205 protein-coding genes and 6 tRNA genes (2 of these 211 only partly in view) are annotated in these 230,686 nt (G+C 39.3%); 87 read left to right on the top strand and 124 right to left on the bottom strand.

What is annotated here, in order from left to right; translation table 11 throughout:
- The 8 genes from FCR2A7T_RS07705 to mraZ all read right to left on the bottom strand — a co-directional run.
- A protein-coding gene (locus FCR2A7T_RS07705) for an FtsW/RodA/SpoVE family cell cycle protein (protein WP_023570715.1) crosses the window boundary here: on the bottom strand, positions 1–1,287 show its 5' portion. Its footprint begins 63 nt before the window's first position; the window shows 1,287 of its 1,350 coding nt (coding positions 1–1,287); it begins with the start codon at positions 1,285–1,287; its stop codon lies off the left edge, out of view.
- A 66-nt stretch (positions 1,288–1,353) separates the two neighbouring features.
- Positions 1,354–2,685 carry a UDP-N-acetylmuramoyl-L-alanine--D-glutamate ligase gene (gene murD, locus FCR2A7T_RS07700; protein ID WP_023570714.1) on the bottom strand — a complete coding sequence of 444 codons (1,332 nt, stop codon included), beginning with the start codon at positions 2,683–2,685 and terminating at the stop codon, positions 1,354–1,356.
- A 1-nt stretch (position 2,686) separates the two neighbouring features.
- A complete protein-coding gene (gene mraY, locus FCR2A7T_RS07695; protein WP_023570713.1) occupies positions 2,687–3,910 on the bottom strand; it encodes a phospho-N-acetylmuramoyl-pentapeptide-transferase in 1,224 nt (407 codons plus the stop codon).
- 3 nt (positions 3,911–3,913) lie between these two features.
- Entirely contained in the window at positions 3,914–5,374 is a 1,461-nt protein-coding gene (locus FCR2A7T_RS07690) for a UDP-N-acetylmuramoyl-L-alanyl-D-glutamate--2,6-diaminopimelate ligase (RefSeq protein WP_117614392.1), read from the bottom strand.
- Entirely contained in the window at positions 5,374–7,371 is a 1,998-nt protein-coding gene (locus FCR2A7T_RS07685) for a penicillin-binding transpeptidase domain-containing protein (RefSeq protein ID WP_023570711.1), read from the bottom strand. Before FCR2A7T_RS07685 ends, FCR2A7T_RS07690 begins: the two co-directional genes overlap by 1 nt.
- Complete coding sequence (locus FCR2A7T_RS07680; protein ID WP_035117779.1) at positions 7,362–7,706, bottom strand: FtsL-like putative cell division protein; 345 nt, start codon at positions 7,704–7,706, stop codon at positions 7,362–7,364. Before FCR2A7T_RS07680 ends, FCR2A7T_RS07685 begins: the two co-directional genes overlap by 10 nt.
- Positions 7,707–7,709: 3 nt before the next feature.
- Positions 7,710–8,618, bottom strand: a complete 909-nt coding sequence (gene rsmH / locus FCR2A7T_RS07675; protein ID WP_035117778.1) for a 16S rRNA (cytosine(1402)-N(4))-methyltransferase RsmH — start codon at positions 8,616–8,618, stop codon at positions 7,710–7,712.
- The gene (gene mraZ / locus FCR2A7T_RS07670; RefSeq protein WP_035117776.1) at positions 8,593–9,063 is read right to left on the bottom strand and encodes a division/cell wall cluster transcriptional repressor MraZ; all 471 of its coding nucleotides are present in this window, start codon (positions 9,061–9,063) and stop codon (positions 8,593–8,595) included. The genes rsmH and mraZ overlap by 26 nt, the downstream gene beginning before the upstream one ends.
- Positions 9,064–9,485: 422 nt before the next feature.
- Here mraZ and FCR2A7T_RS07665 point away from each other — a divergent pair, with 422 nt between their 5' ends.
- Both FCR2A7T_RS07665 and yihA read left to right on the top strand, forming a co-directional pair.
- Positions 9,486–10,241, top strand: a complete 756-nt coding sequence (locus FCR2A7T_RS07665; RefSeq protein ID WP_023570708.1) for an alpha/beta fold hydrolase — start codon at positions 9,486–9,488, stop codon at positions 10,239–10,241.
- Between the two features lie 45 nt (positions 10,242–10,286).
- Positions 10,287–10,904: a ribosome biogenesis GTP-binding protein YihA/YsxC gene (gene yihA, locus FCR2A7T_RS07660; RefSeq protein ID WP_035117774.1), complete on the top strand. Its 618-nt coding sequence runs from the start codon at positions 10,287–10,289 to the stop codon at positions 10,902–10,904.
- Positions 10,905–10,939: 35 nt separating this feature from the next.
- Here the strand turns inward: yihA and gldC are convergent, their stop codons facing one another.
- Together gldC and gldB are read right to left on the bottom strand one after the other, a co-directional pair.
- Positions 10,940–11,275: a gliding motility protein GldC gene (gldC, locus tag FCR2A7T_RS07655; protein WP_035117772.1), complete on the bottom strand. Its 336-nt coding sequence runs from the start codon at positions 11,273–11,275 to the stop codon at positions 10,940–10,942.
- The gene (gldB, locus tag FCR2A7T_RS07650; RefSeq protein WP_023570705.1) at positions 11,275–12,234 is read right to left on the bottom strand and encodes a gliding motility lipoprotein GldB; all 960 of its coding nucleotides are present in this window, start codon (positions 12,232–12,234) and stop codon (positions 11,275–11,277) included. Before gldB ends, gldC begins: the two co-directional genes overlap by 1 nt.
- Before the next feature lie 87 nt (positions 12,235–12,321).
- Between gldB and nadE the strand changes: the two genes are divergently transcribed.
- Both nadE and FCR2A7T_RS07640 read left to right on the top strand, forming a co-directional pair.
- Complete coding sequence (gene nadE / locus FCR2A7T_RS07645) at positions 12,322–13,143, top strand: NAD(+) synthase (RefSeq protein WP_023570704.1); 822 nt, start codon at positions 12,322–12,324, stop codon at positions 13,141–13,143.
- A gap of 78 nt (positions 13,144–13,221) precedes the next feature.
- Entirely contained in the window at positions 13,222–13,851 is a 630-nt protein-coding gene (locus FCR2A7T_RS07640) for a response regulator (protein WP_023570703.1), read from the top strand.
- Here the strand turns inward: FCR2A7T_RS07640 and dnaG are convergent.
- The 5 genes from dnaG to FCR2A7T_RS07615 form a co-directional block, all read right to left on the bottom strand.
- Positions 13,848–15,824 carry a DNA primase gene (dnaG, locus tag FCR2A7T_RS07635; RefSeq protein WP_023570702.1) on the bottom strand — a complete coding sequence of 659 codons (1,977 nt, stop codon included), beginning with the start codon at positions 15,822–15,824 and terminating at the stop codon, positions 13,848–13,850. The two genes, FCR2A7T_RS07640 and dnaG, sit on opposite strands and share 4 nt — an antisense overlap.
- Positions 15,825–15,940: 116 nt before the next feature.
- Positions 15,941–16,981: a hypothetical protein gene (locus FCR2A7T_RS07630; protein WP_023570701.1), complete on the bottom strand. Its 1,041-nt coding sequence runs from the start codon at positions 16,979–16,981 to the stop codon at positions 15,941–15,943.
- Between the two features lie 36 nt (positions 16,982–17,017).
- Positions 17,018–17,701 (bottom strand): hypothetical protein, encoded by a 684-nt coding sequence (locus FCR2A7T_RS07625; RefSeq protein ID WP_035117770.1) that lies wholly within the window; start codon positions 17,699–17,701, stop codon positions 17,018–17,020.
- On the bottom strand, positions 17,688–18,248 hold the full coding sequence (locus FCR2A7T_RS07620; protein WP_023570700.1) for an RNA polymerase sigma factor: 561 nt from the start codon (positions 18,246–18,248) through the stop codon (positions 17,688–17,690). The genes FCR2A7T_RS07625 and FCR2A7T_RS07620 overlap by 14 nt, the downstream gene beginning before the upstream one ends.
- Positions 18,249–18,350: 102 nt before the next feature.
- Positions 18,351–19,331, bottom strand: coding sequence for a polyprenyl synthetase family protein (locus tag FCR2A7T_RS07615; protein WP_035117768.1), 981 nt, complete (start codon positions 19,329–19,331; stop codon positions 18,351–18,353).
- Between the two features lie 104 nt (positions 19,332–19,435).
- Between FCR2A7T_RS07615 and FCR2A7T_RS07610 the strand changes: the two genes are divergently transcribed.
- Positions 19,436–20,275 carry a hypothetical protein gene (locus FCR2A7T_RS07610; protein WP_051369526.1) on the top strand — a complete coding sequence of 280 codons (840 nt, stop codon included), beginning with the start codon at positions 19,436–19,438 and terminating at the stop codon, positions 20,273–20,275.
- A 52-nt stretch (positions 20,276–20,327) separates the two neighbouring features.
- Here the strand turns inward: FCR2A7T_RS07610 and rlmN are convergent, their stop codons facing one another.
- A complete protein-coding gene (gene rlmN / locus FCR2A7T_RS07605; RefSeq protein WP_023570697.1) occupies positions 20,328–21,371 on the bottom strand; it encodes a 23S rRNA (adenine(2503)-C(2))-methyltransferase RlmN in 1,044 nt (347 codons plus the stop codon).
- Positions 21,372–21,441: 70 nt separating this feature from the next.
- Between rlmN and FCR2A7T_RS07600 the strand changes: the two genes are divergently transcribed.
- Positions 21,442–22,083: an O-methyltransferase gene (locus FCR2A7T_RS07600; protein WP_023570696.1), complete on the top strand. Its 642-nt coding sequence runs from the start codon at positions 21,442–21,444 to the stop codon at positions 22,081–22,083.
- Positions 22,084–22,283: 200 nt separating this feature from the next.
- On the opposite strand, the gene FCR2A7T_RS07595 is transcribed toward FCR2A7T_RS07600, so the two are convergent.
- The 8 genes from FCR2A7T_RS07595 to FCR2A7T_RS07560 all read right to left on the bottom strand — a co-directional run bounded on the left by FCR2A7T_RS07595 (position 22,284) and on the right by FCR2A7T_RS07560 (position 29,066).
- Complete coding sequence (locus tag FCR2A7T_RS07595; RefSeq protein WP_023570695.1) at positions 22,284–22,850, bottom strand: phosphatase PAP2 family protein; 567 nt, start codon at positions 22,848–22,850, stop codon at positions 22,284–22,286.
- Positions 22,851–22,852: 2 nt separating this feature from the next.
- A complete protein-coding gene (locus FCR2A7T_RS07590) occupies positions 22,853–23,152 on the bottom strand; it encodes a twin-arginine translocase TatA/TatE family subunit (RefSeq protein WP_023570694.1) in 300 nt (99 codons plus the stop codon).
- 106 nt (positions 23,153–23,258) lie between these two features.
- Entirely contained in the window at positions 23,259–25,535 is a 2,277-nt protein-coding gene (locus FCR2A7T_RS07585) for a M1 family metallopeptidase (RefSeq protein WP_023570693.1), read from the bottom strand.
- 22 nt (positions 25,536–25,557) lie between these two features.
- The gene (locus tag FCR2A7T_RS07580) at positions 25,558–26,061 is read right to left on the bottom strand and encodes a DUF6702 family protein (RefSeq protein ID WP_023570692.1); all 504 of its coding nucleotides are present in this window, start codon (positions 26,059–26,061) and stop codon (positions 25,558–25,560) included.
- 26 nt (positions 26,062–26,087) lie between these two features.
- Positions 26,088–26,882, bottom strand: coding sequence for a hypothetical protein (locus FCR2A7T_RS14770; RefSeq protein ID WP_023570691.1), 795 nt, complete (start codon positions 26,880–26,882; stop codon positions 26,088–26,090).
- Positions 26,872–27,621, bottom strand: a complete 750-nt coding sequence (locus FCR2A7T_RS07570) for a hypothetical protein (RefSeq protein WP_051369525.1) — start codon at positions 27,619–27,621, stop codon at positions 26,872–26,874. Before FCR2A7T_RS07570 ends, FCR2A7T_RS14770 begins: the two co-directional genes overlap by 11 nt.
- Positions 27,611–28,333 (bottom strand): hypothetical protein, encoded by a 723-nt coding sequence (locus FCR2A7T_RS07565; protein ID WP_035117766.1) that lies wholly within the window; start codon positions 28,331–28,333, stop codon positions 27,611–27,613. Before FCR2A7T_RS07565 ends, FCR2A7T_RS07570 begins: the two co-directional genes overlap by 11 nt.
- Positions 28,323–29,066 carry a hypothetical protein gene (locus FCR2A7T_RS07560; RefSeq protein WP_035117844.1) on the bottom strand — a complete coding sequence of 248 codons (744 nt, stop codon included), beginning with the start codon at positions 29,064–29,066 and terminating at the stop codon, positions 28,323–28,325. Before FCR2A7T_RS07560 ends, FCR2A7T_RS07565 begins: the two co-directional genes overlap by 11 nt.
- Positions 29,067–29,215: 149 nt before the next feature.
- Here FCR2A7T_RS07560 and pepE point away from each other — a divergent pair, with 149 nt between their 5' ends.
- Together pepE and FCR2A7T_RS14980 are read left to right on the top strand one after the other, a co-directional pair.
- The gene (pepE, locus tag FCR2A7T_RS07555; RefSeq protein WP_023570689.1) at positions 29,216–29,923 is read left to right on the top strand and encodes a dipeptidase PepE; all 708 of its coding nucleotides are present in this window, start codon (positions 29,216–29,218) and stop codon (positions 29,921–29,923) included.
- A gap of 75 nt (positions 29,924–29,998) precedes the next feature.
- Positions 29,999–30,781, top strand: a complete 783-nt coding sequence (locus FCR2A7T_RS14980; protein ID WP_023570688.1) for an RMD1 family protein — start codon at positions 29,999–30,001, stop codon at positions 30,779–30,781.
- Positions 30,782–30,828: 47 nt separating this feature from the next.
- On the opposite strand, the gene FCR2A7T_RS07545 is transcribed toward FCR2A7T_RS14980, so the two are convergent.
- Together FCR2A7T_RS07545 and FCR2A7T_RS07540 are read right to left on the bottom strand one after the other, a co-directional pair.
- A tRNA-Gly gene (locus tag FCR2A7T_RS07545) sits at positions 30,829–30,904 on the bottom strand.
- Positions 30,905–30,937: 33 nt separating this feature from the next.
- Positions 30,938–31,013, bottom strand: a tRNA-Gly gene (locus FCR2A7T_RS07540).
- 171 nt (positions 31,014–31,184) lie between these two features.
- On the opposite strand from FCR2A7T_RS07540, the gene FCR2A7T_RS07535 reads away from it, so the two are divergent.
- Together FCR2A7T_RS07535 and FCR2A7T_RS07530 are read left to right on the top strand one after the other, a co-directional pair.
- Positions 31,185–31,622 (top strand): GNAT family N-acetyltransferase, encoded by a 438-nt coding sequence (locus FCR2A7T_RS07535; RefSeq protein WP_023570687.1) that lies wholly within the window; start codon positions 31,185–31,187, stop codon positions 31,620–31,622.
- Positions 31,623–31,753: 131 nt separating this feature from the next.
- Positions 31,754–33,274, top strand: a complete 1,521-nt coding sequence (locus FCR2A7T_RS07530) for a L,D-transpeptidase family protein (protein ID WP_051369523.1) — start codon at positions 31,754–31,756, stop codon at positions 33,272–33,274.
- Here FCR2A7T_RS07530 and FCR2A7T_RS07525 read toward each other — a convergent pair.
- Positions 33,263–33,973 carry a murein L,D-transpeptidase catalytic domain family protein gene (locus tag FCR2A7T_RS07525; RefSeq protein WP_023570685.1) on the bottom strand — a complete coding sequence of 237 codons (711 nt, stop codon included), beginning with the start codon at positions 33,971–33,973 and terminating at the stop codon, positions 33,263–33,265. The genes FCR2A7T_RS07530 and FCR2A7T_RS07525 overlap by 12 nt on opposite strands.
- Positions 33,974–34,177: 204 nt before the next feature.
- On the opposite strand from FCR2A7T_RS07525, the gene FCR2A7T_RS07520 reads away from it, so the two are divergent.
- From FCR2A7T_RS07520 to FCR2A7T_RS07510, 3 genes are read left to right on the top strand one after another with little or no spacing between them, the layout of a single operon-like run.
- Positions 34,178–36,601, top strand: a complete 2,424-nt coding sequence (locus tag FCR2A7T_RS07520; RefSeq protein ID WP_023570684.1) for a DUF5916 domain-containing protein — start codon at positions 34,178–34,180, stop codon at positions 36,599–36,601.
- Between the two features lie 4 nt (positions 36,602–36,605).
- A complete protein-coding gene (gene gpmI / locus FCR2A7T_RS07515) occupies positions 36,606–38,522 on the top strand; it encodes a 2,3-bisphosphoglycerate-independent phosphoglycerate mutase (RefSeq protein WP_081709374.1) in 1,917 nt (638 codons plus the stop codon).
- Between the two features lie 3 nt (positions 38,523–38,525).
- Complete coding sequence (locus FCR2A7T_RS07510; RefSeq protein ID WP_023570682.1) at positions 38,526–39,068, top strand: thioredoxin family protein; 543 nt, start codon at positions 38,526–38,528, stop codon at positions 39,066–39,068.
- Between the two features lie 28 nt (positions 39,069–39,096).
- On the opposite strand, the gene FCR2A7T_RS07505 is transcribed toward FCR2A7T_RS07510, so the two are convergent.
- Entirely contained in the window at positions 39,097–40,371 is a 1,275-nt protein-coding gene (locus FCR2A7T_RS07505) for an acetyl-CoA hydrolase/transferase family protein (RefSeq protein ID WP_023570681.1), read from the bottom strand.
- A 125-nt stretch (positions 40,372–40,496) separates the two neighbouring features.
- Here FCR2A7T_RS07505 and map point away from each other — a divergent pair, with 125 nt between their 5' ends.
- Both map and FCR2A7T_RS07495 read left to right on the top strand, forming a co-directional pair.
- Positions 40,497–41,315: a type I methionyl aminopeptidase gene (gene map / locus FCR2A7T_RS07500; RefSeq protein WP_023570680.1), complete on the top strand. Its 819-nt coding sequence runs from the start codon at positions 40,497–40,499 to the stop codon at positions 41,313–41,315.
- Positions 41,315–42,085 (top strand): class I SAM-dependent methyltransferase, encoded by a 771-nt coding sequence (locus FCR2A7T_RS07495; protein ID WP_035117763.1) that lies wholly within the window; start codon positions 41,315–41,317, stop codon positions 42,083–42,085. Before map ends, FCR2A7T_RS07495 begins: the two co-directional genes overlap by 1 nt.
- A 54-nt stretch (positions 42,086–42,139) precedes the next feature.
- On the opposite strand, the gene FCR2A7T_RS07490 is transcribed toward FCR2A7T_RS07495, so the two are convergent.
- Positions 42,140–44,953, bottom strand: coding sequence for a M16 family metallopeptidase (locus FCR2A7T_RS07490; RefSeq protein WP_023570678.1), 2,814 nt, complete (start codon positions 44,951–44,953; stop codon positions 42,140–42,142).
- A gap of 172 nt (positions 44,954–45,125) precedes the next feature.
- Here FCR2A7T_RS07490 and FCR2A7T_RS07485 point away from each other — a divergent pair, with 172 nt between their 5' ends.
- The 3 genes from FCR2A7T_RS07485 to pruA all read left to right on the top strand — a co-directional run bounded on the left by FCR2A7T_RS07485 (position 45,126) and on the right by pruA (position 48,572).
- On the top strand, positions 45,126–46,379 hold the full coding sequence (locus FCR2A7T_RS07485) for a type IX secretion system plug protein (RefSeq protein WP_023570677.1): 1,254 nt from the start codon (positions 45,126–45,128) through the stop codon (positions 46,377–46,379).
- Positions 46,380–46,455: 76 nt separating this feature from the next.
- Entirely contained in the window at positions 46,456–46,842 is a 387-nt protein-coding gene (gene apaG / locus FCR2A7T_RS07480; protein WP_023575468.1) for a Co2+/Mg2+ efflux protein ApaG, read from the top strand.
- 104 nt (positions 46,843–46,946) lie between these two features.
- Positions 46,947–48,572, top strand: a complete 1,626-nt coding sequence (gene pruA / locus FCR2A7T_RS07475) for an L-glutamate gamma-semialdehyde dehydrogenase (protein ID WP_023570674.1) — start codon at positions 46,947–46,949, stop codon at positions 48,570–48,572.
- Positions 48,573–48,652: 80 nt separating this feature from the next.
- Here pruA and rsmG read toward each other — a convergent pair whose 3' ends face one another.
- Positions 48,653–49,282 carry a 16S rRNA (guanine(527)-N(7))-methyltransferase RsmG gene (rsmG, locus tag FCR2A7T_RS07470; RefSeq protein ID WP_023570673.1) on the bottom strand — a complete coding sequence of 210 codons (630 nt, stop codon included), beginning with the start codon at positions 49,280–49,282 and terminating at the stop codon, positions 48,653–48,655.
- A 111-nt stretch (positions 49,283–49,393) separates the two neighbouring features.
- Between rsmG and FCR2A7T_RS07465 the strand changes: the two genes are divergently transcribed.
- Both FCR2A7T_RS07465 and FCR2A7T_RS07460 read left to right on the top strand, forming a co-directional pair.
- Positions 49,394–50,488, top strand: a complete 1,095-nt coding sequence (locus FCR2A7T_RS07465) for a fatty acid desaturase family protein (RefSeq protein ID WP_035117840.1) — start codon at positions 49,394–49,396, stop codon at positions 50,486–50,488.
- 38 nt (positions 50,489–50,526) lie between these two features.
- A complete protein-coding gene (locus tag FCR2A7T_RS07460; RefSeq protein ID WP_023570671.1) occupies positions 50,527–51,729 on the top strand; it encodes a pyridoxal phosphate-dependent aminotransferase in 1,203 nt (400 codons plus the stop codon).
- Between the two features lie 176 nt (positions 51,730–51,905).
- Here the strand turns inward: FCR2A7T_RS07460 and FCR2A7T_RS07455 are convergent, their stop codons facing one another.
- Positions 51,906–52,883 (bottom strand): hypothetical protein, encoded by a 978-nt coding sequence (locus tag FCR2A7T_RS07455; protein ID WP_023570670.1) that lies wholly within the window; start codon positions 52,881–52,883, stop codon positions 51,906–51,908.
- Between the two features lie 90 nt (positions 52,884–52,973).
- Here FCR2A7T_RS07455 and purT point away from each other — a divergent pair, with 90 nt between their 5' ends.
- The 9 genes from purT (at position 52,974) to FCR2A7T_RS07410 (ending at position 59,671) form a co-directional block, all read left to right on the top strand.
- A complete protein-coding gene (gene purT, locus FCR2A7T_RS07450) occupies positions 52,974–54,200 on the top strand; it encodes a formate-dependent phosphoribosylglycinamide formyltransferase (protein WP_262493732.1) in 1,227 nt (408 codons plus the stop codon).
- 40 nt (positions 54,201–54,240) lie between these two features.
- A complete protein-coding gene (locus tag FCR2A7T_RS07445; protein WP_023570668.1) occupies positions 54,241–54,576 on the top strand; it encodes a DUF6370 family protein in 336 nt (111 codons plus the stop codon).
- A 2-nt stretch (positions 54,577–54,578) separates the two neighbouring features.
- A complete protein-coding gene (locus FCR2A7T_RS07440; RefSeq protein ID WP_023570667.1) occupies positions 54,579–55,154 on the top strand; it encodes a Crp/Fnr family transcriptional regulator in 576 nt (191 codons plus the stop codon).
- A 325-nt stretch (positions 55,155–55,479) separates the two neighbouring features.
- Positions 55,480–56,196, top strand: coding sequence for a pirin family protein (locus FCR2A7T_RS07435; protein ID WP_035117838.1), 717 nt, complete (start codon positions 55,480–55,482; stop codon positions 56,194–56,196).
- A gap of 134 nt (positions 56,197–56,330) precedes the next feature.
- Positions 56,331–56,861, top strand: a complete 531-nt coding sequence (locus FCR2A7T_RS07430) for a YceI family protein (RefSeq protein WP_023570665.1) — start codon at positions 56,331–56,333, stop codon at positions 56,859–56,861.
- Positions 56,862–57,190: 329 nt separating this feature from the next.
- Complete coding sequence (gene fabD, locus FCR2A7T_RS07425) at positions 57,191–58,060, top strand: ACP S-malonyltransferase (protein WP_023570664.1); 870 nt, start codon at positions 57,191–57,193, stop codon at positions 58,058–58,060.
- A gap of 88 nt (positions 58,061–58,148) precedes the next feature.
- Positions 58,149–58,940: a HipA family kinase gene (locus FCR2A7T_RS07420; RefSeq protein WP_023570663.1), complete on the top strand. Its 792-nt coding sequence runs from the start codon at positions 58,149–58,151 to the stop codon at positions 58,938–58,940.
- Positions 58,918–59,301, top strand: a complete 384-nt coding sequence (locus FCR2A7T_RS07415; protein ID WP_035117760.1) for a DUF3037 domain-containing protein — start codon at positions 58,918–58,920, stop codon at positions 59,299–59,301. Before FCR2A7T_RS07420 ends, FCR2A7T_RS07415 begins: the two co-directional genes overlap by 23 nt.
- Before the next feature lie 118 nt (positions 59,302–59,419).
- A complete protein-coding gene (locus FCR2A7T_RS07410) occupies positions 59,420–59,671 on the top strand; it encodes a hypothetical protein (protein ID WP_023570662.1) in 252 nt (83 codons plus the stop codon).
- A 111-nt stretch (positions 59,672–59,782) separates the two neighbouring features.
- Here the strand turns inward: FCR2A7T_RS07410 and galE are convergent, their stop codons facing one another.
- Positions 59,783–60,796 (bottom strand): UDP-glucose 4-epimerase GalE, encoded by a 1,014-nt coding sequence (gene galE / locus FCR2A7T_RS07405; RefSeq protein WP_023570661.1) that lies wholly within the window; start codon positions 60,794–60,796, stop codon positions 59,783–59,785.
- Positions 60,797–60,845: 49 nt separating this feature from the next.
- Positions 60,846–61,976: a DegT/DnrJ/EryC1/StrS family aminotransferase gene (locus FCR2A7T_RS07400; RefSeq protein WP_035117758.1), complete on the bottom strand. Its 1,131-nt coding sequence runs from the start codon at positions 61,974–61,976 to the stop codon at positions 60,846–60,848.
- Between the two features lie 99 nt (positions 61,977–62,075).
- Here FCR2A7T_RS07400 and FCR2A7T_RS07395 point away from each other — a divergent pair, with 99 nt between their 5' ends.
- The 4 genes from FCR2A7T_RS07395 to FCR2A7T_RS07380 all read left to right on the top strand — a co-directional run bounded on the left by FCR2A7T_RS07395 (position 62,076) and on the right by FCR2A7T_RS07380 (position 66,392).
- On the top strand, positions 62,076–63,308 hold the full coding sequence (locus FCR2A7T_RS07395; protein ID WP_023570659.1) for a 3-deoxy-D-manno-octulosonic acid transferase: 1,233 nt from the start codon (positions 62,076–62,078) through the stop codon (positions 63,306–63,308).
- Entirely contained in the window at positions 63,309–63,764 is a 456-nt protein-coding gene (locus FCR2A7T_RS07390) for a GNAT family N-acetyltransferase (protein ID WP_023570658.1), read from the top strand.
- A 19-nt stretch (positions 63,765–63,783) separates the two neighbouring features.
- Positions 63,784–65,940, top strand: a complete 2,157-nt coding sequence (locus FCR2A7T_RS07385) for a S46 family peptidase (RefSeq protein WP_023570657.1) — start codon at positions 63,784–63,786, stop codon at positions 65,938–65,940.
- Positions 65,941–66,146: 206 nt separating this feature from the next.
- Positions 66,147–66,392: a hypothetical protein gene (locus FCR2A7T_RS07380; protein ID WP_023570656.1), complete on the top strand. Its 246-nt coding sequence runs from the start codon at positions 66,147–66,149 to the stop codon at positions 66,390–66,392.
- A 216-nt stretch (positions 66,393–66,608) separates the two neighbouring features.
- Here the strand turns inward: FCR2A7T_RS07380 and FCR2A7T_RS07375 are convergent, their stop codons facing one another.
- Entirely contained in the window at positions 66,609–68,135 is a 1,527-nt protein-coding gene (locus FCR2A7T_RS07375; protein ID WP_023570655.1) for a GH3 auxin-responsive promoter family protein, read from the bottom strand.
- Positions 68,136–68,240: 105 nt separating this feature from the next.
- Here FCR2A7T_RS07375 and FCR2A7T_RS07370 point away from each other — a divergent pair, with 105 nt between their 5' ends.
- Positions 68,241–69,038 carry a DUF2797 domain-containing protein gene (locus FCR2A7T_RS07370; protein WP_023570654.1) on the top strand — a complete coding sequence of 266 codons (798 nt, stop codon included), beginning with the start codon at positions 68,241–68,243 and terminating at the stop codon, positions 69,036–69,038.
- Positions 69,039–69,067: 29 nt separating this feature from the next.
- Here FCR2A7T_RS07370 and FCR2A7T_RS07365 read toward each other — a convergent pair whose 3' ends face one another.
- Together FCR2A7T_RS07365 and sppA are read right to left on the bottom strand one after the other, a co-directional pair.
- On the bottom strand, positions 69,068–71,701 hold the full coding sequence (locus tag FCR2A7T_RS07365) for an AsmA-like C-terminal region-containing protein (protein ID WP_023570653.1): 2,634 nt from the start codon (positions 71,699–71,701) through the stop codon (positions 69,068–69,070).
- A gap of 102 nt (positions 71,702–71,803) precedes the next feature.
- The gene (gene sppA / locus FCR2A7T_RS07360) at positions 71,804–73,567 is read right to left on the bottom strand and encodes a signal peptide peptidase SppA (RefSeq protein WP_023570652.1); all 1,764 of its coding nucleotides are present in this window, start codon (positions 73,565–73,567) and stop codon (positions 71,804–71,806) included.
- Between the two features lie 125 nt (positions 73,568–73,692).
- Between sppA and folK the strand changes: the two genes are divergently transcribed.
- A complete protein-coding gene (gene folK, locus FCR2A7T_RS07355; protein ID WP_023570651.1) occupies positions 73,693–74,820 on the top strand; it encodes a 2-amino-4-hydroxy-6-hydroxymethyldihydropteridine diphosphokinase in 1,128 nt (375 codons plus the stop codon).
- Here the strand turns inward: folK and FCR2A7T_RS07350 are convergent.
- The 3 genes from FCR2A7T_RS07350 to FCR2A7T_RS07340 form a co-directional block, all read right to left on the bottom strand.
- Complete coding sequence (locus FCR2A7T_RS07350; RefSeq protein ID WP_023570650.1) at positions 74,813–75,355, bottom strand: RNA methyltransferase; 543 nt, start codon at positions 75,353–75,355, stop codon at positions 74,813–74,815. The genes folK and FCR2A7T_RS07350 overlap by 8 nt on opposite strands.
- A 69-nt stretch (positions 75,356–75,424) precedes the next feature.
- The gene (locus tag FCR2A7T_RS07345; RefSeq protein ID WP_023570649.1) at positions 75,425–75,916 is read right to left on the bottom strand and encodes a DUF1573 domain-containing protein; all 492 of its coding nucleotides are present in this window, start codon (positions 75,914–75,916) and stop codon (positions 75,425–75,427) included.
- Positions 75,917–76,195: 279 nt separating this feature from the next.
- Positions 76,196–76,963: a GLPGLI family protein gene (locus tag FCR2A7T_RS07340; RefSeq protein WP_023570648.1), complete on the bottom strand. Its 768-nt coding sequence runs from the start codon at positions 76,961–76,963 to the stop codon at positions 76,196–76,198.
- 117 nt (positions 76,964–77,080) lie between these two features.
- Here FCR2A7T_RS07340 and mutS point away from each other — a divergent pair, with 117 nt between their 5' ends.
- The 5 genes from mutS to FCR2A7T_RS07315 all read left to right on the top strand — a co-directional run bounded on the left by mutS (position 77,081) and on the right by FCR2A7T_RS07315 (position 82,335).
- On the top strand, positions 77,081–79,687 hold the full coding sequence (gene mutS / locus FCR2A7T_RS07335; RefSeq protein WP_023570647.1) for a DNA mismatch repair protein MutS: 2,607 nt from the start codon (positions 77,081–77,083) through the stop codon (positions 79,685–79,687).
- Between the two features lie 143 nt (positions 79,688–79,830).
- A tRNA-Gly gene (locus tag FCR2A7T_RS07330) sits at positions 79,831–79,903 on the top strand.
- Between the two features lie 15 nt (positions 79,904–79,918).
- Positions 79,919–80,002 (top strand) — tRNA-Leu (locus tag FCR2A7T_RS07325).
- A gap of 215 nt (positions 80,003–80,217) precedes the next feature.
- On the top strand, positions 80,218–81,789 hold the full coding sequence (locus FCR2A7T_RS07320) for an OmpA family protein (RefSeq protein ID WP_023570646.1): 1,572 nt from the start codon (positions 80,218–80,220) through the stop codon (positions 81,787–81,789).
- 204 nt (positions 81,790–81,993) lie between these two features.
- Positions 81,994–82,335: a hypothetical protein gene (locus tag FCR2A7T_RS07315; protein ID WP_023570645.1), complete on the top strand. Its 342-nt coding sequence runs from the start codon at positions 81,994–81,996 to the stop codon at positions 82,333–82,335.
- Positions 82,336–82,374: 39 nt separating this feature from the next.
- On the opposite strand, the gene clpX is transcribed toward FCR2A7T_RS07315, so the two are convergent.
- The 8 genes from clpX to FCR2A7T_RS07275 form a co-directional block, all read right to left on the bottom strand.
- Positions 82,375–83,607, bottom strand: a complete 1,233-nt coding sequence (gene clpX / locus FCR2A7T_RS07310) for an ATP-dependent Clp protease ATP-binding subunit ClpX (protein ID WP_023570644.1) — start codon at positions 83,605–83,607, stop codon at positions 82,375–82,377.
- Between the two features lie 73 nt (positions 83,608–83,680).
- Positions 83,681–84,340 carry an ATP-dependent Clp endopeptidase proteolytic subunit ClpP gene (gene clpP / locus FCR2A7T_RS07305; RefSeq protein ID WP_023570643.1) on the bottom strand — a complete coding sequence of 220 codons (660 nt, stop codon included), beginning with the start codon at positions 84,338–84,340 and terminating at the stop codon, positions 83,681–83,683.
- A gap of 84 nt (positions 84,341–84,424) precedes the next feature.
- A complete protein-coding gene (tig, locus tag FCR2A7T_RS07300) occupies positions 84,425–85,750 on the bottom strand; it encodes a trigger factor (RefSeq protein WP_023570642.1) in 1,326 nt (441 codons plus the stop codon).
- 116 nt (positions 85,751–85,866) lie between these two features.
- Entirely contained in the window at positions 85,867–86,208 is a 342-nt protein-coding gene (locus tag FCR2A7T_RS07295; protein ID WP_023570641.1) for a phage holin family protein, read from the bottom strand.
- 72 nt (positions 86,209–86,280) lie between these two features.
- The gene (locus FCR2A7T_RS07290) at positions 86,281–87,861 is read right to left on the bottom strand and encodes an SGNH/GDSL hydrolase family protein (RefSeq protein WP_035117836.1); all 1,581 of its coding nucleotides are present in this window, start codon (positions 87,859–87,861) and stop codon (positions 86,281–86,283) included.
- Between the two features lie 20 nt (positions 87,862–87,881).
- Positions 87,882–89,126, bottom strand: a complete 1,245-nt coding sequence (locus FCR2A7T_RS07285; RefSeq protein WP_023570639.1) for an OmpP1/FadL family transporter — start codon at positions 89,124–89,126, stop codon at positions 87,882–87,884.
- A gap of 141 nt (positions 89,127–89,267) precedes the next feature.
- Positions 89,268–90,035, bottom strand: a complete 768-nt coding sequence (locus FCR2A7T_RS07280) for an alpha/beta fold hydrolase (protein WP_035117745.1) — start codon at positions 90,033–90,035, stop codon at positions 89,268–89,270.
- Entirely contained in the window at positions 90,035–90,748 is a 714-nt protein-coding gene (locus tag FCR2A7T_RS07275) for a pyridoxine 5'-phosphate synthase (RefSeq protein ID WP_023570637.1), read from the bottom strand. The genes FCR2A7T_RS07280 and FCR2A7T_RS07275 overlap by 1 nt, the downstream gene beginning before the upstream one ends.
- A gap of 92 nt (positions 90,749–90,840) precedes the next feature.
- Between FCR2A7T_RS07275 and FCR2A7T_RS07270 the strand changes: the two genes are divergently transcribed.
- The 8 genes from FCR2A7T_RS07270 (at position 90,841) to murI (ending at position 99,094) form a co-directional block, all read left to right on the top strand.
- Positions 90,841–91,500 carry a CBS domain-containing protein gene (locus FCR2A7T_RS07270; RefSeq protein ID WP_023570636.1) on the top strand — a complete coding sequence of 220 codons (660 nt, stop codon included), beginning with the start codon at positions 90,841–90,843 and terminating at the stop codon, positions 91,498–91,500.
- A 15-nt stretch (positions 91,501–91,515) separates the two neighbouring features.
- On the top strand, positions 91,516–92,400 hold the full coding sequence (locus tag FCR2A7T_RS07265; RefSeq protein ID WP_023570635.1) for an NAD kinase: 885 nt from the start codon (positions 91,516–91,518) through the stop codon (positions 92,398–92,400).
- A 150-nt stretch (positions 92,401–92,550) separates the two neighbouring features.
- Positions 92,551–93,234, top strand: a complete 684-nt coding sequence (porG, locus tag FCR2A7T_RS07260; protein ID WP_023570634.1) for a type IX secretion system protein PorG — start codon at positions 92,551–92,553, stop codon at positions 93,232–93,234.
- Positions 93,235–93,236: 2 nt separating this feature from the next.
- Positions 93,237–93,977, top strand: coding sequence for an isoprenyl transferase (locus FCR2A7T_RS07255; RefSeq protein ID WP_035117742.1), 741 nt, complete (start codon positions 93,237–93,239; stop codon positions 93,975–93,977).
- A complete protein-coding gene (gene bamA / locus FCR2A7T_RS07250) occupies positions 93,910–96,651 on the top strand; it encodes an outer membrane protein assembly factor BamA (protein ID WP_035117740.1) in 2,742 nt (913 codons plus the stop codon). The genes FCR2A7T_RS07255 and bamA overlap by 68 nt, the downstream gene beginning before the upstream one ends.
- A 38-nt stretch (positions 96,652–96,689) precedes the next feature.
- Positions 96,690–97,709 (top strand): OmpH family outer membrane protein, encoded by a 1,020-nt coding sequence (locus FCR2A7T_RS07245; RefSeq protein ID WP_035117834.1) that lies wholly within the window; start codon positions 96,690–96,692, stop codon positions 97,707–97,709.
- A 23-nt stretch (positions 97,710–97,732) separates the two neighbouring features.
- Positions 97,733–98,242: an OmpH family outer membrane protein gene (locus FCR2A7T_RS07240; RefSeq protein ID WP_023570630.1), complete on the top strand. Its 510-nt coding sequence runs from the start codon at positions 97,733–97,735 to the stop codon at positions 98,240–98,242.
- A gap of 72 nt (positions 98,243–98,314) precedes the next feature.
- Complete coding sequence (gene murI, locus FCR2A7T_RS07235) at positions 98,315–99,094, top strand: glutamate racemase (RefSeq protein ID WP_023570629.1); 780 nt, start codon at positions 98,315–98,317, stop codon at positions 99,092–99,094.
- Here the strand turns inward: murI and FCR2A7T_RS07230 are convergent.
- Both FCR2A7T_RS07230 and FCR2A7T_RS07225 read right to left on the bottom strand, forming a co-directional pair.
- On the bottom strand, positions 99,091–99,609 hold the full coding sequence (locus tag FCR2A7T_RS07230; RefSeq protein ID WP_023570628.1) for a gamma carbonic anhydrase family protein: 519 nt from the start codon (positions 99,607–99,609) through the stop codon (positions 99,091–99,093). The genes murI and FCR2A7T_RS07230 overlap by 4 nt on opposite strands.
- Before the next feature lie 49 nt (positions 99,610–99,658).
- Positions 99,659–100,663 (bottom strand): PorP/SprF family type IX secretion system membrane protein, encoded by a 1,005-nt coding sequence (locus FCR2A7T_RS07225; RefSeq protein ID WP_023570627.1) that lies wholly within the window; start codon positions 100,661–100,663, stop codon positions 99,659–99,661.
- A 225-nt stretch (positions 100,664–100,888) separates the two neighbouring features.
- Here FCR2A7T_RS07225 and FCR2A7T_RS07220 point away from each other — a divergent pair, with 225 nt between their 5' ends.
- The 4 genes from FCR2A7T_RS07220 to FCR2A7T_RS07205 all read left to right on the top strand — a co-directional run bounded on the left by FCR2A7T_RS07220 (position 100,889) and on the right by FCR2A7T_RS07205 (position 104,945).
- Positions 100,889–101,788: a NifU family protein gene (locus FCR2A7T_RS07220; RefSeq protein ID WP_023570626.1), complete on the top strand. Its 900-nt coding sequence runs from the start codon at positions 100,889–100,891 to the stop codon at positions 101,786–101,788.
- A gap of 93 nt (positions 101,789–101,881) precedes the next feature.
- On the top strand, positions 101,882–102,085 hold the full coding sequence (locus FCR2A7T_RS07215; protein ID WP_023570625.1) for a dodecin family protein: 204 nt from the start codon (positions 101,882–101,884) through the stop codon (positions 102,083–102,085).
- Between the two features lie 62 nt (positions 102,086–102,147).
- The gene (locus FCR2A7T_RS07210) at positions 102,148–104,169 is read left to right on the top strand and encodes a thioredoxin domain-containing protein (RefSeq protein WP_023570624.1); all 2,022 of its coding nucleotides are present in this window, start codon (positions 102,148–102,150) and stop codon (positions 104,167–104,169) included.
- A 5-nt stretch (positions 104,170–104,174) separates the two neighbouring features.
- Entirely contained in the window at positions 104,175–104,945 is a 771-nt protein-coding gene (locus tag FCR2A7T_RS07205) for a mechanosensitive ion channel family protein (RefSeq protein ID WP_023570623.1), read from the top strand.
- On the opposite strand, the gene tsaB is transcribed toward FCR2A7T_RS07205, so the two are convergent.
- From tsaB to FCR2A7T_RS07190, 3 genes are all read right to left on the bottom strand, one after another.
- A complete protein-coding gene (tsaB, locus tag FCR2A7T_RS07200) occupies positions 104,935–105,606 on the bottom strand; it encodes a tRNA (adenosine(37)-N6)-threonylcarbamoyltransferase complex dimerization subunit type 1 TsaB (RefSeq protein ID WP_023570622.1) in 672 nt (223 codons plus the stop codon). The genes FCR2A7T_RS07205 and tsaB overlap by 11 nt on opposite strands.
- A 72-nt stretch (positions 105,607–105,678) precedes the next feature.
- Positions 105,679–106,995: an efflux RND transporter periplasmic adaptor subunit gene (locus FCR2A7T_RS07195; protein WP_023570621.1), complete on the bottom strand. Its 1,317-nt coding sequence runs from the start codon at positions 106,993–106,995 to the stop codon at positions 105,679–105,681.
- A gap of 3 nt (positions 106,996–106,998) precedes the next feature.
- Positions 106,999–108,381: a TolC family protein gene (locus tag FCR2A7T_RS07190; protein WP_023570620.1), complete on the bottom strand. Its 1,383-nt coding sequence runs from the start codon at positions 108,379–108,381 to the stop codon at positions 106,999–107,001.
- A 147-nt stretch (positions 108,382–108,528) separates the two neighbouring features.
- On the opposite strand from FCR2A7T_RS07190, the gene FCR2A7T_RS07185 reads away from it, so the two are divergent.
- Positions 108,529–109,920 carry a DUF4403 family protein gene (locus FCR2A7T_RS07185; protein WP_023570619.1) on the top strand — a complete coding sequence of 464 codons (1,392 nt, stop codon included), beginning with the start codon at positions 108,529–108,531 and terminating at the stop codon, positions 109,918–109,920.
- 85 nt (positions 109,921–110,005) lie between these two features.
- Here the strand turns inward: FCR2A7T_RS07185 and FCR2A7T_RS07180 are convergent, their stop codons facing one another.
- The 16 genes from FCR2A7T_RS07180 to FCR2A7T_RS07105 form a co-directional block, all read right to left on the bottom strand.
- Positions 110,006–110,245 (bottom strand): hypothetical protein, encoded by a 240-nt coding sequence (locus FCR2A7T_RS07180; protein ID WP_035117737.1) that lies wholly within the window; start codon positions 110,243–110,245, stop codon positions 110,006–110,008.
- Positions 110,235–110,774, bottom strand: coding sequence for a DUF420 domain-containing protein (locus tag FCR2A7T_RS07175; protein ID WP_023570617.1), 540 nt, complete (start codon positions 110,772–110,774; stop codon positions 110,235–110,237). The genes FCR2A7T_RS07180 and FCR2A7T_RS07175 overlap by 11 nt, the downstream gene beginning before the upstream one ends.
- Positions 110,775–111,401: an SCO family protein gene (locus FCR2A7T_RS07170; RefSeq protein ID WP_023570616.1), complete on the bottom strand. Its 627-nt coding sequence runs from the start codon at positions 111,399–111,401 to the stop codon at positions 110,775–110,777. It abuts the gene before it with no gap.
- A gap of 6 nt (positions 111,402–111,407) precedes the next feature.
- Positions 111,408–112,058, bottom strand: coding sequence for a hypothetical protein (locus tag FCR2A7T_RS07165; RefSeq protein WP_023570615.1), 651 nt, complete (start codon positions 112,056–112,058; stop codon positions 111,408–111,410).
- A gap of 77 nt (positions 112,059–112,135) precedes the next feature.
- Positions 112,136–112,486: a cytochrome C oxidase subunit IV family protein gene (locus FCR2A7T_RS07160; RefSeq protein WP_035117734.1), complete on the bottom strand. Its 351-nt coding sequence runs from the start codon at positions 112,484–112,486 to the stop codon at positions 112,136–112,138.
- 21 nt (positions 112,487–112,507) lie between these two features.
- Positions 112,508–113,485 carry a cytochrome c oxidase subunit 3 gene (locus tag FCR2A7T_RS07155; protein WP_023570614.1) on the bottom strand — a complete coding sequence of 326 codons (978 nt, stop codon included), beginning with the start codon at positions 113,483–113,485 and terminating at the stop codon, positions 112,508–112,510.
- A 44-nt stretch (positions 113,486–113,529) separates the two neighbouring features.
- Entirely contained in the window at positions 113,530–114,111 is a 582-nt protein-coding gene (locus FCR2A7T_RS07150; protein WP_023570613.1) for a cytochrome c oxidase subunit 3, read from the bottom strand.
- Between the two features lie 6 nt (positions 114,112–114,117).
- A complete protein-coding gene (gene cyoE / locus FCR2A7T_RS07145; RefSeq protein WP_023570612.1) occupies positions 114,118–115,032 on the bottom strand; it encodes a heme o synthase in 915 nt (304 codons plus the stop codon).
- 124 nt (positions 115,033–115,156) lie between these two features.
- The gene (locus tag FCR2A7T_RS07140; RefSeq protein ID WP_023570611.1) at positions 115,157–115,672 is read right to left on the bottom strand and encodes an SRPBCC family protein; all 516 of its coding nucleotides are present in this window, start codon (positions 115,670–115,672) and stop codon (positions 115,157–115,159) included.
- 80 nt (positions 115,673–115,752) lie between these two features.
- Entirely contained in the window at positions 115,753–117,894 is a 2,142-nt protein-coding gene (locus FCR2A7T_RS07135) for a hypothetical protein (protein WP_023570610.1), read from the bottom strand.
- A 64-nt stretch (positions 117,895–117,958) separates the two neighbouring features.
- Positions 117,959–118,702 carry a deoxyribose-phosphate aldolase gene (gene deoC / locus FCR2A7T_RS07130; RefSeq protein WP_023570609.1) on the bottom strand — a complete coding sequence of 248 codons (744 nt, stop codon included), beginning with the start codon at positions 118,700–118,702 and terminating at the stop codon, positions 117,959–117,961.
- A gap of 37 nt (positions 118,703–118,739) precedes the next feature.
- Entirely contained in the window at positions 118,740–119,138 is a 399-nt protein-coding gene (locus tag FCR2A7T_RS07125) for a VanZ family protein (protein ID WP_035117731.1), read from the bottom strand.
- Positions 119,128–119,508 (bottom strand): glycine cleavage system protein GcvH, encoded by a 381-nt coding sequence (gcvH, locus tag FCR2A7T_RS07120; protein ID WP_023570607.1) that lies wholly within the window; start codon positions 119,506–119,508, stop codon positions 119,128–119,130. Before gcvH ends, FCR2A7T_RS07125 begins: the two co-directional genes overlap by 11 nt.
- Before the next feature lie 61 nt (positions 119,509–119,569).
- The gene (sov, locus tag FCR2A7T_RS07115) at positions 119,570–126,775 is read right to left on the bottom strand and encodes a T9SS outer membrane translocon Sov/SprA (RefSeq protein WP_035117832.1); all 7,206 of its coding nucleotides are present in this window, start codon (positions 126,773–126,775) and stop codon (positions 119,570–119,572) included.
- A 37-nt stretch (positions 126,776–126,812) separates the two neighbouring features.
- Positions 126,813–127,394: a Holliday junction branch migration protein RuvA gene (ruvA, locus tag FCR2A7T_RS07110; RefSeq protein WP_023570605.1), complete on the bottom strand. Its 582-nt coding sequence runs from the start codon at positions 127,392–127,394 to the stop codon at positions 126,813–126,815.
- Between the two features lie 96 nt (positions 127,395–127,490).
- A complete protein-coding gene (locus FCR2A7T_RS07105; protein WP_023570604.1) occupies positions 127,491–129,785 on the bottom strand; it encodes an NADP-dependent malic enzyme in 2,295 nt (764 codons plus the stop codon).
- Between the two features lie 225 nt (positions 129,786–130,010).
- On the opposite strand from FCR2A7T_RS07105, the gene FCR2A7T_RS07100 reads away from it, so the two are divergent.
- Together FCR2A7T_RS07100 and FCR2A7T_RS14760 are read left to right on the top strand one after the other, a co-directional pair.
- Positions 130,011–131,225: a phospholipase D-like domain-containing protein gene (locus tag FCR2A7T_RS07100; protein WP_081709373.1), complete on the top strand. Its 1,215-nt coding sequence runs from the start codon at positions 130,011–130,013 to the stop codon at positions 131,223–131,225.
- Positions 131,222–131,647, top strand: a complete 426-nt coding sequence (locus FCR2A7T_RS14760; protein WP_051369521.1) for a DUF2062 domain-containing protein — start codon at positions 131,222–131,224, stop codon at positions 131,645–131,647. The genes FCR2A7T_RS07100 and FCR2A7T_RS14760 overlap by 4 nt, the downstream gene beginning before the upstream one ends.
- Here the strand turns inward: FCR2A7T_RS14760 and queG are convergent, their stop codons facing one another.
- From queG to FCR2A7T_RS07075, 4 genes are all read right to left on the bottom strand, one after another.
- Complete coding sequence (gene queG, locus FCR2A7T_RS07090) at positions 131,648–132,571, bottom strand: tRNA epoxyqueuosine(34) reductase QueG (protein ID WP_035117729.1); 924 nt, start codon at positions 132,569–132,571, stop codon at positions 131,648–131,650.
- Between the two features lie 100 nt (positions 132,572–132,671).
- Positions 132,672–133,694 carry a Holliday junction branch migration DNA helicase RuvB gene (gene ruvB / locus FCR2A7T_RS07085; RefSeq protein ID WP_023570599.1) on the bottom strand — a complete coding sequence of 341 codons (1,023 nt, stop codon included), beginning with the start codon at positions 133,692–133,694 and terminating at the stop codon, positions 132,672–132,674.
- A 65-nt stretch (positions 133,695–133,759) separates the two neighbouring features.
- On the bottom strand, positions 133,760–134,065 hold the full coding sequence (locus FCR2A7T_RS07080) for a GNAT family N-acetyltransferase (RefSeq protein ID WP_035117726.1): 306 nt from the start codon (positions 134,063–134,065) through the stop codon (positions 133,760–133,762).
- A complete protein-coding gene (locus FCR2A7T_RS07075) occupies positions 134,058–134,285 on the bottom strand; it encodes a (4Fe-4S)-binding protein (protein WP_023570596.1) in 228 nt (75 codons plus the stop codon). The genes FCR2A7T_RS07080 and FCR2A7T_RS07075 overlap by 8 nt, the downstream gene beginning before the upstream one ends.
- Positions 134,286–134,378: 93 nt before the next feature.
- On the opposite strand from FCR2A7T_RS07075, the gene FCR2A7T_RS07070 reads away from it, so the two are divergent.
- Complete coding sequence (locus tag FCR2A7T_RS07070; protein ID WP_035117724.1) at positions 134,379–135,788, top strand: APC family permease; 1,410 nt, start codon at positions 134,379–134,381, stop codon at positions 135,786–135,788.
- A 48-nt stretch (positions 135,789–135,836) separates the two neighbouring features.
- Here the strand turns inward: FCR2A7T_RS07070 and FCR2A7T_RS07065 are convergent, their stop codons facing one another.
- The 9 genes from FCR2A7T_RS07065 to FCR2A7T_RS07025 all read right to left on the bottom strand — a co-directional run bounded on the left by FCR2A7T_RS07065 (position 135,837) and on the right by FCR2A7T_RS07025 (position 147,922).
- Positions 135,837–136,355 carry a MepB family protein gene (locus FCR2A7T_RS07065; protein ID WP_051369520.1) on the bottom strand — a complete coding sequence of 173 codons (519 nt, stop codon included), beginning with the start codon at positions 136,353–136,355 and terminating at the stop codon, positions 135,837–135,839.
- Between the two features lie 65 nt (positions 136,356–136,420).
- Complete coding sequence (locus FCR2A7T_RS07060; RefSeq protein ID WP_023570593.1) at positions 136,421–138,223, bottom strand: cytochrome c oxidase subunit I; 1,803 nt, start codon at positions 138,221–138,223, stop codon at positions 136,421–136,423.
- Positions 138,224–138,258: 35 nt separating this feature from the next.
- Positions 138,259–139,425 (bottom strand): cytochrome c oxidase subunit II, encoded by a 1,167-nt coding sequence (locus FCR2A7T_RS07055; protein WP_023570592.1) that lies wholly within the window; start codon positions 139,423–139,425, stop codon positions 138,259–138,261.
- A gap of 19 nt (positions 139,426–139,444) precedes the next feature.
- Positions 139,445–140,968, bottom strand: a complete 1,524-nt coding sequence (locus tag FCR2A7T_RS07050; protein ID WP_035117722.1) for a hypothetical protein — start codon at positions 140,966–140,968, stop codon at positions 139,445–139,447.
- A 21-nt stretch (positions 140,969–140,989) separates the two neighbouring features.
- Positions 140,990–141,541 carry a c-type cytochrome gene (locus FCR2A7T_RS07045; protein ID WP_023570590.1) on the bottom strand — a complete coding sequence of 184 codons (552 nt, stop codon included), beginning with the start codon at positions 141,539–141,541 and terminating at the stop codon, positions 140,990–140,992.
- A gap of 8 nt (positions 141,542–141,549) precedes the next feature.
- Positions 141,550–142,077, bottom strand: a complete 528-nt coding sequence (locus tag FCR2A7T_RS07040; RefSeq protein WP_035117720.1) for a DUF3341 domain-containing protein — start codon at positions 142,075–142,077, stop codon at positions 141,550–141,552.
- A gap of 6 nt (positions 142,078–142,083) precedes the next feature.
- Complete coding sequence (gene nrfD, locus FCR2A7T_RS07035) at positions 142,084–143,490, bottom strand: NrfD/PsrC family molybdoenzyme membrane anchor subunit (RefSeq protein ID WP_023570588.1); 1,407 nt, start codon at positions 143,488–143,490, stop codon at positions 142,084–142,086.
- 39 nt (positions 143,491–143,529) lie between these two features.
- Positions 143,530–146,583 (bottom strand): TAT-variant-translocated molybdopterin oxidoreductase, encoded by a 3,054-nt coding sequence (locus FCR2A7T_RS07030; protein WP_023570587.1) that lies wholly within the window; start codon positions 146,581–146,583, stop codon positions 143,530–143,532.
- A gap of 31 nt (positions 146,584–146,614) precedes the next feature.
- Positions 146,615–147,922 carry a c-type cytochrome gene (locus tag FCR2A7T_RS07025; RefSeq protein WP_023570586.1) on the bottom strand — a complete coding sequence of 436 codons (1,308 nt, stop codon included), beginning with the start codon at positions 147,920–147,922 and terminating at the stop codon, positions 146,615–146,617.
- 207 nt (positions 147,923–148,129) lie between these two features.
- Between FCR2A7T_RS07025 and FCR2A7T_RS07020 the strand changes: the two genes are divergently transcribed.
- The 3 genes from FCR2A7T_RS07020 to FCR2A7T_RS07010 all read left to right on the top strand — a co-directional run bounded on the left by FCR2A7T_RS07020 (position 148,130) and on the right by FCR2A7T_RS07010 (position 151,275).
- Positions 148,130–148,519 (top strand): hypothetical protein, encoded by a 390-nt coding sequence (locus tag FCR2A7T_RS07020; RefSeq protein ID WP_023570585.1) that lies wholly within the window; start codon positions 148,130–148,132, stop codon positions 148,517–148,519.
- Positions 148,520–149,011, top strand: coding sequence for a hypothetical protein (locus tag FCR2A7T_RS07015; RefSeq protein ID WP_023570584.1), 492 nt, complete (start codon positions 148,520–148,522; stop codon positions 149,009–149,011).
- Between the two features lie 65 nt (positions 149,012–149,076).
- On the top strand, positions 149,077–151,275 hold the full coding sequence (locus FCR2A7T_RS07010; protein WP_023570583.1) for a TonB-dependent receptor plug domain-containing protein: 2,199 nt from the start codon (positions 149,077–149,079) through the stop codon (positions 151,273–151,275).
- Between the two features lie 60 nt (positions 151,276–151,335).
- Here FCR2A7T_RS07010 and FCR2A7T_RS07005 read toward each other — a convergent pair whose 3' ends face one another.
- The 7 genes from FCR2A7T_RS07005 to rimP all read right to left on the bottom strand — a co-directional run bounded on the left by FCR2A7T_RS07005 (position 151,336) and on the right by rimP (position 159,163).
- Positions 151,336–151,821, bottom strand: coding sequence for a DUF1269 domain-containing protein (locus tag FCR2A7T_RS07005; protein ID WP_023570582.1), 486 nt, complete (start codon positions 151,819–151,821; stop codon positions 151,336–151,338).
- 203 nt (positions 151,822–152,024) lie between these two features.
- Positions 152,025–152,963, bottom strand: a complete 939-nt coding sequence (locus tag FCR2A7T_RS07000; RefSeq protein ID WP_023570581.1) for a hypothetical protein — start codon at positions 152,961–152,963, stop codon at positions 152,025–152,027.
- A gap of 100 nt (positions 152,964–153,063) precedes the next feature.
- On the bottom strand, positions 153,064–153,747 hold the full coding sequence (locus FCR2A7T_RS06995) for a T9SS type A sorting domain-containing protein (protein ID WP_023570580.1): 684 nt from the start codon (positions 153,745–153,747) through the stop codon (positions 153,064–153,066).
- 8 nt (positions 153,748–153,755) lie between these two features.
- On the bottom strand, positions 153,756–154,343 hold the full coding sequence (locus FCR2A7T_RS06990; RefSeq protein WP_023570579.1) for a phage tail protein: 588 nt from the start codon (positions 154,341–154,343) through the stop codon (positions 153,756–153,758).
- 145 nt (positions 154,344–154,488) lie between these two features.
- Positions 154,489–157,386: a translation initiation factor IF-2 gene (gene infB, locus FCR2A7T_RS06985; RefSeq protein WP_035117713.1), complete on the bottom strand. Its 2,898-nt coding sequence runs from the start codon at positions 157,384–157,386 to the stop codon at positions 154,489–154,491.
- Between the two features lie 54 nt (positions 157,387–157,440).
- Entirely contained in the window at positions 157,441–158,685 is a 1,245-nt protein-coding gene (gene nusA, locus FCR2A7T_RS06980; RefSeq protein WP_023570577.1) for a transcription termination factor NusA, read from the bottom strand.
- A gap of 13 nt (positions 158,686–158,698) precedes the next feature.
- Complete coding sequence (gene rimP / locus FCR2A7T_RS06975; protein ID WP_023570576.1) at positions 158,699–159,163, bottom strand: ribosome assembly cofactor RimP; 465 nt, start codon at positions 159,161–159,163, stop codon at positions 158,699–158,701.
- A 168-nt stretch (positions 159,164–159,331) separates the two neighbouring features.
- On the opposite strand from rimP, the gene FCR2A7T_RS06970 reads away from it, so the two are divergent.
- Positions 159,332–160,156: a universal stress protein gene (locus tag FCR2A7T_RS06970; protein WP_023570575.1), complete on the top strand. Its 825-nt coding sequence runs from the start codon at positions 159,332–159,334 to the stop codon at positions 160,154–160,156.
- Between the two features lie 106 nt (positions 160,157–160,262).
- On the opposite strand, the gene FCR2A7T_RS06965 is transcribed toward FCR2A7T_RS06970, so the two are convergent.
- Together FCR2A7T_RS06965 and FCR2A7T_RS06960 are read right to left on the bottom strand one after the other, a co-directional pair.
- A tRNA-Gln gene (locus tag FCR2A7T_RS06965) sits at positions 160,263–160,333 on the bottom strand.
- Positions 160,334–160,462: 129 nt separating this feature from the next.
- Positions 160,463–160,533, bottom strand: a tRNA-Gln gene (locus tag FCR2A7T_RS06960).
- Between the two features lie 166 nt (positions 160,534–160,699).
- On the opposite strand from FCR2A7T_RS06960, the gene FCR2A7T_RS06955 reads away from it, so the two are divergent.
- On the top strand, positions 160,700–163,912 hold the full coding sequence (locus FCR2A7T_RS06955) for a glycosyltransferase family 117 protein (protein WP_023570574.1): 3,213 nt from the start codon (positions 160,700–160,702) through the stop codon (positions 163,910–163,912).
- 69 nt (positions 163,913–163,981) lie between these two features.
- Positions 163,982–164,626: a polysaccharide deacetylase family protein gene (locus tag FCR2A7T_RS06950; RefSeq protein WP_023570573.1), complete on the top strand. Its 645-nt coding sequence runs from the start codon at positions 163,982–163,984 to the stop codon at positions 164,624–164,626.
- Here the strand turns inward: FCR2A7T_RS06950 and FCR2A7T_RS06945 are convergent.
- Both FCR2A7T_RS06945 and FCR2A7T_RS06940 read right to left on the bottom strand, forming a co-directional pair.
- Positions 164,623–164,919: a thioredoxin family protein gene (locus FCR2A7T_RS06945; protein ID WP_023570572.1), complete on the bottom strand. Its 297-nt coding sequence runs from the start codon at positions 164,917–164,919 to the stop codon at positions 164,623–164,625. The two genes, FCR2A7T_RS06950 and FCR2A7T_RS06945, sit on opposite strands and share 4 nt — an antisense overlap.
- Before the next feature lie 74 nt (positions 164,920–164,993).
- Complete coding sequence (locus tag FCR2A7T_RS06940) at positions 164,994–166,229, bottom strand: metallophosphoesterase (protein WP_035117823.1); 1,236 nt, start codon at positions 166,227–166,229, stop codon at positions 164,994–164,996.
- 145 nt (positions 166,230–166,374) lie between these two features.
- On the opposite strand from FCR2A7T_RS06940, the gene polA reads away from it, so the two are divergent.
- From polA to FCR2A7T_RS06890, 10 genes are all read left to right on the top strand, one after another.
- Entirely contained in the window at positions 166,375–169,230 is a 2,856-nt protein-coding gene (polA, locus tag FCR2A7T_RS06935; protein WP_023570570.1) for a DNA polymerase I, read from the top strand.
- Positions 169,231–169,300: 70 nt separating this feature from the next.
- Positions 169,301–170,608 carry a serine hydrolase domain-containing protein gene (locus FCR2A7T_RS06930; RefSeq protein WP_023570569.1) on the top strand — a complete coding sequence of 436 codons (1,308 nt, stop codon included), beginning with the start codon at positions 169,301–169,303 and terminating at the stop codon, positions 170,606–170,608.
- A 147-nt stretch (positions 170,609–170,755) separates the two neighbouring features.
- Positions 170,756–171,211, top strand: a complete 456-nt coding sequence (rplM, locus tag FCR2A7T_RS06925; protein ID WP_023570568.1) for a 50S ribosomal protein L13 — start codon at positions 170,756–170,758, stop codon at positions 171,209–171,211.
- Positions 171,211–171,597: a 30S ribosomal protein S9 gene (gene rpsI, locus FCR2A7T_RS06920; RefSeq protein WP_035117710.1), complete on the top strand. Its 387-nt coding sequence runs from the start codon at positions 171,211–171,213 to the stop codon at positions 171,595–171,597. Before rplM ends, rpsI begins: the two co-directional genes overlap by 1 nt.
- A gap of 138 nt (positions 171,598–171,735) precedes the next feature.
- A complete protein-coding gene (rpsB, locus tag FCR2A7T_RS06915; protein ID WP_023570566.1) occupies positions 171,736–172,500 on the top strand; it encodes a 30S ribosomal protein S2 in 765 nt (254 codons plus the stop codon).
- 106 nt (positions 172,501–172,606) lie between these two features.
- Positions 172,607–173,428 carry a translation elongation factor Ts gene (gene tsf / locus FCR2A7T_RS06910; RefSeq protein WP_023570565.1) on the top strand — a complete coding sequence of 274 codons (822 nt, stop codon included), beginning with the start codon at positions 172,607–172,609 and terminating at the stop codon, positions 173,426–173,428.
- Positions 173,429–173,520: 92 nt separating this feature from the next.
- Positions 173,521–174,189 carry a queuosine precursor transporter gene (locus FCR2A7T_RS06905; RefSeq protein ID WP_023570564.1) on the top strand — a complete coding sequence of 223 codons (669 nt, stop codon included), beginning with the start codon at positions 173,521–173,523 and terminating at the stop codon, positions 174,187–174,189.
- Positions 174,179–174,763: a DNA-3-methyladenine glycosylase I gene (locus FCR2A7T_RS06900; RefSeq protein WP_035117708.1), complete on the top strand. Its 585-nt coding sequence runs from the start codon at positions 174,179–174,181 to the stop codon at positions 174,761–174,763. The genes FCR2A7T_RS06905 and FCR2A7T_RS06900 overlap by 11 nt, the downstream gene beginning before the upstream one ends.
- A 96-nt stretch (positions 174,764–174,859) precedes the next feature.
- Complete coding sequence (locus FCR2A7T_RS06895) at positions 174,860–175,600, top strand: YoaK family protein (RefSeq protein WP_023570562.1); 741 nt, start codon at positions 174,860–174,862, stop codon at positions 175,598–175,600.
- Between the two features lie 24 nt (positions 175,601–175,624).
- A complete protein-coding gene (locus FCR2A7T_RS06890; RefSeq protein WP_023570561.1) occupies positions 175,625–175,837 on the top strand; it encodes a VF530 family protein in 213 nt (70 codons plus the stop codon).
- 136 nt (positions 175,838–175,973) lie between these two features.
- Here FCR2A7T_RS06890 and FCR2A7T_RS06885 read toward each other — a convergent pair whose 3' ends face one another.
- From FCR2A7T_RS06885 to FCR2A7T_RS06860, 6 genes are all read right to left on the bottom strand, one after another.
- Positions 175,974–178,910, bottom strand: coding sequence for a LamG-like jellyroll fold domain-containing protein (locus FCR2A7T_RS06885; RefSeq protein ID WP_023570560.1), 2,937 nt, complete (start codon positions 178,908–178,910; stop codon positions 175,974–175,976).
- A gap of 93 nt (positions 178,911–179,003) precedes the next feature.
- Positions 179,004–179,654, bottom strand: a complete 651-nt coding sequence (locus FCR2A7T_RS06880) for a LytR/AlgR family response regulator transcription factor (RefSeq protein WP_035117704.1) — start codon at positions 179,652–179,654, stop codon at positions 179,004–179,006.
- Positions 179,647–181,320: a sensor histidine kinase gene (locus tag FCR2A7T_RS06875; protein ID WP_023570558.1), complete on the bottom strand. Its 1,674-nt coding sequence runs from the start codon at positions 181,318–181,320 to the stop codon at positions 179,647–179,649. The genes FCR2A7T_RS06880 and FCR2A7T_RS06875 overlap by 8 nt, the downstream gene beginning before the upstream one ends.
- A gap of 56 nt (positions 181,321–181,376) precedes the next feature.
- Entirely contained in the window at positions 181,377–182,012 is a 636-nt protein-coding gene (gene aat, locus FCR2A7T_RS06870; protein WP_035117821.1) for a leucyl/phenylalanyl-tRNA--protein transferase, read from the bottom strand.
- Between the two features lie 240 nt (positions 182,013–182,252).
- Positions 182,253–182,633, bottom strand: a complete 381-nt coding sequence (locus tag FCR2A7T_RS06865; RefSeq protein ID WP_023570556.1) for a DUF3127 domain-containing protein — start codon at positions 182,631–182,633, stop codon at positions 182,253–182,255.
- Positions 182,634–182,644: 11 nt separating this feature from the next.
- On the bottom strand, positions 182,645–183,520 hold the full coding sequence (locus tag FCR2A7T_RS06860; RefSeq protein WP_023570555.1) for a flavin reductase family protein: 876 nt from the start codon (positions 183,518–183,520) through the stop codon (positions 182,645–182,647).
- 162 nt (positions 183,521–183,682) lie between these two features.
- On the opposite strand from FCR2A7T_RS06860, the gene FCR2A7T_RS06855 reads away from it, so the two are divergent.
- A complete protein-coding gene (locus FCR2A7T_RS06855) occupies positions 183,683–184,837 on the top strand; it encodes a sensor histidine kinase (RefSeq protein WP_023570554.1) in 1,155 nt (384 codons plus the stop codon).
- Between the two features lie 209 nt (positions 184,838–185,046).
- Positions 185,047–185,394, top strand: a complete 348-nt coding sequence (locus FCR2A7T_RS06850; RefSeq protein ID WP_051369519.1) for a hypothetical protein — start codon at positions 185,047–185,049, stop codon at positions 185,392–185,394.
- 126 nt (positions 185,395–185,520) lie between these two features.
- On the opposite strand, the gene FCR2A7T_RS06845 is transcribed toward FCR2A7T_RS06850, so the two are convergent.
- Together FCR2A7T_RS06845 and greA are read right to left on the bottom strand one after the other, a co-directional pair.
- Positions 185,521–185,910, bottom strand: coding sequence for an HIT family protein (locus tag FCR2A7T_RS06845; RefSeq protein ID WP_023570552.1), 390 nt, complete (start codon positions 185,908–185,910; stop codon positions 185,521–185,523).
- 92 nt (positions 185,911–186,002) lie between these two features.
- A complete protein-coding gene (gene greA, locus FCR2A7T_RS06840; RefSeq protein ID WP_023570551.1) occupies positions 186,003–186,479 on the bottom strand; it encodes a transcription elongation factor GreA in 477 nt (158 codons plus the stop codon).
- 163 nt (positions 186,480–186,642) lie between these two features.
- Here greA and FCR2A7T_RS06835 point away from each other — a divergent pair, with 163 nt between their 5' ends.
- Positions 186,643–187,071 carry a hypothetical protein gene (locus FCR2A7T_RS06835; protein WP_023570550.1) on the top strand — a complete coding sequence of 143 codons (429 nt, stop codon included), beginning with the start codon at positions 186,643–186,645 and terminating at the stop codon, positions 187,069–187,071.
- A 61-nt stretch (positions 187,072–187,132) separates the two neighbouring features.
- Here the strand turns inward: FCR2A7T_RS06835 and FCR2A7T_RS06830 are convergent, their stop codons facing one another.
- From FCR2A7T_RS06830 to FCR2A7T_RS06810, 5 genes are all read right to left on the bottom strand, one after another.
- A complete protein-coding gene (locus FCR2A7T_RS06830; protein ID WP_023570549.1) occupies positions 187,133–189,295 on the bottom strand; it encodes a TonB-dependent receptor in 2,163 nt (720 codons plus the stop codon).
- Positions 189,296–189,524: 229 nt separating this feature from the next.
- Entirely contained in the window at positions 189,525–189,926 is a 402-nt protein-coding gene (arfB, locus tag FCR2A7T_RS06825) for an alternative ribosome rescue aminoacyl-tRNA hydrolase ArfB (RefSeq protein ID WP_035117697.1), read from the bottom strand.
- A 2-nt stretch (positions 189,927–189,928) separates the two neighbouring features.
- Complete coding sequence (locus FCR2A7T_RS06820) at positions 189,929–191,458, bottom strand: DUF4301 family protein (RefSeq protein ID WP_035117696.1); 1,530 nt, start codon at positions 191,456–191,458, stop codon at positions 189,929–189,931.
- Positions 191,458–192,075: a nicotinamide riboside transporter PnuC gene (gene pnuC / locus FCR2A7T_RS06815; RefSeq protein ID WP_023570547.1), complete on the bottom strand. Its 618-nt coding sequence runs from the start codon at positions 192,073–192,075 to the stop codon at positions 191,458–191,460. The genes FCR2A7T_RS06820 and pnuC overlap by 1 nt, the downstream gene beginning before the upstream one ends.
- A 5-nt stretch (positions 192,076–192,080) precedes the next feature.
- Complete coding sequence (locus FCR2A7T_RS06810; RefSeq protein ID WP_023570546.1) at positions 192,081–192,791, bottom strand: geranylgeranylglyceryl/heptaprenylglyceryl phosphate synthase; 711 nt, start codon at positions 192,789–192,791, stop codon at positions 192,081–192,083.
- 99 nt (positions 192,792–192,890) lie between these two features.
- On the opposite strand from FCR2A7T_RS06810, the gene FCR2A7T_RS06805 reads away from it, so the two are divergent.
- The 3 genes from FCR2A7T_RS06805 (at position 192,891) to FCR2A7T_RS06795 (ending at position 194,271) form a co-directional block, all read left to right on the top strand.
- Positions 192,891–193,487 (top strand): Crp/Fnr family transcriptional regulator, encoded by a 597-nt coding sequence (locus FCR2A7T_RS06805; protein ID WP_023570545.1) that lies wholly within the window; start codon positions 192,891–192,893, stop codon positions 193,485–193,487.
- A gap of 75 nt (positions 193,488–193,562) precedes the next feature.
- Positions 193,563–193,850, top strand: coding sequence for a hypothetical protein (locus FCR2A7T_RS06800; protein WP_023570544.1), 288 nt, complete (start codon positions 193,563–193,565; stop codon positions 193,848–193,850).
- Between the two features lies 1 nt (position 193,851).
- Positions 193,852–194,271, top strand: a complete 420-nt coding sequence (locus FCR2A7T_RS06795; protein WP_023570543.1) for a group III truncated hemoglobin — start codon at positions 193,852–193,854, stop codon at positions 194,269–194,271.
- On the opposite strand, the gene FCR2A7T_RS06790 is transcribed toward FCR2A7T_RS06795, so the two are convergent.
- Complete coding sequence (locus tag FCR2A7T_RS06790; RefSeq protein WP_023570541.1) at positions 194,241–194,894, bottom strand: 4'-phosphopantetheinyl transferase family protein; 654 nt, start codon at positions 194,892–194,894, stop codon at positions 194,241–194,243. The two genes, FCR2A7T_RS06795 and FCR2A7T_RS06790, sit on opposite strands and share 31 nt — an antisense overlap.
- Before the next feature lie 139 nt (positions 194,895–195,033).
- On the opposite strand from FCR2A7T_RS06790, the gene ahcY reads away from it, so the two are divergent.
- Complete coding sequence (gene ahcY / locus FCR2A7T_RS06785; RefSeq protein ID WP_023570540.1) at positions 195,034–196,350, top strand: adenosylhomocysteinase; 1,317 nt, start codon at positions 195,034–195,036, stop codon at positions 196,348–196,350.
- 305 nt (positions 196,351–196,655) lie between these two features.
- Here ahcY and rpmA read toward each other — a convergent pair whose 3' ends face one another.
- Both rpmA and rplU read right to left on the bottom strand, forming a co-directional pair.
- Positions 196,656–196,916 carry a 50S ribosomal protein L27 gene (gene rpmA / locus FCR2A7T_RS06775; protein WP_023570539.1) on the bottom strand — a complete coding sequence of 87 codons (261 nt, stop codon included), beginning with the start codon at positions 196,914–196,916 and terminating at the stop codon, positions 196,656–196,658.
- Between the two features lie 23 nt (positions 196,917–196,939).
- Positions 196,940–197,302 carry a 50S ribosomal protein L21 gene (gene rplU, locus FCR2A7T_RS06770; RefSeq protein ID WP_023570538.1) on the bottom strand — a complete coding sequence of 121 codons (363 nt, stop codon included), beginning with the start codon at positions 197,300–197,302 and terminating at the stop codon, positions 196,940–196,942.
- 186 nt (positions 197,303–197,488) lie between these two features.
- On the opposite strand from rplU, the gene FCR2A7T_RS06765 reads away from it, so the two are divergent.
- Together FCR2A7T_RS06765 and FCR2A7T_RS06760 are read left to right on the top strand one after the other, a co-directional pair.
- Entirely contained in the window at positions 197,489–198,814 is a 1,326-nt protein-coding gene (locus FCR2A7T_RS06765; RefSeq protein ID WP_035117684.1) for a M16 family metallopeptidase, read from the top strand.
- A 13-nt stretch (positions 198,815–198,827) separates the two neighbouring features.
- Complete coding sequence (locus FCR2A7T_RS06760; protein ID WP_023570536.1) at positions 198,828–200,882, top strand: M16 family metallopeptidase; 2,055 nt, start codon at positions 198,828–198,830, stop codon at positions 200,880–200,882.
- 75 nt (positions 200,883–200,957) lie between these two features.
- Here FCR2A7T_RS06760 and FCR2A7T_RS06755 read toward each other — a convergent pair whose 3' ends face one another.
- Complete coding sequence (locus tag FCR2A7T_RS06755) at positions 200,958–201,824, bottom strand: DMT family transporter (RefSeq protein WP_023570535.1); 867 nt, start codon at positions 201,822–201,824, stop codon at positions 200,958–200,960.
- 112 nt (positions 201,825–201,936) lie between these two features.
- Here FCR2A7T_RS06755 and FCR2A7T_RS06750 point away from each other — a divergent pair, with 112 nt between their 5' ends.
- A complete protein-coding gene (locus tag FCR2A7T_RS06750) occupies positions 201,937–202,311 on the top strand; it encodes a heavy-metal-associated domain-containing protein (protein WP_023570534.1) in 375 nt (124 codons plus the stop codon).
- Positions 202,312–202,357: 46 nt separating this feature from the next.
- On the opposite strand, the gene gldD is transcribed toward FCR2A7T_RS06750, so the two are convergent.
- From gldD to mutY, 3 genes are all read right to left on the bottom strand, one after another.
- A complete protein-coding gene (gldD, locus tag FCR2A7T_RS06745; protein ID WP_023570533.1) occupies positions 202,358–202,933 on the bottom strand; it encodes a gliding motility lipoprotein GldD in 576 nt (191 codons plus the stop codon).
- Positions 202,934–203,015: 82 nt separating this feature from the next.
- A complete protein-coding gene (locus FCR2A7T_RS06740; protein ID WP_023570532.1) occupies positions 203,016–203,441 on the bottom strand; it encodes a single-stranded DNA-binding protein in 426 nt (141 codons plus the stop codon).
- Positions 203,442–203,479: 38 nt separating this feature from the next.
- Positions 203,480–204,523, bottom strand: a complete 1,044-nt coding sequence (gene mutY / locus FCR2A7T_RS06735; RefSeq protein ID WP_023570531.1) for an A/G-specific adenine glycosylase — start codon at positions 204,521–204,523, stop codon at positions 203,480–203,482.
- Positions 204,524–204,639: 116 nt separating this feature from the next.
- Here mutY and FCR2A7T_RS06730 point away from each other — a divergent pair, with 116 nt between their 5' ends.
- Positions 204,640–204,948, top strand: a complete 309-nt coding sequence (locus FCR2A7T_RS06730; protein WP_262486475.1) for an HU family DNA-binding protein — start codon at positions 204,640–204,642, stop codon at positions 204,946–204,948.
- Positions 204,949–205,340: 392 nt separating this feature from the next.
- Positions 205,341–206,891: an Rne/Rng family ribonuclease gene (locus tag FCR2A7T_RS06725; RefSeq protein WP_035117819.1), complete on the top strand. Its 1,551-nt coding sequence runs from the start codon at positions 205,341–205,343 to the stop codon at positions 206,889–206,891.
- 180 nt (positions 206,892–207,071) lie between these two features.
- On the opposite strand, the gene pbpC is transcribed toward FCR2A7T_RS06725, so the two are convergent.
- The 3 genes from pbpC to FCR2A7T_RS06710 form a co-directional block, all read right to left on the bottom strand.
- The gene (gene pbpC / locus FCR2A7T_RS06720) at positions 207,072–209,447 is read right to left on the bottom strand and encodes a penicillin-binding protein 1C (RefSeq protein WP_023570528.1); all 2,376 of its coding nucleotides are present in this window, start codon (positions 209,445–209,447) and stop codon (positions 207,072–207,074) included.
- Between the two features lie 178 nt (positions 209,448–209,625).
- Positions 209,626–215,316, bottom strand: coding sequence for an alpha-2-macroglobulin family protein (locus FCR2A7T_RS06715; RefSeq protein ID WP_023570527.1), 5,691 nt, complete (start codon positions 215,314–215,316; stop codon positions 209,626–209,628).
- Between the two features lie 180 nt (positions 215,317–215,496).
- On the bottom strand, positions 215,497–215,940 hold the full coding sequence (locus FCR2A7T_RS06710) for a nucleoside deaminase (protein WP_023570526.1): 444 nt from the start codon (positions 215,938–215,940) through the stop codon (positions 215,497–215,499).
- Between the two features lie 38 nt (positions 215,941–215,978).
- Here FCR2A7T_RS06710 and FCR2A7T_RS06705 point away from each other — a divergent pair, with 38 nt between their 5' ends.
- From FCR2A7T_RS06705 to FCR2A7T_RS06695, 3 genes are all read left to right on the top strand, one after another.
- Positions 215,979–217,748 carry a 1-deoxy-D-xylulose-5-phosphate synthase gene (locus FCR2A7T_RS06705; RefSeq protein ID WP_023570525.1) on the top strand — a complete coding sequence of 590 codons (1,770 nt, stop codon included), beginning with the start codon at positions 215,979–215,981 and terminating at the stop codon, positions 217,746–217,748.
- A 41-nt stretch (positions 217,749–217,789) separates the two neighbouring features.
- Positions 217,790–218,743: a DUF3078 domain-containing protein gene (locus FCR2A7T_RS06700; protein ID WP_023570524.1), complete on the top strand. Its 954-nt coding sequence runs from the start codon at positions 217,790–217,792 to the stop codon at positions 218,741–218,743.
- 90 nt (positions 218,744–218,833) lie between these two features.
- A complete protein-coding gene (locus tag FCR2A7T_RS06695) occupies positions 218,834–219,658 on the top strand; it encodes a hypothetical protein (protein WP_131473104.1) in 825 nt (274 codons plus the stop codon).
- 59 nt (positions 219,659–219,717) lie between these two features.
- On the opposite strand, the gene FCR2A7T_RS06690 is transcribed toward FCR2A7T_RS06695, so the two are convergent.
- The 9 genes from FCR2A7T_RS06690 to FCR2A7T_RS06650 all read right to left on the bottom strand — a co-directional run.
- Complete coding sequence (locus FCR2A7T_RS06690; protein WP_023570522.1) at positions 219,718–223,050, bottom strand: PA domain-containing protein; 3,333 nt, start codon at positions 223,048–223,050, stop codon at positions 219,718–219,720.
- A 76-nt stretch (positions 223,051–223,126) separates the two neighbouring features.
- A complete protein-coding gene (locus tag FCR2A7T_RS06685; protein ID WP_035117817.1) occupies positions 223,127–224,470 on the bottom strand; it encodes a deoxyguanosinetriphosphate triphosphohydrolase in 1,344 nt (447 codons plus the stop codon).
- Positions 224,471–224,529: 59 nt separating this feature from the next.
- Entirely contained in the window at positions 224,530–224,973 is a 444-nt protein-coding gene (locus tag FCR2A7T_RS06680) for a GNAT family N-acetyltransferase (RefSeq protein ID WP_023570520.1), read from the bottom strand.
- A 2-nt stretch (positions 224,974–224,975) separates the two neighbouring features.
- Complete coding sequence (locus FCR2A7T_RS06675; RefSeq protein WP_023570519.1) at positions 224,976–225,680, bottom strand: AAA family ATPase; 705 nt, start codon at positions 225,678–225,680, stop codon at positions 224,976–224,978.
- Positions 225,681–225,696: 16 nt separating this feature from the next.
- Positions 225,697–225,924, bottom strand: a complete 228-nt coding sequence (locus FCR2A7T_RS06670; RefSeq protein ID WP_023570517.1) for a hypothetical protein — start codon at positions 225,922–225,924, stop codon at positions 225,697–225,699.
- A gap of 96 nt (positions 225,925–226,020) precedes the next feature.
- Positions 226,021–226,524, bottom strand: a complete 504-nt coding sequence (locus FCR2A7T_RS06665) for an RDD family protein (protein WP_023570516.1) — start codon at positions 226,522–226,524, stop codon at positions 226,021–226,023.
- A gap of 83 nt (positions 226,525–226,607) precedes the next feature.
- The gene (locus FCR2A7T_RS06660) at positions 226,608–229,010 is read right to left on the bottom strand and encodes a ribonucleoside-diphosphate reductase subunit alpha (RefSeq protein WP_023570515.1); all 2,403 of its coding nucleotides are present in this window, start codon (positions 229,008–229,010) and stop codon (positions 226,608–226,610) included.
- A gap of 83 nt (positions 229,011–229,093) precedes the next feature.
- Positions 229,094–230,071 carry a ribonucleotide-diphosphate reductase subunit beta gene (locus tag FCR2A7T_RS06655; RefSeq protein WP_023570514.1) on the bottom strand — a complete coding sequence of 326 codons (978 nt, stop codon included), beginning with the start codon at positions 230,069–230,071 and terminating at the stop codon, positions 229,094–229,096.
- A 268-nt stretch (positions 230,072–230,339) separates the two neighbouring features.
- Positions 230,340–230,686, bottom strand: the 3' portion of a protein-coding gene (locus tag FCR2A7T_RS06650) for a DUF3109 family protein (protein WP_035117815.1). Its footprint extends 220 nt past the window's final position; the window shows 347 of its 567 coding nt (coding positions 221–567); the start codon falls outside the window, past its right edge; the stop codon is at positions 230,340–230,342.

The following is a 230,686-nucleotide window of genomic DNA, read 5'->3' as shown; positions in this document are numbered from 1 at the left end:
TTCTTTCTCAGACGCTTTGGCTCTTTCAATTATCGCATCAATTTCATTTTCACTTTTACTTTCGCTTTCGGTTTCGAGTGCCACTTCACGATCGATGATACGTTGTAAAGCCTCATCTCTCAATTTCGCTTCGGCTTCAATCTGAGCAATTTCTTCTTCCTTCTTCGTTACACTTAAAATGATTCCAATCGCAATACACGTCATCCAAATCGAAGTTCCACCGCTACTGATTAACGGCAACGTTTGTCCTGTCGTAGGCAACAACTCCACCGCCACACCCATATTGGTGAATGCCTGGAAGATTATCGGAAAACCGAGTCCGACAATCAACAATTTACCAAACAAGGTTGGGGCTTTGTGCGAGGTTATCAGGAAACGGAAGAACAGCAACAGGTACAATCCCATGATGGCAAATCCGCCCAATAAACCGTATTCTTCTACGATAATCGCGTAGATAAAATCGGAAGACGATTGCGGCAAGAAGTTCTTCTGAACACTTTTACCGGGACCTAATCCGTATATTTTTCCGGAAGCAATCGCAATTTTCGCTTTTTCAATCTGATAATCGTCTTCATTCTCTTCGTCCGAACTGAAACGCTCGATACGGCTCATCCAGGTGTTTACACGACTGGTCAGTTTGTTATCCGGAAAGGCCTTTGCCACTAAAACAAACATCAACAATGCGGCAATCCCCATTCCAATAATCGTAAAGAGATACTGCAAACGGTATTTCCCTACAAAAACCAACATACAAACCATTGAAAACATTAGGGCTGCAGTGGAAAAATTGGCCGGCAAAATTAAGCCAATTATTCCGAAAACCGGCGCCCAAAGTTCAATTAATGACGATTTAAATGTATATTCTTTTTCTTCGATTTTAGACAGGTACCGCGCAACATATACCATCATGATAATGAACGCAAAAGCAGAAGGCTGAAATGAAACCCCCACAAACGGAATCGTCAACCAACGACTCGCATTGGCGCCTCCAATTGTAGTTCCCTGAAGCATGGTAAAGCCTAACAAGACAATCACCACCGGCATCAGCCACCAGGAGAAGGCCTTGAAATAATGGTACGGCGTTCGGTGGACAAAATAAATAAAACAGAACCCCACAAAAACATGCACCAAATGCTTAAACAAATAACCAATCGTAGAACCTTTTCCCACCACATACACCAAATTGGTACTGGCACTAAAAACCGGCATAAAGGAAAATAGCGACAAGAGGGCTACAAATGCCCAAATCCCTCTGTCTCCTTTAAGTTTACCAATTAGTTCTTTCATTTCTTTTAAGTTGCTAAGTTACTGAGGCGCTAAGGCACTGAGTTTCCAAGTATAGTTTATTCCTTATTATAAGTTTTGCACTGCATTTTTAAATTGCTTGCCACGGTCTTCGTAGTTTTCGAACAAATCGAAACTTGCACAAGCCGGTGATAACAAAACCGTATCGCCTTTTTCGGCCATACGTTGTGCAATTTTCACTGCATCGGTCATACTTGTGGTTTCAATCATAACATCTACCACATCTTCGAAAGCTTTCATGATTTTGGAATTGTCAACCCCCAAACAAATGATTCCTTTTACTTTTTCACGAACCAACGGCATTAATTCGGCGTAATCGTTTCCTTTATCAACACCGCCCACAATCCAGATTGTTGGGGTATTCATGCTATCCAAAGCAAAAAAAGTTGCGTTAACATTCGTTGCTTTTGAATCATTGATGTACTGCACATTCTGAATTTTCAACACTTTTTCCAAACGATGCTCTACCCCCTGAAAATTCGACAAACTTTCACGGATCGTTTCTTTACGGATACGCATTAACTGTGCCACGGTGGTAGCAGCCATTGCGTTTTTTACATTGTGTTTTCCTTCTAAAGCTAGTTCGTTGATTGGCATGATAAATTCGTCGTTATTAATGTGTGTTGTTATATTTTCTTCGTCTGCGTAAGCACCTTCTTCTAATTTTTTAACCAATGAAAAAGGAATTTTTTTGGCTTTTATTTCATTTTCGGACAACCATTTTACTATTGCCTCATCATCATCATCATAAATAAAATAATCGTCTTCCGTTTGATTTTTCGTAATTCGGAATTTGGCTGCGATGTACAAATCGTAATCATAATTGTAACGATCCAAATGATCCGGACTGATGTTTGTCATTACCGCAATATGTGGGCGGAAACTTTCAATTCCGTCCAACTGAAAACTGCTCAATTCCAAGACATAGGCTTCGAACTTGTTTTCAGCAATCTGCCAGGCGTAACTTTTTCCGATGTTTCCGGCAATCCCCACATTCATTCCGCCTTGTTTGAGCAAATGATGCGTTAACATTGTGGTGGTGGTTTTACCGTTACTTCCGGTGATTCCGATGGTTACAAAGTCGTTAAACTGACTTGCAAATTCGATTTCAGAAATAATAGGAACGTTGTTTTTTTTGAGTTGCTTCACGATGTTGGACTTATCCGGAATTCCGGGACTTTTCATCACCACATCTGCGTTTAAAATCAGTGCTTCCGTGTGTTGCTTTTCTTCCCACGGAATCTGATTCAGAATCAGCACTTCTTTATAATTGTTTTTGATTTCTCCGTAATCCGAGACAAAAACCTCATACCCTTTTTTCTTTCCGAGGATGGCGGTACCTACTCCGCTTTCTCCTCCACCTAAGACCACTAATCTCATATTATCTCAGTTTTAAGGAAACCAGTGAAAAAATCGCTAATAATATAGCTACAATCCAGAATCGGGTTACGATTTTACTCTCGTGATAGCCTTTTTTCTGATAATGATGGTGTAATGGTGACATCAGGAAAATACGTCGGCCTTCACCAAATTTCTTTTTTGTGTATTTGAAATACGAAACCTGAAGCACAACCGATAAATTTTCAGCTAAGAAAATCCCGCACAGCACCGGAATCAATAATTCTTTTCGCACTGCAATGGCTAATACCGCGATAATTCCGCCAATGGTTAAACTTCCCGTATCGCCCATAAAAACGGTTGCCGGATAGGTATTATACCAAAGGAAACCGATGAGCGATCCAACGAAAGCAGCGATATAGACCGTCATTTCTCCCGAATTGGGGATGTACATGATGTTCAGGTAATTTGAAAAAATGATATTCCCCGAAACGAACGCAAAAATACCGAGCGTAAGCACCGATATGGCCGATGTTCCTGCTGCCAGACCATCGATACCATCTGTTAAATTGGCGCCATTGGAAACGGCCGTGATGATAAAAATCACCATCGGTATGAAAATCAACCAGGCGTAATCTTTGTAGTTATCACCAGTCCATGCTAAAATTTCAGCATAATCAAACTCGTTATTCTTAAAAAACGGAATGGTCGTTGCCGTCGATTTCTCTTCTTTGGCTACTGCCGAAATAGTCGTTGCCGGTTTAAAAATATCAGACGTGGAAGTATCGGTACGCACCGTCACCCCCGGATGGAAGTACAAAACTGAACCTACAATAATTCCCAATCCAACCTGACCAATTACTTTGAATTTTCCTTTTAAACCTTCTTTGTCTTTTTTGAAAATCTTGATATAATCGTCGATAAAACCAATGGTTCCCATCCAAAGTGTTGTAACAATCAAAAGGATGATGTAAATATTATCCAACTTTGCCAATAACAATACAGGAATCAAAGTCGAAAAAATAATGATCAAACCACCCATAGTTGGCGTTCCCGCTTTTTGGGTTTGCCCTTCCAGACCCAGTTCGCGAACCGTTTCACCGATTTGCTGTCTTCTTAAATAATTGATGATTCGTTTTCCGAAAATAGTGGAAATCATCAGTGACAAAATAATAGCCAATCCCGAACGAAAGGTGATATACTGAAATACCCCCGTTCCCGGAACATCCAAAGTTTTGTCTAAATATTGAAAGAAATAATACAGCATATCTTATTTGTTTAATTGGTCTAATAGTTCTTTTACAATTTTCATATCGTCGAAATCGTGGCGAACGCCCTGAATTTCCTGATACGTTTCGTGTCCTTTTCCTGCAATCAGGATAATATCGCCGCTTTGCGCCAACTGACACGCCGTTTTGATGGCCTGCTTTCTGTCGACAATCGAAATTGTTTTTTTATAATTCTGTGGTTCCACGCCTTTTTCCATTTCGGAAATAATTGCTTCCGGATCCTCGCTTCTTGGATTATCAGAAGTAAAAATAGCTTTATCACTTAGTTCCGAAGCAATTCCTGCCATGATAGGTCTTTTCGTAGTATCACGATCCCCACCACAACCTACAACAGTAATCAACTGTTCGTTTTTGGTACGGATATCTTCTATCGTTTTCAATACGTTTTCCAAAGCATCCGGCGTGTGTGCATAATCCACAATCGCTGTAATATTCGACTCGGAAACAATAAACTGAAAACGTCCCGAAACACTTTCCAACTGACTTAACAAGCGGAGTACTTCCAGATTTTCCAATCCTAACTGAATCGCCGTTCCGTAAATTGCCAATAAATTATAAGCATTAAACGAACCGATTAAACGAACCCAAACTTCCTGATCGTTAATTTTAAGCAACAAGCCTGACAATTGGTTTTCTAAAATCTGTGCGCGGTAATCGGCATACGATTTTAAGGCATATGTCAGTTTTTTAGCTTTGGTATTCTGAAGCATTACCGCTCCGTTTTTATCGTCTATATTTGAAAGCGCAAAAGCCGTTTTCGGTAAATTATCGAAGAACGATTTTTTTACATCACGGTATTCGGCAAACGTTTCATGATAGTCCAAATGATCGTGTGACAGGTTCGTAAAAATTCCGCCTACGAAATGCAGCCCTTCGGTTCTTTTCTGATGAATTCCGTGCGAGCTCACTTCCATGAAACAATATTCGCAACCTTCTTCCGCCATTTCATTCAGAAAATGATTTATCGTTAACGAATCCGGAGTCGTATGTGTTGCTTTGTACTCTTTATCGTCTACCAGAATTTTAACCGTAGAAAGCAAACCTACTTTGAATCCTGCATTTTTAAACAACTGATATAAAAGCGATGCGATTGTGGTTTTGCCATTTGTTCCGGTTACGCCAACCAATTTTAAATTAGCCGACGGATTTCCGTAGAAATTAGCTGCCATAAATGCCATCGCCGCACTGGTATCTTTTACCTGAACATAGGTAATTCCTTCCACGATAAGGTTTGGCAAAGTTTCACAGATGATTACGGTTGCCCCAAGATTGATCGCCTTTTCAATGAAATCATGACCGTCGGAAACCGTTCCTTTTATGGCTACGAAAACATCATCCGAAACAATTTTTCTCGAATCGAATTCGATTTTATTCACTTCGATATCCGTTGAACCTTTTACCGCTTCAATCGCTACTTTATATAATATGTCTTTTAAAATCATCACGATAATTCGATGGTTATGATTTGATTTCTGTTAAATCGTTGTCCCGGCTGAATCGATTGTTGTTTTACTTTTCCAACACCTACAACTTTCACTTTCATTCCGAAATTTTCCAGCAACGCAATGGCATCCATCCCGGACATTCCTTTTACATTGGGAACAACACTTTCTTTCTTTTGTACTTTATTGTAATACTCCGCATAGTTTTTTTCCTGATGCTTGATTTTTACGTTTAACGTTTTGATTTCGTTGGTGGACGGCACATCGGTGAAGATTTTCTGTGCAATTCTTTTGAAAACCGGACCCGCTACATCTGCTCCGTAATATCCAGCAGCCACATTGGGTTTATGAACCACCACTACGCAGGAATACTTTGGTTCATCGGCCGGAAAGAATCCCACAAATGAGGATGCGTAATACATTTTACCATCGCCCTTATGATAATCTACCTGAGCTGTTCCTGTTTTACCCGCCATGGAAAAATCTTTCGAATACAATTTCGAACCGGTTCCTTTTTTCACAACATTTCCTAAAATCGCTTTAATTTTAGCCAAAGCTTCATCGGAACAGATTTTCGGATTAATGACTTCCTTATCGAATTTTTTAATGGTTTTGTTCCACTCTTTGATTTCACGAACAAATTTTGGTTTTACCATTTCTCCGTTATTAGCAACGGCATTATACAAGGTCAGCGTTTGTAGAGGCGTCATGGAAACTCCATATCCGAAAGCCATCCACGGCAAGGAAATCGCCGACCACGATTTTTCACTTGGCTGTGGAATTCTCGGAATCCCTTCTCCTTTAAACGGCAAACCCAAAGGTTTGTTCAAACCCATAGTATTCAATCGGTTTACAAATTGTTCCGGATTGTCTTTGTAATTTTCGTATATCGCCTGAACCAAAATCGTGTTGGATGAAACTTCAAAACCACGCGCCAACGAAATTTTACCGTAACCTCCTTTATGCGAATCGCGAACGTGTCTGTTTCTATAGGTAATATCCCCGCCTTTAGAATCGTATACTTTACTGGTATCAACTTTTTCATCATCCAAAAGCGCAATCAGATCGACCAATTTAAAGGTAGAACCCGGTTCATGGGATTCGGCCACAGCATAATTGATGGTTTCATAATAGCTTCCGCTTTCAGCGCGCCCCAAATTGGAAATCGCTTTCACTTCGCCGGTTTTGGTTTCCATTACCACTACACATCCGTGATCTGCCTGGTAATATTCTAGTTGTTTTAATAAGGCATGATGGGCAATATCCTGAATGTAAACATCGATTGTGGAAATGATATCATAGCCGTCACGAGGTTCAATTTCGTTGTTATCACTAATGGGTTTCCATTGGTTTTTGGCAATTTTCTGCATCAGACGCTTTCCGTCTTTCCCGTTGATGTATTCGCCAAACGCCCCTTCAATTCCAACGCGGGTTCCTTTTCCGTTTTCATCGAAACGTTCGTAACCGATAGTTCTTTCGGCAATTTTCCCGATAGGATGCTCGCGTACCGTTTTTTGTTCGGTAATCATTCCGCCTTTATTGGCCCCTAAATTGAAAAGCGGAAACGTTTTCATCCGCATGTATTGCGTATAGCTCAATTTTCGGGCAATTAAATAGTAACGGTTTTTGTGATTTCGTGCCGTTTTCAATTCACGCTGATAGTATCCGGAAGGTTTTCCCAGCATCACCGAAAGCGAATCTGCCAGTCCTTTTATGTTTTTATCAAAGTTTTCCGCTTTGGGCGCGACAGCATCAAAACGAATGGTGTAATTTGGAATCGAAGTGGCCAGCAAACTGCCGTCAGCAGAATACACATTCCCTTTATTGGCGGGAATCACGAAATTTTTCACGGTTCGTTCCTTAGCCAATTTTCGGTAATATTCGCCTTCCACCCACTGAATGTTGGTCAGTTTTACAGCAACGAAAATAGCCATCACGAAAATCGCGAAGGCTACCAAATAAATTCTGTATGAAATATTTTTATTTTCTACTGCCATATCTTTTTCAGAATACTGCTTTCCTCTTCTTTAACTTTTATTTTTTGTGGCGGAACCGACGATGGTACTATTCCGTAAGGCTCCATTTGTCTTGAAATGGTCGATTCCATTTTGAGTTCCATGAGTTCCGAACGACGGTCAACAAATTCCGAACGCAATTCCTTTACCTCATTGGTTAGCTCTGTAATTCTGTAATTTTTTTGTTCGTAACGGTGTGAATTTCCAATCATAACCATTGCCAATAAAATCAGAAACACTATGAATTTCCAGTTTTTAAGTGCATCGTCGTCGATTAGAAATTTTGCTTTCAGCAAGCTGTATACTCCGCCCTTCATCGTTTATTTCTTTTCTGCGATTCGCAATTTGGCACTTCGAGCACGACTGTTTATTTTAATTTCCTCATCCGTTGGCACAATCATTTTACCGATTAATTTGAACGGCACTTCAAATCTTCCGAAGAAATCACGCTCCGGTTCCCCTTCAAACAAACCGTTTTTCATGAAACGCTTCACCAATCGGTCTTCCAAGGAATGATAAGAAATCACACTCAAACGACCGCCCGGTTTTAAAACTTCAAGCGATTGTTCTAAAAACTCTTTCAGTACTTCCATTTCCTGATTCACTTCGATTCGGATAGCTTGATAGATTTGTGCTAATATTTTATTGCTTTTGTGTGCTGGCAAAAACCGACTCAACACCTGTTTTAATTGCTCTGTATTTTTAATCGGATGTTCTGCTCTTGCCTGAACGATAGCATACGCCAATCCTTTTGCCGTTGTCAATTCACCGTAGTCAGCAAAAATTCTTCGCAATTCACTTTCCTCATATTCATTCACAACATTATAAGCACTGATGGCATCGTTCTGATTCATACGCATATCCAACTCGGCATCAAAACGGGTTGAAAAACCACGTTCGGCCACATCAAACTGATGCGAAGAAACTCCTAAATCACCCAAAATTCCATCGACTTCTTTCACGCCGTAGAAACGTAAAAAGCGTTTGATGTATCTGAAATTCTCATTAATTAAGGTAAATCGCTCGTCATCGATTGCATTCGCCAAGGCATCTGTGTCCTGATCGAACGCAAACAACCTTCCGTTTGGCCCCAAACGACGCATGATTTCCCTGGAATGTCCGCCACCGCCAAAAGTTACATCCACATAAATTCCGTCCGGCTTGATATCCAAACCATCCACCGTTTCTTTCAGCAAAACCGGATTATGATATTCCATTTCCATCGCCATTTAAATTACCCATTACTTCTTCCGCTAAATCCGCAAAATCCATATCATCACCCGAAATGGATTGTTCATACAAATCTTTATCCCAGATTTCAATGATGTTCACTTTGGAAGTCAACACCAAATCTTTTGAAATTCCGGCAAAATCAATCAAATCTTTCGTGATTAAAAGTCGGCCCGCATCATCAATCTCCACCATCTTCACGCCTGCCATAAACTTTCGAATAAAATCATTATTTTTTTTTACAAAACGATTCAAGCCATTGATTTTCAACATCATCATATCCCATTCCGATTTTGGCCAAAGCTCCACACATTTATCAAAAACAGAGCGTTTCAATACAAAACCATCCCCCAAAGAAGGCAATTGCTTCTTCAGCGGCGCAGGCACCATCAGCCTCCCTTTTGCATCGATTTTACACTCGTATGTCCCGATTATGTTCGACAATTGAATCCTTTTTTGAAATGATTTATAGCAAAAGTACAGATTTTTTTACCACATTTTACCACAAATTACCACTTTGTTGATAAGTTTTTCCACTTCAGTACCTAATCGTAAGAAAATCTGTTAAATCACTCATTCTTAATATTTAGCGATAGTTTAAGGTTTTAAAAGAATCATCAAAAAAAATTCAAAAAACAGCAGCATTTCACAAGAATTCTTATGGATTTAAAAAAATTAAAACAAAAGCCGTCTTTAGTCCTTTGGAGATGAAATTTGTTGATAATTAACCTATTACAAGAAAACCCGCAACAAATCAGGTTTTAATAAGAAAGTATTTTCGATTTTCATTTGGAAAGCTTCCTATTTCTGGAGAAAATCATATATTTGTCTGATTTTGATATTGGATAATTATACACCAAAAACACATGTTAAAAAAAGAAGGCAAATACCAATATTTTGAAGCTGGAGAAGGCACGCCTATCATTATTTTACACGGTCTTATGGGAGGGTTGAGCAACTTTGAAGCAGTTGCAGATTTCTTTCCGAAACACGGATATAAAGTAGTAATTCCCGAATTGCCTTTATACACCAACAACATTTTAAAAACAAATGTGAAAGCATTTTCCAAATTTGTAAAAGACTTTATTACCTATAAAGATTTTGACAAAGTGATTTTATTGGGAAATTCTCTTGGCGGACATATCGCGCTGTACCATACTAAGATGTATCCTGAAAAAATGGCCGGATTGGTTATTACAGGAAGTTCCGGTTTGTACGAAAGCGCTATGGGGGAAAGTTACCCGAAACGCGGTGATTACGAATACATTAAAAAGAAAGCCGAAGACGTTTTTTACGATCCGAAAGTAGCCACCAAAGAAATTGTAGACGACGTATATGCAACGGTAAACGACCGAATCAAACTGATTAAAACGCTTACCATTGCCAAAAGTGCGATTCGTCATAATATGGCGAAAGACTTACCGAAGATGACTACACCAACCTGTATCATTTGGGGAAGAAATGACAAAGTTACCCCACCGGATGTAGCCGAAGAATTTGACCGTTTATTACCAAATTCGGATTTGTACTGGATTGACAAATGCGGACATGCTGCCATGATGGAATGCCCCGATGAGTTCAACGCTTATTTGCTGGAATGGCTTAAAAAAACAAATTTATAATACGAAAGTTACAGGCAACTGTAACTTTTTTCAACTATAGTAAAAATGAAAATCAATACTGCCGAATTTATAATCAGTAATTCCGAAGTCAGCAAATGTCCGAAAGAACCTTTGCCGGAATATGCTTTTATTGGTCGTTCCAATGTTGGAAAATCTTCTTTGATTAACATGCTGACGAACCATAAAAATCTGGCAAAAACTTCCGGAAGACCAGGAAAAACACAATTGATTAATCATTTTAAAATTAACAACAATTGGTTTTTGGTCGATTTACCCGGTTATGGCTATGCCCGTGTTTCCAAGAAAACCAAAGAAGTGTTCCAGAAATTCATTACCGATTATTTCGAAACCAGAGAACAGTTGGTTTGTGCGTTTGTTTTGATTGACATTCGTCACGAGGCACAAAAAATTGATCTGGAATTCATAACCTATTTAGGAGAAACCGAAGTGCCGTTTTGCATTGTTTTCACCAAAGCAGACAAAATCAGTAAAGGTAAAGTTGACCAACAAGTAGCTGCATATCGCAAAGCACTTTTAGCTAACAACTGGGAAGAAATGCCGCAATATTTTGTAACTTCCTCCACAGAAGAAACCGGAAGAGAATCGCTTTTAGAATTTATTGACGGCGTGAACAATGAAGTATTTAACAGCAACGGATTTTAAATAAAAAAAGCGTTCGCCTGGCGAACGCTTTTTTTTTATTTTTTTAATTCGAGTTTTTCCGCAAAATAATCACAGAAATCCCTCATGGTAGCCGTCATTTTTTCGTCTTCGGTCGCACGATGAAACGTATCCGCCATCGCTACTAACGTTTGATGAAAAAACACCTTCATTTCATCTACCGGCATGTCTTTCGTCCATAAATCGATACGTAAAGTTTCTTGAGCCTTACTGTCCCAAATGGAAAGCAGCATTGCTTTTGCCTCTTCAGCATTGACTCCGCCATCTTGTGCAGTCCATTTTATTTTTTCCGGAACTCTGTTTTCATCTAATTCAACAGTCAGTTTTATTTCAGAGGTGATTGTTTTTGACATTATTTTTTAGGTTTGTATTTTGAGTTATCAAAGATTTCTTTGGCATCCATTGCCAACATTTTCTGCATACTTACATCATTATTTTCCATATAGGAACGAACGATTTGCCAGCCCAACCATTGCCCTACTCTTCCTGGCGATTCGTTATCAATTTCCAGATAAAATTTTGAATACGGCCCGATAGCCACAAAGCGCTGCATTAATTTAACGTCGGTATCATACAACAATTTATTATTGATGAAATACTTCCACATTTCGCTTTCGTTTTCCTTACACCATTGAATCTGCTCGTCTGTATATTCAATTTTAGCCGCATCGGAAACATCCGGCAACAGCATATCTTTCATGTACAACTCTTTTCCAAAATAAATCATTTGCGCCAACAAAGTTCTGTCGGTCGGCTGGGCTATTTTTCCTTGTGAAAAACTACTTACCAAATCAGGCATCATTTGTGAAGGTTCAAATCCCTGACGCATGTATTTCGGGAAACCTTCATAAAAACGATGGTCTTTACCCAAATAAGTATCCAAGGAAAGTAATACCAAACTATCCGTATAAATTGCTTTGGCATCTTTATCGACTTCAGAAATAAGCGCAATAACCTTAGGAGTTTTCAATTCAGGATAATAGAATTTGATGCGTTTGAAGAGTTGTTCCAAATTGTCTTCAAAGGCAGCATTATTAGGGTATTTCTTTTTTACTTCACCGTACAATTCGCGCAACAATGGGTTTTTCATCTTGTTGGTCCAAACTGTATCAGGGTTACCGGCCGGAAAGAAAAAAGGAAATTCATTTTTTAATTGAGAAAGTTCTTCCGGCTTTGATTCATAGAAACGTTTATCAAAACGCTCAATGTTCACTTTCACAGGAATGGCTTGGGCCGCTTCGGTTACCTTATCCTCTTTTTTACAGGAAGTAATCCCAAGAGCAAAAACTGCAAGTAACAAATACTTCTTCATAGTTCTTTTGTCAAAAATTTATACTTTTATAGCAAATAAATTCGGCGCAAATATACGTCACAGTTTTATAAAATTCTCATAAATATTATGTCAACATCAAACACATTTCAGGCCGATAAAATCAACACTCATATTGTAAACTGGTTGCGCGAGTATGCAGCAAACGCAAAAGTAAAGGGTTTTGTTGTGGGCATTTCCGGCGGAATCGATTCGGCACTAACCTCAACCCTGTGTGCGCAAACCGGATTACCCACCTTATGCGTAGAAATGCCGATTCATCAAGCACCCGGACAGGTTTCGAGAGGCAAAGAACACATTGCCCAATTAAAAGCCCGTTTTTCGAATGTTAGCAGTGCTCTTGCTGATCTGACCCCTGTTTTTGAAGAATTTAAAACTGAAGTGCCGACTTCCGAAAACGAAGCCGCTTTAACCTTAACCCTTGCCAACACCAGAGCACGACTTCGCATGACTACTCTTTATTATTTTGCCGGATTGTACAGTGCCTTAGTGGCCGGTACCGGAAATAAAGTGGAAGATTTTGGCGTAGGTTTTTTTACCAAATATGGCGATGGAGGTGTGGATGTAAGTCCGATTGCCGACCTATTAAAGAGTGAAGTACGAAAATTGTCTGCCTATTTACAAGTTCCCGAAAGCATCTTACAAGCAAAACCTACCGACGGATTGTTTACCGACGCTTCTTTTGAAGACGAACGCAGTGATGAAGACCAATTAGGCGCCACGTATGACGAATTGGAAGTAGCAATGGCCGCATTAGCAGAAGGAAAAACCGAAAATGACTTTGAAGGACGCGAAAAAGAAGTATTCAAAATTTTCTTACGATTAAACACGATAAATCAACATAAAATGAACCCAATTCCGGTTTGTAAAATCCCAAATGAATTGAAATAAATTTCTTTCATTGATTATCAATACTTTATATTTTTTTTTAGTACCTTTACAGGATAATTACTATTAAAAATTGATAAAATGATAAAAGTGTGTTTAGCCGACAATCACCCTGTCGTACAATTTGGGGTGAAGTCCTACTTTAAAGACAATGCGGATATTAGTCTTGTAGGAGTCGTTAGTAATTTGGACGATTTGGACGAAATACTAAAGAAAAAATCTATGGATGTGATTGTTCTTGATTTAGAATTAGAAGGACTATCAAGCATCAACGTTGTTAAATCATTGATTAGGGATTACTCCGATACTAAAATTGTAGTTTTCACTAATTTAGGAGAACAAATTTATGCACCAAATGCTTTAAAAGCCGGTGTTTCTGCTTATATCCATAAAAATTCAAAACTTGAAGATTTAGAGAGTGCGATTAAAAAAGTAAACGACGGCGCCGTAATTTTCAGTGATGCAGTGAAGAAAAACTTAGCATTACTTAATAAAGGTAAAAAATCGGACCGTTTGTACCGAAAATTATCTTCTCGTGAAATTGAAGTTTTACGTTATTTAAGCGACGGTAAGAAAAACAAAGAAATTGCAAAATTGCTTACGTTAAACGAAAAGACAATCAGCACCTACAAATTGCGTTTGTTAACAAAATTACACGTAACGAATTTGGTAGACTTGGTAAACAAAGCTAAAACGTTAGAAATCGTCTAGCTGTATCGGGACAAAACTCTACCCAATTTAGAAGAAAAAGAATTAATCAGTGTATAATAATCCATCGCGGTGGAAAGAATTTCAGAATTATCGGCTTCCGGTTCGTTTGAAATACTGTTTTTTAAATCACTGATAATTTTATCCACTAAAAACCAGCGTAAAGTCAGTATCGTTTCTGAAACATATTGACTTATCGTCTGGTTTTTTTGTTTCACCACAATTTGTTTCGACTCCCAATTATGAAGCACTTCGCGTTCCTCTTCCATTAGAATATGGGTGACTTCGCGCGCCAATTCCGGATCCAGACGCATTAAATACTGTTCCAGTTCAAAGGTTTCCTGTTGGTGAAAATAATTCACCAAATCATTATATATAGCCCTAAACAACGGATTTGCCAACTCCACCTCATCTTCCTGCAAACTCAGGTAAATGCGTTGGTATACTTTATAGGTATTCATTTCCTTTACCTCTATAGGCTCACCGTCTTCATTGGCTTTTAGCAAAACATCTTCGAATTCTTCCTCAGCGGTACCGTACAACAGTAAAATTTCAATGATTTTACGCTCCAGTTCGTTTTGCACATCTACGGTAGAAGTTACTGTTTCAGGAACATTCTTAACCACTTCAAATGCTTTCTGGTCGGTTTTTTGCTTTTTACCGGCTTCGTGAATGTCTTTCTGAACGAGTTGTGCCAGCGTATTGAAAAGCACTTCCTCAGAAATATCCATAATTCGGGAACATTCCTGAACATAGATTTCGCGTTTGATTTTATCCGGAATTTTGGAAATACTCGTCACCATATCGCGAATCAGCTCCGCTTTCTTGATGGGATCGTTTTTGGCTTCCTTCATTAGTAAAGACGCTTTGAATTGAATAAAGTCCATCGCATTTTCACTAAGGTATTGCACCAGTTCGTCATAAGGCGTTTTCTTGGCAAAACTGTCCGGGTCATCGCCTTCGGGAAAGGTGCAGACTTTCACATTCATGCCTTCTTCCAGAATCAGGTCGATTCCACGCACTGAAGCACGCAATCCGGCCGCATCGCCATCGAACAATACCGTAATGTTTTTGGTCAGACGATTCACCAGTCGGATTTGATCCGGTGTTAAAGCCGTACCGGAAGACGCTACTACATTTTCGATTCCGGCCTGATACATCTGAATTACATCGGTATAACCTTCCACCAAAAAACAGTTGTCCTGTTTGGCAATCGCCTGTTTGGCATGAAAAATTCCGTAAAGCACTTTACTCTTATGGTAAATTTCACTTTCGGGAGAATTCAGATATTTGGCTGCTTTTTTATCATTGGACAGGATTCGGCCACCAAAACCCAGTACGCGTCCCGACATACTCTGAATCGGAAACATCACTCGGCCTTTGAAACGGTCGAATTTTTTGTCGTCTTTAACAATCGTCAAACCGGTTTTGTCCAAATAATCTAACTTATACCCTTTCCCTAATGCCTCCATAGTAAAGGCATCCCAGGTTTCAGGTGAATATCCTAATCCGAATTTTTCAATCGTGTCTTTGGTAAATCCACGTTCCTTGAAATAAGAATAGCCAATTGCCTTCCCTTCATCGGTGTTCATTAAAACATTGTGAAAATACTTTTGGGCGAATTCCGACACCAGATACATACTCTCCTTTTCATTGGCTTCAGCCTTATCATCATCGGTTTGTTCGGTTTCTTCGATTTCGATATTGTATTTTTTAGCCAAATACCGAATGGCTTCCGGATACGAAAAATGCTCGTGTTCCATCAGGAAAGTTACCGCATTCCCCCCTTTTCCGGAACTGAAATCCTTCCAGATCTGTTTCACGGGCGACACCATAAACGAAGGCGACTTTTCATTCGAGAACGGACTCAGCCCTTTCAGATTGCTTCCGGCGCGTTTCAATTGCACAAAATCGCCGATAACCTCCTCGACACGGGCGGTTTCAAATACGGTTTCTATGGTGTTTTGTGAAATCAATGTATTGGAATTGGTTATTGTTCGGAAAAGTCCAAAGTTACAAAGTTTTGCAAATAATCAACCCTTTCAAAGTTGAAACTCTGAAAGGGTTGCAAAAGTATGTAAACTAAAACAAATTAATTCAAATCGAAGCGGACTCCCAAAGAAACATTATTTTGTTTCACCGGATTGTCCTTGAATAACGGACTCAAATCGTATTTGACATACAAACTGGTTTGTCCCCAACCTAAGTATGAACTCAAACCGTAATTCCAGTCGTTCACATTCCAATTCCCTTTTTGTTTTTCCTTAATTCGGTAACCATCCACTTCATAAGACAGGAATTGTTTGGAGTTGATGTTGTATCCTGCATAACCTCCCAATCCGAATCGGAAACCGTCGTGGGATTTATAGAATTTCTTCCCTTCTTTTACCGATTTTTTGGAAAAATCAAATTCCAAATGCAACGGAATTGCAATATAAACGTTTTTAAAGTACGTATCTTTTTTTCTTAAATCGATTGGAAAAGTTTCCAAAACTGTTTCTTTTCCGTTATCCACAAAATAGCGATTATCGGTTGGCGCCACGATATTGTACATAAAAGACAAACCGTATTTTAAATGCAACAAATTACTTTCTTTGGCCAAACGGGTTCTTTTGGTAAAACCCCACTCGTAAAATACTGAGCGTAAGTATCCAAAATCAGAATTCGCTACAGCTCCGTTAGTAACCAAATTATTAAATCCTCCAGCGATTACAAACTGGCTGGTGGTTCTTTTTTCTTTTCCTTCTTCATTCAATTCACCTCCGGAAACCGTTATCCCGTATCGGCGTTTTTTTCTAACTTTGGTAGTATCACTGATTTTTCCTTCCACTTTTTCCTGCACCAATGCGTTTAATTTTTCCTGCTCCATTGCCACACGATTTTCGATTTTCTTTGCCTGAACCGTGGCGATTTCAATTTTCATCTTATCGGCCTGTTCCTGAGTTAGCCTTCCCATTTCCAATTGTTTGTTGATGTCATCCACCTGATCTTTCAGAGCTTGTTTTTCTTCTTTTGTGATGGATTCAATGTTTTGAGCGATCATTTTCGCACGCTCTTCAAAGGTTTCCTGCGCAGTGATTTTGCTTACGAAAAAGCATAACGATACCACTACATAAAAAATGATTTTCTGCATAATTTAAAATTTAACTGTTCGATTTTTGATTGTTTTTTACTCGTAATTTCTATTGGCTACAGCCGTTTTAACTGTTTTAAAATTTCTGTTGAGTCGTTGCAAAGTGGTCTCTCTGAATTCCTGATTCAATTCACCTTCCACGGAAGACAGCAACGAATTAGCATTGACTTTTACCTTCTGTTTTTCTTTCGGTGCATCGGTAATGACCAATAATTTTTCGCTATCCACATTACTTTTTTGCATTTCCGGTTCCTGTTTCGGGATAACTTGGGCGATTTGTTCTTTTATTGTTTGGTGTTGAAAATCCGTTGTGGTTTCTGCATTCGATTTCACTCTTTTCTTCGTTACCGAAACGACCTGATTTTCAGCAATCACTTGGTTTGGTTTCCCTTCCGAAATTTTCTGATCCGCTTCTCCTGTTGTTTCCTGATATATTTCCGATTGTTCCAAAACGGGTGATTTTTCATCCGAAGTCACAACCGTTGGATTCGTCAAACGGATTTCCGGATTTGTTTTTCCCTGTTGGAACAAAAACAAACCCACTGCGAAAAACAATGCCAAACCTGCTGCAATAAAAAGAAACGTATTATTGCGTTTGGGCTTTTTATTTTCGGCTACCGAAAGCATCGCATCCAATCGGTCCCATGCCGCTTCAGAAGGCTGAATCTCTCTTGCATTCAGCTTTTTTCTGAACTCCTCTTCCATTTTATTCGGTTCCATTTTGATAATTTTTAAGTTTATTCACTTGATTTTGGAGCATTTTTCGGGCGTGCGACAACTGCGATTTGGAAGTTCCCTCACTAATATTCAACATTTCAGCAATTTCCTGATGCTTGTACCCTTCAATCGCATACAGGTTAAACACCATTCGATAGCCATCCGGAAGATTGTCAATTAAAAACTGAATGTCTTCAACAGAAAACTGACTTTCAATATTATTAAACCGTTCTTCAAAGAAATTTTCATCTTCCGTAAATTTCACCTGTTTCTGTACTCTCAAAAACGAGATGCTTTCATTGACCATAATTCTTCGGATCCATCCTTCAAAACTGCCTTTGTGTTCGAAGTTTTTCAGATTGAAAAACACTTTCATGAAAGCGGTTATCATTACATCTTCCGCCTGATGCACGTCTTTAATATACTGTCGGCACACACTTAACATCTTGGGAGCGAATTGCGAATAAATCTTGTGTTGCGCATGTCGGTTATTTTCGACAGCCAACTGGATGATTTCTTTTTCGCTCTGATGTAAGTCAATTACTTTCATTCAAAAATTGTGTTTTGAAATCGGATTCAGCAATTCACAACCGACTTCTATTAGCATAGACGACAGAAGTTTAAAAAGGGTTGTATGATGATGGAAAAAAAATTAAATTTTTCGTTCAATCACATAGTTCACCATTAAGACAAGGGAGTTTTTATAAGGAGAATCGGGGAAGTTTTGAATCAATTGCAGCGCTTCCTGCTGGAACTGCACCATTTTTTGTTCGGCGTACGTCAACCCATTTTTGTCTTTCACAAACTGAATTACCTCACGAACGCGTTTTTTGTCCTTATTATGATTTTTAATGGAATTGATGCACCAGCTCTTTTCTTTGGAAGAACAATTGTTCAACGCATGAATCAGCGGCAAAGTCATTTTTTGTTCTTTGATGTCGATACCCGTTGGTTTTCCGATGGCATCGTCGGTGTAATCAAATAAATCGTCTTTAATCTGAAAGGCCATTCCGATCAGTTCGCCGAATTTTCGCATGCGTTCAATTACTTCCGCATCATCCGGATTTACGGCACAGGCGCCCAACGAACAACAGGCCGCAATTAAAGTCGCCGTTTTTTGACGGATGATTTCATAATATACGTCTTCGGTAATATCCAATCTTCTGGCTTTCTCGATCTGAAGCAATTCGCCTTCACTCATTTCACGAACGGCTACTGAGATGATTTTGAGCAAATCGAAATCGTTATTGTCGATGGAAAGCAGCAATCCTTTGGAAAGGAGATAATCCCCAACCAAAACCGCAATTTTATTTTTCCAAAGCGCATTGATGGAGAAAAAACCGCGACGTTTGTTACTGTCATCCACCACATCATCATGTACCAACGTTGCGGTGTGAATCAGCTCGATAACAGCTGCGCCACGATAGGTTCGCTCGTTTACCGTACCATCGGAAATCATTTTAGCAGTTAAGAAAACGAACATAGGACGCATTTGTTTTCCCTTTCGGTTAACAATATAATGCGTGATTCGGTTTAACAGCGCAACTTTTGATAACATAGAATCGCGAAACTTTCTTTCAAAAAGTTCCATTTCATCCACTATGGGCTGCTTTATTTGCTCAACGATTTTCATTGGAACCAAAGATACAATTCTCGGAGAAATAAAAAACATTGTTTTTCGATTAAACCTTTGTATCTTTTTTGCATCTAATGAGAGAACCTTAATCCAGATTTATTATGAAAACACGCAATTATGTGATAATGACGTTATTGTTAGCGACATTGTCTTTTATCGGATGCAATAAAGAAGAAGATGCCGATTCCGGAAGGATGACTACCGAAGACGTTACCATCAACAACAAGATGGATGCCATTTCAAACGATGTGTCTGAAATTGCAGAAGACCAATTAGACCAACAAAGCTCAGGAAAAATGAACCATGTTTCGATTCTTCCCGATTGTGCCACGGTTACAACCACTGTTAATGGAACAACCTGGACAAGAGTTATCGATTTCGGAACAACGGGCTGTCAATATTACAATGGCGCCATGTTAAGAGGTCAAATCATTATCAGCGGAAGTACCGACTTTAGTCAGTCTCCATACGTTTGGACCTATAATTTCAACAACTTCTATTATAACAACATTTCGGTTTCGGGCACCAAGACGCTTTCAAGAACCGTTCAGGCCACTACGGCTCTTGCCACGGCACATCCGGTTGTTGTTATTGATTTGGATTTAGATTTTACCTTCCCTAACGGAAACACCTATGCAAGAACAGGAACCCGCACGAGGGAATTGATTGAAGGCTATGATACGCCACACATTTTTATGGACAATGTATATTTGGTTTCCGGAAACTGGACCACAATCGGTGTGAACTTTTCTCAGGTGACCACTATTACCACTCCGGTAAGAATTGAGATTAGCTGTGCCTACAAATTGGTTTCGGGTGTGATTGACATCAGACGCAACACGCACAATGCCGTCTTGAATTACGGATCCGGAACCTGCGACAACATTGCTACCATTTCGATTGATGGCGGAACACCTTACACGTTCACTTTCGGGAATTAAACTCAAAAATAGATTTATAAAAAAACGTTCGCTTATTTAGGCGAACGTTTTTTTATGCTTCTTTATTGGCCAACTGACCGCAGGCCGCATCGATATCTTTACCACGGCTTCGGCGTACTTTCGCTACAATATTATTCTGCTCCAAAGCCTTGATATAATTTTCAATCGCTTCTTGTGAGGCTTGTTGGAACTGACCGTCATCAATGGGATTGTATTCAATCAGGTTCACTTTACAGGGCACGTATTTGCAGAATTTCACCAAAGCATCGATTGATTTTTTATCATCATTGATTCCTTTCCAAACTACATATTCATAAGTAACCTTACTTTTGGTTTTCTTGTACCAGTATTCCAATGCTTCACGAAGTCCGCTCAACGGAAAATCTTTGGTAAACGGCATGATTTCGTTTCGGATTTCTTCTACAGCCGAATGCAATGACACCGCCAATTTGAATTTCACCTCATCATCCGCCATTTTTTTAATCATTTTAGAAACCCCGGATGTGGAAACCGTAATTCGTTTTGGCGACATTCCCAAACCTTCCGGCGATGTGATTTTATCAATCGCTTTCATTACGTTGGGATAATTCATCAAAGGCTCTCCCATTCCCATGAAAACGATATTGGACAACGGTCGGTTATAATACAAACGGCTTTCCGCATCAATGGCAGCCACCTGATCGTAGATTTCATCCGGATTCAGGTTTCGCATTCGTTTCAGTCGTGCCGTAGCACAGAAATTACAATCCAAGCTACAACCTACCTGACTGGAAACACAAGCAGTGGTTCGGGTTTCGGTAGGAATTAAAACCGATTCCACAATTAAATCGTCGTGCAAACGAACGGCATTTTTCACGGTTCCGTCCGAACTGCGCTGCATTGTATCGACCTTGATGTGATTGATTACGAAATTCGCCTCCAGCATTTCACGTGTGTGCTTGGACACATTGGTCATGTCTTCAAACTTGTGCGCGCGTTTGCTCCACAGCCATTCATAGACTTGATTGCCGCGAAAGGCTTTGTCGCCATTGGCCACAAAAAAATCACGTAATTGTTCTTTGGTTAAAGCTCGTATGTCTTTTTTCTCCGTTTGCATGGCGCAAAGTTAATTACAATTTGTGGATTTGGTTATTGGGTTATTTGTAATTTTGTAAAAAATTAAGATTATGCACTTCATCTCCGAAGCTTTAGAAGACTACGTAGCGTTACATTCCGAAAACGAACCGGAATTGTTAGCGCGTTTAAACAAAGAAACCCACCAGAAAATACTACAACCCAGAATGTTGAGCGGCCATTTTCAGGGAAGGGTTTTGAGTATGTTTTCTAAATTGATCCGACCGCAACACATTCTTGAAATTGGCACCTATACCGGTTATGCCGCCTTGTGTTTAGCAGAAGGTTTACCCGAAAACGGCACTTTGGATACGATTGACAACAATGAGGAATTGGTTGATTTTCAGAAAAAATATTTCGATCAATCGCCTTGGGCAAATCAGATTCAGCAACATTTAGGCAATGCGTTGGAAATTATTCCGACGTTAAACAAAAAATTCGACTTGGTGTTTATTGATGCTGATAAGGAAAATTACATCAACTATTTCCAAATGATTGTCCCGATGATGAACAAAGGCGGAGTGATTTTGTCCGACAATGTGCTATGGAGCGGTAAAGTATTGGAAGAAGTGAAAGCGAATGACAAAAGCACGAAAGTGTTATTGGAATACAACGAACTTTTAAAAAATGACCCAAGAGTGGAAACCGTTTTACTACCGATTCGCGATGGTTTAACGATGAGTCGGGTAATTTAGGTGACGGAGGGCAGAAAGCAGATGAGCAGGTTACAAAAATAAAAACAGATACTTTTTAGCCCTGATGGGAGCGGCATCCTTTTTGGGGTGCCTGAGGCTCTCGAAGGCTCCTCAAAAAGATATAGCGGACAGCAGGAATATGGAAACCAAACCATTCCCAAGCCATTGCTTCGCCAATTCGCTATCGCTCGGGTCGCTCCTTATAAACTTTCAGGAAAATATTTCTTTCTGAAAACAGTATAGAGCTTTGAAAACCCTAATCCAAACAACGCTCCGAAAAAGTATCCTGAAAGGATATCGCCCGGAAAATGCAAGCCCAGATAAATACGACTGTAAGCAAATATTAACGGGAACAGAAACAACAAAAAAGCATATTTGTAATATTTCTTGAGAATAAGGAATACGAAAACCGTAGTTGCCATCGAATTGGCCGCATGTCCGGAAAAATAACTGAAGGTGTCACTTGCTTTGACGATTCGGATGATATCTTTAATTTCCAGATCGTTGCAGGGGCGCAATCGCTGCACGCTGTTTTTAACAAGATTGGTAAACTGATCGCTGAAAGTGATGAGCAGTGCAATGGAAACAAGAATCAACAGCAAATGTTTCCAGCCTACTTTTTTATAGAGTAAATAGAAAACAAAAACAAAAAAAGGCGTCCAGTGCAACTGTTTGGTGATAAGCAACCACAAACCGTCAAATTGTTCCGAACCCAATCCGTTTAAGAAAACGAATAGTTGTTTGTCGAATTGAATAATTTTCTCCAAAGTTACATTTGTCTTTTAATCGGTCCGGTCATGTCTTCAATGTTCTCTTTGGCCTTGTCGATTTCTTTGGTAATATCGGAAGTCAGATCCAGTTGATTCATCGGATTTAAATTGGTAAGATCGTTCAAACCGTTGGCTTCGGCACTTTTCTGGATTTCGCTTTTAATATCATTGGTGGCATTTTTAAGTTCTGCCATTCCTTTACCTAAGGTACGCGCGATATCCGGAATCTTTTCAGAACCGAACAACATCAATGCTATCGCTATAATAAGGAAAATCTCCCCGCCTCCTATTCCGAACATGATAGTTTATAATTACAGGTTGTAAGTCGCAAAGTTACAAAGTTTTCGACTTGAAAGTGTTATGAAAAAGCAAAAAGACTGTCGGATTGCAACAGTCTTTTTGAATTTATTTGTTTTGAGAAAGTTCATCAAACTTGGATTTCACTTCTTCTTTTGGCCAAACATTGTTGGTTACATCGATATCGGCAGTTTCCAGTTTCGGATCCAACTGAATTTTTTTCACCGGTTTTTCGGTAGCGAAAACTCTTTTAGCCGTATCATTTCCTTTTCTCCAGATTTGTACCGGGAAATGGTGATTTTCCGTCGTTCCGTCTTCAAACTGTAATTCTACAATTACCGGCATCATCATTCCGCCCGGTTTGTCGAATTCCACTTCGTAAAAATATTTCGGTTGTTTCAATGCTTTCTTTTCCTCAGCGGAAAGTTTGGCTACGTATTCATTCAACGTTTTTACTTCCTGAATATTTAATGGTTTTTTCATTTCCGGTTTAAAATCTTCCGCTGTGCTGGAGATCATGTACACCATTGGTTCTCCGCTGTTGATTTTTCGTCCTCGGCGGTTAAATTGTTCCTGAACCGCTTTGGAAGGATCTTCGGTAACAAAATACTGTTTTACCTCTTTGATTCCCATGTCTACATAATCGGTCGAATAGAACCAACCTCTCCAGAACCAATCCAAATCAACTGCCGAAGCATCTTCCATCGTTCTGAAGAAATCTTCCGGTGTTGGGTGTTTGAACTTCCAACGTTGTGCATACGTTCTAAAAGCATGGTCAAATAAATCGTGACCCATAATGGTTTCTCTCAAGATATTCAATCCGGTTGCCGGTTTTGAATATCCGTTCGCGCCGAAGTTGTAAATCGTTTCCGAGTTGGACATAATCGGTTCTAAAAATTTCTGATCGCCACTCATGTACGGCACAATTTTAGCGGCCGGACCACGACTGGACGGGAAGTTTTTATCCCAGCTTTGTTCGGTTAAATATTCTAAGAACGTATTTAGCCCTTCGTCCATCCAGGTCCACTGACGCTCATCGGAATTCACAATCATCGGGAAGAAATTGTGTCCCACTTCGTGAATGATTACGCCCATCATACCGTATTTGATTCGGTCGCTAACGAAACCTTTTTCATCCGGACGGCCGTAATTCCAGCAAATCATCGGATATTCCATTCCCTGATCTTCTGCCGAAATGGAAATGGCTTTCGGATACGGATAATCGAACGTATATTTAGAATACGATTTTAATGTGTGCGCCACTACTCTTGTGGAATAATCGCCCCAAAGCGGATTGGCTTCCGGAGGATAACATGAAATGGCCATTACGGTTTTTCCGTTTTCCAGTTTCACGGCCATCGCATCATAAATGAATTTTCTTGATGAAGAGAATCCGAAATCGCGTACGTTGGTCGCCTTGAATTTCCAGGTTTTCTTTTTATCCGAAAAACCTTTGGATGCTGCTTCTGCTTCTGCCTGAGTAACAATTACCACCGGTTTATCGTAGGTTTGTTCCGCTAATTCGTAACGTTTTACCTGTTCGGCATTGTAAACTTCTTTACGGTTTTGCAACACTCCTGTGCCTTCCAAAACGTGATCGGCCGGCGTGGTAATATTCACTTCAAAATTTCCGAAAGGCAAAGCAAATTCTCCCGAACCCCAAAACTGCATGTTCTGCCAGCCTTCTACATCGTTATACACGGCCATTCTTGGATAAAACTGTGCAATAACGTATAAATTATTGCCGTCTTTGTCGAAATGCTCATAGCCGGAACGACCGCCGTCTACCATATAATTATTGATGTTGTACCACCATTTTACGGAAAACGATACTTTTTCTCCCGACTTTAACGGTTTGTCCAAATCGATACGCATCATCGTTTGATTGATTGTGTATCGCATCGGATTTCCTTTGGCATCCTTTACATATTCGATATTGAAACCACCGTCGAAACGTTGTTGCATGAACTGTTTTGAAAAATCGCCTGCTCCCATGGCACTACTCACCCTTTGGCTTTGTACCAATGGCGATTTACCGTCGCGTTTCTTTTCGTTTTGATCCAACTGAACCCACAGATACGTTAAGGTTTCCGGTGCGTTGTTATGATACGTAACCGTTTCTTTTCCGTACAGCTTTGTGTTTTTATCGTCCAGTTCGATGTCGATTTTATAATCGGCCTGTTGCTGATAATACGCCGGTCCGGGAGCACCCGATGCCGTTCTGTAAGAATTGGGCGTTGCCATTTCGTGATACATCTGGCTGAACTTGTTAGTATCGGCATGACCCGGTTCACGTTTTTTCTCGGTTGGTTTTGTTTCCTGAGCTAAAGCAACAAATGGAATTGCTAAAGCCACTAACGAAAAAAGAGAAACTGGTTTTTTCATATTTATGATGTTTTGTTTTGGTCTAAAATTCTAAACTTCCTTCCGGTTCACTATCAGTCAGCAAAAGACTCTTTTTGTTACCGTTTATGTTTACGTGCACTATATTTTGTTGTTCCGGATATTTCTCGGTCAACACCGTATTGTAAATTTCGACTGAAGTTATTTTTTCGGGAACCGAGGTTGTAAGGTAACAAATCAGAACATTATCTTCGGTTTCTTTTCCTAAAAATTTAAGATTTTTAACCGACGTGTTAACTTTCAGATGAAATTTCTCATCCAGATAACTTTTGATAAAACCATTGGTTTCACTGATTTCTTTGGGAGTAGCCAGATACATTTTCTTTTTATATTTGGCTTCGAGTGCTTTTTCAAGATCGTCGATAAAGATGCGCGTGGTAATCTGAATTTCCTTTTTCTTCGCCACATAATTCACTTGGTAAATACCGACATAGAATTTATGCAGTGCAAAAGAGCAAAGCATAACGAAAAAAAACAGCGGCAAAGCATACTGAAAAAGTTTCTTCATGCGCCAAATGTAATAAAAGAAACTATTTACCGATTTTTTTTAAGATATTCTTCACTTTTTTTTAGCAAAAAATCAATAAGTGCGAATTCATTTTTAGGATTCAGCAAACCTCTATTTTCCAGCGAAGTGTCGTCGCAAAAAGCCAGAAACAAATCAATTTCTTCAACTTTAAGCTTTAGTGTTTGGGTAAAAAAAGACGGATTAAACTTTTCTTTCACTGCTTCCGAGAAGATTTTTTCGGTAACAAATTCTACCCGCTTGGGTTTTGGTTTCGACTTAAAAATTTTTCCTCCAATCATTTTACCCAAGGCTATAAAATCTACGCCATTGAATTGATTGCCGGAACCCGGCGTAATGTTTTTCAAAGCACTGTCTGCTTTATTAACTTTAGGGAAAGGATTAGATAAATCCAGATTAACAAGATTAAGATCAACCGTTTTGACTTTCAGATGTTTGGAATCCGTTTCCAGATTTCCGCTGAGCGTGTAGGGACGCACAATCAATTCTTCCAATTCATTGACTCTTACTTTCAGTTTTATTTTCAAAACTTCTTCATTCATATGACTGTACGTAATCACCAAAACCGATGATTTAAAAGACACGCCGCTAAAAACCAACGTGTCTTTTTCTTTTACCATCAACCTGAAATTTCCTTTTCCATCCGTGGAAGTTACCTTTTTTGCCGTTACATTATCAATCGTGATGTTTTCCACTTCGAGCGAATCGGAAACCACAACACCTTGCAAGAGTTTTCGGGGTAACTCTTGAGAAAAAGAAATGCATGAAAACAACGAAAAGAAAAACAGTAGTTTATTTCGCATCGGCAACCATTTTATTATACTCTACCGCTAATTCACCCAAAAGAAATGTCACTAATGTTTTGTTTTTTTCTTTCAGAGCCTGTTTTACTTTCGGATTTTCGGAAACATACACTATAAAACCATCGAGGTATTCTTGTTTAACATTAAGTTCTTTTGTCAAAAAATCTTCGTCAAACATATTTCCCAACTTAACTTGCACCATTTGGTGTTTTTCGACGACGATTTCTTTCTTAAGTCGGTCTGTTTTCCCGTTGATTTTATTTATAATCGGATCGAAAGGCATACTACCTCCTAAAATTGCCAACAAATGTATCGGTTTAAAATCGCCGGCCGTTCGTAATTTTCGTTCCGCCGGAGTATAGGTTTTTGTACCTTTTTGCACCAATCCTAAACTTTCTGCCGAAATGTTACTTTGCTGAATGACAACTTCTTTTAACTGGGTGACATTCACTTCCATTTTTACCAGATAGGGTAAATAATCAAAATCTTCTTTTTCAATGACTATTTTTCTGGATTTCAGCTGAACAGCCGAAAAAAGTAAGGTATCTCCGGGCTTTGCAGTAATAGAAAACAAACCTTTGTGGTCAGTAGCTACTTCTTTCCTTAATGCGAGATTAACCACATTAATCCCTTGCACATCTTTAACATCAGCCAACACCTGCCCTTTCAGAAGCTTTCCCTTTTGAGCCGAGCAAACCATTGCAATTAAACCGAAAACAAAAAGTAACTTAATTTTCACCGGACAACAGTTTAATATATTCAGACGCAATTTTTATCAATTCAAATTTTATCAGCCATTTGTTTTTCTGTTGCATAACATTCGCCAATCCCTGATTTTCAGAAGCAAAAACATAAAAGCCAAACAAGTGTTCCGATGGAATCTTCAGTTCGTCAACAAAATAAGATTGATTAAACATCAGCTCAAGCTTATGCTGTAATCTTTGATGCCCCACTACAGCAATGATTTCTTTCTTCCGCCGTTTGGCCGTCCCGTCTATGGCATAAATCAGCGCTTGTAACGGCCCCGTTTGTGCCGTATAATACCTTCGTACAGCTCTTTCTTCCTGCGATTGTGTTTTTATCCCTTTTGGCACCAATCCTAAACTTTCTGCGGTAATATTACTTTTTTCGATTATTATCTCATTTAATCGAATCACTTTTACATTCATGCTGACAAAAAAAGTCAGATAATCAAAATCTTCTTTTCCCAACACAATTTTTCGGGGTTGTAACTGTACGGCTGTAAAAAGCAAGGTATCTCCAGTTTTGGCAGTTATTAAAAAAAGACCTTTTTCTTCAGAAACAACTGTTCTGTTTGAGGAAAGATTTGTTATGCTAATCCCTTTTACTTCACGGGTTTTTGCCACAATCTGTCCTTTCAAAACTTTTAGGTTTTGGGACCAGCTTACTGAAGAAATCAAAATAAAAAAGAAAAGTAATTTATTCCTCATCCGCAAGAATTTTAAGATACTCAACTGCCAATTCACCTAACAAAAATAACGTAAGGATTTTATTTTTGGATGTTATGGCCGCCATCAGCCGTGAATTTTCCGAAGCATACACCAGAAACCCGCCAACATATTGGTCCGGAATCTTGAAATGACTGATATAATAGTCTTCTTCGAATAAATTTTTAAGATGATTTTGCATGCGTTCTTTTTTCTCGACCTCAACTTCTTTTTTGAGCATGGCTGTTCTTCCGGAAATCCAGTTCAGCAAAGGATCTAAACCGGCCGAACCGTTAAGTCCGATTGCCGCATACGAATTTGATGCGGTGTTGAGTTTTCGTTCCGCGGGCGTAAATTTCATTTGTCCTTTTTTAACCAAACCTAAACTTTCTGCATTAATGTGACTGTAATCCTTAATAATTAATTCACTCAACTGATGAACTTGTGGTTCCAAACGCACTAACAACAAGTTCTCACAAAAATCTTCTTGTTTTAGCACAAGTGTTTTTTCATCCACCTGAACAGCCGAAAACCGAAGTGTATCACCAACTTTAGCTGCTATTGCAAAGTGTCCGTCATTTGTTGTGGCGACATATTTTGCAGCAGTAACATTAATCACCATAATCCCTTCCAAATCCCTAATATTGCCCATGATTTTTCCTTTCAGAAGCATTTCATTCTGAGCCCAGATTCCCGATGAGAGTACCAAAAGAAAAAAAAGTAATTGTTTCCGCATTAAAAACAGCATTGTATTGCAATGGTGTAAAAGTATCTGTTAAGATTCCCAATTTAATGCCAACAACTTTGTAATTTTTTGTTAAATCAGAAATCCGAATCTTACAATTCCTTTTCCAAAATAATTACCTTTGCAGCAAAGACTTTACCATGAAAAAAATTATTATTGCCAGCACGTCTACATTGCACAACGGAAGTTATCTTGATTACTTACTCCCAACATTAGCGTCCCATTTCAAAGGAATCGGAAACCTGCTTTTCATTCCGTATGCAAGACCCGGCGGAATTTCGCATGACGACTATACGTCTAAAGTGAGTGAGGCTTTCGCAAAAATAGGAATCGGCGTTAAAGGAATTCATGAATTTGACAATCCGATTACCGCTTTAGAACAGGCTGAAGGTATTTTTACCGGTGGCGGCAATACTTTTTTACTGGTAACCCAATTGTACAAAACCGGAATCATCGAAACCCTTGAAAAAGTGGTAAAAAACGGAACACCTTATTTAGGAACGTCTGCCGGGAGTAACATCTGTGGTTTAACTATGGGAACAACGAATGACATGCCGATTGTTTACCCGCCAAGTTTTAAAACACTTTCTTTTGTACCCTTTAACATCAATCCGCATTATCTGGATCCGATTGAAGGCTCAACTCATATGGGCGAAACCCGCGAAACCCGAATTAACGAATTCCATCATTTCAATTCACAGCCGGTTTTAGGATTACGTGAAGGAAGTTGGCTGGAAGTTATCGGAAATAAAATAACCTTAAAAGGTGATTTAACCGCGCGTTTGTTCCGACAAAATCAAACTCCAGAAGAAATTACCACTGGCAGCGACTTGTCTGATTTAAAATAAAAACAACACATACATTCCGGGCTTATACAAATTTAGTAAGAAAATTTTCTTTAAATTTGTATAAATCCGTTTGTTATGAAAATCAGAATCGAAGCAATCCAGGTTGCCGAATCTTTCAATATCAAAAAGTTTCGGACTGAATTTCGCACAGAAGCCTTTTCAGGCTCGACTGCCGAAGTATTTTACGCCCTTACGGAATACAACAGTTATCTCTACATTTTCGACTATGGTGTGGTCGTTTTTGCCAATTATGATCCGGTAGCCAAAAGCGAATTCCTGAATTTTGTTAAAAATTACACCACAAATCCTGTCGATTTAAATTTATCCGAGGAATACCGCATCGAAATCGATCCGAAAGAATCCAAACCTATCGTTAAGAATGATTATGTTACGGTTCCGAATATTGATCCTTCACTGCTTCGGATCGTAATGCTGAACATCGGTCAGTCGGTAGCACTTGAACATTATGAAGTACTAACCGACGAATTAATTACTTCCTCCAAACACTACATTTTGGAATTGGAACAAAAAGGAAGGCTCAGTATTTCAAAAACCAATTTACTGAAATACATAGGCAAAGTACTGAATGTCAAAAACAGTATCGTTGATAATTTATACATTCTGGACGACCCCAATCTGGTTTGGGACAACGAGGAACTCAACCTGCTCAACCGGAATCTGAAGAATAATTTTGACATCCATCCGCGATTCAAAGATCTCGACTACCGCTTACAGATTGTGGAAGACAACCTTACGCTGTTTACCGATGTACTAAATGTTAGGGAAAGCCATCGTTTGGAATGGATCATCATCGCCTTGATTGCTTTCGAAATAATAATGGCATTATTTGTCCATTAAAATAAAATTTAAGCCAATAAAAAAGCCCCAATCGAAAGTTTGGGGCTTGGAGCGGAAGACGAGGCTCGAACTCGCGACAACCAGCTTGGAAGGCTGGAGCTCTACCAACTGAGCTACTTCCGCAGGTGATGATTTTTTAAAACTTCATCAAGTTTTTGGAGCGGAAGACGAGGCTCGAACTCGCGACAACCAGCTTGGAAGGCTGGAGCTCTACCAACTGAGCTACTTCCGCATTATTGAGGTGCAAATATAGACAAATATTTTTTTTCAAAACAAACTTTTTTCAAAAAAAATATTTTGTTTTTTGAAGCAACTTTTCAGCCGCTTTTACATCTTGTATATAATTAATTTAGTATTAAATCGTTACGCTTTTATAATTGTGTATAAACTCAACTGAAAAATTATGATTTTTATCCGTCAAATAGAAGCTGAAGAAACTTTTTCCGTACGACAACCTGTTTTAAGACCCGGAAAACCTATAGATAGTTGCCATTTCGAAGGCGATAATCTGGGCACTACAGCCCATTTCGGAATGTTTAAAAACGATAAAGTAATTGGGGTGGTTTCGGTTTTTAAAGTCAACAATCCCAATTTCATCAAGAAAGAGCAGTACCAGGTTCGTGGCATGGCGGTTTTAGAAAAACACCAGCGAAAAGGACTTGGCGAACAACTGATGAAAAAAACAGAGCACTACGTAAAAGAAAAAAAAGGCGAACTTATCTGGTTCAACGCCAGAGAAAATGCGGTTCCTTTTTATGAAAAATTAAACTACAAAATTAAAGGAAATGCTTTTGAAATAAGCGAAATCGGCACGCATTTTGTAATGCTCAAATGCATCTAAATGTTAAAAAATAAAAACCGAAAGCCCACATTTCGTACCTTGCAGTAAGAAAATTAAACAGAATTATGTCATACAAATACCTCTTTTTTATACTCCCTTTTTTAATAATCAGTTGTAAAAAAGAAACTGTATTGGCAAGAAATGTTCAGAACGATACGGTAAAAGTAATTCCGATAACTTCCCCAAAATCGATTGCGTTTGACAGCACTTTCCTCAGTAACAAATCCGAACGCATCAAAGAATTTTACCGAAACAATCTTTTCAAAACCGTTTGGACGGAAACCAAAGACAAAAAAAACCTAATCGATTTAATCAAAGAAACGGAAGCCGAAGGACTGAATCCCGAAGACTACAACTTAAGTCAACTGGAAAAGAACGAAAATTCAAAAGAAAAACGTTCCAATCAAGAAATCGTTGCTGCCGACATTCTTCTGACGGAATCGTTCCAAAAACTGGCCAATCATTTATACAACGGAAAACTGAATCCAACCCAACTCTATACCAATTGGGACATGTATGAAAAAAAAATCAAAGCCATCGATCTGCTTCAGGAAGCCATCAGAAATCATGAGGTCGAAAAAACACTAGATACTTTAAAACCTACGCATCTTGTTTATCGACTGCTCAAAAAAAGCCTGGTTAAAATAAATGAAATGCCAAATGACGATTTTACGCCCATAACCGTTGCTGATAAAATCAATCCGAACGACACCATCGCTGCCATAAAAGAGGTAAAAAACAGGCTGTCGTATTGGGGCGATTATAAAAAACCGGACACCTTAACCGAAATTTACGACAGTAAAACTGTAGCTGCGGTTAAGAAATTCCAGGAAAGACATGGCTTACTAGCAGACGGAATCATCGGAAAAGGAACAGTTGCCGCCTTGAATTTTACAAAAAACCAACGCAAACAGCAAATTATAGCCAATTTGGAACGCTGGAGATGGTTTCCGAGAAATTTGGGCGAAACCTATGTGGTGATCAATATTCCTGAATTCAAATTGCATCTGGTAAAAGAAAACGACACCATTCAGGTACACAAAGTAGTGGTTGGTCGTGACAAACGAAAAACGCCGGTGCTTTCTTCAAAATTCAGCAATTTGGTAATTAACCCGACTTGGACCGTTCCGCCGACCATTATCAAAGAAGATCTGGGTCCGACCGCTGCCAAAAACAGAGGGTATTTTGCCGCAACCGGAATTACCATTTACAATTCGAAAGGACAGGAAGTCAATCCGAGCAACTGGAACGCTTCGAAGCCCAACAATTACCGTTACGTTCAAAAACCGGGATATAATAATTCTTTAGGATTGGTGAAATTTAATTTTCCGAACAGTCACTTGGTCTATTTGCACGACACCAACCACCGGGATTTCTTCGGATTGAGCGGACGCGCACTGAGTTCAGGCTGTATACGTGTGGAAAATCCGTTCGATTTGGCCTATTACATTTTGGAAGCCGATGAAAGCGTCATGAACAAAGAACGCGTGGAGAAAATCATCGCCAGTAAAAAAACCTCGGGAATTCCAATAAAAAAACCCATTCTGATTCACGTTCTATATTGGACAGCTTGGATGAATGAGAATGGATTTCAGTTTCGAAACGACATTTACAACCTCGATTTCGAATTATATCAAAAACTACGAAACTAATTTCGACTGTTTTTCATACGTTCTTGACGGATGATAAATAAACAAACATGATTTATCTTTGATCAAGTTGATGATTTCTTTGTGAATCGCAAACGGAACTGCCGGACAACCTTGGCTTCTGCCTAAACGTCCCTGCTGTCTGATAACACTTTCTGCAGCATAATCCGCACCGTGCATTACAACCGCTCTGTTTCTGGCGTTGTCGTTAATTCCGTATTCCAAACCGTCTAACTTTAAAGACAATCCGTGTTTTCCGTTATACGTTTCTCCGGTAGCATAAAAACCTAAACTGCTTTTATTGGAATTGCTCTCATTGGAAAACGAAGTAGCAAACTCCTCACCACTGTTTCTCCCGTGAGAAACCACTGATTGCAACAAAACACTGTTGGTAACCATATCAATAACCCAAAGTCTTTTTTGAGTTGATGACAAACTGAAGTCGACAATTGTTAAGATTTCTTTCTGAACAATTCCTTTTTCTTTCAATTGATAATAGCCTTCTAATGCTTTAGAAAAACACTCCAATTGGGGCATTGAAAAAGATTTCACATCTAAAGAATTGTATAAATTCTTAACCTTTAATTCTAGGGAAGCCTTTGCATTTGCAGCCAATAACTTCGGATCGTTGTTCTCTGCTACCGTAATGGGTTTGAAAGATAACAGGAACAAAAACAAAATCGGCAATACTCTGTAAATCATTGATATTCTAGTTGTTATGTTATAGTTAAGTCGTTCCAAAAATATACAAATAAATTAAACCACCAAATTTTTTTTGCAGTTTGTCGGTAAAATTTAACATTTCATCGATTGCGTAATTTCCTCATAGTTAAACATTTCTTAATATTCACAAGGGTTGACGTAAATATTTATCTTTGACATGTCAATCATCAAAAAAATCAAAAAATGAATTTAAAGCTGTCGTTAGTAGTAAGCTTTATTTGTACTTCTATTGGCTTTTCGCAAGAAAGCATTTCGCCGGAATTACCAAACATTGCAGCAAAAAAAACGCTAACCGTTCTCAGAACCGACCAAACCGTTACCATCGACGGAAAATTAGACGAACCTTTTTGGAAAAATGCACAAACGGCAACAGACTTTGTAATGTTCCAACCCGACAACGGAAAACCCGAGCTGAAAAACGAAAAAAGTATTGTGCGCGTAGCCTATGATAACGATGGTATATATATAGGAGCAGAATTGTATCAGGACAGCGCAAACATGCTCAAGGAAATCACCCAAAGGGACAACTTCGGGACTTCGGATCATTTTGGTATATTTCTGAACGGCTACAACGACGGGCAACAGGATTTCCGATTGATTGTAAGCGCCGCAGGAACCCAAATGGATTGCATCGCCACGCAGGAAAACGGTGAAGATTATTCCTGGGACGGCATTTGGTACAGTGCTGTAAAAATGACCGATTTTGGTTGGACAGTCGAAATGAAAATCCCATATGCCGCCATTCGTTTCTCCAAAAAAGACAAACAGGTTTGGGGAGTGAATTTTTTTAGGGAAGTACGCTACAAAAAACAAAAATATGCCTGGAATAAAATTGATGCCAACATCGGAAACATCATGCAACAGGCAGGCGTTTTAACCGGAATCGAAAACATCAAACCACCAACAAGACTATTTTTAATTCCTTATGCGTCGGGTTATGTAAATCAGAATAAAGAAGGAACCGAAACCACTTTAAAAGGCGGAATGGACATTAAATACGGCATCAACGATTCGTTTACCCTAGATGCCATTTTAGTTCCCGATTTCGGGCAGACCGTTTTCGACAATAAAATTCTGAACCTTGGCCCGTTCGAACAACAACTCAATGAAAACAGGGCTTTCTTTACCGAAGGAACCGATTTATTCAACAAAGGCGGCTTGTTTTATTCCCGCAGAATCGGAAGCAAACCTTCGGGAAAAGTGACGTTAAACGAAAATGAGTCCGTACAGGAAGAACCGGGCGCCATCAATTTGCTGAATGCCCTAAAAGTTTCCGGAAGAACTTCCAAAGGACTGGGTATCGGAATTTTAAATGCGGTTACCGAAAAAACCGAAGTTTCCATAGTCAATAACGTTACCGGAGAAACCCGAAACGAAGTGGTGGAACCTTTAGCAAATTATAATGTATTGGTATTCGATCAACGTTTCCGAAAAAACTCGTCTGTAAGCTTTGTAAATACCAGTGTAATGCGAAACGGAAGTTACAGGGATGCCAATGCGTCGGCTTTGCTTTTCGATTTAAACACCAAAGCGAATACTTATAAACTTTCGGGTAACTTTAAATACAGTACGATAAACGATATCGAAGACAAAAATGGATTCAGTTCCAATCTTTATATTGCAAAAACCTTTGGAAAATACCGCTTCAGTGGTGGTGGAAATTATGTTTCCAAAGATTTCAACATCAACGATATGGGTATTAATTTCACGAAGAATTACCATAATTTTTTCGGAAATTTCAGCTATCGAATCCTGAATCCAACCAAAACGTTCAACTCTTTTTATTACAATGCCAACAGTTCGTTTGAATGGCAAAACGAAACGGGAAAACTGCAAAATGCCTGGGTTGGCACCAGCATCAATTTCTCGAACAAAAAGAACGATGATTTCGGAATCGGGTTAGACTTCAATCCAATCGAAACCTATGATTTCTACCAACCCAGAACGGCAAACCGTTACGTGTACCGACCAAAAAATTACGGCGGTTGGTTTTACGTTTCCACTAATTACAACAATCCGTTTGCATTCGACTTCAATCCGTATTTTTATATTTACGACCAGACCAAGAGAAATTCGTATGGTTTTAGCGCCGGTCCGCGATTCCGCTTGAGCGACAAATTATTCTTATCCTACGGAATCAACTTTGCCAGAGACAATAACGACAAAGGTTTCGTAGACAAAGCAGCTTCCGATATTATTTTCGCCAACAGAAATGTAACCACCATTGAAAATTCCGTTTCCGGAAAATACGCCATCAACAGTCAAATGACATTTAACATGAAGGTGCGTTATTATTGGTCGTATTCCGAAATAAAAAATTACCTGACTCTTTTGGAAGACGGTTATTTTGCACCGAATACCACTTACGATCAGAACAATAACGATAATTTCAAATCGTGGAATTATGATTTGTCTTATACCTGGTGGTTTGCACCGGGAAGTCAGATTTCCGTTTTATACAGAAATAACGCAATTCATTACGAACAGCGCTTAAATAAAAATATAATTGATAACTTAGCGCATACTTTAGAGAACGATTTAAATCACACGTTTTCTGTGAGTGTTAAGTATTTAATTGATTATAACAAAGCCAAAAACTGGCTGTAATACCATGAATAGGAAAGTAATTTTAATGATTTTGGACGGTTGGGGAAAATCTCCCGATCCGAAAGTTTCCGCGATAGACAACGCCAATATCCCATTTATAAATAGCTTGTACACGAAATATCCCAATGCCCAATTACGAACTGACGGATTAAACGTAGGGTTGCCGGAAGGACAAATGGGAAATTCTGAAGTAGGCCACATGAATTTGGGCGCCGGACGTATTGTGTATCAGGATTTGGCAAAAATCAACCTGGCCGTGGAACACAAAACCTTACATCAGGAAAAAGTACTGCGCGATGCCTTCGAATATGCCAAAAAAAATAATAAAAATGTTCATTTTTTGGGCTTGGTTTCCGATGGTGGTGTACATTCCCATACATCGCATTTAAGAGGTTTGCTCGACGCTGCAAACGACTTTGGTTTACAGAACGTTTTCGTTCATGCCTTTACGGACGGTCGCGATGTCGATCCAAAATCGGGTGCGAAATACATTCAGGATTTAGAAAAATACCTTCAAAATTCCTCGGCAAAACTAGCTTCCGTTGTAGGGCGTTATTATGCGATGGACCGTGACAAACGTTGGGAGCGTGTAAAAAAAGCCTATGATTTGATTGTAAACGGAACCGGAATTCATTCCATCAATGCCGTGAACAGCATCTTATCGAGCTATCACAATCACGTTACCGACGAATTCATCGAGCCGATTGTTATGGTTGACACCAACAACAAGCCGATTGCAACTGTTCAGGAAAACGACGTCGTGATTTTCTTCAACTTCAGAACCGACCGGGGAAGACAATTGACCGAAGCGTTATCGCAAAAAGATTTCCACGAGCAGAACATGCACAAACTTAATTTGTATTATGTCACAATGACCAATTATGACGATACCTTTGAAAATGTACATGTGATTTACGACAAAGACAACCTTACTGAAACCTTAGGTGAAGTTTTGGAATACAACAATAAACTGCAAATCCGAATTGCCGAAACCGAAAAATATCCACACGTAACCTTTTTCTTTTCCGGTGGCCGTGAAACCCCTTTTATTGGTGAACGACGCTTACTTTGTCCGTCTCCAAAAGTGGCGACTTACGATTTGCAACCCGAAATGAGCGCTTTCGATATAAAAGACAAATTGATTCCCGAACTTAAAAAAGGCGAAGTGGATTTCGTTTGTTTAAATTTTGCCAATGGCGATATGGTAGGACATACCGGCGTAATGGAAGCAGCCATCAAAGCCTGTGAAGCCGTTGATGTTTGCGTAAAAGAAGTGATTGAAACCGCTTTGGAAAACAATTACACCACTATTGTCATTGCCGATCACGGCAACTGCGAAACCATGATTAACCCTGACGGAACACCTAACACAGCACATACTACTAATCCGGTACCTATTATTCTAGTTGACAAAGAATTAAAACAAATTCACGATGGTGTTTTAGGCGACATCGCTCCCACCATTTTAGATTTAATGGGTATCAAAAAACCAAAAGTAATGACAAGACATTCATTAATTGCGCCATTTTCAATTGAACAAATCCAAGAAGTACAAAGCAAAATAAAATCGGGAGTTGATTTTCCTAAATATGCCGCAGAATTAAAAAAACTAGGGGTAACTTCCTATGAAACTCATGTTTCGAATGGTAAAACCGTTTATTTCGGAAAAGACAATTTCATCCTTGAAAGCGAACCCAAATACGAAACTATTATCATATCAGACGACCAATCAACATTTGAATTGGAACGTGTTATTTTTGCCCATCAGGAAGGAAAAACCGATTATATAACATTTTGCCATCAGGCTGCCGCAGCCGGAGCTGACAAATGGGTTTGCGATTTTACCGACATGACCTGTTCCTATTATGATGAGGACGGCAATAAAATGATTCTAGATGAAATTCCTGATTATTCCGCTTAAAATATGAAAAAAGTCATCACATTAATAGCGCTTACCACTACAATTATTAGCTGTAAAGCCCAAACCAAACCAATTATGACCTCAGAAACAACGGTTGTAACAACCAATGAAATGCTAGTGGGAAAACGAACCAAAGAGGAGCTTTTAAAACTTCCTTACAATCTTTGGTACAATCCGAACCATGATAATTATAAACCGGATGCCGCTATTATAAACGATTTAAAGAAAAATATCCGCGACATTTCCATTACTGTTTTTATGGGAACGTGGTGCGAAGACAGTCAACAGCAAGTACCTCATTTTTATAAAATTCTGGAAGCGCTGCAATTCAACGATGCCAATGTTACCTTAATTACGGTTGATAAAAACAAAACTACTCCGGAACAGCTGGAAAAAGGGTTAAACATCACCAATGTTCCCACCTTTATTATCTACAAAGACGGAAAAGAATTGCACCGCATCGTAGAGCGCCCGATGGAAACACTGGAAAAAGACATGCATAAAATTGTAACGGGACAACCTTACAAACACGCATACGAAAATTAAAAAAGGCTCCGTTTGGAGCTTTTTCTTTTTATATGTTTTTTATCATCGTATGATATTCTCTTTCAATCCATTCCTGATGGTTCGGATGTGCAATTTTTACCATTTCGGCAAAACGCTGTTTTAATGTTTTCCCGTATAAATTCGCAATTCCGTTTTCGGTAATGATGTGATGTACATGAGAACGTGTGGTTACCACACCTGCGCCTTGTTTCAGATATGGAACAATTCGGCTCTCCCCTCTTTTGGTTACTGAGGGCAAAGCGATAATCGCCTTTCCGCCTTCACTTAACGAGGCACCGCGGATAAAATCCATTTGTCCGCCCACACCGGAATACATTTTGGCACCAATCGAATCGGCACACACCTGCCCTGTTACATCGACTTCTATTGCAGAATTAATTGCTACCATTCGCGGATTTCGACGAATTATTGCCGTATCATTCACATACGACGATTCCCGCATTTCGATAAACGGATTATTATCCACAAAATCATACAACCGTTGAGATCCCACTAAAAATGTCGCCAAAGCACGACCGCGATTCACGCCTTTATAATTACAGTTAATCACGTCGTTTTCAATCAAATCGATTACACCATCAGAAAACATTTCGGTGTGTAAACCCAAATCTTTATGATTCGTAAGTTTCGCCAAAGCGGCATTCGGTATCGAACCGATTCCCATTTGCAGCGTACTTTTATCTTCAATCAGACTGGCTACAAAACTCCCGATTTTCTCTTCGTCCGGAGAGATTTCTCCCATTCCGTGACCATGAATCGCATCATCAACCTCAACCAAATAATCAATTTCAGAAACATGCAAAATTCCATCACCGAAAGTACGCGGCATTTTCGGATTTACTTGCGCAATAACCGTTTCCGAATTTTCAATTGCCGCCAAGGTTGCCTCTACCGATGTCCCCAACGAACAATAACCATGATTGTCGGGTGGCGAAACATGAATGAAAACCGCGTTCAGTGGCAGTACTTTTTTTCTGAAAAGCAGTGGCAGTTCACTTAAAAAAACCGGCGTATACGATCCGTTTCCGGCGGCAAGCGTATGACGAACATTACTTCCGATGAAAAAAGAATTCACATGAAAATTCTCTGACAATTCCGGATTAGCGTAGGGTGCATCGCCTTCGGTATGCAAATGACACACCTCAACATTTCGTAATTCTGCTGCTCTTTCCGCTAACGCTTTGGTTAAAACCGACGGCGTTGCAGCTGCGGCCTGAACGTAAATCCGATCTCCGGATTGTACTACTTTGACAGCTTCCGCTGCCGTAACATATTTACTCATACCTTTAATTTTAAACAAAATTAAGCACTCATAAGTTACGAAAATATGACAAAACTCATAACGAAACATCAATTAAAGATTTATCAATAGAATGTTGTATTTTTGCAGTCCAACAATTTGTAGCTATGATTATCGTTAAAACCCGTGAAGAAATCGAATTGATGCGCGAAAGTGCGTTAATCGTTTCAAAAACCCTTGGAATGATTGCTTCGGAAATTAAACCCGGCGTGAGCACTCTATATTTAGACAAATTAGCCGAAACGTTTATTCGTGACCACGGTGCCACTCCGGCATTTTTAGGAATGTACGGTTTCCCGAATTCACTTTGCATGAGTCCGAACAGCCAAGTGGTTCATGGTATCCCAAATGACAAACCTTTGGAAAGTGGCGACATTATTTCTGTAGATTGTGGTGCTTTGAAAAACGGATTTTACGGCGATCACGCCTATACTTTTGAAGTAGGCGAAGTCAGTGACGCTACCAAAAAACTATTAAAAGTTACCAAAGAATCGCTTTACGTGGGCATCCGCGAACTGAAAGCCGGCAACCGTACGGAAGACGTTGGAAATGCGATTCAGAAATATTGTGAAAACCACGGTTACGGAGTAGTACGCGAATTGGTAGGCCACGGTTTAGGACGTACAATGCACGAAGCACCGGAGATGCCGAATTACGGCAAAAAAGGTCGTGGAAAACTGTTGGTTGAAGGAATGGTGGTAGCCATTGAACCGATGATTAATCAGGGAACGAAAAACATCAAACAACACAAAGACGGCTGGACCATTACTACGGCCGACAACAAACCCTCAGCACATTTTGAGCATGATGTGGCAATTATCGATGGAAAACCGGAATTGCTTTCTACCTTTGCTTATGTTTATCAGGCTTTGGGAATTACTTCTGATGAAGAAAATGAATTTAGGAAACAACCGTTTGTTATCTAATGAAGAAACTTTTCAAATTCATCTTAAACACCATTCCGCGTCCAATCTTGATCCGTTTAAGTATTGTGGCACGTCCTGTTTTGGCCTTTTTACTAAAAGGAAACACCTTCACCGATCCTATCGACGGAAAAAGTTTCCGGATGTTTTTACCTTACGGTTACGGCACACAGCGCAATAATGTATTATCACCAAGCACTTTGTCTTTAGAAAGACACCGTTTGCTTTGGCTCTATTTAAAAAACGAAACCGATTTTTTTACCGCTACCGAAAAGAAAAAAGTATTGCATTTTGCTCCGGAGCAGGAATTTTACAAACGTTTCAGAAAACAGCAAAACATCGAATATACCACAACTGATTTGCTTTCTCCGTTAGCGGATGTGAAAGCCGACATTTGCAACTTACCGTTTGAAGACAACTCCTATGATGTGATTTTTTGCAATCATGTTTTGGAACACATTCCGGACGACACTAAAGCGATGCAGGAATTGTACCGCGTTTTAAAACCCGGAGGCATGGGAATTTTTCAGATTCCGCAGGATTTATCGAGAGCGACCACATTTGCAGACGATTCTATAACCGATCCTAAAGAGCGTGCTAAGATTTTTGGACAATACGATCATGTTCGTGTATACGGAAGAGACTATTTCGACAAACTAAGAAGTATCGGTTTCAAAGTAATCGAAGAAGACTACACCAATAAATTAAGTCCTGAACTGGTTGAAAAATATTGTTTGGCTAAAGGCGAAATTATTCCGGTTTGTTATAAATAAAAAAACTCCCCGCACAAGTACGGGGAGTTTTTCATTTAACCAACTACCAATTTATTATTTATTGTTTTCGGGCATTAGCATTCCTACCACTTTCTCTTTTGTTAGGTACTTTTTAGCCACATCCTGAATTTCATTTGCGGTTAAAGCGTTGACTTTTTCTTCAAATTTCAAAACTTCTTCAGCACTTTGTCCGTTCGTGAATGATCGGGTAAAGTTCGATAACCAGAATTTATTTTCTTTGCTTTCTTTTTTAAAGTCCAGCAATTCACCTTCTTTAAACTTAGCCAAATCCTTTGCTTCCGGTCCGTTAGCGATAATTTTATTAAGTTCGCTTAACGCAGAAGCGGTTAGTTTTTCGGCATTATCCGGTCCGCAAGGGAAAGAGATATTGAAATTGAAATACCCATAAGGCACTTTACTCATGCTGCCGCGCGCTCCTACTCCATAAACACCGCTTTCGTTTTCACGTAACTGTTCTATCAGTTTAATGGTTAGGATTTCACCCAAAGCCTGCATGGCAAAAGCCTCTTTGGCTGAATATTGTGCATCGCCATAAAACATAATATTTACGGTACTCTTAGGATCTTTTCCTTTGTTCACCACTTTTTTATGTTCTCCTTTCAGCATTCGGTACCCCAAATCTTTAGCTTTTTCTTTCATTGGCGTTGCCGGCAATGACGCTAAATATTTAGTCGCATATTCTTCGATAACTTTGTCATCAATGTTTCCTACGAAGAAAAACTCAAAATCAGCCGCATTGGCAAAACGTTCTTTGAATTTATCATAGGCTAATTTATAATCGGTTTCCGCCCAGGTCTTATCTGTAGGAACCAAACCATTAAACCGCGGGTTTTCCTTGTTCAGATAAGTGTAAAACTCCTGCTGAAAATAAAACGCCGGCTGGGAAGTCATATTTTTATAAAACGCCGATTGCTTTTGTTTGTATCCTTCAAAAGCTTCAGTATCATAATTTAAATCGGTGAAATACGCATAGGTTTGCTGGAACAGATATTCCAGGTCTTTTGGAGTTGCATTTCCTCTTAACCCTTCGCTGATATTGCCAACATAAGGACTCACCGATGCAATTTTACCCGTCATAAATTTATTAATGTCGTTTAATTTCAAACCTGAAAAACCAGCTTCGGTCAAGGCACCGTTTGCAAACTGTACTTTTTTCATTTCGGCATCGGAATACAAATTGCTCCCACCGAAACTTACCGCTTCAAAAACCACCTCATCGTTTTTAAAATCGGTTTTTTTGTAGGTCACTTTTGCTCCGTTGGACAAGAACAACGTTTTAGTTCCTAATTTTTCATTGCTTTCACGGCGTACAATGGTTCCTGCATTCGGTTCTGTTCGCAACAATCCTTTCGCTACAGCAACATCTTCATACGGAGTGATTTCAGCATCATTTACTTTTAACGCATTTAAAACTTCCTGCTCGGTTGCTTTTTTAAGACCTTCTTTTTCCGGACCGGTTAAAATCACCACGCGGTTTTCATCTTTGATAAACTCTTTAATCAACCCGTTTACGTCTTTCAATTGAATTAACGGCAACATTTGTTTGAAGGTTTCAAACGTCCAAACGATTCCCGGAACCGGCTCTTTTTCTAAGAAATGCGACTGGTAATCGCTTACGAAATTTTCGGAATTGGTTTTGGAGCGTTCGTTATAACTCTTCTCTATCATGGACAGGAAATCAGCTTTGGCACGATCCAATTCGCCTTGGGTAAACCCAAATTTCTTAACACGTTCGTTTTCTTTTACTAATACTTTCAAAGCCTCAATTTGTTTATCTTCCTGTGACATCGCAACTGACTGATAAGCTTCTTTTGTTCTGGCCCAGGCTCTTCCGTGATACGAATAACCATAAGTAAACGGCGGTGTTGCCGAATTGGTAAGCTCATCCAAACGCGCATTTAACATCGAGGTGAACAAGCCTTCAGCCAACTCGTCTTTAAAATCTTTTAAATTCACTACCGGTTTTGGTGTTCCGGCATCTTTATACATTAACTGTACTTGTGCACTTGGCGCTTCTTTATCACTTTCGATGGCTACAAAAGTTTCTTTGTGATTGGGAACGTCAAATGTTTTTCTTGGCTTTTCGTTTTTCGGATTTTGGTAATTTGAAAAATGATCGATGATTTTTTGCTCCATTTGCGCCACATCAATATCTCCTACCACGATAACACTCATCAGGTTCGGACGATACCAGTCTTTATAAAAACGAATTAATGCCTCATGTTTGAATTTTTCAAGAATTTCTTTTTGACCGATTGGCAAACGTTTTGCATAATGCGAATTGTACATCATTTTTGGCATAAAACGCCCCATCATTCTTTTTTGAGCGCCCAAACCTAAACGATATTCTTCTAAAACAACACCTCTTTCCTTATCGATTTCTTCCGGTGTTAATACGGTATTGAATGCCCAATCTTCAATAATCTGGAATCCTTTTTCCAATTTTTCAGGGCTGTCGGACGGAATCGGCAAAAAATAAACCGTTTCATCAAAACTGGTGTATGCGTTTAAATGCTGTCCGAATTTCACCCCGATACTTTGCAGATAATCCACCAGTTGATTTTTAGGAAAACGCTTTGTTCCGTTAAAACACATGTGTTCCATAAAATGCGCCAATCCTTGCTGATCATCTGCTTCCAGAATTGATCCCGCATTTACCACCAATCGCAAATCCACTTTGTTTTCGGGCTTGGCATTTTTCTTGATGTAATAGGTTAATCCGTTTTTCAGTTTTCCGGTCTTCACTTCCGGATCAAAAGGAATGGTTTTTGACCAATCCATTTCCTGAGCAAAGAATACTGCCGGAAACAGCAATAACCCAAAGGTTAATTTGTTGAGTTGTTTCATAAAGGTTTTAGTTAATTATTATTTTGTAAAACTATTCATATAACTTAAAAGTAAGTTTTTTATTATACTTAATTTAACATTTTTTTCAAGACATGAACAATCCTGAAACATCAAAACGATTTAAATCAATGTTAATCATTATATTTACAACTTAATTTCTTCTGCATAAAAGATGATTACAAAAAAAATATTTTCGCTTTTACTCGTTTTTGCAAGTTTAGTACAGGGATATGCACAGGTAGAAAAAGAAGTTACACCGCCTTTTAACATCAAAACCGTAGCTTTCATCCAAAATGGAAATGTTATGATTCCGATGTTTCGGTTGGGCGATTCCTTTCAATTGGAATTTGATGATCTTTACGGAAACGAAGCCGATTACTATTACACCATCACGCAATACAATTACGACTGGACTCCTACCCAACTTGGTAAAGCTGAATATTTACAGGGAATGGACAACCAACGCATCATGAATTATCAGAATTCATTTAATACACTACAGATTTACTCGCATTATTCGCAAACGTTTCCAAACAAATTCAACCGGATTCTGCTTACCGGAAATTATATGCTGAAAATCTTCAATTCGGACCAAGAGTTGGTTTTTTCCCGCAAGTTCATCATTTACGACGAACAGCTTTCAGTTCCGTTACAAATCAAACGTTCCCGAGATTTATCAACAATAGACGGAATGCAAAATCTGGATTTCGTGGTAAAAATGGGCGACAATATTTTACAGAATCCGATACAAAACGTTAAAGTTGCCCTTTTTCAAAACGGACGACTGGACAACGCGATATACAATGTAAAACCGCAATACACCATTGGATCAGATTTAATTTACCGCTACAATAAAGAAACGCAGTTTTGGGCCGGAAACGAATATTTATATTTTGAAAACAAAGACATCCGAACGGTAAGCAACAACGTTGGACATGTAAGTGCCGGTGAAATTTACAACACCCACCTGTATATGAATACCGCCAGAAGAAACAACCCGTACACCTACTTTCCAGACATTAACGGACGGTTTTTACCCAACAAAATAAATGCTGAAAACAACAATCTGGAAGCCGATTACTCCTGGGTGTACTTTACACTGAACACCAATACGTTCATGGACAAAAAAGACGTCTATATTGTGGGTATGTTTAACAATTATTCGCTCTCCCCGGAATACAAGATGGACTACAACGCTGAAAAAGGACTTTTTGAAAAAGCCATATTGATCAAACAGGGATTTACCAATTATCAATATGCAATTGCGGATAAAAACGGAAAAATCGATCAGGAAAATGCGGTAGACGGAAATTTCTATCAGACGGAAAACAATTATTTCGTTTTAGTGTATTACAGAGGAAACAACGACCGTTACGACAGAGTAATCGGAAGAGGCATCGCAACTTCGGAAAGCATCACAAATTAATTAAATCATAAATTTTACAATCAAAAATAAATATTTCTTATTTTTGAAGTTATAAATTGATTTTTGCGAAAAAAATATGGTTTCACAAATAACCAGCGGCATAAAGATTTCTGTCCTGACTAGTTTTGAAGGTACGTACTTCAAAAACTACAAGATTCATTTTGCCTTTTCCTATGAAGTAACCATCGAAAATCAAAGCAAAGATTCCGTGCAATTGAATTCCCGCCACTGGGAAATCCACGACTCCCTTAATGATTTGGAAATTGTTGACGGGGAAGGCGTTATCGGCAAAAAACCTGTTTTAAAACCCGGAGAAAAGCACACCTACAGCTCAGGCTGCTTACTTTCCTCACCATTCGGAGCCATGCGCGGTTATTTCAACATGGTGAATTTCACTTCTACCCGAAGTTTTCGCGTAATCATTCCTACTTTTAAATTGAGTGCTCCTTTCGCGCTGAACTAAGCCGAAATTTTACAAAAGCATTAACAACTAACCGATTATCATATTGGGTAATAATTTGTATCTTCGCTACGCGAAATTTTTGATAACTCAAATTATAACAAATTATGCCAAAAGGAATTTATAATGTTCCAAAAGCGGTTAACGAACCCGTTAAATCATACGCACCCGGAACTCCGGAAAGAGAAGCTGTAGCAGCTACTTTCAACAAAATGTTCAACAGTACTGTAGATGTACCCTTATATATTGGCGCGGAGGAAATCCGTACCGGAAAAACAAAAAACATCACTCCGCCATTCGACCACAAACACGTAGTCGGACAGTACCATGAAGCCGAAAAAGAACACATTGAAAAAGCAATTGCCGCTGCTTTGGAGGCTAAGAAAAAATGGGCAGCCATGCCTTGGGAACAAAGAGCTTCTATCTTTTTAAAAGCAGCTGAATTACTAGCCGGTCCGTACCGTGCAAAAATCAATGCCGCAACCATGATTGCTCAGGCAAAAACTGTTCATCAGGCTGAAATCGATTCAGCTTGTGAATTCATTGACTTCTTACGTTTCAACGTAGAATTCATGACAAAAATTTACGCCGAACAACCGGTATCCTCAGAAGGTGTATGGAACCGTATGGAGCACCGCCCTTTAGAAGGATTCGTGTATGCTATCACTCCGTTTAACTTTACTGCTATTGCCGGAAATTTACCTGCTTCTCCTGCTTTAATGGGGAATGTTGTAGTTTGGAAACCTGCCGCAACTCAGGTATATTCTGCCAATGTGATTATGGAAGTTTTCAAACAGGCTGGTTTACCGGCAGGAGTTATCAATATGGTAACCGGGAATTCAGGCATGATTTCAGACACTTTACTATCAAGTCCGGATTTTGCAGGCATTCACTTTACAGGATCAACCGGAGTTTTCAATGATATGTGGGCGGAAATTGGAAAAAACATCAGCAAATACAAAACCTACCCAAGAATTGTTGGGGAAACAGGCGGAAAAGATTTTGTTGTGGCACACCCTTCCGCTATTCCGGCACAAATCGCAACCGCCTTATCGAGAGGTGCTTTTGAATACCAAGGTCAGAAATGTTCTGCCGCTTCAAGAGCATATATTCCCGCTTCATTATGGCCGGAAGTAAAAGAGTTATTATTAGCCGATTTAGCAACTATGAAAATGGGATCTCCTGCCGATATGAGCAACTTCGTTTCTGCGGTAATTTCAGAACAGTCTTTTGACAAATTAGCAGGATTTATTGATCAGGCGAAAAAAGACAGCGATGCGGAAATCATTGCCGGAGGAAATTATGATAAATCCGTTGGGTATTTCATTCAACCAACCGTTATCTTAACTACCAATCCGAAATACAACACAATGTGTACCGAATTGTTCGGACCTGTATTAACAATTTACGTATACGAAGATGCCAAATGGAGCGAAACATTAGCTTTAGTAGACGGCACTTCAAGCTACGCCTTGACCGGAGCAATCTTGAGTCAGGATCGTTACGCGATTGTGGAAGCTACCAAAGCATTGGAAAATGCAGCCGGAAACTTCTACATCAACGACAAACCAACCGGAGCTGTTGTAGGTCAGCAGCCATTTGGGGGTGCGAGAGCGTCAGGAACTAATGACAAAGCCGGTTCTGTATTGAACTTATTGCGTTGGGTTTCTCCGAGAACCATCAAAGAAACGTTCGTTACACCAACCGATTACAGATATCCGTTCTTAGGATAAGAATCTTATCATAAAAAGAAAAAAGTCGAATCATAACCGGTTCGACTTTTTTCTTTCTATTTCCTTCTCTCTTTTCTCTTTTACACTTTATACTTCAACGGAAGATGCACCACTTTTTTGGTTTCGAAAAATTCATCTTCAAAGAAATCCGATAAATTGTATTGGGTTGCTTTCGGAAAAGCTGCCAATTCTTCGGTTAAATCGCCGCCTTTCAGATACAAAATCCCGTTTTTCAACTCGTGGTTTTGTTTCTTTTTGATTTTGTCTTTTACCCATTTATAAAAATCCGGCATGTTAGTTACGGCTCGACTCACTATAAAATCGAAATCTTCTTTTACATTTTCGGCACGCATTTGTTCCGCTCGTACATTTTGCAATCCCAATCCTTTAGCCACTTCATTTACCACACGGATTTTCTTGGCAATCACATCAATCAGATAAAAATCGACTTCGGGAAATAATATCGCCAACGGAATTCCGGGAAAACCACCACCGGTTCCCACATCTAAAATTTTAGCACCCGGCTGAAAGTCAATAATTTTAGCAATCCCCAACGAATGCAATACGTGTTTGGTATACAACTCATCGATATCTTTTCGGGAAATTACATTAATCTTTGCATTCCAGTCTTTGTACAATTCTTCCAGTTTTCGGAATTGTTCTATCTGATTCTCAGTAAGATTAGGGAAATAGTTTACAATATGCTGCATTCTTCTAAATTTTCAACAAAAGTACACATTTTACTGTTGAAAATTTTGACTAATTTAACGGTTTGCGTTTCTTTTAATAGTTACCTTTGGAACGAATAAATGCATTTGATTATGACTACACCAGCTCCAATTTTTTCAAAAACGGACAATATGAAATTTTTCCGAACGCTAAACAAACGCGTAAACGACTATTTCAAAGAAAATAATATCAAGAAAACCGGCAACTGGAAACTGCACCTGAAAACCATTATTATGTTTTCACTTTTCCTTACACCTTACTTTTTAATTCTTACTTTAAACTTACCTTTTTGGGCCCATTTGTTGATGACCATCATTATCGGAATCGGAATGGCCGGCGTGGGAATGAACGTAATGCACGATGGCAATCACGGCTCGTATTCCACCAAACCCTGGTTGAATAAAATCATGGGCGGAAGCATCTATATTTTAGCAGGAAACGTTTACAACTGGCAGGTACAACACAATGTATTACACCATACCTACACAAATATTCCGGGTCATGATGAAGACTTGGAAGCGGGTCGCGTAATCCGTTTTACCAAACATGCCGATTGGTCGCCTATCCACAAATTCCAACATTATTACTCTGTTTTTCTTTACGGTTTGTTAACCTTCAACTGGGCTATTACGACCGATTTCAAACAGATGCGCAACTACATCAAACGAAAATTATCCTATGGTGAATTCCCTAGTCCGGTACGTTTATGGACAACCCTTGTAATCACAAAAGTGATTTATTTCTCCATTTGGCTGGTTATCCCGATGATTTTAGGAATTGTTTGGTGGGAAGTGCTTATCGGATTTTTCGTAATGCATTACACTGCGGGCTTGATTTTAAGTATTGTATTCCAGTTGGCGCACGTTGTAGAAGAAACCACCAACCCTACTCCGAATGAAGAAGGGGAAATCGAAAACACCTGGGCGATTCATCAATTGTTCACCACTACTAATTTCGCTCCGAAAAACTGGATTGTTAACTGGTACACGGGAGGTTTGAACCATCAGATTGAGCACCACATTTTTCCGAATATCAGCCACATCCACTACGGAAAGATTGGTGAAATCGTAAAACAAACTGCGAAAGAGTGCAACTTACCGTACTACGAATACAAAACCATGACCAGCGCTGTAATTGCCCACTTCAAACATTTGAAAGAATTAGGACAAAAACCGCAAATGGCATAATTTTGCAAAAAATAGAATAACTACATAACACCACAAATATGAACCCGCTTTCGGACAGAATTAACAATCTATCTACATCACAAACGTTAGCCATGGCTGCGTTAGCAAGAGAATTAAAAGCCCAAGGAAAAGACATTATCAGCTTAAGTTTAGGGGAACCGGATTTCAACACGCCGGATTTCGTGAAAGAAGCTGCTAAAAAAGCCATCGACGAAAATTACAGTACTTACACTCCGGTAGAAGGTTATCTGGAACTGAAAGAAGCCATCTGTCGCAAATTCAAAAGAGACAACAACTTAGAATACAAACCTTCGCAAATTGTAGTTTCCACAGGTGCGAAACAATCCCTATACAACATTGCACAGGTAATGTTAAACGAAGGCGACGAAGTAATTCTTCCGGCACCCTACTGGGTTAGCTATTTTGAAATCATCAAACTTTCAGGAGGAACTCCGGTAGAAGTACCAACTTCTGTAGACACTGATTTCAAAATCACACCAGAACAATTGGAAGCCGCCATCACACCCAAAACAAAAATGATGTGGTTCAGTTCGCCGTGTAACCCAAGCGGCTCAGTTTATAACAGAGAAGAACTTACGGCTTTAGCAAAAGTTTTGGAAAAACACCCGAACATTTACGTGGTTTCCGATGAAATCTACGAACACATCAACTTCTCCGGCACGTTCTGCAGCATCGGATCCATTCCGGGCATGCTGGAAAGAACCATCACCGTGAACGGAGTGGCAAAAGCCTTCGCCATGACCGGTTGGAGAATCGGTTACATCGGCGCACCAGAATTTATCGCAAAAGCTTGCACTAAAATTCAGGGACAGGTAACCAGCGGTGCGAACTCTATTGCTCAACGCGCTACCATCGCTGCTGTTGACGCAGATCCATCCGTTTTAAAACACATGGTGGATGCCTTCCACAGTCGTCGTGACTTGGTGGTTGGATTGTTAAAAGAAATCCCGGGCATTAAAATCAACGTTCCGGAAGGCGCATTTTATGTATTCCCGGACGTTTCTTCGTTCTTCGGAAAAACTTTAAAAGGAACCGAAATCAAAGACGCAACGGATTTCTCCATGTATCTTTTAGCGGAAGCCAACGTAGCCACGGTAACCGGAGACGCTTTCGGAAACCCAAACTGCATCCGTTTCTCTTACGCGACCAGCGAAGATTTACTGAAAGAAGCCCTACGCCGCATCAAAGAAGCAGTGACTACAACAGAAGTTTTAGCATAACCAACACAAAAGCCTCAAGAAAATCCTGAGGCTTTTTTTTATTCTCCTAAGTTTATTGAAAGATGGCATGCCCACAAGGGTCAGGCTATCCGCTATATCTGCCGTTGCGAGTTTGCAGGCAACCTCACAAAGTCAGGATGCCGCTCCTATCCTTCATGCGACATCGGTTTTCATAACTACTCCGAACTTGAAATCGTATACCCGATTCCGATATTGTACAACGGATATTTTTTATCTTTTTTGTACACCATCGGACGCTCTATCCGATACCACTTTTCCGACTCATTAAACACGTGCCGGAACAAAGTCAGCTGATTTTCAGAATCCTCTACCAAAGGATAATTCGGTAAAATAATCTTAACAAATTTCTTCTTTTCCCCGTTTATTTCCCGAACTCCATAAGGCATTTCCGGAACATATTCACCTTTCGGGTTGGTTTTTCCCAGTATGGTCATCACCGCAAAAAAACCGTTTTCGGGCAACACAATAGTTTCCTCAAATTTCACTTCCACTTTCCCATTCACTTTTGCAGAATAAATAACAAAAACCTTATCGTAATCGTATATTTTTTTTCCAGGCTGATTACCAACATTACTCATAAATTCGATTTTCATCATCGTACCGTATGGGTTATCCTCAAAAGACTGATCTGCAATACCCTGATACAAATCTTTTACAATTAAAGGGATGGCAACCGATTTCAGGACACTATTCTTTCGTTCATTCGGAATATAAAATGCAAACTGTTGTCCTAACGACGACCAATACATTTCGTTGCTGTTATCATGCATCGATGGCTTTACAACATACTCTTTGCGCTTCTTTGCATCATTTCTGGAAACCGCAACTTTCAATTCCCCGAGAATTTCAGTGGAAGGTTTTAGAAAAACATCAGCATTCCCCTTTAACGCATCCAACAAAACAAGCTTATCCGAATAACCGATATGCGTAATTTTCACCTGATTGGGAACGTCATTATCCAAAATCACTTTCCCGTTTTCATCGGAAAAAACGCCATAACCGTTTAAAAAATTGATATTCGTATACGGCAACGCCTCTTTGGTAATCGAATCTTTCACAACAAAATACCGCTCCTGAGCATACGATTGCGCCGACAAACAACAGAAAATGAAAAGAAAAAACTTTTTAAACATGATAGAAAACGTTGGAATTATGAAATTCGGTTAGCATCAAACAACAAATATAACAACTCCAAAAACAGGAAAATCGTATCCCTAAAAAACATTTCTTGCCAAAACCTTTTAAACTATTTACCTTTAAACTTTCAAAACAACACAACAACAATGCAAAAGAAAATACTATTATTAGGTTCCGGAGAACTGGGAAAAGAATTCGTCATCGCTGCACAACGCATCGGTCAGAAAGTAATTGCTGTAGACAGTTATGAAAATGCGCCGGCTATGCAGGTAGCCCACGGATTTGAAGTCATCAATATGTTGGACGGCACCGAACTGGACCGCATCGTAGCCAAACACCAGCCGGATTTCATCGTACCCGAAATAGAAGCCATTCGTACCGAACGTTTTTACGATTATGAAAAACAAGGCATTACCGTAGTGCCTTCAGCGAAAGCCGCCAATTTCACCATGAACCGAAAAGCGATTCGGGATTTAGCAGCCAAAGATTTAGGTTTAAGAACAGCCAATTACCGTTACGCCACCACCAAAGAGGAATTGGAAAAAGCCGTTTCGGAAGTCGAAATGCCTTGCGTGGTAAAACCGTTGATGAGTTCGTCCGGAAAAGGGCAATCGACAATCAAAACACAAGACGACATTGAAAAGGCCTGGAACTATGCCGTAGAAGGTTCGCGTGGGGACATTATTGAAGTCATCGTAGAAGCGTTCGTGAATTTCCATTCCGAAATCACTTTACTTACCGTTACACAAAACAATCATCCAACTTTATTTTGTGCACCCATCGGACACCGACAAGAACGCGGTGATTATCAGGAAAGCTGGCAACCGGCAAGAGTATCACAAAAAGATATTGAAGAAGCGCAAGATATGGCCAAAAAAGTAACCGAAGCTTTGGGTGGCGCAGGATTGTTTGGCGTTGAATTTTTCTTAACTGATGAAGGCGTTTATTTCTCTGAATTATCCCCTCGCCCGCACGATACCGGCATGGTAACCTTAGCAGGAACGCAAAACTTCAATGAATTCGAATTGCATTTGCGTGCCATTTTAAGTCTGCCAATTGCGGAAATCACATTGGAAAAAGTAGGAGCGAGTGCCGTAATCTTAGCCACTGAAAATTCAGAAAACCCAACGTATACCGGAATTGAAAAAGTGGCCGGACTAACAAAAACCGATTTCAGAATCTTCGGAAAACCAACGTCACGACCTTACAGACGAATGGGTGTGATACTATCAAATGACACTATAGAAACTCCTGTGGAAGAAGTTGTCGAACGTGCCAAAAAAACTGCTATCTTAGTAAAAGTAAATTCGTAAAACTTAAAACGGACTTTAACAAATACTAAAAAATAAAGTTATGACTAAAAAAATTTTAACGCTGTTTGTTTTCTTCTTTGCGCTAACCATGAACGCACAAGAAAGAAAAGAGCCTATCAAAGCACAAATCGTTGAGGCCGCTTGCGGACAATGCCAATTTAGAATGGAAGGCAAAGGTTGCGACTTAGCCGTTCGTATTGGCAAAAAAACCTATTTTGTTGAAGGAACCGCTATGGACCAACACGGAGATGCACATGCACATGACGGCCTTTGCAATACCGTTCGTAAAGCACAGGTTTCCGGAGAAATCGTAGACAACAAATTCAAAGCCTCCGCATTCCAGTTATTGGATGAAAAAAGAGCCGTGAACAAATAATTTTGAATCTTCTGCTTGAAAATATTGCCAAACACGTTTCCCTTTCCAACGAAGAACAGGAACGTGTTTTGGCTTTTACCGAAACACAACACTACAAAGCTAAAACCATCCTTTTAAAGGAAGGACAAGTTTGCACCCATTCTTTTTTTGTACTTAAAGGCATTCTCCGCAGCTATAACATCGACGAAAATGGTGTCGAACATGTGGTAAGTTTCGCCTGCCCCGGTTGGTGGATTGCCGACATGTACAGTTTCTTATCCCAACGACCGGGACAATTGTATATTGAAGTTAATGAAGACGCCGAAGTTTTAATCCTCTCCAAAGAAAATCAGGAGAAATTATATTTGGAAGTTCCTAAAATGGAGCGTTTCTTCCGCATTCTGATTGAAAATTCTTTGGTAGCCAATCAACAACGACTAATTGACAACATGAGCTTCACCGCCGAAGCCCGTTACGACAAATTCACCAAAAAATATGCGGAACTGGTGCATTGTCTTCCACAAAAACAAATCGCTTCCTATATTGGTGTTACACCCGAGTTCTTCAGTAAAATGAAAGCGCGTCTTCTTAAGAAGTAGTTCCAAAGTAACAAAGTTGAAGAGTAGCTAAGTCCTTGACCTATAAAAAACATTTTGCTTTCTTTCTAAACTTTGTCACTCAGCAACTTTGCCTCTCTGAAACTCCAAAAACCACTTCTTAATCTAGGTTAAGTGTTTCCGCTATGGCGTCATCGTAACTTTGTCCTATCAAAATGAACAAGTTATGAACCGAAAAGATTTTATCCGAAAAACAATACTGGGCGGTGGTGCAATAATCACCGGTACCGCTTTAGCCAAACAGGTTTCCGAAGCTAAAGAAGAAACCGTTGGATTCAATCACATTCAAAACACCAATTCAAAGATTATGGAAAATATTATCTTACACAAAGCCAATACACGAGGCAATGCCAATCACGGTTGGCTGCAAAGTTTTCACACCTTTAGTTTTGCCAATTATTACAATCCGGAACGCATGAATTTCGGCGTACTGCGCGTGCTGAATGACGATACGGTAGCCGCCGGAATGGGATTTGGAACGCATCCGCATCAAAATATGGAAATCATCAGTATTCCGTTGGAAGGCGATTTGGAGCATCAGGACAGCATGGGCAATAAAACCGTGATTCGTAACGGAGACATTCAGGTGATGAGCGCCGGAACCGGAGTACAACACAGTGAATACAATAAAAACCAGGACAAGGAAGTGAAATTCCTTCAGATTTGGGTGATTCCAAACAAGCAAAGCGTAACACCACGTTACGACCAGATTACCTTGAAGGAAGAAGAACGTCACAACAAATTACAGCAGATTTTATCTCCGAATCCGGAAGACGCCGGTGTATGGATTCATCAGGACGCTTGGTTTCATTTAAGTAAATTCGACAAGGATTTTACAACCGAATATAACTTCAAAAAACAAGGTAACGGATTGTATGTTTTTGTGTTGAACGGCGATGTTACCGTAAACGGACAGGATCTGAACAGAAGAGACGGTTTCGGCATCTGGAATACCGACAAAGTAACGATTAAAGCCAACTCGGAAGCCGAATTCCTGTTGATGGAAGTTCCGATGGCCGTTTAAAAACTCAGCTACTCAGTCACTTTGCAACTTAGCTACTTAAAAAAACATTTCTTAATCTAGATTAAGTGTTTGACACACAACTCCGAAGTAACTTTGCTTCATCAAATTGAAATAAAAATTTAAAAAATAAAATTATGGCAACTACAAAATGGGCAATTGACCCGACACACTCAGAAATCGGATTTAAAGTAAAACACATGATGTTTACCAACGTATCCGGAAAATTTGAAAACTACGATGCGAATATTGTAACCGAAGGGGATGATTTCACCAACGCTACTATCGAATTTTCAGCCGATATCAATTCAGTAGACACCCGTAACGCCGACAGAGACAACCACTTAAAAAGTGCCGACTTCTTCGACGCGGAAAACCATCCGAAAATGACCTTCAAAGCCTCTTCGTTTACGAAAGTGGATGACGAGAACTACGAATTGGCTGGTGATTTAACCATGAGAGGCGTTACGAAATTTGTAAAACTTCCGGCAGAATTCAGCGGATTGATGACCGATCCTTGGGGAAATACCAAAGCAGGCATCAACATTTCCGGAAAAGTAAACCGTAAAGACTGGGGCTTGAACTGGAATTCGGCTTTAGAAACCGGTGGTGTTTTAGTGAGTGAAGACGTAAAATTGAACATCGAATTACAACTTTTAAAACAATAAGTTTCCCTTTTTGTCCCAATAAGAGAAATAGAACATCTCATAATAATAGGTTTTTGGTTGATGATTACCCTGTATTTTGTAATGAAATGCAGGGTTTTTTCATTCCCGACACCAAAGACACTTCCTTTTAGCCCCGATGGGAGCGGCATCCTTTTTTGGTAGCTGAAGCGCCATGCTGAGCTTGTCGAAGTACTCTCGAAGTCACCGAAAAAGATAGAGCGGACAGCGGGAACGACGATTCCAAACCATCCCGAAACTTGACGCTCCAAAAAAATCATTACTTTTGTCCTTCGATTGCAAACAAATTTTCAATTTTTAAATTAAATTTTATGAAAGCATACATTTTCCCGGGTCAGGGTGCACAGTTCACCGGAATGGGTAAAGATTTATACGAGACTTCGCCTTTGGCAAAAGAATTATTTGAAAAAGCCAATGAAATATTAGGGTTCCACATTACCGACATTATGTTTGAAGGAACGGCAGAACAATTGAAAGAAACCAAAGTAACGCAACCGGCCGTGTTTTTACACTCGGTTATTTTGGCCAAAACCTTAGACATTAAACCGGATATGGTTGCCGGTCACTCGTTGGGTGAATTTTCCGCTTTGGTAGCTAACGGTGCTTTGTCTTTTGAAGACGGACTAAAACTGGTTTCCCAACGTGCGATGGCGATGCAGAAAGCCTGCGAAATCACGCCAAGTACAATGGCAGCCGTTTTAAACTTAGACGACAAAATCGTGGAAGACATTTGTGCTTCGATTGACGGTGTGGTGGTTGCGGCCAATTACAACTGTCCGGGACAATTGGTAATTTCCGGCGAATTGAAAGCAGTGGAAGAAGCCTGCGAAAAAATGAAAGAAGCCGGAGCAAAACGCGCTTTGATTTTACCGGTGGGCGGTGCGTTCCACTCTCCGATGATGGAACCGGCACGTGAAGAATTGGCTGCTGCTATTGAAGCAACCACATTCAACACTCCGATTTGTCCGGTATATCAGAATGTAACGGCAAGTGCAGTTTCGGATCCTGCGGAAATCAAGAAAAACTTAATCATCCAATTGACGGCTCCCGTAAAATGGACACAATCCGTACAACAAATGATTGCCGATGGCGCAACATCGTTTACCGAAGTAGGCCCAGGAAAAGTATTGGTGGGATTGGTGAATAAAATCAATAAAGAAGTCGAAACGATTTCGGCCTAATCTTTAGAAAACATACTTGAGAAACTCCGACAGTGCTACGTCGGAGTTTTTTATTTTAATGATATCTTTGTGAAAGAAGACACTACTTATGAATCAGAATAATTTGCGAACCGTTACCGTGATGCGTTACATTACGCCCCTTCGGGAAGGTGGTTCATTGCCGGCTTTGGCGGAAGCCGATGACGATTTCAAATACGTTTTGAAATTTCGCGGTGCAGGTCATGGCGTAAAAGCATTGATTGCCGAATTGTTAGGCGGTGAAATTGCCCGTTTTTTAGGCTTGCCGGTTCCGGAATTGGTTTTTGCCAATCTGGATGAAGCGTTCGGCAGAATGGAAGGCGATGAAGAAATTCAGGATTTGCTAAAATTCAGTCAGGGCTTAAATTTAGGGCTGCACTATCTTTCGGGCGCTATCACGTATGATGCCGCGGTGAATGACTGTGACGAATTGCTGGCTTCTAAAATTGTATGGCTGGATGCGTTTATTACCAATGTGGACCGTACTTTCCGCAATACTAACTTACTGATTTGGCACAAAGAATTGTGGTTGATTGACCATGGCGCATCGTTCTATTTTCATCATTCCTGGGACAATTGGGAAACGACGGCAAAAACTTCATTTGCTTTGATTAAAGACCATGTATTATTGCCGAAAGCGACCAAACTGGACGAAATACATGCAGAATTCACGCAGAAATTAAACGATACCATAATCGAAAATTTCATAAAATTAATTCCGGACGATTGGTTGCACTGGGAAAATGGCGCGATAACTCCTGAAGAAATCAGAATGGTTTATTTCCGATTTTTATCGATTCGATTACAAAACGCAGAACTCTTTTTAAAACAAGCGCAAGATGCACGAAAAACACTTATATGAATATGCCGTAATTCGTGTGGTGCCTAAGGTCGAACGCGAAGAATTCATCAACATCGGACTAATGCTTTTTTGTAAGCAGCAAAAATACTTACGGATTGACTATCAGATTCCTTCGGAGAAAATCAAAGCTTTGTGTCCGGAGTTTGATGTGGAACAATTAGCCGAAAATCTGGAATCGTTTACCAAAATCTGCGCCGGCAAAAAAGAAGGCGGCCCGATTGGCACGTTTGAAATCGCCGAACGTTTTCGCTGGTTAACGGCAGTGAGAAGTTCGAGTATCCAAACCTCAAGGCCTCATCCCGGGTTTAGTACTGATTTGAACAAAACATTCGAGAAACTTTACAGCGAATTGGTATTGTAAAATACTTTCCGTTCACTTTTTTTGATAATAAAATTTCAACATCTTTTGTTTTTAATTAAAAAATTATTTTAACTTTAGCATTAAGTATAATTAATTATTAATTCTTAAAAATTAGAAAATGAAAAAAACACTTTTAGCTTTAGCTTTTGTTGGAGCATTGATGGTTTCTTGTAAAGAAAAAACAGAAGAGAAAATGGATGAGGCTGCTGACGCTGCTGCAACTGAAATGACAGAAGCGGTTGATACAGCTGCTGCAAAAATGGAAGCTACTGTTGATACTGCTGCTGCAAAAGTAGAAGACGCTGCTGCTGCTGGTGCTGCGAAAGTAGAGGAAGTTGCAAAAGACGCTAAAGAAGCTGTTAAAAAGTAATTTTAAAGGCCGGTTTATCAACCGGCCTTTTTTATTTGCAAAAAACACACTTATATAAAAACTCCCAAACCGTAATGGATTGGGAGTTTTACTTTATACAATAGTATGTTCTTAACTTCTGATTTTTTGTTCCCATTTCCAGGCACTTGCCAAAGCCTCTTCCAAAGTAGATTTGGACTTCCAGCCCAAAACAGTATTGGCCTTATCGGTATTGGCGTAGGCAACGGTAATATCCCCTTCTCTTCTGCCCACGATTTTATACGGTAATTTCTGATTGCTCACTTTTTCAAAAGTCTGAATCACTTCCAATACCGAGCTTCCGGTTCCGGTTCCCACATTGAAGGTTTCAATTTTTTCGGCATTCTTCTTTTCAATTAAACGTTGCAAGGCCACCACATGTGCTTTTGCCAAATCCACCACATGAATATAATCGCGAATGCACGTTCCGTCTGTCGTTGGGTAATCGTCACCAAAAACAGAAAGCTCCTTACGTAGTCCAATTGCAGTTTGAGTAATAAACGGTACTAAATTTTGCGGAATTCCAATTGGTAATTCCCCTATTTCAGCACTTGGATGCGCTCCAATCGGATTAAAATAACGCAATAAAATGGCATTGATTCCGGATACTTTTGCCACATCCGAAATAATTTCCTCACCAATCTGTTTCGTATTTCCGTAAGGAGACATCGCTTGTTGCACAGGAGCATCTTCGGTAATCGGCATTTTTTCGGCTTGACCGTAAACGGTGCACGAAGAACTGAAAATTAAATTTGCCTGTGACTTTTTTTGCAACTCCTGAAGCAAATACACCAAAGCACAAATGTTGTTTTCATAATACAACAGTGGATTTTCAATACTTTCCCCCACCGCTTTAGAAGCAGCAAAGTGAATCACCCCGGAAATATCAGCGTGTCGTTTAAAAAAATCCTGAACTTTACTTTTCTCACGCAAATCCAGTTTTTCAAAAGCCGGTGTTTTTCCAGTAATTTTTGAAATCCCGTCCAAAACCGTCAAAGAAGAATTCGACAAATCATCTACTATCACAACTTCAAAACCCTGATTTTGCAATTCGACGACGGTATGCGAACCGATAAATCCCAAACCACCAGTTACTAGTACTTTCATTTGATTAAAGAAAATTAGAATTGATTATAAAAATAAGTTACTGGTTGCATTAATTAAAAAATTCCAAAACAGAATCGACAATAAAGCGAATTTGTTCGTCGTCTAACTCGGTATGCATTGGTAAGGAAATCACTTCTTTCACCAATTGGTTGGTTACCGGAAAATCTTCTTCCTTATATCTCGAATCTAAATAGGCTTTCTGACTGTGTAACGGAATCGGGTAATAAATTGCACACGGAATCCCTTTTGCCTGAAGATGTTCCATCAACGCATCACGATTGGCATCTATAATACGCAACGTATACTGATGAAAAACATGGCAATCGCAGGCGTCACAAATCGTTGGCGCAATAATGTTTTTATGACCTTCAAATCCTTTTGAATATTTTCGGGCGGCATTTTGTCTTGCTGCATTATACGAATCCAACAATGGTAATTTAGCATTCAGAACCGCTGCCTGAATACTATCTAAACGGGAATTCACGCCAACCACATCATGATGGTAGCGCACGTACATACCGTGGTTCACGATTCCGCGTAAGGTATGTGCCAAAGCATCATCATTAGTAAAAATCGCACCACCATCACCATAACAACCTAAGTTTTTAGAAGGGAAGAATGAAGTTGCCCCTACATGACCAATGGTTCCCACTTTTCGTTTCACACCATCTCTTCCGGTAAAATCAGCTCCAATTGCCTGAGCATTATCTTCAATTACATATAGATTATGTTCTTTGGCAATGTCCATAATCGCGTCCATATTGGCGGCGCGACCAAACAAATGCACCGGAACAATGGCTTTGGTTTTCGGAGTAATGGCTTTTTTTATGGCTTCGATGGAAATATTCATGTTTCCCATTTCCACATCCACCAAAACGGGCGTAAGTTGCAGTAAAGCGATTACTTCAACCGTTGCCGCAAAGGTAAAATCGGCAGTAATGACTTCATCTCCGGGTTGTAACCCCAAACCCATCATTGCAATTTGCAATGCATCGGTTCCGTTGGCACACGGGATTACGTGTTTTACACCCAAATAATCCTCTAATGATTTTTGGAATTGCTGTACTTGTGGTCCGTTAATGTAAGTATTGGTATCTAAAACCTCCTGAATGGAAGCATTTACAGTATCTTTTATTTTTTCGTATTGACTTTTCAAGTCAACCATTTGCAATTTTCTCATCTGAAAAATATATTTAAAACAAGCAAAAATACGAATTAAAGTAGAATGATTTATGGATAATAAAAAGAAACCGTATTTTAGCGCAACAAAAGGAACATTATGTTTTTTCTCTACAATTTAGTGGTTCAGTCGGCGGCATTTTTACTGAAAATCGTAGCCTTATTCAGTCCGAAAATAAAATTATTTGTGGAAGGACGAAAAACAGTTTTCAACACCTTGTCCGAAAAAATTTCACCCTCCGACAAGACCATCTGGTTTCACGCCGCTTCCTTAGGCGAATACGAACAGGGACTTCCGGTGATGGAAAAAATGAAAACCCAATTTCCCAATCATAAAATCGTGGTAACGTTCTTCTCGCCTTCCGGTTATGAAGTCCGAAAAAACAATACAATTGCCGATGCCACGGTGTATCTTCCGTTAGACAGCATAAGCAACGCCAAGCAGTTTTTAAAATTGGTGCATCCCGAAATGACTTTCTTCATCAAATACGAATTTTGGCCGAATTATCTGAACGAGCTCAAAAAACAAAACATCAAAATCTATCTGATTTCCGGAATATTCCGTAAAAAACAGCCTTTCTTTAAATGGTACGGTGGTTTTTACCGAAATGCCTTAAAAAGCTTTCACTACTTTTTTGTACAGAATGAAAGTTCTAAAAAACTACTGCAAAATATCGGTTTCAATAACGTAAAAGTTTCGGGCGACACACGCTTTGATCGCGTAGTTTCGATTCTGGAACGCGACAATTCACTGGATTTTATTGAAGAATTCAAAAATGAGACTCCGACCATCGTCATCGGAAGTTCCTGGCCAAAAGACGAAGAACTTTTGATTAAGTACATCAATCAAGCCAATGACGCTGTAAAATTCATCATTGCTCCGCACAACATCAAACCGGAACAAATTCAGCAATTAAAAAACTCGATTACCCAAAAAACGGTTTTGTTTTCGGAAAAAGAAGGTCAAAATTTAGCCGATTATCAGGTTTTCATCATCGATACTATCGGAATTCTAACCAAAATTTACAGCTATGCCGATATCGCCTATGTGGGTGGTGGTTTTGGAAATCCGGGCGTCCACAATATTCTCGAACCGGCCACTTTTGGCATTCCGATTGTAATCGGACCAAATTATTCCCATTTCGCCGAAGCTACCGCCTTAGTTAACATGGAAGGCTGTATTACGATTAGCAATCAAAACGAATTGCATCAGGCGTTTGATCTGTTGGTCCAAAACGAAGACGAACGCCATGAAAAAGGACATATCTGCAGTACGTTTGTTCAGATGAATAAAGGTGCCACCAACACGATTCTGAACCATATTCTTGCGTAAATGGAAAACGAAATCCGTTTTAAAAGTCTGACCCATTCCGACATCGACACCATTGTTTTGCTGATGCAGGATTTCTATGCCATAGACCATTATCCCATCGATACCGAAAAATCAAAAGAGCTTTTCAAAACCTTCATCGAAAATGAAAGTCTTGGAAAATCATGGTTGATTTACCGCAACAATGAAGTCGTTGGTTATGTAATTCTGACTTTCATATTCAGTTTTGAATACGGCGGAACCATCGCTTTTTTAGACGAATTGTATCTTTCCGAAAAAGCACGCGGAAAAGGAATCGGTAAGGCTGCAATTCAGTTTATTCAGACAGAAGCTCTTAAATTAAAGTTAAAAATCATCTACCTCGAAGTGGAAGGGCACAATGAAAATGCACAAAAATTGTATATTGCTCACGATTTTGCCGTACATCATCGAAAATTGATGAAATATACTGTAAAATAACACCCTAAAATTCCAAAAAATGAAATTTTTAAAACTACTTATTATTTTATTCGTTATTCCGATATACGCGCAACAGGGCGGTATGTGGATTCCTTCGTTGTTAAAAGGAATGAACGAAACCGAAATGAGAAATCTGGGAATGAAAATCTCTGCCGATGATATTTATTCCGTAAACCATTCCAGTTTAAAAGATGCTGTTCCGCATTTTGACGGTGGCTGTACCGCGGAAGTAATTTCACCGAAAGGGCTGATTTTAACCAATCACCACTGTGGTTATGACAACATTCAGAGTCATTCTTCGGTAGAACACGATTACCTTACCAATGGTTTTTGGGCCTACAAAATGGAAGACGAATTACCCAACAAAGATTTATTCGTAACCTTCATTGTTAAAATCGAAGACGTGACCAACAAAGTTTTGGAAGGTGTTGTGAATTTACCGACCGAAGCCGAAAAACAAAAGAAAATCCAGGACAACATTTCGATGTTAAGCAAGACCCTACCGAAAGAAGCCTGGCAGGAAAACAGCATCCGTACGTTTTATGACGGAAACCAATACATTTTATTCTTAACCGAAACCTTCCGCGATGTGCGTTTGGTGGGCGCTCCGCCTTCATCGATTGGAAAATTCGGTTCGGATACAGACAACTGGGTTTGGCCGCGTCATACCGGAGATTTTTCGTTGTTTCGAATTTATGCCGACAAAAACAACCGTCCGGCAGAATATTCAAAAGACAACGTTCCCTACACTCCGAAACACTTCTTCCCGGTTTCCGTTAAAGGTGTTCAGGAAAATGACTTTACCATGGTTATGGGGTATCCCGGAAGAACTCAGGAATACTTACCTTCTTATGCTGTTGAGCAAATTATGAATTCGTTAGATCCTGCCAGAATTGAAGTACGCGACCGCGCTCTAAAAGTTCAGGATGGCTTCATGCGAAAAGACAATGCGATTAAAATTCAATATGCTTCAAAATATGCCAGCGTAGCCAACTATTGGAAAAAATGGATTGGTGAAGTAAAAGGGCTGAAAAAATCGAATGCAGTAGGCATCAAACAGCAATTCGAGAAAAATTTCAGCGAGAAAATCAATAAAGCCGGTAAACAAGCCGAATACGGTAATTTGTTAGCCGAATTTAAAACCAATTACGAAGCCATCGCTCCTTATGCTTTAGCGAGAGAATACTATACGGAAGTAGTTTTAAGAAACACGGAAATTTTAAGTTTCGGATACCGTTTGTACCAATTGGAGCAAGTTTACAATACCAAAGGCGAACAGGCATTTAACGATCGAAAAGCAAACTTAATTACAGGATTTGAATCCTTATACAAAGATTTCAACGCCAACGTAGACGAGAAAGTCTTCGAACAATTGATTAGTCTGTATGCTAAAAAATCACCACAACAGTTTTTACCGGAAACCGTTAAGAACATCAATCCGGAATACAGCGCCAAAACTATTTTCACGAATTCGAAATTAACTTCTTATAACGGGTTAAAAGAATTGTTACAAGGCGACACCAAAACCGTTCTTGAAAAAATGAATCAGGATCCGGCTTTTATCTTGGTAAAAACCATTGCGGACGCCTATACTAAAAATGTGGCTACGAAATACGACGAATTGAACCTGAAAAACATCGCATTACAACGCACGTATATGAAAGCTATTTTGGAATTGAGTCCGAAATCTGCCCGTATTTTCCCGGATGCCAACAGTACGCTTCGTGTTACTTACGGAAAAGTAAAAGGCTACCAGCCAAGTGACGCGGTGACTTATGCACCGATGACGTATCTGGACGGAGTTATGGAAAAATATGTTCCGGGCGACTACGAGTTCGATGTTCCTAAAAAACTGATCGATCTATACAACGCTAAAGATTACGGACAATATGCCGACAAAAACGGAAAAATGCCAGTAGCCTTTATTGCTACAAACCATACTACAGGAGGAAACTCTGGAAGCCCAGCATTGGACGCTAACGGAAACCTTATCGGATTGAATTTTGACCGTGTTTGGGAAGGTACTATGAGCGATATTCACTACGATCCTTCCATCTGTAGGAATATTATGGTTGATATCCGTTATGTACTATTTATAGTAGACAAATATGCCGGAGCGAAAAATCTGATTGAAGAAATGAAATTGGTAAAACCGGTAAAAAAGAAAAAGAAATAACACTAACTGTAAATCAGTCAAATAGAAAAAAATAAAGAATTTTTAACTTACAAATTCCATTTATTTCTTTTGGCACGTAAATTGCAGCATAGGCGTTAGTTGCATTGAAAATATTTTTTTTGAAAAAAAGGAAAAAATTATTTTATCATATCAAAAAATTTATATCTTTGCTCCGAATTAATAATTAACCTTTATAATTTAGTAAGATGAAAAAAGTTGTTTTAAGCTTAGCTTTAGTAGCTATGATGAGTGTTTCTTTCGTATCATGTAAAGAAACTGCAAAAGAAGAAACTGTAACTGAAGAAGTTGCTCCAGTTGCTGAAGAGGCTGTTGAAGCTACTACTGAAGTAGTTGATTCTGCTGCTGCTCCTGCTGCTGATGCTGCTGCTACAGAAGCTGCTCCAGCTACTGACGCTGCTGCTGCTCCAGCTAAAGAAGAAGTTAAAAAATAATTAGAACACTTCTAAGAAAAAATAGTCCCGGTTTATAATCGGGACTTTTTTTATGCCTTATTGTTACGCATAAAAAAAGAGACTAACAGTCTCTTTCATAATTCTTATTGGTTTTTACCACCTCACATCGTCCGGGACCACAGCCCAGTCTTCTTGGCCCACACGAGACCAGTACACCACACAACAGCACAAAACAGATTACCTTTTTCATATTGCTTACATAATTTCCGAAAACTGCATTGCTTTCAGACGTTCCAAATACTCTCTTTGATTGGACAATCTCGGAATCTTATGTTGTCCACCCAATTTATCCTGATCTTTCAACCAATCATAAAATAAATTCGTTCGTGCCACATTCAGCACCAACGGATTCAACGTCATATTATTGTAACGCTTCGCTTCGTAATCGGAATTTAAGGTTTGCAGTGTTTCATCCAAGAGTTTTCTAAAAACTTCGATATCAGCTGGCGCTTTTCGGAATTCTACCATCCACTCGTGTGCTCCTTTCTCTTTACCGTCCATAAAAATTGGCGCAACCGTATAATCAATCACTTCACAGCTTAATTGCTCGCACGTTTTCGCTAAAGCCATATCGGTGTTTTCCACCATCAATTCCTCTCCAAAAACATTGATATGATGCTTGGTCCTTCCGGTTACCCGAACACGGTACGGATTTAAAGACGTAAATCGAATGGTATCCCCAATCAGATAACGCCACAACCCGGAATTGGTAGTGATAACAACGGCATAATTCTTATTCAACTCTACTTCCGCTAAACGAATCACGCGCTGATTTAGTGTTCCGAAAGTATCCATCGGGATGAATTCATAGAAAATTCCGTAATCCAGCATCAGTAACAAATCACTGGAATTGTTCAGATCCTGAATCGCAAAGAACCCTTCCGAAGCATTATAGATTTCATAAAACTTAAAATCCGGATTCGGTAAAATCTTTTTGTATTGTTCACGGTACGGTTCAAAACTCACACCGCCATGAAAATACACCTCCAGATTCGGCCAGATTTCCAGCAAATTCCCTTTTCCGGTTTCTTCCAGCATTTTATTCAGTAATACCAACATCCAGGAAGGCACACCGGCAAAACTGGTTACATTTTCATTTTTGGTTTCGTTGATAATCGCCTGAATTTTGGTTTCCCATTCGCTCATCAATGAAACCTTATTGCTTGGCGTACTGCTGAATTCGGCCCAAAACGGCATGTTATCAATCAGAATTGCCGACAAATCGCCAAAAAAGGTATTATTGTCTTCATACAACTGCTTACTGCCCCCCAAGCGAAGGCTTTTCCCGGTAAACAATTCTGATTCTTCATTATTGTTTAAATACAAACACAACAAGTCTTTACTCGCTTTATAATGACAATCCTCCAGAGCTTCATTACTCACCGGAATAAACTTGCTTTTGGCATTGGTCGTTCCGCTGGATTTCGCGAACCATTTGATAGGCGTTGCCCAAAACACATTTTGTTCGCCTTTACGCGTCAGTTCGATTAACGGTTCCAACTCCTCATAGGTCGACACCGGAATTCTTTCGGAAAACGTCTTGTAACTTTTAATGGAAGAGAATTCATATTTCTTACCCAACACCGTTCCTTCGGCACTGCGAATCAGGTTGAACAGCAATTCTTCCTGAACCTCATTCGGGTATTTTAAAAACAATTCCATTTGATGAATTCGTTTTTTCAGAATCCAGGTAGCAATTGAATTTATAATGGTTAACGGCATCTTTTATAAGTATGAATTATGAATTGTAAAATACTAATTATAATTTTACGTCTTTCTCAAAAATACTAATTTTTTTGATGAATTTAAATCCGAAACCCGAAACAAATGACTTACGAAGGCGTACTCACGAAAATGCAAACCGAATTCGGAAACCCAATTCAGTATTATCTGGTTTTTGAAAACAGTTTTTTAAACATTAATCAACTGTTAAACAAAGAATTGGAAATTACTTTTCAAGGCTACCAATGCTTGAATTGCGGAAAGAAAAAGAAAATTTTCCGTCAGGGATTTTGTTACGATTGTTTCATGTCGAGTGCCGCAGCCGGCGACTGGATCATGAAACCGGAATTGAGTACCGCCCATTTAGACATTGAAGACCGCGATTTGGATTACGAAAAACGCGTACAGCTGCAACCTCATATTGTTTATTTGGCTTTGTCCAGCGAAGTGAAAGTCGGCGTAACCCGAAAAACACAGGTTCCCACACGATGGATTGATCAGGGCGCCATTCAGGCCGTACCGATTGTGGAAGTGCCGAATCGCTATCTGGCGGGCATTACTGAAGTCGCTTTGAAAAATCATTTCGCTGATAAAACGAATTGGCAAAAAATGCTCAAAAATGATGTCCCGAATGTCGATTTACTTTCTGAAAGAAACCGTTTAGGCGAGCTTATCCCGGAAGAAGTGCAACCGTATTTCGCCGCTTCTCCAGAAAAAATATACGACTTAGTCTACCCAGTTTTACAGTATCCTAAAAAAGTAACCAGTTTAAATTTGGATAAAACCCCTAATTTCTCAGGAAAACTTTCTGGCGTAAAAGGACAATACCTCATCTTCGAAGACGGCACGGTTTTTAATGTCCGTACTTTTGAAGGTTATATCGTAAAAATCAATTTATCATAAAAAAAGCCCCTTAATTGGGGCTTTTATTTTTATGGTGTTGTTGTTGGCTTCGGTTCTTCTTTTTTCTTCTTCCCGAACAAATCTTTAATTGCGTTCGTTGCGGCACTTTTCACCTCATCTTTCACTTTTGGTGCAGTGGTTTTGGTTGTATCTTTTGGCGTCGTAGTTCCCGAACCGTTTGTTTTCGGACCACCGAACAAGCCACCTAAAGCCGACGTGCCCTGATTCAACAACTTATCTTTCTGATATTTTACCAATTGCATTGTTACATTGGTTACCGCTTGTTTTGTATCGGTTGTGATTTTCGGGCTTTTGAAATTCCCTGTCATCGTAGCATTTACGGGAACGTTATCCAGTTTCCCTTGCTCTGCCGGAGTCAATTTCGCTAACAGCTTACCAACTTCCGGGCCTAAATATTTCGCCGGCACATCAAATTTCAAATTGTAATTCATGGTTTGATCAAAACCATGGGTTCCGCCAACTGTTACTTTAACATCCTGATATTTCAAGTCGATTGGTTTTACCGTTACCCGACCGTTTTCAAACGACAAGGCAGCTTTTACATCGTTTAAATTCAACTTGTTCACATCGATAAACTTCACATTGGAAGACAACGAAGAAAGCAATTGTGAATTGTTCGCATTCACAGTGGTAGAAAGCAATTGTCCCAATAAACTTCCGGAAAGCGTTTTAAGATCCGGTGTCATTTCCATGGCATCCAGATTACCGGAAAGATTGATGGTGGAATTCAGTTTACCATTAATTACACCCGCAATAGGCGCAATGGATTTCAACATGTCCAATTGGGTAAACGATTTGGCAATATCCACTTTATTCAATCCCAAATTCATTTTAAAGGTTGGCACTTTCCCTTTTGTAGAAACCACACCATCCATACCAATCTGACCGTCGAAAATACTGGTTTTCATGTTTTGCAGCGTTACTGCCTGATCGCGGATAATCATTTTTCCGGAAACGTCTTTTAGAGTCAAATTATCATAAACCACCGTATTTGCTTTTGCTGTAACGGCACAATCCAAAAACGCAGGAATTTTAACCGCTTCTTTTTTAGCTGTTCCTTCTTTAGTCGTTGTAGTAGTCGGCGCCATGAAATCGGAAACCAAAAACTGGTTCGAATTCATATTGAAATTGGCTTTCAGAATTTGGTTTTTGAATACAAATCCGTAGAAATTATCTAAAGTACCTGTAACCTGCATATCTGATTTCCCGGTTTTCAAATCCAATTGGTTCAGACGGATCTGATTCGGATTAAACGCTACAACTGCCTGGGAAATCTGAACCGGTTTTGCCATTTCAGGACCAGTATAATTAAATCCGGTAAGCGATATGTTTCCGGAATTCTGTATGTTCTGATACTGACTCGTTTCTACCGATTTCATATCGAATTTGGTTACCACATCGGCTTTTAAAATTCCCGATAAAGGTTTGTCCATTTTTACCGGATAAGCCTTGGTTACGTTCGCAAGGTTGATTACCCCTTTTAATTCGGCATTCACCAACGCGTTTTCGGCGATGTTTCTGATGTTCGCTTTGGCATTGAAAACGTCCTGATCGATTCGGAACGACAATTTGTCCAGATTCACATACGTATCGTTCATTAAACCGGTTTCGTTGATGATTTTCGTATCAATATGGATATCCTGTACCGATTTCGGTAAATCCGGATATTGGAAAGAAGCATTATTGGACGCAATGGCGATGTTGAATTTCGGAATGGTCGTATCAGTCAGTTCACCGTTTACCGTTCCGTCTACTTTAAATTCACCAGTTGTTTTTACGGTATTGATATTTCCGGCATACGCTTGAGGTACTAGACCCAAAAAGTTTTTGAAATCGGAAGTTGGTGTTTTGAATTTCAAGTCGTACACCTGACCTTTCTCCACCATCTGAATGAATCCGTCGAATTCCAACGGCAATTGGTTAATCAAGGCTTTGTTATCACGGAACGTATATTTTTGGTTCTTCATGTCGATTCCCAAAACCGCATCCAAAGACAAAGCTACATTTTTCATGTAATTCATCTTATCCATATCTAAGGTTAGCTTTGCGGTCGATTTGGTTTTTAAATCCAATTTTTCTTCGGCAAAATTTCCGGTTCCTTCATGATTCAGACTATCGATTACCATTTTGATTTTCGATTTCTCATCAATATAACGGAAACGCAGGTTTTCAACCGAATACTGCTGAATGTTCATGGCAAACGGTTTGCTCTCCGATTTGTCTTCCGGCTTGTCGTCTTTTAAAGCGATGTCGAAATTCCCTAAGCCGTCTTTGTTGAAAATGATATTCACCAAGCCGTCTTTCGAAGAGAAACCTTCGATATTCATTGCTTCGCCTTCTCCTTTGAAAAGTTCTTTCACCGACATTTTCAGGTTAATTTCTCCCGCATAAAGCAGCGTATCCCCTTCAAACGGTGCTTTCCCGATAATGCTCAGTTTGTCAATCGTAACGCTGGCATTGGGGAAATTTTTAAACAAACTCAGCCCAACATCTTCAAAAGCTACTTTGGCATCTACATTTTCGTTGATGGTTTTGGCAATCAACTCTTTTATTTTGTCTTTAAACAAAAAAGGGGCAGCTGCCAACACAATGATGATGACCAACAATGAAATCCCTGTAATCTTTAAAACTTTCTTTACCATATCTGGAACTATTTATCTTACGAAATTACTACAAAAATCAAACCAACTTATTAATGAAAACATAAATAAGTTGGTTTAGTATAAAAATAATTTAGATGAAGTTTATTTGATGCTCAGCTCAAATGGCATAATCACTTGGGTTCCGCGACGTTCGTTCACTTTTCGGATGCGTTCCAAAACCTGATAATTTTCGGCTCCGATTTGCTCTTTAATTAATGTTTCTTTTGATTGGAACATGGAAATTCCGGAGAAACCGCGCAACAAATCCTCAAACGTTTTTTCGTATTCCGGATAATTTTCGGTACGGTATTCTTTCACTTTTGCCAAAGTAGCCGCATGTTTGATGGCCATATCCATACCGCCTATTTTATCTACCAAACCTAATTTCAGTGCATCGGAACCGGTCCAAACCCTTCCTTGCGCCACTTCATTTACTTGTGCTACAGTCATTTTTCGTCCGGCAGCAACGCGTTTCAGGAAGATATTGTAGATATTCTCGATACTTTCCGTTACATATCCTTTAAAATTTTCATCGATCGGTTCAAAAACACTGTAACCGCTCGCATTTTTATGGGTGCGCACCTGCTCGGCATTAATCCCGATTTTGGTCGCCAACGGATGGAAATTCGGCAATGCACCAAAAACTCCTATGGAACCCGTAATCGTGTTCGGCTCTGCAAAAATCGTATTGGCATTACACGAAATATAATACCCGCCGGATGCTGCTAAATTCCCCATGGAAACCACTACCGGTTTTACTTTTTTGGTCAGTTCGATTTCCCTCCAGATTAACTCTGAAGTTAAGGCACTTCCTCCGGGAGAATCTACACGTAATACCACTGCTTTTACTTTTTCATCGTTTCGGGCTTCTTCCAGTGAACGGCGCATCGAACCTTCTCCGATATACGTCACATCACCTTCTCCGGATTTGATTTCACCCTGCGCATAAATGATGGCGATTTTATCTTTTTTGGAATAATCCGTATTCGTTTTAGCCACTTTATCGGCATAATCCAGAATACTCACCTTATTGTATTTTTCGTTTTTCTCCACCTTCAAGGCTTTACGGATGGCGTTATGGTATTCATCTTCGTAAGCAATTTTATCGATTAAGTGTTTTTGTTTGGCCAGTTCCGGAGTTCTTGCACCCAATGAATTGGCAATGGAATTCAAGCTGTCTACTGATATTTTTCGGCTTTTGGAAATATCCGAAACCACCGAGTTCCAGATGGAGTTCAGTAAAACCGTCATTTGTTCGCGGTTGGCAGGACTCATTTCATTCTCTAAAAATGGTTCTACGGCACTTTTATATTTTCCGTGGCGAATCACTTCCATTTTCACACCCGACTTGTCCTCAAAATCTTTAAAAAACAAAATTTCAGACGACAATCCTTTAAAATCCAGTTCTCCCACCGGATTCAGATAAATCGAATCGGCCACCGAATTCAGGTAATAATCCTTTTGCGTAAGTGCGTTTGCGTAAGCCACTACAAATTTTCCGGATTTCTTAAACTCTTCCAGTTTGCGTCTGATTTCTTTGCTTTGTGCCATGCCCAGCATCGACTCGTTGTTCAGAATCGAAATTCCTTTGATATCGTCATCGGTTTTTGCCACTTCAATAGCATTCAGAATATCCGAAACGCCGTCGTGTTTGGTTTCAAAATAATCAAAATCGGTAAACTTAAATTGTCCGCCATAATCATTGGTAACCTCTTTCAAATCCAATTCGATAACCGAATTCTCTTTCACCCTCACATGGTCATCCCCTCCGAAAAGCGCACCCATAAGGATAACTCCGAAGAAAAGAATCATAAAAAAAACAAACAATCCTACGATTGTAGCCAGTACATTTCCTAAAAATTTCATTCTGTATAGTTTAGTGAATAAGTAGTCAAAATGTTAAAATTGTTACAGTTGGAGGGAAAAAATAAGTTATCAACACTTACCATAAATATTCTGAAATTCTGAAATTCATTTCGTTATTTTGTCGAATGGACCGTCAGCATCAAGTAGTTTTATCGTTAGGGAGCAATCAGGGAAATCGTCTGGAGAACATTCAGACCTGTATCGCCTTGATCCACAAAAACATAGGCACGATCCTTCGCGTTTCAAAACTTTACGAAACACCTGCATGGGGTTTTGAAAGTGACGCTTTTTACAATTGTACCATCCTGCTCCACACTGCTTTTTCAGCCGAAAAAATTCTGAGTAAAATTCTGGAAACCGAGAAACAACTTGGTCGCATTCGCACAGAACAGCAAGGCTATCAGGCACGGGTGATTGACATTGACATCATCGCTTTTGATGAAATTATGATGGAAACCGAAACGCTTCACATTCCGCACCCGCAAATGCACAACCGTTTGTTTGTTTTGTTGCCGATGCAGGATTTAGGTTACGATTGGAAACATCCGAAAAACAACAAATCAATTACCGAACTGATTAAAGACACAGAAGACAAAAGCGATTGTGTAGTCGTTGGAACGTTGAAAGCTCCTTTAGAAAATTTCAATTTACAGCAATACAATTACATTGCTATCGAAGGGAATATCGGTGCCGGAAAAACGACTTTATCGGCTAAAATTTCAGACGATTTTAATGCAAAATTGGTTTTGGAACGTTTTGCGGATAATCCGTTTCTGCCGAAATTCTACAAAGATCAAAACCGTTATGCTTTTCCGCTGGAAATGTCTTTTTTGGCCGACCGTTACCAGCAATTATCCGATGATTTGGCACAATTTGATTTGTTCAAAGACTTCATCGTGGCCGATTATCATATTTTCAAATCGCTGATTTTTGCAAAAGTTACCTTGGCTGAAGACGAATACCGTTTGTACAAAACCATGTTTGATATCATTTACAAAGAAATGCCTAAACCGGATTTGTATGTGTATTTGTACCAAAACACAGAACGCTTATTAAGTCAGATCAAACAGCGTGGTCGTTCATACGAACAGGAAATTCCGGCAGAATATCTGGAAAAAATCAACCAAGGCTATTTGGATTATATCAAAACCCAAACCGACCTGAACATTCTGATTATCGATGTTTCGGATATGGATTTCGTGGAGAATCAGGAAGACTACTTAAAAATTCTTGAACTGATCAATACTAAATAACGTTCTGATTTGTCATTTTCTGAAACAAATCCCAGATAACGATTCCGGCACTCACCGAAATATTCAGGGAATGTTTGGTACCCAACTGCGGAATTTCGATTACACCATTGCTTGCATGAATCGCTTCCTGAGCAACACCTTTCACTTCGTTTCCGAAAACCAAAGCATATTTCTGATGTTCTTCAATCTGAAACTCATTCAGCATCACTGAATTTTCAACCTGCTCAATGGCATAAACGGCAACCTTTTCGCTTTTAAGTTTTTCGATAACTTCCAAAACGTCTTTGGCATATTCCCACACTACGGTTTCCGTCGCACCTAAAGCCGTTTTATGAATTTCTTTATTGGGAGGCGTGGCCGTAATACCGCACAGGTAGATTTTTTCAATCAGAAATGCATCAGCCGTACGGAACACTGAACCGATATTATGCAGGCTTCGGATATCGTCTAAAACCACAATCAAAGGTGTTTTATCGGCTTGTTTGAATTCTTCTACGTTTTTACGTTCCAGTTCGGCATTGGTAAGTTTTCTCATGATAGTGCATTAAAAAAGCCTCCAAAATTAAACATTTTGAAGGCTTCCTGAATTATTATTTTTCAAAAATTAGCTTTTCACTTCTTGCGTTTTCGCTGCAGGCGCTTTTACATCCCCTTTAATTGTTAATGTTTTTGGCGTAGCAGATGCATTGGAAGTTACCGTTACTGTTTTTGTAAAAGGACCTACTCTGTTTGTGTCGTATTTTACCTTAATCACCGCTTTTGCACCTGGAGCAATTGGCTCTTTAGGAGCATCCGGCACCGTACAACCACAAGATCCTGTTGCACTCATGATAATTAATGGCTTATTACCATTGTTTGTGAATGCAAATTCTCTTTGTCCGTCTGCATTTTGATCAATCGTTCCGTAATCAATCGTTTCGTTTTCAAAAACCATTCCCGGTCCTTCAACTGCAGGTAATGCCCCTTTTTTAGTTTTCTTTGCTTTCTTTGCTTTTTTTACTTCTGTTTTCACTTTAGTAGTAGAAGCAATTTCCTGAGCGTTCGCAGCGGTAATTCCGAAAACGAAAAACGCACTTAATAGTAATATTTTTTTCATAACCTTTTGTTTTTAAACATTTAAAAAGCAAATCTATTAAAAAAATACATCGGGTTCGTTATTTCTGAGTGTTTTTTAATTAATTTTTAAGAAATGAATCCCAGCCCTCTAAAACACTAACATTCAAAAACAAGCACCTGATTACCAACAAGCTAAATCAAAACATATTAAGCAAAAATGACATGCCTTTTCATTTTCGTTACAAATTTCACAAATTAACAGAAATCACAAAAGCACAACCTTCGAAATCCCCAAGTAAAATTATCTGTTAAAACCTGACTAATACACCTTCTTAACCATTCCGGTCTTACTGTCCTGCTTTCCGGAGTCTTCCATCAACTTTTTCACCTCGTCCTCAATCTGCAAACGTGCTTCTTCCATTGTGTACCTTTTGTCCGATGTCAGTTTTGGTTTTTCAATAAAAAATGGTTTTTCGGACATTTCAACCTTTTCCAGCGCTATTTCAATTTGTCCGTATTCCATCTTCACAATCAGTCCGGGAAGTCCGTCAAATTTTTCCGGACCGCTCTTTATTGGAATTGCATCCGTGAACCATGCCGTAAAACTATACCCCTTCCAATTTGAAACTGCTTTTCGACACGGATAGCTTTTCACCTGCTTTACTGTGTCGGTTATCTTCCAATCCATTTTTAAAAGTTCGTCAACTCCCTGAAAAGTCTCATTCGCAAAATTAAAACGGTACAGCATTTGATTTTTCAGCAGGTCTTTATAAAAAAACAAATCATACGGATCTTTAAACGCATTTGGAGAAATCATTACATTGGAATTAGTTGCTTTTTTCATTTTTTCAGCGAAAGGATTGTTCGTATTCACATCTTCGTAAATCGAAATCCCATCTGCATATTTCAGCACAAACTTATGTTCCTCTTTAGCCAGTTCTCTTTTGTGTTCTTTTATATCTTCCGGAAAATCTACCATACTTTTCTCATCCAAAATTCTCTTTTGAACATAGGTAATTATGTAATGCTGGGAAAAAACATTTCCGGAGAATAACAAAAAAGACAATATGACAAGCATTTTTTTCATGGCCAATTTCTTAACAAATAGTTTACGAAATTAAGTTAATGCAAAAAGAAAGATCAATTTAAAATCATAATCTTTTCACAAAAATCTTCGTGTATATTTGCAAACAAACCCGTTATCATGTCAGCAAAAGAAAAAGCGCCGAAAGAAACCCCGTTAATGAAGCAATACAACGAGATAAAAAACAAATATCCCGATGCCTGTTTATTGTTCCGTGTAGGTGATTTTTACGAAACTTTTGGAGAAGATGCTGTTCGTGCTGCCGGAATATTGGGCATTACCTTAACCAAACGCGGTGCCGGATCGGAAACGGAAACCGCATTAGCAGGATTTCCGCACCATTCCATCAACACCTATTTACCTAAATTGGTTAAAGCCGGACTTCGCGTGGCGATTTGCGACCAATTGGAAGATCCGAAAATGACCAAAACCATCGTAAAACGAGGCGTAACCGAATTGGTCACTCCCGGCGTAGCGATGAACGATGAAGTATTGCATTCCAAATCGAATAACTTTTTGGCTTCTATTCACTTCGGTAAAAAAAACATCGGTGTTGCCTTTTTGGATGTTTCCACCGGAGAATTTTTAACCGCGCAAGGCAACGAAGAATATATTGACAAACTGTTGCAGAACTTTAACCCGAGTGAGGTTCTGGTTCAGAAACACTATAAAAATCAGTTCAAAGACAGTTTCGGAGAAGATTTTCATTCGTTCTTTCTGGAAGATTGGATTTACAAAGAAGATTACGCTTTTGAACGATTGACCAATCATTTTCAGACGAATTCTTTAAAAGGGTTCGGAATTGAAGAATTGCAGGAAGGCATTATTGCTTCCGGAGCGATTTTATATTATTTATCCGAAACACAACACAATAAAATACAACACATTACCAACATTCATCGTATTGCGGAAGACGCTTACGTTTGGATGGATAAATTCACGATTCGCAATTTAGAGTTGTACCACAGCTATAACCCGAATGCCGTAACCTTATTGGATGTGATTGACCGGACGCTTTCACCGATGGGAAGTCGTCTATTAAAACGCTGGCTGGCCTTACCTTTAAAAGATGCCAAAAAAATTCAGGGCCGACATGAAGTCGTGGAGTATCTGAAAGCCAACAAAGAAGTACTGCAGAACATACAATACCAGATCAAACAAATTTCCGATCTGGAGCGTTTGATTTCGAAAATTGCAACCGGAAAAGTGAGTCCGCGTGAAGTGGTTTATTTATGCCAATCACTGGACGCTATTATTCCAATAAAAACGCAGGCGCTGGAAAGTACTAATGATGCTTTGAAAACCATTGGCGACAGTTTGCATTCCTGCGATTTATTGCGTGAAAAAATCAAAACCACTTTGAATCCGGATGCGCCCGTAGCCATTAATAAAGGAAATGCGATTGCCAAAGGAATTCACGAAGAATTGGACGAATTGCGTTCCATCGCCTTCTCCGGAAAAGAATATCTGGAAGCTATGGAAGCCCGTGAAAGTGAAAAAACAGGTATTCCGTCATTAAAAATATCCTTCAATAATGTTTTCGGGTATTATATTGAAATCCGAAACACACACAAAGACAAAGTTCCTGCCGAATGGATTCGTAAACAAACCTTAGTGAATGCCGAGCGATACATTACCGAAGAACTCAAAGAATACGAAACCAAAATCCTGGGTGCCGAAGAGAAAATTTACAAACTCGAATCCCAACTTTTTGAAGAATTGGTATTGTGGATTGCTTTATACATCAAACCGGTGCAACTAAATGCGAATTTAGTAGCCCAACTCGACTGTTTGTGTTCCTTCACGCAATTGGCTATCGAGAACAATTATGTGCGTCCGGAAATCGATGACAGTTTCGAATTGGACATCAAAAACGGTCGTCATCCCGTGATTGAAAAACAATTGCCGGTTGGCGTTCCTTATATTGCCAACGATGTTTTTCTGGACACTGAAACCCAGCAGATTATTATGATTACCGGTCCTAACATGTCGGGTAAATCGGCCATATTGCGCCAAACTGCTTTAATTGTTCTGTTGGCACAGATGGGAAGTTTTGTTCCGGCAGAAAATGTTCGCATGGGCATTGTTGACAAAATCTTTACCCGTGTGGGCGCAAGCGACAACATTTCGATGGGCGAATCGACCTTTATGGTGGAGATGAATGAAACCGCTTCCATTTTGAACAACATTTCGAACCGAAGTTTGGTCTTATTGGATGAAATCGGACGCGGAACCTCGACTTATGACGGAATTTCGATTGCGTGGGCGATTGCCGAATACCTGCACGAGCATCCGAACCGACCAAAAACACTTTTTGCCACGCATTATCACGAGTTGAATGAAATGGAAGTGACTTTTGAGCGTGTACAAAACTTTAATGTATCCGTAAAAGAATTAAAAGACACGGTGCTTTTTATCCGAAAACTGATTAAAGGCGGAAGTGCGCACAGCTTTGGTATCCATGTGGCGAAAATGGCCGGCATGCCTCAAACGGTTATTCTGAAAGCACAAAAACTACTTAAGAAATTAGAAAAAGACCATTCCAGTGAAGCTTTGGCCGGAACCAAATCCGACAAAGAGGAAATGCAGTTGAGTATTTTTAATTTGGACGATCCGCTTTTGGAAGAAATCAAAGAAGAAATCATCAATTTAGACATCAACACCTTAACACCGGTGGAAGCTTTGATGAAACTGAATGAAATCAAGCGTATGTTGACTAAAAAATAATCACTTTGTAACACAAACGTTATCAAAGAATTAAAAAAAAGTTTGTTTTTTTTCACCACAAACACTTGCAAAATTAAATTTATGTGCTACATTTGCACTCGCAATACGAAACAAGTACTGCAGTTCTTTTAAAATCTGATTATGCGAAAATAGCTCAGTTGGTAGAGCGCAACCTTGCCAAGGTTGAGGTCGCGGGTTCGAACCCCGTTTTTCGCTCAAACCAATTATAATGCTCGAGTGGTGGAATTGGTAGACACGCTGGACTTAAAATCCAGTGGACATTAGTCCGTGCGGGTTCAAGTCCCGCCTTGAGTACAAAAGCTTCAAATGTAAATTTGAAGCTTTTTTTATGCCCTTTTTTATCTTGTTATAAATATAACAATTGATTTTTCAATTGTTATATTACCGTTAAACGATTTTTTGTGCGTTTTAACGATTTTTTAATGATACTATAATATAAGGAGTACTTTTGCACTCGATTTTAGATTATTAAAAGTAAATCAACCAAAAACAAAAATAAATCGTAAAAAATGAGAACAAAAGTTCTGTTACTAGTTACACTTATTTCCTTTTCTTTTACTGCTTTTTCACAAGGGGGTCAAAACAAAAAACACACCAGTAAAGTTTTAACCGCATCCAAAATGGAAACAACCGGGTTGAACTTCATCACGAATGACGCCGGAATCAACACTGAACTTTCAGAAGTGGGCACTACTTTTTTCATGGACAAATATTTGGTATTATCCAACAAAAAAAGAGGTTTTGCCAGAGTTACCGTTGACACCAACACTAACACTCCAAACAACAACTTGTTCTGCGTTAACGTAGACAAATATGGAAACCTTTCCTACCCTATCGTTTTCTCAAAATTATTGGACGGTGAAACCAACGAAGGCGGAGTAGCTTTTTCACCTGACCAAAAAACGATCTATATCACAAGAGCCAAAGCTAACAATGCTAAACAATACACTATTTTCAAAGCTACTTTGGATTTGGAAATTAAAGGATACTGGAAAGATTTACAAGAATTAAGCATCAACAACGAAAACTATTCTATTGAAACCCCTTCGGTTTCGGTTGACGGGAAGAAAATGTATTTTTCATCCGATATGCCCGGTGGTTTTGGAGGTTATGATATTTATGTTGCCGATGTCCTTGCAGACGGAACTATTGAAAATCCAATCAACTTAGGCCCAACAGTAAATTCTGCTAAAAACGAGAAATACCCATACACTTCGGGAAGATACATCTATTTCTCCTCAGAAGGCCATGAAAACTACGGCGGATACGACATCTTCAGAGCATCGTTAACCGAAAACGGCATCACAAACCGTTCGAACATGGGAAACACTCTAAATACGATTAATGACGAAGTAGCCTTCATTTTGAGCGGAAAAGACAAAGGCTACATCTCTTCCAACAAAAACAGCGACAAAGAAGACTTCAACGTGTATAAATTTGAGTTGACTCACATTGCACAAAACTTAAGTGCGACTGTTGTGGAAATCAAATCAAAAACAGCGTTGCCTAACGCAAAAGTGATCATCAAAAACGAATTCGGTGACGTAATCAAAAACACCACTTCGGATGAAAACGGAAGAATCGCTTTAGCTGTAGAACCGTTGACACAATATGCAATCACCACTGAAAAAGACGGATACGATGTTAACCTATCCAATTTCAAAGCCTGGAGCAATGCGAACAGCAACTACAGCGAAGTAATCGCAATGAATCAAACCAAAGCAGAAATCATTGACAACGCTATCGTGATCGAAAACATCTATTTCGATTTCAACAAAGCGTCGGTTAAGAAAGAATCCGAACTATCGTTAAACAAAATTGTTGAAGTTCTGAACACGAAACCGGAAATGAAAATTACCATCAACGCACACACCGATGCAAAAGGTTCGGATACATACAACATGAATTTATCAAACAAACGTGCAAAAGCGGCTTATACTTATTTGATCAGCAAAGGAATTCCAGCTGAACGATTAGAATACAAAGGATTTGGAGAATCGCAATTGAAATTCAACTGTGGTGCTAAATGTACCGAAGAACAAGACAGCAAAAACAGAAGAATTGAATTCATTATCCAATAACCTTATGAAAAAAATAATTTACTGCGCCATGATTACCTCAACCGTTCTACTGACTTCCTGCTCAAGCGGTTGGAACTGCAAAGCGCGCTATGTTAAATCTGACACGACGAAAAAGAACGAAACGCACCGCGTTGCCTAAATAAAAAGTCCCGAATATCATCGGGACTTTTATATTTTTGCAGGCTTTTATACCAAACACCGTATATGGGAACTTTCGCAATCAGCAAAAAAGAGAACGGACTAATCAAATTCGAATTTAATTCCCGAAAAGGAAAAACGCTTTTAACCAGCCAGAGTTACAAAAGCAAAGACGAATGCGAGAAAGATATTTTGTTTTTAAAGGAACGCATCGAAAATGTTTCCTTTTTAAAATTTAAAACGCCAGCGGGAAAGTTTTTTTTCAAACTAATCCACAACGGACACATTCATGGCATCAGCAGAAAATTCACTACCGAATTACTTTTAGCCAAAGGACTCGATGAAATGCAAAACAGCTTTACGGATTCTGAAATTTTGGATTTCTCCGAAGATATCTTTTTCGATTAAGACAAAAAAAATCCCGAACTATTGCTCGGGATTTTATATTTAAGAAGCTGCCTGCAAACGCTGCAACAAATTTTTACTCAGCGAATGTTCTGCATAATCCTTATCAATATACAGTGTCGTTTCATCCGAACTTGGCAAATCGTACATCGCATCGGTTAAAATAGCCTCACACAACGAACGCAATCCACGGGCGCCTAATTTGTACTCTAAGGCTTTGTCTACAATAAAATCCAGCGCATCATCCGAAATGGAGAATTCCACCTCATCCATAGCGAAAAGTTTTTTGTATTGTTTCACCAAAGCGTTTTTAGGTTCAGTCAGAATCGCACGCAATGTTGCTTTGTCCAAAGGATCCATGTGGGTTAACACCGGAAGACGACCGATTATTTCAGGAATCAATCCGAAGTCCTTAATGTCTTTCGGGATGATGTATTGTAATAAATTATCTTTATCGATGGCATCAGCACTTTTAGAAGTACCGTAACCAACCGCCTGACGGTTCAGACGCTTGGAGATGATGCGCTCAACACCATCAAAAGCACCTCCGGCAATAAACAGAATGTTCTGCGTATTTACCTCAACGAATTTCTGATCCGGATGTTTACGACCTCCTTTTGGCGGCACATTTACCACAGTTCCTTCCAACAACTTCAACAATGCCTGTTGCACGCCTTCTCCAGAAACATCTCTTGTTATCGATGGATTATCACTCTTACGGGCAATTTTATCAATCTCGTCGATGAAAACGATACCACGTTCGGCTTTGGCCACATCGTAATCGGCTGCCTGTAACAATCGGGTTAAAATACTTTCCACATCTTCCCCTACGTATCCGGCCTCGGTTAAAACCGTTGCGTCTACAATAGCCAAAGGCACGTTTAGCATTTTGGCAATCGTTTTGGCTACCAAAGTTTTTCCGGTACCGGTTTGCCCCACCATTATGATGTTACTTTTTTCGATTTCCACCTCATCGTCCAATTGCTTTTGCAACAAACGTTTGTAGTGGTTGTAAACCGCAACCGACATTACTTTTTTAGTCTGATCCTGCCCGATTACGTATTGATCCAAAAAGGCTCGGATTTCTTTTGGTTTACTCAATACCAAATCGGCAAGCAAACCGGAATTTCCGCTTTGTTTTAATTCTTCCAACACGATACCGTGTGCCTGCTCAATACACTTATCGCAAATGTGCGCATTGATTCCGGCAATCAGTAAATTGGTTTCTGGCTTTTTCCTTCCACAAAAAGAACACTCTAATACTTCTTTAGCCATTTTATTTTTTTTGTTGCAAAGTTACAAAGTCCAAAGCCGATTTCACGAGCTTTAACTTCTCACTCTCAATTATTTAACTTCTTCTCAACACTTCATCGATCATACCGTATTCTTTGGCTTCATCGGATTTCATCCAATAATCCCTTTCGCTGTCCTTAAACACCTTATCGTAAGGTTGTTTGGAATGGTGCGAAATAATCTGATACAATTCTTCTTTTAGTTTCAACATTTCTCTCAGGTTGATTTCCATGTCGGTAGCAACTCCTTGTGCCCCACCGGACGGCTGGTGAATCATTACACGCGAATGTGGTAATGCGGAACGTTTTCCTTCTGCTCCTGCACACAATAAAACCGCTCCCATGGAAGCCGCCATACCAGTACAAATAGTAGCCACATCCGGTTTCACGAACTGCATCGTGTCGTAAATTCCCAAACCGGCATAAACACTTCCTCCCGGAGAGTTGATGTAAATACTGATATCTTTGGAAGCATCCACACTTTCCAGGAACAACAATTGCGCCTGAATAATGTTTGCCACATAATCATCCACACCCGTACCCATAAAAATAATTCTGTCCATCATTAAACGGGAGAATACATCCATAGAGGCTACGTTTAATTGGCGTTCTTCAATAATATACGGAGTCATACTGCCTACGATTTTATCATAGTACATGCTGTTTACTCCGTGATGCTTGGTGGCATATTTTTTAAATTCTTTTCCGTAGTTCATAGGGTAAGCTTTTTAGTTTGTAAAGTTAAAAAAAGCGTCAAACAAAATGTCTGACGCTCAAATATACTTATTTTTTACGAAAAATTATTCTCCGTACATTTCTTTAATAAAGTCTTGATAAGAAACTTCTTTAGACTTTGCAGAAACCTTCTCTTTGAACAGGTTCACCATCTTCTCGCTCATGATTTGCTCTGAAAGACGTTTTACTTCGTCTTGATTCGATAAAACTCTTGCCACGATTCCGTCAACATCAGCATCGGTAGGATTCATTTGACCGAACTGAGCCATTTGTTTTTTGATTAATTCCGAAGTAAAGGCTTTTAGTTCTTCGAAAGTCGTCTGTAAATTATTTTCTACGATTACTTTACCTTCGATTAACTGATAACGCAATCCGTTTTCCGATTTTGCGTATTCCTCTTCCGCCTGCTCCGGAGTCAATGGAGTCTCACCAACGGTTTGAATCCATTTTTTAAGGAATGCTGCCGGCAAATCGAATTTTGTGTTTTCGATTAAGAATTCAGTAACATCATTTAAGAATTTTTGATCGGCCTGAGAAGCGAATTGTTGCTCTGCATCTTCTTTGATTTTAGCTTTCACTTCTTCCACAGAAGTTACATTTCCTTCTCCGAATAATTTATCGAACAACTCTTGGTTTAATTCTGCTTTTTCGGAAGTATTGATTTCTTCGATAGTAAAGTTCACTTCGATATCCAAACCGTGAACGTTATCGTGATCTACTTTCAGGTAATCCATTAATTTATGATCATCATCAAAAAGACCTTTTGTTCCTAAAGTCACCACATCTCCTACCTTTTTACCGATGAATTTTTTCGCATCGGTTTTTCTTTTGAAGATATCAAGAGTGATGTTTACGGTATTGTTGATGCCGTTTTCTTCGTTTGTGAAAGTTCCTCTCAAATCGTCACCTTCTTCTACTTTATCTTTTGAAACCAGTTTCCCGAATTGCTTTTGGATACGCTCTACTTGCTCATCCAACATTTTATCGTCGGCAACAATCGTGTATTTTGTGATTTTGTTTTTCGCGGTCAAATCCACTTTGAATTCCGGTGCCAAACCTAATTCGAACTCAAAAGTATAGTTATCGGCATCCCAGTTAAAATCTTCAGTGATTTTTGGAAGCGGATTTCCTAAAATATCCAATTTTTCTTCAACTAAATAGTTGTTTAATGAACTTTGCAACAATTTGTTAACCTCATCCAGAAGAACCGCTTTACCGTATTGTTTCTGAATCAGACTCATTGGTACCGCCCCTTTTCTAAATCCAGGAATGCTGGCATTTTTACGATAATCTGCTAAAATTTTTTCTACCTGACCTGCATAATCTTCTTTAGTAACTTCAACAGTTACAATCGCATTTAATGCATCTACATTGCTTCTTGTAATATTCATTATTTTGATTTTTTTACATACTAAAATTGGGTTGCAAAATTATATATTTTTTACAACCCAACCAAGTTTTTAACCTATTGTATTTCAATTGGCTAAAAAAACAATTGCTTTTATCCTTAATCTTTTACAAAAAGATTGAGAATCCACTGACTTAACGATAAAACCACACTAAAAACAAAGGCATTCAGAAACGTATCCACGCGGAATTCATCGATAAAATAATCCGCCAACAAGACCATTCCTGCATTGATTATTAAAAGAAATAATCCCAAAGTCAGCATCGTAATTGGCAACGTAAAGAAAACCAGTACCGGTTTTAAAAAAGTATTCAACAATGCCAAGACAACCGAAACAACTAAAGCAGTTTTAATAGTATCCACATGGATTCCCGGAAGGAAGTTTGCCAACACCACGATTAAGATTGTGGTTAGTAAAAGTCGGACAAGTAAATTTTTCATAATGATTGTATTAATGCATAAAAATAAAAAAAGCGCCGAAAATTCAGCGCTTTTTTATGAAAATATTATTTCTTAGTTAGACCCCAGAATGGTAACTCCAGGGAAACCACCAACTTCATAAATTGGTAATTTTGCTTTATAATGCATATTAATCACCTTAATGATTTCATTTGCAATAACCGCATATCCTCTAGGATTAGGGTGTACACCATCTAAAGAGAACAATACTGTACTAATGTTAGATGTTCCGGCAAAATAGTTTGCAGTATAAATCTGACCATCTTCTAATCTTAAACCGGAAACCAAACGATTCATAATTGCATTCATGTCTGCAACAGCCAAACCTTTTGAAGCTGCTATAGCGCGAATTGCATTATTGTATTCCGTCGTAGCATCTGCGATAGCTGTTTTTTCAGTCGGGATCAAGATGTGTTTGTCTTCCAACGGATAAGTAATACCGTATTTATCTAACGGTGCAGGAACTCCTACTGGAGCAGTACCGATTGCTGATCTTGTAGTCAAAAGTACTAAATCCTGAGCTGTAGCTTGTCTTGCCTGACCAAAAACAGAACCGTAAAAAGCAGCTGTAGGCGCACCAAGTGACGGTGTAAATGCTGCTGTTAATTGAGCTGATAAATTTGTCAACGACTCATCTTTAATCAATAATGGATTACCTCCAGTAGTAGACAATAGGTTAATTCTACTTCCAGCTCCAAAAGCAGTCAACGCTTGTTTTAACGGACCGTACAATTGTGCATTTAATTGAGCGATTGTAGCATCACCTACGGCTGTATTTCCACCACCCAAAACACTTGACGTTAATGGATTATAAGGAACTGTAGTAAAGAAAGGAATTGCAGTTACACTTGGAACTGTCGCAACTACCCCTTTAGCACCATTTGAAGTAAGCGTATTTACGATTGAAGAGTATACACTGGCAAAAACATTAGTATTTGTAATATCATTACCACCGTAAGTAGACGGGTCTAAATTCCCAGTTACGTTATGATCCACACCTACACCACCGGAAGTAGCGAAAGCCAACACATCATTAGCACCAATCCAGTTAGTAAAAAATGTTGGGTTTTTAGACATCGCATCACCCAATACCGTTGCTGTTGGTGACGTTGCATGACGCACGAAATAAGGATTTGCCTGTCCTAAAGCTACTCCTGCCAAATTTCCGTAGCCAGGCGCTAACAAATGGAACGACTTAGCTCCTGGAACCCCCATGTTATTATAGGCTTTTGCCTGAAGATTTGAAACCTCGATTGTTGGAGTTCCTGCAATAGGCTCCGGTCCTCCAGCAGAAAAATCGATTACCAATCTTGTTCCGGCAATCTGCATACCGCCTAAAGTAAGCCCACCAAGATTGTTCACATCATCTGCATACGAAGGCTGTTCAAAAGCCCCACCTCCTACAACCGCAAATTTTTGTGCCAATAAGTTAGGATACGAATACATCTGTCCGCCACGGGAAACCGTTCCGTCCATATAACCTGCCGTTAGGGAATTCCCAACTGCCACATAAGTCGAAAAGTCAGCCTCTCCTGCAGAGTAGGAAGCATTTGTTACTTCATTTTCAAATTCAGGTTCACAAGAAGCAAACCCTAACGCTGCCAAAACAGCAAAATATATAAATTTATTTTTCATCATGATTTCTTTTTAGATAATTAGAAGCTATACGTTAAACCAATACCAGGAGAGAAAACGCTTGACTTATAGGTTCCTCCGAAAGGAATCACGTTTCCGTTTTCTGTATAATGATCGTAAGACGCATCGATTTCGTCAAAATGCAAGTATAAGAAAGATGCATCAACACCTAATTTTTTATTGATTTGATACGTTAAACCACCTGTGTATCCCATAGAATCGTTACGTGGTGTTTCCGGAGCAAAATACCCTGCAGAGATAGGACTTTCGTCTTTGTACCAACCTGCTCTGAATGTGAATTTATCATTCACAACATACTGAGTTCCTACACGGAAAGTATTTGTATCATGGTAATTTCTAGCATTAACAGAAGTAGGCACATTGTTATCAAAATCAACAGTTAATGATTTATAAGCACTCCACATGGTTCTGTTAAAATCAAAAGCAATCATCCATTTTTTTGTCACATTAAAGGACAAACCTGCTGTTAATTCAGCCGGCAATGGCAAATCTGCATTGAATGTTGTATTGGAATAAGTTCCCTGAGCGAAAACCGGCACATCATTAAATGTAGCGTCTCCACCACGAGCCTCCATAATAATTTCCGAACGGTAGTTCACCCCCAAACGCAAATCTTTGCAAGGATTAAACATAAATCCTGCAGTATATCCCCAAGCACTGATTCCTTTAGCCTCAAGATTCACATCGGATCTGTTTCCGTTTTCGTCTGTCAAACTTCTGTTTAAGTTTCTGTCAAAAGTCACAGAACCCGTAACATAAATTGGTCCACCACCGATTGCGAATTCATCACTCACTTTCAATGAAATTGTTGGCTGAACGTAAATCGCTTTCAAATCGATATTGTTCACCAAGTGCGAACCTTGCCAATCCTGATCCCACTCCACTTTACTACCGTAAGGGGTATAAACAGCGATACCGGCAGACAACCATTTGTTTATTTTGTAAGAAGCGTATACATTAAATGGTGTCCCTAAGTTATCAGTAGAATTTTGCCAATTATACGTTTCATTTTGAAATTTAGTTTTTGCAAACAATGCATTAGCTCCTACTGATGCATTGAATTTATCTTCCAGGAAAGCCATCCCTGCAGGGTTAAAAAACAAAACTTCCGCACTGTTCACAACAGCTACACCCGTGTGCCCCATTGCAAGTTGCTTCTGCCCCTGTAAACTCACACGATATCCTCCCGCAAACGCCGAAGTACCCGCTAAAGCCAGTAATGTTAAAGATAATAATTTTCTCATAGTGTTAAAATGTGTTAGTTTTTTTATCCGTTTTTATAAAACATCAACCCAAATTTATAACAAAATATGGATTTTACAATTTTTTTAAGAAAAATGTTATGCAATCATAATATTTTCTTAAAACCGTCCGAGTTTCGTGAATTATTTTTTCAGATAATCTAAAACCATTTCATAAAAATCTCCCGGGTTTTCAGCATGCAGCCAGTGTCCAGCATTTTTAACTGTCCGAATTTCCGCATCCGGAAAATGATGACGAATCGTTTCAAAGTCGGAATCCAATATGTAATCGGATTTATCACCCCGAAGAAAAAGTGTGGACTTATCGAAATGATTTTCAAATGGAAGCGCGTTTCCTATCGTTTCAATTTTTCGATTAAAAACGTCGAGATTGAACCTAAAACTTAACTGACCGGGTTCAACCCAATAAAGATTCTTCAGTAAAAACTGTCGGGTACCAAAATCCTTAATATATAAGGAGAGTGTTTCTTCCACATTTGCCCTGCTGGGCTGCTTGGAAAAATCAATCGCGTTCAAGCCGGCCAAAATCGTCTGATGATGCGGCGCGTAGTATTTCGGACCAATATCCGCTACAACCAATTTTTCCACTTTTTCAGGATAAGTTGTTGCAAACAACATTGCGATTTTACCCCCCATCGAGTGCCCGATAAGATTTACACTTTCCAAATGATGTTGCGCACAATATTCATAAACATCCTGAACCATTGCTGCATAGGTAAAATCTTCACTGTGCGGACTTTTTCCATGGTTGCGCATGTCAAGCAAATGCACCTGAAACCCTTGCAAGGCAAACTGACTGCCTAAGGTTTTCCAGTTATCCGACATTCCCAGAAAGCCATGAATAATCAACAGTGGCTTACCTTCCCCTTCTATTCTCGAATACAGCTCCATTATTTTAAGCGTTGCAGGTACATGTTAACTACATTTTCCAAGCCAAGATACAGCGATTCCGAAATCAGGGCATGCCCGATGGAAACTTCCAAAAGTCCCGGAATGTTATCTTTAAAGAATTTGATGTTATCCAGACTCAAATCGTGACCGGCATTAATCCCTAACCCCAATTCATTCGCTAAAACCGCAGCTGCCACATAAGGTTCGATGCCTTTTTTATTTCCCAATCCATACTGATGTGCAAATTCTTCGGTGTAGAGTTCAATTCTGTCGGTACCGGTCGCCTTAGCCCCTTCTATCATCTGCAGAACCGGGTCCACAAAAATGGAAGTTCGGATACCGTTGCTTTTAAATTCGGCAATAACTTCTTTCAGATACGATTGATTTTTTACGGTGTCCCAACCTGCATTCGAAGTTAGTGCGCCAATAGCATCTGGAACCAAAGTTACCTGCGTTGGTTTACACTCCAATACCAAATCAATAAAATTGTGTTGCGGGTTGCCCTCTATATTATATTCCGTATAAACAACCGAAACCAAATCCCTGGCATCTTGGTAACGGATATGTCTTTCATCAGGTCTTGGATGCACTGTGATTCCTTCAGCTCCAAAACGCTGAATATCTTTGGCAACCTGTAACAAATCAGGCACGTTACCCCCTCTGGAATTTCTCAGTGTGGCGATTTTATTTATGTTTACGGATAATTTAGTCATAAGAAAATGATTTTCCCACAAAAATACAAAGTTAAATTAAGGTAGAATGTCCTATTTTTTGATTATTTTGCAGTCGATTTCAATTTTACATCATGACTGAAATTACAGAATATATCAACAAAGAGGTAGAACCGATTCTCATTCAGGATACCATTGAAGTGGCGCAGGATTTATTTCTGGAGTTCCCTTACAGCCACTTTCCGGTTTTGGAAGACGGTGTTTACATTGGCTGTGCCAGTGCCGAAGATGTGGAACTGCTGGACAGCGACCGGAAAATTGGCGAATTTCGTTATACATTCGAACGTTTCTTCGTAAGAAAAACAACGAATTGGCTGGATGTTCTGGAAGTGTTTGCCAAAAACGAAACCAATGTGATTCCCGTTCTGGACGAAACCAATGCGTATGTCGGGTACTATGAAATGGCCGACATCATCAAATGTTTTCACGAAACCCCTTTTTTAAAGGAAGACGGCGGTGTACTTGTAGTGGAAAAAGCCGTAAAAGACTATAAAATGAGTGAAATCACTCAAATTGTGGAAAGTAATGGTGCCCGTTTACTGGGACTTTTCATCTCCTATTCCGATTTGGAAAAAATTCAGGTGACTGTAAAACTAAGCCTTGGCGGAATGAATGAAATCATCCAGACTTTCCGTCGTTATAATTATGAAATCATTAGCGAGCATCAGGAAGACGCTTATCTGAACAACCTCAAAGACCGTTCGGATTACCTTGATAAATATTTAAACATATAAATTGAAAAATACGGTATGAAGTTAGCGATTTACGGACAAACCTATCAGCAAAACACCAAAACCATTATTGATAGAATTTTGACAGTGACCCAAAAAAACAACGCAGAAGTTGTTTTCGAAGCTAATTATCATGCGATTTTGTCCGAGAATAACGTTTTCGAAAAAGAAATCCCTACGTTTTCCAATCACACAGAACTGAACGAGAGTTTCGATTTTTTCATCAGTATCGGCGGCGACGGTACCATGCTTCGTGCAGCCACTTTTGTTAAAAGCAAAAACATCCCTATCGTAGGCATCAATGCCGGGAGACTGGGTTTTTTAGCCAATGTACAACAGGAATCCATTGAAAAATTACTACCGTTTTTATTCAACGGCAATTACAAACTGTCGCAAAGAACGCTACTCAGTTTAGAATGTTATCCGGATCCATGCGATATCTTTGATTTGAATTTTGCCTTAAACGAAATTACGGTTTCCCGAAAAAACACTACTTCCATGATAACCATAGAAACGTGTTTGAACGGTGAATACCTTACCTCTTTTTGGGCAGACGGCTTGATTATTTCCACTCCGACAGGATCCACCGGCTATAATTTAAGTTGTGGCGGACCGGTAATCACCCCCGAATCGAAATGTTTGGTCATTACCCCTATTGCACCACACAATTTAAACGTACGCCCTTTGGTAATTTGCGACGAAACGGAAATAAAACTAAAGGTATCCGGTCGTGAACCCCAATTTTTGGTTTCCCTGGACTCGGGCACCAAAGCCATTGAAAACGAGAATGAAATTCACATCAAAAAAGCACCTTTTACCATAAATATGGTTGATTTTCCCGAAGAAGGTTTCCTAAAAACCCTGCGAAACAAATTACTTTGGGGAGAAGACAAACGCAACTAGACAAAATTAGCCCCCAAACATACTACAACCCCTGCAAATTCCGTTAGGTAAAGACTATTTACAGTTTTATTACTTTTAACCCTGTGAAAATGTAACAATAAAAGCGGTTTAGAAATCAATATTGTTATATTTGCACACTATTTTAACAAAATGAAGAGAATCTTTACAGCAATTTTCTTTCTTCTGGTCGGCATTTCAGCCAATGCTCAAATTAATGAATTGGGTATTTTTTTAGGAGGAAGCAATTACATTGGCGATGTAGGTCCCACGACATACATTGCTCCTAAGGATTTAAGCTTCGGAATTTTGTACAAATGGAACCGGAGTATAAGACATTCTTACCGATTTTCTTATACTCAGGCAAAAATAACATCCAACGATTTGGACTCGGATGCCCCGTCAAGAGAAAAGAGAGGCTATCGGTTTGAGAATGAAATCAAAGAACTTTCAGCAGGGCTGGAATTTAATTTTTTTGATTTCAACCTGCACGAAAGCGGTGTACAATTCACCCCTTACGTACATACCGGACTGAGTTTTCTCCGTTACGATGAATTGTATGTTCTGGACGGACAGACGAAGATTGACAAAAGCAGCTATTCATTGGCCATTCCAATGACCTTGGGTCTAAAAACCCGCATTGCAGACAAATTCGTATTAGGTCTGGAAAGTGGTGTTAGATATAGTTTTACAGATAATTTAGATGGAAGCAATCCGAAAAACAACGATTTTGCTTCTTTAAAATTTGGAAATTTAAACAGTAATGACTGGTATGTATTTACGGGGGTGACCCTTACGTATACCTTCGGACAAAACCCTTGTTACTGCGCAGAATAAAAATGAGTGTGACTGAAAATATAAATAAAGACAATTTACCCAAGCATCTGGCAATCATCATGGATGGTAATGGCCGTTGGGCAAAACAAAAAGGAATGCTCCGAGCGTTTGGTCATGAAAAAGGCACCAAATCTGTTCGGATTGTAGTAGAAGCCTGTGCAAAATTAGGTATCGAAAATCTTACTCTTTATGCTTTTTCCACCGAAAACTGGAACCGCCCCAAACTGGAAGTGGATACCTTAATGAAATTGTTGATATCCTCTTTAAAAGGAGAACTGAAGACACTCCAGAACAACGACATCCGACTGAATTCCATCGGCAATCTGGACAATCTTCCTGGCTCTGTCAAAAAAGAATTAATGGAGGTTATCGAAAAAACAAAAGACAATAAACGAATGACTTTAACGCTGGCCTTAAGCTACGGTTCCCGAGAGGAAATTGTTACTGCCATTAAAAACATCAGCGATAAAGTTAAAAATAATATAATTTCAATTACTGATATTGATGAATCAATTATTAATCAGCATCTTTACACGCACAATCTGCCCGATGTAGATTTAGTAATCAGAACCAGTGGCGAGCACCGTATCAGCAACTTTTTGCTATGGCAAATCGCTTACGCCGAGTTCTATTTTACGGATGTATTATGGCCTGACTTTAGAGAAAAAGATTTATATGACGCAATTATCAGTTACCAAAAAAGAGAACGAAGATTTGGAAAAACAAGTGAACAAATTAAATAATTTCAGAATGTTTCAAAAAACTATAAAACTAGTTTTTGCTATCATATTTTTAGGAAGTATTTCCGCAGTAAACGCCCAAGATACCAATATTCCGGAAGCCGGAAAACAATATGTTCTTGCAAATGTAGACGTTACCGGTAAGATAACTTACAATCAACAAACCATTATTACATTTTCAGGTCTTGAAAAAGGACAATCCATAACCGTACCCGGAGATGAAATCAGCAGCGCCATAAAAAAACTATGGAAGCTGGGGCTTTTCAACGACATCAACTTCTATGTGGATAAAATTCAAAACGATAGTATTTACCTGGAATTAAATATCAATGAACTTCCAAAACTTAACGATGTGAAATTTCAAGGTGTTAAAAAAGGAAAAATCGACGACCTGATTAAGGACAATGACCTTAAAAAGGATAAAGTTGTCAATGAAAACCTCCTTACCACTACTAAGAATTACATCGAAAACAAATATAAAAAAGACGGATACTATAATACGAAAGTAGTCATCAATACAATTCCCGATTCTACTCAAAACAGAGTGAATATGGTTGTGAATGTAGATCGTGGTAAAAAGGTAAAAGTCAAAAGCATTGAGTTCGTAGGCAACTCGGAATTAAAAACCGGAAAGCTTAAACGTGCCATGGCCAACACCAAGAAAAAAGGCTTCCTGAACCCGATGAGAATTATAAAATCCTCAAAATTCATAAAAGAAAAATACAACGAAGATTTAACATCCATTGTAGACAAATACAAAGAAAACGGTTTTCGTGATGCCCGTATTACAAATGAAACCGTAACCTACAACGACAAAAAAAATACCGTTGCCATCAAAATCAACCTGGAAGAAGGGCGAAAATATTATTTTGGAGACATCCGTTATTTGGGTAATACGGTTTACAACAATCAGGCTTTAGATCAGATATTGGGTATTAAAAAAGGAGACGTTTACAATGGAAAACTCCTTCAGGAGCGCATTGCCGACAAATCAAAACCGGACGGTGAAGATTTAACCAATCTTTATCAAAACAACGGTTATTTGTTCTCCAATATTAATGCCGTTGAAGTTAAAACCGTTAACGATACTATCGATTTCGAAATCAGAGTCACCGAAGGTCCCATCGCCTATTTTAACAATGTGACAGTTACCGGAAATGACAAAACAAATGATTACGTAATATATCGTGAATTACGAACAAAACCGGGTCAAAAATGGAGCAAGGACAATGTAATCCGAAGCATCCGTGAATTAGGACAGTTAGGTTTCTTCGATCCGGAAGCTTTGAAACCGGATGTAAAACCAAATGGCGCCGATGGTACGGTAGACATCAACTATAATCTGGTAGAAAAAGGATCCAGCCAGGTAGAACTACAAGGAGGTTATGGCGGTGGCGGATTTATTGGAACTTTAGGGCTTTCGTTCAACAACTTCTCAGTTCGAAATCTTTTAAAGAAAGACGCCTACAAACCTTTACCTATGGGTGACGGTCAAAAAATGTCATTGCGTTTACAAGGAAGTTCCTATTTCCAAACCTATAGCATCTCTTTTTCAGAACCTTGGTTCGGAGGAAAGAAACCGGTGAGTTTCTCTACATCCTTATCACACAGTAAACAGTTTTTATACAACTATTCAACGCGTGACGTAACCCGTAACCAAAGTTTCAACATCACTTCCATATCCATGGGAATTGCGAAAAAATTAACGGTGCCGGACGATTACTTCATCTTATCACAATCCATAGCATTCCAATATTACGACCTGAACAATTATTTCTCCGGTTTATTCACCTTTGGAAACGGTTCATCACGTAACCTTACTTACACTATCGGTTTATCCCGAAACAGTAAAGGTTTCAATCCAATTTACCCTACTTACGGTTCTGAATTTTCAGTTACGGGTAAATTTACACTACCATATTCTTTGCTGAATGGAGTAGATTACAAAAATTTAGGTAACTTAGAGGAAAATAAACTGAGAACTAGTCAAAATCAACAAACCACTGATGGTACTTATGTGCCTGCCGGTACGTATTTGGATGAAAACGGAAATGCTGTAGCCAATAACGATTATCACTTAGCCGCTGCCGACGCAGCTAAAGTGGATCAAAAACGTTTTAACTGGTTAGAATATTATAAAATTAAATTCAAAGCAGATTGGTATACGAAAGTATACGAGAAGCTTGTTTTACGCTCATTGGGAGAATTCGGATTCTTGGGCGCTTACAACAGCGACAGAGGTCTGGTACCGTTTGAAAGATTTTATTTAGGAGGAGACGGATTGGCGAATTTCTCTATGGACGGTCGTGAAATGATCCAGTTAAGAGGTTATCCGAATCAATCCTTAGCGCCAATTATTGAATCAGGACCAAAACGAGGACAACAAACAGGAGGAACAATTTACAATAAGTTTTCATTGGAGTTACGTTACCCAATTACATTGGCGCAATCCGCTTCAATTTACGCCCTCACCTTCGTTGAAGGAGGTGCATCCTACGATTCCTTTAAAGGATACAATCCGTTTGCTTTAAAACGTTCGGCAGGATTTGGTTTGAGAGTATTTATGCCGGCTTTCGGTTTATTAGGGATTGACTTTGCCCACGGATTTGATGCACTTCCGGGCGAAACCCAAAAAAGCGGATGGCAAACCCATTTCATCATTGGCCAACAATTTTAAAGTTTGGCATGATAGTTGAAATTAACTTTATCAACGTTATGAGAAAATATTTTTTAATCGCACTTGTTGCTCTGGCTTTTTCAGCCGCTAATGCCCAAGGTAAAGGGGTAAAAGTTGGATACATCGACATGGACTATATTCTGGAGAAAGCTCCTGATTATGCCGAAGCAAAAAACCAACTCGAACAAAAAGCACAGGTCTGGAAACAGGAGATTGAGGTTAAAAAAACTGAAATCAACAGGCTTAAAGATAATTTGAATACCGAAAAGGTTCTTCTAACCAAAGAATTGATTGCAGAAAGAGAAGAAGCCATTGCGTTCCTTGAAAAAGATTTATTGGATTACCAGCAAAAACGATTCGGTCCCAACGGCGACCTGATGATTCAGAAAGCTACATTAATAAAACCAATACAGGATCAGGTTTTTACAGCCGTTCAGGATATTGCCGAAGCACAGAAATACGATTTTGTATTTGACAAGTCTTCCGACATGACCATGCTTTTTGCCGCACAACGCTTCGATCTTAGCGATCGTGTTTTAAGAGTATTGGTAAGAGCTCAAAAGAAAGAGCAGATGTCTAAAAAACAGGTAAAAGAACAGGAAAAACAGGACGCTTTAGATGATATGGCAGCCGAAAATCCGGATCAGATTGAAAGACAGAAAAAACTTGACGAGAAAAAAGCCGCCAGAGAAAAATTGGCAGAAGAACGAAAACTGGCTGCTGCTGAAAAGAAAAAAGCCATAGAAGATCGCAGAAAACAACAACTGGAAGAACGAAAAAATAAAGCCGGGAAAAAAGAAAACAGTAAAGACGAAAAAGGAAATACTGTTGCTGCGAATAAAACTGCTGAAAAAGCCGCAACGGATTCCATAATGGTAAAGAAAAAAACAGACGCGGAAGAAAAACGTAAAACCGCAGTGGAAGAACGCCAGAAACTACTTGACGAAAGAAAAAAAATTCTGGATGAAAAACGCAAAAAAATAATAGAAGACCGGGAAAAAGCTAAAAAAGAAAAAGAAGAAGCTTTGAAAAAGAAAAAAGAGGAAAACAAAAATTAAAATCATTAACAACTATTTTAACAATGAAACAATTAAAAACTTTACTTATCGCTGCCGCACTTTTCATGGGTGCTAATCAAACAATGTCGGCTCAGGCTAAAGTGGCGCACATCGACGTTCAGGAATTGATGACTACAATGCCGGAAATGAAAACCGCTCAGGCTCAGGTTAAAAAAATAAGCGAGACTTACGACAACGAATACAAAACCATGGTAACTGAGTACCAAAATAAAATGAAAAAATACGAATCGGAAGCTACAACTGTAACCGAAGCTGTTAACGAAACCCGTGCAAAAGAAATGCAGGATATGGGTTCCCGTATCCAACAATACAGAGACACTGCACAAAAAGAATTGCAACAAAAAGAAATGGATCTTGTAAAACCAATCATGGACAAAGCCAGAACTGCTATTCAAAAAGTAGCGAAAGCGAAAGGATACCAATACGTATTGGATGCAACAAGCGGAAGCGGAGTTATCGTTGCAGACGGTCCAAACTTATTAGCTGATGTTAAAAAAGAATTAGGATTCTAATTCACTTTTTCAAGAATACAAAAAACTGTCTCGCGCTAAAAAATCGAGGCAGTTTTTTTTTACATTTGTTTTATGAGCAGCACAAACCCCATAGGCATCTTCGACTCCGGTATCGGAGGCACTTCCATCTGGAAAGAAATACACCAGCTTCTTCCCAATGAAAACACTATCTATCTGGCAGACAGTAAAAATGCCCCATACGGACAAAAAACGAAGGAGGAAATAATACAATTAAGCTGTAAAAATACAGAACTGTTATTAGAGCAAGGCTGTAAAATCATAGTAGTAGCCTGCAACACCGCCACTACGAATGCCATTAAGGAATTGCGTGCAAAATACAATGTTCCCTTTATCGGCATTGAACCGGCCATAAAACCGGCAGCAAATCAAACCGAAACGGAAACCATAGGCATATTAGCCACCAAAGGCACACTAAACAGCGAACTTTTCAATAAAGCGGTGGAAACCTATTCCAACGTAAAAATCATTGAACAAATCGGTTTTGGCTTGGTGCAGCTCATCGAAGAAGGGAAAATGGAATCCGAAGAAATGACAGGCCTGCTGAACGAATACCTGAAACCAATGGTTGAGGCGAATATAGACTATCTGGTACTCGGTTGCACCCATTACCCTTATCTTATTCCACAGATAAAAAAAATCATCCCGGAACACATCAAAATCATCGATTCTGGAGCAGCTGTTGCCAAACAAACCAAGAAAGTACTGGAAAAAAATAATCTGCTAAATCTTTCCGAAGAAAAGAAAAAGCAGATCTTTTATACAAACAGTGATTCCAAAGTATTAAAAGAAATACTTGGCTTCTCAAACGATGTTTTTGAAAAAGAGTTTTAATCTTCTTTAAACCAACTCGAATACATCACGTAATTATTAGAAATACGTTCGATTTCACCCGCGAAATCAGAAGCATTGATATCTTTAACCTTCTTAGCCGGAATCCCAGCATAAATCGTCCCGGATTCAACCGTAGTGTTTTGTGTAACCACAGAACCCGCAGCCACAATCGAATTGCTTTCAATTACGCAGTTGTCCATAACAATGGAACCCATACCAATTAGCACATTGTCGTGAACAGTACAACCGTGTACAATAGCATTATGACCGATAGAAACATTGTTTCCAATTACAGTAGGATGTTTTTGATAGGTACAATGAATAATGGCCCCATCCTGAATATTCACCTTGTTACCAATTTTAATAAAATGGACATCCCCGCGAACCACCGCATTGAACCATACACTGCAGGACGCTCCAAAAGAAACATCGCCAACAATAGTGGCATTATCCGCCACATAACAATCCTCCGGTATTTGAGGATACTTTCCTTTAACTTCTTTAATTAATGCCATAAGTAAACAAAAAAAAGTCCCGATAAATCGGGACCAATTAATTTTATAATTAATTAACTGCAGGACAGTTACAATGGTAAGGCTCTCTCTTACAATTAAAATTGAATCCTAAAGTTAGCTGGTGAAACCCACTGTTATCAAACTTAACAGCACCTGTTAAATAAGAATACGTGTAAGCCGCCATGAAATTTTTATAATTAACCCCTACAATCGGAGTAATATACTGTAAAGTTTGATCTTTTACTGATCCTCCACTGGAGTACTGAGTTGCGTCAAAACTTCTTCTGTAAGACAAACCTCCCCAGATTTTACCAAACTCTTCCATTGTTTTGTACACTTTTAAGTTTACGTCAATAGATTTTTCTTTGGTTTTTTCAGTCATTTGGAACATGAAAGAGGGCTCCCACAAAAGTCCGTCCTCTTTACCAAAAGTATATCCAGCAGACCAAAGGAATTTTCTCAAGTTATCATCCTCGAACTCAGTATAGATCTTACGTCTTGTTTCGATTGCATTTTTTACGGTAACATGCGTATAGAAATCTACCAAGTGGTATGACATCCCGATATCAACGTTAAAATAAGAATACTTTTGCTTGATGGTTCCGTCTACAATCGGGTCAAAAGTCGGCTCGAACTGTGTCTCATCCAACATACTCTGAATAATTCCAACGTTTGCCCCAAAAGACAACATGTTCAAATCATCATTTCCTTTCGAAAAACGAATATGGTGCGCATAAGTAATTTTAGCTCCTTTTTGCGAATGGTAACCGTTACGGTCATTAAAAGCAATAGCCCCAAAAGCTGAAGTACCTTCTTCCCCTAAAGCGGTGTTGAAACTTAATGTTTGCAGTCTTGGTGCATCCGACTGGCCAAACCATTGCTGACGTGCTGTCAATCTGACTTTAGCACAATTCGCAGCTCCGGCCATAGACGGGTGAATCAAATAATAATTATCAGACAAATAATCCGAATAAACTGCAACACCCTCCTGAGAGAATGATAGTTGTGTCAAAAAGAAAGCTAAAAGTAAAAAGCGCTTTTTTAGTATATTCATAATTCCTTTTTATTGAAAACAGACTCTTTAGTTGAAAAAAATTACCGATATTTTTCAAACTCACCAAATATATAAATTTTTGAATAAGAAAAACAACTGTAAGACAATATTGTACAATAAAATTTTAAAAAAACCTTATTGTTGTGTTAATTTTTTCTTTAAAAAGCCAAATATACTTATTCAAAGGATATAACTTCACTAAATTTGCAAAAAATCACAAAAATCATGTTGAAAGTAACAATAAAAGAAACACAGAATCCTGCCATAATGAAGTTTGAATTTCCTGAATTCATCTCCAGAAATCAGAATTTTGAATTCAAAAACATAGACGAAACCGCACCGTCCCCATTGGCAAAACAATTGTTTTACCTTCCGTTTGTAAAAACCGTTTACATCTCTGGAAATTTTATTGCCATCGAGAAATTTTCGATTGTGGAATGGAATGAAGTAAAAGAATTGTTAGCCGAACAAATTGAAACATTTGTGGATAAAGGCGGAAAAATTCTAAACATCGAAGAATCAGCGAACAAAAAAGTTCCGGTAACCGTTTACAGTGAAACCACTCCTAACCCATCGGTGATGAAATTCGTGGCCAGTAAAATGCTTACCAAAACTGCGGTGGAATGCAAAAATATCGATGAGACAGCTGCAGCGCCTATCGCAAAAGAACTTTTCAGTTTCCCGTTTGTAAAAGAAGTTTTCATCGACGAAAATTACGTTTCCATTTCCAAATACGATGTTGCCGAATGGATGGAAATCACACAGGAAATCCGTTCGTTCATTAAAATGTATATCGAAGAAGGAAAAACCGTTATCGATGAAACGCAGCTCGTAAAAACAGCCAATCACGAAAAACAACAGGAAGAATATTTCGACAAACTGGATACCACTTCCCAACAAATCATCAATATTTTGGAAGAATATGTAAAACCGGCCGTACAATCCGATGGCGGAAACATTGCCTTCCAATCGTTTGATGAAAAAGAAAAAAGAGTAAAAGTTGTACTACAAGGCGCCTGCAGCGGATGTCCTTCTTCGACCTTTACCCTTAAAAACGGAATCGAGAACATGTTAAAAGAAATGCTTCACGATCAAGAAATCAAAGTGGAAGCAGTGAACGGATAATTCCAACCGTTGCTCTAAAATTTCCCCATAGAATTGTTTTTCAGGAAATTACGCTCTAATTTTAATAGTTAGAACCTTAAAAAACAACATATTATGGGAGTAATGAAAGTTATCGAAATTCTATCCAGTTCCGATGTGAGCTGGGAAGAAGCCACAAGAAAAGGCGTTGCAGAAGCATCCAAAACCTTAAAACACATTCGTTCCGCATATGTTCAGGAACAAAGTGCCGTGGTAAACGAAGATGGAAAAGTAACCGAATACCGTGTGAACCTGAAACTGTCTTTTGAAATCAAATAATTTTAAGAAATCACCGTATCTTTAAGCGTTCAAATTTTTGGACGCTTTTTTTTATACTTCTTATGAACGAATTACAACATGAAACCAGTCCGTACCTATTGCAACACGCCAACAATCCGATTCATTGGAAAGCCTGGAACGATACCTCGCTAAAAGCCGCAAAAAACGAAAACAAACTCATCATTGTCAGTATTGGCTATTCCGCATGCCATTGGTGTCACGTAATGGAACATGAAAGTTTTGAAGACGAAACTGTTGCCAGGGTAATGAATGCAAACTTCATTTCGATAAAAGTCGACCGTGAAGAACGACCGGATGTCGATGCCGTTTACATGAAAGCCGTGCAACTAATGACCAAACAGGGCGGATGGCCTTTAAACGTGGTTTGTTTGCCCGACGGACGACCGGTTTGGGGCGGCACGTACTTCAAAAAGGACAACTGGATGGATATTCTCGGGCAATTACAAAACTTATATACAACAGAACCCGAGCGCATGATGGAATATGCCGAGAAACTCCATCAGGGCATTCAGATTCTGGGTATAGTGGAGAAAAATCATTCCGAAGCAAAAAGCAATCCCAACAACATCAAACCTTTAGTCGAAAAATGGTCTAAAAGTTTCGACTGGGAATTTGGCGGTTATGCCCGAGCCCCGAAATTTATGATGCCCAACAATTATCTGTTTTTACAACGATACGGTTATCAAACACAATCAAAGGACTTACTTGAATTTGTCGACTTAACCCTGACGCGGATGGCCTACGGAGGTTTGTTCGACACAGTGGACGGCGGATTTTCAAGATATTCGGTCGACATGCGTTGGCACGTGCCTCATTTCGAAAAAATGCTGTACGACAACGGACAACTGATTTCGTTGTATTCCGAAGCGTATAAAAGAACTCAGAATCCACTTTATAAGAACGTTATTGAAAAAACACTGACTTTCGTGGAACGCGAATTATACAATTCGGACAATGCTTTTTATTCGGCGCTTGACGCGGATAGCCTTAATGAAGTCGGCGTTTTGGAAGAAGGCGCTTTTTATGTCTGGAAAAAAGAGCAATTGCAACAGCTATTGAAAGAGGATTTTGAAATGTTCGCAGCCCTTTTCAACGTGAACGATTTCGGCTATTGGGAACACGACAATTATGTTTTGATTCAGAGTCAATCTGCCGAAACCATCGCATCGCAATTCGGCTTGACCGAAAACGAACTACTCGATAAAAAGAAAAACTGGGAACAACTCCTTTTCAACGAAAGAGAAAAACGCCCAAAACCACGATTGGACGACAAATCCCTAACCTCGTGGAATGCGATTATGCTCAAAGGCTATGTCGACGCTTATACTGCATTGGGCCACGAACATTATCTTACCGTCGCAAAGAAAAATGCGCAATTTATCACCGACAAACAATGGTCTACCGATGGGTTTCTTTGGCATTCCTATAAAAACGGCAAAAGTACCATCACCGGTTTTCTGGAAGATTATGCTTTTGTCATCGAAGCTTTTATTGCCTTGTATCAGGCTACTCTGGAAGAATCGTATTTACATCAGGCCAAACAACTGATCGATTATTGCTTAGAACATTTTTACGACGAAGAAAAACAGTTTTTCACCTTTACTTCACGTGATGGAGAACAACTGATTGCTCCGCATTTTGAAACCGAAGACAATGTGATTCCGGCATCCAATTCGGTCATGGCGAATAATTTATATGTGCTGGGTATTTTGTTCCACAACGGTTATTACGAAAAAACCGCACTGCAGATGTTGCATCACATGATTCCGAATATGGATTATGCTTCGGCGTATTCGAACTGGCTGAACCTTTGGCTGAATCAATCGGATGACAATAAAGAACTGGCCGTTTGCGGAAAAAATGCTTTGGAAAACATCCGAAAAATACAAGCTGAATATTTACCAAACATTATACTTGCCGGATCCACAAAAGCATCCGAACTACCTTTTTTGCAAAGTCGGTTTGACGAACAAAATCTTCTGTTTTATATTTGCCAAAATAAAAACTGTTTGCTGCCCAACACTTCATTAGAAACCACAGTAGCAGCACTGAAAATTAGCTAAAAGCCATGGAAGTAGAAAAAATGAACAACTTTTTTGTGCATTATTTTAATGTACTGATTGATTATTCCCCGAGAGTAGTATCGGCAATTTTAATCGCGTTGATTGGTATTTGGGGGATTAAGATCTTCCGTAAAGTCGCAGAACGCATCATGGTCAAACGCGAGCTGGAGCCGACCGTAATTCAGTTCATCTCTGATATTTTAATCTGGGGCGCCCGAATCTTGCTTTTTGTAACAGTTATTTCCCGACTCGGAATCGAAACCACGTCTTTCGTTGCCATTTTTGGAGCCATCGGTTTGGCCGTGGGGATGTCGTTGCAGGGTTCGTTATCCAATTTTGCGGGCGGAATGCTGATTATCATGTTCAAACCGTTTAAGGTGGGCGACAACATCGAAGCGCAGGGCGAAACCGGAAAAGTGATGGAAATTCATATTTTCACTACCAAAATCCTCACGGCACAAAATCAGATTATTTATATTCCTAATGGTGTTTTATCCAACGGGAAAATCAAAAACTTCTCTCAAAAGAACATGCGTCGCAGTGATTTGATTGTACGCACCGGTTATGATTCGGACATCAAAGTCGTAAAAAACGAATTGGAATCGATTGTAAAAAACCATCCAAAAGTACTGAAATCACCGGCTCCGGAAGTCACGGTAAACGAACTTACAGATGCTACCGTTAATTTCGCCGTTAGGGTTTGGGTAAAGAATGCCGATTTATCTTCGGTGAATTCCGATATCCTGGAACAGAGTAAAAGTATTGTTAAGCTTTAGCTTTGGTAGTCATCACAAAGTCTTTCAGATAAAAAGGTTCAAAATAAGCGACATCCACAAAGTCGCTTTTTTTGTACTTTTCAAAAGACATCAGACTCATTTCGTTGGAAGACGGATATACAACTTCGTCATGATACACAACCTTTTCGGAATGCAAAACTTCTTTGCATTTCATCGCGCCATCACCAACCAAATGGATTGTCTCCGACACCTCTGAATACGTTGTATCGTCAATTATTTCGGCTTTTGTATCGCGTGTTTTGGCATAACTCTTATCAAAAAAAGCAGTAAAAACTTCCATGCGACGGGCATCAATCATCGGAACAATAACGCCGCTTTCAATAGTAATTTTGCGCGCCAAGGCTTCTAAAGTATCCACAGCAATCAGCGGAATGTTCAGCGAATAAGACAATCCTTTTGCCGCGGAAACCCCAATGCGCAATCCGGTATAAGAACCCGGACCCTGACTTACCGCTACGGCTTTCAAATCCTGAAAAGTGATTCCGGCTTTCTGCAAAGCTTCTTCAATGAAAAGATGCAGCTTTTCGGCATGGGAATACCCTTCCTCCGCCACTTCAATGCAAACAATCGTTTTTCCTTGGTTGGCAACGGTTACCGAACAATTTTTAGTTGCCGTTTCGATATTTAAAATGTAGGCCATGAGTTTAAAATTATTGGCAAAGATACGGTTTAGAATTAAAAAAGGCCTTCAGTAAAACCGAAAGCCTTTATGTTATGCTTTTTTATCCTTTTCCTTTTCTTCGGAATCTTTTTTCTTAATGGTGACTTTATCGTCCGGATTCAATTCTTTGGTTACCGTTGTGTACGGACCGATGATGATCACGTCGCCTTTTTTCAAACCGCTTACCACTTCGATATTGGTATCGTCCTGAATGCCGGTTTTAATCACACGAAGTTTCGCTTTATCGCCAACTTTCACAAAAACACATTCGTATTTTTTATCGGTTGAGCCTTTAATTTTTTCCTCTTGTTCTTTTTCCAGTTCTTTCACCACATCTTTTTTAGTCGCTGTAGTATCCGTTTTCATTACCACCGCACTAATAGGCACTGCCAGAACATTTTCTTTTCTTGTGGTAATAATATCAACGGTAGCGGTCATTCCCGGACGGAACGGCGAGAAATTAGCCGGTTTTCCTTCCATTAAATCCATGTAGGATTCTTTCAGAATGCGGACTTTCACTTTAAAATTTGTCACCTGATCTGCAGATGTAGTGGCAACTGAAGAGTTGGAAATACTGGTTACAACCCCTTTGAATTCTTTTTTCAGGTAAGCATCCACTTCAATTTTTGCTTCATCACCGATGCTTATTTTTACGATATCGTTTTCATTCACATCCACTTCCACTTCCATGTTGTTCAGGTTGGCTACACGAAGTAATTCGGTTCCCGCCATTTGTTGGGTTCCTAAAACGCGTTCCCCTAACTCAACATCCAATTTAGAAATGGTTCCGTCAGCCGGAGCATAAATATTGGTTCGATCAAGATTATCGTTGGCTTCTGTTAAACTCGCCGCGGCACTTTTCATGTTAAAATATGCCGATTGCTTGTTCGCTTGTGCCACTTCATAAGCCGCAACCACTTTATCCCATTCCGATTTAGAGATTACGCCTTTTTCAAATAATCTTTTATTTCGATCGTAATTTCCTTTAGCTTCCTTCAGTTGTGCTTCGGCTTGATTTAAACCTGCTTTCGTGGTTGACAATGAGGCCACGGTACGGTTCACCCCCGAAACATAAATATCGCGATTGATTCTCACCAATAAATCCCCTTTCTTAACTTCCTGACCTTCTTTGATGGGCAAATCAATAATTTCCCCCGAAACCATAGAAGCTATTTTGACTTCAACTTCAGGTTGAATTTTTCCGGTTGCCGAAACGGTTTCCACAATGGTTATGGCATCGGTTGTAGCGGTTTCCACTTCTTTACCGGTTTCTTTGTTTCCGATAACACCTTTCTTGCTTAATACAACCAACACTCCGGCTAAAGCCAGTACGCCTCCTAAAATTAAATATTTTGTTTTTGTTGTCATGATTTATTGTTTTGATACAATCGGGATTCCGAAGTAAAATTCTAATATTTTGGTTCTGAAAATATAATCATATTTAGTACGCAATACTTCTGATTGCGCGTTCACATATAACGTTTGTGACTGATTGAAATCAAAGACATTCATCAAGCCAACTTCGTAGCGTTCTTTGGCATAATTAAAAGCCTGTTGTCGGGATTCTAAAGTCGAAACCGCTGCTTCATAGGATTTCAGCGCACCTTTTGTATCCGTATAAGCCGTATAGACCGTACGTTCCAAGTCCAATCCTTTTTGTTCCAGACTAATCTTGGAACGCTCTAATGCCACTTTGGAACGGGCTACATTGTTTCGCACAGAAAAACCGTTTAAAATCGGGACATTAAGTGACACTCCGAAATTATGACCTTTATTATCACTTAATTGTGTAAAAAACGGCAATGGGGCCGCAGTAACAGGTGTTCCGGTCACCGGATCGTACCCTACCACTCTATCTGCATAAGCAACGCGGGAATTAAAACCATAAAATCCCGACAATGACGGTTGGTATCCGCCACGGGCGATTTTTAAATCCCTTTCAGCAATATCCACATTGGTTGCTGCCAGTTTTATATCGGTACGGGTTTCTTTGGCTTTGTCGAAAATCGCTTTCGGATCCTGTAATAAAATAGAGCTTTCTGCAACGGGGGCAGAAGCATCGGCAATATCAAATTCCTGAAAATTCTCCAATTGCAGCAATTGTGCAAGACTTAATTTGGAAATCAGCAGTGCATTTTCTGCAGCAACCAGTCTTTGGTTATCGGTTGCTACTGTTGCTTTCACATCCAACAAATCCCCCCTAGGTACTACTCCGGCATCCACCAACTCCTGAGAACGCTCCAATTGCTTGGTGTCGTAAGCCAACTGCTCTTGTTGCACTTTCAGGTTTTCTTTATTGAAAATAATCTGCAGATATGCATTCACCACATTCAGCGACACATCTTCCTGCATCTTGGTTAATTGATATTTTGAAGCGATTATCGAAAGATTCGCTTTTCGAAGCTGGTTCTGATTTTGCAAGCCTTTATAAATATCGATGTTCGCATTTAAACCACCGGAAGAATATTGTGTGGTTTGCGTTTGCGCCTGATTGGTAACCGGACTGAAGTTCAAACCTATGTTCCAAGAATGATTTGCCTGCGCATTAATTGTTGGCAAGAAATTACCAATGGCATCTCTTTTCGAGATATCCGACAGCTGCTGGTCTAAAGTTGTATTTTTGATGGAAATGTTTTTCTCCATGGCATAATTCACACATTCTTCCAAAGTCCACTTTTTAGTTTGGGCTTTCGACTGAAAGGAAACGAGCAATAAACCGAAAAACAAGGTCTTAATTGTTGTTGTACTTTTCATATGGTTCTTTTGAAAAGAGAGACACAAAGATATGATATTGCGAGTAATCTCTTATTCTTAAAAAACATAAGACGCATTTCTTTACAAAAAGTTACATTCTTCAATCTATAAAAATTATACTTTTACAGCGTTTTATTAAAAATTCACATGAAAACACTAATAACCACAATAGCTCTTTTGGCATTACTAACAGTATTCATCAGCTGTTCCTCTACCAAAAAGATTGAGGCACTGAAACCACTGCCGAGCGACAACACACCAACCGTTTATAAAACTACCACTTCCTACATCAATATGCCGGTAGAAGTTCCACTGAAAGAAATTGAGAACCAACTCAACAAAGCACTTTCGGGACTGATTTACAACGACAGTATCATGGAAGACGACAAGACCGAGATGAAAATCTGGAAACAGGCCCCTATAAAACTGACGGAAAAAAACGGTAAAATTCAATCCGAGATTCCGATGAAAATCTGGGCAAAAGTAAAATACGGGTCCGATTATCTTGGACTGAACGACATTCGGGAAATCAACCTAAACGGAACCATAACGCTTTTAAGTGATGCAAGGCTTTCGAACTGGAAACTAACCACGACATCGGAAATTCAGGATTTCGAGTGGAGTGAAAGTCCGTCGATTGTCGTAGCCGGAAGAAATGTTCCGATAACCTATCTGGTAAATCCAACCCTGCGTATTTTCAAAGCTAAAATTGCCAAAAAAATTGACGACGCCATTAACAAAACAACTGATTTCAAGCCAATGGTTTTATCGGTTTTGGAAAAATTAAGCACACCATTTCAAACCAGCGAACAATATGAAACCTGGTTCAAGCTCATTCCTTCTGAATTGTATGTAACCGATGCCGTTCTGTCCAAAAGCAAAATTACCATGGACATGGGACTAAAATGCAGCATGCAAACCATTGTAGGACAACAACCCGCAAATACTTTCAAAAAAGAAGCCATCGTATTAAAACCGGTGAGCAAAATGCCCAACAAAATTGAAGCCACAGTAGCGGCAGTTTCTACCTATGAAAGTGCTTCGCGCATACTAACCAAAAACTTTCAGGGACAAACCTTTGCTTCCGGAAGTCGTAAAATTACAGTGCAAAAAGTCGATTTATGGCACAAAGACGGTAAAATGATTATCGCTTTAGACATGACCGGCAGTATTGACGGCACCATTTATTTGGCGGGATATCCGAATTACAATGCTGTTACCAAAGAAATCTATTTTGATCAACTGGATTATGTTTTAAACACCAAAGGCGTATTAACAAAGACCGCCAATTGGCTTTTAAGCGGTATGATTCTGAAAAAAATCCAAGAGAGTTGTCGCTATTCCATCAAAGGCAATTTAGAAGACGGAAAGAAAAACATGTTACCGTATTTAAACAACTATTCCCCAATGAAAGGTGTTTTTGTAAATGGCGCATTAAATGATTTTGAATTCGACAAAGTAGAACTTACCGATAAAGCCATCATCGCCTTTATTAAAACCTCAGGACAAATGAGCGTGAAAATTGATGGGATGGAATAATTCAAACAGAGCGGTTTGAAGATAGCAGATTTCAGACAATAGATGACACAAACGAAAAAGCAGTTTCTTACGAAACTGCTTTTCATTATTTATTCACTTCCTTTTTCTTTCCGTATTTCAATCGGTAAATTGCAAATCCGATTGCGGCTACCAAGATATAAGGAATTGCCATGAGGTATACAATTCCGTCATTTACGGCGCCTGCCTGCACCCCGGATTCTTCACTTTCCAATGCAGCACGACACATCGCGCATTGTGCTTCAGCTGAAAAGCTAAAAATTAAAAAACCGAGGATTACTATCCAATTCCACTTTTTAATGCGCATAATACGGAGAAATCATTAGGTAAACAACAACACCGGTTACCGCCACATACAACCATAACGGGAATGTGATTTTAGCAATTTTCTTATGTCGTTCAAAACTATTCGAAATTGCTCTTACATAAGTAATCAATACAAAAGGGATAATGATAATGGAAAGCAGGATGTGCGTTACCAGAATAAAATAATAGACATATTTTACAATTCCTTCTCCGCCAAATTTAGTCGAATCTGATGTCATGTGATACGCCACATACATTCCCAAAAAGGCAACGGAACAGGCAATAGCAGTTTTCATTAGTCTCTCATGCAGACTTCTTTTCCCATTCTTAACAGCCCAAACAGCTGCGACCAACAATACTGCCGTAATCGCGTTTATTGTAGCGTAAATGGGCGGTAAAAACGATAACGGTTCCACATCATAACCCAATTTTCTTAAATTCACTCCAAACAGCAACGCCACCACCAAAGGAATGGCAACTGATAAAACGACAATCCACTTGTTGTATTTCTTTTCTACAGCATTTTCCATCTATTCTTCCAATAATTTTTTAATATCTTCTTTTAACATATCAATCCCGGCTTGTTCCAATCCGTCGTAATACAAAATCGGATTATCAAACTGATCTCTACGGCAACGAATATTTCCTTCTTTGTCGATTAAGGCAAACATTCCGGAATGCTCAAATCCGCCATTTACATTTTTATTTTCGGCAGCGTACAAATTGAAACCCGTTTGTGCCAGTTTGTAAATGTACTCTTTATCACCGGTCAGAAAATGCCAATTGTAATGCTTTACGCCCAATTCCTCGGCATGCTTTTTCAAATGTTCCGGAGTGTCGGTTGCAGGATCAATGGTAATCGATGCAATGCCGAAATCCGGTTTTCCGTAGAATTCTTTTTGCAACTGCAACATGTTCTGGTTCATTTTCGGACAAATGGTCGGACAGGTGGAAAAGAAAAACTCTACCACATAAACTTTTCCAAGATAATCCTTATCGGAAATCTTTTTATTGTTCTGATCGGTCAACACGAAAGAAGGCACCGGCCCCATGGTATGCAAATCGGATTTTTGAAATTTGGCAATGATTTTCGGCACGGCCCAGATTCCGAACAGCAATACAATGAATGAAATACCTATGTATGATTTGTTTTTCATTACTGCTTATATTTTTCTTTTATTATTTCTTTTCAATGCCAGACGGTACTCGGCCAAAATAATCTTTACATCATCCGCCATTTCATTGTGCAAATCGGCAGCCGAAATGGTATTATAGCCTTCGCGGTACTCTACTTCTCCTTTTTTATTTTTTCCTTTTCGGCCACGAAGGTTCAAATCTTTATCTATAATAAAAACATTAGGTGTTGCCAGATTCTGATTCAATTGCCCCACAAGATTTAGTTTGGCATAAAAAGCCTTGATTTCCTCCGGTTTTGCAAAAACAAAGAACCAGTGCGACAAATCGGATATTCTGCCCAATTCGGCCATCAATTGTTTTGCCTGATCCTGAGTTCCGTCGGGTACCAACATCACCACCTGAAAGTCTTTAAACTCTTTATTCTTGTTGTAAATTTTCTGATCGAGATTGAAAGCATTCCCTTTTTCCTTCAGAATTTCCGTTCCGGGAAATCCGAGAATGGTAATTTTTTCTTTCAGCTGAACAGGTTTTCCGTCTAAAGTTGTCCAAGTGGACAGCTCCGGTACATTCGGGGTTAGCGTTGGTAATTTGGCAAAATTATTAACTCCTGAGGAGAAGAATAAATAGGCACAAATTGGCAAGGCAAACAAAACGGTAAGAACAATATATTTTTTCATTTAAGAATCGGTTTACTTGGGTACAAAAATAAAAAAAGGTACGCAATTGCGTACCCTTTTTATAAGTTAATATGTTATTAAAAAATCCATTTATAATGAGAAGTTTTAAACACATCAAAAACATAATTACCTTCTACTAGTAAGATGAACACTAAATAGAGAATTAGAAACACTAATGGTCCAACTATTGACCATCTTAAATTACTTTTTTCACCTTCCAGGTGCATGAACGCCCACATAATGTAGTACGCTTTAACAACTGTTAATATAATGAATATCCAGTTTAATAAATTCATTGACAAAAGGTTTGTCATATATAAGGAATGTGGCTTGTGAATTCCTAAGAAAACTTCAACGATAGTCACTACCGATAAAAGTCCGAAAACCAACCATATTCTTTTTGTATTCGATTCGTGTGCGTGTCCCATGATACTTCGTTATTATAAAAATTACACTAAATAGAAGAATGTAAATACAAACACCCATACTAAATCTACAAAGTGCCAGTACAATCCAACTTTTTCAACCATTTCATAGCTTCTTCTTTTCTCGTAGGTTCCAAGAATAACATTGAAGAAAATCAAAATGTTAATCATTACCCCTGAGAATACGTGGAATCCGTGGAATCCTGTAATGAAGAAAAAGAAATTCGCAAACAATTTATGTCCGTATTCGTTTCTTTTCAAATTAGCACCTTCAACTACTAATTTAGCTTCCTTCAAACGCTCTAAAGATTGCTCTCTGGTTAAAACGGTTTTCTTTTTGTCTTTGTTCAAATATTCAGAACGGATTAACAAATCCGGATTCGCTTTGAAACCTTCCACAACTTCTTCCACAGAATAAGTAGGAACCGTTTCACCGCTTTCGAACCAAACCCCAAGATTTTTTTCTTTCTGGATTCTTTCTTTAGGCAAATGTGCTGCGAAATCAGCCAAAGCCACTCTTTCTCCTTCTTTGTTTACGAACTGCAGAATAGAACCCCCTTTAGTTTCGATAGCTCCGTGAGAACCCTGAATAAAGTTTTTCCACTCCCATGCCTGAGAGCCCAAGAAGATAAAACCTCCTACGATGGTTAAAAGCATGTAAACTGCAACTTTAGTTTTTTGCAATTTGTGTCCTGCATCTACAGCCAAAACCATAGTCACAGAAGAGAAAATCAATATAAATGTCATTAAGGCCACGTAATACATCGGCGCTTCCACACCATGTAAGAACGGAAAGTGCGTAAACACTTCGTCGGCAATTGGCCAAGTTTCAATAAATTTAAATCTTGAAAAACCGTAGGCTGCTAAAAATCCGGAGAATGTTAAAGCATCTGATACGATAAAAAACCACATCATCATTTTGCCATAACTTGCTCCCATCGGCTCGTTTCCGCCGTCCCAAGTTTTTCCGTTAGTAGCTGTTGTAGTAACTGTCGCTCCCATTGTAAAGTTATTAGTTAAAAAGTTCCCAAATTTACATTTTTTTTCTATTTGTAGAAATAGAAAAATAAAAACAAATACAACCACAAGAAATCAAGAAAGTGCCAAAACATCGCACCAAGCTCTATACCAAGGGTTTGAGTGGAATTGTATTTTTGTTTAAAATGATTATAAATTATAATTAAAAGTGCAAATATACCCCCAACAAGGTGTACAACATGCACAATAACGAAAGCATAAAGAAAGGCAACGGTAATCGTACTGTCTGGTCCTGTTGGCACAAGTCCGTTATTAAACAATTCGTTAAACCCTGAGAACTGAAGCCAAACAAAAGCCAAAGCCAAACCTAAGGTTGCGGTTAAAAACAGCGTTGTCTTACTTCTGTCGTCTTTTTTAATTGAAAGCTTAGCCAAATGAAAAGTAACACTGCTTATCAACAAAACAACGGTACTTATCATAAATGCTTTGGGCACAGCCAAATCACTAATCCAGTCCGGACGCGATTTACTGATAACAAAAGCACTGGTTAATCCTGCAAAAATCATCACCACACTCATCATCCCAAACCAAAGCAGCATCTTATACGATTTTGCTTTTCGTTCATTGTGTTCCTGAATTGACATTTCCATAATTATCTATCGTAAAAATTTATCTATAACGTAAACCAATTGTAACAGCGAAATATATGAAACACTAACCAGCATTAACTTTCTAGCTGCTTTTTCATCCATTTCACGGTATAATTTCACTGCAAAATAAAGCATCCACAACCCCAAAAGGAATACGATTACCGCAGCGATGTAACTCAGTTTCAAGTCGCCCGTAAATCCTAAAACCGGAAGTAGCGAAGCTACAATCAGCCAAATGGTATATAAAATGGTTTGCAATGCTGTTTTCTTATCCTGTTTCCCGGTAGGCAACATAAAGAACCCTGCTTTTTCATAATCTTTATACAAAAACCAGCCGATTGCCCAAAAATGGGGAAACTGCCAGAAAAACTGAATCAAAAACAACGTTCCGGCTTCGATTCCGAAATTATTGGTTGCCGCTACCCATCCTAACATAAACGGTATAGCTCCTGGAAAAGCTCCTACAAATACCGAAAGCGGTGTTATTGTTTTTAAAGGCGTATAAACACTGGTGTAAAGAAAAATGGAAATAGCCCCAAACATAGCTGTTTTAGGATTAATGCTATACAAAATTGCCAAGCCTGTAAGCGTTAGCACCACCCCAAGAATAAACGCATTTTGTTTGCTGGTTCTTCCGGAAGGAAGCGGACGGTTTTTGGTTCGGTCCATCAGAGCATCCAGATCTTTTTCAATAATCTGATTGAAAACATTGGAGGCTCCTACCATGCAATAACCACCGATACCCAACAAAACAAACGTCAGCCATGAGAAAGGAAACTCTTCCGAAACACCAAGAAGATACCCAACTATTGAGGAAAAAACCACACTGATAGCCAATCCGGCTTTTGTGATTTCTTTAAAATCAGTAAGCAACGAGGTTAGTGTTAACGATTTATCTGAAGTATCCAATGCAGTTTTCATTTAAGTCCCATAAACGGTGCGCAAATATACTTCAATTTTTATATTAACTCAAAAGCAATCTCTTAAAATCAAAAACCATCTTCAGTTTTAACAAAAAAGGCAAACTTTCGTCTGCCTTTTCCAATTATTCTTCTAAAATTGTTTTTAAATTTTCAAGTCCGGTTTGCAAAGCGCCCCCAACTTCCTTATCCATATCAAAAGTGAGCAACATAAGATTCATCGGATAATTCATATGCCCTTTGAAACCCCATTTTACCTTTGTTTCATAAAGCCCGGTTTTTTCAGTAATAAAGTAGGCATTGTCTTCGGCCTCGAAAGGTTCTTTGAATCTCAGTTTAAAATCAATGCGCTTATTCTCATCTATACCGACTATTTCCTGCTCCCCTTTTCCCACTTCTTTATTGGTACTTTCCCAGGATGCAATAAAACCTACCTGGCCATCAGTCCCTTTGTATTCCTTTTTAGCATTCGGATCTTTTTTATTCCAAACACTGAAGTTGTCCTGATTTTTCACCATTTTTAAATAATGAAATACATCGTCTTGCGAACGATGAATCACAACTTCCTTTTCAACCGCATAATCTTTTTTAAGAAACAAACCAGCGATTAACAAAATTGCAAGTACTGCAACAACGAACAATAGTAGTTTTTTTTAAAATTCCCATACACTTATTTTTTTTAGTTGATTTTTAAATGTACGAAATATTTTCTTAAATACCGCTAAAAATCATAATACCAGTTAAATAGGTCGGAACGAAGTCCAATAGAAAACCACACGGTATTAGACTTCTGAATATTTAAAGTTGCAGATGCCACTTCTTTGGTAGGATCGAAATTACGGTAAATCAGATTTCCAAATACCTTCAGATTCATCGTCGGATTTACCACATATCCAGCCTGCAAATCGGCAATCATGATGGTTGTTTTGTTTCCTTGTCCAACTTTCACCCCGGTGTCCGAATAACGCTCAACATCATATTCGCGATAAATATCACCACCATAATTAGAATTAGGAATTGGATTATTTTCTGGATCTATAGATTTCGCATAATCAAATCCTTTAATCCCGTAAACCAGTTTTGCATCGGCAAACAACCTTCCTTTATAATAACGCCCAATAGCTACAAATTCACGGAAGTTAGCACCCCATAAATGACCCATACTCTGGTTGTTATGGGCGTAATTGGTAATGGCCCTACTATGGGAATACACATAAGGGCGTACATGGTTGTACTCCGCCTGAAGCAATAAGTTTTTGATCTTAAATGCGTCGTAATATTTTGCCCCCAATTGATATCCGAATTTATTTTTCCAGCTTTGGTTACCGCCTTTCATGTCGCCCAATGAAAATTCATCCAACAAAAACTGGCCGTACAGATTTACTTTACTGTTCCATTTGTATTTTGAGGTAAGACCCAATGTTGCGTTACCGCTTCGGGAAGAAGAAGCAAACTCGACCGTTCGATAAAAAATAATTGGATTGACAAAGTTCATATCGAAGCCTCTATTGTTGGTATTAGTCCAGATTACCGACTCGAATAACCCGATATTCAAACGTTTTGAAGCATTCCAACTCAAATAATGATTTGCCATGTATTTGGACGCGTAGGTGCCGTCAACGGTTACAGTATCACGAACATCTTTCAGCCACATATAGGTGTTGGTGTATTTAATTTTCCAGAAAGTGGTGTTGATTTTGAAAAACGGGTACGGACTGGCCGCATCACTCGTTAATAAAGAACGATACCCATCACCAATAAAATTTCTGCCGTACCCCAACTGAAGATTAATCATCTTACTGGGTACGTAGGTTATATTTGCCTCCGCTGATGGAAAATCATAAGCATCAGTTTTGAATTCTTTAGCGATTCCGATTCCAGGAATAATGGCCGGATTTCCACCTGAAGGACGAATCGAATTTGCATAATTATTATAATAATCAGCAAAACGTCCCTGACTTTCAAAAATGGAAGTTGAAAAGAACAACTGTTCCCCCAAACCACCTTGAATCTGAATTCCTCGTGTGTTTACGAATGTACTGTTAACCGTTTTACTGCTGAAATCTTTCCCCAGACGGAAATCGAAAATCGGATTCATGGTAAACCAATACTGTTCTCCCTGAATGGCCACCGTATTTTCATTCCATATTTTACGACCAAACCACGAGCTTTTATTCAGCATGTTCTTCTTATACACGCCATTCAAATCATAATATCGGGAAACCTCCGCATAGGAATACGGTTTTGACGCCGTGTGATTGTTGGTTCCTACCTGATTCATGGGCGCATCAAACACTCCGTAATTATTATGGGAAAAAGGAATGTTAAGATGACTCTTGAATTGCGGATTTTCGAATTTTTTATACACGATTTTCTCAAATTCCTTAGACTCGGAATTGGGATCAATCGTATTGTTTTTCATAACATTTTCAACTACCGCTTCTGCTCCGAAAGGCTGCGGTTTTACCAATGGAATGGCTATTTTAACCGAATATTTTGAATACGTAGGTTTTCCGGCATATTGGGAAGGCTCCACTTTAGGCAATTGCGAAAAAACACGTTTGGTTTCATCAACAAGTTCCGGAAAAGCCGCATCAACATACATTACTTTAAAAGCCCCTGTAGTGTCCACTTCGAATAACGCGATAACGCCTCCTTTGTATTTCTTTTCCGCAACAACTTGGGGTACTTTAAAATTGTTATAAATAAAATCCTGAAGTTGATTGTAAAAACAAGCTTCCTGCTGATTCGTGGTTGCCACTTTACAATCGGGAAAAACAGGAAACTGCTCCACCAGATTGGTTTGCGACCTACTCATTTGGCAAAAGCCGAAGAAAAAAAATAACGCTACTAAATATCTCATGTTCTGTTTTTATTGCTTGTCCATACATTTACAGTGCGCTGCAATCCCTTTCGTAATGTATGTTCTAGTATTCGTTTTTGGAAATCTCACCATTGGCAATTGCCTTTGCAGAAGACGTCCCGATTCGTTTCACTCCCAGAGCAATCATCTCTAATGCTTCATCATAGGTTCGAACGCCGCCAGCCGCTTTAACCGGTAACGGAAACGAATTTTCAATCATTAATTTAATTGCAGGTACGGTAGCACCATTGGGCAACCCTCCTTGTGTTTGATAAAAACCGGTAGACGATTTTACAAAAACATTTGCATATTGATCTTCCTTGAAATGAGCCATTACCACATTTTTAATTAAGGCGGAAAGCTGCACAATCTGATGCTCATTTAAAGCAGCCACCTCAATAATCCACTTTACTATTTTATTATGGGCAAGCCCCAAACGGGTACCTTCAAGAACTTGTTTCTTTACCAGATCAATCTCGCCGGCTTTGAACGCTTCATAATCCACCACATAATCCAAATCATCAGCCCCATCTTCAATGGCCTGAGCCGCTTCCTTTAGCTTTTCTTCCAATGTGCTGTTTCCGTTTGGAAAATCAATCACGGTTCCAATAGTAACTTTAGAATTGGCCGCGTTAATTATTTCCCTGGCCATTTCCACCATGTCCGGGCGAATCATGATGAGTTTGAATTTTTCGTCGATTGCTTCCTGAACAAAACCTTTTACCACAGCTGTATTTTCCGCTTTTGTTAAACCGGCTTGTGCTGCTGTTTTTAAATACGTTGAGTCTAAATATTGTCTTATATCCATGGGATAAAAATAAAAAAATCCCACCGAAGTGGGAGATTTATTTACTACTATTTTTAATTGCTTTTCGCTTTCGGATATTTTCCGTGATGCGCAAGACTAAAATGGCCAGTATACTTCCTGAAACATTTGCCGCCACATCGTAAACATCTGCTTTCCTTGAAGCCGTAAAGAGTTCTTGACATCCTTCAATGATTGCACCGTAAACCAGCGCGGAAAAAAGAATAAGAACTGCTTTTTTTACAAAACTCCAATGCGGCATTTCTTTTGTTAAAAACAAAAACCACAAAACAGAAAAAACAAAATAAAAAAACGAATGCACTGATTTGTCTTTACCGGCAATGGAAATATTAGGGACTTCACTTATGCTTATCAGACAAGCTACCGTGATTCCAATGGTCCAAAAAACCGCTAAAAAAAAATTCTTCTTATGCTCCAATTAATTCTTTGTATGCGTCCGCTGATAACAATGCGTCAATTTCCGATGCATCGGAAATTTTAACTTTTACCATCCAGCCTGCTCCGTAAGGATCTGAATTTACTGCTTCAGGAGTAGTTTCCAATTCTTCATTAAATTCGATTATTTCACCGGAAAGCGGTAAAAACAAATCAGAAACCGTTTTCACAGCTTCAACAGTTCCGAAAACCTCATCTTTTGCTAAAGTCTGATCTAATGTTTCCACTTCAACATAAACAATATCTCCTAGTTCTTTTTGCGCAAAATCTGTAATTCCTACAGTTGCAATATCGCCATCAAGGCTTACCCATTCGTGGTCTTTTGTGTACTTTAAATTAGCTGGTATGTTCATTGTGTTTATTTTTATTCGACAAATGTATATTTATTCGGGGTAACTATAAAATGTTTTTCCCTTAATTTCCAAAGTTATATCGCAGCGTAAATCCGGAACGTATATTTGTTATCGGGAAAGTGGTCGAGATAACCGCTTTGGAGAACGAATGATCGTAATAGAAAATCGCTGTCAAGTTTTTACTGAAGGAATAATCGGCGGTGAATTTAATCGACCAGATATTCTGTCCGCCACCCAGCTGATTGTTATCATAATCCAGATAACGCACAATTGTTTTGTTGTTTCGGAACGATACATCGGCTTTCAGATTCAAATCGCTTTTTATTACTCCCGAAGGATCCTCAGCCAGAATCGTACTGAAAATAACATCTTTTACACGGTAACCCAATCCCACGATGTATTCATTTCCTTTCACTTCCGTCAACAAGTTGTTGTCAAAACTTAACGAAAGCGCACGGTCTTTTTTCATTTCGGCTAAAATCTTGAATGAGTTTTTCATCTCAAAATCAAGTCGCACCAAAGGATTGAACTGTTCCACCAGATTGACATTGGAAATGATGGTTTTCACAGGATAATTAACTGTTCCCGAAGCCACCACAGGATCCGGATTTCGATCGTATTCAAAATTCGAACGGAAAGAATTAATCGTATACGACGCACGGTACCCATGCTGCAAAGAGAAACGCTTAAAGTTGTCTTTAAACCATTGGTATCGCATTAATCCGGTATATTTTACATTCCAGTTCGGAATAGGTACGTCACGGAACGGACCCGTTTTTACGTTGGACGCATCAGTGCCCGTATAAGCGGCATAGAACGCCGGAAGCAAAACCGCCTGACTGTTCTTTCCGTACCCTTTAGGGAATCCATCAGCATCAATATTGGCCGGGTTATTAATATCGATTCCCCTACCTATTGCTAATCTGTTAGCCACGATTAAACGATTATTTCGGAAGTCATTAAAAGCCGCCGACATGTTTTCATCACTCTGACTGAATGCCGTTTTTATCAACACCGTTGACATGGAATAATTTCCATAGTTGTATGGCGAACGGGAGTTGTACTGACCGTCAGCAGAAACATCATATTGTTCAGAATAATTCTCACTCAACACTCTATCAGCTGTAATGTCTATTTTAAAATCAGGAAACAATTCCAGCTGTCCGGTTACGTTTAATGTTTTGTTTTTAACCTGAGTAAAATTCTGATTGAATTCCGGATAATAGGTCAACCAACCATTTTTCGCCGCTTCATAACGCACATCTGCCTGACTACCCAAAACGAATCCGACTGTTGGCTTTGAAGTTCCAAGGAAACCAACACGTTGTAGGTAACCCGGAAGCATTGTTCCTTCATTTTGTGTATAATTCATCTGAAGGGTTTTGAGTGACGTTGCCAACCCAATCAATCTTTCGGTTAACAATCCGCGCTCATTCGCCACATTTGTTGGTGCAGCCGCTAACTTCTGCCCCGGTTTTGGCGCTGCAGGTTTCACATTGCCCCCCGGTTGTTTTTTGGTTTTATTTGTAATACCCACATAACGATATAGCATATCCATATTGAACGTGGTATTCAGCTTATGCGATCCTGCATTCTGGATGGTATTCCCCAAAGAATAATTTACTCCGTTATAATCAATGGAAGATAAGGCATCCGATGAACGTTGCCAACTGTAATCACTGGTATAGGAATAGCTGGACTTAATAAAACTCAATGCAGGGATTTTGTTAATCGGCAAATCGTAATTCACAACCAATTGCTGGGTGTGCATGTTTGCTTCTCCGATGTTAAAGTAATCATCCCAAATCGTCAGCTCATCGATTGGTCGTTTATTTTCATCAAAATAATTGCGGACAATATTGTTGGTTGCCACCGTATAATTAAAACGCAATGCTTTGGTAAGGTTATAGTTAAATCCGTAATTGTAATTGAACAAATAATTTCTTCGGTACAATGGATCCAACCCTATTCCTTCAACATCTACCTGACGGAATTCCTGTCTGTTATACTGACGCAATACATTTGTGGAAAACGAAATTGTTGAAGGCAAATAACTGAAGTTAAAATCGCTTAACATCTTCCAATAGCTGCTTTTCTTCATGAATTTCGTATTCTTGAAAGGTTCAACCGATTTAGGTTTGAACGCAAAAGCATAATCGGCGCTACTCTTAACTTGCTGGTCCACCAAACTTTGTATTTGGAAATCATGGTGTTGCATCTCGTTAAAAGAATGCGACAACGTTAGATTTTCCGGATCATAAAAATGCTGTTTCTGATCCTGACTGCGTTCTTTTTTAACTCCGATAAAATTAATACTGGTACGCTTGGTATAATCTATCGCTCGGTTTTTTATATTTTTCTTCTCTGCTTCATCTTGGGTTACATCCAACAATTGCTGCAATTCGATATCCTGATAAAAAGGATCAAATTTTGGGGTTATGGTTTCTTCACCAACGGCATAATTAAACGGTATGGTAATGCCCCATTTTTTAGGAAGCAGTTTCCCTACATTTACGTTAGAAACCACATTATACTGAAACACATCTTCACGGCTTCTTTCGTTTGGTCCTTCTTCCAGTCCTCCGAAACCGATGGTTGATTTCCTTCCGGTAGCAGACACATTGGCAAAATCAGCAAAATTGGTATCCATGTTGGCTACGGCAGCCCAACCGCCTTTATTGTCCATATCCGACATTCGAAGTTCGTTAAACCAAACTTCCCCACGAATTGTTTTACCTGGATTGGTTCGGTTTCGCACCCCAACCATCAACGTTCGCACCAATCCAAAATTCGGATTTCCTTTCACTCCCACACGAAGTAAGTTTTCCTTACCGGCCAAAGAACCGTCAAGATAGTCTTCGTTAACAAATTGAATTCCGTCGGTCAAATCATCATCCGGCGGTAAATTGTTTTGCAAGGCTAATATTTTCAATTGGGTCAGCAAAGACAAGGACAAATCAATCTCATTAGCAACAGGCCATATTTTAGCTGGATCGGTTTCACCAAAAGCAGTTGGTTTCAGCGGAATCTGAATTTCATAGAAATTTTGTGTAAAATCATTTCCGAAACGAATGAACCCGACCATTTCATTATTTTGCAGATCGGTACTTGTTTCAAGAGACTCAGCATGAAGGAACATTCTCAGTTTTTTAAACTGGCGCATGTCTACACTCACATTTTTAAATACCGCACGAGCATCTTTCTCTTCCAAACCACCGCTAGGAGAGCCGTCTTTACTATACACCCGTAAAGAAAGTGACTGTTCATTCTGATTGATAATGGAATTATTATTATTTAATTGTTCACGTTGAACTCCCGGAGGCATCACATACGGAATTGGGCTTCTGCTCCCGTTTTCCTGAATATTCAATGCCGTAACATCAAAACCGGTATTATCATCGGTAACATCCGGATCATTATTATCCATAGAAGAAAGGAAACGTCTCCATTCGCCACGTACCAAATCCAAAGAACCAAAACGCAGTGTCAACTCTTCCTGAAAATCCGAAAGGAACATTCGCATAAAACGTATCGAACGGAAATCGGATATCGATCCTACCGTATTGGCTGCGGTTGCTTCTAGAATAGGAATTTTATACAATACCCATCTTACTTTCGTGGTACCGTTTGCAATCGGAACGGCATCATTAACCCTCGTATCAACTACATAATTCTGACCAATAACAGGATTAGGTGTAATCGGGATTTCGAATTTATAATAAGCATTAATGGTATTCATCGTATTGTCCCGATTAATATCCTCTACATCGGGTAATGTTGAAGAACCTCGATTAGTGTCGGATAATGATACCGGGGAATTCCCTTCAACTCCATTATAATTTTTATAGCGCTCAATAACATTACCGCCGGCACTAAGATAATATTGATAATTGTCTGCAGCAGGGTCGGAACTAGCAGCGAATGTTGGGTATTTAACCGCTTCTTCTGCATCGCTCAAACCGTTAAAACCTAAATCCTGCACAGCTCTGTTACCTTCATTAGAATCAAAAGCATAAATTAACGATTGGGCCGCTGGAATTTTACCCCAGTTGGTCGTGTAAGTCGGCAACGTAGAGCCTACTTCCGGCAATCCGTTTTCATACAATTTTCTACCGTCATTTAAAATATCCTCAGAGATTTCCCCTAAGTTTATGGTTAACTTACCGGTGTTGGTAACCGGTGTTGTGTCTTCAGGGTTTTGTCCGTAATAAGGATCCATCATCCAAAACTGAATGTATTCCACATTGGACTGTTCAAAATTGGTTGAATTAATGGAACGCATGATACCTCCCCAGTTGTCCGTTGGATTGGCCAATGCATTCGTAACAGGATTAGCCAGCGGACTAAAATTGTAAGGCCCTCTTTCTGTGGGATAGTAGGTCATATCCAGAGTACTTACAACTGTTGTTTGCCCTTGGGCAATATCCGTATTAGGGTACAACTCATCACTGTAAATTCGGCGTACTCTGTTGGAACGCAAATCGGCTTCCGAAATACCGTCGGGTCTTTGCGAATCTACATAGAAAATTGGATCTACGGTATACCAAGACAGTTTGGCTCTTTTGTATCCGACAGACAAATCGTCTGAAGGCGGCGTTGCTTCACCGGGAACACCATCCAGATTACCTTCCAATGGTGTACTGGCCAAAGACCAAGCTTGAGGCGCACGCATGTCGATTGTTGATTGTGACCCTTCGAAATCATCAATATAAATAGTGGATTCGCCATTGAATCGATCGTTCTTGGAGTTCCCCGGCATCAAGTAGGCAATTTCCCCACGGAATGACAAATTGGACGGTACATCGGTATCAAGATTTGGTAATTTATTTACCATTCTGGTAAAGAAAGGCACCTCTGTAGAGAAATTACCGTTTAGTCCCACTATCGTATTGTTTACCGATTCCTGACCGTAGTTGGATTTTTGGGTAAACGGTTTTTCCGACATTCTAAGGAAGGTTCCCGACAATTGGAATTTATCACTGAATTTATGTTCAACGTTCAATCCATAGAAACGTCTTGTTTGTTGTCCGAATACCGAGTTATTTTCCACCGAAACCTCGATAGGAGTTGTTGATAAGGACGGATCCAAAATTTGAACACGGCCTCGTTGATAATCAACAGTATAATCGACTCCTTCCACCAAAACACGTCCTCCCGCAGAAACTACAACAGAACCTTGAGGCACATTGAAAGCCCCTATTGAAATCCCATCGCCACCGGTGGATTTGAATTTCCCTTTTAACTGGAACTTATTCTTTTCACTATCCTGAAGGGCTAAAGCCTGTGTTTTCTTATATAAATTTCGGAACACGTATTTCTTTTGGTTATCGTTGAAGGTATTCGTTGTGTTAGCTTCATTATAATCCTCAAAAGGGCTGGTTCGTAATTTATTAAACAACAGCTTACCAAATGGCTCAACCGTAGTAAAGATGATTCGGCCGTTTTGAGGATCAATAGTCATCCCCGGAATAAAATCGAAGAATCCGTCACCACCCTCCTGAGGGTCGTTGGTATAATTTAATTTATCCAGATTGAATACTTTCAACAAAGGCGTACTGGTAACCAGATCCGGACTAGGTAATGGTGCCACTAGATTAATATAATTCAGCGGTGACGGATCGGTATAAACGATATTAAATCGGAAATCCTCTCTAGACAACTGATAAGCGCCCGGAATCTGATAAATATTCTTCATCATTAAATTCCAAACCGGTTGATCTATGTTGTTCAGATTGCTTTTCAGCATCTTAAGCACTAAACTTTGTGTTGTTGGTATTCCGGAACTTACATCGGTTGCATCGACTCCGTCCGTTCCGAATTCCCCTACCTGATAAATCTTATCACCAATCGTATATTGATAGGCAACGGCTAAAACTTCATCATTGGCCAATCGCTGATTAAGAGAAATATACCCCAACTGCGGATGGTAGGTATAATCACTCGGCGACAGCTTCCGAGCATTTTCAAGTTTGGTATAATCTTTCCCTTCGATAGCAGCTACCGGTGCATTAAACCCATTACTTGCAGTAGCCACATCCCGTATTGCTCCATTAAGCAATCCCGGTGCAATACCAATCAATGCAGGATCAAAAAGGTTATTACTGTTGTCACTCGGATTATTAAATTGTGATCCGTTATAAAAATTCGCAAGTCCTTGGTTGTGAACCCCTACTGTAGAGGCGGTGATATCGACACCATCGGCATCGGTAAGTTGTCCTTCCCCCAAATCCTGCAAAGCAATAATATTTCGCAAATTATTATCGGCAGTATTAATACGGTTTTGCTTGTTGGTAATCCAAACTTCGATACGGGTAATCTGAGCACGGCTGCTGATAATCGGATAAGTTTTCATCGCCTCATCATACTTGTTTCGGAAATATTGTGAAAGAAAGTAGTGACGGTCGGTGTCGTAATCCAACGCAAACAATTCGAAATCCTGCAAAGTTCCTCCGCCCTGAGCAGTAACCGACTTGGTTTGGGATTTTTGTTCCGAGAAAACTCCGGTAATGGTTGTTTTTCCGAACTGAAGCTGCATTTTAGCACCAAAAAGACTCTGCGCTCCACGAATTAAGGAACTGTTCAATGGGAAACTCACGTTTCCGACTTCAATTTTTTTAATGATATCGTCTTCGGTTGGCGTATATTCTAATTTGATTAAATTCTGAAATGCGAAAGTGGATTGTGTGTCGTAATTGGCATTCACCATCAATCGTGTCCCCACTTTTCCCTGCAAACTCAAACTGATTCGCTGATCGAAATCGAAGGTTAAACTTTTTCGGTTTCGGGGCGAAAATGACGGATTGTCCTGTTTGGTAAAACGAATGCCCAAGTCCATTTCCACGGAACCTGTTGGTTTCACATCAATAGTATTGCCACCGAAAATGGTTTCAAACAAACCGGAATTCACATAATAACGCGGTAATAAATCTTTTTTAGCTTCTTCGGCTCCGGCCTTTTTTCCGTCTATTGCATCGAGTTTTTTCTGAAAATAATCCCGCATGGATTCACGGGTAAGAAGTTCTTCGTATTCTCGGGGCGTTAATATAATGGGGTAGTTGATATTAAATCCGTCAAACGTTTTGGTATAAATATATCGGTCTGATGCCGGATCATAAGTATAGGCTTCGGTGATGCTTTGCGGATTTCCCAGTTGCAAATGTCCTAAATCTACACCGGTTTTTACGGAATCCTTTACTTCCTCATCTACCTGAGCATGAAGAAAAAAACCAAAAAACAGCAACAGTATGGTTAAACCAAATTTATCGATCTTGAAAATATCTTTAAGGTATTGCGTTTTCAAAGGACTACAGGTTTTTTAAAGCTAGTTTAATAATAGTTTCTACGGAAGCATCATTATTTTCCTTAACGATTTTGTCGACTACTTTTTCAGCCGTTTTTCTCACAAATCCTAAAACTTCCAAAGCAGATAACGCTTCATCTTTATTTGTATTGCTTTGAGAGAAAGATACTTCTTCCAAATTGTATATTTTCAATACTTTATCTTTCAGGTCGAGAATAATACGCTGTGCCGTTTTGGCCCCGATTCCTTTTATGGATTGAACGGTTCCGACATCGCCCGAGGCAATAGCCTGAATGACTTGTTGCGGCGCAATGGAAGACAACATCGTTCTTGCCGTACTGGCACCAACTCCCGAAACCGACAACAGTAATTTGAACAATTCGCGTTCTGCCTTTTCCACAAAACCAAACAACGTATGCGCATCTTCTTTAATCTGAAGATAAGTATATAATTTCAGATGGTCTGAATTGGGCAACAAAGAAAATGTGTGTAAAGAAATATTAATCTGATACCCTACTCCGTTGCAGTCTATTACAACTTCGGTAGGCGTTTTTTCCACTAATTTCCCCTGAATGTGTGCTATCATACGTATTAATTCATCAATCAAAAATAAGAAAAATCTTTTACCCTGATAATCAGAACGGATGAAGTTCCTATTTATCGGATAAAAGATTCTTATTTATTATTTTTTCACTGCTTGTTTAAGTCTTTTTTCTTTTTCCTGCGCATCCACCACTGCCACGGCTGCCATGTTTACCATTTCTTCAACACTGGCACCCAATTGGAAGATGTGAACCGGCTTGTCCATTCCCATCATAATAGGTCCGATTGACATAACTTTGTTTAGTTCTTTCAGCATTTTATAGGTAATATTAGCTGCGTCAAGATTTGGAAACACTAAAGTATTCACTTTTTTGTTAGCCAATTTTGAGAACGGGAATTTACTGGCCAACATCTCCTGATTTAAAGCAAAATCGGTTTGGATTTCACCATCAACGATTAAATCCGGATGTTGTTCATGCAAAATTTCAACTGCTTTTCTGATTTTGACTGCACTTTCGTCTGACGATGAACCGAAATTCGAAAACGAAACCATTGCAATTACCGGTTCCATTCCAAACATTCTTACCGTTTTAGCCGCCATTAATGAAATGCGAGCAAGATCTTCCGCCGTTGGATTCGGGTTGATGGCCGTATCTGCTAAAAAGATAGGACCGCGCTTGGTCATCATCATATTCGTAGTCGCGATACGGGTAACGCCCTGCTGTTTCGGAATTAATTCCAACATTGGCTTTACCACCGTTGGGTAACTTCTTGAGAATCCGGTAACCAAAGCATCCGCTTCCCCTTCATTAACCATCATGGCAGCAAAATAATTGCGTTCGCGCATCCATTTTTGAGCATCTAAAAGAGATGTACCGCGTCTTCTTCTCGATTCCCAATATGCATTGGCGAAACGGTTTCTGCGTTCTTCTTCTTCTTTGGTTTTTGGGTCGATGATCACCACATCTTCATCGAAACCAATTTCGTTTTTAAGTTCGATAATCGTTTCCTTATTTCCTAACAAAATAGGTTCCCCGATACCTTCCTCCTTAACAATTTGAGCTGCTTTCAGCACATCTAAATGATCGGCTTCGGCAAAAATCACTTTTTTAGGATCGGTTTTCGCGCGGTTAATTAACAAACGAACCATTTTATTATCAGACCCCATTCGCTCCAACAATTCGTCACGGTATTTGTCCCAATCGGTAATCGGAGACAACGCCACACCTGATTCCATGGCTGCTTTTGCAACTGCCGGTGGTACTTCGGCAATTAATCGCGGATCGAAAGGTTTTGGAATAATATAATCGCGACCGAAAGTCAGTTTCGTTTCGCCGTAAGCGATATTCACCTGTTCCGGCACCGAAGCTTTCGCCAAATTGGCCAAAGCCACAACGGCTGCTTTTTTCATTTCTTCGTTAATTTTCGTAGCGCGAACGTCAAGCGCTCCACGGAAAATAAACGGGAATCCCAGTACGTTGTTCACCTGATTAGGATGATCTGAACGCCCGGTAGCCATAATAATATCTTTTCGTGTAGCAATCGCCAAATCGTATTTGATTTCCGGTGTCGGATTCGCCATGGCAAAAACAATCGGGTTATCGGCCATTCCCAACAACATTTCGGGCGTCACAATATCTCCCGAAGACAATCCGATGAAAACATCGGCACCTTTCATGGCATCAGCAAGTCCGTCATAATGCTTATCGGTAGCATAGGCGCGTTGCATTTCTGAAATTTTAGGGTCGTCTTTTCGTAGTGCTCCTTTACTGTTGAACATTACGATATTCTCGGGTTTCACCCCGAAAGAAACATATAAGTTCGCACAGGCAATCGCTGCAGAACCGGCACCTGAAACCACCATTTTAACCTCTTCCATTTTCTTTCCGGCCAACTCTACTGCATTGAGCAACGCCGCCGAAGAAATGATAGCCGTTCCATGCTGGTCGTCGTGCATTACCGGAATATTCAGTTCTTCCACCAAACGTCTTTCGATTTCGAAAGATTCCGGTGCTTTAATATCTTCTAAATTGATTCCTCCAAAAGTTGGGGCAATGTTTTTTACGGTTTCGATGAATTTCTCTACATCTTTAGTGTCGACTTCAATATCGAAAACATCAATATCGGCAAAGATTTTGAACAAAAGTCCTTTTCCTTCCATTACCGGTTTTGAGGCTTCCGGACCGATATCGCCCAATCCTAAAACCGCGGTACCGTTAGAAATTACGGCAACTAAATTTCCTTTGGCAGTATATTTATAAACGTTGTTAACGTCTTTTTCAATTTCTAAACAAGGCTCGGCAACTCCTGGAGAATAGGCTAAAGCCAAATCTCTTTGCGTAGCATATTTTTTAGTAGGAACAACCTGGATTTTACCCGGTGTGGGTTTTGCGTGGTATAATAAAGCTTCTCTTCTTTTACTGTCTTTATGCATGGTTTGTTTATTTACTAACTAACAAAGATAAAAGGATGTTAAGAATAATTGAAATTTTTAGCCTTATTCTTTAAAAAAGTTTTCTTACACATTCATTAACAAGTAATTAATCCATTTCTGAAACCCAAAATCGTTAACCGTGCTATAATTTCAATTCAGAAATCCGAATCTATAAAAAAGGAACGCGAAAAAACATTGCCCATCTTATTAATTTTTCTTAAATTGATGACTATCAAACTTTTATTGTTCTTTTCAGAATTTAAAAAGGACTTCATGATGCAAAACACTACAACCAACTTTTCAACAGAAAACGTTATACTGGTACATAGCGGAAAGGATTTTTTTGACCGGTTGGAAAATATAATTAACGAAGCCCGCACCGAAATTCATTTTCAAATCTATATTCTGGAAAACGACGCCACCGGAAACCGAATTGTAACAGCGCTAAAAAAAGCCGTTGCAAGAAAGGTAGAGGTATATCTTTTGCTGGACGGCTTGGGTTCGCGATCCTTACCGGATGTTTTCGTAAAAGAGATCTGCTCAAGCGGCATTCAGTTTCGCTTTTTTTCACCATTACTATCCTCCAATTCCTTTTATTTCGGAAGACGTTTGCATCATAAAATTGTAGTTATCGATGCCGAAACTGCTTTGATTGGTGGTATTAATGTTGCCGAAAAGTACGAAGGTATACCTACAGAAAAACCTTGGCTGGATTATGCTGTTCTGATAAAAAACACTCGTATCGCCCGCGAACTACAAGCCATTTGTTATTACTATTTTTTCAAAAAGAAACACCCTTCTTTTCAAAAAAGCAAAACCGATTCCGCCGAAAATCAAACCAAGATTAGCATCCTTCAAAACGATTGGCTGCGGCAAAAAAACGAAATCCAAAGAAGCTACATAAAATCCATATACACTGCGCAATCTGAAATTATTATCGTGTGCAGTTACTTTTTACCCGGAAAAAAACTTACCCGAAGCCTAAAAAAAGCGGCACAACGAAACGTTCGCATCCGGCTTATCCTTTCCGGAGTATCGGACGTTCCTTTGGTAAAAGAAGCCATTAACTATTATTATGCGTTTCTGCTTCGGAACAACATTGAACTCTACGAATGGAATCAGTCCATTTTACATGGAAAAACAGCTGTGGTGGATCAAAAGTGGACAACCATCGGCTCCTTCAACCTGAACCATTTAAGTTCTTATGCCAGTATCGAAATGAATGTCGGCATCGACTCGAAGGCATTTGCGGAAAACTATCAAAAACATTTGGAAACCATTATTGCTCAATGCGATCCAATCACATCGGAAGCTTTTCAAACGCAAAACAACATTTTTACCCGATTCAAACAATGGGGTTCGTATTACATTGTGCGTTTTTTCGAAATCCTGCTGACGTACTTGCCTTACAACCGTTTTTTTAAAAGCATTTTGAAATGAAATGGAAAACCATAGCCGAATTCTTTGAAAAAATAGCCAAATCCAGAAACAGCACTGCCGAAATTGCCTGGGGCGCTGCGATTGGTACGTTCATCAGCATCTTTCCCACTTTTGGCTTAGGAACCCCAATTGTACTGCTTTTGAGCAGAATTTTTAAATTCAACTTGGCCATTGCACTTGCCACCAGTCTTATTTCCAATCCTTTTACAAGTCCTTTTTTTATGGTTTTAAATTATATGGTTGGCACAATATTCCTTCACAATACAATTGTTTTCGAAATCGATAATTGGAAGGCAGATTTAAAGGAAATAGGAGTAACAATTTTAATCGGATCTTTTTTCGTGAGCGGAATCATGGCAACAATAGCCTTCTACTTTTCGAAATACATGGTGAGAAAATTCAGGAACGACAAAGAGTTCTGATTATTTTAAAAAATCGATGTTGCGTTGCAATCCGGATAGTTTGGCACGCTTTAAAGGTGAATTCGGGAATACTTTTTCGAAGGTTTCCTGCGTGATTTCTTCCCAGTCTTTTTTGGTATAAGAGAGCAATTCCGGATACGGTTGAAACGATGGCTCATTATGCGGTTTTGAAAACCTATTCCAAGGACACACATCCTGGCAAACATCACAACCGAATATCCAATCATTAAATTTTCCCTTCATTTCGGTCGGAAGATTGTCCTGCAGCTCAATCGTATAATAGGAAATGCACTTACTGCCGTCTACCACATACGGTGCAACAATGGCTTCTGTCGGACAAGCATCGATACAAGCTGTGCACGAACCGCAATGATCGGTGGTGGCGTGGTCGTACTCCAGTTCCAAATCGACAATCAATTCGGCGATAAAGTAAAAAGAACCGACTTTTTGCGTCAGTAAATTACTGTGTTTCCCAATCCAACCTAAACCACTTTTGGCCGCCCAGGCTTTATCCATTACGGGAGCAAAATCGACAAAAGCCCTACCAGAAACATCACCAATTTCGGCTTTGATATGATTGAGCAGTTTCTTTAGCTTTTTTTTAATGACATTATGATAATCTTTACCATAAGCATATTTTGAAATCTTATAACTTTCTTCGGTTTGCAGTTCCGGCGGATAATAATTCAGTAAGAGTGAAATCACACTTTTGGAATCGTCCACCAACAACGTTGGGTCCAGTCGTTTGTCGAAATAACTTTCCATAAAACTCATTTCCCCTTGGTAGTTGTTTTTTAGCCAAGCTTCCAGACGCGGCGCTTCTTCTTCCAAAAATCCTGCTTTCGATATGCCACAAGACAAAAACCCGAGGCGTTGGGCTTCGGATTTGATTATTGTTGTGTATTTGGATTTACTACCGTTCATGTTTGCATTAGGGATAGAGCAATTGTTTGAGCTCTTTTTTAGTGGAGCATCGCGGAACTAAAAAAAGCGAGTGCGAAAGCCCGACCCGAAGGGGAATGCCCTAAAAAAGTCCGCCCTGAATATTCGTTTTGATTTTACCCAAATGTTTATAGGCTTTCTCGGTGACTTCCCTACCTCTTGGGGTGCGCATGATAAACCCTTCCTGAATTAAAAACGGTTCGTACACTTCCTCGATGGTTTCGCCACTTTCGGAAACAGCAGTCGCCAAAGTGGTTAACCCAACCGGACCGCCTTTGAATTTTTCGATGATAGTGGTTAGGATTTTGTTGTCCATTTCGTCCAGACCGTTTGCATCTACATGTAACGCTTTTAGGGCGTATTTGGCAATTTCGATATCGATTTTACCGTTTCCTTTGATTTGCGCGAAATCACGAACACGTCTTAAAAGCGCATTGGCGATACGCGGTGTTCCACGGCTGCGGCCTGCAATTTCGATAGCGGCTTCCATTGAAATCGGGACATTTAATATCGAAGAACTTCGCTGCACGATGGTCGTCAGCAATTCGGTATTGTAATATTGTAAGCGGCTTTGGATTCCGAAACGGGCGCGCATGGGTGCCGTAAGCAAACCGGAACGTGTTGTGGCCCCTACCAACGTAAACGGATTTAGATTAATCTGTACCGTTCTGGCATTGGGACCGCTTTCGATCATGATGTCAATCTTGAAATCTTCCATTGCCGAATACAGGTATTCTTCCACGATTGGACTCAGACGATGGATTTCGTCAATGAACAAAACATCGCGCTCTTCCAGATTGGTTAACAAACCGGCCAAATCACCGGGTTTGTCCAAAACCGGTCCGGACGTGATTTTGATACCCACACCCAATTCGTTCGCCAGAATATTGGCCAACGTGGTTTTTCCCAATCCCGGAGGACCGTGAAAAAGGGCGTGATCCAGCGCTTCTCCTCTCAGATTAGCAGCTTCCACGAAAACTTTCAGATTGTCCAGCACCTGATCTTGTCCTGAGAAATCATCAAAACTTAACGGACGCAAGGCTTTTTCGATGTCGACTTCCTGCGGGGTAAAACGCTCTTTGTTAGGATTCAGATTTTCATTCATGGGACAAAGATAGAAAGAAAGTAATCAGATTACAGTGTTCAGACGGCAGATTCTAAAACCGAAAATCAAACGTGATATCCCAGCGCAAGAATTTCCTTCCATTCCGGATGTCTTTTGACATAGGCGGCAGTGAAAGGGCAAAGCGGTGCCAATGTATATCCATTTTCCTTTATCCAGGTAAGCGCAAGGGAAATCAAATGAGAACCCACCCCTTTTCCTTCCAAATCCGAAGGTACTTCGGTATGGGTTACAAAAACGATGTTGTCGTTATTCGTTATGAATTCAGCAAAGGCGATATGATTTTCCAATTCCAGTTCAAACCGTCGCTTATCAGGATTCACCCGAAACAGCGCATCGTGTAAATCACGCATTTTTGTCTTTGTTATAGTAAAACGATAAAGCTCCGGACGGGCATTTCTTTACCTGTTCGATCATTTCCTCGGAACTGGCGCCGCGAACATTAATCCACGGTTGTACTTTGGCACGAAAAACTTCCGGCAAGCCCCGAACGCAATTTCCGGAATGTTCACACAAATGCTGTTTCCAAACTATCGTGATTTCACCGTTGGTATATTCTTTTGTATTTTCCATAATCGTAAGAATTTAGCTTTATCAAAGTTACAAAAAAAGTAGCATTAAAAAATTATGTTTTTTATATCTTTAGCGATATTTAACACAAATTTTATGCAAGACGAAAACCAGAATTTAAAACGGGAATTGGGATTGTTGGACGGAACCATGCTTGTGGTCGGTTCGATGATTGGCTCCGGAATCTTTATTGTAAGTGCCGATATTGCCCGACAAGTGGGCTCTACCGCCTGGCTGTTGCTAATCTGGTTGTTCTCCGGATTGATTACGGTTATTGCCGCAGTAAGCTATGGCGAATTGAGTGCGATGTTTCCTAAAGCGGGCGGACAATACGTATATCTGAAAGAAGCTTACAACAAATTAATTGCTTTCTTATACGGCTGGAGTTTTTTCGGCGTGATTCAGACCGGAACTATTGCTGCCGTTGGTGTGGCTTTTTCTAAGTTTGCCGCGTATCTGGTTCCCTTTGTGAGCGATGAAAACGTGCTGTACGAAATCGGTTCCTTTAAACTGAATGCTGCACAATTGGTATCCATTTTCACCATCATCCTTTTAACCTACATTAATAGTCGTGGCGTCAAAAACGGCAAAATGCTGCAAACGGTTCTAACGATTATAAAAATCGCTTCTTTGATAGGCTTGATTATTTTCGGACTTACCATGGGAGCAAAAGCAGAAATCTGGAATGCAAACTGGACCGATGTTTGGGCAACAAAATCTTTTAATGCAGCAACCGGAGATTGGCTTCCCATTTCGGGAACGGCATTGATTACCGGAATTTCTGCAGCGATGGTGGGTTCCTTATTTTCGAGTGATGCCTGGAACGGTGTGACTTTTATTGCCGGGGAAATTAAAAACCCGCAACGCAATGTGGGACTTAGCTTGTTTTTAGGAACATTTATCGTGACCTTTATTTACGTATTGGCTAATGTAATGTATGTAGCTGTAATTCCACTGGAAGAGATTGCCACAGCAAAATCGGATCGTGTGGCGGTGGTTGCTGCCAACTACATTTTCGGTAATATCGGAACACTCATTATTGCCATCATGATTATGATTTCGACTTTTGCCTGCAACAACGGACTGATTATGGCAGGAGCACGTGTATATTATACGATGGCTAAAGACGGCTTATTCTTCAAAAAAGCGGCGCATCTGAACGAATTCAGTGTTCCGGCTTGGGCACTATGGGCACAATGTATTTGGGCTTCGGCCTTATGTTTGACCGGAAAATACGGTGACTTGTTGGATTTCGTGGTAATTATCGTTTTGATCTTTTATATACTGACCATTTACGGCATCTTCATCTTACGTAAAAAACAACCGGATGCGGAACGTCCTTACAAAGCGATCGGTTATCCTTTGCTGCCGTTGTTTTATATTGTCGTAGCTTCAGCCATCAGCATTTCGCTATTGATTACGAAATTCTCAACTTGTGGCTGGGGGGTATTGATTATGTTGGCTGGCATTCCGGTCTACTATATAACCAAAGGAAAAGAGCAATAAACCCAATTATATGAACTGAAAAACCCGCAATGAAGTATTGCGGGTTTTTTATTGAGTTATACCGTATAAGAACCTTGTACGACTAAGATCTACCGAGCCATCAAATGGGATAATCAGAAAATAGTCTAACTGCCATTTTTGAGAAGTCTGCGCCTGCTTGTTTATTGTAGTATCCCAAGGCGGATAAACCCGAAACCCGCGCTTGCCTTCTTTTCCCTCCGAAGTAATAATTCCGCGTTGCGCTAGAACAGCTTTCGGAAAGACAAATTGTCCGAAATGAGTATCCGTTTTAGCATTAATAACAACCAAATCAAAATCATCTGAAACCTCATAAGGCTGAATGGGGCCGGCCTGTTTTCTTTTCCATAGCGTTACGAACTGCCCTATTTTCGTTGGTGTTGTTTTGGCCGAACGAAATACAATCTTTAAACCATTGAGTTGAAATCTACAAGCATCATACTCGGCGCTTTCTTTTCCCAATAAAGGATTCTGAAGTACTAAGCCACAGCTATCAAAGACACATAGCTTTGTTTCAATTAGAATCTCTGGAATTATCATTTCAGACATAAGCTGTAACAAGTATTAAAAAAAGCCTCTCCAAATGGAAAGGCTTTTTATGTGATTTTATAATCTTAATGATGAAGTTGTTCTTCACCCTCTTTATAAGGAACAGTTTGTGGAACGAAATCCTCATCATGACCAGGCTTGCTGTAATCGTAAGCCCATCTGTGTACGTGAGGAATTTCACCTGGCCAGTTCCCGTGAATATGTTCAACAGGTGTTGTCCATTCTAATGTAGTCGATCTCCATGGATTTTGTGTAGCCTTCTTACCGTAGAAAATACTATAGAAGAAGTTCCAGATAAACACCAATTGGAATGCTGCACCCACTAAAGCGAAAACGGTTATCAAGACGTTAACATCGGCTAAATCATCAAATAAAGGGAATGCAGTGTTAGTATAGTAACGTCTAGGAAGACCAGCCATACCGATGAAGTGCATTGGGAAGAAAACTCCGTAAGCACAAACTGCTGTAACCCAGAAGTGAATATATCCTAAGTTTTTATTTAACATTCTACCGAACATTTTAGGGAACCAATGGTAAACACCCGCGAAGAATCCGTAAAGTGCAGAAATCCCCATAACTAAATGGAAGTGTGCAATAACAAAATAAGTATCGTGAACATTAATATCCAAAGTACTATCACCTAAAATAATACCTGTTAAACCACCAGTGATGAATGTTGAAACCATACCAATTGAAAACAACATACCAGGGTTTAACTGCAAATTACCTTTCCATAAAGTTGTAATCCAGTTAAATGCTTTAACCGCTGAAGGAATCGCGATCAATAGAGTAGTAAATGTAAATACCGATCCTAAGAATGGATTCATACCGGAGATGAACATGTGGTGACCCCAAACGATAGTCGACAAGAATGCAATCGCTAAAACAGAAGCAATCATCGCACGATATCCAAAAATTGGTTTTCTTGAATTCGTTGCTAAAATTTCAGAAACGATACCCATTGCAGGTAAAATAACGATATAAACTTCAGGGTGTCCTAAGAACCAGAATAAGTGTTCAAACAGTACTGGCGAACCCCCTTGGTAATGTAACACTTCACCAGAAATAAAGATATCCGATAAGAAAAACGAAGTACCGAAGCTTCTGTCGAAAATTAACAATAATGCTGCTGATAACAAAACCGGAAAAGAAACTACGCCGATAATTGCCGTTACAAAAAATGTCCAGATTGTTAATGGTAATCTTGTCATTGACATTCCTTTAGTTCTCAAATTGATAACCGTTACGATATAATTTAATGATCCCATTAAGGAAGAAGCAATAAAAATTGCCATAGAAACCAACCATAACGTCATTCCTGTACCTGAACCGGGAATTGCTTGTGGTAAGGCACTCAACGGGGGATAGATTGTCCATCCGGCAGATGCTGGGCCTGATTCAACAAATAAAGAACACAACATAATTACGGTAGAGATGAAGAACATCCAATACGAAATCATGTTCATGAAACCGGATGCCATATCTCGTGCCCCAATTTGCAACGGGATTAATAAATTACTGAAGGTTCCACTTAAACCTGCTGTTAATACAAAAAATACCATGATGGTACCGTGAATAGTAACCAAAGCAAGATAAGCATCATTCTTCATCACTCCGCCCGGAGCCATTTTTTCACCTAAGAAAAATTTAAAAACTCCAAAAGATTCTTCGGGCCAAGCTATTTGCATACGGAATAAAAGGGACATACCAACACCTATTATTCCCATTAACAAACCTGTAATTAGGTATTGCTTTGCAATCATTTTATGATCAATACTAAAGATGTACTTAGTAATGAAAGTATCTTTATGGTGGTGTTCGTGATCGTGACCGTGATCGTGACTTAAATCGTGTCCTACTGCTGACATATTTTTTTAATTTGAATAGTATTAAAAAACAATAATTATTTAACTTGAGCTAAAGCTTTAGTAGAATCTACTTTTACAGCTTCTGCTTTCACTGCAGGAACTGCAGCTTCAGTTGCAGGAGCTTCTGCAGCTTTTGCATCTTTAATCACTTTGCCTAGTGCTGGCTTTTCGCTTAACCATTTTTTGAAATCGGCTTCGCTTTCCACCACAATTTTCATTTGCATATTATAGTGTGATGCCCCACAGATTTTATTACATAATAATAAATAATCAAAAGTGTAGGAATCTAATGCAGCTTGTCCTTTAGCAACTAATTCAGCACTTTTCTTAGCTCTGATTTTGTTGATTCTGGCCACTTTTTCAACCATGTCAGGAGAATTACGCATCTCATCTGTAGTCATGGTAGGTTTGAAAGCAAATTGCGTTACCATACCAGGAACACAGTTCATTTGTGCTCTGAAGTGTGGCATATAAGCTGAGTGCAATACATCCTGAGAACGCATTTTGAAAACAATTTTCTTTCCAACCGGCAAGTGCAATTCCGACACCTGTTTGTCATCCTGAGCGTTCGGATCAGACAAATCAACACCTAACGTATTAACACCTTCAATATAACGAACATTGGCTTTTCCAAGTGAGTTGTCTTGACCGGCATATCTTGCTTCCCAGCTAAATTGTTTTGCATATAATTCAACATACATCACATCTTCCTCTTCATCAACAAACATAATGTTTGTCCAAGCGTACAATCCGTAAAGGATTAGACCTGCTAGAACAATTACAGGGATAATAGTCCAGATAAACTCTAACTTATCGTTATCCGCAAAGTACAAAGCTTTGTTACCATCTTTTCCACGGTATTTGAATGCAAAAAAGTGAAGTAAACCCTGAGTGATAGTCTGCACTATGAAAATCAAAATCATTGAAATCCACATCAAATTATCGTAATCTGCACCGTGTTCCGAAGCAGAATTGCTCATAAGAGGTAAATCCCCGAATTTCACAACACAGAAAATAGTGGTCAGATAAATGAAGACTAAGAAGCCAAACATTAGGTATCCGTTCACATTATTATCATTATCGTTGGCGATTTCAGAATTTTCTTTCTTTGCCCCAATCTGCGTTAAATCGAATATCTTAGTCAATTGCCAAACCGCAATTCCTAATAAAACTACAACTATAAGTACCAATAAACTTGTCATTTGTTTATTACTTTAAATATTAATAATGGAAATGTTTACTTTCTTCGATTAATGGGTTGCGTTTTGCCAATAACGGTGATTTCGTTAAAGCGGTAAACACTACAAAAATGAATAATCCGAAGAAGAATAACAATGAACTGATTTCTGATACCCCAATGAACCATTGATCTCCAACTGTTGCAGGCATAATCATATTGAAGAAATCAATATAGTGACCTGTTAAGATAATGATTCCAGCCATAACGATAACCCATGTTAAACGTTTGAAATCGGTGTTGATTAAGATAAGGATTGGCAACACGAAGTTCATTACCACCATACCGAAGAACGGTAATTTGAAATGTTCAATTCTTGTTACGAAATAGGTTACCTCTTCTGGGATATTAGAGTACCACATCAACATGAATTGAGAGAACCATAAATACGTCCAGAAAACAGAGATACCGAACATGAATTTAGCCAAATCGTGGATGTGACTTGTATTCACGAATTCTAAATACCCTTTAGATTTCAAGTATAACGTTACAAAAGCTATAGTTGTAATACCACTTACAAAGAAGCTGGCAAAAACATACCATCCGAATAATGTACTGTACCAGTGAGGATCAACAGACATAATCCAATCCCAAGAAGATATTGATTCCGTCACGATAAAGAACGCTAGGAAACCAGCTGCCATTTTGAAATTCTTTTTGTAGAAAGAATCATCTGTAGCATTGTCTTGTGCTAATGAATTTTTTCTTGAGAAGTGACGGTATAAATTCCATCCCAATAAGAAAACGATGGCTCTGCCTAAGAAGAAAGGTACGTTAAGGAAACCTGATTTTCCGGCAATAATTGCATCGTAATGTTCGCTTTTAGGATCCGTTACACCTTCTGCCATCCAAGCAAACAAATGGTTCATGTGCATACCCGACAAAACCAATAAAATCAAAAAGATGATAGAACCTGGTAATAAGTATGCGGTGATACCTTCCATAACACGGAACAATACCGGAGACCATCCTGCTTGTGCAGCCCATTGGATAGCATAAAATGCTAAAACTCCAACAGAAATCAAAAGGAAGAAAATACAAGCAACATACAAAGCAGCCCATGGTTTGTTTTGCAATTGGTGTAATACATGCTCCAAATGTGCTTCGTGTTCTTTATGAGCATCCGCTTCAGCTCCATGATGCGCTTCTGCTTTGTGTGCATCATTGTGAGGTGCTTTATTAGCATGAGCAACAGCGGCATGTGTAGTGTCCGCGTGGGTTGCAGTAGAATCGGCATGAGCTTCAACAGTTGCTGCTAAAGTCGCCACTGCAGAATCGCTAACTTTTTCTCCGTGAACAGCCGCATCTTTTACCTCTTCGATAGCTTTAACTGCTTCTGCGTGTGCAGGTGCAGCGGTATGATGTCCGTCATGATGACTTTCGGCTAATATTTTTTCTACGTCTGCAGTAGTCTTTGGTGCAGTTAAAAAACCATATGCAATTCCTAGAAGCCCAAGAGCCATAAGAACGAATGCAAAAGTTTTTAATTTGTTTGAAAATGTGTACATATTTAAACTTTCAAATGATTTTTACTTACTTAATTCACCTTTTAATTTCAACACATGAGCCGTAACCAACCAACGCTCTTGCTGAGATAATTGGTTAGCGTGAGAACCCATAGAGTTTAATCCATAAGTAATTACATGAAAAATACTTCCTTCAGTAATTTCTCTGTCGGCATAATTAGGAACCCCTAAGAATTTTTCTCTTTTAACTAAATTACCCTGCCCGTCACCTTTTTCGCCATGACAGATAGCACAATAAATGTTAAACAATTCGGCTCCCTTTTCTTCGTTAACAGATAAGGAATCCAAAGGAGATTTTAATTCTGCTTTAGCTTGCATGTAACCTGCAGGCGTATTTTCATATGCATAAGGTTCAAATCCTCTTTTTATACTTCCCTTTGCTGGTAATTGCCCTTCTTTTCCACTGTTAAAAGCAGAAGACTCAGAATAGGTTTCATAGGCTACCGATTCGTACATGTTAGGGAAGAACTGATAGTTAGGTTTCGATTTATCGAAACAAGACGTCGCGACAATCGACACACCAACCAATGCTACTATTTTATATAAGGCTTTCATATCTTCTATTAATGCTTATCAATTACTTTAACTTCTACAGCACCGGTATTTTTAAAGAAAGAAATCATGTCTTCCTCATTTCCATTTACTGCTACTTCCATTAAGAAGTGGTCGTCTGTAGTTCTCACATCTGGATTTTCCGCTTGCTTGAATGGCCACAATCTACTTCTCAAATAGAAAGTAATAACCATTAAGTGGGCAGCAAAAAATACGGTCAACTCGAACAAAACAGGAACAAAAGCCGGTAAGTTCTGATAGAAAGCAAAACTTGGTTTTCCTCCGATATCCTGTGGCCAATCCACAATCATGATGTAATTCAATAAATTAGCCGCCACTGTTAAACCTACAACTCCATAAAGGAATGAAGCGATAGCAATTCTTGTTGGAGCCAATCCCATAGCTTTATCTAAACCGTGAACCGGGAAAGGTGTGTAAACTTCTTCAATGTGATGATGAGCCGCTCTCGATGCTTTTACAGCATCCATTAAGATATCATCATCAGTATATATAGCATGTATAACTTTATTCGTACTCATGATCTATTAATGATTATGTGAATGATGTCCTTCTTTTTCTCTTTGTCTTTTGTAGTTGTCACCAGAAGTTTTCAAAATAGTTTTAACCTCTGCCTGAGCAATTACTGGGAAGCTTCTTGAATATAATAAGAATAATACGAAGAAGAAACCAATTGTTCCGATATAAATACCTGCATCAACAAACGTTGGCTGGAACATTGTCCAAGATGACGGTAAGTAATCTCTGTGTAATGACGTTACGATAATTACGAAACGCTCGAACCACATACCGATATTTACTACAATCGAGATGATGAAAGAGAACATGATACTTGTTCTTAATTTCTTGAACCACATGAACTGTGGAGAAAACACGTTACATGTCATCATCAACCAGTACGACCACCAGTAAGGTCCTGTAGCACGGTTTAAGAAGGCGTATTGTTCGTATTCCACACCAGAGTACCAAGCCACGAACAATTCCGTGATATAAGCACATCCTACAATCGAACCAGTGATCATTACAACAATGTTCATTAATTCAATATGCTGAACGGTGATATAGTCTTCTAAATTAGATACTTTTCTCATGATGATAAGCAAGGTATTTACCATCGCAAATCCGGAGAAGATTGCACCCGCAACGAAGTACGGAGGAAGGATTGTAGTATGCCATCCCGGAATTACCGAAGTAGCAAAGTCAAAGGATACAATCGTGTGTACAGAAAGTACTAATGGTGTTGCTAAACCAGCCAATACAAGAGAAACCTCTTCGAAACGCTGCCAGTCTTTAGCTCTACCCGACCATCCGAAAGAAAGGATGGAATAAATTCTTTTGTTGAAAGGAGTTACCGCTCGGTCACGAATCATCGCGAAATCCGGTAATAATCCAGTCCACCAGAATACCAATGATACCGAAAGATACGTTGAAATCGCAAATACGTCCCAAAGTAATGGCGAGTTAAAGTTTACCCAAAGCGAACCGAATTGGTTCGGAATTGGCAATACCCAGTACCCTAACCATGGACGACCCATGTGAATGATTGGGAATAAACCTGCCTGAACAACCGAGAAAATGGTCATAGCTTCCGCAGAACGGTTAATAGCCATTCTCCATTTTTGACGGAATAATAATAGTACGGCAGAAATTAGTGTTCCGGCGTGCCCGATACCTACCCACCAAACGAAGTTAGTGATATCCCAGGCCCAACCTACTGTTTTATTTAATCCCCAAGTTCCGATACCGGTAGAAATGGTGTAAACCATACATCCTGCTCCCCAAAGGAAAGCTGCTAATGCAATTGAGAAAACGGTCCACCATAGTTTGCTTGCTTTACCTTCTACAGGTTTAGCTACATCTACTGTTACATCGTGATAAGATTTATCACCTATAACTAAAGGTTTTCTAATGGGTGCTTCGTAATGAGACGACATAATCCTTTATATTGTTTCTTATTAATTTATTTACTACTCTTAGTTGTTTCTAACCTTTACGTGATAGAAAACATTTGGTTTTGTTCCGATATGCTCTAATAAATGATACATTCTTTCGTCTTCTGCTAATTTAGCCACCTGACCATCTTTATCATTTACATCACCAAACACCATCGCTCCGCTGGTACAAGCTGCAGAACAAGCCGTTTGGAATTCGCCGTCTTTAATTTCACGCCCTTCTCTTTTCGCTTTCAAAATGGTTGCCTGTGTCATTTGAATACACATTGAACATTTTTCCATAACTCCACGAGAACGAACGTTAACATCAGGATTTAATACCATACGACCCAAATCATCATTCATGTGATAATCAAACTCGCTGTTTTTGCTGTACAAGAACCAGTTAAAACGACGTACTTTGTACGGACAGTTATTAGCACAGTAACGAGTACCCACACAACGGTTGTACGCCATATGGTTTTGTCCTTGACGACCGTGTGATGTTGCCGCAACCGGACAAACAGTTTCACAAGGTGCGTGGTTACAGTGTTGACACATTACCGGCTGGAAGGCTACCTGAGGATTTTCTGAAGGATCTTCCATACCTGTTAAGGTATCGATAGAGTTCATCAATCCGCTTGTATTTCCTTTTAACACTTCATCTCCTTTAAATGTTTCTTCAGAAGAGTAGTATCTGTCGATACGCAACCAGTGCATATCACGGCTTCTTCTTACCTCCGACTTACCAACAACAGGAACGTTATTCTCTGCATGACAAGCGATAACACAAGCACCACATCCTGTACAAGCATTCAAGTCGATTGATAAGTTAAAGTGGTGACCGATAGTGCGGTCGAAAGAATCCCAAAGATCCACTTCTGTAGCAGGAGTTTCTTTGTGATCTAAAGATACCATTGGAATTGGGTTCCATTCTTCAGCATCTTTAGTATTGAATATTTCTAAGGTAGTGTCTTTGATAATATCACCTCTACCCATTAAAGTCTTTTGTAACTGCACACAAGCAAACTCGTGATCTCCTTCCGTTTTGATTACTTTAGCAACCTGATTTGCATTTTGGTTCGCATACAATTTATATGCATTAACACCAACTTGCATCTCTTCTTTCAAACCTTCTTTACGTCCGTAACCCAACGCTAAACCGATGGTTCCAACAGCCTGACCCGGTTGAATAATCACAGGAACATTTTCCAATTTAACACCAGCAACTTCAATCGTAGTATAACTTCCGTTAAGACCTCCGTTAGCCACATTGTAGTTTTGCAATCCAAGTTTTTCAGCATCTTTTTTGGAAACCGTAACATAGTTATCCCAAGAAGCTCTTGTTAACGGATCCGGAAACTCTTGCAACCAAGGGTTGTTAGCCTGTTGTCCGTCTCCCATACCGGTTTTAGTGTATAACACCAATTCCAATCCGCCGGCGTTTTTAGCATTTGCTAATGTAGAAGCCGCCGTTGCGTAATCCGCAGAACCTCCTGAAACTACAGCCACTTCAGAAGAATAAACTCCATCATGAACCAATTTGTTCCAAGTTGTTCCGACAGCAATTGAAGAGCCAACCGCTTTTAAGAAATCATAATAAGAAGCTGTATTTCCAGTCCAAGCCATTAAAGCTTCCTGGAATTGTTTTGTATCAAACAACGGACGAATGGTCGGTTGCATGATTGCGTAATGTCCTTTTGCAATCATCACATCACCCCAAGACTCCAAATAGTGTGGTGCCGGTGCTGCGATTGTCGATTTAACAGCTGTTTCATCTTCTCTCAAAGAGAAAGAAACAGAAGTTTTTACTTTTTTCAAACCTTCAGCAAAATCAGCACTGTTTGCCAAAGTGTACAGCGGGTTAACACCATTCATAATTAAAGTATGAACTGCACCAGCTTTCATATCTGCAACCAACTGTGCAACTGCTTTACTGTCACCTTTACGGATTAAGCGTGCTGCAGAAGGATTAAATGCCTCAGAAGTTAACGCTTTGTTGATTGCCAACACCAATAATTGAGCGTTAACATCATCCAAACCGGAAACCAAAACACCTTTTCCACCGGCTGCTTTTAATTGTTGTGCCGCTTTCATTACCGCGTCTTCCTGCTTACCTAAATTGGCAGCACCTACTGAAGCACCGGTAACAACATTATATATTTTAACTAAAGCATGTTTTTGCTCGGTAACCGTAAGCGGAATACGTTTGTCTGCATTTGCTCCGGCCAATGACATATTTGCCTCAATTTGGATGTGCTTAGACATTTTTCCGTTCTTAGGCACACGTCCTTGGGAATATCCAGCATCATAAGCACCACCTTGCCAATCTCCCAAGAAATCAGCTCCAACAGAAACAATTACATCCGCTTTAGAAAAATCGTAATCAGCCAAAGCTCTCTCCCCGTAAACCATTTGGAAAGCATCCAAGGCAGTAGAAGAAGAAACCGCATCATAAACAACATGTTTAGCCGTTGGGTTTTTAGCAATAAAATCAGCAATTAATCGATCAGTAGAAGGGCTTGCCATTGTATTGGTTAACAACACCACCTGACCACCTTTAGCTTTCGCTTCTGCCAAACTTTTCGTTACAGCAGCATTAACATCAGTCCAAGAAGCATCTTTTCCAGCAATTTTTGGTTGCTTTAAACGCATACTGTCATACAATGACAATACTGAAGCATGAACTCTTGCATTTGCACCAAACTTCGCATTTGGTAAATTATTATTTTCAACTTTAATAGGACGACCTTCACGGGTTTTGATTAAGATGTTAGCAAAATCAAAACCATCCATCATAGTTGTCGCATAATAATCTGCAACACCAGGAATGATTTCTTCAGGTTGAACTACATAAGGTATAGACTTTACAACCGGACCTTCACACGCAGCTAAAGAAGCAGCTGCTGTTGAAAATCCAACGTATTTCAAAAAGTCACGACGAGTTGTTGATGAAGCAGACAAAGTAGCTGCATCTCCCAGGAATTCATCCGTAGGAATCTCTTCAACAAATTCATTGTTTCTTAGCGTCTCAACAATAGAGCTATTTTGGTCTAGCTCCTCAACACTTTTCCAGTATTTTTTGTTTGATGCCATTGTATATAAATATTAGCTTCTTAATTTATTATTAATAGTGACACTTACCACATTCTAAACCTCCCATTTGCGCAGCAGTCAATTTGTCTACACCATATTTCTTAGAAAGTTCGTCGTGAATTTTAGCATAGTAAGCATTACCCTCCACTTTTACATTTGTTTCTCTGTGACAATTCACACACCATCCCATAGTTAATGGAGAATGTTGTTTCATAATCTCAAAAGTTTCAACCGGACCGTGACATTTTTGACACTCTACTCCAGCAACAGAAACGTGTTGAGAGTGATTGAAATAAACGAAATCTGGAAGATTGTGAACACGAACCCATTTAACAGGTTTCGTTTTACCAGTATAAGCCATATTTGTTTTATCCCAACCTACAGCATCGTATAGCTTTTGGATTTCACCTGTATAGAACTCTTTTGAATACTCAACATAAGTAGAATCTTTATCCCCTTGGAATTCAGAAATACTCTTATGACAGTTCATACAAACGTTTAGAGACGGAATACCGGAGTTTTTACTCACACGCGCAGAAGAGTGACAATATTTACAGTCAATCTTGTTATCACCCGCATGGATTTTGTGAGAGAAATGAATTGGCTGAATCGGCTCGTAATTTTGATCCACACCTATCTGCATCAAATAACCATAGATGAAATACATCCCGATTAAAATCATCATAATAGACGTAACCAACATTAGGAATTGATTTTTTGCAAAGGCTTTCCAAATTGGCAAAGATTTCTCTTTCGCCGCCACTTCAACACCGTTTGCCGCTGCAATTTTATTAAGCACATTCTTAACAAACAACAACATCACCACCAATATAGCCAACACAAAAGCAAGAACTCCCAAAATCAAATTATTGGAAACCCCACCTTCTTGCGCAGCAGCCCCACCAGTTGCAGCCGTTGCAGTTGCAGCAGGCGCTTCTTCTTTTGGCGCAGACGTATAGGCAATAATATTATCAATATCCTCGTTGGATAATTGAGGGAATGCCGTCATTGGAATCTTGTTGTTTTCTTCGAAAACTTTAACCGCTTGAGCATCACCAGATTTGATAAGCTCACCACTGTTATGAATCCATTTGTACAACCACTCCTTGTCATACTTGTCAGCAACCCCACGCAACGCTGGTCCCGTGGCTTTAGCATCAAGCTTATGACAAGCCGCACAGTTTGTGTTAAAAATAGCTTTCCCTTTTGCAGGATCACCTGCACCAGCAGCCGGAGCGGCAGCATCTTGGGCCAAAGAACTCAGCGAAAGCGACAATACCATCGCGAGGCTGAATATTAATTTTTTTGAAAACGAATTATGGTTACCCACTTTTTTCATAATTAAAATGATTATCAACTAAACTTGGCACTATTTTTATGCTACGTGAAAACAGGCCTTATTTATAAACTCGGACAAAAATACGACTTATGTCTTATTATCAAAACCTTAAATTTATCTTAAATTGTAATTTATACCAATTCTAAATAAATTGCTGTTTTCAGATTGATTTAATTAATTGTATTTTTGCTTCAAATATACTTCATTATGAGAATTTTAAGAACATGCCCCTATTTAACTTTACTTGTTTTAGCCTTGGTAACAGGAATAAAATCCTATTCACAGACCGCAAAAATTAACATTATTCAGGATCCAAAATTTGAAATGCTTCTAAACGAGAAAAGAAAGATAAACTCTTCCATTACTGTTAATGACCGTTATAAAGTACAGATTTTTTACGGCACCAATGAAGAAGCAAAAAAAACACTTTCGACATTCAAAAAGGAATACAAAAACCTGGATGGCACAATAATATATTCCAATCCCAATTTTAAAGTATGGGTAGGCACGTTCAAAACCCGAATTGAAGCGGAAAAACAATACAAAGAGATTGTAAAAAAATACCCTACCGCTTTATTAATAAGACCAAACAAATAGATGACCCTCAAGAAAACAATAATTTTAAGCATCGCAATCCTCTACGGGTTGCTTTCGTTTTTATTGTTATCAGAGACCTTTATCATGCATTTGCTGGAAACCAAAAGAGACTTTCACATAAAACAGTCGCAAAATCTTAAAGAAATCACATTCACAAAAGAAGACTGGAATAAGTTAGCCAACAAAAAAGAATTCAAACTGGCAGGGGCTTATTACGACGTTAAAAAAATCAAGTTGGGTTCAAAAAAAGTATATGTTTTAGTAGTAAAAGACGAATACGAAAATGCTATCAAATACATTTCAAAAAACATTTCCCCTAAAAACAAAAAAAGCAAGGCTTTAAAAAGTAAAAACACTTACGACGTTTGCCTCCACACCCCTATTTTGAAACAGCCTTCAATTGTTTATCAAAACGTTCAAAACAATTTCCCTCCCGTAAAAGAATTTAAAAGCACAGCCCTCCAAAAGGGCTTTCGTCCGCCATGTGTATAATGTTTTTATGATACCAATCGCAATCAAAAAGCGAACATACATAAACTTTTATACACAAAAACGAAATGAAAAAATATTTCTACTTATTGTCATTACTGACAATGAGCACTTATGCCCAAACCCAAAAAGACACTACTAAGTCGAAACACCTGGAAGAAATCATTGTAACTTCCAACAAATACGTAAAAAACAAAAAAGCGATAGCGCAACAAGTCGAAACAATTTCCCAAAAAGAAATTGAATTCCAGAACTTCCAAAACACCGCTGATGTATTGGCAAACTCTGGAAATGTAACGGTTCAGAAATCACAACAAGGAGGCGGAAGTCCGGTTATCAGAGGATTTGAAGCCAACCGCATCCTGCTTTTGGTCGACGGTATCCGCATGAACAATTTAATTTTCAGAGCCGGACATTTGCAAAACAGCATTACCGTTGACAAAAACAGTATCGAAAACATGGACATCTTCTACGGGCCGACGTCCACTATTTTCGGGAGTGATGCTCTAGGTGGCGCTATCAACATCAACACCAAAAAAGCCAAATTCTTCAGCGAAACCAACAAGCGTTTTTCCGGTAATGCCATAACACGTTATTCGTCTGCCAATGAAGAAAAGACAGGTTATTTTGATTTCAATTATGCCGGTGTAAAAATTGCATCGCTTACCTCGTTCTCATACAACGATTACGGCGATCTAAAAATGGGTAAAAGGAAAAATCACGGTGCGGATTATTTCGGCGAACGCGAACACTACATCACCACTCAAAACGGAGTGGATGTTTTAACGCCAAACAGCGATAAATATGTTCAAAAAAATACAGCATTCAAACAGTATAACTTCATGCAGAAACTGTCGTACAAACAAGACAATGGCACTTTGCACAATCTAAACCTGCAGTACTCGACCACCTCCGACATTCCGAGATACGACCGCTTAACCGATCCCAACGGAAGTGGCTTAAGAAATGCCGAATGGTTTTACGGCCCTCAAAAACGATTGCTTTCGGCGTATACGTTTTCTAAAGACAAAGCTTTTATCGGAAATGATTTGAAACTTACGGCAAGTTATCAGAATGTAGAAGAAAGCAGACATAACCGACGTTTTGGGAATTACAACCTTCAAAACCGCATTGAAAAAGTAAACGTGTTTGCTTTGAATGCCGATCTGAAAAAAGAGTTCACCAACAGCGATGTTTTATATGGTATTGAGGCCTATTACGACGATTTGAATTCGACAGCCTATTCCAACAACATCAACACCGGAGAAATCAAAGACATCGACACCCGTTATCCGAATGGCAAAAACAACATGTTACGAACCGATGCTTATGTTACTTACAGCACCAAAAACAATGAAAAAACCAGTTGGAATATTGGTGCCCGCGGTGGTTATGTTACATTAAAAAGTACTATTGCAGACAATTCTATTTTCGAATTGCCGTTCACTTCGGTAAATCAAAGTAATTTTACATATAGCGCCACAACCGGAATCATTCATAACCCAAGTAAAAATGTGCGTTTAGTAGCCAACATCAGTTCTGGTTTCAGAGCGCCGAACATTGACGATTTGGCAAAAATATTTGAATCCGGAAACGGTTCGGTAATTGTTCCGAATAAAGATTTGAAACCGGAAAAAACCGTTACTACCGATTTAGGTTTCACGGTAAAAAGCAACAACAGACGTTTTCAATTCGAAAACACTTACTTCTACACGAGAATGTTTGATGCCATCGTAACCGACACATACACCTTTAACGGTGCCAGCACAATTGTTTATGATGGATCGACAAGCCAGGTTTTAGCCAACCAAAACAAAGGAAAAGCATTCATTACCGGTTTATCCAGTTCCGTAAAAGCTTATGTAATCGACAATGTACTGGTAACCGCTAATTTCAATTATACCTTAGGACGTATTGTAAATGAGGACCACACCTATTCTCCACTAGACCACATTGCTCCTTATTACGGAAAAATAGGCGTGAATTACGAACACAAATTCTTTACCCTTGAAGGCTATATGTTGTACAACGGCAAAAAAGACATTTCCGATTATCTTTTAAACGGCGAAGACAACGAACAATACGCCCCAAAAGGCGGAATGCCAGCTTGGGAAACGTACAACTTTAAAGCATCTAGCAAATCGTTCTTTGGGGTAACATTGTATGCCGGAGTTGAAAACATTCTGGACACACAATACAGAACATTCTCATCTGGGATGAACTCTGCCGGAAGAAACATTTACGGAGGTTTAAAATACAGTTTCTAATATAACTTCCATATAAAAACCATAAAGCCGACAAATGTCGGCTTTATTTATTACTGTATCTTAACTGAGAAGCTCCAAATGAGTTCCTTCTGTATGCAGAATATGTTCTGCCTGTTCAATTTCGTCTAACGAACCGTTTACTACCACCATAAACTTTCCTTCTTTCAGGTGTTCCTCACACCGTACTATATTATCTTCTTTGATTCCGATGAAAGACAAGAATGATATAAGTCCGCCCGTTACGATTCCCAAATCAAAACCGGCAATTGCTCCAACCAGAGCGCCGGCGCCGTACAAAAAACCAAAACCTGGAATTGTAAAAACACCAATCCCCGACAACAATCCGATAACGGTACCTGCCCCCATACCGATAATGGCCGGAGCTTTTTTTATCGCATCGATTGATCTTACGTGGATATGGTCCTCAATTACTTCCGCTGTTCCCAAAAGCGAAACATTGCTCATGGGAAAATTTTGGTCGTTTAACACTTTAACAGCATCCACTGCTTCTTGATGGGTGTTGTAAATTGCAATTTTTGATTTCATGACTTTAAAATTTAAGTCCAAAAACACAAAAAATATTAGTAAAATTATGAATTTTAGTCAGTTATATAATATTCTTTCACATTAATATAACCTTTGCTTCTTCAAAACTCCGGGCAGAAATCAAAAATTCCGTTATCCTTCAAAAAGATGTAGTGAATAAATTAAGTATCGTGACACATCAAACCTAAACAAGAAGTCCCAACTTATTTCCATCCGAATTCCCGCTTCATTTTTTCGGCAAAAAAAGCATTCTCAATTGGGATTGCACTAAATTCGTCGTAATCCTTATTCCTCAAAAATAAAGGAAGTGATTCTTTGGTAATCAACCCGTATTTCTGAAACCCAAAATGTTTAATACAGAACGCGTCATAATTCCTGTATTCGCCGTAATCGATATCGTTTTTCAAGTAGGCTTTTTTGATATACGGTTCAAAAAGGAGCCAAGTGCGTTCGATATTTTCCTTGATTTCCAGATTCTGATACAAACCCATATTATAAAAAGAATGTATTACTGCGAAGTTTTTGACCGATGGAAAAAAATCAAACTTCCGGCAAATGCCATACAACGTAGTACTGTTACTAAACTTAAACTCATTCAATTTGGCGTTTACCGCTTCTATCTGGAAAGAATCAAGCGATTTGATTTCCATAATCTTTGAAGCAAATGAATGCACCGCCTGACTTTTCAATTCCATATCATAAAGCTTTCGCTGATCGAATTGTTTGTCGAAATTATGCTCAAGCCAAATGAAATGTTTCTTCAGATACATCGGTTTGAACCATGAAGAAAGTTCTCCTGTAAAAATAGCATCATAATACAACTCACCACCTTTCATAAACGAAATTGTGTAGCCGTATTTTTCTACCAAAATCTCTAATTGTTCTTTAAAAAAGGTAATATCCTTATGACGGTAACTGTATTCCAAAAGCGTCAATTTTAAATCGGTTTCGTAGCCATATTGTGCTTCCAAACCGAGAATAGCCTCTTTTGCTTTCTGATAATATTCAGTGTCCATTCTCGCTTTTTGAAAGGAAGGATAAACGGTTTCATAAATTACTTTGTCACGGTAATTCTGAGAAATAACTACACTGGTCGAAAACAAAAAAAAGAGCAAAAGAAAACGGATTGATATGTTCATCATAAGAAACAATAGATTAAAGCAAATAAACGGAAAAAAGCAAAAATCGTATACTGCAAAAAGTAATAGAAACAAAAAATCCCGACGAATCGGGATTTAAAATTTATTTTTTTACAAAATTCAGAACCTGGACACCTTCATCGGTATCAAGGCGCAAGAGATAAACTCCATTTTGAAGCATGGCAACATTAGCAATATTGCTGTTTGCAACCTTTAGCACTACTTGTCCTTGCATGTTTAAAATGGAAAGGATTTTAATCTCACTTTTAGAAAGAACGGTAATATGCTCCGAACTTGGATTTGGATAAACGGTAACACCACCGTTAATTGAAAAATCGGCAGTTCCCAAAACCGTGCTTTGCACAGCGCCGGTTAAAACCGCATTACCTGAAGTCAGAACACCACCGCAAGCCGAACTGGTTGCCACGGTATTCTCAACCCAGCTCCCCAAAGTCAAATCGGGTGGATTTGGCGTAGAAGAGGAAGTATTATAATAGATCAAATGCGGATTTACAAAATCGCCGTTTCCACTATCGGCAACAAACTCCCAACGGGAATTGGAAACACTCCACTGAATTTTGAATTCACAGGTTCCCAATCCTCCACATGACTGACCGCCATCCACAGGATTGGTAGTAAAAACATTTCTCCCAGACACATCTGTCGTTTCCTTGTTAAAAATATAATCCTGATTTTCAAACAAAGCGTGACATCCGTTGAAGGTAATGGTTTGCGCTTTTATTGTAAAAGAAACAACCACTGCTAGTAATAAGAATATCTTTTTCATACAACTTCTTAAGGTCTTGTTGGCCAAACACCTTGTAAGGCTATAATATAAGTAAGCGTTGTATAAGGCTGTATGTTATTTACAGGCTGGCTTCCGCCACTAACTCCAATCATTGAAGGACTCATAGTAGTATTAGCTGCACTTGCCGTATATTCCTTATCCAAAGCTTTTGTATTAGCCGGAATACTGCCTGTTGGCACGTTTTGATCTCCATCAACAGTAGAAGCATTAACGGTATGATTGTGCATCGGCATTTGAGCAATCGTTAACGTATTGGTTTCCGAACCGCTCTTCTCTCCTAAAACTCTTGGTGTAAGACCAGGACCGTTACCATCTCCCATTGGCACACGCCCTCGTAAGTCCGGTAAAGCAAAAGTAGTCATACCATCACCGCCATAAGTCGTACCCAGTAATGCAAAAAGCGCCTGATTTTGAGCAATCGGCAACAATTGACCTTCACATTTAGCCCATCCTTGTGGAGCATAATTAAAAGCAACTACAGCAATCTGACCAATAAAGGGCTCGGATTGCGCAACTGTCTTATTCACAGAGAATAACGACATCAATACAACTAATAAAATTGTAATTTTTTTCATATATAAAATTTTAGTGTCGCAAAAATAACATCTAATTATCTTACATAAAAATTTACTGAATTAAAAAACCGTTAAGTTTGTAAAAAATCGATTAAACGCAAAAAATCCCGACGAATCGGGATTTTTATAGTTATAGAACAAACTGTTATTTCAGTTTCTTTTTCACCTCCACTTCGTGGAAACACTCAATTAAATCGTATTCTTTAAGATCGTTGTAGTTTTTAATCTGCATACCACAATCGTACCCTTTGGAAACTTCTTTCACATCGTCTTTGAATCGTTTCAATGCCAACAATTCACCAGTGTAAATAACCACACCTTCACGAATTAAGCGGATTCTTGCATTTCTAAGAATTTTACCATCGGTAACCATACATCCGGCGATAGTTCCCACTTTAGAAATTTTGAACAATTCACGGATTTCGGCAGTACCGGTAATTTCTTCTTTCATTTCCGGCGACAACATACCTTCCATCGCATCTTTCAAATCATCGATAGCATCATAGATAATCGAATAGTGACGGATATCGATTTCTTCTTTATCAGCCAATTGTTTTGCATTTCCTTGCGGACGAACGTTAAATCCGATAATAATCGCATCCGAAGCCGAAGCCAACAATACGTCAGATTCTGTAATTGCTCCTACTCCTTTATGAATAATCTTGATCTGAATTTCTTCAGTAGACAATTTAGAGAAGGAATCCGACAAGGCTTCCACCGAACCGTCCACATCTCCTTTAAGGATAATGTTCAATTCTTTAAACTGACCCAAAGCGATACGACGACCGATTTCGGCAAGTGTAATGTGTTTTTGTGTACGAACCGATTGCTCACGTAACAACTGCATACGTTTCGCAGCGATTTGTTTCGCTTCTCTTTCGTCTTCAAATACGTTGAATTTATCTCCGGCAGTTGGCGCTCCGTCCAGACCCAAAATGGAAATTGGTGTAGAAGGACCTGCCTCCTTAACGATATTTCCACGCTCATCGTACATCGCTTTCACTTTACCGTGATTTTTACCGGCCAATACGTAATCACCGATTCTCAATGTCCCCGCTTGTACTAAAATAGTAGAAACATAACCACGACCTTTGTCTAATTGTGCCTCAACCACTGTACCAACAGCTGGTTTATTTGGATTGGCTTTAAGGTCTAAAATTTCCGCCTCAAGCAATACTTTTTCTAATAATTCTTTAACACCTAAACCTGTTTTTGCAGAAATGTCATGCGATTGGTATTTACCCCCCCAATCTTCCACCAACAAGTTCATAGCCGCTAAACGCTCTTTAATTTTCTCCGGATTCGCATTCGGTTTATCCACTTTATTGATTGCAAAAATCAATGGAACTCCTGCCGCTTGTGCGTGACTGATGGCCTCTTTGGTTTGTGGCATGATATCGTCGTCCGCAGCAATTACGATAATAGCAATATCCGTAACTTGCGCACCACGGGCACGCATTGCGGTAAACGCCTCGTGACCTGGTGTATCCAAGAACGCGATTTCCTGACCGTTATCCAACTCTACTCCATACGCTCCGATGTGTTGTGTAATACCTCCGGACTCTCCGGCAATTACATTTGTTTTACGGATGTAATCCAACAAGGATGTTTTACCGTGGTCAACGTGACCCATTACCGTTACGATTGGTGCTCTGTGTACCAAATCTTCCGGACGATCTTCCACTACTTCAATAGCTTCTTCGATATCGGTCGTGATAAATTCTACTTCATAACCGAATTCATCAGCAACAATAGATAAGGTTTCCGCATCCAAACGTTGGTTCATGGTTACCATAATTCCAAGCGACATACAGGTACCGATAACTTTCGTGATAGGCACATCCATCATGGTAGCAATTTCACCTACGGTAACAAATTCCGTTACTTTCAGTATCTTACTTCCCTCTTCCATCGCTCTTTGCTCATCGTCTGATTTCTGACGGTGCGAATCACGCTTGTCTCTCCTGTATTTCGCAGCTTTAGATTTCCCTCCTTTACCTTGAAGTCTTTCTAAAGTTTCTTTGATTTGGTTTTTAACCTCCTCCTCGGTTGGCTCCACTTTAGCAACGATAGCCGGACGGTTTCCTTTTTGGAATCCACCTCCACCGGGCTTGTTCGGACCAAACTTATTACCGCCTCCTGGTCTGTTAGCACCGCCTTGAGCATTTCCACCTTGACCTGGTGTTCCGGCTCCTGGCGCTCCCGGTTTTCCTGGAATGCGTTTTCTTTTATTTTTGTTCGCGTTATTTTGTCCTTGCGCGGCCGCACTTCCGGGCGCATTGGGCTTAATAGCTGCGTCTTTTTTGAAATCTTCTTTCTTTTTCTTAGGCTTGTTGAACTGAGACAAGTCAATCGTCTGACCCGTAAAAGTCGCCCCTGTAAGCTTTTGGTATTGTGTTTCGATTTTCTCGTCTTCCACGGGTTCTGCCACAGCCGGAGTTGCCGGAGCTTCCGCTATTGGAGCCGCTTTTTTCTCGATTTTGTCAACTGCTTCAACCTTATCTGCTTTTTCAGTTTTTTCTGCTTGTTCAACCTTTTCGGTTTTCGCTACAGTAATTTTTACCTCTTCTGCAACCGGCACGGCTTCCACAGTTTTTTCAACTACTTTTTCAGGCGCAGGCTCGATAGCTTTTTCGACTTTTTCCGAAGATGGTTTTTCAGCAACAACTTCAGGCTTTTTGGGCTCAAGATCAATTTTACCAACCGCTTTAGGCCCGGAAAGGGTAGCTTTGGCTTTAATTATTTCCTGACGTTGTCTCTCTTCGTCTTGTTTGCGTTTTTCTTCAATCTCTTTTTCGCGCTCGATACGCAGGGCTTCTTTTTCTTTTTTCTTTTCTTCACTTACTTCAAGAGAAGCCACCTTTTTTCCTTTATCAGCAGAGAATTGACCGCACAAGATAGAGTATTCCTCATTAGAAATTTTGGCGTTAGGACTTGATTCGATGGTATGACCCTTATCTTTCAAATAGTCCACAGCTCTATCTAGAGAAATATTTAATTCCCTTAAAACCTTGTTTATTCTTATTACTCTTTCTTCAGACATATAATCTTTATTATTAATACCTTAATGCGTGTTGTGTTGTTGTTGCGTTACTACTTACTCTTCAAATTCATTTTTCAGAATACGCATCACATCCAAAATAGTTTCTTCTTCCAGGTCGGTTCTTCGCACTAAATCGGCAACATCTTGTTTCAGCACGCTTCTTGCTGTATCCAATCCGATTTTCGCAAACTCATCGATAACCCATCCGTCAATCTCGTCTGAGAACTCTGTTAATTCAACATCATCCTCTTCTTCAGCAATATTTCCTTCACGGATAACATCCAATTCGTAACCGGTTAACAACCCGGCCAATTTAATATTGTGTCCGCCACGTCCAATCGCCTTAGAAACCTCTTCTAATTTCAAGAACACTTCGGCTGTTTTTTTCTCTTCGTCAATTTTCACTGAAGATACTTTTGCAGGACTCAATGCTCTTGTAATATACAATTGTGTATTGGTGGTGTAGTTGATAACGTCGATATTTTCATTTCCTAATTCACGAACAATTCCATGAATACGAGAACCTTTCATACCTACACATGCCCCAACCGGGTCAATTCTGTCATCATAAGAATCTACGGCTACTTTTGCTTTTTCGCCAGGTATTCTCACCACTTTTTTCACGGTAATCAAACCATCAAACACCTCAGGAATTTCCTGTTCGAACAATTTCTCCAAAAACTTATCGGAGGTTCTCGACATTAAAATCTGAGGCTTATTTCCTTTTAATTCAACACTTTCAATGATTCCACGCACGTTATCTCCTTTACGGAAGAAGTCGGACGGAATTTGTTTTTCCTTCGGCAACACGATTTCGTTTCCTTCATCATCTACCAAAATTACAGCTTTTGGACGTACGTGATGCACTTCTGCTGTATAAATATCACCAATTAAATCTTTAAATTGTTTGTAAAGATTGGTATTATCATGTTCGTGGATTTTAGAAATCAGGTTCTGACGTAAGGCCAAAATCGCTCTTCTACCCAATTGTATTAACTTCACTTCTTCAGACACATCCTCACCCACTTCAAAGTCGGGCTCAATTTTTCGTGCTTCCGATAATGAAATTTCAGAATTCTCATCTTCCACTTCACCGTCTGCAACCACCACACGATTTCTCCAGATTTCCATATCCCCTTTGTCAGGATTGATAATGATATCGAAGTTATCATCTGAACCGTATTTCTTTTTCAATGCATTTCTAAACACATCTTCTAAAATCGCCATTAAGGTAACTCTATCGATAAGTTTATCGTCTTTAAACTCTGAAAACGACTCGATTAATGCAATATTTTCCATGCCAACTCTTTATTTAAAATGTTATTATAACAATTGCTTCTTTAATATCTTCGTATTTAACTTCTGCTCTTTTCTGAACAGTTTCTTTTCCTTTCCCAACTTGCTTTGGTTCTCTGGCAGACCATTCCAAAACAATAAATTCATCATTTGCATCGGTAATTTCCGCTTCAATTTTTTCTGTTGCAGTAGTCACTTTCAGTTTTCTTCCGATGTTTTTCTTAAACTGTCTCGGCATTTTCAGAGGAGAAGTTGCTCCCGCCGAAGCCACTTCCATCGAAAAATCCTGCTCCTCACGATCCAAACCGCCTTCAATAGCCCTACTGACATCGATACAATCCTGAAGAATCACCCCGTTATCACCATCTAAAGTTACGATAATTTTGTATGCGTCCGTAATCGTCAGGTCAATCAAAAAAAGAGAAGGCTTTTGCCCCAAGGCTTCATTAACAACACTGCTTACTTTTTCTTTAAATGTCATATTTGTATAAAAAGAGGGAAGCACTGCTTCCCTCATTACTTAGTTCGATAATAAATAACGGTGCAAATATACAATTTTTTTTAAATATTGAAAATCATTGTTAATTCTAAATATATTTATATCTTTATGAAAAAGTATTTAAACACCAATTTCCCACATTTAACAGTTATGAAACGAATTTTAGTACCAACAGATTTTTCCCAACACGCCGAATACGCACTTAAAGTAGCTGCACAAATTGCCAAAAAAAATAATGGCGAAATTTTTTTACTTCACATGCTGGAGTTACCACACGAAGGAAATGACGCTCAGGTTCATGGTCACGAAATCCCAGAAATCATGTACTTCAAAAAAAGAGCTGAAGAAAAATTAGACGAAGTTACCAATGCAAGTTATTTAGACGGTTTGGAAGTTTCTGAAATCATCAAATTAGAATCTGCTTTCAGCGGAATCATTGATGTAAGTAAAAAAAACAACATCGATTTAATCGTAATGGGATCACATGGTGCCAACGGATTTAAAGAAATGATCATCGGTTCCAACACTGAAAAAGTTGTTCGAACTTCAGACATTCCTGTTTTAGTAATCAAAAAAGAAACCGGAGAATTCAATGTAAACAAATTCGTATTTGCTTCTGATTTCTCAGATGAAGTAACTAAAACATTCGAAAACGCTGTAGAATTCACCAACAAATTCGGAGCACATCTACACTTGGTCTCCATCAACACACCAAACAATTTCAAATCAACCGCGGTGGCTGAAAAAATAATGAATGATTTTGTTTCGAAATTCCAAATCAACAATTTCTCTACACACATCTATAATGACGTGAATGTTGAAAAAGGAATTTTAAATTTCGCCAACAGTATCGATGCCGACTTAATCGGAATGAGCACACACGGAAGAAAAGGCCTGGCACACTTCTTCAATGGAAGTATCAGCGAAGATTTAGTAAACCACTCGGTAAGACCGGTGGTTACTTTTAAAATCTAACCACATAGCATATAAACAAAAAGCCCGTTCGTTGAACGGGCTTTTTTATACCTTAATTACACAGAGATTCAAAATAAAAAAACCCCTCAAATTGAGAGGTTTCCTGTTGGCCCACAAGGACTCGAACCTTGAATGACGGTACCAAAAACCGGAGTGTTACCATTACACCATAGGCCAATAACCAAAACCATCTTGCGATAGCGGGTACAAATATACTATATTTTTACACAAAACAAAACCACAAAAGCCCACTGAAGCAAAAATTCATAAAAATAAAAAACTCCTCAATAATTGAGGAGTTTTTTGTTGGCCCACAAGGACTCGAACCTTGAATGACGGTACCAAAAACCGGAGTGTTACCATTACACCATAGGCCAATAACCAGCGCTATCATTGTGATTGCGGGTGCAAATGTAATATATATTTTTTTCAAACCAAATTTTTCCATAAAAAAATATTAAAAAAATAAATTGCGCGTTTGTATATGCAAAAAAAGAGTTTCTTTGTAGTAGAATTCAACCTGAAAAAATCGACATATCTTATATGACTACTTTCAACTTTAAAAAATGGAACACCATTTTAGGATGGCTGACATTTGCAATTGCCCTATTAACCTATACATTAACCGTTGAACCTTCCCTAAGCTTTTGGGACTGTGGGGAATACATTGCCACATCTGCAAAACTGGAAGTAGGACATCCGCCGGGAGCACCGCTTTTCCAAATGATCGGCGCCTTTTTTGCCATGTTTGCACCAAGTGCCGGAAAAGTAGCCTTGATGGTTAACATGACATCAGTTTTTTCAAGTGCGTTTACCATTTTATTCATGTTCTGGTCCATGACCATTATTTTAAGAAAAGTAGTTTCTTCTTATTCTGAATTCAATAAAGACAATGCAATTGTTGTTTTAGGAAGTGCTTTTGTAGGTGCTTTAGCCTTTACTTTCACCGACAGCTTTTGGTTTAGCGCAACAGAAGCCGAAGTTTACGCAATGGCATCGTTATTCATTGCCTTATTACTTTGGATGGGATTACGATGGGAAGAAGAAATGTATACCCGAAGAGGCAACAAATGGTTGTTATTGATTTCACTGGTTATCGGACTATCCTTCGGAGTGCACTTTATGGCTTTATTGACAATTCCTTCCATTGGGTTGTTGTACTATTTTAAAAACTACGAAAAAATCACCCTGAAAAACTTCATCATTGCCAATGTGGTTATGGTAGCGGTTTTATTCTTTGTTTTCAAATTCCTATTACCTTATACCTTAGGATTCTTTGGTAAAATGGAAATTTTCATGGTAAACAGCATCGGCCTTCCTTTCAATTCCGGAACCATTTTTGCCGCACTGTTAATCATTGCTTTCTTTTACTTCGGATTACAATACACTAAGAAAAAAGAATTACCTTTTTACAACACCATTTTACTTTGCATCCTGTTTGTATTAATCGGATTCTCGACATGGTTAATGCTACCCATAAGAGCCAATGCCAACGTGGTAATCAATGAAAACAAACCATCGGATGCCGCAGAGGTTTTAGCCTATTACAATCGTGAACAATACGGTGAGCAAAAAACCTTCTACGGACCGTTATTCTCCGAAACCTATGCCGGTTTAGACGAAGACAAACCCTACGAAGACGACAAACCCAACTACGAAAGAGACTATAAATCCGGAAAATACGTAATCGTTAACAACTACGTAAATGCAAAAAGCAACGGAAGCGACAAACACAACGGCATTTTACCAAGAATGTGGTACGGCGACAGTCCGGATGCCCGCGTAAACTACATGACGTTTACAAAACCACTAAACTTCACCATCAATCCGGAGTATTCGCACGAAGACGAATTGGTACAGATTGTTTCTGAATTCAGAAGTGCTTTTGCTGCCGGAAAAATTGATTTGGAAGGCTATGATAAGTTTCTGAAATCCTACGGCGATTACCTTATAATTGAAAAACCGTCATTTGCCGACAATATGAAATTCATGTTCGAATACCAATTCGGTTATATGTACTGGAGGTATTTAATGTGGAATTTCGTAGGCCGCCAAAACGATATTCAGGGGAAATACGATTCTCAAAACGGAAACTGGCTGAGCGGCATTAGCTTTATAGACGAAATGCGCTTGGGTTCTCAGAAAAACCTCCCACCGGATATCACAAACAACAGAGCAAGAAACACTTATTATTTCTTACCTTTTATCTTAGCGGTTATCGGAATGGTTTTCCACGCCAAAAAAGATCTTAAAAGTTTCTATGTATTATTAGCGTTATTCCTCTTTACGAGTTTCGCCTTAAAAATTTTCCTGAACGAGCGTCCTTTCGAACCAAGAGAACGAGATTATGCCGTAGTGGGCTCTTTCTATGTTTTCGCCATGTGGCTGGGATTTGGTGTTTATGCCATTTATGATGCCGTCAAAAAATACCTGCAACCCAAAGTAGCCGGACCGGTAATTATAGCCGTTGCATTGTTGGCTGCTCCGGTACTGATGGCGAAAGAAAACTGGGACGATCACGACCGCTCCGACCGCTATACCGCTATTGCGATGGCAAAAGCCTATCTGGATTCCTGCGAACCCAACGCCATACTGTTTACTATTGGCGACAACGACACATTCCCGTTATGGTATGCTCAGGAAATCGAAAATTACAGAACGGATGTGCGCATTGTAAACACGCAATTGTTCAGTCAGGATTGGTACATCGATCAGATGAAAGCCAAAGCCTATAAATCAGAACCGTTACCGATACGATTTACTCACAGTCAATATGTTTCCGGAACACGCGATTATGTAATCCACAGAGAGATTACCAAAGAACGTATTCCTATTGAGCAATTCATGAAATTCATCCAATCAGGAGACGAAAGAACTATTGAAACCATGCCGAACGGACAAAAAGTACAGTTTTACCCAACCGATAAAATCAGTATTCCGGTCGACAAAAATGTGGTAATTAAAAACAAAGTTGTGCCTGCTGCATTAAACGACTCTATTGTAGCCAATATCGATGTTAATATTACCGGTGGCGTTATCTACAAACACCGTTTAATGATGCTGGACATTGTAGCGAACAACAACTGGAAACGTCCGATTTATTTCTCTCCGGGAAGTTTTGACGACGAGGATTACATCTGGATGAAAGAATACCTCCAAATGGAAGGCATGGTTTACCGATTGGTTCCGGTAAAAACTCCGAAAACCGAAGGTGCAAACCAGTTTGAAATGGGCTATATCGACACGGAAAGAATGTACAAAAACGTTATGTCGTGGGATTGGGGCAACAGCGAGAGTCCAAAAATTTACCACGACCCGGAAACCCGTAAAAACAGTATTTCCTACCGAACAAACCTTGCCCGTTTAATGGAAGCATTAATCAATGAAGGCAAAAAAGACAAAGCCAAAAAAGTAATCGATTTGGCTATGACTAAAATGCCGATTGACTATTTCGACTATTATCGTTTTGTGGATCCGTTTGCAGGAGGTTATTATGCGATAGGCGAAAAAGCAAAAGCAAGAGACGTTTTATCTCAATTAATGAAGAAATATCAGGAAAACCTAGTGTATTTCAGCACCCTAAAACCTACAGAACAAAACGATTTGTATGTTGATATTGTAACTGATATTGAAAGCTACAGAAGCCTACTGCAAATCATGAAAGAAAGAGGTGATTTGGAATTCTACAACCAAAACAAAGTAAAATTCAACAGTTACAACAAGTTGTTCCCGCTTTTCGAAAGAGATATGGAATAATCCTTTTTCAAAATAATATCAATTAAGGCTTTTAAGGTTTTTTAACTTTGAAAGCCTTACTTTTATAGTATGGATTTCTACTGGATAAAAACCAACCGGATAATTAAGCAACTTTTTTCCAAACAGATTTGGGATCTCCCGAATACTGAAAAAAAAGTCTACCTTACCTTTGACGACGGCCCCACTCCGGAAGTCACCGAATGGGTCTTGTCCCTTTTAAAAGCACATAATATAAAGGCAACCTTTTTCTGCATTGGAGACAATATTCGGAAATATCCGGAAATTTTCAAGCAAGTTGTTGCAGAAGGACATCGCTTTGGGAATCACACCTACAACCATTTGCAGGGATGGAAAACCAACAACAAAGAGTATTTGATGAATACAATTGCCTGTGAAAAAGAAATGGAACAATTCGAATTGAATCGTAGTCAGACGAAACTCTTTCGCCCTCCTTACGGAAAAATAGGTGCCATACAAGCGGCAAAACTGCGCAAATTGGGCTATAAAATTATTATGTGGGATGTTTTAAGTGCCGATTTTGATGTTCAAATCAGCCCGGAAGAATGCCTGAAGAATGTAGTTTCAAATACCACACAAGGAAGTATTATCGTATTTCACGACAGCCGCAAAGCCTTCAAAAATCTTGAATACACTTTACCGGAAACCATTGCAATTTTAAAAGAAAAAGGATTTGTGTTCGATACTATCGACTAAGAATTCTCCTGAACCAAACCAATAATAGTATTGGCATCCAGCTCCCCCGATTGTCTCCAAACCATTTGACCTTCTTTGTAAATCATCAGCGTTGGTAAACCTTTAATACGTAAGGCTTCTGCCAATTCCTGATTTTTATCGACGTCAATTTTAATTACCTTGGCACGATCACCAAGTGCTGCAGCCACATCTCTGATCACAGGATGCATAGAAACGGAAGACTCGTTCCAATCGGTATAAAAATCGATTAAAACAGGTACTTGCGTATTGATTAGTTCTCCAAATTTTGACATAAGCGAGAAAATTAGATGAATTAAAAACTATTGTTCTTAAAAAAATAGTATACAAATATAATATTTTTAAGCATTTATGCTACTATTTGCCCTTTTTTTAGTTGAATTACCGTTATTTCCGGCCAAATACCAACGCGCCCCGGATAGGCATGAAACCCAAAGCCACGGTTCACATAAATATAACGGCCTAAATTCTGATACGCACCGGCCCATTGCTTGTAAACGTACTGCACTGGACTCCAACGGATAACCCCCGGAATTTCAATACCAAACTGTAATCCGTGCGTGTGCCCTGACAAGGTCAAATGATAATGATTTTCATGGTGTTGCACTTCGGCATCCCAATGCGACGGATCATGACTCATCAGAATTTTAAAATCTTCTTTTTTAATTCCTTCGGAAGCTTTGTTCAAATCCCCCGCCTGTTTGAACTTAACCCCCCAGTTTTCCACACCAATCAAAGCGATTTCTTCGTCACCCTGTTTGATTTTTACATTTTCGTTCAGCAACAGCTTAAAATCTATCTGACGGTACAAATCCTTAATCGCCTTAAAGTTTTCTTCTTTTGCCGATTGCGAAGGCCAATCAACATATTCCCCATAATCATGATTTCCTAAAACGGAATATTTTCCAAATTTCGGCGTATGAATTTTCCGAAACGTATCAATCCACGGGTGCATTTCTGTAGCATGCGTATTTACAATATCGCCCGTAAAAAGGACCAAATCCGATTGTTGTTGGTTCACCAAATCAATCGCATATTCAATTTTTTCAGGATTATCGAAACTCCCGCTGTGCACGTCGGATATCTGTGTTATCGTCATCCCGTCAAAACTCTCCGGTAAATCCGGGAAAAATAAGGTTTGACGAATCACTTTATAATTGTATTTCCCTTTGGTCATCCCATACAATAAAGACGTAAGCGGAATCGCGGCAATTCCCAAAGCAATCTGACTGATGAATTTTCGCCTGCTCGGAATAGCCTCTGCAATACTGTCGGTTTGCGTAAAATAAGCAATGATGGTCGCAAACATTCGGTAAACATCTTCTCCTAAAAGAATCACCGCCACCAATAATTTAGGAACCAGCATCAGCAAAAATAATCCTATCGTAAAAAGCGATTGTGCATTTTGCCCTACCTTTCTGTCAAACTGGCTAAATCCGTACAATATATACACAAAAGCCAAAAAACTGACAACCTGATACGCAATCAGTATCCATCGTTCTTTGGTGATGGTTTTTACTGCCTGAAAAGCATATAATTCTATTAAAAGAAGAATTACCCCTATAAAAACTAAACGCATTATTATTTGTTTTGGAACAAGCAAAGTAACGAAGAATGAAGCGCTTAGCGAACACTATTTAGATTAATTTTAACGTAACAATTGATTTCGAATCGATGTTTTAGCATATTCTTCTCACTTTGCTTATTTTTACCTACTAATTTTTTACATCATGTCACAACAAAAACGTCTGTTTCTTTTAGATGCTTATGCCTTAATTTTCCGTGGTTATTATGCTTTCATCAAAAACCCGCGAATCAACTCCAAAGGAATGGACACCTCGGCCATTATGGGTTTCATGAATTCCCTGATGGATGTTATCCGACGCGAAAAACCGGATCATTTGGCAGTAGCGTTCGACAAAGGCGGGAGTGACATCCGAAATGAAATGTATCCGGAATACAAAGCCAATCGCGACGCCACACCGGAAGCGATTAAAATTGCGGTTCCGTATATCCAGCAATTATTAGAGGCGATGCACATTCCGATTATTGAAAAAGCCGGATTTGAGGCCGACGACTTGATTGGAACCTTGGCCAAACAAGCCGAAAAGGAAGGCTACCAGGTTTTTATGGTTACTCCCGATAAGGATTTTGCACAATTGGTTTCCGAAAACATCTTCATGTACAAACCGGCCCGAATGGGAAATGACATTGAAATCTGGGGCATTCCGGAAGTTTTGGCCAAATTCGAAGTCGAGCGTCCCGAACAGGTGATAGATTTCTTAGGCATGATGGGCGATTCTGCCGATAACATTCCGGGATTGCCGGGTGTGGGAGAAAAAACAGCCAAAAAATTCCTGGCCGAATACGGTACGCTTGAAAATTTATTAGACAACACTCATCAGCTGAAAGGTGCGATGAAAGATAAAATCGAAGCCAATAAAGAACTCGGCTTATTGTCCAAAAAACTGGCCACCATCCTACTCGATTGTCCGGTAACGTTTGATGCCACGGATTACGAATTGTCCAAACCGGATGTAGAAAAAACCGATGCGTTGTTCCATGAATTGGAATTCCGTCAGATGAAAACGCAATTCGACAAATTATTCGGCAGCGGAAAAGAATACGACGAAATCGACACCAACGGAAACGGAGCAGAAGAAGTCAAACCGGCCAAAAAAACACCGGCCAAGAAATCAAACGAAGACCAATTCGATTTATTTGGTTTCAGCGAAGTTTCCGACGAAGCAACGCCGCATCATTCTTATTACAACACTTTAGAAAACACCGAACATTTTTACCAAAGCATCCAAGGCGATTTGCCGATAAAACTGTTACTGCAGAATTTAATGAATCAGCCTTCGGTTTGTTTTGACACCGAAACCACCGGAATCGATGCCTTAAACGCCGAGCTTGTGGGGATGTCCTTCGCCTTCGAAAAAGGAAAAGGATTTTATGTACCGTTTCCGGAAAATCAGGAAGAAGCGCAAATGCTGGCGGATAAATTCCGACCGTTTTTTGAAAATGAAGCCATTGAAAAAATCGGTCAGAACATGAAATACGATTTAAAAATCCTGGCCAATTACGGCATTCAGATCAAAGGAAAATTGTTCGACACCATGATTGCGCATTATCTGATTAATCCGGACATGCGTCATAACATGGATATTCTATCGGAAACATATCTGAACTATTCCCCGAAATCCATAGAAACCTTAATCGGGAAAAAAGGAAAAAACCAATTGTCCATGCGCGACGTCGCTTTGGAAGACATCAAAGAATACGCCACAGAAGATGCCGATGTTACCTTTCAATTAAAAGAACATTTTCAGCCGATACTGGAAAAAGTCGGCACCAAAAAACTGTTTGACGAAATCGAAATCCCGCTGGTTCCGGTTTTAGCAGCTATGGAACGGGAAGGAATCCGATTGGATGTGGATTTTCTGAAAAGCATGTCGGCCGATATGCAAAAGGAAATCGAAACCTTCGAACAGAAAATATACGAAACCGCCGGCGAGAAATTCAACTTAGCCTCTCCAAAACAGTTGGGCGATATTTTGTTCGACAAACTGAAAATCGGCGGCGCCAAACAAAAGAAAACCAAAACCGGGCAATATGCAACCGGCGAAGAAGTATTATCGTATTTGGCCAACGAACATCAGATTGTAAAAGACATCTTGGAATGGCGTCAGATGGTGAAATTACAAAGCACCTACATTGATGCATTGCCGAATCAGGTCGATAAAAAAACCAATCGCGTGCATACCGATTACATGCAAACCGTAGCCGCAACAGGACGTTTGAGTTCCAACAATCCGAACTTGCAGAACATTCCGATCCGTACCGAACGAGGCCGACAAATCCGAAAAGCCTTCATTGCCCGCGATGAAAATTACACGCTGCTTTCTGCCGATTATTCTCAGATTGAATTGCGCATTATTGCCGCTTTGTGCGGGGAAGAAAACATGATTAAGGCGTTTCAGCATCATGAAGACATCCACAAAAGCACCGCTGCCAAAGTATTCAATGTCCCATTGGAAGAAGTGACCAAAGAACAACGAAGCCATGCCAAAACCGTAAACTTCGGGATTATATACGGAGTTTCGGCATTCGGACTGAGCAATCAGACTTCTTTATCGCGAAAAGAAAGTGCCGATTTGATTGAAGCCTATTATAAAACCTATCCGAAGCTAAAATCATTCATTGCCAATCAGGTGGATTTTGCCCGAGAGCACGGTTATGTAGAAACGATTTCGGGAAGAAGACGCTATTTAAAAGACATCAATTCTGCCAATGCCATCGTTAGAGGCGGTGCCGAACGAAATGCCGTGAACGCTCCTATTCAGGGAAGTGCTGCAGACATCATCAAAATTGCGATGATTAACATCCATAAAAAGCTGACTTCGGAAAACTGGCAATCAAAAATGTTGCTTCAGGTACACGATGAATTGGTTTTTGACGTTCATAATAGTGAGCTAGAAAAAATTCAACCGATGATTAAATACGAAATGGAAAATGCGTTCAAAATGGCAGTTCCGTTGGAAGTGGAAATCGGTTTGGGTAAAAACTGGCTGGAGGCGCATTAATTTAGTTGGCAATGGTCAGTAATTAGTATTTAGTTCACAGAAAAAACAAAACATCAACAAATAGAGCACCATGAAAAAAACACTCTTTTTATTCGCATTTCTTTTGTCGCTAACAATCTCGGCTCAGGAAAATGCCCGTTTTAAAAAAATTGACAGTTTGCTCAGTTATCTGAACCATAACAACCGATTTATGGGACAGATCAGCATTCGGGAAGGCGATGATGTGGTTTTTGAAAAAGCCTACGGTTTGCCTAATTCGAAAGAAGCGCAGCCCAACAAGAACACGAAATACAAGATCGGCTCGATTACCAAAACCTTTACAGCGGTCATGGTCATGCAACTGACGGAGGAAAAAAGACTGAAACTGGACGACAAGCTTTCAAAATTCTACCCAAAAATTCCCAATGCCGATAAAATCACGATAAACGATTTGTTGCGCCACCGCTCCGGAATCCCCGATTATGTTAACGCGGATACCACAACAAGCATGAAAACGACAATCAGCAAAAAAGAAATGCTGGCAAAAATTACCAATTACAAGCCGATTTTCGAACCCAATTCCAAAGCAGAATACAGCAACTCCAACTATTATCTATTGGGTTGCATCATTGAAGACGTTACCAAAATATCGTATAAAACCAATCTAAAAAACAGAATTGTTGACAAACTGAAGCTCAAAAACACCTATATAGTAGATAAAACTGACGCGAAACGAAATGAAGTCGTATCCTATATCTATAAGGATGAAAAATGGGAAGCGGTTCCGGAATGGGACATGTCCTTGCCTTTTTCGGCTGGAGCTATTACCTCGACTGCCAATGATCTTACTTACTTTTTACGCGCTATCTTCAGTGGAAAATTATTAAAACCGTCTTCTGTAGATGAAATGACCCAATTAAGAGAAAGTTATGGCATCGGACTGGTGACTTTCCCTTTTGGTGAACGAAAATTCTTCGGTCATACAGGAGGTATTGAAGGTTTTAAATCGGTCGTTGGCTATTATCCGGCAGAAAAAATGGGGATTTCCTTAATTGTCAATGGCGATAATTTTAACCGAAACGACATTATGATTGGCGTTTTAAGCATTTATTACAAGATGCCGTTTACTTTCCCAAATCTGAAATCCTTTAAAGTAAATGAAACCGTACTGAAATCCTACGAAGGCACTTATGCTTCCAAAGAAATTCCTTTGAAAATCAACATCAAAGCCGATAAAGGTCAGATTATAGCGCAGGCAACCGGACAAGGCGCCTTCCCGTTAAATGCAATTAGCGAGAACGAATTTGTGTTCGATCCGGCGGGTGTAAGCATGACTTTTGGCGACAAAACCATGCTGTTAAAACAAGGCGGAGTGGATATTAAGTTTGTTAAAGAATAAATTTTAACCCTTACAAACCTCACAATCAACTACTCGTCTGACAATCAACTGATAAATTTATACCGAAGGTGCTTGCATTATAAATAAATAATTGTACTTTTGCACTCCCTTTATTGGGGATGGAATGTTTAATTAAAATAAAAAAACGTGGACAATTTAAGCTACAAGACAGTATCAGCAAACAAAGCGACTGCTCAGAAAGAGTGGATCGTGGTAGATGCTGAAGGTCATAACTTAGGTCGTTTTGCTTCTAAAGTTGCGATGCTTTTAAGAGGTAAATACAAACCAAGTTATACACCGCATGTGGACTGTGGAGATAACGTAATCGTTATTAACGCAGAGAAGATCAACCTAACAGGTAACAAACTAGATGACAAAATTTACATGCGTCATACAGGTTACCCAGGAGGTCAAAGAACTTTAACTGCTAGAGTACAGCAACAGAAAAACCCTGCTGCTTTAGTAGAAAAAGCTGTAAAAGGAATGTTACCTAAAAACAAATTAGGTGCCGAGTTATTCCGCAATTTGAATGTAAATGTTGGTTCTGAGCACAAACATGAAGCTCAAAAACCAAAAACTGTAAACTTAAACGATCTTAAGTAATGGGAGTTATTCACAAAATCGGTAGAAGAAAATGTGCTGTGGCACGTGTTTATGTTTCAGAAGGAACAGGAAAAATCACCGTAAACAAAAAAGAATTTACAACTTACTTCCCAACAGCTACATTACAGTACAAAGTAATGCAACCAATGTCTATGACAGAAAATGCAACTAACTTTGACGTAAAAGTTAATGTATACGGTGGTGGTACTACAGGACAAGCTGAGGCAGTTCGTATGGCTATCGCAAGAGCTATGTGTGAAGTTGAAGTTGAAAACAGAGCAATTTTAAAACCAGAAGGTTTACTTACTCGTGACCCTCGTATGGTTGAGCGTAAGAAATTCGGTCAGAAGAAAGCTCGTAAGAGATTCCAATTCTCTAAACGTTAATATTTATTATTATTTAAAAACACTAAGTTTTTGTTGCTCTCCTACTGAGGTAGGAATTAGTTTAGCATCTAAATGGTTAAGACCTGAGAAATCGCTACTCAACCATTGCTAATACACAAGAACGTAAACTATTACAAAATGGCAAACAAAGTAGAAGTTAAAGAATTACTAGAAGCAGGTGTTCACTTCGGACACATGACTAGAAAATGGGACCCAAACATGGCTCCTTACATCTATATGGAGCGTAATGGTATTCACATTATCAATCTATATAAAACTGCAGCTAAAATTGAAGAAGCTAACGAAGCTTTGAAAAAAATCGCTGCATCTGGTAGAAAAGTACTTTTCGTAGCTACCAAAAAACAAGCAAAAGATATCGTTGCAGAAAAAGCTGCAGCAGCTAACATGCCGTACATCACTGAAAGATGGCCAGGTGGTATGTTAACCAACTTCGTTACTATCCGTAAAGCTGTTAAAAAAATGGCTTCTATCGATAAAATGAAGAAAGACGGTACTTTCATGACCCTATCTAAAAAAGAGCGTTTACAAGTAGATCGTTTACGTGCGAAATTAGAGAAGAACTTAGGTTCTATTGCAGACATGACAAGACTTCCGGCTGCGTTATTCGTTGTAGATATCAAAGCAGAACACATCGCTGTTAAAGAAGCTCAAAAATTAAACATTCCAGTTTTCGCTATGGTAGACACCAACTCTGACCCACGTCAGGTTGATTTCGTTATCCCGGCAAACGATGATGCTTCAAAATCAATCGACAAAGTTTTATCTTTAGTATCAGGTGCAATCATTGAAGGACTTTCTGACAGAAAATCTGACAAAGATGAGCAACCGGCTGGAGAAGTTGCAGAAGCAAAAGCAGAAGCAACCACTTCAACTGAAGAATAAAAATAACATTATGATAAAGTCGTTATGCTGATGGATGTTTACTTTCGTATTCACTATCATTATGACGACTTTATAATTTTTTTCAAACTTAAAATTTTATACAAAAATGGCAACAATTACTGCTGCAGACGTAAATAAATTAAGAACCATCACCGGAGCAGGTATGATGGATTGTAAAAAAGCATTAGTGGAAGCTGATGGAGATTTCGATTTAGCAATCGAGAACTTACGTAAAAAAGGTCAAAAAGTAGCTGCAAACCGTTCTGACAGAGAATCTACAGAAGGTGCCGCAATTGCTGTTGTAAATGCTGACAACACTGCTGGTGTAGCAATCACATTAAACTGTGAGACAGATTTCGTAGGTAAAAATGAAGGTTTCGTAAAATTAGCTACTGATTTAGCTAACCAAGCATTAAACTTCGCTACTAAAGAAGAGCTTTTAGCTTCTGACTTCGGTGGAATCACTGTTGCTGAGAAATTAATCGAGCAAACAGGAGTTATCGGTGAGAAAATTGAAGTAGGTCAGTTTGAGCGTCTTGAAGGTGCTTTCATCGGATCGTACATTCACGCTGGTAAAATCGCTACTTTGGTTGCTTTATCTGCTAATGTTGCTGGCGCTGACGAGGCTGCTAAAAACGTAGCAATGCAAGCGGCTGCGATGAACCCAATCGCTTTAAACGAAGCGGGTGTTGACGCATCAATCATCGAGAAAGAAGTAGAAATCGCTAAAGAACAATTGCGTGCAGAAGGAAAACCGGAAGCTATGTTAGACAACATCGCTAAGGGTAAAATCCAACGTTTCTACAAAGACAACACTTTGGTAAACCAAGACTACATCAAAGACGGTTCAATGAGCGTTGCTGCTTATATCAAATCGGTTGACAGTGGTTTAACAGTTACTGGTTTCAGCAGAGTTGCTTTAGGATAATCCTTCTAAACATAAATAACAAAAACCTCAGTCGCAAGATTGGGGTTTTTTTATTCTCCGAAATGCCGTACATTTGGATTTAAACCCCTTTTATGTTCAAAAGCAAGAAAGACATCGTTTACATCATTTTAGCCGGAATTTTCATTACCAACGCCATTGTGGCAGAACTCACCGGCGGAAAACTGATCCAGATCGGCCCGTTCATCATGAGCATCGGAATTCTGCCATGGCCTATTGTTTTTATCACGACTGATATCATCAACGAACATTTCGGTCGCGACGGCGTTAAAAAATTGTCATTTATCACCGCCGGTCTCATCGCCTATTGCATCTTAATTCTGTTTATCGGTACAAAAATTCCAGCATTTGTAACGGGAGAAACCGTGAACGACGAACAATTTTATGCCGTTTTCGGACAAGGTTTGTTCATCATGATCGCCAGTATTATCGCCTTTTTGGTTTCCCAGTTAATCGATGTGAGCATCTTCTGGTTCCTCCGAAACAAGACCGGCAAAAAAATGATTTGGCTCCGAAGCACCGGTTCCACAGTAATCTCTCAATTAATCGACAGCTTCATCGTTTCCGGAATCGCTTTCTGGATGACCGGAAAAATCACCACGAGCCAATATCTCAACATCTCGTTTACCGGCTATACTTTCAAATTAATCTTAGCTGTTGCTTTAACTCCGTTAATCTACCTTGGGCATTATCTGATTGAAAAATATTTACACGAACCCAAAACAGAAACCCATGCCGACTAAAACCCGCTGCGCCTGGTGCGAAAAAGACGATTTATACCGCAATTATCATGATACCGAATGGGGCATTCCCGTTTACGACGATCAAAAAATTTTTGAATTCCTGATTTTAGAAACCTTTCAGGCGGGATTGAGCTGGTACACCGTTTTAGCGAAGCGCGAAAATTTCCGAAACGCCTTCGACAATTTCGACTATCAAAAAGTAGCCAACTATTCGGAAGAAAAAATAGCGCTTTTAAAACAAGACGCGGGCATCATCCGCAACGGATTAAAAATCAAAGCAGCTGTTACCAATGCCATCGCTTTTATGGAAGTACAGAAGGAATTCGGCACTTTCTCCAACTACATCTGGGGTTTTGTAGACGGAAAACCCATCAACAACAATCGCAAAAATGTAAAAGAAGTTCCCGCCACCACTGAAATCTCCGACAAACTCAGCAAAGATTTAAAAAAACGCGGATTTAAATTCGTGGGTTCCACCGTTGTCTACGCCCACATGCAGGCCACCGGAATGGTCAACGATCATGTGGAGGATTGCTGGACGAGGAATCAGAAATATGTAAGCACTTTGAGATAATAATGAATAATTTTTAATCCTTTAACGGACTTCCATTCCGCTAAAATTTAACTACATTTATCCTTAATAAAGGATACTTACAATCTTCTTTCAGCCATGTTTAGACACCAAGGCAAAAACCGCACCTTCCGGCATAATTTACGCTTGGCTTCCAATCTTTCTTTGGTGGCCGGGATAGTGAATAGTGTGGGTGTTTTAGCTATCAATACGCTAACCACTAATGTTACGGGTCATTTTGCCTATTTTGCCGAAGCCTTCATTGTTGGACACTATGCCAAGGCGATTCCGTTCCTGCTTTACATCTTCTTCTTCTTTTTAGGCGCTTTCGTTTCGAATTCATGTATTGAAATTGCCGCCATCAACAAAAAGAAATACCTTCATACCGCTCCAATGTTTTTGGAAATCGTGTTATTGGTATTCGTTGGTTTTTGGAAGGATTGGAATTTTACCGATGCAGAAAACACCAACCAAATTGCCTACCTGCTTTTGTTTTCGATGGGTTTGCAGAATGCTTTGGTGACCAAAATATCACAATCGACAGTTCGCACCACGCATCTCACCGGACTTTTTACCGATTTGGGCATTGAAACCTCACAATACTTTTTCTACCGGCAGCATCCGAATGAAGTTAAACTGAAAAAAAACATTTTTCTGAAACTTTCCATTATCGTTTTTTTCTTCACGGGGTGTATTTCGGGTACGTTATTGTTTTACCGAATTGGACTCAAAGCACTGTTTGCAGCCGCGTTATTGATTACTATCGCTTTAATGATGGACAATCTGATTTTTTATTATAATTTCACCCGAAGAAAATTCAGAAGAAAAACAAACGCCTAAAGCATCGAAACAAACTTAAAAAACATGAGTAAAGACCCTTTACATGGAATTACCTTAAAAACCATTGTCGAAACGTTGGTGGATTTTTATGGTTTTGACACTTTAGCGGAATTGATTAACATCAAATGCTTTAAAGAAAATCCATCGGTAAAATCGAGTCTGACGTTTTTACGAAAAACCGATTGGGCAAGAAAAAAAGTGGAGGAATTGTACATTCGAACATTGCCGAAGTTGTAACGCAATTAAAATAAAAAAAGGCTGTCAGTTGACAGCCTTTTTAATTAAATATTATAAATATAAATACCGAGTAAAATCAATACTAAATACAGTACTACTAATAAAAATTCAACCCAATGTTTATAAAAGAACTTCATTACTGTTTGATTAATTTGTAAGATTCTGAATTGCCACTATTATCAAATGCTTTTAACAAGTAAACCCCTGAACTGAAATTTGAAATATCAACACTGTTTGTACCGATAGCTATTTTTTGATTTAAAACCAATTTCCCCACTAAATCATAAACTTCTACCACCAAGTCCTGCTGTGAAACAATATTGAAAACACCTGTGGAAGGATTCGGATAAACAGTGATTTTTGCAATGTTTTCAAAATCTGTATTTCCTAAAGTTGCGCAAGTATTACCCGTTGTAACTGTAGAACCCGATTTCCAGTTTGATGTGGTTCCTGTTAAAGCAAAATTCGTTAACGTTCCATTATTTGAATTACTAGAACCATCAAGAAGGGAAGTAACCGATGCATTGTTTATGATATCATTGCCTTGGTTAAACTTGTAATACGCAACTAAGCCTGTTTCAGAAGCTTGTATTTCACAGTTCATCGTGCTTAAAATATCTGTTGCATTTAAAACTTTATTCCAAACACGAACTTCGTCAATATCCCCATTGAAATATTCAGAAGCGATATTTCCACTACCAATTCTTAATTTATTATCAGAATTACGTAATGTTCTATTTCCAATGACTACAGAAGCTTCTAGATTACCATTCAAATACAAACGCAATGAATTGTTGTTTTCAAATACAAAAGTTGCATGGTACCAAGTGTTTGGTGTTAATACAGTTGTTCCTGTTACAAAGGTATCTGGAGAAGCACTAATTCCGGCACTTAATTTACCTGCAGCATTTACATCGATTTGTACAGACCATCCTCCAGTTCCATCATTTCCTCTTTGTAGAATACGATCGCTGTTAGCAGGAATAGAAGGAATTCTAAACCAAGCTTGATAGGTCTGATTTTCAGTATTGTTAGTAACAGCATTTGTTGAAACAACAAAATCATTAACCCCATCAAAATTCAAATGGGTTGCCGGAACGACATAATCATAAGCCGAAACTTGGAATTGAGCATTTGAAATTCCGAAGACATTTTCCCAAACTCTTACATATAAAACAGTTCCAGGAGTTTGACCCAGTAGAAGAATTTTAGAATAATCACCATTCCCGCTATTATCATCGCAGTTTACTAAACTTAAAGCGCCACAATTACCTGAATAAACTTCTAAACCGGTATTATAGAGTCCTGCTCCATTGGTTTCAATAACTACATTACCTGAAGCAGGAACCGTTACAGTATACCATACGTCTCCACCTTGGAAATTTCCACAAGTAGGCGCTGGAGCTCCTGAATTAGTAGCCGTTGTTAAATTTACATTTACTGGAAAATCATTAAATGAACTAGCCCCAACAGATAAATTGATTGCATTAGAACAGTTATCATTAGCCACAATTACATTCACTACAATTTGAGTTCTTGCACTTTCACAACCGTTTGCATTTGTTGAAGAAACCCAGTAAGAGGTGTTTCCAGCTGTAGTAGTGCTTGGAGTTGGAGCTGTCGTAGAACCTGTTCCTCCTGTTGCTGTTGTATACCACATTAATCCTGTTCCGTTTGTACCAGTTGTAGCAGTTAAAGCAGCAGCTGTATCACCTTGATTATAAACAACCGGAGTAGTCACAGCTGCAACTGAGGGAATTATTGAACCTGTAGTTACCGGCGAACCTGCTAACCAGTTTGATGTTGTACCATTTAATGCAAAATTGGTTAATGTTCCGTTTGGACCTGTTGTTGCATTTAATGTCGTTACCGCTGAATTATTAGCTAAGTCTACACCTTGATTAAATTTGTAATAAGCTATTAATCCTGATTCAGTACCTTGCAGTTCACAATTTTTAGAACCATTTAACTGTTCAGTTGTTTTTACTGTATTCCAAATTCTAACTTCATCAATGTTACCTTCGAAAATTTCTCCTCCAAAAACTGAATTACCAATAAAAGTTTGGGGAGATGTATTGGCTAATGAATAGCCAGATGGAACAGAAGTAGAACCTACTTCTACTCCATTACGATAAATTTTTAATGTTGTATCATCATAAACCATAGAAACATGAGTCCATGTATTTGCAACAATTGTTCCTGCTGCAGAAGAAACACCATAATAACCATCCCCTAGAAATGCATTCAAAGTATTGTTTATTACTCTAAAATTAAATTGTGTTCCTCCCCAACCGACATGGTTACCTACTATTGTTTTTGTTCCAACAACATTGGGTACTTTAATCCAAGCTTCCACTGTAAGAAAATTTGAATTATTTAATAAACTTGAAGTTGTTGTTCCTAAATTTACCACATCATTAACTCCATCAAAATTTAAATGCGTTGCAGGTGTATTGGGAACAACAGTAACCACAATTACCGATCGTACACTTTCACATCCTGAAGCATTGGCTTGTGACACATAGTAGGAAGTGGTACCAACAGTTGTCGTTGAAGGCGTAGGCGCAGTAGCGGAATAATTATCCCCAAATTGATCCGTATACCATTTTAACGTTGTACCGGTACCATTTAGCGTTGCTGACAAAGGACTTGCCGTATCGCCCTGAACATACGTAATATTAGTTACTGTTGGTCCGGTTGCTGGCATAGACGCATTGTTTGAGGTAATATTTACGGTCAAATCCACCCAAGACCAGCTTGAATACAAACCATTCATTTGAACGGAAGTAATCGGAATATAAGATGAAATATCTATTGTTTGTGAACCTAAAAAAGTTCCAATATTTGTCCCGTTAACAACTACATTGTAATTTCTATCTGCCCAAATACCACTATATCCTTGAGAACCTGTTGTAATGGAAGCACTTGTTTGACAAGTCGAGAAATTATTTAATGTAACAGAGGGAAATCCACTCGTGTAAACATCATCGTTGTAGGGCAAAGTAGTAGTCTGCCCAAAGGAAATTAATGATATCCAAAAAAAGGATAGTAAAAAGTAAAGTTTTAGTTTCATGCCTTTAATATTTAAAGTTTATGAAACAAAAATAGCAATGGATGCCCTTGAACTTTTTACTTTGGGATGAACCGCAAAAGTTTGTGGACGAAACTAAAAATCAAATGAAAAATTCCTTGAAATCGGCAATTCGAAGTCGTTGACTTTAATGGAAGAAGATTTTTTTTGGGTAACTTTAGCTTTGTTTACGACATAGGAACGATGCACTCTGCAAAACAAATCATTGTCTAATTCTTTGCAAAAGTTATCCAATGTATTTCGAACAGTTATGGTTTTGTTTGTCAATTGAATATCTACATAATTCTTGTCGCTTTTTAAAAAAAGGATGTCTTCAAAATACACCTTAACTTCGTCAAAACCGTTTTTAACAATCACATAACTAACCTTGTTTTTTATCTTAGCCAACTCAATGGCAGCAATCAAATCCGATTCTTTTACCGGCTTGGTTAAATAGGTTACCGGATTGACCTCAAAAGCTTTCAGCATGGTTTCCTTTTCGGTTTGACCAGTGATAAAGATGATTTGACTATTTTTCACAAACTCTTTTGCCCAGTGAATCCCTGTGTCTTTCCCGTGAAGGTTGATATCCAGCAAAATAACATCAGGCGTATGCACATTCAACTTCGCTGTTGCATCTTCAACTGTAAAGGCTAATTTAACATCCGTTATCTCATTATCGGCTAATACATTTTTGATGTAATTGGCAATTAAAACCTGATCCTCAACAATTAATATTTTAGGCATTTTCTATTGATTTTGTAAAACTTAAGTGAAACCCGTTTTCGATACTTATTTCAGGATGTACCGCTATTTGCTGACATAATTGTTGCACCAAAATTGGATGAATCGCTTTAGACTTGTTCTTTTGACCATTATCGGAATAATTGAAGGTAAACTGGTCTTGCATCTTTAGTATTTTAATCGTAATCGTTTTTATTTGATCTTCATTAAAAGCATATTTTATGGAGTTCATGATTAATTCTGTCACTAACAACCCGATATACATTGCACCATCTGAATCACTGACAATGGGGTCTACCATTAATTTTAAAATAATCTTCTCACTGGTGCATATTTCAGAAAAACTTTCTTCAATTTTTGCAAAATACACTTGCAAATCAATCGTTTTTTTATCCTTGGAAGCAAACAATTCTCTATGTAATAAGGCAATAGACTGAATTTTGGATTGCAATCGAATTAAATCGATATTTTCTTTATGTTCAACTTTGTTCTTTCTAATCGTTTCATTGATTAACAAACTGATTAATTGCAAGTTGTTATTCACTCTATGGTTCGTTTCGCTTACTAAAAATTCATTTTCTTTGTTTAGTTTTTCTAATACTTTTTTTGATTTTTTGATTTTTTTACTGTAAACCCACAGTGTTGCTAAACCTGTAAACAACAAAAGTAAAATTAACAGCAACAACAATTGATTTTTTTTTGATGTAAGTAGTTCTTTCTCCTTAGATTGAATGATAAAATTATTCTCTAATAGTTCATATTTCTTTTTATTGGTATAGTCATTCAATAAATCATTTACACCATTTAACGAATCTCCATAATACATGGCACTTTTATAATCTTGACTTAGTGCAGCGGTATTTTTCAACTCATTATAGCATTGTTGCATCTGCCATAAATTATTGATTTTTTTGGCCTGAATTAATGCTTTCTGATAATAATAAATTGCGGTTGTGTAATTATTTTCCTTTTGTTGATAATACCTTCCTAAATTTATGGAAACATCAACATACGCCATTTTAGTATCATATTTTTCGGCAACTTTAAATGCTTTCAAAAAATAATACAGTGCTTTTTTAGGTTCCTTATTAAAGCTTAAAAAACCAATTTCATTTAAAGTATAAACTATTATTGACTTATCTTTTATTTGATCTTGGTTGGAAAGAATAAAATTGCTCAACTTATTTATTTTGGCAACAGAATCTTGAATATAATTATAATATTCTGCCAAAAGCGCAATTCGCCTGTTTAAATAGTAAAATTTATATTCTGGGTTATTACTTTTTAAAAATAATTTATCAGCCTTATATATAAAATCATTAGCCAAATTTCTATTCCCAAGGAATCTTGAAATTTCAGATCTTACAACTAATATGTGAAAAAGTTCATTTGTATCTTTTAGTTTGCTAAATGTCTTTTCTGCACTATCAAGATAATAAAAACAACTGTCCGATTTCGCTAATGACTTTAAAACTTTCGCATATTTAATTTTAAAAGAAGCTTTTTTCTTGTAATCGTTATTATCATTTTTAAGTTCATTAAGTATTATTAGTCTTGCAGAATCGTATTGAGAATTTTCTAAAAAATACTGCAATCGTTTTTCAGAATTTCCCTGTGAAAATAAACTTTGAAAGGCTAATAAAAATGATATTACAGTTATTATTCTCAAGTGTTATAAATTTAAAATCCCATAAACATACTAAAATCTATTCAATTTTATAAGAATTACATTTTCAACACCGCTAAAAAATCTTCCCGATCAATTTCGCCGCATCCCAGACTTTCCAGATGTTCGTTGTACACCTGACAATCCAACAACAGATAATTATTCTCTTTCAGATAGTTCACCAGCGAAACGAAAGCAACTTTACTCGCGTTTGACACTTTGGAGAACATGCTTTCCCCGCAAAACACATGACCCAAATCGATGCCGTACAAACCGCCAACCAATTCATCGTTTTGCCAGACTTCCACGGATTTTGCGTGACCTTGTTCGTGCAGTTCGCAATAGGCAGCAATCATGTCGTCGGTGATCCAGGTGCCGTTTTGCCCTTCGCGTTTTATGGTTTGACAATTGGAAATTACTTCGCGGAAATTTTGATTAAAAGTCACCTTAAAGATCTTCCGATTTAGGATATTCCGCATGCTCTTGGAGGGTTTGAAATCCTCGGGAAACAACACCATACGTTCGTCGGGCGACCACCAGGTAATGGGTTCACCGTCTTCGAACCAAGGAAAAATACCGCTGTTGTAGGCTAACAAAAGACGTTCGGTCGACAAATCGCCTCCCACGGCAATAATTCCGGAAGGATGTGTTTCGGAAACGGGCGGAAACCAGAGTTCTTTACCTAAAAAATGAATTTGTTGCGGCACAACTTTACTGTTTACAAAAATTAAAATGATTCCTCTGCCAGCCCCGATTGAAGCGGCATCCTTTTTTCCGGTCATTGCGGTTCCCGAAAGGACCGGAAAAAGATACAGCGGAAAGCGGGAACACGGACCGCTGAAAAAGTCCAAGTCATTCGCTCCCAAACAAAAAAAGTCAAAAATTCGAAATAACCCGAACTTCTGACTTCTAATTTATAAATTCCGCCTTCTGAATTAGAACGGCAAATCGTCGTGTTCTTCTTCTTTGAAATTGGTTGCCGGTTCGAAAGCTTCGCTGGCTGGCATTGGTGGCATTTGTGGCGCACCTGCCGGAGCTTCTGCTTGTAATCTTTCGATTCTCCAACCTTGGATCGAGTTGAAATATTTGGTTTCTCCCTGCGGATTCACCCACTCTCTTCCTCTTAAATTGATGGACACTTTTACAGGTTCCCCAACGCGGTAGCTGTCTAACAAATCACATTTGTCCTGCGTGAACTCAATCATAATGTGCTGTGGATATTGCTCCTCCGTAGTCACTACCAACTCTCTTTTTTTGAACGTAGCACTTACTTGCTGTGCTGCGTTAATCACTTTTACTTTTCCTGTAACTTCCATCGTAATTTAATTTATTGTTTTGCTAAAAGCACTTTCCAGGCGGTCAGTACTTCGTTTTTATCTAAATATTCTTTGGCCATTTGGAATTTCTTTACCTCATCGTCTGAACTCAAAACGGCTTTAATCGCGAAATTCTCTTTTACAAATATAGCAATTTCTTCTTCGGTTGGTATGGCTTCGATGTTTCCTAGTTTACCCAAATCGTTACCGTCGAAAATCGGACTTTCTTTCACGAAATCGGGTACGGCATCCACACCAATTCCTAAAGTCGTCAAGGGTTTTTCCACTTCAAAAAGTCCCATGTTGGCACGGGAATACCAATTTCCGCCCATACGGGAAACCAAATCGATTTTGTGTTGGTCGATGGTTCCGTTGGCATCCAGAACTTCTTCGTTGATATGGATTTTCACCACTTCGCAGATGATTAGATTCCCTGCTCCGCCTTCGGTTCCCAGATGAATAATGTCGTTTACCTTGCACTCAAACTGTACCGGACTTTCGCCTACACGATACGGTTGCACTACGTCGGACGGCACCATGGTTAATCCTGCTTTTTCAAATTCGTTTACGCCATCTGCATATTCGGTACTGGATAAAGACGCTTGTTGCACGATAGCATAATTCACCACATTAATTACCACTTCGCGAGTCGCCTCAGCATTGATTAAAGTATGCTTGATGGTATTGTCACGCACGCGTCGTGCCGGTGAAAAAATCAGTATCGGCGGGTTCGAACTGAACACGTTAAAGAAACTGAACGGGGATAAATTCGGGTTTCCGTTTTCGTCTAACGTACTGGCAAATGCAATCGGTCGCGGACCAACAGCACCTTGCAGATAGGCTTGTAATTTCATCGGAGCCAACTCCTTCGGATCAACGCTAATCATATTGTGAAAAATTTTGACAAAGATACTTTTTTGCCCTGAAACTTCAGGCAATTTTCATCGAAAACAAATGTAAGAAAATATTTCAAAATAAAAATAAACTTTGGCTATCCCAAGAAACTTAGTACCTTAGCTACTTAGTAAATCAGCTACTCAAAACAACGTATGAACTTTTCTTCCGACAGACGCAATTTAATACGCTGGGTAATCATTCTGGCATCCTTCAATCTTTTGGTGCTGATTTTATGGAATACCTACACTTTTTTCCAAACATTCAAAAATGAAGAACGCCTGAAAATGGAGGTTTGGGCATCGGCACTAAAAACCGTTAACAACGCTGATGAAAACACGGAACTTGAATTACCATTGCAGATTTTAAGCAAGAACACAACCATACCAATCATACGGACTTCTGACAACGACAGCATTATCGACATGATTAATGTGGAAGAAGCGATTACGAAAGACAAGATCAAATCGATTTCGTTCCTGAACCGACTCAAATCGGAAAATAAACCCATCACGATTGATTATGCAGGAAAAAAACATTTGTTATACTACGGCAACTCGTCTTTAATCACAAAATTAAAATACTATCCGATTGCACTGGTTTTAATCGGACTGTTTTTCAGTGGCATGATTTTCAACTTTTACCGCGCCAGTAAAATGGCCACCCAAAACCGACTTTGGGCCGGTATGGCGAAGGAAACGGCACATCAGATTGGCACACCCTTATCATCCTTAATTGGTTGGCTTGAGATTTTAAAATCTGAAAACGTAGATGAAAGCATGGTCGCCGAAATCGAAAAAGACATTACCCGACTCCAAACCATAACGGATCGTTTTTCGAAAATTGGTTCGGAACCGGTTTTGGAACGCCGCGACCTGATTCAGGAAACGGAACAATCGTTCGATTATCTGAAATCGAGAACTTCCAAACAAGTTGAATTTTCCTTTAGCGCTCCGGAACATCCGATTTTAATTAAAATGAATCCGGTATTGCACAGTTGGACTATTGAAAATCTGGTAAAAAATGCGATTGATGCCATGAAAGGCAAAGGAAAACTTTCGGTAACGATTGAGGAAACCGATCGTTTTGTAAAAATCAAGGTAAAAGATTCCGGTAGCGGGATTCCGAAAAACCAGTTTCAGAGCGTTTTTGAGCCCGGATTTACCACTAAAAGACGCGGTTGGGGACTAGGCTTATCGTTAACCAAAAGAATTGTGGAGGAATACCACGACGGACGCATCAAGGTTGCGCAATCTGAAATTGGAAAAGGGACCACGATGCAGATTACTTTTAAGAAAGAAACGGCTTAGAATTTTAGTAGTGCTAAAACAAAGTTACTTAACAGCAACAGGAATACTAAATTGACCTCAAAATGAAAAAATATTTCTCTTTACTCGCATTAACCTTCACCTTAATTTCCTGCAAGCAACAAGCAGATTAAACTAAAATTTTAGAAACTAAAATTGACAGTTTAGAAAGCAAAATAGCCGAAACATACAAACCCGGGTTTGGAGAGTTTATGAGCAACATACAAATACATCACGCAAAACTTTTGTTTGCAGGGGAAAACCAAAATTGGGCGTTGGCTGATTTTGAAATAAATGAAATAAACGAAAATTTAGAAGGAATTCAAAAATATTGTTCCGAAAGAACAGAAACGAAATCAATTGGAATGATCAATCCGGCAATGGATAGTTTAAGGAATGCTATTTTAAAAAAGGATGAAAAACTGTTTCGGAAAAGCTACACAAATCTAACCAACTCCTGTAATAGTTGTCATCAATCCACCAATCATGAATACAATGTTATCGTGATTCCTAAAAATCCACCCTTTTCAAATCAGGATTTTTCAAACAAAAACAAATAGCACCATCCCAATTTTGTAGTGCAAAACTTGCAACACATTTACAGAATCATAAAAAAACGCAGATTCACAGATTTTATACTATTAATCTGTGAATCTGCGGTAAAGCAGAAAATCGCTATTGTACTATTATAAATTCTGATGAATCGCTTGCGCCAAATTCTCAAATTCCTCTTGTGTTAAACTCGTTTTTCGTTCAAAACGCATGTCGTCCATATCCTGAAGCGGAATTAAATGTACGTGCACGTGCGGCACTTCCAGCCCTACTACGGCCACACCAATACGCTTGCAGGCAACGGTTTTTTCCAAAGCTTTGGCTACTTTACGGGAAAATTGCATCAAAGCCAGATAATGCGCTTCTTCCATATCGAAAATCTTATTGATTTCCTGTTTCGGAACACAAAGCGTGTGTCCTTTTGCATTCGGATTCACATCCAGAAAAGCAATGAAATTATCATCTTCCGCTACTTTGTAACACGGAATTTCGCCGTTGATGATTTTAGTAAAAATAGAGGCCATGTTTATTAAAATTTAGAAATCAGAAGTTAGAATTTAAAAAAATGTCGGTATTTCAAAATCAGAAATTAGAACCTAAAGTTCCGGTATCTGATTTAGTCGCGTGAAATTTCTAAAATTTCGAATTTCAACACACCATTGGGCACATTGATTTCGGCCACTTCTCCAACAGATTTCCCTAACAATCCTCTACCGATTGGAGACGTTACCGAGATTTTACCGGTTTTCAAATCGGCTTCGCTTTCGGCAACCAAAGTGTATTTCATCTCCATACCATTGGTTTGGTTTTTAATCTTAACGGTAGACAAAACCAATACTTTGGAAACGTCCAATTGTGATTCGTCGATTAATCGGGCATTGGCCACTACTTCTTCCATTTTGGAAATTTTCATCTCCAATAATCCCTGCGCTTCTTTTGCAGCATCATATTCAGCGTTCTCAGACAAATCGCCTTTATCTCTTGCTTCAGCAATGGCTTGAGAAGCTTTTGGCCTTTCTATACTTTTCAGATGATCCAATTCATCTCTTAATTTTTTTAATCCTTCTGCGGTGTAATAAGATACTGTACTCATAACTTCATCGTTTATATAAATAGAAAAAATCCCATCGGAACGGGATTTCTTTCTACAAAGATATTGTTTTTATTTTATTTCAATTTTATCAGTGCATTACTGCATTTGTCAAAGTTAATTAATTTAAATTTGTTTATCAATTCTTTTACTAATTTATTTAAAAATGAAACATTTCTTTTTTCTCATCATATCGACCTTCTTATTCATCAGTTGCAATAAAGATGAAAATGTAAACAACAACAATCCTTATTTACCCAATTACCCTGTTAATCTGCAAATTAACACGAGTTTGCCGGCGTATAACGATTTAAATTATGTTTCCAATCCGGTTTACATCAACATTGCCGGTGCAGGAATCAGAGGAATCATCGCAATGAAAACAGGCGAAGGACTATACACCGCGTTTGATGCCGCCTGTCCTAACCAATCGTTAAGCGACTGTTCTACGATGACCATAAACGGAATCAATGCGGTTTGCCCCTGCGACGACAAACAATACAGTCTGTTTACCGGCCTGGCTGCGGGAGCGCAATATCCGATGAAACAATACCGTGTTTCCTTTAATGGGGGAATCTTAAACATTTACAATTAAAAAATCCTGACAAGCAAAAACTCGTCAGGATTTAATCAACCTATTTTAATTAACTAAACATTTAAAATTTAAGGGTCGCTCCGAGCATAACATTTCTGCCGGCTTGCGGATAATACCCTGTTCCTTCAATCGTAGTCACACTTCCCGGAGTAGTCCAATCGTCATCATATGTGTAAAAATATCCGTTGGAAACGTATTTGTAATTAAGAACATTATTTACCAATCCGTTTATAATGATGGACTTGAAAATAGATTTCGGCTTGATCTCCCAGTTTACCGAAAAATCATTTACCCAGTACTTTTTAAGTGCCGACATCTCCGAATCGATATTTCCCATGTACTGTTTCCCAACCACTTTTGTCAAGAACGACAACTGAAGCGTTTTAATCGGGGCAAAAACAAAAGCATTCCCAAAAATAAGGCTCGGAGAATAGGCGATGTTCGTATCGCCTAAATGCTGTAATTGTCCGTCTCTCTGAAACACAAAATCCTTGTTTTTATTCACACTCAGCGTAGCATTCGGGCGGATGATCAGTTTTTCCAATACCGTTACAGTAGCATCTACCTCTAACCCCAATCGATAACTGTCCCCGCTGTTCGCTCTTATCGGTGAACCCACATCATCCAACTGGCCGGTTAAAACCAGTTGATTTCGGTAAATCATTTCATAAATATTGACGTTCAATTTGGTCTTCGGTGTACTGTAGCGCCAACCCAATTCAAAATCATTCAGACTTTCCGGTTTCGGACTGCCGTTTTCATAATCGGTTCTATTCGGTTCGCGGTTAGCTCTCGCATAAGAAACATAAATATTGTTCTTATCGTTGATGGTAAATGTAATCCCCGCTTTAGGATTGAAGAAATTAAACGTATCATTCACCAAACCGGTTTCCGGAGCATTGGCTTTATAGTTTACGCGTCGGAACTGCAAATCTCCATACAAACTGATGTGATTGGTCATTTTATAATTTACTTTGGAGAATACGTTCCAGTCGGTTTTAACCCCGCGGTCATTGTAATATTTGTCTCCCAACTCACTTGTAGAAGCATAACGCGCCCAAATCACCTTACCAAAATGCAACCCGTCGTATTTGTTCCAGGCGCCGCCCATGATAACATCCAAAGAGGCATTTTTATAATTTCCTGAAAATGTTGCACCGTAAAAATCGTTATCGAGCCATTTCTGACGAATCAGATCAGTGGACGATTGCCCAGCTACTGGTTGCAATCCGTAATCGGAAAAATCGGCATCTTCTTTATAATTCTCATAATATCCTTTACCCTTGGTATAATGTACTGCCACATTCGTATTCCAGTTGGAATTGATTTGCTCGTTCCAATGCAATTGTGCATGATCTTGTTGATAATTATCGGTTTCATTATCGTAAAAACGGGTATTCCCGAGTTCATCCGTAAACATTCCCGAAGAATTAAAAGTACGATCATGTTCCAAGGTATAAGAATCGATACCGTTCCACGACTGATACGTTTTTTCCTTACCGCCAAAAACCAAAGCTTTGATTAAAGTGGTTTTTCCCACGTAGGTACCCTGAAGAAAATAAGATTTTAAATCGGAAGCAGCACGGTCAACATAACCGTCCGAATTAATTTTAGACAAACGCCCTGCCAATTCGAACTTGTTATTCATCAAACCGGTACTGAATTTCACGGTATGTTTGTGGGTATTGAAACTTCCGATGGAATTAGAAACCTCTCCGTTACTTTTTTCGGAATACGAATCGGTTAACATGTTCAGACTTGCTCCGAAAGCACCGGCTCCGTTGGTAGAAGTTCCTACCCCGCGCTGCAACTGAAGATTTTCCACCGACGACACAAAATCCGGCATGTTTACCCAATAGGTACCGTGCGATTCTGAGTCGTTGTAGGCAATACCGTTAATCGTAATATTCACTCGCGTTGCATCACTTCCACGCACACGGATTCCTGTATACCCCACGCCGTTTCCGGCATCTGTGGTGGTCACTACAGACGGTAAATAATTCAGCAACACCGGAATATCCTGACCCAGATTTCGGGCAGCAAGCTCCTCTTTACTTACATTGGTAAAACTTACCGGTTGTTTGGCATTGGCACGAACAGCTGAAACCAAAACATCGTCTAAGAGTTTGACTTTAGTCGTATCCTGAGCGGTTGTTTCCTGAGAAAAACCAAAAGAAGTTTGCAGTATGGCTCCTGCAAAAAGCACTTTGAATAAAATTTTCATTCGTAAAAAAGATTACAAATAAAAGGGGCAATTATTCTTTTAAAAAATTAATAAATGATATTTCCATGACACGAACGATGAATGTTTCGTTAACTGTCATTTTTCCCTTGGCAGCATTACCTGCCCAGGTTCATTGGGTATAATCTCAGCTCGTTATTTGGAGCACCCCTTTGAGACGGTGCAAAGATAAACCTATAAAAACCAATTATCCAAACGGATTTTCAAATAATTAGAATTTAGGCTTTTGACGGGATTGCTTTATATCCGACTGATTCCTCTTTTCTTTCAGTCGCTTTTCAATTACCGAACGCGGTATTTTGGTCGCTTTCCGGGGTTTTTCCACTTTCAGGGCGCCTTCAACAATCAGCAGAAAACGTTTGATTACAATTTCTTTGTTACGAAGCTGGCTCCGGTCTTCATCACAACTTAAAATCAAAACCTGTTCTTTGGTAAGTTTGTTTTCGAGTTTCGCCAAAAGCAGTTCCTTTTCCTCTTCAGAAAAAGCAGTGGAAATCTTCAAATCGAAAGACAATACCACTTTGGAGGAAACTTTATTTACGTTCTGACCTCCGGCTCCGCTGCTGCGTACCGCCTTAAACTGCAATTCCGACAAAAGTTTTTCCCTATTCACAATTATTCGTGCTGGTGGGCCGGTTTGAGTAGATCGTTCACTGTTTTCACCGGATTAAAGGTTTCCAGCGACACTTCCGCGAAAATAGTAATCCAGTTGGCCATGGCACCGTTCCAGAGTCCAGGAAGCTCGTAAGCCTTAATATCTTTACCATTTTTGGTTTTCTGAACGATGAAACCCGCATTATGGTTTACAAAGTCCGACAAATTGAACTTTTCGCCTTTAAAATTTTTCAGGCCGCACACCAAATCCACCGGGTTAAAATGGGTCGATTCTGAAAATATTCTCTTCTGATTCTCATTGTTCAGATCGATTTGGGACGACTCTACAATTTGAAGGGAAACCGTTCCATTGTCTTCGTGTACCCAAAATGGTCCGCCACCGGGCTCGCCTTCATTTTTCACCATACCGCAAACACGAATTGGTCGGTTTAGCAATTGAAACAATTCGGTTTTCTGATTATCAAGAGAGTATTTTGAAAAATCTTTTGGCAATACAATATTCAGTTTGTCGCTTACAAAAGTAATTAGGGCATCGAGATTGATATCGGACGAACGCTCGAGCATTTCGAGATGACTGAAAATATCTTTCTGCAATTGCAGCAATACGCCACCCAATGCTTTTTTATGAAAAACAATTTCCTCAAAATGATTGAAAGCCACATTATCGATGTTTTTGATAAAAACAATATCCGATTCGAGCTGGTTTAAATTTTCAATCAAAGCGCCGTGTCCGCCGGGACGGAAAAACAGATTCCCGTCTTCCAAACGAAAAGGTTTGTTATCCATATCCACCGCCAAAGTATCGGTTGATGCCTTTTGGAAAGAATAGTTCACCACAACATCCGATCCGATGCTGCTTACTATCGTTTTAAAATCTTCCAAATGTTCTTCCGAAACCGTAAAGTGAATTTGTGGTTTTCCGTTTACATCAGAATAAGTAACCGCTTCTTTCAGATGTTTATCGATAGGGGTAGTAATGGTATTGTCTTTTCTATGAAAAGGCAGCACTCCTTTGGGTTTATTGGCAAAATCAAACCCTTCAAGAGAAAGTAAGGTATTGATGAAATAATAGTACTTTTCATCTTGGGAAAAATCATCGTAATTGGCATATTGCAATCGGATTTCTTCCAAAACCATTTCATAAAACGGGAATTTTTCAATCCCTACCAAAAAAACGGAAAGTTTGTTTGCCTTCTGACGATTGATATAGGCATTAATGGTTTCCTCACCCAATTGAAATTCATTGATGAACTCAATCAGAAATTTAAACATTCTGCTGGCCGCTCCTGAGGCAGGAACAAATTTTTCTATCGAATATTTTTTTCTTTCTGTTTCAAAATAAGCCACAAAATACTCCACTTCTTCTTTTGAAAAAGTAAGAATCCCGTTGCCTATCTTAGCGGCTTCTTCCAAAGAAATTTTGGTAATGCCTTTTTCAAACATTTCGAGTTCACGACTGATTTTTTCCACCGTAATACCGTAATGCTCTATATAATCAAAATCCGATTCCGTAAAACCGTATTTCTTCATTAAATGCTCTTTTGCTGTACTATCCTTCTCCATTCCAAATAAGCCAAAACGGCTAATGCTGTAAAAATTAAATACTGTAACGACAACATCCCCAACCCTCTGTAGGCGTAAATGGGTGTTACGATAAAATCACCGATTATCCAAAGCGTCCAGTTCTCTATTTTCTTATGGGCCATATACCACATTCCTGTAAAGAAAATTCCGGAAGCCACAATATCTACATAATTTTCTTTTTTTATTTCGTAATTAAAGAATTTATAGATAGCGAAAACTACAATAATTGTGATAAAAAACAATGCAATCCCTATTATTTTTTCTTTAAAATTCGTTCGTGTTATGGGCAATGTGCTCTGATTCTTTCTTTTCCGAGCCCAGTTCCACCATCCGTAAACGCTCATCACCGAAAAATAAAGGTTGATGATCATATCCCCGAGATAACCGGCAATCCAAAGCAAATACGTAGTGATTACGGTTGCTATCAACCCTGTCGGGTAGACCAATATATTCTCTTTACGTGCAAAAATCACGCTGGCAATACCGCAAACAAAAACTATAAACTCCAAAACAATTCGGGCAACCGAAGCATCTTTATAAGCATCAAGAAAAAACTCCATCATAACCGTTACAGATTAAAAAAATCAGGATTGTCTTCAAAAGCCGTTCCGATTACTACCAAATCTGCGCCCGAAGCATACGCAGCATCAATTGCTGTTTTTGAACGAATACCGCCGCCAACGATTAACGGAATTTGTATGTTTTCCGACACTTTTCGAATCATTTCCAAAGGAACCGCATTTTTGGCACCACTTCCGGCTTCGAGATACATCATTTTATTTCCGATGAATTCACCCGCTTGAGCCGTTTGAACCACATAATCGGGATTTTCCCGGTCCAATGGATCCGTTTTACTCACGCGTTCCACAGCGGTTTGAGTACCGCTTTCTATCAGAATATATCCTGTAGAAATTACTTCAAGCTTTGTTTTTTTCAAAATCGGCACCGCATTCACTTGATGTTCAATCAAGTAATCCGGATTTCTTCCCGAGAGCAGCGTCAGAAATAAAATCGCATCCGCTTCGTTGGAAATCTGCGAAGGGTTTCCGGGAAACAAGATGACTGGTAAATCGGTTTTCTGTTTCAAACGAACAATCAGTTCGTCAATAATATTAGCTTCGACTATACTGCCGCCCACAAAAATATGCGTCGCCGGCGAGCCATTGATTTTATCTGTCAAAACAGCAACTTCTTCCAACCCAATTTTATCCGGATCGAGAAGAATGGCTAATAATTTTTGACCTTTTTGTTTGGCTGATAAAATCTCGTTATAAAGCATTTGTTTTGTTCTGTCTTAATGAATTGGTAAATGTAGCTTATTTTTAAAATCCGTAAAATTATAATGTTATTTTTGTAAAGAATCTTTAGCATATCCTTCATGATAACCGAAGAATTATTAGAATCTCATCAAGCCCTCCGAAAAAAATACACCAAAGGTGATATTATTTTCCGCGAAGGCGAATTGCCCAACCATTATTTTCAGATCATTAGTGGCGAAGTAAAGATGTGTAATTTTAATGATGACGGAAGGGAATTCATTCAGGGCATTTTCAGTCCCAAACAAAGTTTCGGGGAACCTCCTCTATTTTTAAACCGTTTATATCCAGCCAATGCAATAGCAGTTTCGGATTGCGAATTGTTTGTCTTATCCAAACCCTTATTCCTAAAACTGATTAACGAAAACGCTTTGGTTTCCATGGCGATTATCGAAAATCTGGCGCAACGGTTACATTACAAATCGGTTATGGCCGCCGAAATTTCTTCACAGGAACCCGAGCACCGATTACTGAAACTCATCGATTATTCCATTCGGTTCTTCAAAATTGAAAAAGAAAAAGAAGGACATCGCATCGACTTGACCCGACAACAAATGGCCGATTTAACAGGACTTCGCGTTGAAACCGTCATCCGGGCCATCAAAGCTCTGGAAAAGAAAAACGAAATTAAAATCATCAACCGGAAAGTTTTTCGTTAATTTTTTGCTTTATGATTTGAGTCATAAACCGACCTCTTCCCTCCGTCATAACTTTGTGAAATAAAATCACAAACTATGTCACTATATCAAAAAACACTTGAAGATTTTCAGAGAGGCTATTTAGGATTTGCTACCTTATCCATTATCGGACAAAGCTGTTTGGGCGGCGCGGCAGCCATGTACATTTTACAAAACGGAACCTCCTTTTTTCAAATGGTGCAACTGGCAATTATCGTATTGGCTTGCAGTCTGGTAAACGGTGCCATTTTAGCACAACAAAAACCCAAACTGGTTTTCAATTTAATCATTACCAGCGTAGTCTTAAGCGCCGTGATGATTATTTTGAACACACTGATTCTTTAGTATGAAGACCGACCTACGGAACAGGGATGATGTAGCGAAACTGGTTCATTCCTTTTACGACAAAATCAGAATTAATGAAGAAATTGGCCCGTTTTTCAACGAAACCATTCATGATTGGGACGCACATTTGGAAAAACTGACGGATTTCTGGGAAAGTAATTTGTTCGCCATTCGGAACTATTATGGGAATCCGCCTCAAGTACACGTAGCCGTCGATCAGAAATTCCACCATACCGTAAACCCGGATATTTTTGGCTTATGGCTGAATTTATGGTTTGAAACGTTGGAAGAATTGTTTGAAGGCGAGAATGTGGAAACCTTAAAATTCCGCTCACGAAAAATGGGAACCGTTTTCATGATGGCCATCTACGAAAACCGCAGACAAAATCCTTACGATTCGACCGCACAAACCAAGGTGTAAACTTGTTTTAACTCCCCGTTGGCATTGGCGTCGATTTCTTCAAAAATAATGTCGTAGTGCTGAATTACATTATTAAAATGTAGTTCGGCACTGCATTTTTTATCCGACAACTGAAACGGACTTTCGAAAATATGATCCGGAAAACTGATGCCCACTTCGTTTTTCAGTTTAAAAATCGCTTCCTTTATTCCCCACACCACCGTTGCCTTGCGCATTTGTTCTGCTTCCGATAAATTATCCAGATGCGAAACATCCATAAAACGTGGTGCGATGCGCAACACTTTGTCTTTCACCAATTCCAAGTCGATTCCGATATTGCAAGTACTCAAAACAATCGCCGAAAAATCAAACGAATGCGAAATGGAAATGTGCGTTCCGTCTTTTAAATGCGGTTTCCCAAAGGCGTCGTAATACAAATCAAAATCGCTATAACCGGCTTCCTGAAACAACATACGCACCGCCATAAATCCTTTTTGATGGCTCTCCGATTTCATACCTTCCAAACGGGCTAACGAGGTGTCTTTCAGCGAAACATTTCGAAAAAGTTCGTTGAAATCTTCGGTTATTTTCCAGAGAAAAACCTTTGCTGAAGGATTGATATCGATGATTTTAAAAAGTGGCATAGAGTATTTTACTGTTTTTCAAAAGATTAGAAGTTTAAACAAATCACAAAATAAGTCAAATGCTTTAGGAAATAAAAAGGAAATGCGTAAATTTGCAGTCCGAATTTAATGAAAAAATAAAAACAAATATACAGAATAGATGAGTACAACGACAATCCCATTTGTTGCCTACAAAGTAAAAGATATCAATCTTGCTGCTTGGGGAAGAAAAGAAATTGAATTGGCAGAAGCAGAAATGCCAGGATTAATGGCACTTCGTGCAGAATATGGCGCAAGCCAGCCTTTAAAAGGAGCGCGTATTGCAGGATGCTTGCACATGACCATCCAAACAGCGGTTTTAATTGAAACTTTAATTGCTTTAGGAGCAGAAGTAACTTGGTCTTCTTGTAACATTTTCTCTACTCAGGATCAGGCTGCTGCTGCGATTGCTGCTGCGGGAATTCAGGTATACGCTTGGAAAGGCCTTGACGAAGAGTCCTTCGACTGGTGTATCGAGCAAACGTTATTCTTTGGTGAAGACAGAAAACCGTTGAACATGATTTTGGACGATGGTGGTGATTTGACCAACATGGTTTTCGACCGTTACCCTGAATTAATCCCTGGAATTAAAGGTTTATCCGAAGAAACTACAACTGGCGTTCACCGTTTGTACGAAAGAATGAAAAACGGAACATTGTTCATGCCGGCGATTAACGTGAATGACTCGGTTACCAAATCGAAATTCGACAACAAATACGGTTGTAAAGAATCTGCGGTAGACGCTATCAGAAGAGCTACTGACGTAATGTTGGCTGGTAAAAGAGTGGTAGTTTGCGGGTACGGAGATGTTGGAAAAGGAACTGCAGCTTCTTTCCGTGGTGCTGGTTCTATCGTAACCGTTACAGAAATCGACCCAATCTGTGCTTTACAAGCGGCTATGGACGGTTTTGAAGTAAAAAAATTAGACACTGTTGTTGGTAATGCCGATATCGTAATCACCACTACAGGAAACAAAGACATCGTTGTAGGAAGACATTTCGAAGCAATGAAAGACAAAACCATCGTGTGTAACATCGGTCACTTCGACAACGAAATCGACATGGCTTGGTTGAACAAGAACCACGGCGCTTCTAAAATCGAAATCAAACCTCAAGTGGACAAATATACTATCGCCGGAAAAGACATTTTGATCTTGGCAGAAGGTCGTTTGGTAAACTTAGGTTGTGCAACAGGTCACCCATCATTCGTAATGAGTAACTCCTTCACGAACCAGACGTTGGCACAAATCGAGTTATGGAATAATTCTGCTAACTACAAAAACGAAGTGTACATGTTACCAAAACATTTGGATGAGAAAGTAGCAGCATTACACTTAGCGAAATTAGGCGTGGAATTAGAAACGTTAAACGCAGAACAAGCGGCTTATATCGGAGTAGAGGTTCAAGGACCATTCAAACCGGAATATTACAGATATTAATCGATTTCTAAACTTCTTAGAAAGTTAGATATTTAGAAAAACCCTTGCAGTGATGTGAGGGTTTTTTGTTTGCGAGACTTCCGAAACAAAAAGACAACTCCTTCCTAGCCCTGATGGGAGCGGTATCCTTTTTGGTGGCTGAGGCTCTCGAAGCCACTAAAAAGATAAAGCGTACAGCAGGAACAGAGACTCCAAAAATCGGCAAGCCTTTCGCTTCAAAACCCAAACTAAAGGCAAACGGAATAACACTAAACAAAAAACCCCACTTCTTTCGAAATGGGGTTTTGTATTGTTAAGAGTAATTCTTATGCTTCAAATGGAACCACAGAAACAAATGACTTGTTGTCACCTTTTTTCTGGAATTTCACTACTCCATCAACTTTTGCATGTAAAGTGTGATCTTTACCCATGTAAACGTTTTCACCTGGATTGTGCTTAGAACCTCTTTGTCTTACGATAATGTTTCCAGCAATTGCAGCTTGTCCACCAAAAATCTTAACACCTAAACGTTTCGATTCTGATTCTCTACCATTCTTGGAACTACCGACACCTTTCTTGTGAGCCATGACGTACTAGTTTTTAATGTTAATTATTCTTCTGTAGCTTCCGCTTTTTTAGTCGCTTTTTTCTTTGTAGCTCCTCCTGCAACGATACCTTCGATTACAATTTGAGTTAAAGATTGTCTGTGACCGTTTTTCTTTTTGTAACCTTTTCTTCTTTTCTTTTTGAAAATGATTACTTTATCACCTTTTAAGTGTTGTAACACTTTGGCTTCTACTGAAGCACCTTCTACAGCTGGGGCGCCTAAAGTTACATTTCCGTTGTCGTCTAATAAAAGAACTTTGTCAAAAGAAACTTTTGCACCTTCTTCTACTGCTAAACGGTGAACATAAACCTTTAAGTCTTTGCTTACTTTGAATTGTTGCCCTGCTATCTCTACGATTGCGTACATAACAATAATGTTTAATTAATTTTAAGGTTGCAAATATACAACTATTTCTTTACCCTACAACTCTTTAAACGAAATTTAGCCTTAAAAAACTAAAAATCAGTCGTCTCCGAAAAAAAACTTCCTAATTGTAACAAAATCACGAAATTGCACACTCATTAACGTAATATAAAATAACTATTAACTCTTATGAAAAAATCTTTAATGGCTTTGAGTTCGCTTTTGATGCTTGGAGGTATAGCTTCAGCTCAGAAAGTAGCATTTGAAGAGTACACACTAGGCAATGGCTTGCATGTAATTTTACACCAGGACAAATCGGCTCCGGTGGTAATTACATCGGTAATGTATCACGTAGGATCTAAAGACGAAAATCCGGAAAGAACAGGATTTGCTCACTTTTTCGAACACCTTTTATTCGAAGGAACTAAAAATATCGCTCGTGGCGAATGGTTTAAAATCGTAACAGCTAACGGCGGAAACAACAACGCCAACACTTCCGAAGACCGAACGTATTACTACGAAGTTTTCCCTTCCAACAATTTACAATTGGCGTTATGGATGGAATCCGAGCGCTTAATGCATCCGGTAATCAACCAAATTGGTGTTGACACTCAAAACGAAGTGGTTAAAGAAGAAAAAAGACTTCGCGTAGACAACCAACCTTACGGAAATCTGATTGCTGCAGTAAAACAAAACATGTACAAAGTACACCCTTACCGTTGGGCACCAATCGGTTCGATGGAACATTTGGATGCAGCTACTTTAGCAGAATTCCAGGCGTTCAACAAAAAATTCTACATCCCAAATAACGCCGTTTTGGTAGTAGCAGGTGATTTCGAACCGGCGCAGGCTAAAGAATGGATCAACGGCTATTTCAGCGCTATTCCAAAAGGAACTCCGGTAGTAAAACAAAAATTTGAAGAGGCACCTATCACGCAAACTATCAAAGCTACTTACCAAGATCCGAACATTCAGATTCCGATGATGGTAGCAACGTACAGAACTCCGTCCATGAAAACACGTGACGCCAGAGTTCTGGACATGATTTCTTCTATCTTATCCGATGGAAAAAGCTCAAGACTGTACAAGAAAATGGTAGACGACAAGAAAATGGCATTGCAAATCGGTGCTTTCAACTACAGTCAGGAAGACTACGGAATGTACATCCTTTACGGTTTACCAATGGGACAAAACACTACCGAAAGCTTAGTAAAAGAAGTAGACGAAGAAATCGTGAAATTACAAACGGAATTGATTTCTGAAAAAGACTTCCAAAAATTACAGAACAAATTCGAAAACCAATATGTAAACGGTAACGCAAGCGTAGAAGGTATTGCCGAAAACTTAGCTTCTTTCTATTTGTTATACGGCGATGTGAACTTAATCAATACCGAAATTGACATTTACCGTTCTATCACCAGAGAAGAAATCAGAGAAGTTGCAAAAAAATACCTAAACCCAAACCAACGTTTGCTTTTAGATTATGTTCCTGCAAAAGACAAAGCACAAAACTAAGTTGACGATCATTATGAAAAAATACATTTACATAGCAGCAAGTTTGTTTTTAACAATAACCATGCAAGCACAAGACCGAACACAACCAAAACCAGGACCTTCCCCAACCATTAATGTTGGTAAACCAAGTTCTTTCGTATTGAAAAACGGGTTAAAAGTTTTGGTAGTGGAAAACCACAAATTACCAAGAGTTTCCTTCAATTTAACTATCGACAATGCTCCTTATGCGGAAGGCGATAAAAAAGGGGTAGCCGACTTAACAAGCGCTTTAATCGGTAACGGAACCAAAAACATTTCCAAAGACGCCTTCAATGAAGAAATCGATTTCTTAGGAGCAAACATCAATTTTAATGCAAATGGCGCTTCTGCCAGCGGATTGTCGAAATATGCGGGAAGAATCATGGAATTAATGGCTGATGGCGCCTTAAATCCTGTATTCACTCAAGCAGAATTAGACAAAGAAAGAGAAAAACTATTAGAGGGCTTAAAATCAAACGAAAAAAGCGTAACTGCGGTAGCGCAACGCGTGGAAGACGTTTTGGCTTTCGGTAAAAATCATCCAAACGGAGAGTATTTAAGCGAGGCTACCATTAAAAACGTAACCTTAAACGATGTCATTTTAAACTACAACACTTATTTCGTTCCAGGGAACGCTTATTTGGTAATTGTGGGTGACGTAAAACTGAAAGACGTTCAGAAAATGGTTGAGAAACAATTCGGACCATGGAAAAAAGCAGTAGCTCCGGCATTAACTTATACCGATCCTAAAAACGTACAGTACTCACAAATCAACTTCATCGATATGCCAAACGCGGTACAATCGGAAATTGCTTTAGTGAACACGGTGAACTTAAAAATGACCGATAAAGAATATTTCGCCGGAATCTTAGCCAACCAAATTCTTGGTGGTGGTGGCGAAGGTCGTTTGTTCTTAAACTTACGTGAAAAACACGGATGGACATACGGAGCATACTCTTCATTGGGTTCAGGAAAATATGTTGAAAAATTCCGCTCCGGAGCTTCTGTTAGAAACGCTGTTACCGACAGTGCCGTAGTAGAATTCATGAACGAATTGAGAAGAATCAGAACCGAATTGGTTTCTGCGGAAGATCTTAAAAATGCTAAAGCAAAATACATCGGAAACTTCGTAATGCAAATCCAAAAGCCGGCAACGATTGCCCGTTATGCCTTAAACACAGAAACACAGGGTTTACCGGCTGATTTCTACGAAAACTACATCAAAAACATCAATGCGGTTACTGCAGAAGACATCAAAGCGGCAGCAAACAAGTATTTCTTAGCAGAAAACACACGTGTGGTTATTGTTGGAAAAGCGTCTGAGGTTTTACCAAACCTTGAAAAAATGAGCGCGAAACAAAAATTACCAATCATGTATTTCGACAAATTCGGTAATCCAACAGAAAAACCAAAAGTTAGCATTCCTATTCCTGCTGGTGTAACAGCTAAAACTGTTTTCAACAACTACATCAACGCTATCGGTGGTGAAAAAGCGGTAAAAGCAGTTAAATCGGTTGTTACAGTTTCTTCAGGAACAGTTCAAGGAACACCAGTTGAATTGACTACTAAAACGACTGCCGACAACAAAATGGCGGTTGAAATGAAAGCAATGGGTATGTCGATGATGAAACAGGTAATTGGAGACAAATCAGGTTACCGCGTAGCGCAAGGACAAAGAAAAGACTTAACAGCTGAAGAACTGAAAGAGCAAAAAGCAAGCGCCGTTCCATTTGAAGAATTAACGTTAGCAAACAATGCAAGCGCAAAACTTGAGGCTATTGAAACCATGAACGGAAACGATGTTTACGTAATCAAAGAAGGAAAAACCACGTATTACTACGATGTTAAAACCGGTTTAAAAGCTGCAGAATCTAAAGAAATGGAGCAAATGGGTCAGAAAATGACACAAACTACTTACTACAGCGATTACAAAGAAGTGAAAGGAATCAAATTCCCTCACACTACTGACATGAACGTTGGTATTGAAATCAAATTAATGACTACAGAAGTAAAAATCAACGAAGGCGTTGTTGCTGAAGATTTTAAATAAGAATACCGTTAGTTATAAATTTAAAAGGTTGTCTGTAACGGACAACCTTTTTTTATGGTACTGCTTTACAAAATTTTATTTTTTAGCCGACAGATATACCCCAATCAGGATAACAACCGCTCCAAAAACCTGAAAAATCGACAATACTTCCCCATCCAATAATCCCCAAAAAATAGCCACCACCGGAAACAAATACGCCGAAGAAGCCGCAAAAACAGGCGACGTTATCTGAATGAGCTTAAAGTACAGCATGTTGGCAATTCCTGTACCGATAACTCCCAAAATTCCGACAAACATTACCGAATGCTGCACTTTCACTTCCTGAAGCTGACTAAAAAAACCTGTTGAAATCAGTATAATCAAGGCCGGAACCGCCATCACCACAAAATTACCGGTTGTAATTGCCAAAGGATTCACATCCGAAAGATACTTTTTAATAAAATTCACATTGAGCGCATAACAAAAGGTTGCCACTACCACAAAAAGGGCGTATAAATAATTCTGATCCGGATTGTGTGCCGCACCGCTTAAAATCAGAATCAAACTCCCGGCCAATCCAATCATAACACCGATAAATTGATTGCGCTGAAATGCCAATCCGAAAAAAGTAACACCTAAAATCAAAGCATTCAACGGGGTAAGTGAATTCAGAATGGCACTGATTGAACTGTCGATTTCACTTTGCGCAATGGCAAACAGAAAAGCCGGCACGAAAGTTCCGGTAAAAGCCGTAAGCGCAATGTATTTCCATTTCCCCAAGGAAATCTGCGTCAGACTTCTGAAACCCACAAGCATAAGAAACGAAAAGGCAAACAACATGCGCAGCGAACCCACTTGAAAAGGGGTCAGTCCCACAAGACCGCGTTTAATCAGAATAAACGAACTTCCCCAAATAAGGGCCAGTGCTGCCAGTAAAAGCCATTTCAGCTGTTTTGATTCCATGAAGTTGATTTTGAAATGTCAAAATTCTGTTATTTAAATGACAATCGGTTACTTTTTTGGGTAATTTTGCCAACGATAATTTATCCGATTCAAAATCAAAAACATAAATAATATGACATTTTCAAAAACAGCATTGGTTCTTACCCTTGCCACAATAAGTTTTACCAGTTGTAAAAAAGAAGAAAAAACAGCCGAAAACACTACAAACATAGAAGCAGCAGCTCCTAAAAAAGAAATTGCCGCTGAAAACTTGGAAACCGCCAGTTTTGAAATCAAAGGAATGACGTGTGCCATGGGTTGTGCTGCCACCATCGAGAAAAAACTAGCAGAAACGGAAGGCGTTAAAGAAGCTAAAGTGGATTTCGAATCCAAAACCGCTACCGTAGCTTTCGATAAAACGGTTAACAATCAGGAATCGCTAACCAAATTAGTAGAAGGTGTTGCCGATGGTAAAACTTATAAAGTGGCCAACTTCAAAAAAGCATAACAAAAAAGGAACTCAGTCGAGTTCCTTTTTTTATTGTGTTGCGTTATTATTTCCACTTCACGGTTTCCATAATCTTTCGCATATCGTTCTTGATGTACGCTGCAGCAGGCAATATGGAATCATAATTCGGTTTTGCATAAAAATACACAGAACCTACTAAGAAGTGTCGCGTACTGTCGGTCACATAAAACTGTGCATTGGTAGCAGCATTCCCTCCCACCTGATAAAACATCCCGTACGCTTTGTGCACCGGGTTTACAAAAGGCTGTTCGGCAATATCGTCTGCCTTCACCACATGCTCATAGGTTAATTTTTGTGCATCACGAAGCAATTGTTCGATATTGTTATTTACCGGCTTGTAATTCAGGTAAATGGTCGCTTTCATCTTCGGGTATTGAATTTCTACAGAACAATCCTGTTTCATTTTTACTTTCGAACTTTCGTTGATATCAAAAGTAAAAGCGCAATTTCCGGAAGTATTGGAAAACGCACTGTATTTGGCAACCGGATAGTCCAATCGCAAATGACTTTTGGGTTTCGGCACCGCTTCCTCTTTACAGCTTATCAAAGCCAAAGAAACAAAAGCGCCCCATAAAAAAACAATAGCTTTACTTTTTATCATAATACAAAAACCTTACGCTGAATTTGGCGTAAAGATACAATGTGAAACGCAGTTTTTGAAAGTTTATTTGAAGTCCGAAAAATTAAAACGGTAAATCGTCGTTACCCGCAGGCGCAATCGGCGGTTCGTTCGTTTGCGGCGTGTAACCACCCTGTTTTTGTTCGGTATCTTTTTTGGTAGTTAAAAAGGTGAATTCGGTCACCTGAATTTCGGTAGTATATTTTGTCGTACCGTCTTCAGCTTGCCATTGGCGCGATTTTATACGACCTTCCACATAAATTTTATCTCCTTTGGTCAAGTATTTTTCGCAGATTTCAGCCGCTTTATTCCGCACCACTAAATTGTGCCATTCGGTAGACGTGATTTTCTCTCCGGTAGTCTTGTTGATGTAAATTTCGTTTGTCGCTAACGGAAATCGTCCGATACAATTTCCTCCTTCAAAATAGTGCATTTTCACATCGTCACCCAAATGTCCGATTAAAATCACTTTATTCAATGTACCGTTCATGGCTTATAGTATTTAATTGTACTCAAATATAGTAATTTCTACACTTCTGCCCAATGTTCCTCCATAAAATTGTGGATTACGATAGGAAACGGGTACTTCTTAATTTCTTCAACCGTCATTGCGCCCGGTATTTCACAATCCGTTTCCACTTCCCAGAAACGAATCTTCAAATGCTGATGCGAAAGTTTGTGAACAATCGGAGCATGATGTAACGGCTTAATATGCATCGGTTTAAATCCAAACGAAAAACCTTCAATCAACCGGACTGTCGCATCGAAATCATTTTCCTGAGCCGTCTCCATCAATGGAAATTCGTATAAATTATGCCAGATGCCTTTCGCAGTACGTTTCTGAATTACGGAATTCCCAATCGCATCCTTTATAATAAGGTAATTAAAATACCGATTAACAACTTTTGTCTTTTTAAGCTTTACCGGAAGTTCCCCGACTTTATTCTTTTGCAAAGCCAGACAACCTTTATTCAAAACACAGTTAATACAATCCGGATTTTTCGACACACATTGCAACGCTCCGAACTCCATCATCGCCTGATTGAATTCGGAAGCTTTATCTTTTGGCAACAACGAAGCTGCCAATTCAAAGAATTCTTTTTTAGCTTTTGGGGATGAAATATCGGTTTCCACGTCAAAATAACGTGATAAAACACGATATACGTTTCCATCCACCACCGGAACCGCTTCTCCGTAGGCAATGGAAGCAATCGCGGCGGCAGTATATTCCCCTACTCCTTTAAGTTCCAACAAACCTTTATAGTTCTCCGGGAAAATTCCGTTCAAATCGAAAGCGACGTGTTTTGCGGTCGCATGAAGGTTTCGGGCGCGGGAATAATACCCCAACCCCTGCCAAAGTTTTAATACTTGTTCTTCATCGGCAGCCGCCAGATCAAAAACGGTCGGAAAGGCTTCGGTAAATCGCAAAAAATAAGGCAAACCCTGCGCTACCCGCGTTTGCTGCAGCATGATTTCAGAGAGCCAAATAGGATACGGATGGGTGGTTTTTCGCCAGGGTAAATCCCGTTTTTCACGTAAATACCATTGAATTAACAAGTTAGTAAAATTCATCACAAATAATTGGATAACAAAAATAAAACTTTATGTAATTAAATTTTAATCGATTAAGGTTGAAAAATTGTTTTTTTAATTCCTATATTTGCACACTCAAAAAATTACACATCAATATAAAACGAAAGAAAATGACGAAAGCAGACATCGTAGCGAAAATTTCTGAGAAATTGGGTCTTGAAAAAGGAGACGTTCAGGCGACAGTTGAGTCTTTTATGGACGAAGTAAAAAACTCTTTAGAAACTGGAGATAATGTATATTTAAGAGGTTTCGGAAGCTTCATTATCAAAACAAGAGCTGAAAAAACCGGAAGAAACATCTCTAAAAACACTACAATCAAAATCCCTGCTCACAATATTCCAGCTTTCAAACCGGCGAAAATTTTTGTTGATGGCGTGAAAACTAATACGGAAGCAAAAAATTAACTAATTTATTAATCACTAAACACTACAAGTTATGCCAAGTGGTAAAAAAAGAAAAAGACATAAGGTAGCTACTCACAAACGTAAAAAAAGAGCGAGAGCTAACCGTCACAAGAAGAAAAAGTAGTTTAAAACTACTTTTTTCTTTTTTAAGTAAAAGTTCATTGAAATTTGGATTAAGACAGCAGATCGCAGTTTTCAGAAAGCAGGTAAATCCTCCAGCCTGACACCTGCAGTCTGACATCTCTAATTCATCCGGGTACAACACCTGTAAAATTATTGTTTAATCCATCTGTACGAGTAGAATTCAGAATTTAGAATTCAGAATTTAGAATTTTTCTAACTTCAAATTTCTAACTTCTAACTTTATAAGTATGGATAAAAATGTACACATTTTGAACAAAGAATTAATTATTCGAACCAGTTCAGATGCCGTAGATTTTGCCTTATTAAAAGATGGAAAACTAATTGAATTGCACAAAGAAGAAGGTGGCGAGGAAAAAAACGGGTTTCAGGTAGGTGATATTTTTATTGCCAAAATCAGAAAACCGGTTCCCGGACTAAACGCCGCGTTTGTTAACGTAGGTTTCGAGAAAGATGCGTTTTTGCACTATCACGATTTAGGTCCGAACCTCTCTTCAATGATCAAATTCATTAAACTTGTAAGCGCAGGTAAACTAAAAGATTTCTCCCTAAAAAACTTTCCTTTTGAACCGGAAATAAACAAAGATGGCGCCATCAGCGACGTGCTGAGTGCCAATCAGTCTATTCTCGTTCAGGTAGTTAAAGAACCGATATCAACCAAAGGTCCAAGAATAAGCTCTGAGCTTTCCCTGGCCGGAAGATACGTGGTTTTAGTTCCTTTCTCCGACAGGGTTTCGGTTTCACAAAAAATCGAATCCAAAGAAGAAAAAGACCGATTAAAACGACTGGTTCAGTCTATCAAACCAAAAGGATTTGGTGTTATTGTTCGCACAGTAGCAGAAGGCAAAAAAGTGGCCGAACTGGACAAAGACTTGCAAAACTTGCTCGACAAATGGACGGCAACCTGCAAGCGCATCCCAACCGCACATCATCCGTCGCGAATTTTGGGCGAAGTCAACAAGGCTTCTTCCATCTTACGTGATGTATTTAATGACACCTTTACGGGAATTTATGTCGATGATGAAGATTTGTATTATCAAACAAAGGACTATTTGCAAGAAATAGCACCCTCAAAAGCCTCTATCGTTAAACATTATCAGTCGAGAGATTTACCTCTTTTTGAAAAGTACAACATAGAACGACAAATAAAAACGTCTTTCGGAAAAACGGTTTCTATGAGCAAAGGAGCTTACTTAATCATAGAACACACCGAAGCTTTGCACGTTATCGATGTTAACAGCGGTAACCGATCCAACAAAGCGACCAATCAGGAAGACACCGCACTGGAAGTGAACCTAATTGCCGCGGCAGAAATTGCACGACAACTCCGACTTCGCGACATGGGCGGGATTATTGTAGTCGATTTTATAGACATGCAAAATCCGGACAATCGTAAAACACTCTACGATTTTCTGAAAGAGGAAATGAGTGACGACAAGGCGAAACATAAGATCTTGCCCCCTAGTAAATTTGGATTGATTCAAATTACTAGACAAAGAGTCAGACCCGAAGTGAATATCAAAACAAGAGAAGAAGACCCCAACAACGAAAACGGGGAAATCGAAGCTCCCATCTTGATTGTTGATAAAATAGTGGCTGATCTTGAACGCATTACCAAAGACCATAAAAAGGTTGTTTTAAACGCACACCCTTTTGTGGCAGCCTACCTTACCAAAGGTTTTCCATCAATACGTTCAAAATGGTTTTTTGAACATAAAAAATGGGTAAAAATCATACCGCGTGACGCTTACACGTTCCTCGAATACCATTTCTTCGACAAAGAAGGAAAGGAACTTCGATAAAAAACAAAACCGCCCGTTGCAAAACGAGGCGGTTTTTTTATGCCTTTATTTTTTTCAGGAGCTGTTTCCCGCTGTCCGCTGAATCTTTTTGTCACACCAATTTGTTCATTATCAACATCGGTTAAAACAAAAAGGATGCCGCTCCCATCGGGGCTAATGCACTCGTTTTCAGAAAGCACCTTACTCCCTGACAATCTCAATCTTTCTCCGGATTTCCGTTCCGAATTCATCCACTACCGTAATATAATGTATTCCGGAATTCGCCTGAATCGGCATTTCATGAAACGTTTTGGTAGTTCCTTTATACACCTCATCCACATACCAGAAAAGCTCGGTATCCCGTTGCGAATGGGCTACTTTTAAAATTACGGGCTGTATTTCGCTGTTGAAATTTTTGGTCAGGTAAATTTTACTGTTGGCCTTCGGATAAATAAAATCCATGGAAGTGGTTTGTGTCGCCATACAATCTTTCCGGAACGGCGGCAAAACCTGATAATCGATGTGCTGACTCTTATAATACCATTCCATCACCGGTGGCAGTACAAACCATTTTTTGGTAATGATATTGTCCACACTTTCGCAACTGCTGTTCACCCGAAATTGTCCCGTTTTATCCAAATGCACCGTTTTATGATACGGGCAAACCGAAGTTGTTCTTCCTTTCAAAGCCACCAGCTGCTTTAGCTTCGGACAATCTTCCTGAGCCAAATGCCCACTCAAACGACACACTTCTAGAGTGGTTAAATCACCCAAAGGCGTTGCAAACCATTTGGTACGCGGCAACAAATTGAAAACATCAAACAAAATTGGCGCCGCACTGGTTACACCTGTCAAAGTTGGTCGTCCCTCGCCGGAAGCATTTCCAACCCAAACCCCCACCACATAACGGGAATTGGTTCCAATAGCCCAAGCATCGCGGTTCCCGAAACTGGTACCGGTTTTCCAGGCGATTTTCAGCGAACTGTCGTAAAATTTCCACGCTTCGTCTCCTTCCGGCCGGTTTACTTCCTCCATAGCGTTGTATGTTAGCCAAATGGAACCGGCTCCCAAAATGGTTTTATCCTTGCTTTCCGAACCAAAATCTGGTGTAAAATCGCTTTTATAGTTCAGTTCGGCAAATTCTCCCGTACGGTATTTCCCTTGATTTTTATTAAAATAATTTATCGTGGAAGACAAACCGGCATAGGTTCGGCACAAATCCCACAAATTGCTTTCGGCACCACCAAGAATCAATGACAAGCCGTAATGATCCGGTTGTTTAGAGATGTCTTTTAATTTAAACCGCTGCAATTCTTCATAAAATTTATGCACGCCGAATTCCTGCAACATCAACACAGAAGGAATATTCAGCGAACGGGATAACGCCCGATGCGCCGGAACAGCCCCGTCAAAAGTAAGGTTGAAATTTTGCGGTGTATACCCGGAAATCTGCGTAGGAATATCTGCTACTAAAGTGTTGGGCAACAATTCTCCTTCGTCCAACATGGCGGCATACAACAAGGGTTTCAAAATACTTCCGGTACTTCTGGGCGCCCCGATTACATCAACATCTTTCTGATGGTCGGCATCGGTTGGGGCATTGCCCACGTAACTCATCACATTGCGATTGGCAACATCAATAACCATAATCGCCAGATTGTTGACTTCATTTTGACGGTACTGACTGTAATAATATTTCGCGATTTGATTCACCCGGTTTTGCAACGCCATTTCAACAGTGGTTTTTACGCGGCTCCCTTCCTGATTTTTAGCTACACGCTGCAATAAATGTGGCGCAATCTGCGGTAAATCATACGGTTTTTGCGGCAAAGGTTCGGCGATAGCCAATTCATAGGTTTGCTGATCGATAACACCTTCCTGTTTTAGCTTTAACAAAAGGCGGTTGCGCTTGTTCAATAAACGGTCTTGGTTTCGTCCGGGAAAAATCAAACTCGGTGCATTGGGCAAAACCGCCAACGTAGCACTTTCCGCCCAGGACAACTGATGCGACTGTACTCCGAAATACCGCCAGGAAGCCATTTCCAAGCCCACGACATTCCCACCATAAGGCGCATGCGCGGCATACAACTCAAGGATTTTATCTTTCGAATGACGAAATTCCAAACGCGTAGCCAAAACAATTTCGATGATTTTTTCAAAATAGGTTCTTCCTTTCCCTTTACGGGACAAACGGATTACCTGTTGGGTAAGCGTACTTCCACCCCGAACCACCTTTCCGGCCTTATTGTTCTGTTTTATGGCATTGAACATTGCCATCGGATTGAAACCGGGATGTTTATAGAAATACTGGTCTTCGAAATAAACGATGCATTTTTTAAATTTATAAGGCACACTGTCCTGCGCCGGAAACCGCCATTGGCCGTCCCGTGCAATTTTCGCTCCAAGTAGCTCGCCTTCTTTGCTTTCAATAACTGTGGCATACGGCTCTTGAAACAAAACCCTTGGCAATGCAAAATAGTAACCCGTTACTACCAAAAAAAGGACAGCCGACTTAATTCTGTTGCGCTGAATCCAATGGATACTGCGCTGTACTAGTGCTTTTATGCTGTTTTTCAAAGTTTACAAAAATTCAAATGGTTTCTCTAATAGCCCTGATGGTAGTGGAAATCCTTTTTTGGTGGCTTCGAGAGTACTTCGACAGGCTCAGCATGACATCTGAGCCACCAAAAAAGATTGAAGCGGACAGCAGGAACAAGGATAACCAACAATTCCCAAGCCATTCGCTTCAAAAAAATTATTTCACTACTTCCACCCATTGTCCTTTGGTGCGTGCCAAAAACGTGTGATCGTACATTGCCTCGCACTGTAATCCCGGCAGGTAATACCTTCCTAAATAAGACGCGTTGAGCAGAATTCGGAACGTTTTGGTTTCGTTGGCTTTCAGTCCGAAATAGAAATTAGTTCTGTCGTCACGGATATCGGTATAATCGGCCACATTTTCGGTTGCGTCGCCGTAGTCGGTAAAGCGCGTGTTCACGATTTCGAATCCGGAAGGCAGAATTTGCGAAAGCGCTACATTTTCGACACGCTCGTTGGTTTGATTTCGGACGGTAACCACAGCCACAAATTCTGTTCCCTGATTGATTTTGCTTACGTTGATAACAGCCCCTTTACGATTTTTGAAAACCACATTTGCCGACAGGTTGCTTTGCAGTACCTGTTCTTTACCAATTGGCAGGATTCCCGAATTCAGTACGCGTACATAAACCGTATTGTTTTTATTGTTCTTAATCGTAATGCCGTTCACACCGGATTTCACGACCAGATTTCTTTCCGCCAGTGATTTATTTGTTGAAACGGTCTGACTTTTTCCACCATTACTGAATTGTACCGCAATGCCTTTACCACCGTTAAACTGCGCGAATTTCGACATCGCATACAAGCAATAAGCAGTGGTTTGCGTGCTCATCCATTGGTCGGCCGACATTTGTTTTGCCAGCTTGTTAGCCATTGCGAAAGCTTTCTGTTTCTGACCTAATAAAATCATGGTTTCCAAGGTCATCGCGCGGTTTCTTTCGCTTGAACCGTAATAGAAATAGTGGTATCTGTTGCTGTCTTCATCGATTTTACTTTTCAGCAACAATGACATTCCGGCAGCTTTTTGTCCCGCCAGCACATAAGCCGCAGCCAAACGCAATTTACTTTCGTTGGAAATGCCTCCGGTTTCGCGCAAACGATTCATGGAAGATAAATCCGGAGCACCGGCCAGTGCTAAAGTATAAAGACGGTACGCCTGCGCCAAATCATTACCATATTGGGCGGAGAAACGCCATTGTTTGGCTTCTTTCTGCTGATAGGAAATCCATTTCGTTTTAAAATTAATCGGCAATACGTAACCTTTCTTTTCAGCTTCGATCAGGAAATGTCCGGCATAGGAAGTTCCCCAATCGTCGGCTACGGCATTCCCCTGCCAATAGGAAAGTCCACCGTTAGGCAATTGGAATCCACCCAAGCGTGTAATTCCGGCCGTCACATTTTTCTGGATGCTTTGCTTGCGGGCAGCATCAATATCCACCACATCGTTTAGGAACAATTGCGGAAAAACTGCTGAAGTGGTCTGCTCCACACAACCGTGCGGATACTCAATCAGGTATTGCAAACGTCGGCTGAAATCGATAGTCGGCATAGACGACACTTCTAACTTCGCCTTGTTACTTCCTGCCACTCCGAAAGTATTCCAAGAGATCGATTTAGAGCTGTTAGGTCCTAAAACAACATCGGTAAAGGTGTTGGTAAGCGGATTTGGATTGGTCATGTCGATTTCCACCTCATAAGTTGATTTCTCTTTCCCGGATGTGGCAATAACCTGCACTTTTCCGATACCGGTAGCCCCACCCACTTCTAAATTGAAATAAGCCATTTTCTCATCCGGTTGGGCAAACGTTAAACGCTGCGTGGCATTTCCTATGACTTTCAATCCCGGATTCGTTTTAATCTGAACGGTTACATTTTTAATATTTTTTTCCATCGCAAAAACGGTAATCGGAACCGTTACTTTTTCCGACGGTGAAATTTTTCGCGGCAACGAAGCCAACACCATTAGCGGACTGCGAACCGGAGTTGCTTTTTCCACGCTTCCGTATGCACTGGTTTCCGCATCGCCTGCCACGACCATAGTACGCACAGAACCGATATATTTCGGTAATTTTAACTGATGCGTTTTTGTTTCTCCTTCTTCCAATTTGAATGGCCCTAGATAAATCACCACCGGTTTGAAACGATTGGCTTTTTTCGCTTTTCCGCCACCTAAATCCTGATCACCCCCGATACTGAAAATCTGGTTGACTTTTCCTCCGTACGCGCCAATAACATCGTCGTAAACATCCCAGGTTTTAACACCCAAGGCTTCACGTACGTAAAAACTTTCCCAGGCATTTGGAGTTTTGAAACGGGTTAAATCCAACAAACCTTCGTCGACCACAGCAATGGTATACGTCATCGCTTTTCCGGATTTCTCACTTACCTTCACGTTAAACGACTGCTCCGGTCGTAACACTTCCGGCATGGCGATTTTTGGTTCCAGAATGGTATTTTTATCGATAACTTCCACCGGTACGATTCCGTACATTCGGATGGGTGAATCATTTTTGGTGGAGGCGTGTGGTTGTAGCAACGTAATATTGAAATACACATTTGGCGCCATCGCTGCCGTAATCGGAATTTCTACTTTTGTTTCGCCCTTTTGCGTTGAAGCCCAAACCGACTGCAATACTCTTGATCCGTTTTCTACCGAAATCAATGCTCTTCCGCCTTCACTCGATGGGAACGAAATTTTTGCTTTTTCGCCAACAGCATAGTTCTTTTTATCGGTGGAGAACACGAGCATATTCGCCGTAGAAGCATCGGTATTTCTGGTTTTTCCGGACCAGGAAGGCCAATCGATATTCACGGTTAGCGAGGTAGCATGACCACTTAAAGGATCGGAAGCCCTAATCAGATAACGACCCCATTCTTCATCGCTCAACGCAAACTGTATACTTCCTTTTCCGTTGTTGTCTGTATTAATTCGGAATGTTTTATAGGAAGTCGTAGCATCCGATGCGTTATAATTCGACAGATTATCCGTCGAAGCATCCCACCACCAACGCCATTCGACTTTATATACTTTCACTTCCAGATTTCTGACCGGTTTTGGTCTTCCCTTTTCATCTACGGTAACAATGTCAAATCGATTCGCTACGCGGGTTTCCAGCATTCCGTATTTGGTTGGCTCGGGTGATTTTATCCCTACATAAGTTTTGTATGGCGAATACGTGGTTGCCATTACATCCGTACTGAAATCACCGCCTTCTTCATACACTTTTGTGATAAAAGCCGCTTTCAGCATGCCGGGCGCCTGTCCTTGTAATTTAGGCTGAATAGTTACCGACGCCTTTCCGTTAGCTGCGGTTTTTCCGGAAAAAACAGTAATCTCTTCGGTTTCAAACTGACGTGTCAAATCGTCGAAAACATATTTACTGTAATTTTGAAAAGTGGTTGTCTGTTGCGAAAATTTAGCTTGCATTTCCACCTTAAGATCTTTGGCCACCGCACCGTGAAGCCAGGTCACTTCCAGATTACTCGTATTAGGATATGAAGAGGAAAGAATCGGACTTCTGAAACTGTTCTTTATTTTCAGACGATTGGGTTTAATCGTTTCAATTTTTATGTTTTTATAGAATTTGGCACCTCCTACACTAACCATCGCTTCCCAGCTTCCTGTTGGCGCGTCAGCATTGGTTGGCACAGTAAACGCATAATGATTCAGCTCGTTCGATTTCTGTACCGTTTGATAGGTTATTTTTCCGTTCGGATCGGACAATCGGAATTTAATCGGGTGGGATTTCGGCAATTTGTTGGCTGCATCATTCAGGATGAACGACAAATACAAATTATCGCCCGGACGCCAAACACCTCGTTCGCCATAGATAAATCCTTTCAATCCTTTCTGCAATGTTTCCCCGGCAACATCGAAATTACTTACCGATAACGAATTCCCGTCGTCCAGCTTAACATAAGTGGATTGATTGCCTAAAGTTACTATGGCAAAATATGCAAACTTATCCAGCTTAAAAGTCGAAATTCCCTCACTACTCGTAGCGCCGGTAGCTAATTTTTGCTGTTGAAAACTGTATAAATCTACTCTGGCATTCGAAACCGGCTCTGTGGTTACAATATTATTTACGGCAAAGAAATACGATTTGTTTTCCCCGCGTTTGGCAATAACTCCCAAATCGGTTGCCAAGATGTTGGTTCCAATTTTAGCATTGTAGAAATACGAATTCGAACACGGATCCTGACTTTCACGCCATTCGTAATCTTCGTAATAATAATCGTCATACGAATTACCGCTGTAGTTCACATCGTTTTCCTCGACTTCTTCTTCCTCTGACTGTTCTTCATCATCTGCTTCAGATGTTGTACATTGGTATAATGAATAGGCTTTTTTAAAGGAAAATTCCACCCGATAAATAGCGCCCGGTTCCGGAGTAATAATTTTGGACAAATCCAATGCGAACGTATTCCATTTGGCGGAATTCACCAAGGAGCTTTCTTTTAAATCCAATGTGGTTTTAGCAATCGGCTGGGATACTCTTTTAAGGTTTTGCGTTCCGTTCAGTTCATTATCCTGTAGAAATTGAAGAATATTGTTTTTATAAATTTTGAAAACTTTCACATCAACCGCCTTCAGATTAACCGCTTCAAAATTAAGTTTCAGATTGTTGGAGCTCGGTAAAATTGTTCCGCTTTTGATAAAACGTACATTTGGCTTTAATTGATCGAAGGTAACCTTGGTTGTAAAAGTCTTATCCAATTGTCGGCCGTACTCGCTTTCAATCCCTTCAAAAAACTCAACCAGCAAAGCACCCGTTACTGCAGATGCATCTGTAGTTTCTGAAGAAACGTATTCTTCCTCAATGGTTTCGTCTGCTATAGGCGCTTCATAAACAACAGCAGCACTGTCCACTGCAACGGATGCAGTATCGACAACTTCCACAGCAGCAGCTTCAACCGCCTCAACAGCAGCTGTAGCAGTGGCCACCGGTGTCTCATCGGACATATTATTTTTAAAAAAGACTTTTAACAGATTGCCCTGCGTGGCAAATTTCAGGTTGCCCGCATTCTGAATGGACACCAAACCACTAAAATCCTGTCCTTTTTTTAAGGGTTCGGAAAAATTAACCAACATCATCTGGTTGTTGCCTTCCGGAAGCTGTACGTTTACAACTTTAAAATCGTTTTTGGCGGTTACCGGATAATCGATTTTTCCTTTTTGATCGATATCAAAATCATCACCATCGTAGGATATCTCCAGATTGCTTTCTTCCGAAAAACGTTCAACACTATCGATGATAAATTTGAATTCGGTTGCCATTGCCGGAGACTGCACAAATTTAATATTCAAACTCTTTCCTTTTTGTTGGGCGCTGATGAGTTTCTTTGCGGTTTCAAAATCGATTTTATCCGCCGTTTTCAACGTTCCGTTCAGATATTGATACTGCTCACTATACGACTGAATGTCCTGCGTTTCCACAATAAAATCCTGCTTTATGGTTTTTACCGTAAAGTTGAATTCTTCCAGCTCTTTTTTAGGGCTGATTAGTTTACTCAAATGCAGTGTGACCTGATATTCGGTATTCTGTTCCAGTTGTTCTTCGGGAATAAACGCAACCGTATTATTGGAAAGCGCCACAACTTTTCCGTCCACACTTGGTGAAATATCGAATAAATCGGAATCCAGCACCTGATTGGCTTTCCATTCTTTTTTATCGAAGGCCAAAACCACCCGGATGTCGGAATGCGCTGAAACGATTCCTCCCGAAAAATTGGTGATATACTCTTTGAACAATGAAAAATCAGAATTGAAATCGGCGGCCGATTTGCGGTTGCACGCCTGAAAAACAAAAAACAAAAAAAACACGCAAACAAAACCTTTCGTTTTCATTGTGGTAAGAGTTAATGGGTTACGGATAAGCAATTGAACGAAAAACACCTTTTCCTCAATTAATGCAATAACTGGGAAAGCGTTTTTATATTGTAGTAAAAGTAGGGTATTTTTTGAAATAATTTTAAGAAGAAAATTCAGAGTAAAAAAGACAGGTTTCACCACTTAGAAAACACTGGATTATTTTCTCTTTTTAGCAAAAAAACGTTTCATGAGTTCGGAAGCTTCATTTTCCATTATCCCGCCAACCACAATGGTTTTCGGATGCAACTGCGTTCCCATTTTCATGAACCCGCGGTGTTCGTCTCGCGCACCAAAAACGATTTTGGTAATTTGCGACCAATACAACGCTCCGGCACACATCTGGCAAGGTTCCAGCGTAACGTAAAGCGTACAGTCTTTAAGATATTTTCCACCCAGGAAATTTGCCGAAGACGTTATCGCCTGCATTTCGGCATGAGCCGTTACATCATTCAACAATTCTGTCAGATTGTGTGTTCGGGCAATCACACGATTATCAACCACAACTATAGCGCCTACGGGAATTTCGCCTTTTTCAAAAGCAATTTCCGCTTCTTGCAAGGCTTTTTTCATAAAATAGGCATCGGTGAAAATGTTTTCCATAGAAACAAAAATACAATTTCAAATCGTACATTTGCCTTATGGCTGAAAAACTCTTGCAAAACATCCAAAACCCAACCGATTTACGGAAACTTTCTCCAGAACAACTTCCTGTTTTGGCCAAAGAACTTCGCGAATTCATCATCGATATCGTTTCCCGAAAAGAAGGTCATTTGGGTGCCAGTCTGGGTGTAATTGAACTCACCATCGCTTTGCATTATGTATTCAACACACCGGAAGACTTATTGGTTTGGGATGTTGGACATCAGGCGTACGGACATAAAATCCTGACAGAAAGAAGAGATCGTTTTCATACCAACCGTCAGTTGCACGGTATTTCCGGTTTCCCGAAACGCAGTGAAAGCATTTATGACACGTTTGGCGTTGGGCATTCCTCAACTTCTATTTCAGCAGCACTCGGAATGGCTTTAGCGTCCAACCTGAAAGGCGAAACCGAAAAACAGCATATTGCGGTTATCGGAGATGCTTCGATTGCTTCCGGAATGGCGTTTGAAGGACTGAACCATGCCGGAGTAACGGATGCAAACCTTCTGGTAATCCTGAACGATAACGCGATTGGGATTGATCCTAGTGTAGGAGCGCTGAAAGATTATCTCACTTCGGTAAAAGAGGGAAAAAACCCGAAAGACAACAACATGATGAAATCGTTGAATTTCGAGTATTCCGGACCGATAGACGGACATGATTTAGACGCACTTCTAAAAGAATTAAACCGATTAAAACATAAAAAAGGACCGAAATTCCTTCACATCATTACCACCAAAGGCAAAGGCATGCAATTGGCCGAAGAAGATCAGGTAAAATACCATGCACCCGGAAAATTTGACGCAATAACAGGAGAAATTCATCCCAAATCGGAAGAAAATTTACCACCGAAATTTCAGGATGTTTTCGGGCATACTTTAGTGGAACTGGCAAAACAAAATGAAAAAATAATCGGAATCACGCCGGCCATGCCCACCGGATCATCGATGAAATTCATGATGGAGGCCTTTCCGGAAAGAGCCATCGATGTAGGTATTGCCGAACAGCACGCCGTTACCTTGGCAGCGGGGTTGGCAACACAGGGAATGATAGTGTTTTGCAACATTTACTCTACCTTCATGCAACGTGCGTATGACCAACTCATTCACGATGTGGCTTTGCAGCATTTACCGGTTATTTTCTGCCTGGACCGAGCCGGTTTGGTAGGCGAAGACGGGGCCACCCATCACGGCGCTTATGATTTGGCGTATCTGAATTGTATCCCTGAAATAATGGTTTGTGCCCCAAAAGACGAATTGGAATTACGCAATATCATGTATACCGCCCAACTTGGTTTGGAACACCCTATTGCCATCCGTTACCCTCGCGGAAGAGGCCTGCTTCAAAACTGGCAGCAACCGTTTGAAAGAATGGAAATCGGGAAAGCTGAATTACTTCGAAAAGGCACTGAAGTTGCGGTTTTATCTACAGGTTTTATCGGCAACAATATCACTGAAGCACTTAATACGATTGAGAATTCCGGATTGTTTTCGCATTATCATTTTCCGTTTGTGAAACCATTGGATACCGAAACCCTGAAAGACATTTGCGAGAAATACAAAGAAATCATCACCATCGAAGACGGAACGGTAGTGGGCGGATTCGGAAGCCAGATAGCCTCATTCTGCACGGAAAACAACTATATCATTTCTGTAAAAAAACTCGGAATTCCAGATACTTTTATAGAACAGGGAACCGTATCCGAACAACAACAAATTTGCGGAATTGACGTTAATAGTTTGAAAACCATTTTCACAAGTCGTTGAAAATGTTCATTTTTGCACCGAATTTAACCTAACTAATTATTATGAATTGCTTGAAAACCTATTTTTTAGGATTAATTTGTATTGTTTCCTTTCAGCAAAGTTTTGCACAGAACATCATCCGAACATCACAACCGGACACCATCAAACGATGGACGGGTAAAAACATAGTAGGATTGGATTTAACACAGGTTTCCTTTGTGAATTGGAGTGCCGGTGGAGAAAATTCGATTTCAGGAATTGTAAAAGGTCAATTTATCCGAAAATATACTAAAAACAGATTCATCTGGCACAATGAATTAATTACACGCTACGGTTTAAACAAACAGGATGGCAGGGAATCCAGAAAAACGGATGACATGCTTCTATTGAACTCGACAGCAGGATTTAAAACCGATAGCATTTCCAACTGGTATTATTCGGCGAAGTTTAACTTCAGCACGCAATTTACCAACGGTTATGCCTATCCGAATACGGATATTGCCATCTCCAAACCTTTCGCACCAGCTTATATTTTTCTTGGAGTAGGTTCAGAATACATTAGCCCAGACAAAAGTCTGGTTATGTATTTTTCACCGTTAACAGACAAAACCACATTGGTATTGGATCAAAAACTGGCCGATCAAGGAGCTTTTGGAGTCGATAAGGCTACTTACGACGACCTTGGGAATCTTATCCAGCACGGTTCTAAAACCAGAACAGAATTGGGTATTTTAATAACGGGACAATACAAAAAAGAAGTTCTAAAAAACATTAATCTGGACACAAGGGTTTCCTTTTACACCGATTATCTTAACAACTTCGGTAATATTGACGTAAACTGGCTGATGCAGTTGGACATGGTGGTTAATTCGCACGTAAGAGCCAGCATTAATACCAATTTAATTTACGATGATGATATTAAGTCAAAAGAAAACATTGATGGCACACAGGTAACCAAAGGACCAAAAATACAGTTGAAACAAATTTTGGGAGTTGGCTTAAGCTATACTTTCTAAAGAAAAAAAATCTTACATTTACATTTTTAATTTAAAATCGAAAAATTATTGATATAAAATAACGACCGAACCACAACAACAACACAACAAATGAAACTTATTATTGACCAACTCAAAGAGTGCATCAGATCACATCCTGATGTTCTTAACAGTGCTATTGGTAATACCCAAAACTGGAAGAGAACACAATGCATCGTACTCTCACAAATCATTTCGGACACTTTGGCAAAGTCGGACGTGCTGAAAGGCGCCAAATCGAATCGTAACGGGAATTCCATTTCGGCCATGACCCTGCAGCGTTTTTTCAACGACACCTATACCGACAAAGTGAACCCGGACCTTCGTTTTCTGAAAACATTAGACAAATTGGCCATATTTTTAGGCTACACTTCGCTTAACAACTTTCTTGCCCATCAGAACGAAAAAGAAAAAGAAACCGAAGTGGAAATAGGTAAAAAACAAACCGAAGCTTTTGAAAAATTAATTTTTGATTATTGTCAGGAATGTTTCAAATGCCTTCAAAATCTACCTGCCGTTAATTGTGGCGAATTATCCAATTTTGTTTTTGACGATGGCCCCTTGAAGAAAAGAATCAAAAAGGCACTGGCCAAATATTCCGGTTATAACGTCTCCATAAGCAATATCGAGAACAAGCCTACTTTTACCATTAGTGATTTCAACATGGTAACCGTAGATGCAGATCTGATCGTACTAACGGTAAACGAATCCTGGAACTTTGAATGGAAAACCAGCAATGATATCGAAGGCAAACCCTATAATAAAGTCAACCGTCAAAGTTATTTTCTGAAAGAGCGGGAAGGCAAATGGAAAATCTGGGACAACCACAACCCCGATTATAATGAATTAATTACCGAGGTAAAAAAAGCCTGTTCAATACAAAAGATATCTTTTTAACAATATTAATAAAAAAGGGAACCTAAATTAGGTTCCCTTTTTTATTTTGGCTTATGAACTTAGTCAAGAATTACTTTTTGGTTGTAGTTAAGGTTATCACCGTTAACTTTAACCACATAAACTCCTTTTTGAAGACTGCTCATGTTAATTGCACTTTGCGCGTTAAAATCATTTACATCTTCAGTGTATACCTGTCTTCCGTTTAAGTCGAAAACCGAAACACTAAGTTTACCAGAGTAGTTATTAATTGCAATATTCAATTGTCCCTTAGTTGGGTTTGGATACATTTTAATACCTTTTGAAGCAGCAAATTCATCAGAAGATAACGTTGTATTGGTAAATAATCCGGAGAATAGACCTCTACCATAAGTAGCAGCAAAAACCGTATTATCATTTCTTAAATCCAAATCAACAACTTTAACATTGCTCATTCCGTTATAAGACTGTCTCCATGTTGGTGTAGCCGAGTCGAAATTATTAGAATACCAAACTCCTAATTCAGTACCGATAATCACTTCTGTAGCGAAACCACTTCCATCCACTTTCAAAGGATTTCTCATGATAGCCTTAACCGGTATATCAGGGAAGTTTCCTTCTTTATTTGACCAAGTGGCTCCTCCGTCTTTGGTATACCAAATACTTACTACATTGTAGTTATGCATGGTAACAAAAATCTCATTGTTATTCGCACCGTATTCAACATCTGAAATACTTCCTACGAAACCTGGACCTGTAATGTCTACCCATGTTCCGGTAGTTGTTGCAGTTCCTGAATAAGTATCAGCTCCGGGAACTCTGAATAATTTCCCAAGTCTTGTTCCCACTAAAAGTGTAGTGGTTGCCGTTGTATAAGGAGAAACCGCAAAAGCTGTTGGAGGCGACGTTAAAAGAGCATTTGAGAACGAAACTCTACCAACTACTCCACTCTTAATGTTTTTATATCTTCTGACAAGGTAGCTTGTTCCAGAAGAATAATCAGCATATAAAATATCTAAACTTGAATCCAATACCATTGGAGCAATAAATGCGCCATTGGCCGCTGTACTCGCATCATTGTCAAGATTTCTTACAGTCCCTGAAGGGATTGGTCTAAGGTTAATATTGTTATTGTATACATAGTTACTGATATAATATTTATCAGCTCCCTGATCAAACAACGTGAAAGCACCGTCTCCACCCTGAGATTCAACTGAAGCGTTAACACCGGCTCCGGCAGCAGCAAAATACTGCGTTCCGTTATCCTGTGCACCTGCTGCAAAATATTCTCCTGTTAAACCACTCACCGCATTGGTTGGCGCAACACCTACACTATAAAACTGTGTAATATTTAAACCATTGTTTCTTGTTGTAACACCACTGGTAGTAGTTGCTGTAGATAAACTTCCCGCATAATAAATACCTCCGTCATTTCCGAAAATTGCAGAGTTTGTAGCAGTTGGTCGGAAAGCCATTGCATGTTGATCGGAATGAACAACCTGCATCCAGTCTGTAATTTGTGACCAAGAGTTTCCACCTGTAGTAGATCGGTGAATGTTTAATCCACCAACATAAACGATTTGGTCATTGGCAGGATCTGATTCAATCATTAAGTTATAAAAAGCCTGAGCTCCCGTAAAACCATAAGTTGCAGATCTTGAATCGTTGTCTGGAGGCAAAGGAAGGGCTGTCGCTGCCGTTGCAAATCCATCAGTCGTTCTGAACAACGCAACTTCAATCGTTGGTGTTGTTGGAGTAGCTTGATCAAGCTCACTCAATACATATATTTTATTTGCATTGGTTGCTGAAGCCTCAATTTGAACTCGGGCCCCACCACCGTTACCGGTTACTGTAAATTTCTCTGTAAAAGTTACTCCATCAGAAGAAGAATAAACTTTACCACCACCATCTCCGAAAACAACGCTGTGGGTTGAAGAAACCCAAACTTTACCGTCCGCACCAATTTCAATATCATTAGGACAACGTTTATTACCGTTTGCTGTTAAAGGAAGTGCAATTTCAGTCCAGTTCGCACCACCGTCAACCGATCTGAACAAACCAAAACCTGTTCCACCAAGATATGTTGGCGCATTCGCTGCAGCGTAATAAGAATCTCCCGCAGCAACATAAATTTCAGAGTTACCGCCGTTGTTTCTCACTTTAATATCGTTGATATGTTGTTTTCCAGGTACTAAATTCCCTGTAAAAGGTCCTGTACTTGGATTCAATGTACCATTAACAGTACCCGCTAAAACGGCAGCCTGTAAAATATCACCGTCAGCTTTGGAAATCATAATAGATGGAATTGTAATTGCCGGATCTGTTCCACCCATTGCTACAGGCGTACCATCAATATTATTCATCATAATTACACCGATGGCACCAGCATCTTGAGCATTCAATACTTTTTGAACAAACGTACAAGATCCTCTTCGGATTAATGCAATTTTCCCGCTAACGGAAGCGCCGTTGGTCAAAGCATTACAACCTAAAGTTGAAGTAGCACCGGTTCCATCATCCACCAATACAATATTTGATGTAATAGGAACAGTCACTGCAGTACCAAAAGCCGTAGTTGGGTAACAAGCATAATTTCCTGCCACACCTGCCGGGCTGTTAATTGTTAAATTTGCAGCAGATTCAAAAGTTGTTGGACCTGTAATTCCACCAAAAACTTTTGTCCAGGAAGTACCCCCGTTAGTCGACTTCCAAACACCGTCTCCGTTAACATCACCACCAACATACGATTCTCCTGTTCCAACATAAAATACATTCGTATTGTTCGGATCATAAGTAATTGCAGATACCGCTAAGTTTTCAGGAATATTAACTCTTGTCCAAACTGTAGCTGCATTGGTTATATCAGTGTTTTTCCACAAACCACCACTCACACCTCCTGCAAAAACTGTTTTATAAGTAGCATCGTTTGGATCAAACATCAAAGCGCGAACACGTCCTCCAACATTATTAGGACCTCTTTCCACCCAATTGTTGTCTGTGCCGTCACCTGGTGTTCTTCCAGCTGCTATTGCCAAACGTCTTTCTTCTGCCAATTGTTTTCTAACTGCAGCCAAATTCTCAGGAGTTGGTCTTCCCAAAGTAGGATCCATGGTTAACTCCCACTCCATCTCATAATATTTATTAGGAGGAATACCCATTGCTTTACGTTCTTTACCCGAAAGCGCCATGTTTTTCTTAAATGGACTATTGGCTAAAAACTTAGCATGTTGTTTTCTCAAAGCAATTGTCTTTGGATCTTGTTTTGCTTTGTTAATGGCGATTTTTTTAGGAGCTGTTGTACTAACTTCCTTTTTTACGCCGGAGCGATTGGTACTGCTCTTTTGTTTTGAATGAGATTGAGAATATCCATTCACAAAAAAAACAGCCATACTCATTAATAGTATTAGTTTTTTCATAAATCTATAGTTAAGATTCCTAGTTAAGTCTCACAAAATTAAACTTTTAATTGAAATATCAAAAAAAATCACAACATTATGCTTTCTCTCCCTGAATGATTTTAAACAACTGCAAGGCTTTTCCGTCCGTTAGCATCGAAACAAAATGACAAATGTGCATCAGCCGCTCATACAGACTCATTTTTTCGGTCACAAATTTCTCCGGAAGCAATTTTAAAATCAATTCATCGTAATTACTTGATTTTCCATCAAACTTATTGTTATACGCAGAAGAAAACTTATCCAGAAGTGTATTAATCACCTGATATCCCACCACTTCTTTTTCGATTACTTCCTTACTTTGGTAAATATTTTTGATGCTGATTTTAATCACATCATTCATCTGCGCCTTAAATTCGCTTTTATCGGTTAAAGCAAACGGAAATTTCCCTTCCAGAATGAGTTTTTCATTATCAATGAAGACTTTAACCGCATCGTTAATCAAGCTACCGATAGCCAAAGCACGCAAATAACTGATACGGTCTTCTTTTGTTACCAACGATTTGTACTTATCGGAATCGATGTTGTTTTTCACCAGTTTGATCAGATATTCCAACGCAAATTCCTCCTGAATCAAGCCGAGATTAATCCCGTCTTCAAAATCGATAATCGTATAACAGATATCATCGGCTGCTTCTACAAGATACGCCAACGGATGTCTTTCGAAACCAACATCATCACCGGATTTATTTGAAATCAGCCCCAATTCTGAAGCCACTTCTTTAAAAAAGGATTTGTCCTGTTGAAAAAAACCGTATTTTTTATCGGCAATGTTGGAGGTGGGTTTTTTGGGCAGACTTTCTTTCGGATACTTCATGAAAGCTCCCAAAGTAGCATAGGTTAATCGCAAACTTCCTTCCACACCCGGACGCGAACCGGTTACCACCGAAAATCCGTTGGCATTCCCTTCAAAATCGATTAAATCCTGCCATTCCTTATCGGTTAACTGCCCTTTAAACTGTTGTCCGTTTCCGGTTTTAAAGTATTCGCCAATGGCTTTTTCACCCGAATGTCCAAAAGGCGGATTTCCGATATCATGCGCCAAAGCTGCTGCTGCAACAATCGCACCGAAATCGTTCATATGATATCCGTGTACTTCTTTTAAATGAGGGTACTTTTCCAGCAATTGCTTCCCTACCAAACGCCCCAGCGAACGTCCCACCACGGAAACCTCGAGACTGTGCGTTAATCGTGTATGTACGAAATCGGTTTTGGAGAGCGGAATCACCTGTGTTTTATCCTGCAAACTTCGGAAAGCGGAAGAAAATATGATTCGGTCGTAGTCGACTTCAAAACCCAGGCGGGTGTCGTCTTGTTCTTTTCGCAAGCGTTTGCTTGTATCGCCCTGACGTCGTAACGACAAAAGCTGTTCCCATTGCATCATAACCTAAAATTTGAAAATTTAGCGTTACGAATGTACAAATTGCAAACTAAAATCTGTTATATATTTTTTCGCATGCAAACGCTACTTGACACGCCGATGTATTGCCCGTAATTAGGCATAGCTTGGTAACCAAATTTTTTATACAACGCAATGGCGTTTTCCAATTTGAAAGAGGTTTCCAGAATACAGGACGTAAAGTGCAGTTCTTCCGCCCAACGTTCCAACTCCTCTAAAACCAAATGGGCAACCCCTTTGTTTCGGTGCTCCGGATGCACGAACATACGCTTAATTTCTCCGGTTTCGGAATCATACGTTTTGAGGGCGCCACAGCCTACCGGAAGAGCATCCTCATAACAAACAACTACATTTTTCAGGTAAATCTGATTGTATTGGGCAAAAAAATCTTTTTCATCCCCATCAATATCGATTAAATACGTATCGAACATTTGGGTAAGCATTTTAAAATCTGAATTATCCGAAGTGGTGCGAACGAGTTGCATGCTTAATGTAATTTATTGATTTCAGCCTGAATGATATTGTTTTTCACTTCTTTGAAAACATGATTTTTTGCTTCCGCAAAGGAAACGTCGTAAATACGTTCCAATTGGGTAAACTCTGAAGGATATTTAGCCAGCAAACGGTCATAATAACTGTCTAAAACGGCTTTGGAAGGCAATGTGAATTCCAGTTTCAGTTCAAAACGGCGCACCAAAGCTTCGTCAATCATTTGAATTTGATTGGTTGCGGCAATTAAAATGGATTTCTTCGGAAAATGGTCAATCAACTGTAAAATCGCATTTACCACACGCTTCATTTCGCTGTTGTCTTTGTTGTCGTAATCCCGAATTTGTCCCAACGAATCGAATTCATCAAAGAACAAAACAGCACTTTCGTAGTTGACTTCCTTAAACAAGCCTTCAATATTCTTAGCGGTTTCCCCCAATTTGGAAGAAACAATATTCGCCAGATTGACAATGATGATTTTTTTGTCTAATTTTTTCGCAATCGCCTTGGCCGTCATGGTTTTGCCACAGCCGGTTTTACCGTACAGCAACATTTTGTTCACCACCGGCAAATCGTATTTTTCCAACACATCACGGAATTGGTATTCTTTAAGAAACTGACTAATCTGCGCCGAAACCGCTTCGTTAAAAACCACTTCTTCCAGATTGACATTGCTGCGATCGGTAAAATACAAATTGCTCAAGGAAAGTAGGTTTTAGTTACTCTTTTTGGTTGGATAAAAAGAAATTGCGGGATTTCTTCGGGTACTGATCGTAACTTTTATCACTCGGATTTTCGATTACTGTTTTGATATTGATTTCGTCGCCCACTTTAAAATTGGCTTCGGTATATTGGTAATCTAATAAATATTCGCCACAGAAATAATTTCCGTTCGCGTCTTTTTCGATGATTCCGGTATACACCCCTTTTTTCTTATCTTTTGTCATGATTTTCATTTTAGAACAACAAAGGTACGAAGACCGAACCGATTTGCCGAAAAATAAAAACAGCCATCATTTTGTGACGGCTGTTTTTATTATGGTTTATTCCAGTTCCTGACCAATTTCATCGAACGAATTATGGATTCGCATTCTCTGCTCCAACAAATCTTTCTTGACCACATAAGTTTCCGAGATGGAATCATGCCATCCTCTGCCGGAATTCCCCAGAAAAGAAAAATGATTAAAGGGTATGATTCTACAAAAGGTTCTTTTGACGATTGTTCCAGCGGAAGGTTTTGATCCGTCTGCCATAACCACAACCGTTTTAGTAATGTATTTTGCTACTGATCTTGCAAACAAAATTTCGAAAAAAGAATAATAGAGAATCAATACAACAACCCCAAGCAGGTATTCTGTAAGTTTATCAATCGTGGCCAGCCAATTCAGAAACCCTTCAAAACCCAAAAACAGTGCAAGCGCAGCAAGAACGAATCCTAAACCGAATGTGAGTCCGTATTGCACCAGTAAATCGATAAAATAATTGACCAAACGCTGTCCTTGTGTCGCCAGCATGTCGTTGGTAACCCTGAATTGTGTACTTTCCATGAATTGTTTTTTTTGCTAATATAAGAAAAAAGCCATCGAATGATGGCTTTTTTTATTCTATACTCTATGTTCTTTTTCCCGATTTAAGACCCGCACATTTCGCAATCTTCAGGGCCGGCGTTTTTAGAACGCTCCAACATTGCTTTGAACTCGTCTTCGGTCATTGGCGCTGTTTCATTAGCCACTTCTGCTGCAACTGCAATCGGTTCAGCTTTCTTATCGTTATTCAATGTAAACTTGATGGCGTCTACGGCAGATTTCGTTCTTAAATAGTACATTCCCGTTTTCAATCCGGATTGCCATGCATAGAAATGCATTGACGTTAATTTCGAGAACGTAGCACCTTCCATGAACAAGTTCAATGACTGTGACTGGTCAATGAAATACCCACGCTGACGGGACATATCAATGATATCTTTCATACTCATTTCCCAAACGGTTTTGTACAATTCCTTGATATCCTGCGGAATGCCGTTGATATCCTGAATTGATCCATTGGCTCTCATGATTTCCTGTTTCAGATTTTCATTCCACAAACCTAAACCAACTAAATCCTGCAACAAGTGCTTATTCACAACAATAAACTCACCGGACAATACACGACGGGTGTAAATATTGGAAGTGTACGGCTCAAACGCCTCATTGTTTCCTAGAATTTGCGACGTAGAAGCCGTTGGCATCGGCGCCATTAACAACGAGTTACGCACTCCGTGTTCCATCACTTCTTTACGAAGTGAAGCCCAGTCCCAACGACCGCTTAAATCGCCATCGTTTAAGCCCCAAAGGTTGTATTGGAATTCTCCTTGTGAAATCGGAGACCCTTTAAATGTAGAGTACGGACCTTCTTCTTTTGCCATTTCCATGGAAGCGGTTACGGCTGCGAAATAAATCGTTTCGAAGATTTCCTGATTCAGTTTTTTAGCTTCATCCGACGTAAACGGCATTCTCAGTAAAATAAAAGCATCCGCCAAACCTTGCACGCCCAATCCAACCGGACGATGACGCATGTTCGAGTTTTCGGCTTCTTTTACCGGATAGTAGTTTCGGTCGATTACTTTATTTAAGTTTCGGGTAACACGTTTGGTTACGTCGAATAATAATTTGTGATTGAACTGCCCATTTTCAATAAACATCGGAAGGGAAATCGAAGCCAAATTACACACTGCGATTTCATCTGCAGACGTATATTCCAAAATCTCCGTACACAAGTTCGAAGAACGAATCGTACCTAAATTTTTCTGATTCGATTTACGGTTTGCTGCATCTTTATACAACATATACGGTGTTCCGGTTTCAATTTGCGATTCCAAAATTTTCTCCCAAAGTTCACGCGCCTTAATGGTTTTTCTACCTTTTCCGGCTTGCTCGTAAGCAACATACATCGCATCGAACTCATCCCCGTATACATCGTACAATCCCGGACATTCGTTCGGACACATTAGCGTCCAATGCGCATCGTCCTGCACACGTTTCATGAACAAGTCGTTCATCCACATCGCAAAGAACAAATCACGCGCACGCATTTCTTCTTTTCCGTGGTTTTTCTTCAAATCCAGGAAGTCAAAAATATCGGCATGCCAAGGCTCGATGTAAATCGCAAAACTTCCTTTACGTTTTCCTCCTCCTTGATCTACGTAACGCGCCGTGTCGTTGAAAACACGCAACATCGGTACGATTCCGTTTGAAGTTCCGTTAGTGCCGCGGATGTAAGATCCTGTTGCTCTTACATTATGAATAGACAAACCGATTCCTCCCGCGGATTGCGAGATTTTGGCCGTTTGTTTTAAAGTATCGTAAATTCCGTCGATACTGTCATCCTGCATGGTTAACAGGAAACAAGACGACATTTGTGCTTTTGGTGTTCCGGCGTTGAACAATGTTGGTGTTGCATGCGTAAAGAATTTCTTCGACATCAATTCGTACGTTTCAATCGCAGCAGGAATATCGTTTAGGTGAATCCCTACGGAAACACGCATTAACATGTGTTGCGGACGCTCTACAATTTGCCCGTTGATACGCAACAAATAGGAACGCTCCAAAGTTTTAAATCCGAAATAATCGTAATTGAAATCACGGTTGTAGATGATTGTTGAATCTAACAATTCGGCATTAGCCATAATCGCTTCATAAACCTCATCTGACAACAAAGGCGATTCCTGATTGGTTCTCGGATTTACATAATGATACATATCCGACATCGTTTCAGAAAACGATTTCTTGGTGTTTTTGTGCAAGTTGGAAACAGCAATACGTGCCGCCAATTGAGCATAATCCGGATGCGCAATCGTCATGGAAGCCGCAGTTTCAGCCGCTAAATTATCCAATTCTGAAGTGGTAACTCCGTCATACAAACCTTCAATAACGCGCATGGCTACTTTTACCGGATCAACCAAATCGTTTAATCCGTAGCATAGAATTCTCACTCGGTCCGTAATCTTGTCGAACATTACCGGCTCTCTTCTTCCGTCTCTTTTTACTACATTCATCTTGTTATTGTTTTGAAGGTTTTATATATAATGGGCAAAGCCCTGAATTTTCTTTTTTAATCTTCCCTTTCAGTCGATACTTTTTAAAAATCGGCGTCGAAACTGATCTTCTGTGATTCGCTGTCATTGTTCAAAACACCAGCTTTTTGGTATTCTGACACTCGTTTTTCGAAGAAATTTGTTTTTCCCTGAAGCGAAATCATGTCCATGAAATCAAACGGATTGGACGAGTTGTACACTCTTTCACATCCCAATTCCACCAGCAATCGGTCTGCCACGAACTCTAAATATTGTGTCATTAAAGTGGCATTCATCCCGATTAAACTCACGGGAAGCGATTCAGTAATAAATTCTCTCTCAATATTTAAAGCGTCCACAATAATATCGGTGATTCTGGCTTTCGGTACTTTATTTACCAAATGGTGGTTGTGCAGGTGAACGGCGAAATCACAGTGCACACCTTCATCGCGGGAAATCAACTCATTGGAAAAGGTCAACCCCGGCATTAATCCACGTTTTTTCAACCAGTAAATCGAACAGAATGCTCCCGAGAAGAAAATCCCTTCCACTGCTGCAAACGCGATTAGTCTTTCGGCAAACGAATCCGATTCGATCCATTTTAGTGCCCAGTCGGCTTTCTTTTTGATTGCCGGAAACACTTCTATGGCGTGGAACAATTGATTTTTCTCTTCTTCGTTTTTCACATACGTATCAATCAGCAACGAATAGGTTTCGCTGTGAATGTTTTCCATCATAATTTGGAATCCGTAGAAAAATTTCGCTTCGGCATATTGCACTTCATTTACGAAATTTTCGGCTAGATTCTCATTAACGATTCCGTCCGAAGCAGCGAAAAACGCTAATATATGTTTGATGAAATATTTCTCATCATCATTCAGCTTTGTATTCCAATCCGATAAATCCTGGTGCAGATCAATTTCTTCCGCGGTCCAGAAACTTGCCTCCATTTTTTTATACCATTCCCAGATATCATTGTGTTTGATAGGAAAAATTACAAAACGATCTTTGTTTTCTTGCAATATAGGCTCGACTACAGACATAGTATCTTGACTTTTATACGATTAAAAAATTGATTATTTAACTAGATTGGGGTTTACAAAGATTGTCATTTGAATTGTAAAATGAAAGTCAAACTTATTCACAATTAAGCCGAGTTTTTAACAATGGAGAATTTTCTTTCGATTGAAAAATCACATTACAAAATTCTGATTTCCAACAAATTACAAAAGAGGAATTTTCTGAACATTCGTTGCGAACGGCAGTAAAATCATTGGCTGAAAGCCATTTGAACGGATGAAATAATACGAGCTACTTTTTGTATTCTTCGGCTACTTTTTCCAATTCGGCATACCATTCGGAACCGAATTTTCGAACCAGTGCTTCTTTGACAAATTTGTACACCGGAACTTCCAATTCTTTCCCCAGCGAGCAGGCATCGTCACAAATGTGCCATTTATGATAGTTCACTGCCGAAAAATCGGAAAACTCTTTGACTCTCACAGGATATAAATGACAGGAAACCGGTTTTTTCCAGTCGACCAAACCTTGATTATAAGCTTGTTCGATACCGCAAAGCGCCGTTGGTCCGTCAAAAATCACATATGCACAATCGGCACCGTCAATCAGTGTCGTTTCCAACTCGCCGTCTTCACCTA

It is taken from the genome of Flavobacterium cauense R2A-7 (genome assembly GCF_000498475.1).
Lineage (GTDB): Bacteria > Bacteroidota > Bacteroidia > Flavobacteriales > Flavobacteriaceae > Flavobacterium > Flavobacterium cauense.
This window is presented reverse-complemented; position numbering and strand designations above follow the sequence as displayed.

What these genes read in the sequence shown, in the direction of transcription:
- murD (WP_023570714.1), bottom strand. Translation starts at nt 2,685, where the DNA reads ATGAGATTAGTGGTCTTAGGTGGAGGAGAAAGCGGAGTAGGTACCGCC.
- mraY (WP_023570713.1), bottom strand. Translation starts at nt 3,910, where the DNA reads ATGCTGTATTATTTCTTTCAATATTTAGACAAAACTTTGGATGTTCCG.
- FCR2A7T_RS07690 (WP_117614392.1), bottom strand. Translation starts at nt 5,374, where the DNA reads ATGATTTTAAAAGACATATTATATAAAGTAGCGATTGAAGCGGTAAAA.
- FCR2A7T_RS07685 (WP_023570711.1), bottom strand. Translation starts at nt 7,371, where the DNA reads ATGGCAGTAGAAAATAAAAATATTTCATACAGAATTTATTTGGTAGCC.
- FCR2A7T_RS07680 (WP_035117779.1), bottom strand. Translation starts at nt 7,706, where the DNA reads ATGAAGGGCGGAGTATACAGCTTGCTGAAAGCAAAATTTCTAATCGAC.
- rsmH (WP_035117778.1), bottom strand. Translation starts at nt 8,618, where the DNA reads ATGGCGATGGAAATGGAATATCATAATCCGGTTTTGCTGAAAGAAACG.
- FCR2A7T_RS07665 (WP_023570708.1), top strand. Translation starts at nt 9,486, where the DNA reads ATGTTAAAAAAAGAAGGCAAATACCAATATTTTGAAGCTGGAGAAGGC.
- yihA (WP_035117774.1), top strand. Translation starts at nt 10,287, where the DNA reads ATGAAAATCAATACTGCCGAATTTATAATCAGTAATTCCGAAGTCAGC.
- gldC (WP_035117772.1), bottom strand. Translation starts at nt 11,275, where the DNA reads ATGTCAAAAACAATCACCTCTGAAATAAAACTGACTGTTGAATTAGAT.
- gldB (WP_023570705.1), bottom strand. Translation starts at nt 12,234, where the DNA reads ATGAAGAAGTATTTGTTACTTGCAGTTTTTGCTCTTGGGATTACTTCC.
- nadE (WP_023570704.1), top strand. Translation starts at nt 12,322, where the DNA reads ATGTCAACATCAAACACATTTCAGGCCGATAAAATCAACACTCATATT.
- FCR2A7T_RS07640 (WP_023570703.1), top strand. Translation starts at nt 13,222, where the DNA reads ATGATAAAAGTGTGTTTAGCCGACAATCACCCTGTCGTACAATTTGGG.
- FCR2A7T_RS07630 (WP_023570701.1), bottom strand. Translation starts at nt 16,981, where the DNA reads ATGCAGAAAATCATTTTTTATGTAGTGGTATCGTTATGCTTTTTCGTA.
- FCR2A7T_RS07625 (WP_035117770.1), bottom strand. Translation starts at nt 17,701, where the DNA reads ATGGAACCGAATAAAATGGAAGAGGAGTTCAGAAAAAAGCTGAATGCA.
- FCR2A7T_RS07620 (WP_023570700.1), bottom strand. Translation starts at nt 18,248, where the DNA reads ATGAAAGTAATTGACTTACATCAGAGCGAAAAAGAAATCATCCAGTTG.
- FCR2A7T_RS07615 (WP_035117768.1), bottom strand. Translation starts at nt 19,331, where the DNA reads ATGAAAATCGTTGAGCAAATAAAGCAGCCCATAGTGGATGAAATGGAA.
- FCR2A7T_RS07610 (WP_051369526.1), top strand. Translation starts at nt 19,436, where the DNA reads ATGAAAACACGCAATTATGTGATAATGACGTTATTGTTAGCGACATTG.
- rlmN (WP_023570697.1), bottom strand. Translation starts at nt 21,371, where the DNA reads ATGCAAACGGAGAAAAAAGACATACGAGCTTTAACCAAAGAACAATTA.
- FCR2A7T_RS07600 (WP_023570696.1), top strand. Translation starts at nt 21,442, where the DNA reads ATGCACTTCATCTCCGAAGCTTTAGAAGACTACGTAGCGTTACATTCC.
- FCR2A7T_RS07590 (WP_023570694.1), bottom strand. Translation starts at nt 23,152, where the DNA reads ATGTTCGGAATAGGAGGCGGGGAGATTTTCCTTATTATAGCGATAGCA.
- FCR2A7T_RS07585 (WP_023570693.1), bottom strand. Translation starts at nt 25,535, where the DNA reads ATGAAAAAACCAGTTTCTCTTTTTTCGTTAGTGGCTTTAGCAATTCCA.
- FCR2A7T_RS07580 (WP_023570692.1), bottom strand. Translation starts at nt 26,061, where the DNA reads ATGAAGAAACTTTTTCAGTATGCTTTGCCGCTGTTTTTTTTCGTTATG.
- FCR2A7T_RS14770 (WP_023570691.1), bottom strand. Translation starts at nt 26,882, where the DNA reads ATGCGAAATAAACTACTGTTTTTCTTTTCGTTGTTTTCATGCATTTCT.
- FCR2A7T_RS07565 (WP_035117766.1), bottom strand. Translation starts at nt 28,333, where the DNA reads ATGAGGAATAAATTACTTTTCTTTTTTATTTTGATTTCTTCAGTAAGC.
- FCR2A7T_RS07560 (WP_035117844.1), bottom strand. Translation starts at nt 29,066, where the DNA reads ATGCGGAAACAATTACTTTTTTTTCTTTTGGTACTCTCATCGGGAATC.
- pepE (WP_023570689.1), top strand. Translation starts at nt 29,216, where the DNA reads ATGAAAAAAATTATTATTGCCAGCACGTCTACATTGCACAACGGAAGT.
- FCR2A7T_RS14980 (WP_023570688.1), top strand. Translation starts at nt 29,999, where the DNA reads ATGAAAATCAGAATCGAAGCAATCCAGGTTGCCGAATCTTTCAATATC.
- FCR2A7T_RS07535 (WP_023570687.1), top strand. Translation starts at nt 31,185, where the DNA reads ATGATTTTTATCCGTCAAATAGAAGCTGAAGAAACTTTTTCCGTACGA.
- FCR2A7T_RS07525 (WP_023570685.1), bottom strand. Translation starts at nt 33,973, where the DNA reads ATGATTTACAGAGTATTGCCGATTTTGTTTTTGTTCCTGTTATCTTTC.
- FCR2A7T_RS07520 (WP_023570684.1), top strand. Translation starts at nt 34,178, where the DNA reads ATGAATTTAAAGCTGTCGTTAGTAGTAAGCTTTATTTGTACTTCTATT.
- gpmI (WP_081709374.1), top strand. Translation starts at nt 36,606, where the DNA reads ATGAATAGGAAAGTAATTTTAATGATTTTGGACGGTTGGGGAAAATCT.
- FCR2A7T_RS07510 (WP_023570682.1), top strand. Translation starts at nt 38,526, where the DNA reads ATGAAAAAAGTCATCACATTAATAGCGCTTACCACTACAATTATTAGC.
- FCR2A7T_RS07505 (WP_023570681.1), bottom strand. Translation starts at nt 40,371, where the DNA reads ATGAGTAAATATGTTACGGCAGCGGAAGCTGTCAAAGTAGTACAATCC.
- map (WP_023570680.1), top strand. Translation starts at nt 40,497, where the DNA reads ATGATTATCGTTAAAACCCGTGAAGAAATCGAATTGATGCGCGAAAGT.
- FCR2A7T_RS07495 (WP_035117763.1), top strand. Translation starts at nt 41,315, where the DNA reads ATGAAGAAACTTTTCAAATTCATCTTAAACACCATTCCGCGTCCAATC.
- FCR2A7T_RS07490 (WP_023570678.1), bottom strand. Translation starts at nt 44,953, where the DNA reads ATGAAACAACTCAACAAATTAACCTTTGGGTTATTGCTGTTTCCGGCA.
- FCR2A7T_RS07485 (WP_023570677.1), top strand. Translation starts at nt 45,126, where the DNA reads ATGATTACAAAAAAAATATTTTCGCTTTTACTCGTTTTTGCAAGTTTA.
- apaG (WP_023575468.1), top strand. Translation starts at nt 46,456, where the DNA reads ATGGTTTCACAAATAACCAGCGGCATAAAGATTTCTGTCCTGACTAGT.
- pruA (WP_023570674.1), top strand. Translation starts at nt 46,947, where the DNA reads ATGCCAAAAGGAATTTATAATGTTCCAAAAGCGGTTAACGAACCCGTT.
- rsmG (WP_023570673.1), bottom strand. Translation starts at nt 49,282, where the DNA reads ATGCAGCATATTGTAAACTATTTCCCTAATCTTACTGAGAATCAGATA.
- FCR2A7T_RS07465 (WP_035117840.1), top strand. Translation starts at nt 49,394, where the DNA reads ATGACTACACCAGCTCCAATTTTTTCAAAAACGGACAATATGAAATTT.
- FCR2A7T_RS07460 (WP_023570671.1), top strand. Translation starts at nt 50,527, where the DNA reads ATGAACCCGCTTTCGGACAGAATTAACAATCTATCTACATCACAAACG.
- FCR2A7T_RS07455 (WP_023570670.1), bottom strand. Translation starts at nt 52,883, where the DNA reads ATGTTTAAAAAGTTTTTTCTTTTCATTTTCTGTTGTTTGTCGGCGCAA.
- FCR2A7T_RS07445 (WP_023570668.1), top strand. Translation starts at nt 54,241, where the DNA reads ATGACTAAAAAAATTTTAACGCTGTTTGTTTTCTTCTTTGCGCTAACC.
- FCR2A7T_RS07435 (WP_035117838.1), top strand. Translation starts at nt 55,480, where the DNA reads ATGGAAAATATTATCTTACACAAAGCCAATACACGAGGCAATGCCAAT.
- FCR2A7T_RS07430 (WP_023570665.1), top strand. Translation starts at nt 56,331, where the DNA reads ATGGCAACTACAAAATGGGCAATTGACCCGACACACTCAGAAATCGGA.
- fabD (WP_023570664.1), top strand. Translation starts at nt 57,191, where the DNA reads ATGAAAGCATACATTTTCCCGGGTCAGGGTGCACAGTTCACCGGAATG.
- FCR2A7T_RS07420 (WP_023570663.1), top strand. Translation starts at nt 58,149, where the DNA reads ATGAATCAGAATAATTTGCGAACCGTTACCGTGATGCGTTACATTACG.
- FCR2A7T_RS07415 (WP_035117760.1), top strand. Translation starts at nt 58,918, where the DNA reads ATGCACGAAAAACACTTATATGAATATGCCGTAATTCGTGTGGTGCCT.
- FCR2A7T_RS07410 (WP_023570662.1), top strand. Translation starts at nt 59,420, where the DNA reads ATGAAAAAAACACTTTTAGCTTTAGCTTTTGTTGGAGCATTGATGGTT.
- galE (WP_023570661.1), bottom strand. Translation starts at nt 60,796, where the DNA reads ATGAAAGTACTAGTAACTGGTGGTTTGGGATTTATCGGTTCGCATACC.
- FCR2A7T_RS07400 (WP_035117758.1), bottom strand. Translation starts at nt 61,976, where the DNA reads ATGAGAAAATTGCAAATGGTTGACTTGAAAAGTCAATACGAAAAAATA.
- FCR2A7T_RS07395 (WP_023570659.1), top strand. Translation starts at nt 62,076, where the DNA reads ATGTTTTTTCTCTACAATTTAGTGGTTCAGTCGGCGGCATTTTTACTG.
- FCR2A7T_RS07390 (WP_023570658.1), top strand. Translation starts at nt 63,309, where the DNA reads ATGGAAAACGAAATCCGTTTTAAAAGTCTGACCCATTCCGACATCGAC.
- FCR2A7T_RS07385 (WP_023570657.1), top strand. Translation starts at nt 63,784, where the DNA reads ATGAAATTTTTAAAACTACTTATTATTTTATTCGTTATTCCGATATAC.
- FCR2A7T_RS07380 (WP_023570656.1), top strand. Translation starts at nt 66,147, where the DNA reads ATGAAAAAAGTTGTTTTAAGCTTAGCTTTAGTAGCTATGATGAGTGTT.
- FCR2A7T_RS07375 (WP_023570655.1), bottom strand. Translation starts at nt 68,135, where the DNA reads ATGCCGTTAACCATTATAAATTCAATTGCTACCTGGATTCTGAAAAAA.
- FCR2A7T_RS07370 (WP_023570654.1), top strand. Translation starts at nt 68,241, where the DNA reads ATGACTTACGAAGGCGTACTCACGAAAATGCAAACCGAATTCGGAAAC.
- FCR2A7T_RS07365 (WP_023570653.1), bottom strand. Translation starts at nt 71,701, where the DNA reads ATGGTAAAGAAAGTTTTAAAGATTACAGGGATTTCATTGTTGGTCATC.
- sppA (WP_023570652.1), bottom strand. Translation starts at nt 73,567, where the DNA reads ATGAAATTTTTAGGAAATGTACTGGCTACAATCGTAGGATTGTTTGTT.
- folK (WP_023570651.1), top strand. Translation starts at nt 73,693, where the DNA reads ATGGACCGTCAGCATCAAGTAGTTTTATCGTTAGGGAGCAATCAGGGA.
- FCR2A7T_RS07350 (WP_023570650.1), bottom strand. Translation starts at nt 75,355, where the DNA reads ATGAGAAAACTTACCAATGCCGAACTGGAACGTAAAAACGTAGAAGAA.
- FCR2A7T_RS07345 (WP_023570649.1), bottom strand. Translation starts at nt 75,916, where the DNA reads ATGAAAAAAATATTACTATTAAGTGCGTTTTTCGTTTTCGGAATTACC.
- FCR2A7T_RS07340 (WP_023570648.1), bottom strand. Translation starts at nt 76,963, where the DNA reads ATGAAAAAAATGCTTGTCATATTGTCTTTTTTGTTATTCTCCGGAAAT.
- mutS (WP_023570647.1), top strand. Translation starts at nt 77,081, where the DNA reads ATGTCAGCAAAAGAAAAAGCGCCGAAAGAAACCCCGTTAATGAAGCAA.
- FCR2A7T_RS07320 (WP_023570646.1), top strand. Translation starts at nt 80,218, where the DNA reads ATGAGAACAAAAGTTCTGTTACTAGTTACACTTATTTCCTTTTCTTTT.
- FCR2A7T_RS07315 (WP_023570645.1), top strand. Translation starts at nt 81,994, where the DNA reads ATGGGAACTTTCGCAATCAGCAAAAAAGAGAACGGACTAATCAAATTC.
- clpX (WP_023570644.1), bottom strand. Translation starts at nt 83,607, where the DNA reads ATGGCTAAAGAAGTATTAGAGTGTTCTTTTTGTGGAAGGAAAAAGCCA.
- clpP (WP_023570643.1), bottom strand. Translation starts at nt 84,340, where the DNA reads ATGAACTACGGAAAAGAATTTAAAAAATATGCCACCAAGCATCACGGA.
- tig (WP_023570642.1), bottom strand. Translation starts at nt 85,750, where the DNA reads ATGAATATTACAAGAAGCAATGTAGATGCATTAAATGCGATTGTAACT.
- FCR2A7T_RS07295 (WP_023570641.1), bottom strand. Translation starts at nt 86,208, where the DNA reads ATGAAAAATTTACTTGTCCGACTTTTACTAACCACAATCTTAATCGTG.
- FCR2A7T_RS07290 (WP_035117836.1), bottom strand. Translation starts at nt 87,861, where the DNA reads ATGAAAAATAAATTTATATATTTTGCTGTTTTGGCAGCGTTAGGGTTT.
- FCR2A7T_RS07285 (WP_023570639.1), bottom strand. Translation starts at nt 89,126, where the DNA reads ATGAGAAAATTATTATCTTTAACATTACTGGCTTTAGCGGGTACTTCG.
- FCR2A7T_RS07280 (WP_035117745.1), bottom strand. Translation starts at nt 90,035, where the DNA reads ATGGAGCTGTATTCGAGAATAGAAGGGGAAGGTAAGCCACTGTTGATT.
- FCR2A7T_RS07275 (WP_023570637.1), bottom strand. Translation starts at nt 90,748, where the DNA reads ATGACTAAATTATCCGTAAACATAAATAAAATCGCCACACTGAGAAAT.
- FCR2A7T_RS07270 (WP_023570636.1), top strand. Translation starts at nt 90,841, where the DNA reads ATGACTGAAATTACAGAATATATCAACAAAGAGGTAGAACCGATTCTC.
- FCR2A7T_RS07265 (WP_023570635.1), top strand. Translation starts at nt 91,516, where the DNA reads ATGAAGTTAGCGATTTACGGACAAACCTATCAGCAAAACACCAAAACC.
- porG (WP_023570634.1), top strand. Translation starts at nt 92,551, where the DNA reads ATGAAGAGAATCTTTACAGCAATTTTCTTTCTTCTGGTCGGCATTTCA.
- FCR2A7T_RS07255 (WP_035117742.1), top strand. Translation starts at nt 93,237, where the DNA reads ATGAGTGTGACTGAAAATATAAATAAAGACAATTTACCCAAGCATCTG.
- bamA (WP_035117740.1), top strand. Translation starts at nt 93,910, where the DNA reads ATGACGCAATTATCAGTTACCAAAAAAGAGAACGAAGATTTGGAAAAA.
- FCR2A7T_RS07245 (WP_035117834.1), top strand. Translation starts at nt 96,690, where the DNA reads ATGAGAAAATATTTTTTAATCGCACTTGTTGCTCTGGCTTTTTCAGCC.
- FCR2A7T_RS07240 (WP_023570630.1), top strand. Translation starts at nt 97,733, where the DNA reads ATGAAACAATTAAAAACTTTACTTATCGCTGCCGCACTTTTCATGGGT.
- murI (WP_023570629.1), top strand. Translation starts at nt 98,315, where the DNA reads ATGAGCAGCACAAACCCCATAGGCATCTTCGACTCCGGTATCGGAGGC.
- FCR2A7T_RS07230 (WP_023570628.1), bottom strand. Translation starts at nt 99,609, where the DNA reads ATGGCATTAATTAAAGAAGTTAAAGGAAAGTATCCTCAAATACCGGAG.
- FCR2A7T_RS07225 (WP_023570627.1), bottom strand. Translation starts at nt 100,663, where the DNA reads ATGAATATACTAAAAAAGCGCTTTTTACTTTTAGCTTTCTTTTTGACA.
- FCR2A7T_RS07220 (WP_023570626.1), top strand. Translation starts at nt 100,889, where the DNA reads ATGTTGAAAGTAACAATAAAAGAAACACAGAATCCTGCCATAATGAAG.
- FCR2A7T_RS07215 (WP_023570625.1), top strand. Translation starts at nt 101,882, where the DNA reads ATGGGAGTAATGAAAGTTATCGAAATTCTATCCAGTTCCGATGTGAGC.
- FCR2A7T_RS07210 (WP_023570624.1), top strand. Translation starts at nt 102,148, where the DNA reads ATGAACGAATTACAACATGAAACCAGTCCGTACCTATTGCAACACGCC.
- FCR2A7T_RS07205 (WP_023570623.1), top strand. Translation starts at nt 104,175, where the DNA reads ATGGAAGTAGAAAAAATGAACAACTTTTTTGTGCATTATTTTAATGTA.
- tsaB (WP_023570622.1), bottom strand. Translation starts at nt 105,606, where the DNA reads ATGGCCTACATTTTAAATATCGAAACGGCAACTAAAAATTGTTCGGTA.
- FCR2A7T_RS07195 (WP_023570621.1), bottom strand. Translation starts at nt 106,995, where the DNA reads ATGACAACAAAAACAAAATATTTAATTTTAGGAGGCGTACTGGCTTTA.
- FCR2A7T_RS07190 (WP_023570620.1), bottom strand. Translation starts at nt 108,381, where the DNA reads ATGAAAAGTACAACAACAATTAAGACCTTGTTTTTCGGTTTATTGCTC.
- FCR2A7T_RS07185 (WP_023570619.1), top strand. Translation starts at nt 108,529, where the DNA reads ATGAAAACACTAATAACCACAATAGCTCTTTTGGCATTACTAACAGTA.
- FCR2A7T_RS07180 (WP_035117737.1), bottom strand. Translation starts at nt 110,245, where the DNA reads ATGCGCATTAAAAAGTGGAATTGGATAGTAATCCTCGGTTTTTTAATT.
- FCR2A7T_RS07175 (WP_023570617.1), bottom strand. Translation starts at nt 110,774, where the DNA reads ATGGAAAATGCTGTAGAAAAGAAATACAACAAGTGGATTGTCGTTTTA.
- FCR2A7T_RS07170 (WP_023570616.1), bottom strand. Translation starts at nt 111,401, where the DNA reads ATGAAAAACAAATCATACATAGGTATTTCATTCATTGTATTGCTGTTC.
- FCR2A7T_RS07165 (WP_023570615.1), bottom strand. Translation starts at nt 112,058, where the DNA reads ATGAAAAAATATATTGTTCTTACCGTTTTGTTTGCCTTGCCAATTTGT.
- FCR2A7T_RS07160 (WP_035117734.1), bottom strand. Translation starts at nt 112,486, where the DNA reads ATGGGACACGCACACGAATCGAATACAAAAAGAATATGGTTGGTTTTC.
- FCR2A7T_RS07155 (WP_023570614.1), bottom strand. Translation starts at nt 113,485, where the DNA reads ATGGGAGCGACAGTTACTACAACAGCTACTAACGGAAAAACTTGGGAC.
- FCR2A7T_RS07150 (WP_023570613.1), bottom strand. Translation starts at nt 114,111, where the DNA reads ATGGAAATGTCAATTCAGGAACACAATGAACGAAAAGCAAAATCGTAT.
- cyoE (WP_023570612.1), bottom strand. Translation starts at nt 115,032, where the DNA reads ATGAAAACTGCATTGGATACTTCAGATAAATCGTTAACACTAACCTCG.
- FCR2A7T_RS07135 (WP_023570610.1), bottom strand. Translation starts at nt 117,894, where the DNA reads ATGAGATATTTAGTAGCGTTATTTTTTTTCTTCGGCTTTTGCCAAATG.
- deoC (WP_023570609.1), bottom strand. Translation starts at nt 118,702, where the DNA reads ATGGATATAAGACAATATTTAGACTCAACGTATTTAAAAACAGCAGCA.
- gcvH (WP_023570607.1), bottom strand. Translation starts at nt 119,508, where the DNA reads ATGAACATACCAGCTAATTTAAAGTACACAAAAGACCACGAATGGGTA.
- ruvA (WP_023570605.1), bottom strand. Translation starts at nt 127,394, where the DNA reads ATGATAGCACACATTCAGGGGAAATTAGTGGAAAAAACGCCTACCGAA.
- FCR2A7T_RS07105 (WP_023570604.1), bottom strand. Translation starts at nt 129,785, where the DNA reads ATGCATAAAGACAGTAAAAGAAGAGAAGCTTTATTATACCACGCAAAA.
- FCR2A7T_RS07100 (WP_081709373.1), top strand. Translation starts at nt 130,011, where the DNA reads ATGACTATCAAACTTTTATTGTTCTTTTCAGAATTTAAAAAGGACTTC.
- FCR2A7T_RS14760 (WP_051369521.1), top strand. Translation starts at nt 131,222, where the DNA reads ATGAAATGGAAAACCATAGCCGAATTCTTTGAAAAAATAGCCAAATCC.
- queG (WP_035117729.1), bottom strand. Translation starts at nt 132,571, where the DNA reads ATGAACGGTAGTAAATCCAAATACACAACAATAATCAAATCCGAAGCC.
- ruvB (WP_023570599.1), bottom strand. Translation starts at nt 133,694, where the DNA reads ATGAATGAAAATCTGAATCCTAACAAAGAGCGTTTTACCCCGCAGGAA.
- FCR2A7T_RS07080 (WP_035117726.1), bottom strand. Translation starts at nt 134,065, where the DNA reads ATGCGTGATTTACACGATGCGCTGTTTCGGGTGAATCCTGATAAGCGA.
- FCR2A7T_RS07075 (WP_023570596.1), bottom strand. Translation starts at nt 134,285, where the DNA reads ATGGAAAATACAAAAGAATATACCAACGGTGAAATCACGATAGTTTGG.
- FCR2A7T_RS07070 (WP_035117724.1), top strand. Translation starts at nt 134,379, where the DNA reads ATGCAAGACGAAAACCAGAATTTAAAACGGGAATTGGGATTGTTGGAC.
- FCR2A7T_RS07065 (WP_051369520.1), bottom strand. Translation starts at nt 136,355, where the DNA reads ATGTCTGAAATGATAATTCCAGAGATTCTAATTGAAACAAAGCTATGT.
- FCR2A7T_RS07060 (WP_023570593.1), bottom strand. Translation starts at nt 138,223, where the DNA reads ATGTCAGCAGTAGGACACGATTTAAGTCACGATCACGGTCACGATCAC.
- FCR2A7T_RS07055 (WP_023570592.1), bottom strand. Translation starts at nt 139,425, where the DNA reads ATGACAAGTTTATTGGTACTTATAGTTGTAGTTTTATTAGGAATTGCG.
- FCR2A7T_RS07050 (WP_035117722.1), bottom strand. Translation starts at nt 140,968, where the DNA reads ATGTACACATTTTCAAACAAATTAAAAACTTTTGCATTCGTTCTTATG.
- FCR2A7T_RS07045 (WP_023570590.1), bottom strand. Translation starts at nt 141,541, where the DNA reads ATGAAAGCCTTATATAAAATAGTAGCATTGGTTGGTGTGTCGATTGTC.
- FCR2A7T_RS07040 (WP_035117720.1), bottom strand. Translation starts at nt 142,077, where the DNA reads ATGAGTACGAATAAAGTTATACATGCTATATATACTGATGATGATATC.
- nrfD (WP_023570588.1), bottom strand. Translation starts at nt 143,490, where the DNA reads ATGTCGTCTCATTACGAAGCACCCATTAGAAAACCTTTAGTTATAGGT.
- FCR2A7T_RS07030 (WP_023570587.1), bottom strand. Translation starts at nt 146,583, where the DNA reads ATGGCATCAAACAAAAAATACTGGAAAAGTGTTGAGGAGCTAGACCAA.
- FCR2A7T_RS07025 (WP_023570586.1), bottom strand. Translation starts at nt 147,922, where the DNA reads ATGAAAAAAGTGGGTAACCATAATTCGTTTTCAAAAAAATTAATATTC.
- FCR2A7T_RS07020 (WP_023570585.1), top strand. Translation starts at nt 148,130, where the DNA reads ATGAGAATTTTAAGAACATGCCCCTATTTAACTTTACTTGTTTTAGCC.
- FCR2A7T_RS07015 (WP_023570584.1), top strand. Translation starts at nt 148,520, where the DNA reads ATGACCCTCAAGAAAACAATAATTTTAAGCATCGCAATCCTCTACGGG.
- FCR2A7T_RS07010 (WP_023570583.1), top strand. Translation starts at nt 149,077, where the DNA reads ATGAAAAAATATTTCTACTTATTGTCATTACTGACAATGAGCACTTAT.
- FCR2A7T_RS07005 (WP_023570582.1), bottom strand. Translation starts at nt 151,821, where the DNA reads ATGAAATCAAAAATTGCAATTTACAACACCCATCAAGAAGCAGTGGAT.
- FCR2A7T_RS07000 (WP_023570581.1), bottom strand. Translation starts at nt 152,963, where the DNA reads ATGATGAACATATCAATCCGTTTTCTTTTGCTCTTTTTTTTGTTTTCG.
- FCR2A7T_RS06995 (WP_023570580.1), bottom strand. Translation starts at nt 153,747, where the DNA reads ATGAAAAAGATATTCTTATTACTAGCAGTGGTTGTTTCTTTTACAATA.
- FCR2A7T_RS06990 (WP_023570579.1), bottom strand. Translation starts at nt 154,343, where the DNA reads ATGAAAAAAATTACAATTTTATTAGTTGTATTGATGTCGTTATTCTCT.
- infB (WP_035117713.1), bottom strand. Translation starts at nt 157,386, where the DNA reads ATGTCTGAAGAAAGAGTAATAAGAATAAACAAGGTTTTAAGGGAATTA.
- nusA (WP_023570577.1), bottom strand. Translation starts at nt 158,685, where the DNA reads ATGGAAAATATTGCATTAATCGAGTCGTTTTCAGAGTTTAAAGACGAT.
- rimP (WP_023570576.1), bottom strand. Translation starts at nt 159,163, where the DNA reads ATGACATTTAAAGAAAAAGTAAGCAGTGTTGTTAATGAAGCCTTGGGG.
- FCR2A7T_RS06970 (WP_023570575.1), top strand. Translation starts at nt 159,332, where the DNA reads ATGAAACGAATTTTAGTACCAACAGATTTTTCCCAACACGCCGAATAC.
- FCR2A7T_RS06955 (WP_023570574.1), top strand. Translation starts at nt 160,700, where the DNA reads ATGACTACTTTCAACTTTAAAAAATGGAACACCATTTTAGGATGGCTG.
- FCR2A7T_RS06950 (WP_023570573.1), top strand. Translation starts at nt 163,982, where the DNA reads ATGGATTTCTACTGGATAAAAACCAACCGGATAATTAAGCAACTTTTT.
- FCR2A7T_RS06945 (WP_023570572.1), bottom strand. Translation starts at nt 164,919, where the DNA reads ATGTCAAAATTTGGAGAACTAATCAATACGCAAGTACCTGTTTTAATC.
- polA (WP_023570570.1), top strand. Translation starts at nt 166,375, where the DNA reads ATGTCACAACAAAAACGTCTGTTTCTTTTAGATGCTTATGCCTTAATT.
- FCR2A7T_RS06930 (WP_023570569.1), top strand. Translation starts at nt 169,301, where the DNA reads ATGAAAAAAACACTCTTTTTATTCGCATTTCTTTTGTCGCTAACAATC.
- rpsI (WP_035117710.1), top strand. Translation starts at nt 171,211, where the DNA reads ATGGGAGTTATTCACAAAATCGGTAGAAGAAAATGTGCTGTGGCACGT.
- rpsB (WP_023570566.1), top strand. Translation starts at nt 171,736, where the DNA reads ATGGCAAACAAAGTAGAAGTTAAAGAATTACTAGAAGCAGGTGTTCAC.
- tsf (WP_023570565.1), top strand. Translation starts at nt 172,607, where the DNA reads ATGGCAACAATTACTGCTGCAGACGTAAATAAATTAAGAACCATCACC.
- FCR2A7T_RS06905 (WP_023570564.1), top strand. Translation starts at nt 173,521, where the DNA reads ATGTTCAAAAGCAAGAAAGACATCGTTTACATCATTTTAGCCGGAATT.
- FCR2A7T_RS06900 (WP_035117708.1), top strand. Translation starts at nt 174,179, where the DNA reads ATGCCGACTAAAACCCGCTGCGCCTGGTGCGAAAAAGACGATTTATAC.
- FCR2A7T_RS06895 (WP_023570562.1), top strand. Translation starts at nt 174,860, where the DNA reads ATGTTTAGACACCAAGGCAAAAACCGCACCTTCCGGCATAATTTACGC.
- FCR2A7T_RS06890 (WP_023570561.1), top strand. Translation starts at nt 175,625, where the DNA reads ATGAGTAAAGACCCTTTACATGGAATTACCTTAAAAACCATTGTCGAA.
- FCR2A7T_RS06885 (WP_023570560.1), bottom strand. Translation starts at nt 178,910, where the DNA reads ATGAAACTAAAACTTTACTTTTTACTATCCTTTTTTTGGATATCATTA.
- FCR2A7T_RS06880 (WP_035117704.1), bottom strand. Translation starts at nt 179,654, where the DNA reads ATGCCTAAAATATTAATTGTTGAGGATCAGGTTTTAATTGCCAATTAC.
- FCR2A7T_RS06865 (WP_023570556.1), bottom strand. Translation starts at nt 182,633, where the DNA reads ATGGAAGTTACAGGAAAAGTAAAAGTGATTAACGCAGCACAGCAAGTA.
- FCR2A7T_RS06860 (WP_023570555.1), bottom strand. Translation starts at nt 183,520, where the DNA reads ATGATTAGCGTTGATCCGAAGGAGTTGGCTCCGATGAAATTACAAGCC.
- FCR2A7T_RS06855 (WP_023570554.1), top strand. Translation starts at nt 183,683, where the DNA reads ATGAACTTTTCTTCCGACAGACGCAATTTAATACGCTGGGTAATCATT.
- FCR2A7T_RS06850 (WP_051369519.1), top strand. Translation starts at nt 185,047, where the DNA reads ATGAGCAACATACAAATACATCACGCAAAACTTTTGTTTGCAGGGGAA.
- FCR2A7T_RS06845 (WP_023570552.1), bottom strand. Translation starts at nt 185,910, where the DNA reads ATGGCCTCTATTTTTACTAAAATCATCAACGGCGAAATTCCGTGTTAC.
- greA (WP_023570551.1), bottom strand. Translation starts at nt 186,479, where the DNA reads ATGAGTACAGTATCTTATTACACCGCAGAAGGATTAAAAAAATTAAGA.
- FCR2A7T_RS06835 (WP_023570550.1), top strand. Translation starts at nt 186,643, where the DNA reads ATGAAACATTTCTTTTTTCTCATCATATCGACCTTCTTATTCATCAGT.
- FCR2A7T_RS06830 (WP_023570549.1), bottom strand. Translation starts at nt 189,295, where the DNA reads ATGAAAATTTTATTCAAAGTGCTTTTTGCAGGAGCCATACTGCAAACT.
- FCR2A7T_RS06820 (WP_035117696.1), bottom strand. Translation starts at nt 191,458, where the DNA reads ATGAAGAAATACGGTTTTACGGAATCGGATTTTGATTATATAGAGCAT.
- pnuC (WP_023570547.1), bottom strand. Translation starts at nt 192,075, where the DNA reads ATGATGGAGTTTTTTCTTGATGCTTATAAAGATGCTTCGGTTGCCCGA.
- FCR2A7T_RS06810 (WP_023570546.1), bottom strand. Translation starts at nt 192,791, where the DNA reads ATGCTTTATAACGAGATTTTATCAGCCAAACAAAAAGGTCAAAAATTA.
- FCR2A7T_RS06805 (WP_023570545.1), top strand. Translation starts at nt 192,891, where the DNA reads ATGATAACCGAAGAATTATTAGAATCTCATCAAGCCCTCCGAAAAAAA.
- FCR2A7T_RS06800 (WP_023570544.1), top strand. Translation starts at nt 193,563, where the DNA reads ATGTCACTATATCAAAAAACACTTGAAGATTTTCAGAGAGGCTATTTA.
- FCR2A7T_RS06795 (WP_023570543.1), top strand. Translation starts at nt 193,852, where the DNA reads ATGAAGACCGACCTACGGAACAGGGATGATGTAGCGAAACTGGTTCAT.
- FCR2A7T_RS06790 (WP_023570541.1), bottom strand. Translation starts at nt 194,894, where the DNA reads ATGCCACTTTTTAAAATCATCGATATCAATCCTTCAGCAAAGGTTTTT.
- ahcY (WP_023570540.1), top strand. Translation starts at nt 195,034, where the DNA reads ATGAGTACAACGACAATCCCATTTGTTGCCTACAAAGTAAAAGATATC.
- rpmA (WP_023570539.1), bottom strand. Translation starts at nt 196,916, where the DNA reads ATGGCTCACAAGAAAGGTGTCGGTAGTTCCAAGAATGGTAGAGAATCA.
- rplU (WP_023570538.1), bottom strand. Translation starts at nt 197,302, where the DNA reads ATGTACGCAATCGTAGAGATAGCAGGGCAACAATTCAAAGTAAGCAAA.
- FCR2A7T_RS06765 (WP_035117684.1), top strand. Translation starts at nt 197,489, where the DNA reads ATGAAAAAATCTTTAATGGCTTTGAGTTCGCTTTTGATGCTTGGAGGT.
- FCR2A7T_RS06760 (WP_023570536.1), top strand. Translation starts at nt 198,828, where the DNA reads ATGAAAAAATACATTTACATAGCAGCAAGTTTGTTTTTAACAATAACC.
- FCR2A7T_RS06755 (WP_023570535.1), bottom strand. Translation starts at nt 201,824, where the DNA reads ATGGAATCAAAACAGCTGAAATGGCTTTTACTGGCAGCACTGGCCCTT.
- FCR2A7T_RS06750 (WP_023570534.1), top strand. Translation starts at nt 201,937, where the DNA reads ATGACATTTTCAAAAACAGCATTGGTTCTTACCCTTGCCACAATAAGT.
- gldD (WP_023570533.1), bottom strand. Translation starts at nt 202,933, where the DNA reads ATGATAAAAAGTAAAGCTATTGTTTTTTTATGGGGCGCTTTTGTTTCT.
- FCR2A7T_RS06740 (WP_023570532.1), bottom strand. Translation starts at nt 203,441, where the DNA reads ATGAACGGTACATTGAATAAAGTGATTTTAATCGGACATTTGGGTGAC.
- mutY (WP_023570531.1), bottom strand. Translation starts at nt 204,523, where the DNA reads ATGAATTTTACTAACTTGTTAATTCAATGGTATTTACGTGAAAAACGG.
- FCR2A7T_RS06715 (WP_023570527.1), bottom strand. Translation starts at nt 215,316, where the DNA reads ATGAAAACGAAAGGTTTTGTTTGCGTGTTTTTTTTGTTTTTTGTTTTT.
- FCR2A7T_RS06710 (WP_023570526.1), bottom strand. Translation starts at nt 215,940, where the DNA reads ATGGAAAACATTTTCACCGATGCCTATTTTATGAAAAAAGCCTTGCAA.
- FCR2A7T_RS06705 (WP_023570525.1), top strand. Translation starts at nt 215,979, where the DNA reads ATGGCTGAAAAACTCTTGCAAAACATCCAAAACCCAACCGATTTACGG.
- FCR2A7T_RS06700 (WP_023570524.1), top strand. Translation starts at nt 217,790, where the DNA reads ATGAATTGCTTGAAAACCTATTTTTTAGGATTAATTTGTATTGTTTCC.
- FCR2A7T_RS06695 (WP_131473104.1), top strand. Translation starts at nt 218,834, where the DNA reads ATGAAACTTATTATTGACCAACTCAAAGAGTGCATCAGATCACATCCT.
- FCR2A7T_RS06690 (WP_023570522.1), bottom strand. Translation starts at nt 223,050, where the DNA reads ATGAAAAAACTAATACTATTAATGAGTATGGCTGTTTTTTTTGTGAAT.
- FCR2A7T_RS06685 (WP_035117817.1), bottom strand. Translation starts at nt 224,470, where the DNA reads ATGCAATGGGAACAGCTTTTGTCGTTACGACGTCAGGGCGATACAAGC.
- FCR2A7T_RS06680 (WP_023570520.1), bottom strand. Translation starts at nt 224,973, where the DNA reads ATGCAACTCGTTCGCACCACTTCGGATAATTCAGATTTTAAAATGCTT.
- FCR2A7T_RS06670 (WP_023570517.1), bottom strand. Translation starts at nt 225,924, where the DNA reads ATGACAAAAGATAAGAAAAAAGGGGTGTATACCGGAATCATCGAAAAA.
- FCR2A7T_RS06665 (WP_023570516.1), bottom strand. Translation starts at nt 226,524, where the DNA reads ATGGAAAGTACACAATTCAGGGTTACCAACGACATGCTGGCGACACAA.
- FCR2A7T_RS06660 (WP_023570515.1), bottom strand. Translation starts at nt 229,010, where the DNA reads ATGAATGTAGTAAAAAGAGACGGAAGAAGAGAGCCGGTAATGTTCGAC.
- FCR2A7T_RS06655 (WP_023570514.1), bottom strand. Translation starts at nt 230,071, where the DNA reads ATGTCTGTAGTCGAGCCTATATTGCAAGAAAACAAAGATCGTTTTGTA.